Source organism: Streptosporangium roseum DSM 43021 (assembly GCF_000024865.1).
GTDB lineage: Bacteria > Actinomycetota > Actinomycetes > Streptosporangiales > Streptosporangiaceae > Streptosporangium > Streptosporangium roseum.
This window is the reverse complement of record NC_013595.1, coordinates 6,171,686-6,400,082: the sequence shown is the minus strand read 5'-3', so window position 1 is coordinate 6,400,082 and position 228,397 is coordinate 6,171,686. Positions and strand designations below refer to the sequence as shown.

193 protein-coding genes and 6 pseudogenes (1 of these 199 only partly in view) are annotated in these 228,397 nt (G+C 71.6%); 100 read left to right on the top strand and 99 right to left on the bottom strand.

Annotated elements, in window-relative coordinates:
* Positions 1-194: 194 nt before the first annotated feature.
* Positions 195-644: pseudogene (locus SROS_RS28120) on the top strand (IS5 family transposase); the annotation flags it as partial.
* A gap of 82 nt (positions 645-726) precedes the next feature.
* On the opposite strand, the pseudogene SROS_RS28115 reads toward SROS_RS28120, so the two are convergent.
* The 4 genes and pseudogenes from SROS_RS28115 to SROS_RS28100 all read right to left on the bottom strand — a co-directional run.
* Positions 727-963 (bottom strand): annotated as a pseudogene (locus tag SROS_RS28115) (ATP-binding protein); the annotation flags it as partial.
* Positions 964-1,416: 453 nt separating this feature from the next.
* Positions 1,417-1,980: a dihydrofolate reductase family protein gene (locus tag SROS_RS28110; protein ID WP_012892312.1), complete on the bottom strand. Its 564-nt coding sequence runs from the start codon at positions 1,978-1,980 to the stop codon at positions 1,417-1,419.
* On the bottom strand, positions 1,977-2,471 hold the full coding sequence (locus tag SROS_RS28105) for an SRPBCC family protein (RefSeq protein WP_012892311.1): 495 nt from the start codon (positions 2,469-2,471) through the stop codon (positions 1,977-1,979). The genes SROS_RS28110 and SROS_RS28105 overlap by 4 nt, the downstream gene beginning before the upstream one ends.
* Complete coding sequence (locus SROS_RS28100; RefSeq protein WP_012892310.1) at positions 2,471-2,857, bottom strand: ArsR/SmtB family transcription factor; 387 nt, start codon at positions 2,855-2,857, stop codon at positions 2,471-2,473. Before SROS_RS28100 ends, SROS_RS28105 begins: the two co-directional genes overlap by 1 nt.
* Before the next feature lie 366 nt (positions 2,858-3,223).
* On the opposite strand from SROS_RS28100, the gene SROS_RS28095 reads away from it, so the two are divergent.
* On the top strand, positions 3,224-3,442 hold the full coding sequence (locus SROS_RS28095) for a hypothetical protein (protein ID WP_012892309.1): 219 nt from the start codon (positions 3,224-3,226) through the stop codon (positions 3,440-3,442).
* A 2-nt stretch (positions 3,443-3,444) separates the two neighbouring features.
* Here the strand turns inward: SROS_RS28095 and SROS_RS54555 are convergent, their stop codons facing one another.
* On the bottom strand, positions 3,445-3,669 hold the full coding sequence (locus SROS_RS54555) for a DUF4259 domain-containing protein (protein WP_425358639.1): 225 nt from the start codon (positions 3,667-3,669) through the stop codon (positions 3,445-3,447).
* Positions 3,670-4,003: 334 nt separating this feature from the next.
* Positions 4,004-5,677 (bottom strand): protein kinase domain-containing protein, encoded by a 1,674-nt coding sequence (locus tag SROS_RS48790; RefSeq protein ID WP_012892308.1) that lies wholly within the window; start codon positions 5,675-5,677, stop codon positions 4,004-4,006.
* 363 nt (positions 5,678-6,040) lie between these two features.
* On the opposite strand from SROS_RS48790, the gene SROS_RS51225 reads away from it, so the two are divergent.
* From SROS_RS51225 to SROS_RS28080, 3 genes are all read left to right on the top strand, one after another.
* A complete protein-coding gene (locus SROS_RS51225) occupies positions 6,041-6,208 on the top strand; it encodes a hypothetical protein (protein WP_169369394.1) in 168 nt (55 codons plus the stop codon).
* Between the two features lie 171 nt (positions 6,209-6,379).
* Positions 6,380-6,799, top strand: coding sequence for a YciI family protein (locus tag SROS_RS28085; protein WP_012892307.1), 420 nt, complete (start codon positions 6,380-6,382; stop codon positions 6,797-6,799).
* Positions 6,796-8,103, top strand: a complete 1,308-nt coding sequence (locus tag SROS_RS28080) for an RNA polymerase sigma factor (protein ID WP_012892306.1) — start codon at positions 6,796-6,798, stop codon at positions 8,101-8,103. The genes SROS_RS28085 and SROS_RS28080 overlap by 4 nt, the downstream gene beginning before the upstream one ends.
* 50 nt (positions 8,104-8,153) lie before the next feature.
* On the opposite strand, the gene SROS_RS28075 is transcribed toward SROS_RS28080, so the two are convergent.
* The 6 genes from SROS_RS28075 to SROS_RS28050 are packed head-to-tail and all read right to left on the bottom strand — an operon-like array spanning position 8,154 to position 14,808.
* Positions 8,154-9,122 (bottom strand): N-acetylglucosamine kinase, encoded by a 969-nt coding sequence (locus SROS_RS28075; RefSeq protein WP_012892305.1) that lies wholly within the window; start codon positions 9,120-9,122, stop codon positions 8,154-8,156.
* A complete protein-coding gene (locus SROS_RS28070; RefSeq protein ID WP_012892304.1) occupies positions 9,119-10,378 on the bottom strand; it encodes a 6-phospho-beta-glucosidase in 1,260 nt (419 codons plus the stop codon). Before SROS_RS28070 ends, SROS_RS28075 begins: the two co-directional genes overlap by 4 nt.
* On the bottom strand, positions 10,375-11,271 hold the full coding sequence (locus SROS_RS28065) for a carbohydrate ABC transporter permease (RefSeq protein ID WP_012892303.1): 897 nt from the start codon (positions 11,269-11,271) through the stop codon (positions 10,375-10,377). Before SROS_RS28065 ends, SROS_RS28070 begins: the two co-directional genes overlap by 4 nt.
* On the bottom strand, positions 11,268-12,215 hold the full coding sequence (locus tag SROS_RS28060) for a carbohydrate ABC transporter permease (RefSeq protein WP_012892302.1): 948 nt from the start codon (positions 12,213-12,215) through the stop codon (positions 11,268-11,270). The genes SROS_RS28065 and SROS_RS28060 overlap by 4 nt, the downstream gene beginning before the upstream one ends.
* A 6-nt stretch (positions 12,216-12,221) precedes the next feature.
* A complete protein-coding gene (locus SROS_RS28055) occupies positions 12,222-13,565 on the bottom strand; it encodes an ABC transporter substrate-binding protein (protein ID WP_012892301.1) in 1,344 nt (447 codons plus the stop codon).
* A gap of 46 nt (positions 13,566-13,611) precedes the next feature.
* Entirely contained in the window at positions 13,612-14,808 is a 1,197-nt protein-coding gene (locus SROS_RS28050) for an ROK family transcriptional regulator (protein WP_012892300.1), read from the bottom strand.
* Between the two features lie 224 nt (positions 14,809-15,032).
* Between SROS_RS28050 and SROS_RS28045 the strand changes: the two genes are divergently transcribed.
* The 4 genes from SROS_RS28045 (at position 15,033) to SROS_RS28030 (ending at position 20,914) form a co-directional block, all read left to right on the top strand.
* Positions 15,033-17,333, top strand: coding sequence for a HelD family protein (locus SROS_RS28045; protein ID WP_012892299.1), 2,301 nt, complete (start codon positions 15,033-15,035; stop codon positions 17,331-17,333).
* A 576-nt stretch (positions 17,334-17,909) separates the two neighbouring features.
* On the top strand, positions 17,910-19,553 hold the full coding sequence (gene lnt, locus SROS_RS28040; RefSeq protein ID WP_012892298.1) for an apolipoprotein N-acyltransferase: 1,644 nt from the start codon (positions 17,910-17,912) through the stop codon (positions 19,551-19,553).
* Positions 19,553-20,296 carry a polyprenol monophosphomannose synthase gene (locus SROS_RS28035; protein WP_012892297.1) on the top strand — a complete coding sequence of 248 codons (744 nt, stop codon included), beginning with the start codon at positions 19,553-19,555 and terminating at the stop codon, positions 20,294-20,296. Before lnt ends, SROS_RS28035 begins: the two co-directional genes overlap by 1 nt.
* Before the next feature lie 69 nt (positions 20,297-20,365).
* Positions 20,366-20,914 (top strand): FxsA family protein, encoded by a 549-nt coding sequence (locus SROS_RS28030; RefSeq protein ID WP_245564300.1) that lies wholly within the window; start codon positions 20,366-20,368, stop codon positions 20,912-20,914.
* On the opposite strand, the gene SROS_RS28025 is transcribed toward SROS_RS28030, so the two are convergent.
* Positions 20,901-21,344: an SRPBCC family protein gene (locus SROS_RS28025; protein WP_043653115.1), complete on the bottom strand. Its 444-nt coding sequence runs from the start codon at positions 21,342-21,344 to the stop codon at positions 20,901-20,903. The genes SROS_RS28030 and SROS_RS28025 overlap by 14 nt on opposite strands.
* Positions 21,345-21,659: 315 nt before the next feature.
* On the opposite strand from SROS_RS28025, the gene SROS_RS28020 reads away from it, so the two are divergent.
* The 4 genes and pseudogenes from SROS_RS28020 to SROS_RS28005 all read left to right on the top strand — a co-directional run.
* Complete coding sequence (locus SROS_RS28020; RefSeq protein WP_012892294.1) at positions 21,660-22,256, top strand: PadR family transcriptional regulator; 597 nt, start codon at positions 21,660-21,662, stop codon at positions 22,254-22,256.
* Positions 22,253-23,479, top strand: coding sequence for an FAD-dependent oxidoreductase (locus SROS_RS28015; protein WP_012892293.1), 1,227 nt, complete (start codon positions 22,253-22,255; stop codon positions 23,477-23,479). The genes SROS_RS28020 and SROS_RS28015 overlap by 4 nt, the downstream gene beginning before the upstream one ends.
* A 227-nt stretch (positions 23,480-23,706) precedes the next feature.
* Entirely contained in the window at positions 23,707-25,305 is a 1,599-nt protein-coding gene (locus tag SROS_RS28010) for a multicopper oxidase family protein (RefSeq protein WP_012892292.1), read from the top strand.
* A 155-nt stretch (positions 25,306-25,460) separates the two neighbouring features.
* A pseudogene (locus SROS_RS28005) lies at positions 25,461-25,811 on the top strand (transposase family protein); the annotation flags it as partial.
* A gap of 26 nt (positions 25,812-25,837) precedes the next feature.
* Here the strand turns inward: SROS_RS28005 and SROS_RS28000 are convergent.
* Both SROS_RS28000 and SROS_RS27995 read right to left on the bottom strand, forming a co-directional pair.
* Positions 25,838-26,677 carry an NAD(P)H-binding protein gene (locus tag SROS_RS28000; RefSeq protein ID WP_012892291.1) on the bottom strand — a complete coding sequence of 280 codons (840 nt, stop codon included), beginning with the start codon at positions 26,675-26,677 and terminating at the stop codon, positions 25,838-25,840.
* Positions 26,678-26,744: 67 nt separating this feature from the next.
* Positions 26,745-28,196 carry an MFS transporter gene (locus tag SROS_RS27995; RefSeq protein WP_012892290.1) on the bottom strand — a complete coding sequence of 484 codons (1,452 nt, stop codon included), beginning with the start codon at positions 28,194-28,196 and terminating at the stop codon, positions 26,745-26,747.
* 468 nt (positions 28,197-28,664) lie between these two features.
* Here SROS_RS27995 and SROS_RS27990 point away from each other — a divergent pair, with 468 nt between their 5' ends.
* A complete protein-coding gene (locus SROS_RS27990) occupies positions 28,665-29,159 on the top strand; it encodes a GNAT family N-acetyltransferase (RefSeq protein WP_012892289.1) in 495 nt (164 codons plus the stop codon).
* A 145-nt stretch (positions 29,160-29,304) separates the two neighbouring features.
* Here the strand turns inward: SROS_RS27990 and SROS_RS27985 are convergent, their stop codons facing one another.
* From SROS_RS27985 to SROS_RS27975, 3 genes are all read right to left on the bottom strand, one after another.
* Positions 29,305-29,865 carry a snapalysin family zinc-dependent metalloprotease gene (locus SROS_RS27985; RefSeq protein WP_012892288.1) on the bottom strand — a complete coding sequence of 187 codons (561 nt, stop codon included), beginning with the start codon at positions 29,863-29,865 and terminating at the stop codon, positions 29,305-29,307.
* A 62-nt stretch (positions 29,866-29,927) separates the two neighbouring features.
* Entirely contained in the window at positions 29,928-31,052 is a 1,125-nt protein-coding gene (locus SROS_RS27980; protein ID WP_012892287.1) for a S1 family peptidase, read from the bottom strand.
* A 329-nt stretch (positions 31,053-31,381) separates the two neighbouring features.
* The gene (locus tag SROS_RS27975; protein ID WP_012892286.1) at positions 31,382-32,353 is read right to left on the bottom strand and encodes a sporulation protein; all 972 of its coding nucleotides are present in this window, start codon (positions 32,351-32,353) and stop codon (positions 31,382-31,384) included.
* Positions 32,354-32,732: 379 nt separating this feature from the next.
* Here SROS_RS27975 and SROS_RS27970 point away from each other — a divergent pair, with 379 nt between their 5' ends.
* Entirely contained in the window at positions 32,733-32,912 is a 180-nt protein-coding gene (locus SROS_RS27970) for a hypothetical protein (protein WP_012892285.1), read from the top strand.
* Positions 32,913-33,050: 138 nt separating this feature from the next.
* Here the strand turns inward: SROS_RS27970 and SROS_RS27965 are convergent, their stop codons facing one another.
* The 4 genes from SROS_RS27965 to SROS_RS27950 all read right to left on the bottom strand — a co-directional run bounded on the left by SROS_RS27965 (position 33,051) and on the right by SROS_RS27950 (position 38,595).
* On the bottom strand, positions 33,051-34,019 hold the full coding sequence (locus SROS_RS27965) for an LLM class F420-dependent oxidoreductase (RefSeq protein WP_012892284.1): 969 nt from the start codon (positions 34,017-34,019) through the stop codon (positions 33,051-33,053).
* Between the two features lie 256 nt (positions 34,020-34,275).
* Positions 34,276-35,067 (bottom strand): SDR family NAD(P)-dependent oxidoreductase, encoded by a 792-nt coding sequence (locus SROS_RS27960; RefSeq protein ID WP_012892283.1) that lies wholly within the window; start codon positions 35,065-35,067, stop codon positions 34,276-34,278.
* 51 nt (positions 35,068-35,118) lie between these two features.
* Positions 35,119-37,926, bottom strand: coding sequence for an ATP-binding protein (locus tag SROS_RS27955; protein ID WP_245564299.1), 2,808 nt, complete (start codon positions 37,924-37,926; stop codon positions 35,119-35,121).
* A 429-nt stretch (positions 37,927-38,355) separates the two neighbouring features.
* Positions 38,356-38,595 (bottom strand): hypothetical protein, encoded by a 240-nt coding sequence (locus SROS_RS27950; RefSeq protein WP_012892281.1) that lies wholly within the window; start codon positions 38,593-38,595, stop codon positions 38,356-38,358.
* A gap of 326 nt (positions 38,596-38,921) precedes the next feature.
* Here SROS_RS27950 and SROS_RS27945 point away from each other — a divergent pair, with 326 nt between their 5' ends.
* Entirely contained in the window at positions 38,922-39,431 is a 510-nt protein-coding gene (locus SROS_RS27945) for a DoxX family protein (protein ID WP_012892280.1), read from the top strand.
* 825 nt (positions 39,432-40,256) lie between these two features.
* Here the strand turns inward: SROS_RS27945 and SROS_RS27940 are convergent.
* The 3 genes from SROS_RS27940 to murJ all read right to left on the bottom strand — a co-directional run bounded on the left by SROS_RS27940 (position 40,257) and on the right by murJ (position 46,125).
* Entirely contained in the window at positions 40,257-42,440 is a 2,184-nt protein-coding gene (locus SROS_RS27940) for a M4 family metallopeptidase (RefSeq protein WP_012892279.1), read from the bottom strand.
* A gap of 384 nt (positions 42,441-42,824) precedes the next feature.
* A complete protein-coding gene (locus SROS_RS27935) occupies positions 42,825-44,309 on the bottom strand; it encodes an FAD-dependent monooxygenase (protein WP_012892278.1) in 1,485 nt (494 codons plus the stop codon).
* 208 nt (positions 44,310-44,517) lie between these two features.
* On the bottom strand, positions 44,518-46,125 hold the full coding sequence (gene murJ / locus SROS_RS27930; RefSeq protein WP_012892277.1) for a murein biosynthesis integral membrane protein MurJ: 1,608 nt from the start codon (positions 46,123-46,125) through the stop codon (positions 44,518-44,520).
* Positions 46,126-46,506: 381 nt separating this feature from the next.
* On the opposite strand from murJ, the gene SROS_RS27925 reads away from it, so the two are divergent.
* Complete coding sequence (locus SROS_RS27925; RefSeq protein WP_012892276.1) at positions 46,507-49,923, top strand: phosphodiester glycosidase family protein; 3,417 nt, start codon at positions 46,507-46,509, stop codon at positions 49,921-49,923.
* A gap of 196 nt (positions 49,924-50,119) precedes the next feature.
* Positions 50,120-50,821, top strand: a complete 702-nt coding sequence (locus tag SROS_RS27920; protein ID WP_012892275.1) for a ThuA domain-containing protein — start codon at positions 50,120-50,122, stop codon at positions 50,819-50,821.
* On the opposite strand, the gene SROS_RS27915 is transcribed toward SROS_RS27920, so the two are convergent.
* Positions 50,800-54,657 carry a S8 family peptidase gene (locus tag SROS_RS27915; protein ID WP_012892274.1) on the bottom strand — a complete coding sequence of 1,286 codons (3,858 nt, stop codon included), beginning with the start codon at positions 54,655-54,657 and terminating at the stop codon, positions 50,800-50,802. The genes SROS_RS27920 and SROS_RS27915 overlap by 22 nt on opposite strands.
* A 145-nt stretch (positions 54,658-54,802) precedes the next feature.
* Here SROS_RS27915 and SROS_RS27910 point away from each other — a divergent pair, with 145 nt between their 5' ends.
* Entirely contained in the window at positions 54,803-55,885 is a 1,083-nt protein-coding gene (locus SROS_RS27910; RefSeq protein ID WP_245564298.1) for a helix-turn-helix domain-containing protein, read from the top strand.
* A 94-nt stretch (positions 55,886-55,979) separates the two neighbouring features.
* Here SROS_RS27910 and SROS_RS27905 read toward each other — a convergent pair whose 3' ends face one another.
* Both SROS_RS27905 and SROS_RS27900 read right to left on the bottom strand, forming a co-directional pair.
* Positions 55,980-56,603, bottom strand: a complete 624-nt coding sequence (locus tag SROS_RS27905) for a TetR/AcrR family transcriptional regulator (RefSeq protein ID WP_012892272.1) — start codon at positions 56,601-56,603, stop codon at positions 55,980-55,982.
* A 9-nt stretch (positions 56,604-56,612) separates the two neighbouring features.
* Entirely contained in the window at positions 56,613-57,533 is a 921-nt protein-coding gene (locus tag SROS_RS27900; RefSeq protein WP_012892271.1) for an alpha/beta fold hydrolase, read from the bottom strand.
* Positions 57,534-57,892: 359 nt separating this feature from the next.
* Between SROS_RS27900 and SROS_RS27895 the strand changes: the two genes are divergently transcribed.
* The 3 genes from SROS_RS27895 to SROS_RS27885 are packed head-to-tail and all read left to right on the top strand — an operon-like array spanning position 57,893 to position 60,365.
* Positions 57,893-59,113 carry a Tm-1-like ATP-binding domain-containing protein gene (locus SROS_RS27895; protein WP_012892270.1) on the top strand — a complete coding sequence of 407 codons (1,221 nt, stop codon included), beginning with the start codon at positions 57,893-57,895 and terminating at the stop codon, positions 59,111-59,113.
* The gene (locus SROS_RS27890) at positions 59,110-59,931 is read left to right on the top strand and encodes a phosphoenolpyruvate hydrolase family protein (protein WP_012892269.1); all 822 of its coding nucleotides are present in this window, start codon (positions 59,110-59,112) and stop codon (positions 59,929-59,931) included. The genes SROS_RS27895 and SROS_RS27890 overlap by 4 nt, the downstream gene beginning before the upstream one ends.
* A gap of 26 nt (positions 59,932-59,957) precedes the next feature.
* Positions 59,958-60,365 carry a cupin domain-containing protein gene (locus SROS_RS27885; RefSeq protein ID WP_012892268.1) on the top strand — a complete coding sequence of 136 codons (408 nt, stop codon included), beginning with the start codon at positions 59,958-59,960 and terminating at the stop codon, positions 60,363-60,365.
* A gap of 98 nt (positions 60,366-60,463) precedes the next feature.
* Here the strand turns inward: SROS_RS27885 and SROS_RS53995 are convergent, their stop codons facing one another.
* Complete coding sequence (locus tag SROS_RS53995; RefSeq protein WP_012892267.1) at positions 60,464-61,897, bottom strand: N-acetylmuramoyl-L-alanine amidase; 1,434 nt, start codon at positions 61,895-61,897, stop codon at positions 60,464-60,466.
* A gap of 77 nt (positions 61,898-61,974) precedes the next feature.
* Positions 61,975-62,895 (bottom strand): M23 family metallopeptidase, encoded by a 921-nt coding sequence (locus tag SROS_RS27875; RefSeq protein WP_012892266.1) that lies wholly within the window; start codon positions 62,893-62,895, stop codon positions 61,975-61,977.
* Between the two features lie 207 nt (positions 62,896-63,102).
* Between SROS_RS27875 and SROS_RS27870 the strand changes: the two genes are divergently transcribed.
* Positions 63,103-66,168 carry an AfsR/SARP family transcriptional regulator gene (locus SROS_RS27870; protein ID WP_012892265.1) on the top strand — a complete coding sequence of 1,022 codons (3,066 nt, stop codon included), beginning with the start codon at positions 63,103-63,105 and terminating at the stop codon, positions 66,166-66,168.
* 110 nt (positions 66,169-66,278) lie between these two features.
* Here the strand turns inward: SROS_RS27870 and SROS_RS27865 are convergent, their stop codons facing one another.
* Positions 66,279-69,590: an AfsR/SARP family transcriptional regulator gene (locus SROS_RS27865; RefSeq protein WP_012892264.1), complete on the bottom strand. Its 3,312-nt coding sequence runs from the start codon at positions 69,588-69,590 to the stop codon at positions 66,279-66,281.
* 183 nt (positions 69,591-69,773) lie between these two features.
* On the opposite strand from SROS_RS27865, the gene SROS_RS27860 reads away from it, so the two are divergent.
* The gene (locus SROS_RS27860) at positions 69,774-71,315 is read left to right on the top strand and encodes an MFS transporter (RefSeq protein ID WP_012892263.1); all 1,542 of its coding nucleotides are present in this window, start codon (positions 69,774-69,776) and stop codon (positions 71,313-71,315) included.
* Here SROS_RS27860 and SROS_RS27855 read toward each other — a convergent pair.
* Entirely contained in the window at positions 71,308-73,962 is a 2,655-nt protein-coding gene (locus tag SROS_RS27855; protein ID WP_012892262.1) for a LuxR C-terminal-related transcriptional regulator, read from the bottom strand. The genes SROS_RS27860 and SROS_RS27855 overlap by 8 nt on opposite strands.
* Positions 73,963-74,036: 74 nt before the next feature.
* Between SROS_RS27855 and SROS_RS27850 the strand changes: the two genes are divergently transcribed.
* Both SROS_RS27850 and SROS_RS27845 read left to right on the top strand, forming a co-directional pair.
* Positions 74,037-75,101, top strand: a complete 1,065-nt coding sequence (locus SROS_RS27850; protein WP_043653109.1) for an alkene reductase — start codon at positions 74,037-74,039, stop codon at positions 75,099-75,101.
* The gene (locus tag SROS_RS27845) at positions 75,098-76,291 is read left to right on the top strand and encodes an MFS transporter (RefSeq protein ID WP_012892260.1); all 1,194 of its coding nucleotides are present in this window, start codon (positions 75,098-75,100) and stop codon (positions 76,289-76,291) included. The genes SROS_RS27850 and SROS_RS27845 overlap by 4 nt, the downstream gene beginning before the upstream one ends.
* A 110-nt stretch (positions 76,292-76,401) precedes the next feature.
* Here the strand turns inward: SROS_RS27845 and SROS_RS27840 are convergent, their stop codons facing one another.
* Genes SROS_RS27840 through SROS_RS27815 form a run of 6 tightly spaced genes read right to left on the bottom strand, consistent with a single transcriptional unit; the run spans position 76,402 to position 82,569 of the window.
* A complete protein-coding gene (locus SROS_RS27840; RefSeq protein ID WP_245564297.1) occupies positions 76,402-77,397 on the bottom strand; it encodes a M24 family metallopeptidase in 996 nt (331 codons plus the stop codon).
* Positions 77,373-78,287, bottom strand: a complete 915-nt coding sequence (locus SROS_RS27835; protein WP_012892258.1) for an ABC transporter ATP-binding protein — start codon at positions 78,285-78,287, stop codon at positions 77,373-77,375. The genes SROS_RS27840 and SROS_RS27835 overlap by 25 nt, the downstream gene beginning before the upstream one ends.
* A complete protein-coding gene (locus tag SROS_RS27830) occupies positions 78,284-79,057 on the bottom strand; it encodes an ABC transporter ATP-binding protein (RefSeq protein ID WP_012892257.1) in 774 nt (257 codons plus the stop codon). Before SROS_RS27830 ends, SROS_RS27835 begins: the two co-directional genes overlap by 4 nt.
* Positions 79,054-79,893, bottom strand: coding sequence for an ABC transporter permease (locus SROS_RS27825; protein ID WP_012892256.1), 840 nt, complete (start codon positions 79,891-79,893; stop codon positions 79,054-79,056). Before SROS_RS27825 ends, SROS_RS27830 begins: the two co-directional genes overlap by 4 nt.
* On the bottom strand, positions 79,890-80,984 hold the full coding sequence (locus SROS_RS27820) for an ABC transporter permease (RefSeq protein WP_012892255.1): 1,095 nt from the start codon (positions 80,982-80,984) through the stop codon (positions 79,890-79,892). Before SROS_RS27820 ends, SROS_RS27825 begins: the two co-directional genes overlap by 4 nt.
* Positions 80,965-82,569 (bottom strand): ABC transporter substrate-binding protein, encoded by a 1,605-nt coding sequence (locus tag SROS_RS27815; protein WP_012892254.1) that lies wholly within the window; start codon positions 82,567-82,569, stop codon positions 80,965-80,967. Before SROS_RS27815 ends, SROS_RS27820 begins: the two co-directional genes overlap by 20 nt.
* Positions 82,570-82,688: 119 nt before the next feature.
* On the opposite strand from SROS_RS27815, the gene SROS_RS27810 reads away from it, so the two are divergent.
* Positions 82,689-83,411, top strand: coding sequence for an Lrp/AsnC family transcriptional regulator (locus SROS_RS27810; protein ID WP_012892253.1), 723 nt, complete (start codon positions 82,689-82,691; stop codon positions 83,409-83,411).
* 185 nt (positions 83,412-83,596) lie between these two features.
* On the opposite strand, the gene SROS_RS27805 is transcribed toward SROS_RS27810, so the two are convergent.
* From SROS_RS27805 to SROS_RS27790, 5 genes are all read right to left on the bottom strand, one after another.
* A complete protein-coding gene (locus tag SROS_RS27805; protein ID WP_012892252.1) occupies positions 83,597-83,959 on the bottom strand; it encodes an avidin-fold protein in 363 nt (120 codons plus the stop codon).
* A 192-nt stretch (positions 83,960-84,151) separates the two neighbouring features.
* Complete coding sequence (locus SROS_RS51220) at positions 84,152-84,319, bottom strand: hypothetical protein (protein WP_169369393.1); 168 nt, start codon at positions 84,317-84,319, stop codon at positions 84,152-84,154.
* Positions 84,320-84,673: 354 nt separating this feature from the next.
* Complete coding sequence (locus tag SROS_RS27800; RefSeq protein ID WP_012892251.1) at positions 84,674-85,495, bottom strand: SAM-dependent methyltransferase; 822 nt, start codon at positions 85,493-85,495, stop codon at positions 84,674-84,676.
* 417 nt (positions 85,496-85,912) lie between these two features.
* Positions 85,913-86,632, bottom strand: coding sequence for a TetR/AcrR family transcriptional regulator (locus tag SROS_RS27795; RefSeq protein WP_012892250.1), 720 nt, complete (start codon positions 86,630-86,632; stop codon positions 85,913-85,915).
* A gap of 43 nt (positions 86,633-86,675) precedes the next feature.
* Positions 86,676-87,893 carry an FAD-dependent monooxygenase gene (locus SROS_RS27790; RefSeq protein WP_012892249.1) on the bottom strand — a complete coding sequence of 406 codons (1,218 nt, stop codon included), beginning with the start codon at positions 87,891-87,893 and terminating at the stop codon, positions 86,676-86,678.
* Between the two features lie 361 nt (positions 87,894-88,254).
* Here SROS_RS27790 and SROS_RS27780 point away from each other — a divergent pair, with 361 nt between their 5' ends.
* The 3 genes from SROS_RS27780 (at position 88,255) to SROS_RS27770 (ending at position 91,792) form a co-directional block, all read left to right on the top strand.
* Positions 88,255-88,875: a hypothetical protein gene (locus SROS_RS27780; RefSeq protein ID WP_043656877.1), complete on the top strand. Its 621-nt coding sequence runs from the start codon at positions 88,255-88,257 to the stop codon at positions 88,873-88,875.
* Positions 88,876-89,042: 167 nt separating this feature from the next.
* Positions 89,043-90,800 carry an IS1182 family transposase gene (locus SROS_RS27775; RefSeq protein ID WP_012890197.1) on the top strand — a complete coding sequence of 586 codons (1,758 nt, stop codon included), beginning with the start codon at positions 89,043-89,045 and terminating at the stop codon, positions 90,798-90,800.
* Positions 90,801-91,054: 254 nt separating this feature from the next.
* Entirely contained in the window at positions 91,055-91,792 is a 738-nt protein-coding gene (locus tag SROS_RS27770) for a VOC family protein (RefSeq protein ID WP_043653103.1), read from the top strand.
* Positions 91,793-91,966: 174 nt separating this feature from the next.
* On the opposite strand, the gene SROS_RS27765 is transcribed toward SROS_RS27770, so the two are convergent.
* From SROS_RS27765 to SROS_RS27755, 3 genes are all read right to left on the bottom strand, one after another.
* On the bottom strand, positions 91,967-92,218 hold the full coding sequence (locus tag SROS_RS27765; RefSeq protein ID WP_169369392.1) for a hypothetical protein: 252 nt from the start codon (positions 92,216-92,218) through the stop codon (positions 91,967-91,969).
* 130 nt (positions 92,219-92,348) lie between these two features.
* Positions 92,349-92,777: a protein-tyrosine phosphatase family protein gene (locus SROS_RS27760; protein WP_012892246.1), complete on the bottom strand. Its 429-nt coding sequence runs from the start codon at positions 92,775-92,777 to the stop codon at positions 92,349-92,351.
* A gap of 232 nt (positions 92,778-93,009) precedes the next feature.
* Complete coding sequence (locus SROS_RS27755; protein ID WP_012892245.1) at positions 93,010-93,639, bottom strand: TetR/AcrR family transcriptional regulator; 630 nt, start codon at positions 93,637-93,639, stop codon at positions 93,010-93,012.
* Positions 93,640-93,722: 83 nt separating this feature from the next.
* Here SROS_RS27755 and SROS_RS27750 point away from each other — a divergent pair, with 83 nt between their 5' ends.
* Positions 93,723-94,106: a VOC family protein gene (locus SROS_RS27750; protein WP_012892244.1), complete on the top strand. Its 384-nt coding sequence runs from the start codon at positions 93,723-93,725 to the stop codon at positions 94,104-94,106.
* A gap of 48 nt (positions 94,107-94,154) precedes the next feature.
* Positions 94,155-94,718: a hypothetical protein gene (locus tag SROS_RS27745; RefSeq protein ID WP_012892243.1), complete on the top strand. Its 564-nt coding sequence runs from the start codon at positions 94,155-94,157 to the stop codon at positions 94,716-94,718.
* Positions 94,719-94,822: 104 nt separating this feature from the next.
* Here the strand turns inward: SROS_RS27745 and SROS_RS27740 are convergent, their stop codons facing one another.
* The 3 genes from SROS_RS27740 to SROS_RS27730 all read right to left on the bottom strand — a co-directional run bounded on the left by SROS_RS27740 (position 94,823) and on the right by SROS_RS27730 (position 96,518).
* Positions 94,823-95,128 (bottom strand): hypothetical protein, encoded by a 306-nt coding sequence (locus tag SROS_RS27740; protein ID WP_012892242.1) that lies wholly within the window; start codon positions 95,126-95,128, stop codon positions 94,823-94,825.
* A 407-nt stretch (positions 95,129-95,535) separates the two neighbouring features.
* Positions 95,536-95,925, bottom strand: coding sequence for a PASTA domain-containing protein (locus SROS_RS46900; protein ID WP_012892241.1), 390 nt, complete (start codon positions 95,923-95,925; stop codon positions 95,536-95,538).
* 164 nt (positions 95,926-96,089) lie between these two features.
* The gene (locus SROS_RS27730) at positions 96,090-96,518 is read right to left on the bottom strand and encodes a MarR family winged helix-turn-helix transcriptional regulator (protein ID WP_012892240.1); all 429 of its coding nucleotides are present in this window, start codon (positions 96,516-96,518) and stop codon (positions 96,090-96,092) included.
* Positions 96,519-96,762: 244 nt separating this feature from the next.
* Between SROS_RS27730 and SROS_RS27725 the strand changes: the two genes are divergently transcribed.
* Positions 96,763-97,794, top strand: a complete 1,032-nt coding sequence (locus SROS_RS27725; protein WP_012892239.1) for an NADP-dependent oxidoreductase — start codon at positions 96,763-96,765, stop codon at positions 97,792-97,794.
* A 152-nt stretch (positions 97,795-97,946) separates the two neighbouring features.
* Here SROS_RS27725 and SROS_RS27720 read toward each other — a convergent pair whose 3' ends face one another.
* Positions 97,947-98,726 carry a TetR family transcriptional regulator gene (locus SROS_RS27720; protein WP_012892238.1) on the bottom strand — a complete coding sequence of 260 codons (780 nt, stop codon included), beginning with the start codon at positions 98,724-98,726 and terminating at the stop codon, positions 97,947-97,949.
* A 90-nt stretch (positions 98,727-98,816) separates the two neighbouring features.
* Here SROS_RS27720 and SROS_RS27715 point away from each other — a divergent pair, with 90 nt between their 5' ends.
* From SROS_RS27715 to SROS_RS27705, 3 genes are all read left to right on the top strand, one after another.
* Entirely contained in the window at positions 98,817-100,100 is a 1,284-nt protein-coding gene (locus tag SROS_RS27715) for an acyl-CoA dehydrogenase family protein (protein WP_012892237.1), read from the top strand.
* A gap of 65 nt (positions 100,101-100,165) precedes the next feature.
* Complete coding sequence (locus SROS_RS27710) at positions 100,166-102,475, top strand: xanthine dehydrogenase family protein molybdopterin-binding subunit (RefSeq protein ID WP_012892236.1); 2,310 nt, start codon at positions 100,166-100,168, stop codon at positions 102,473-102,475.
* A 457-nt stretch (positions 102,476-102,932) separates the two neighbouring features.
* Complete coding sequence (locus SROS_RS27705; protein WP_012892235.1) at positions 102,933-103,274, top strand: histone-like nucleoid-structuring protein Lsr2; 342 nt, start codon at positions 102,933-102,935, stop codon at positions 103,272-103,274.
* Positions 103,275-103,798: 524 nt separating this feature from the next.
* Here SROS_RS27705 and SROS_RS27700 read toward each other — a convergent pair.
* The 4 genes from SROS_RS27700 to SROS_RS27685 form a co-directional block, all read right to left on the bottom strand.
* The gene (locus SROS_RS27700; protein ID WP_012892234.1) at positions 103,799-104,962 is read right to left on the bottom strand and encodes an acyl-CoA dehydrogenase family protein; all 1,164 of its coding nucleotides are present in this window, start codon (positions 104,960-104,962) and stop codon (positions 103,799-103,801) included.
* Positions 104,959-106,146, bottom strand: coding sequence for a CaiB/BaiF CoA transferase family protein (locus SROS_RS27695; protein ID WP_012892233.1), 1,188 nt, complete (start codon positions 106,144-106,146; stop codon positions 104,959-104,961). Before SROS_RS27695 ends, SROS_RS27700 begins: the two co-directional genes overlap by 4 nt.
* 184 nt (positions 106,147-106,330) lie before the next feature.
* Positions 106,331-107,797, bottom strand: a complete 1,467-nt coding sequence (locus SROS_RS27690; RefSeq protein ID WP_012892232.1) for an FGGY family carbohydrate kinase — start codon at positions 107,795-107,797, stop codon at positions 106,331-106,333.
* Positions 107,798-107,906: 109 nt separating this feature from the next.
* Positions 107,907-109,658, bottom strand: a complete 1,752-nt coding sequence (locus SROS_RS27685; protein WP_012892231.1) for a glycerol-3-phosphate dehydrogenase/oxidase — start codon at positions 109,656-109,658, stop codon at positions 107,907-107,909.
* 122 nt (positions 109,659-109,780) lie between these two features.
* Here SROS_RS27685 and SROS_RS27680 point away from each other — a divergent pair.
* Positions 109,781-111,018: pseudogene (locus SROS_RS27680) on the top strand (RNA-guided endonuclease InsQ/TnpB family protein); the annotation flags it as partial.
* A 32-nt stretch (positions 111,019-111,050) separates the two neighbouring features.
* On the opposite strand, the gene SROS_RS27675 reads toward SROS_RS27680, so the two are convergent.
* From SROS_RS27675 to SROS_RS52385, 11 genes are all read right to left on the bottom strand, one after another.
* Positions 111,051-112,082: a DUF2804 domain-containing protein gene (locus SROS_RS27675; RefSeq protein ID WP_012892229.1), complete on the bottom strand. Its 1,032-nt coding sequence runs from the start codon at positions 112,080-112,082 to the stop codon at positions 111,051-111,053.
* Positions 112,079-113,512: an NAD-dependent succinate-semialdehyde dehydrogenase gene (locus SROS_RS27670; protein ID WP_012892228.1), complete on the bottom strand. Its 1,434-nt coding sequence runs from the start codon at positions 113,510-113,512 to the stop codon at positions 112,079-112,081. The genes SROS_RS27675 and SROS_RS27670 overlap by 4 nt, the downstream gene beginning before the upstream one ends.
* Positions 113,509-114,189 carry a GntR family transcriptional regulator gene (locus SROS_RS46260; RefSeq protein WP_012892227.1) on the bottom strand — a complete coding sequence of 227 codons (681 nt, stop codon included), beginning with the start codon at positions 114,187-114,189 and terminating at the stop codon, positions 113,509-113,511. Before SROS_RS46260 ends, SROS_RS27670 begins: the two co-directional genes overlap by 4 nt.
* 16 nt (positions 114,190-114,205) lie before the next feature.
* Positions 114,206-115,366 carry a mandelate racemase/muconate lactonizing enzyme family protein gene (locus SROS_RS27660; RefSeq protein ID WP_012892226.1) on the bottom strand — a complete coding sequence of 387 codons (1,161 nt, stop codon included), beginning with the start codon at positions 115,364-115,366 and terminating at the stop codon, positions 114,206-114,208.
* Positions 115,363-116,232, bottom strand: a complete 870-nt coding sequence (locus SROS_RS27655; RefSeq protein WP_012892225.1) for a carbohydrate ABC transporter permease — start codon at positions 116,230-116,232, stop codon at positions 115,363-115,365. Before SROS_RS27655 ends, SROS_RS27660 begins: the two co-directional genes overlap by 4 nt.
* Positions 116,226-117,182 (bottom strand): carbohydrate ABC transporter permease, encoded by a 957-nt coding sequence (locus tag SROS_RS27650; RefSeq protein WP_012892224.1) that lies wholly within the window; start codon positions 117,180-117,182, stop codon positions 116,226-116,228. Before SROS_RS27650 ends, SROS_RS27655 begins: the two co-directional genes overlap by 7 nt.
* Positions 117,179-118,537 (bottom strand): ABC transporter substrate-binding protein, encoded by a 1,359-nt coding sequence (locus SROS_RS27645; protein WP_012892223.1) that lies wholly within the window; start codon positions 118,535-118,537, stop codon positions 117,179-117,181. The genes SROS_RS27650 and SROS_RS27645 overlap by 4 nt, the downstream gene beginning before the upstream one ends.
* A 69-nt stretch (positions 118,538-118,606) precedes the next feature.
* Positions 118,607-119,737 (bottom strand): zinc-binding dehydrogenase, encoded by a 1,131-nt coding sequence (locus SROS_RS27640; RefSeq protein WP_012892222.1) that lies wholly within the window; start codon positions 119,735-119,737, stop codon positions 118,607-118,609.
* Between the two features lie 301 nt (positions 119,738-120,038).
* Positions 120,039-120,515 (bottom strand): low molecular weight protein-tyrosine-phosphatase, encoded by a 477-nt coding sequence (locus SROS_RS27635; protein ID WP_012892221.1) that lies wholly within the window; start codon positions 120,513-120,515, stop codon positions 120,039-120,041.
* 73 nt (positions 120,516-120,588) lie between these two features.
* On the bottom strand, positions 120,589-121,692 hold the full coding sequence (locus SROS_RS27630) for a YihY/virulence factor BrkB family protein (RefSeq protein WP_218919708.1): 1,104 nt from the start codon (positions 121,690-121,692) through the stop codon (positions 120,589-120,591).
* Positions 121,693-121,855: 163 nt separating this feature from the next.
* Positions 121,856-123,097, bottom strand: coding sequence for a styrene monooxygenase/indole monooxygenase family protein (locus SROS_RS52385; RefSeq protein ID WP_012892219.1), 1,242 nt, complete (start codon positions 123,095-123,097; stop codon positions 121,856-121,858).
* 412 nt (positions 123,098-123,509) lie between these two features.
* Between SROS_RS52385 and SROS_RS50010 the strand changes: the two genes are divergently transcribed.
* From SROS_RS50010 to SROS_RS27600, 5 genes are all read left to right on the top strand, one after another.
* Positions 123,510-123,794 carry a hypothetical protein gene (locus SROS_RS50010; RefSeq protein ID WP_081453236.1) on the top strand — a complete coding sequence of 95 codons (285 nt, stop codon included), beginning with the start codon at positions 123,510-123,512 and terminating at the stop codon, positions 123,792-123,794.
* Between the two features lie 174 nt (positions 123,795-123,968).
* Positions 123,969-124,406 (top strand): hypothetical protein, encoded by a 438-nt coding sequence (locus tag SROS_RS27615; RefSeq protein ID WP_012892217.1) that lies wholly within the window; start codon positions 123,969-123,971, stop codon positions 124,404-124,406.
* Positions 124,403-125,398, top strand: a complete 996-nt coding sequence (locus tag SROS_RS27610; protein ID WP_012892216.1) for a phosphotransferase family protein — start codon at positions 124,403-124,405, stop codon at positions 125,396-125,398. The genes SROS_RS27615 and SROS_RS27610 overlap by 4 nt, the downstream gene beginning before the upstream one ends.
* Positions 125,399-125,732: 334 nt before the next feature.
* Positions 125,733-127,007 (top strand): arginine deiminase, encoded by a 1,275-nt coding sequence (locus SROS_RS27605; RefSeq protein WP_245564294.1) that lies wholly within the window; start codon positions 125,733-125,735, stop codon positions 127,005-127,007.
* Positions 127,008-127,121: 114 nt separating this feature from the next.
* Positions 127,122-127,787: a MarC family protein gene (locus SROS_RS27600; RefSeq protein WP_012892214.1), complete on the top strand. Its 666-nt coding sequence runs from the start codon at positions 127,122-127,124 to the stop codon at positions 127,785-127,787.
* Between the two features lie 129 nt (positions 127,788-127,916).
* Here the strand turns inward: SROS_RS27600 and SROS_RS27595 are convergent, their stop codons facing one another.
* On the bottom strand, positions 127,917-129,110 hold the full coding sequence (locus SROS_RS27595; protein ID WP_148269223.1) for a hypothetical protein: 1,194 nt from the start codon (positions 129,108-129,110) through the stop codon (positions 127,917-127,919).
* A 458-nt stretch (positions 129,111-129,568) separates the two neighbouring features.
* Between SROS_RS27595 and SROS_RS27590 the strand changes: the two genes are divergently transcribed.
* Positions 129,569-130,444, top strand: a complete 876-nt coding sequence (locus SROS_RS27590; RefSeq protein WP_012892212.1) for a hypothetical protein — start codon at positions 129,569-129,571, stop codon at positions 130,442-130,444.
* Complete coding sequence (locus SROS_RS27585) at positions 130,438-133,152, top strand: outer membrane protein assembly factor BamB family protein (protein ID WP_043653087.1); 2,715 nt, start codon at positions 130,438-130,440, stop codon at positions 133,150-133,152. The genes SROS_RS27590 and SROS_RS27585 overlap by 7 nt, the downstream gene beginning before the upstream one ends.
* Positions 133,153-133,266: 114 nt before the next feature.
* Here SROS_RS27585 and SROS_RS27580 read toward each other — a convergent pair whose 3' ends face one another.
* Together SROS_RS27580 and SROS_RS50005 are read right to left on the bottom strand one after the other, a co-directional pair.
* Entirely contained in the window at positions 133,267-134,130 is an 864-nt protein-coding gene (locus SROS_RS27580; RefSeq protein ID WP_012892210.1) for an aminoglycoside phosphotransferase family protein, read from the bottom strand.
* Positions 134,131-134,270: 140 nt separating this feature from the next.
* Entirely contained in the window at positions 134,271-134,564 is a 294-nt protein-coding gene (locus SROS_RS50005) for a hypothetical protein (RefSeq protein ID WP_081453234.1), read from the bottom strand.
* Positions 134,565-134,727: 163 nt separating this feature from the next.
* Here SROS_RS50005 and SROS_RS27575 point away from each other — a divergent pair, with 163 nt between their 5' ends.
* Positions 134,728-135,273, top strand: a complete 546-nt coding sequence (locus tag SROS_RS27575; protein ID WP_012892209.1) for a ferritin-like domain-containing protein — start codon at positions 134,728-134,730, stop codon at positions 135,271-135,273.
* Between the two features lie 62 nt (positions 135,274-135,335).
* Here SROS_RS27575 and SROS_RS27570 read toward each other — a convergent pair whose 3' ends face one another.
* Complete coding sequence (locus SROS_RS27570) at positions 135,336-136,661, bottom strand: carotenoid oxygenase family protein (RefSeq protein ID WP_012892208.1); 1,326 nt, start codon at positions 136,659-136,661, stop codon at positions 135,336-135,338.
* A 332-nt stretch (positions 136,662-136,993) separates the two neighbouring features.
* Here SROS_RS27570 and SROS_RS27565 point away from each other — a divergent pair, with 332 nt between their 5' ends.
* Together SROS_RS27565 and SROS_RS27560 are read left to right on the top strand one after the other, a co-directional pair.
* A complete protein-coding gene (locus SROS_RS27565) occupies positions 136,994-138,289 on the top strand; it encodes a helix-turn-helix domain-containing protein (protein WP_012892206.1) in 1,296 nt (431 codons plus the stop codon).
* A 453-nt stretch (positions 138,290-138,742) separates the two neighbouring features.
* Entirely contained in the window at positions 138,743-140,071 is a 1,329-nt protein-coding gene (locus SROS_RS27560) for a helix-turn-helix domain-containing protein (RefSeq protein ID WP_043653083.1), read from the top strand.
* Positions 140,072-140,192: 121 nt separating this feature from the next.
* Here SROS_RS27560 and SROS_RS27555 read toward each other — a convergent pair whose 3' ends face one another.
* Positions 140,193-141,254, bottom strand: coding sequence for a cellulose binding domain-containing protein (locus SROS_RS27555; protein ID WP_012892204.1), 1,062 nt, complete (start codon positions 141,252-141,254; stop codon positions 140,193-140,195).
* A gap of 363 nt (positions 141,255-141,617) precedes the next feature.
* On the opposite strand from SROS_RS27555, the gene SROS_RS27550 reads away from it, so the two are divergent.
* From SROS_RS27550 to bla, 12 genes are all read left to right on the top strand, one after another.
* Positions 141,618-144,236 (top strand): heat shock protein Hsp90 family protein, encoded by a 2,619-nt coding sequence (locus SROS_RS27550; protein WP_012892203.1) that lies wholly within the window; start codon positions 141,618-141,620, stop codon positions 144,234-144,236.
* Entirely contained in the window at positions 144,226-145,404 is a 1,179-nt protein-coding gene (locus SROS_RS27545; protein ID WP_012892202.1) for a hypothetical protein, read from the top strand. Before SROS_RS27550 ends, SROS_RS27545 begins: the two co-directional genes overlap by 11 nt.
* A 165-nt stretch (positions 145,405-145,569) precedes the next feature.
* Entirely contained in the window at positions 145,570-147,498 is a 1,929-nt protein-coding gene (locus SROS_RS52380; RefSeq protein WP_012892201.1) for a S9 family peptidase, read from the top strand.
* Complete coding sequence (locus SROS_RS52375) at positions 147,447-148,772, top strand: beta-lactamase family protein (RefSeq protein WP_245564292.1); 1,326 nt, start codon at positions 147,447-147,449, stop codon at positions 148,770-148,772. Before SROS_RS52380 ends, SROS_RS52375 begins: the two co-directional genes overlap by 52 nt.
* Positions 148,773-148,781: 9 nt before the next feature.
* Positions 148,782-150,122 (top strand): serine hydrolase domain-containing protein, encoded by a 1,341-nt coding sequence (locus SROS_RS27535; protein WP_012892199.1) that lies wholly within the window; start codon positions 148,782-148,784, stop codon positions 150,120-150,122.
* On the top strand, positions 150,115-150,993 hold the full coding sequence (locus tag SROS_RS27530; RefSeq protein ID WP_012892198.1) for a serine hydrolase: 879 nt from the start codon (positions 150,115-150,117) through the stop codon (positions 150,991-150,993). Before SROS_RS27535 ends, SROS_RS27530 begins: the two co-directional genes overlap by 8 nt.
* Positions 150,994-151,022: 29 nt before the next feature.
* Positions 151,023-152,606: a PucR family transcriptional regulator gene (locus SROS_RS27525; RefSeq protein WP_043656847.1), complete on the top strand. Its 1,584-nt coding sequence runs from the start codon at positions 151,023-151,025 to the stop codon at positions 152,604-152,606.
* A 95-nt stretch (positions 152,607-152,701) separates the two neighbouring features.
* Positions 152,702-154,291 (top strand): ABC transporter substrate-binding protein, encoded by a 1,590-nt coding sequence (locus tag SROS_RS27520; RefSeq protein WP_012892196.1) that lies wholly within the window; start codon positions 152,702-152,704, stop codon positions 154,289-154,291.
* Positions 154,292-155,299 carry an ABC transporter permease gene (locus tag SROS_RS27515; protein WP_012892195.1) on the top strand — a complete coding sequence of 336 codons (1,008 nt, stop codon included), beginning with the start codon at positions 154,292-154,294 and terminating at the stop codon, positions 155,297-155,299. It begins immediately after the preceding gene.
* Entirely contained in the window at positions 155,299-157,125 is a 1,827-nt protein-coding gene (locus SROS_RS27510; protein WP_012892194.1) for a dipeptide/oligopeptide/nickel ABC transporter permease/ATP-binding protein, read from the top strand. Before SROS_RS27515 ends, SROS_RS27510 begins: the two co-directional genes overlap by 1 nt.
* On the top strand, positions 157,122-157,814 hold the full coding sequence (locus SROS_RS27505; RefSeq protein ID WP_012892193.1) for an ABC transporter ATP-binding protein: 693 nt from the start codon (positions 157,122-157,124) through the stop codon (positions 157,812-157,814). Before SROS_RS27510 ends, SROS_RS27505 begins: the two co-directional genes overlap by 4 nt.
* A 247-nt stretch (positions 157,815-158,061) precedes the next feature.
* A complete protein-coding gene (gene bla / locus SROS_RS27500; RefSeq protein WP_012892191.1) occupies positions 158,062-159,045 on the top strand; it encodes a class A beta-lactamase in 984 nt (327 codons plus the stop codon).
* Between the two features lie 111 nt (positions 159,046-159,156).
* On the opposite strand, the gene menC is transcribed toward bla, so the two are convergent.
* The 4 genes from menC to SROS_RS27480 form a co-directional block, all read right to left on the bottom strand.
* Positions 159,157-160,257, bottom strand: a complete 1,101-nt coding sequence (gene menC, locus SROS_RS27495; protein WP_012892190.1) for an o-succinylbenzoate synthase — start codon at positions 160,255-160,257, stop codon at positions 159,157-159,159.
* A gap of 187 nt (positions 160,258-160,444) precedes the next feature.
* Positions 160,445-161,266, bottom strand: a complete 822-nt coding sequence (locus SROS_RS27490; protein WP_012892189.1) for a hypothetical protein — start codon at positions 161,264-161,266, stop codon at positions 160,445-160,447.
* Positions 161,263-162,480: a M20/M25/M40 family metallo-hydrolase gene (locus tag SROS_RS27485; protein WP_012892188.1), complete on the bottom strand. Its 1,218-nt coding sequence runs from the start codon at positions 162,478-162,480 to the stop codon at positions 161,263-161,265. Before SROS_RS27485 ends, SROS_RS27490 begins: the two co-directional genes overlap by 4 nt.
* On the bottom strand, positions 162,477-163,514 hold the full coding sequence (locus SROS_RS27480; protein WP_012892187.1) for a dipeptidase: 1,038 nt from the start codon (positions 163,512-163,514) through the stop codon (positions 162,477-162,479). Before SROS_RS27480 ends, SROS_RS27485 begins: the two co-directional genes overlap by 4 nt.
* Positions 163,515-163,821: 307 nt before the next feature.
* Between SROS_RS27480 and SROS_RS27475 the strand changes: the two genes are divergently transcribed.
* The 6 genes from SROS_RS27475 to SROS_RS27450 are packed head-to-tail and all read left to right on the top strand — an operon-like array spanning position 163,822 to position 170,532.
* Positions 163,822-165,645: an ABC transporter substrate-binding protein gene (locus tag SROS_RS27475; protein ID WP_012892186.1), complete on the top strand. Its 1,824-nt coding sequence runs from the start codon at positions 163,822-163,824 to the stop codon at positions 165,643-165,645.
* A gap of 3 nt (positions 165,646-165,648) precedes the next feature.
* Positions 165,649-166,656, top strand: coding sequence for an ABC transporter permease (locus SROS_RS27470; protein WP_043653081.1), 1,008 nt, complete (start codon positions 165,649-165,651; stop codon positions 166,654-166,656).
* On the top strand, positions 166,653-167,555 hold the full coding sequence (locus tag SROS_RS27465; RefSeq protein WP_012892184.1) for an ABC transporter permease: 903 nt from the start codon (positions 166,653-166,655) through the stop codon (positions 167,553-167,555). Before SROS_RS27470 ends, SROS_RS27465 begins: the two co-directional genes overlap by 4 nt.
* A 3-nt stretch (positions 167,556-167,558) precedes the next feature.
* Positions 167,559-168,650 carry an ABC transporter ATP-binding protein gene (locus tag SROS_RS27460; RefSeq protein ID WP_012892183.1) on the top strand — a complete coding sequence of 364 codons (1,092 nt, stop codon included), beginning with the start codon at positions 167,559-167,561 and terminating at the stop codon, positions 168,648-168,650.
* The gene (locus SROS_RS27455) at positions 168,647-169,657 is read left to right on the top strand and encodes an ABC transporter ATP-binding protein (RefSeq protein WP_012892182.1); all 1,011 of its coding nucleotides are present in this window, start codon (positions 168,647-168,649) and stop codon (positions 169,655-169,657) included. Before SROS_RS27460 ends, SROS_RS27455 begins: the two co-directional genes overlap by 4 nt.
* A 5-nt stretch (positions 169,658-169,662) precedes the next feature.
* A complete protein-coding gene (locus SROS_RS27450; protein ID WP_012892181.1) occupies positions 169,663-170,532 on the top strand; it encodes a GNAT family N-acetyltransferase in 870 nt (289 codons plus the stop codon).
* Between the two features lie 10 nt (positions 170,533-170,542).
* Here SROS_RS27450 and SROS_RS27445 read toward each other — a convergent pair whose 3' ends face one another.
* The gene (locus SROS_RS27445) at positions 170,543-171,688 is read right to left on the bottom strand and encodes an exo-beta-N-acetylmuramidase NamZ family protein (protein ID WP_012892180.1); all 1,146 of its coding nucleotides are present in this window, start codon (positions 171,686-171,688) and stop codon (positions 170,543-170,545) included.
* 67 nt (positions 171,689-171,755) lie between these two features.
* Between SROS_RS27445 and murQ the strand changes: the two genes are divergently transcribed.
* Positions 171,756-172,673 (top strand): N-acetylmuramic acid 6-phosphate etherase, encoded by a 918-nt coding sequence (murQ, locus tag SROS_RS27440; protein WP_012892179.1) that lies wholly within the window; start codon positions 171,756-171,758, stop codon positions 172,671-172,673.
* Complete coding sequence (locus tag SROS_RS27435; protein ID WP_012892178.1) at positions 172,666-173,913, top strand: serine hydrolase domain-containing protein; 1,248 nt, start codon at positions 172,666-172,668, stop codon at positions 173,911-173,913. Before murQ ends, SROS_RS27435 begins: the two co-directional genes overlap by 8 nt.
* A gap of 136 nt (positions 173,914-174,049) precedes the next feature.
* Here the strand turns inward: SROS_RS27435 and SROS_RS27430 are convergent, their stop codons facing one another.
* The 4 genes from SROS_RS27430 to SROS_RS27415 form a co-directional block, all read right to left on the bottom strand.
* A complete protein-coding gene (locus SROS_RS27430; protein ID WP_012892177.1) occupies positions 174,050-174,844 on the bottom strand; it encodes a hypothetical protein in 795 nt (264 codons plus the stop codon).
* Positions 174,844-175,353 carry a SigE family RNA polymerase sigma factor gene (locus SROS_RS27425; RefSeq protein ID WP_012892176.1) on the bottom strand — a complete coding sequence of 170 codons (510 nt, stop codon included), beginning with the start codon at positions 175,351-175,353 and terminating at the stop codon, positions 174,844-174,846. The genes SROS_RS27430 and SROS_RS27425 overlap by 1 nt, the downstream gene beginning before the upstream one ends.
* Positions 175,354-175,838: 485 nt before the next feature.
* A complete protein-coding gene (locus tag SROS_RS27420) occupies positions 175,839-176,819 on the bottom strand; it encodes an aldo/keto reductase (RefSeq protein WP_012892175.1) in 981 nt (326 codons plus the stop codon).
* On the bottom strand, positions 176,807-177,733 hold the full coding sequence (locus tag SROS_RS27415) for an EamA family transporter (protein WP_012892174.1): 927 nt from the start codon (positions 177,731-177,733) through the stop codon (positions 176,807-176,809). Before SROS_RS27415 ends, SROS_RS27420 begins: the two co-directional genes overlap by 13 nt.
* Positions 177,734-177,767: 34 nt before the next feature.
* On the opposite strand from SROS_RS27415, the gene SROS_RS27410 reads away from it, so the two are divergent.
* Positions 177,768-178,250, top strand: coding sequence for an Lrp/AsnC family transcriptional regulator (locus tag SROS_RS27410; RefSeq protein WP_012892173.1), 483 nt, complete (start codon positions 177,768-177,770; stop codon positions 178,248-178,250).
* A 444-nt stretch (positions 178,251-178,694) separates the two neighbouring features.
* Here SROS_RS27410 and SROS_RS27405 read toward each other — a convergent pair whose 3' ends face one another.
* Complete coding sequence (locus SROS_RS27405; protein WP_012892172.1) at positions 178,695-179,597, bottom strand: DUF8094 domain-containing protein; 903 nt, start codon at positions 179,595-179,597, stop codon at positions 178,695-178,697.
* Between the two features lie 378 nt (positions 179,598-179,975).
* Between SROS_RS27405 and SROS_RS27400 the strand changes: the two genes are divergently transcribed.
* Entirely contained in the window at positions 179,976-180,179 is a 204-nt protein-coding gene (locus SROS_RS27400) for a hypothetical protein (protein WP_012892171.1), read from the top strand.
* A gap of 31 nt (positions 180,180-180,210) precedes the next feature.
* On the top strand, positions 180,211-181,602 hold the full coding sequence (locus SROS_RS27395) for a nitronate monooxygenase (protein WP_043653068.1): 1,392 nt from the start codon (positions 180,211-180,213) through the stop codon (positions 181,600-181,602).
* Positions 181,603-181,645: 43 nt separating this feature from the next.
* On the opposite strand, the gene SROS_RS27390 is transcribed toward SROS_RS27395, so the two are convergent.
* Positions 181,646-182,545, bottom strand: coding sequence for a MurR/RpiR family transcriptional regulator (locus SROS_RS27390; protein WP_012892169.1), 900 nt, complete (start codon positions 182,543-182,545; stop codon positions 181,646-181,648).
* Positions 182,546-182,573: 28 nt separating this feature from the next.
* Positions 182,574-184,136: a glycoside hydrolase family 3 protein gene (locus SROS_RS27385; RefSeq protein WP_012892168.1), complete on the bottom strand. Its 1,563-nt coding sequence runs from the start codon at positions 184,134-184,136 to the stop codon at positions 182,574-182,576.
* Positions 184,137-184,381: 245 nt separating this feature from the next.
* On the opposite strand from SROS_RS27385, the gene SROS_RS27380 reads away from it, so the two are divergent.
* A complete protein-coding gene (locus SROS_RS27380) occupies positions 184,382-185,944 on the top strand; it encodes a glycoside hydrolase family 10-like protein (RefSeq protein ID WP_012892167.1) in 1,563 nt (520 codons plus the stop codon).
* 417 nt (positions 185,945-186,361) lie between these two features.
* A pseudogene (locus SROS_RS46255) lies at positions 186,362-187,084 on the top strand (TIGR04222 domain-containing membrane protein); the annotation flags it as partial.
* A gap of 637 nt (positions 187,085-187,721) precedes the next feature.
* Here SROS_RS46255 and SROS_RS27370 read toward each other — a convergent pair.
* The gene (locus SROS_RS27370; RefSeq protein WP_012892165.1) at positions 187,722-188,114 is read right to left on the bottom strand and encodes a hypothetical protein; all 393 of its coding nucleotides are present in this window, start codon (positions 188,112-188,114) and stop codon (positions 187,722-187,724) included.
* A gap of 275 nt (positions 188,115-188,389) precedes the next feature.
* Between SROS_RS27370 and SROS_RS27365 the strand changes: the two genes are divergently transcribed.
* Positions 188,390-188,602, top strand: a complete 213-nt coding sequence (locus tag SROS_RS27365) for a hypothetical protein (RefSeq protein ID WP_148269221.1) — start codon at positions 188,390-188,392, stop codon at positions 188,600-188,602.
* 520 nt (positions 188,603-189,122) lie between these two features.
* Positions 189,123-189,872 (top strand): hypothetical protein, encoded by a 750-nt coding sequence (locus SROS_RS27360; RefSeq protein ID WP_012892163.1) that lies wholly within the window; start codon positions 189,123-189,125, stop codon positions 189,870-189,872.
* Here the strand turns inward: SROS_RS27360 and SROS_RS48770 are convergent.
* A protein-coding gene (locus SROS_RS48770; RefSeq protein ID WP_086012372.1) for an IS5 family transposase occupies positions 189,803-190,620 on the bottom strand; the annotation gives its coding sequence in 2 pieces (ribosomal slippage) (positions 189,803-190,278 and positions 190,278-190,620; 819 coding nt in all). The two genes, SROS_RS27360 and SROS_RS48770, sit on opposite strands and share 70 nt — an antisense overlap.
* Positions 190,621-191,160: 540 nt before the next feature.
* The gene (locus SROS_RS27350) at positions 191,161-191,394 is read right to left on the bottom strand and encodes a hypothetical protein (protein WP_043653060.1); all 234 of its coding nucleotides are present in this window, start codon (positions 191,392-191,394) and stop codon (positions 191,161-191,163) included.
* A gap of 351 nt (positions 191,395-191,745) precedes the next feature.
* Between SROS_RS27350 and SROS_RS27345 the strand changes: the two genes are divergently transcribed.
* The 6 genes from SROS_RS27345 (at position 191,746) to SROS_RS27320 (ending at position 197,764) form a co-directional block, all read left to right on the top strand.
* Positions 191,746-192,309 (top strand): hypothetical protein, encoded by a 564-nt coding sequence (locus tag SROS_RS27345; protein WP_012892161.1) that lies wholly within the window; start codon positions 191,746-191,748, stop codon positions 192,307-192,309.
* 221 nt (positions 192,310-192,530) lie between these two features.
* Positions 192,531-193,115: a hypothetical protein gene (locus SROS_RS27340; protein ID WP_012892160.1), complete on the top strand. Its 585-nt coding sequence runs from the start codon at positions 192,531-192,533 to the stop codon at positions 193,113-193,115.
* A gap of 469 nt (positions 193,116-193,584) precedes the next feature.
* On the top strand, positions 193,585-194,799 hold the full coding sequence (locus SROS_RS27335; RefSeq protein WP_043653056.1) for a WD40 repeat domain-containing protein: 1,215 nt from the start codon (positions 193,585-193,587) through the stop codon (positions 194,797-194,799).
* A 298-nt stretch (positions 194,800-195,097) separates the two neighbouring features.
* Positions 195,098-196,219 carry a tyrosine-type recombinase/integrase gene (locus SROS_RS27330; protein ID WP_012892157.1) on the top strand — a complete coding sequence of 374 codons (1,122 nt, stop codon included), beginning with the start codon at positions 195,098-195,100 and terminating at the stop codon, positions 196,217-196,219.
* Positions 196,219-196,566, top strand: a complete 348-nt coding sequence (locus tag SROS_RS46250; protein WP_012892156.1) for a hypothetical protein — start codon at positions 196,219-196,221, stop codon at positions 196,564-196,566. The genes SROS_RS27330 and SROS_RS46250 overlap by 1 nt, the downstream gene beginning before the upstream one ends.
* A gap of 253 nt (positions 196,567-196,819) precedes the next feature.
* Positions 196,820-197,764 carry a bile acid:sodium symporter gene (locus SROS_RS27320; RefSeq protein WP_012892155.1) on the top strand — a complete coding sequence of 315 codons (945 nt, stop codon included), beginning with the start codon at positions 196,820-196,822 and terminating at the stop codon, positions 197,762-197,764.
* A 77-nt stretch (positions 197,765-197,841) separates the two neighbouring features.
* On the opposite strand, the gene SROS_RS27315 is transcribed toward SROS_RS27320, so the two are convergent.
* Positions 197,842-198,324 carry a Pycsar system effector family protein gene (locus tag SROS_RS27315; RefSeq protein WP_043653053.1) on the bottom strand — a complete coding sequence of 161 codons (483 nt, stop codon included), beginning with the start codon at positions 198,322-198,324 and terminating at the stop codon, positions 197,842-197,844.
* A gap of 852 nt (positions 198,325-199,176) precedes the next feature.
* Between SROS_RS27315 and SROS_RS50000 the strand changes: the two genes are divergently transcribed.
* Positions 199,177-199,386, top strand: coding sequence for a hypothetical protein (locus SROS_RS50000; RefSeq protein ID WP_148269220.1), 210 nt, complete (start codon positions 199,177-199,179; stop codon positions 199,384-199,386).
* Between the two features lie 191 nt (positions 199,387-199,577).
* Here SROS_RS50000 and SROS_RS27310 read toward each other — a convergent pair whose 3' ends face one another.
* Complete coding sequence (locus SROS_RS27310; RefSeq protein ID WP_012892153.1) at positions 199,578-200,303, bottom strand: alpha/beta fold hydrolase; 726 nt, start codon at positions 200,301-200,303, stop codon at positions 199,578-199,580.
* A 162-nt stretch (positions 200,304-200,465) separates the two neighbouring features.
* On the opposite strand from SROS_RS27310, the gene SROS_RS27305 reads away from it, so the two are divergent.
* Together SROS_RS27305 and SROS_RS53990 are read left to right on the top strand one after the other, a co-directional pair.
* On the top strand, positions 200,466-201,287 hold the full coding sequence (locus SROS_RS27305) for a helix-turn-helix domain-containing protein (protein ID WP_012892152.1): 822 nt from the start codon (positions 200,466-200,468) through the stop codon (positions 201,285-201,287).
* A gap of 586 nt (positions 201,288-201,873) precedes the next feature.
* Positions 201,874-202,395, top strand: coding sequence for a calcium-binding protein (locus SROS_RS53990; protein ID WP_281047963.1), 522 nt, complete (start codon positions 201,874-201,876; stop codon positions 202,393-202,395).
* Positions 202,396-203,426: 1,031 nt separating this feature from the next.
* On the opposite strand, the gene SROS_RS27295 is transcribed toward SROS_RS53990, so the two are convergent.
* From SROS_RS27295 to SROS_RS27280, 4 genes and pseudogenes are all read right to left on the bottom strand, one after another.
* Positions 203,427-203,843: a hypothetical protein gene (locus SROS_RS27295; protein ID WP_012892149.1), complete on the bottom strand. Its 417-nt coding sequence runs from the start codon at positions 203,841-203,843 to the stop codon at positions 203,427-203,429.
* A 601-nt stretch (positions 203,844-204,444) separates the two neighbouring features.
* Positions 204,445-205,746: pseudogene (locus tag SROS_RS27290) on the bottom strand (M50 family metallopeptidase).
* A 668-nt stretch (positions 205,747-206,414) separates the two neighbouring features.
* Complete coding sequence (locus SROS_RS27285; protein WP_012892148.1) at positions 206,415-206,903, bottom strand: SRPBCC family protein; 489 nt, start codon at positions 206,901-206,903, stop codon at positions 206,415-206,417.
* Entirely contained in the window at positions 206,900-207,328 is a 429-nt protein-coding gene (locus tag SROS_RS27280) for a nuclear transport factor 2 family protein (protein WP_012892147.1), read from the bottom strand. The genes SROS_RS27285 and SROS_RS27280 overlap by 4 nt, the downstream gene beginning before the upstream one ends.
* A 73-nt stretch (positions 207,329-207,401) precedes the next feature.
* Here SROS_RS27280 and SROS_RS27275 point away from each other — a divergent pair, with 73 nt between their 5' ends.
* Positions 207,402-207,914, top strand: coding sequence for a MarR family winged helix-turn-helix transcriptional regulator (locus SROS_RS27275; protein ID WP_012892146.1), 513 nt, complete (start codon positions 207,402-207,404; stop codon positions 207,912-207,914).
* A 214-nt stretch (positions 207,915-208,128) separates the two neighbouring features.
* On the opposite strand, the gene SROS_RS27270 is transcribed toward SROS_RS27275, so the two are convergent.
* A complete protein-coding gene (locus SROS_RS27270) occupies positions 208,129-209,055 on the bottom strand; it encodes an N-acetylglucosamine kinase (RefSeq protein WP_012892145.1) in 927 nt (308 codons plus the stop codon).
* A gap of 68 nt (positions 209,056-209,123) precedes the next feature.
* Between SROS_RS27270 and SROS_RS27265 the strand changes: the two genes are divergently transcribed.
* Positions 209,124-210,290 carry an anhydro-N-acetylmuramic acid kinase gene (locus tag SROS_RS27265; RefSeq protein WP_012892144.1) on the top strand — a complete coding sequence of 389 codons (1,167 nt, stop codon included), beginning with the start codon at positions 209,124-209,126 and terminating at the stop codon, positions 210,288-210,290.
* Between the two features lie 94 nt (positions 210,291-210,384).
* Here SROS_RS27265 and SROS_RS52370 read toward each other — a convergent pair whose 3' ends face one another.
* On the bottom strand, positions 210,385-210,660 hold the full coding sequence (locus SROS_RS52370; RefSeq protein ID WP_012892143.1) for a hypothetical protein: 276 nt from the start codon (positions 210,658-210,660) through the stop codon (positions 210,385-210,387).
* A 92-nt stretch (positions 210,661-210,752) separates the two neighbouring features.
* Here SROS_RS52370 and SROS_RS27255 point away from each other — a divergent pair, with 92 nt between their 5' ends.
* The 3 genes from SROS_RS27255 (at position 210,753) to SROS_RS51210 (ending at position 212,082) form a co-directional block, all read left to right on the top strand.
* Positions 210,753-211,121 carry a dihydrofolate reductase family protein gene (locus tag SROS_RS27255; protein WP_012892142.1) on the top strand — a complete coding sequence of 123 codons (369 nt, stop codon included), beginning with the start codon at positions 210,753-210,755 and terminating at the stop codon, positions 211,119-211,121.
* A 49-nt stretch (positions 211,122-211,170) separates the two neighbouring features.
* A complete protein-coding gene (locus SROS_RS27250) occupies positions 211,171-211,848 on the top strand; it encodes a DUF998 domain-containing protein (protein ID WP_012892141.1) in 678 nt (225 codons plus the stop codon).
* 90 nt (positions 211,849-211,938) lie between these two features.
* The gene (locus SROS_RS51210; RefSeq protein ID WP_012892140.1) at positions 211,939-212,082 is read left to right on the top strand and encodes a hypothetical protein; all 144 of its coding nucleotides are present in this window, start codon (positions 211,939-211,941) and stop codon (positions 212,080-212,082) included.
* Positions 212,083-212,137: 55 nt separating this feature from the next.
* Here SROS_RS51210 and SROS_RS27245 read toward each other — a convergent pair whose 3' ends face one another.
* Entirely contained in the window at positions 212,138-212,818 is a 681-nt protein-coding gene (locus SROS_RS27245) for a response regulator transcription factor (protein ID WP_174435262.1), read from the bottom strand.
* Positions 212,815-213,999 (bottom strand): HAMP domain-containing sensor histidine kinase, encoded by a 1,185-nt coding sequence (locus SROS_RS27240; protein WP_012892138.1) that lies wholly within the window; start codon positions 213,997-213,999, stop codon positions 212,815-212,817. Before SROS_RS27240 ends, SROS_RS27245 begins: the two co-directional genes overlap by 4 nt.
* Before the next feature lie 115 nt (positions 214,000-214,114).
* On the opposite strand from SROS_RS27240, the gene SROS_RS27235 reads away from it, so the two are divergent.
* Genes SROS_RS27235 through SROS_RS27225 form a run of 3 tightly spaced genes read left to right on the top strand, consistent with a single transcriptional unit; the run spans position 214,115 to position 217,346 of the window.
* Positions 214,115-215,032, top strand: a complete 918-nt coding sequence (locus SROS_RS27235) for an ABC transporter ATP-binding protein (RefSeq protein WP_012892137.1) — start codon at positions 214,115-214,117, stop codon at positions 215,030-215,032.
* On the top strand, positions 215,029-216,585 hold the full coding sequence (locus SROS_RS27230) for a DUF1349 domain-containing protein (RefSeq protein WP_012892136.1): 1,557 nt from the start codon (positions 215,029-215,031) through the stop codon (positions 216,583-216,585). Before SROS_RS27235 ends, SROS_RS27230 begins: the two co-directional genes overlap by 4 nt.
* The gene (locus SROS_RS27225) at positions 216,582-217,346 is read left to right on the top strand and encodes an ABC transporter permease (RefSeq protein ID WP_012892135.1); all 765 of its coding nucleotides are present in this window, start codon (positions 216,582-216,584) and stop codon (positions 217,344-217,346) included. The genes SROS_RS27230 and SROS_RS27225 overlap by 4 nt, the downstream gene beginning before the upstream one ends.
* A 161-nt stretch (positions 217,347-217,507) precedes the next feature.
* Here the strand turns inward: SROS_RS27225 and SROS_RS27220 are convergent, their stop codons facing one another.
* On the bottom strand, positions 217,508-217,960 hold the full coding sequence (locus SROS_RS27220) for a winged helix-turn-helix transcriptional regulator (protein ID WP_012892134.1): 453 nt from the start codon (positions 217,958-217,960) through the stop codon (positions 217,508-217,510).
* Positions 217,961-218,045: 85 nt separating this feature from the next.
* Between SROS_RS27220 and SROS_RS27215 the strand changes: the two genes are divergently transcribed.
* The 6 genes from SROS_RS27215 to SROS_RS27190 all read left to right on the top strand — a co-directional run bounded on the left by SROS_RS27215 (position 218,046) and on the right by SROS_RS27190 (position 223,528).
* Positions 218,046-219,260, top strand: coding sequence for an MFS transporter (locus SROS_RS27215; protein ID WP_012892133.1), 1,215 nt, complete (start codon positions 218,046-218,048; stop codon positions 219,258-219,260).
* 197 nt (positions 219,261-219,457) lie between these two features.
* A complete protein-coding gene (locus SROS_RS46240) occupies positions 219,458-219,994 on the top strand; it encodes an NADPH-dependent FMN reductase (protein ID WP_012892132.1) in 537 nt (178 codons plus the stop codon).
* A 226-nt stretch (positions 219,995-220,220) separates the two neighbouring features.
* Positions 220,221-221,114, top strand: a complete 894-nt coding sequence (locus SROS_RS27205) for an LLM class F420-dependent oxidoreductase (protein WP_012892131.1) — start codon at positions 220,221-220,223, stop codon at positions 221,112-221,114.
* Between the two features lie 384 nt (positions 221,115-221,498).
* Positions 221,499-221,969 (top strand): cupin domain-containing protein, encoded by a 471-nt coding sequence (locus SROS_RS27200; RefSeq protein ID WP_012892130.1) that lies wholly within the window; start codon positions 221,499-221,501, stop codon positions 221,967-221,969.
* Positions 221,970-222,086: 117 nt separating this feature from the next.
* Positions 222,087-222,593 carry a hypothetical protein gene (locus SROS_RS27195; RefSeq protein WP_012892129.1) on the top strand — a complete coding sequence of 169 codons (507 nt, stop codon included), beginning with the start codon at positions 222,087-222,089 and terminating at the stop codon, positions 222,591-222,593.
* Positions 222,594-222,655: 62 nt separating this feature from the next.
* Positions 222,656-223,528 (top strand): diacylglycerol/lipid kinase family protein, encoded by an 873-nt coding sequence (locus tag SROS_RS27190; RefSeq protein ID WP_012892128.1) that lies wholly within the window; start codon positions 222,656-222,658, stop codon positions 223,526-223,528.
* Positions 223,529-223,645: 117 nt separating this feature from the next.
* Here SROS_RS27190 and pgm read toward each other — a convergent pair whose 3' ends face one another.
* Positions 223,646-225,283: a phosphoglucomutase (alpha-D-glucose-1,6-bisphosphate-dependent) gene (gene pgm, locus SROS_RS27185; protein WP_012892127.1), complete on the bottom strand. Its 1,638-nt coding sequence runs from the start codon at positions 225,281-225,283 to the stop codon at positions 223,646-223,648.
* A gap of 239 nt (positions 225,284-225,522) precedes the next feature.
* Here pgm and SROS_RS27180 point away from each other — a divergent pair, with 239 nt between their 5' ends.
* Entirely contained in the window at positions 225,523-225,921 is a 399-nt protein-coding gene (locus SROS_RS27180; protein WP_012892126.1) for a cupredoxin domain-containing protein, read from the top strand.
* Positions 225,922-226,057: 136 nt separating this feature from the next.
* Here SROS_RS27180 and SROS_RS27175 read toward each other — a convergent pair whose 3' ends face one another.
* Together SROS_RS27175 and SROS_RS27170 are read right to left on the bottom strand one after the other, a co-directional pair.
* Complete coding sequence (locus SROS_RS27175) at positions 226,058-227,074, bottom strand: LacI family DNA-binding transcriptional regulator (RefSeq protein WP_012892125.1); 1,017 nt, start codon at positions 227,072-227,074, stop codon at positions 226,058-226,060.
* A 322-nt stretch (positions 227,075-227,396) separates the two neighbouring features.
* On the bottom strand, positions 227,397-227,579 hold the full coding sequence (locus SROS_RS27170; protein ID WP_043653047.1) for a hypothetical protein: 183 nt from the start codon (positions 227,577-227,579) through the stop codon (positions 227,397-227,399).
* Positions 227,580-227,596: 17 nt separating this feature from the next.
* Here SROS_RS27170 and SROS_RS27165 point away from each other — a divergent pair, with 17 nt between their 5' ends.
* Together SROS_RS27165 and SROS_RS27160 are read left to right on the top strand one after the other, a co-directional pair.
* Entirely contained in the window at positions 227,597-228,232 is a 636-nt protein-coding gene (locus SROS_RS27165; RefSeq protein WP_012892124.1) for a hypothetical protein, read from the top strand.
* A 138-nt stretch (positions 228,233-228,370) separates the two neighbouring features.
* On the top strand, positions 228,371-228,397 hold the beginning of the coding sequence (locus SROS_RS27160) for an NAD(P)/FAD-dependent oxidoreductase (protein ID WP_012892123.1). Its footprint extends 1,197 nt past the window's final position; only the first 27 of its 1,224 coding nucleotides appear in the window; its start codon is at positions 228,371-228,373; its stop codon lies beyond the right edge, outside the window.

Genomic DNA, 228,397 nt, shown 5'->3' with positions numbered 1-228,397 from the left:
AGGATCGCCTGTTCGGGGGGCGGAGAGATTTGGCGCGAAATCCGGTTGAGACCAGGATCGCCGCAGGTCAGAAGGAATGCACGCCCTCATTCAGGAACGCAGCACCAGGACCTGTCCTGTGAATCTTCGGCCAGAGCATTTGGCCTGGTCGGCCATGCTGAAGGCATGGTGCATCGGGGGGACTCACCGATCGGCAGTGGGAGATGATCAAGTCGGTCTTGCCGGAAGGCGGCGGGCAGGGCGGTCAGTGGCGTGACCATCGGCAAGTGATCAACGGGATCTTGTGGCAGGCCCGGACCGGTGCGCCCTGGCGGGATGTCCCCGACCGGTACAGGCCGTGGAAGACCCTGCATGAGCGGCTGCGCAGGCGGACCGCCGACGGCACCTGGGAGGCAATCTTCCAGCACGTCAAGGGCAACGTTCAGCTCGCCGAGGACGACGACGCGGCCGAGCTGTGGGAGGTGTCGGTCGACTCCACCGTCACCCGGGCGCACCAGCATGCCGCCGGCGCCCGGAAAAAAAGGGGATCTGCCGCCATCGGCGCCTCGGGTGCGACGGTGGCGGCCGTCGACGGGGAGGCGCTGGGCCGCTCCCGGGGTGGCCTGACCAGCAAGCTGCACGTGGCGCTGGACGACCGTTTGTAGGTGAGACCCGACACCACCTGGGCATGATCCGTGCCGGTGATGTTGGTCTGCGGAGACACCACTTTTCGCGCCCGATGGGCGGTCAGGTGTTCCGCTGCTTGGTGGCTTGAGCCAGCCGGTATGAGTCGGTGCCGGTTTCGAGGATGGTGCCACCGAAGGTGAGCCGGTCAACGATGGCGGCACAGAGCCTGGGGTCGGTGAAGGTCTTGGTCCAGCCGCCGAAAGACTCGTTGGACGCGATGGCGACGGAGGCCTTCTCCTCGCGTTCGGTGAGGACCTGGAACAACAGTTCCGCGCCGCGACGGTCGAGCTGCATGTGTTGGGTCGGGGACAGGACGCCGTGCACCTTCTCAAATGTCGGTTTTCCCATCCCCGCCCGCCGAGCCGGACGTGCCCGTTGGCCGAGCATCCGGCTCTCCACGTGACCCGATGGATCAGGCGCGATATTCGCCGACCTGGCCGACGAAGGCCACATCGCCGTGATTCGTCCGGCGGAAGCGTGCTCCGTCGGGGTCGACTTCATCGATGTTGTAAGGCGTGCTGAGCAGCGACCGTGCGGTAGCCAACTCGGTGCTTGCGCTGGAGCGCTCGGTTCGACAGTCCAGCACGGGCGTCGCGCCGGATCGCCGAATGGAGCTCGACGCGGGAGCCTGCGGGTGACGACCCGGTTCACCGACACCGCTGGGTGCTCGAGATACGCCCCGGCCGATCGGCCGTAAGCGCTCCGCGCGTCATGGAGGCTCGCGCCCGGCGAATCAGACAGGGCCGCAAGTCACTGTCCCAGAGGGCGGTACCGGAGGAGTACAACACCGTTTCCGAATCGGCGTTCATCGATGAGCTCGAGGTCGGCGCGCGCGTCGGTCGGTAAGGCCGGCTTTCCTCCACCAAGGACAGTGGGCCAGACGAACAGCTGGCACTCGTCAACCAGCCCGGCCTTGAATGCCTGGGACGCGAGGTTCGCACCCCCTACGGTGATATCGCTGCCGGCCGCGGCCTTCAGTTCGCGCACTGCGGTGGGGTCGAAGTGGCGTTCGACTCGGGTGTTGGCGGTCGACGCGGCGGTCAGCGTCGTGGAGTAGACGACCTTGTTCGCTGTCTGCCAGGCCGTCGCGAAGTCGGCCATGAGCTCGGACTGTGCCGCTAGCGTGGCGTCGGTCTCCCACACGGCCATGGTTTCGTATAGGCGCCGCCCGTAAAGGAACGTGCCCGCGGATTGCAGGAGGTCTGTGTGGGACCGGAACACCTCGGCGTCCGCCGGGCCGAAGTCGAAGGCGCCACGCTCGTCCTCGATGTAGCCGTCCAGAGTCACATTGGTCACGTAGATCAGCTTGGTCATGCCACGACACCTTCACGATCGGCCGCGATCTGGGCACTTGTCAGCGCGGCGTCCAGCTTGGTAAACGCCTCGAGCCAACCCAGCTCGCTGGGGCCCGCCAGGTGCGGTGGGAGCCACTGGCGGATCTCGAGTCGCGTGCGTCCCTCGCCCTCGTCGTGGAACTCGAATCGGAATCTTGTTGTGAACGGCTCGATGCCCTCCTGCAGTTGGCCGGCTACGTGCATGACGCCCTCAAGCAGTTCGCCGTCTGTGACGTCTGTGAGGTTGACGTAGATGTGAATGCGAAGGTCTGGCTCGTTGGCAGAGACCTCCGTCCACCGCTGATAGCCGCCGGGACGCACGTCGAAATCGATCTCCTCGCGCGGCAGCGAGTTGCCCATCGGGCCCCACCACTCCGCCAGGTGGTCCGGATCGGTGAAGGCTCGGTAGACGAGCTCACGTGGCGCGTCGAACACGCGCGAGATAGCGAGTTGCCGTGTTTCGGTTTCCATTAGAGCTCCTGGTTGTCGGGGACCTTGGGGTCGTCGGCCATCCGGTCCGTTGCGCGTTCGGCGGCCTGCACCGCGGCAAGGTGGGCATCGAGGCGGGTGAGGGAGGAGTCCCAGAAGCGCCGGTAGCGATCGATCCAGTCGGCCGCGTCGCGCAGTGGGGCGGCCTGGAGGCGGCTCCCGCGCCACTTGCCCGACCGTGTCCGCGAGATGAGCGCGGCGCGCTCGAGCACCTTCAGGTGTCGCGACACCGCCGGCATCGAGATGGGGAGGGAGGCGGTTAGCTCGGTGACGGTGGCGTCGTGTTCGGCCAGCTCGACGAGGATTGCCCGTCGAGTCGGGTCTGCGAGCGCTGAGAACACCGCGCTGAGCTGGTCAGTGCCGGCCATCCGAAGTCTCCCTTTATTTAACCAACCTGTTAAATGAAACGCGGCTCACGCTCTGCTGTCAAGGGAGGCGTTCGCCGGGCCGATCAGTCGAGAAGAGGCGGGAGCCGAGGAGTACGGCACCCTGCGAGGGCGGCGCCCGCGGGCCCCGGCGGCGGATGATCGCCCGGGTGTCACCAGGCCGGATGGGTTCATCTCCAGCACGCAGCGAGCGTCCTTGACTACTCAGGGTGGTGTCGGCATTCACCGACGTCGACAGACCGTCGAACGCCATTGGTGTCAGTTCTCACCTACAAGCGGTGCCGGACGATACCTCCGTAGCCACAACCCCCAGGCCGCCGCCCGGCATCTGCGATCGGTCACCGAACCATGAAGGTGGTCAAGCTCGATGCCATGGACGCCATCGAACTCAGCGAGATGCTCGAGTTCGTCAAGGACTGGCTCACCACCGACGACCAAGCCAAGGCCAGATTCGCGCAGTTCGTCGGGTGCCCCGGTTATGACGCCGCCGACCTCTGCGCAGACGCTGACCGCTTTGTCTTTCTGCTCGGCGGCAACGACGGCGAGTACCTCTTCGGTCAGGACTGACGTCACCGACTCTGAAGCACCGCTCGAAGCTTCTCGATCTCCGAAAGCCACTCAGCCGAGCTGTCGCTCTCGTCCCACAGATCCTTCAGCTCCGAACCGTCGGCGAGAACCCGCTCGAGGGCTCGCAAGGCCAACGCTCGCAAGTCATCCGGCAAATCGGGGATCGGCTGCTCGGGCCCATAAATCGGGTCGGCGGGAGAGCCGCCAGGGCATTGCGCCGCAACGATCGCGGCAAGGGTGTTCGATCTGCCTCCCGCCAGACCAAAGCAAGAGACGTTGCGGCCATCCGCTCACCTCGCGTACACGTCCGGCACGTGACAGCCCCTGCCCAGTAGTGATTGCGGCAGTTCGAGGCTGGTAAAAGCAACGATCGAAGCCGCTGCGGATCGGGCAAGGAGGCGCGTCCTGAAGGACGAGCAGGCAGAGGAGCGAAGCCCGGCGGGTGCGGAGCCGACTGTCGTCACCCCCGCGAGCCCTGGCCCGACACCGGCGCCTCGATGACGGACCCGGCGAAGCACCCGACGGCCGGAACCCGACGGCCGGCGTGGAGGTGCTCGGCGGTTAGTTGTCGAGTCTGGCCGCCTGCATGGTGCCCAGCCGCCGCACGAACAGGGCAGTGACGATCGTTGTCGGCACGACCAGCGCGTGCACGGCCAGGCTGGGCCAGGTTCTCAGCCTGAACTCGTACGTCAGGATTTCGCCACTCTCCCGGAGTATGGAGCTTGTCCTGAGAAGTGTGGTCCATTCGATCCAGAACAGGGGCCAGGTCAGGAGCGTGGCCAGCCACAGAGCCCACCACGCGTGCAGGAGCCAGGCCGGCGCGGTCGTGCCGTCGCGTCCGGGCGGGCTGGAGGCGTGCCAGATGTCGTCGGCGATCTGTTTGGGCAGCAGCAGGTTGCCGATCGGGATGAGCCAGCCGTACACGGCCATGGAGGGCTGGTATCGCAGCCTGCCGGGCGCGAGCTGTTCGGCTGCGACGCGTGCTTGGTGGAACCAGAGCAGACACGAGGCCGCCAGCCCCAGGCCGGAGACGATCTGGGCCGCCCATAGGACGGCGCCGAGCCCCTCGTGGAAATCGCGCATGTCGTCGAAGGTCGACTCGTCGTAGTACCGTCCGGCATCGTCGAGGACGGTGATCTGGTGGGCCACCGTGGACACCGACACCAGGGCGAACAGGGCGAGCAGCACGTACACGGCGATCTCGTAGCCGGTGGAGGGGGGCTTCGGTTCGCTGCCGCGGCGCCGGCGGCGTTCGTTGACCAGCAACGGCTGGGGTGAACGCTGCTGACCAGTGTGCTCTGGCGGCGGCGGCATCTGCTGGGGACTGCTGGTTGCAGCGGCCGGGTCGTGCAGGGCGGTCAGTGCCGTGGTCCGGCGTTCGGTGATGACCTGGGTGAGCGCCTCCGGCAGCCACCGTTCCTGGCCGGGTGTCGCGAGAGCGGTGAGGCGGGTCAGCACGTACTGCAGGCCGGGCCGGGCGGCGGGGTCCTTGGCCAGGCAGGCGACCACGAGATCGGCCAGCGGGGCGGGCAGCGCGCGCAGGTCGGGTTCGGCGTGCACGACGCGGTAGACGACCGCGTGGGCGGGTCCTGTTCCGAACGGACCGCGGCCGGTGGCGGCGAAGGCGAGGACACAGCCGAGCGAGAACACGTCCGAGGCCGGCCCGACCTCCTGCGCCATGGCCTGTTCAGGGGACATGAACGCCGCGGTGCCCAGCACGGTGGCGGTCTGGGTGTGGCTGGTGGCGTCCAGGGCGCGGGCGATGCCGAAGTCGATCAGGCGGGGACCGTCCTCGGCGAGGATGACGTTGGCGGGTTTGAGGTCGCGGTGCACCATCCCGCAACCGTGCACGGCGGCGAGTCCTTCGGCCAGCCCCGCGCCGAGCACCGCGGCCGACTCCAGCGGGAGCGGCCCGTGCTCGTCGACGGCCTGGTGCAGGGAGGGGCCGGGGATGTAGGCGGTGGCCAGCCACGGCCGGGCGGCGTCGGTGTCGGCGTCCACGACCTGCGCGGTGTAGAAGCCGCCGACCTTACGGGCCGCGTCCACCTCGGCGGCGAAACGACGCCGGAAGTCGGCGTTGTCGGCCAGTTCTGGCCGGACCACCTTGACCGCCACCAGGCGCCCGCCCGGGGAACGGCCCAGGAACACCTGCCCCATTCCTCCCCCGCCGAGCCTCGCGTGCAGCCGGTAGGAGCCGATGAGGGTCGGATCGCCGTCGCTCAGGTGGTCGGCCATGGCACCTCTTTCGCGTCGAGATCTGCACCGGTCGGGGACGATGATCCCAAATGGGCGCGTGTCCCGAAGGAAGATCTTGTCGCTTGATGTAGGTCTGTATACCAGCTGACGTGGTCTCACCGGAATCATGCGTCTCGCAGCGACCGCGTCGGGATGGCGAGTGCGCATGCTCACCCGGGCGTCCGAGCGGCCGGGAGAACCTCGGGCAGAGGCACGACTCATGTCCGTGCCGGCGCACCCCATGCGGTTTCCCGCTGTTGCAGTGCGTGCTCCCATCAGCGCCCACCCGGCCGCAAGGCGGCGAGTCGACGATCGGGTGATCCTGGCGGCAATCGTGTACATGGCCACTTCTCACCCTCATGCATGACCGGCGCCGGCCGGCCCACACGAGCACGTGACCTCTGCCTGGCCCTGGACCTGCCCCTGGAGCGGAAGAACATCGAGAACACCCGCGCCAAGCTCAAACGCCTGGTCAGCCTCGGCATTCTCGTGGAGACCGAGCCGGGATCGCTCGCTCAGCCGCGTCCGTAGCCCGGCAACGAACCCGTGACCAGCTCTCCTCCTGCAGCGCAAGCGATCAAAGAGACATCAACTCGCGAACCGCCCTCGCAGATGTTCGCCTGCCGTGTCGATCCGCGGCCGCCCCGTTCGACCTAGAGGTGAGAGGGTCGAGAGGCGACCCCGATGTCAAGGAGATCGAAGATGGCGAAATACATGCTGATCCTGCGAGGCACGGACGAATCCGTCGCGAAGATGATGGAGGCGCCCTTCGAGCAGATGCTCGAGACGATGGGCCGCTTCAACGACGAGTTGATCCGGGCCGGCGTGCTCGTCGCCGCCGAGGGCCTGGAGGACCCGGCCCAGGGCGTGGTGGTCGACTTCGACGGCGAGACGCCGGTGGTCACCGACGGTCCGTACGGCGAGACGAAGGAGCTGTTCGGCGGCTTCTACGTGCTCGACGTGGCTTCGAAGGAGGAGGCGGTCGAGTGGGCCAAGCGACTCCCCGCGGTCGCCGGCACGAAGTGCGAGATCCGCCGGGTGCCGGGCATCGACGAGTTCCCGCAGGACAATGAGTGGATCATCAGGGAGCGGGTGTGGCGCGAGCGGACCGGCCAGCTTTGACGCCCGCGGCCACCGGCGGCCCGCCGAGCACCGAGTCGGCGCGGCGGGCCGTCGAGGCCGTCTGGCGGATCGAGTCCGCACGGATCGTCGGGGCGCTGGCCCGCTACACCGGGGACTTCGAGCTCGCCGAGGATGTCGCGCAGGAGGCGGTGGCGGAGGCACTCGTCACCTGGTCGCGCGACGGTGCGCCGGCGAACCCGGTGGGCTGGCTGCTGGCGACCGCGCGGCGGCGCGCCGTCGACTCCTTCCGCCGCCGGTCGGCGCTCGACGAGCGGTACGCCATGCTCGCCGGCCGGCTCGCCGAGGGGGAGACGAGCTCGGGCACGACGGCCCCGCGGGACCGGCCGGACGACCTGCCGTGGGATCCCGACCGGATCGACGACGACATCCTCGCGCTGATGTTCGTGGCCTGCCATCCGGTGCTCTCGCCCGAGGCCCGCGTGGCCTTGACGCTGCGCGCGGTGGGCGGCCTGTCGAGCGAGGAGATCGCCCGGGCGTTCCTCGTGCCGGTGCCGACCCTCCAGGCGCGGATCACACGCGGGAAGAAGACGATCGCCGCGGCGGAAGTGCCGTTCGAGCTGCCGCCGTCCGAGGAACGGCGCGAGCGGCTCGGCGGTGTCCTGAGTGTGCTGTACGTGATCTTCACGGAGGGCTCGACGGCAACGACCGGTGACCGCCTGCTCCGTCCCGATCTCGCCTACGAGGCGATCCGGCTGGCCCGGATGCTGGTCACGTTGCTGCCCGACGAGCCGGAGGTGCACGGGCTGCTCGCCCTGTTCGAGCTCACGGCCGCGCGCTTTCCCGCACGCACCGGGCCCGACGGCGAAGCGGTGCTCCTGGAGGATCAGGACCGGCGCCTGTGGGACCGGTCGGCGATCCGTCGCGGCCTGGCCGCGATCGGCCGGGCCTCGGCTGTCGGACGCGGCCTCGGACCCTACGGACTGCAGGCGGCGATCGCCGCCTGCCACGCGTCGGCGTCCTCGGTGCCGGAGACCGACTGGGAGCGCGTCGTGCTCCTGTACGAGGTGCTCGGCCGCGTGGCCCCGTCACCCGTCGTCGAGCTCAACCGGGCCGTCGCCGTCGCGATGGCGGACGGACCACGGCAGGCGCTGTCCATCGTGGACGAGCTGGTCGCCTCCAACGGCCTGGCGGGGTCGCACCTGCTCCCGAGCGTGCGCGGCGAGCTGCTGGCCCGGCTCGGCCGGACCGCCGAGGCGCGTGCCGAGCTGGAGCTCGCCGCCCGGCTGTGCCGCAACGTCCGCGAGCGGTCGGTGCTGCTGCGCAAGGCGGCCGCGCTGGTGTGACGGCGGCACGGGTACGGCTCCCGCCGCGGCGGGAGCTGTACCCGTCACGCTCACGCCATGGCGTGGTAGTGGGCGCGGAGGCGGGTCTTGGCCTCCTCGGCGGCGCCGAGGGCGTCCAGGCCGAGCAGGGCCGCGCCCACGATGGGCGGCACGTCGGCGACGATCAGCTTGGCCTGGGGAGCCTGCTCGGCGAAGCGCCGCTCGATCAGGTCGCTCAGCAGCGGGTCGCGGGCGGTCAGCACGCCGCCGCCCAGGACCACCTCCATCGGGGTGCCCAGCAGGTCCAGGCGGCGCAGCGCGACCACCGCGAGGACGGTGACCTCGTCGGCCATCCGGACCACGATCGAGCGGGCCACCTCGTCGCCGGTGGCGGCGACGGCCATCAGCACCGGCACCAGCTCGTGCAGCCTGAACGGGGGCAGGTCGCCGAAGTGGATGGCCAGCGCCGCCTCCTCGACGGTGCGGGTGCCGAAGTGCTCGCGGACCGCGCGGTCCAGCGCGGTGGCCGGGCCCCGGCCGTCCTCGGCCCGGACGGCGTGCCAGAGCGTCTCCTCACCCAGCCCCATCCCGCCGCCCCAGTCGCCGGTGAGCCGGCCCAGGGCCGGATACCTGGCCACCTCCCCGGTGGGGGAGACCCCCACGGCGTTGATGCCCGCACCGCACACCACGGCCACGCCCGCGGGCCCGGAGGCCCCGGCGCGCAGGAGCGCGAAGGTGTCGTTGCCGACCACCACGTCCCGGCCGTACTCGCGGGCGAGGATCTCGTCGCGGATGGCCTCCTCCTCGACCGGCAGGTCGGCGCCGGCGACGTAGGCGGCCACGTGGTCGGCGAACGGCGGCACGAGGTCCGGGCCGAGCAGCCGTACGGCGTCGCCGATCACGTCGATCGCGGCGCCCACCCCCGCGCTCTGCGGCTCGAAGGCCGCGCCGCGGCCGGTGGCCAGGACGGAGCCGTCCTCGCCGACCAGCGCGACGTCGGTCTTGCTGTTGCCGCCGTCCACGGCCAGGACGGTTCTCACGTGGTCGCCCAGGGCAGGTGCTGACGGTTGGCGTCGATGAGACGCCGGGCCAGGTCGTCCGAGAGCGAGGCCTGGCCGATCAGCGGGTGGGCCAGCAGCGCGTCCGAGACGCGCTGCTCGCCGCCGTGCAGGGCCGCCTCCAGCGCCAGCGTCTCATAGGCCGTGACGTGGGCGACGAGCCCGGCGAAGAGCGGCTCGACGGGGTCCACCGGCAGCGCCGCCGCGCCCGTGGCGGTGATCCTGGCCGGGACCTCGATGACCGCGTCGTCGGCCAGGAACGGCAGCGTGCCGTCGTTGCGCAGGTTGACCACCTGGGTGTCGCCGCGGTCGCCGAGCAGCGAGGCGATCAGCGCCACCGCGGCCTCGGAGTAGAACGCCCCGCCGCGCTTCTCCAGCAGTTCGGGCTTGGTGTCCACCGACGGGTCGGCGTACATCTCCAGCAGCGTCGCCTCCATCGCCGCGACCTCCGCCGCGCGCGACGGCTTGCTCCTCTGCTCCTCCACCACGAGGTCGTGCTCGTAGAAGTAGCGCAGGTAGTAGGAGGGCACCACGCCGAGGCGGCGGATCAGGCCGGCCGTCAGGCCGATGTCCTGGGCGATCTCCTCGCCGTGGCTCTCCAGCAGCCGCGGGAGAACGTCCACCCCGTCCAGGTGGACGGCCCGCTCCCAGGTCAGGTGGTTCAGGCCCACGTGCCCCAGGGAGATCCGCTCCGGCGCGACCCCCAGCTTCGCGGCGAAGCGGCGCTGGAAGCCGATGGCCACGTTGCACAGGCCGATGGCCCGGTGGCCGGCCTCCAGCAGCGCCCTGGTGACGATGCCCACCGGGTTGGTGAAGTCGACGATCCAGGCGTCGGGCGCGTGCCTGCGGACCTTCTCGGCGATGTCCAGCACCACCGGGACCGTGCGCAGCGCCTTGGCCAGGCCGCCCGCGCCGGTGGTCTCCTGGCCGACGCAGCCGCACTCCAGCGGCAGCGTCTCGTCCACGTTGCGCGCGGCCTGGCCGCCGATGCGCAGCTGGAGCAGGACGGCCTGTGCCCCGGCCACGCCCTCCTCGATCGAGGTGGTCGCGACCACCCTGGCCGGGTGACCGGCGCGCGCCAGCATCCGCCGGGCCATCCCGGCGACCAGCTCCAGCCGGTGGACGTCCGGGTCGACCAGCGCGATCTCGGTGAGGGGGAGTTCGTCCCGGAGCCGCGCGAATCCGTCGATCAGCTCCGGCGTATATGTCGAGCCGCCCCCGACAACGGCGAGTTTCACCCTTTTACTCCTGTCAGCGTTACGCCCTCGATGAATACCTTCTGGGCGAAGAAGAACACGATGATCACCGGGGCCATGACGAGCAGGGTCGCCGCCATGGTGAGGTTCCACTGCACGCTGTGCAGTGCCCGGAAGGACGCCAGCCCGAGGGAGAGCGTCCAGTTTTCCTCGTTGATCTGGGCGTAAAGCAGCGGCCCATAGTAGTCGTTCCAGCAGTAGAAGAACTGGAACAGGGCCACCGCCGCGATCGCCGGCCGTGCCATCGGCAGGATCACCCTGACCAGGGTCCGGAAGTCCGAGCAGCCGTCCACGCGGGCGGCCTCGGTGTACTCCTTGGGGATCGTGATCAGGAACTGCCGGAGCAGGAAGATCGAGAAGGCGTCGCCGAGCAGCATCGGCAGGATCAGCGGCCACAGCGTGCCGGTGAGCTCGAAGCGCGCCCAGATGAGATAGACGGGGACGGCGATGACCTGCGGGGGCAGCATCATCATCGTGATGACCGCCAGGAAGGCCAGTTTCCGGCCCCGGAAGCGGAACCGGGCCATCGCGTAGGCCACCGGGACCGACGACAGCAGCATGAACAGGGTGCCGAGCCCGGCGTACAGGAACGTGTTGCCCAGCCAGCCCAGCAGGTGCGACCTGGCGAACACCTCGGCGAAGTTGCCCCAGTTCCAGGTGTCCGGCCACAGCTCGCCGGTGAGCGCCTGGGCGTCGGTCATCAGCGCGGTCAGCGCCACGAACACCAGCGGGCCGATGAACATCAGCGACAGCGCCACGGCGAGGGCGTGGGTGGCGATCCAGTACAGCGTCCTGCGGACGCGGCTGCCGCGCGTGCCCGTACGGCGGGCGGGGGAGGCGGTGGCGGGCGGCCTGGTGGCCAGGATGGTCGTCACCGGTTGCCTCCTTCGTCGTCGGTGAACGCGCGGAACCGGCGGAGCAGGACGAGGGTGAAGATCATGGAGGCCGCGAACAGCAGCAGCGCCAGCACGCAGGCGTAGCCCATGCTGAAGTCGCGGAAGCCCGCGTGGAACAGCCACTGGGGCAGCGTCAGCGTGGACATCTCGGGGTAGCCCGGCACGAAGCTGCTGCCGGGGGAGTCGGTGACCCCGGCGGCGACCCGGGAGGCGATCATCGCCTGGGTGAAGTACTGCAGGGCGTAGATGACGCCGGTGACCGTGGAGAACATCAGCACCGGGGAGATCATCGGCAGTGTGATGCTCCGGAACTGCCGCCACCCGCCCGCCCCGTCGATGGCCGCGGCCTCGTACAGGTGCTTGGGCACGTCCAGCAGCGCCGCGAGGAAGATCATCATCGTGTTGCCGATGCCCCACATGGCCAGCAGGGTCAGGCCGGGCTTGGCCCAGTCCTTGTCGCCGAACCAGTCGGGGGCGGCGATCCCGAAGAACTCGATGATCTGGTTGAGCGGTCCGGAGGGGTTCATCAGGAAGACGAAGGAGACGGTCCCGGCCACCAGCGGCACCAGCGACGGCAGGTAGAACACCGTGCGGAAGAAGCCCGCGCCCGCCTTCAGGCGGGTGAGGAGCTGGGCCACGGCCAGGCCGAAGAGCACCTGCGCGGGGACCATGAACACCACCAGCCACAGCGTGTTCCTGATGGAGACCCAGGCCCGGTCGTCATGGAAGAAGTAGCGGTAGTTGTCCAGGCCGACGAACTCCAGCGTGAACAGGTCGTAGCGGTGGAAGGAGAAGTAGGCCGTCGCCACGAGGGGGTAGACGAAGAAGACCGCGAACCCGACCAGCCAGGGTGACATCCAGAGGAGGGCCTTGCGGCCCTCGCGGCGCGCCCGCGGGGGCGCCGCCGCGTGGGTGACGCTCATCGAGGATCAGCCCCCGGAGAGCTTCAGCTTGTCGTTGACACGCTTGTCGACCCCGGCGAGCCCGGCGTCGAGGTCCTTGACCGAGCCCTTCTCCCACTGGTGCATGAACTCCTGGATCGCCTCCTGGTTGAAGGTGCTGTTGACGCTGGAGGGCATCGTGCTGGTCCTGGGGTGGGCGAAGATGTCGATGAAGGTCTGGAAGTTCGCGTCCTTCTTCAGGTCCGGCGACTCCAGCGAGGCCTTGGTGGTCGGCACGTTGCGCAGGGCGTTGGAGAGGGTGACCAGGGCGGTGGTGTCGGTGGTCAGATACTTCACCAGCTCCCAGGCGGCCTGCGGGTTCTTGGCGCCCTTGGGCACGCCGATCACCGTGCCCGCGGTGAAGCCGCTGCCGTACAGGTCGGGCTTGTCGTCGGCGACCGGGAGCGGTGCGGTGCCGTAGTCCAGGTCCTTGGCCTCATTGGCGATCATGGCGTTGCGCCATTCGCCGTCGAGCACCATGGCGACCTTGCCCTTGTAGAACGGGTGGTCGGCCGACCACTCCTGGCCCAGGCTCTTGCGGAACTTGTCGAGCTTGTCGTGGCCGTACCAGTCGACGAGCTCCTTCTGCCACTGCAGGAGCTGCTTCCAGGCCGGGTCGGAGCCGATCGCCGAGGTGCCGTCCGGGTTGTACCACTTGGCGCCGACCATGGGGGCGAGGTGCGAGGCGGTGTTCTCGTAGTACTCGAAGCTCGGGATGAAACCGGCGACCTTGATGGTCCCGTCGGCGTCGCGGACCGTGAGCTTCTTGGTGAGCTCGGTCAGCTCCGACAGCGTCTTGGGCGGCTGCTCGCCCTTCATCAGGGCCTTGTTGTAGTAGAGCCCGTAGGCGTCGGCGAGCAGCGGCATCACGCAGCGTCTGCCGTCGAACTCGGTGTAGGAGCGCGAGGCCTCCGGCAGCACCGACAGGTCGATGCCGTCCTGCTTGATCACCGGGGTGAGGTCCTGGAACGTTCCGCTCTTGCACCACTGGGCGACGTTGTCGGTGGTGAAGGAGGACGCGACGTCCGGGGCCTTCCCTCCGCGCACCGCCTGGGTGATCTGGTCGTCCTGGACTCCCTTGACCAGCTTGACGGTGATCTGCGGGAACTTCTGGCGGAACCCGGCGATGGCGTCCTCGAACGCCTTCACCTCGGCGGGCGCCGAGAATCCGTGCCACAGCTCGATGGCGGCGGCCGGGAGGGAGGCGGAGGCGGAGCCCGAGGGCTTGGGCTGCGCCCCGAGCGCGGGTGCGCTCTGGTTGCCCGCGGTGCAGGCGGTCAGTGCCCCGGCCGTGAGGGCGGCGGTGGCGAGAATGAGAAAGCGTCGGTGCACGACGGCTGCCTCCTTGCGTGTGGGGGGATCACGAGAGGACGGGGGGTCAGGAGGGGACGGTGGAGCTGAAGACCTCGTCGCGGGTGGCGGCGAGGGCGAGGTCGAGCGCCCCGGCGAGGACGGGGTTGCCCTCGACGGTCGACAGCAGCAGGGGAGGCCGGGGGATGGTCAGCGCGTGGAGCTCGTGTTCGACGAGCTCGCGCAGGGTCTCGCCGCCGGCCAGGAGGGTGCCGCCGGTCAGGACGATGATCTCCGGGTCGACGACCGAGGTGATCGAGGCCAGGCCGATCGCCAGGCGTGCGGCGATGTCGCGCAGCCCGGCGCGGGCGTCGTCGGCGCGCTTCCCGGTGGCCTGCGAGGTCTGCACGGCGTTCCGCACGGCCTGGGCGGAGGCGGTGCCGCGCACGCCGTAGGACCTGAGGATCTTGAGTACGGCGGGGCCGCCGGTGAGGGCCTGGTAGCCGTGGTTGGCGTAACGCCCCGCCTCGCGGGCGGTCGGCGCGCCGGGGGCGGGCATGTAGCCGACCTCGCCGGCGCCCCCGGTGGCGCCGCGGTGCAGCCGCCCGCCCAGGACCAGCGCCGAGCCGAGGCCCTCGTCGGCCCAGAGCAGCACGAAGTCCTGGCGGCCGTGGCCCACGCCGTGCGCCTGCTCGGCCTGGGCGACGAGGTTGACGTTGTTCTCGACGGCGACCTGGAGGCCGAGCCCCCTGCTGAGGGTGGGCACCAGGTCGGGGATGTGCCAGCCGGGCATGTCCTTGCTGGTGGCGTAGCCCAGCTTGCCGGTGCCCGGGTCGATCGCGCCCTGCACGCCGATGACCGCGCGCCGCAGGTCGGCGGGGGCGCCGGCGCCCTCCAGCGCGGCCCGGACCCGCTCCACCACGTCACCGGCGGAGCGGCCCGGGGTGGGCAGCCGGTGCTCGCCGATCACGGCGCCGGTGATGTCGGCGACCCTGACGTCGATGTGCGCGGGGGTGACGTCCAGGGCGGCGACGTGCGCGGCGGCCGGGTTGAGCCGGTAGACCTCGGCGGTCCGGCCGGGCAGTCCCTCGCGGATGCCGTTCAGGACGACCAGACCCGCCTCCTGGAGCCGGGCGAGCAACTGAGATGCTGTGGGCTTGGACAGGCCGGTCAGGGCACCGATCTCCGGGCGGGTCAGCGGTCCGCGCTCCAGCAGTGCCTGCAGGGCGGCGCGGTCGTTGATCGCACGCAGCAGGCTTGGGGTGCCCGGCGTCGGCTGAGTCACAGGTCCTCCGTGTCCGCACACGTCATACAGTCGCCCGTAAAACGGAGTTAGGAAAGTTTCCTAACTCGGAGTGAATCTAAGGAACCCGTGCGAATTCCGTCAAGCGTGAAGGGCGTGCCGCAATCAACCTGTGATGGCGAGGGGAGGGGTGAACATCTCGACGGACCTGCTAAGGTGATGGTTTGTCATAACAACCAGCCAATGGCCCGGAGTATCCCATTACTATCAACGATAATGGAGCGACGGCGACCCGTCAACTCGAGCTCGCCAAGGAGCAGGAGTACGTCTCCGGCCTCTACGAACGGCTCGACCTGTTGCGCGAGCGCACCAAGCGGCAGCTGGACGGGGTGCTGGCGCAGGGCGGGAGCGGTGGAACGCACCAGAACCGCTCCGAGCGCGACACCTTCGCCGGGATGTACGCCGAGCGGCTGGGCCGCCTGTGGGCGGTCGAGAACGGCCTGTGCTTCGGGCGGCTCGACAACGCCGACCACACCTCCCTGTACATCGGCCGCATCGGCCTCGCCGACGACGAGCAGCGGCGGCTGCTGATCGACTGGCGGGCCCCCGTCGCCCAGCCGTTCTACGGCGCCACCCCCGCCGCCTCGATGGGCGTCACCCGCCGCCGCCACCTGCAGACCAAGGGGCGCAAGGTGATCGGGGTCGACGACGACCTGCTCGACCTCGACAACCTCACCGACGACGACGTGGCCACCCTCAACGGCGAGGCGGCGCTGCTGGCCTCCATCGCCGCCAGGCGCACCGGGCGGATGCGCGACATCGTGGCCACCATCCAGTCCGAGCAGGACCGCATCATCCGCTCAGACCTCAACGGCGTGCTCGTCGTGCAGGGCGGCCCCGGCACCGGCAAGACCGTGGTGGCCCTGCACCGGGCCGCCTACCTGCTCTACACCCACCGGGAGAAGCTGGCCCGCCGGGGCGTGCTCATCCTCGGGCCCAACCTGACCTTCCTGCGCTACATCGAGCAGGTGCTGCCCTCCCTGGGCGAGACCGACGTGCTGCTGTCCACGGTCGCCGAACTGTATCCAGGGGTCGTCCCCACGGTCAGGGAGCGGCCCGAGGTCGCCGCGGTCAAGGGTGACGGGCGGATGGCCGAGGTCGTGGCGCGGGCCGTACGGGAACGGCAGCGGGTGCCGCGCCGGCCGCTCGAGATCCGCCTCGACCGCTACAGTCTCAAACTCGACGGCCGCGTCCTGGACGCCGCCCGCACCCGGGCGACCCGCTCCAGGAAGCCGCACAACGAGGCCCGCGGGATCTTCGTCCGCCACCTGCTCAACGCGCTCGCCCGGCAGGCCGCCAAGCAGCTCGGCAAGGCCATGATCGACGACGACGAGCTGGCCGACATCCGCGAGGACCTCCGCACGGAGCGTCCCGTCAAGGCCGCGCTGAACAGGCTGTGGCCCTACACCACCCCGCAGCAGCTCCTCATCGGGCTGTTCACCTCGCGCGAGCGGCTGGACTACGCCGCGGGCGACCTCAGCGCGGCCGAGCGCGAACTGCTGCTGCGCGAGCCTCCCCGCCAGGGGGAGAACTGGTGGGCCGAGTCGGACGTGCCGCTGCTGGACGAGGCCGCCGAGCTGCTCGGCGACATCGACCCGGCGGTGCTGCGGGCCGGGGCGTGGATCGCCGAGGAGGAGCAGGCCGCCAGGCGTGCCGCCGCCCTGGACGAGCGCCAGCACCAGCTCACCTACGCCAAGGAGGTGCTGGAGCTGACCGGGCTGTCCGACATCATGGACGCCGAGAAGTTCGCCGCCCGGCACCTGGGCGACGACGTGTACCTGACCACCGCCGAGCGCGCCGCCGCCGACCGCACCTGGGCCTTCGGCCACGTCATCGTGGACGAGGCGCAGGAGCTGTCCGCGATGGACTGGCGGATGGTGATGCGGCGGGTCCCGACCCGGTCGATGACGATCGTCGGCGACCTGGCGCAGACCGGATCCGCGGCGGGCGCGCACTCCTGGGGCCGGGCGCTCGACCCCTACGTGGCCGGGCGCTGGCGCGAGGAGCACCTCAGCGTCAACTACCGCACCCCGGCCGAGCTGATGGCCGTGGCCGCCGACGTGCTCACGCTGGTCGGCCCCGGCCTCGTCGCGCCCACCTCGGTCCGGGAGACGGGGTCGGCCCCCTGGGCCGCCTCCCCCGTGGAGGCCCTCGCCGACGTCGTCAAGGCCGAGCTCGTCGAGGGCGGCCGGCTGGTCGTGATCGTGCCCGAGTCCGGCATGGGCGAGTTCGGGGAGATCGTGACCCGGGCCGTCGACGGCGCGGTCGCGGGGCCGGGAGCCGCGGCCCTGGACGCCCCGGTGGCGGTCCTGACGGTCACCCAGGCCAAGGGGCTGGAGTTCGACGCGGTCATCGTGGTGGAGCCCGAGGCGATCCTGCGGGAATCGCCTCGCGGGGCGAGCGACCTTTACGTCGCGATGACCCGTGCGACACAGCGTCTTGGCGTCGTGCACAGCGGTCCGCTCCCCGAAGCGCTTGCTCGACTTGAGCGACATCCGATCACATGAGAGCATTGACGGCTCTCGTCGATCATGTCCCAGCTGCGAAAACTTGATGTTTCCGCTGTTAGTGACACGGTTGACATCTGCGCTGGGGTCGGTAGTTTGCTGCCCAGTCCAGCACGGGACTGGCCGGTTGGCCGCCTTTCGACATCGTCGGTTCCTGCGCCCGTGACGGGGGTCACCCCGTCCGTACAGCCAGGCGCAGGGCCGTCGTTCCGTCGAGGCGGGGCACCCTGACCGGGCGGGGGGTTGGACCCAGGAGGGGTCCGGGCACCCAGTAGACAACGGCAATCCGCGCTCGCCGCCGACGGGACGGAACCGGTCCGAAGGGTCGTCCGGGCCCTCTTCCCGCTCCCGTGCCGAGCATCGCAAGCGTCGGGGTGATCTCCAGGACAACCGTCCGCTCTGGGGGTCACCCCGTTGCCGCGTCCACGGCCCCCGCTTTTTGGGGTGCGCCCGGGTGAGCGGTACCGTTCGGGCTAGAAAGTCGGGCGAGAGAGCCGGGTCCCAGCGACCGGCCGGCGGACCGGGCTGGAAAGACCGGGCGTCACCGTCCGCACGACACCGCAAGGAGCCTCGCCCGTGGCGCAGGAGAAGACGGCCGCCCCGGCGCCGCGAGCGGCCGCCACGGACGGCCCCGCCGCCGGCCCGCCGCGCGAGCGGGCGGGCGCGGGCGCCACGCGCCGGGTGCTCGCCGGCCGGATCGCGGGCGCGGTCGCGGGCGGACTGCTGCTGTTCCTCTCCTTCCCCCCGCTGGGGCTGTGGTTCCTGGCGCCTCTCGGCCTGGCGCTCACCGTCCTGTCGGTGTACGGCTCGCGCCCCCGCCGCGCCCTGTGGCTCGGCCTGCTCACCGGCCTGGCCTTCCTGCTGCCCGCCCTGCACTGGGTCAGCCCGATCGGGGTGGACGCCTGGCTGGGCCTGGTGGCGCTGGAGAGCCTCTTTTACGCCGCCTGGGCCGCCGGCACCGCCCTGGCCGTCCGGCTGCCTCTGTGGCCGTTGTGGAGCGCCGCGCTCTGGGTGGCGATGGAGTGGGCCCGGGGGCAGTTCCCGTTCGGCGGATTCCCCTGGGCGCGGGTGGCCTTCAGCCAGGGGGAGTCGGTCTTCACCCCCTACGCCGCTCTCGGCGGCGCGCCGCTGGTGACCTTCGCGGTGGCCCTGTGCGGCGGCCTGATCGCGCTGCTGGCCCTCCGCCTCGCGGCCGCCCCCCGCTGGGACCGGGCGATCGCCCTGCCGCTCGCCGGGGCGCTGGCCGTACCGGCCGCGGCGTTCGCCGTCCCCCGCTTCGGCGACGAGGGCAGGACCGTGACCATCGGCGTCATCCAGGGCAACGTCCCGGGGCGGGGCATGAACCCCCTGGGGAACGAACCCGCGGTGGTTCTCAGGAACCACACCCGCATGCTCCACGAGATGGCGCAGGCCGTACGGGAGGGGCGGACCCCCCGGCCGGACCTGGTCGTGCTGCCGGAGAACTCCACCGACATCGACCCCTACCGCAGCGACTTCGCCCGCGGCGAGATCGACGCGGCGGTGAAGGACATCGGGGTGCCCGTCCTGGTCGGCGCCGTGGTCGGCATCGGGGAGAACAACCGCGCGACGCGCAGCCTGGTGTGGGACCCGGTCACCGGGCCCGGCGCCTACTACGACAAGCAGCAGCTCGTCCCGTTCGGCGAATACACCCCGCTCAAGGAGCTGGTGCTGGCCCTCTTCGAGCGGGCGGGCCTGGTGGGCAAGCAGTCGGTGTCCGGCACCCGCGACGGAGACCTGAAGGTGGGCCCGGTGACGGTCGGCGCGATCAACTGCTACGAGGTGGCCTTCGACGGCATCGTCGGCGACACCGCCCGGACCGGCGCCAGCCCGCTGGTGGTGCAGACCAACAACGCCACCTACGCGCTGACCAACCTGCCGGCCCAGCAGCTCGCCATGTCCCAGCTCCGCGCCGTCGAGCACAATCGGGCGGTGGTAACTTCCGCGATCACGGGTATATCCGCCTACGTGACCCCCGACGGCACGATCGCCTGGCGCACCGGAGAGCTCGTCCCCGCGGCGAACGTTCTGCGCGTTCCGGTCAGGACGGCCGAAACGGTCGCCACGCGCGTGGGCGCACTGCCCGAATGGGCCCTGATACTTGTGAGTGTGGGCGCGTTGGCCGTCGCCTGGCGGCGCGGGCCCCGTAACCTGGTGCACTCCGCGAACCAGGAAGGTGACCGGCAGGTGGGAGACGAATGATGGAGCGGATGCTTGGCCGAGTGCTCGTCATCGTCCCGACGTACAACGAGCGGGAGAACCTGCCGGCCATCGCCGAGCGGGTGCGTGCCGCGGTGCCCGAGGCGCACCTGCTGATCGCCGACGACAACAGCCCCGACGGCACCGGCGCGGTCGCCGACGAGCTGGCGGCCGGGGACGACCACGTCCACGTGCTGCACCGGCCGGGCAAGCAGGGCCTGGGCGCCGCCTACATCGCCGGCTTCCGCTGGGGGCTGGAGGAGGGCTTCGACGTCCTGGTGGAGATGGACGCCGACGGCTCCCACCAGCCCGAGGAGCTGCCCAAGCTGCTGGAGGCGCTGGCCGACGGGGCCGACCTGGTGATCGGCTCCCGGTGGGTGCCCGGCGGCAAGGTGGTCAACTGGCCCGGCTCGCGGGAGTTCCTCTCCCGCGGCGCCAACGTCTACACCCGGATGATGCTCGGCGTCCCGGTCCGCGACGCCACCGCCGGGTTCCGCGTCTACCGCGCCGGCACCCTGGAGAAGATCGGCCTGGACGACGTGGAGTCGCAGGGCTACTGCTTCCAGGTGGACCTGACCCTGCGCACGGTCCGGAACGGCCTGCGCGTCGCCGAGGTGCCGATCACGTTCGTGGACCGCACCGTCGGGGCCAGCAAGATGAACCGGGCCATCGTGGGGGAGGCGCTGTGGCGGGTCACCCTGTGGGGCTTCTCCGGCCTTCCCCAGCGCCTGCGCCGTCCGCGCTGAGCGGAAGCGGAACGCGGCGGCGATCCGGGGCGTTGTCACTGTCGTACGGCTGTCGCGTGAGTTGAGGAAATGATGCGCCTTCTGCTGGTCCTCGCCTTCCTGGCGGTTCCCGTCCTGGAGATCCTGGTGTTCGTCCAGGTCAATCAGGCCATCGGCGTATGGCCCGCGATCGCCCTGCTGGCCGCCGGCAGCCTCCTCGGTTCCTGGATCGTCCGCAGGGAGGGCCGCAAGGCCTGGCGGAAGCTTCAGGAGGCGGCACAGAGCGGCCGGATGCCCGAGCCGGGCGCCCCCGGCGGTGCCATGACCGTCGCGGGCGGGGTGCTGCTGATGATCCCGGGCTTCATCACCGACGTCGTCGGCCTGCTGTTCCTCCTGCCGTTCACCCGGCCGCTGATGCGTGGGCTCGGTGCCCGGTTCCTCGCCCGCCGGATCCGCACCCTCGCGGAGAAGACGGCCGGTCCCGGCCTCGGCTCGCCGTTCGGGGGCGCGGGCTCCCCCTTCCAGGCCATGCGCGACCAGCCCTCCGGCTCCGGGCCGGTCATCCACGGCGAGGTCATCCGGGACGAGCCGGGCCGGCCGGCCGCCCGCGACTCCAGCCGCGACCTCACCGACCGCTGAGCTCGGCCAGGCGGCGGAGCGAGAGCCGGAACAGTGCCGCGTTCGCCGGCCTGACCAGCGGCCAGCCGAGCCGTCCGATCGGGCCGAACGGCAGGTCGAGCTCCTCCTCCCAGACGATCGTGCTGCCGCCGCCCTCACGGGGCAGCACGCGGAAGACCCCGGTGCCGCGCACCAGCCGCCCGGTGTGCCGGACCGCCACGGTCGTGGGCGGATCCCACTCGGTGATCTCCATGGTGTCCAGGAACCCGACCGGCCCCACCCCGGTGAAGGCCGCCAGCCGGCTCCCGGGGCTCCGGCCGTCCCCGGCGGCGACGTGCGCGCGGGTCAGGACCATCCACTCGCCGTGACGCGGCCAGTCGGTCAGCACGGAGAACACCTGTTGCGGTCCGGCGGCGGCCTCGACCGAGACGCTGATGCGCGAGTGAGTCACCTTCCGATCCTTCCGCGCGGCCGGTAGCCCCGAAACCACCTCCCCGCCGCCTCCCCGCTTCCCCGCCGCCGGCCCGGCGCCCTCCCGGTGGCCGTACGGCGCGGCCGATGACGAGCCGGTGGGCATGGACCTCCCGCGAGCCGTGGTTCCGCCCGCCACTTCCGCCCGCCTGTGGCGACGGCGTTTCGCCGGTCCCCCGGGGGCGTGGTGCAAGATCATGATCACGCCGCCGTGGCGGCCGACGTGCTGACTATATAGTTGACACTGACTAGAAATTGTTTAATAGTTGGAACTGACTAAAGAGATGGGGGCGTCGTGGAGAAGCGACGCAAGGTGACCAACCCACTGGCGCTGGCGGTGCTCGCCGAACTGCTGGTGGAGTCGATGCATCCGTATGAGATGGGGCGGCGGCTCAAGGACAACGGCAAGGACCGCAGCTTCAAATACAACCGGGGCTCGCTCTACATGGTGGTGGAGCAACTGAGGAAGGCCGGCTTCATCATCGAGCAGGAGACCGTGCGTGACACCCAGCGGCCGGAGCGCACGGTCTACGCGCTCACCGACGAGGGCCGGCATGAGTTCTACGACTGGATGCGCGAGCTGGTCGCGCAGCCGCGGCATGAGTACCCGCAGTTCGGGGTCGCCCTGTCGTTGCTGAGCGTGCTCTCTCCGGCCGATTCGGTCGAGTTGCTCACCCAGAGATCGGCGGCGTTGAGCGAGGAGGCCGACGAGATCCGCACCGTCGTGCAGTCAGCCCTCGACGACGGGGTCCGCTGGGTGTTCCTGGTCGAGGACGAATACCGGCTCACGGTGCTGGAGGCGGAGCGCCGCTTCGTCACGGGCCTCATCGAGTCGCTCAAGCAGCCGGACTACATCCGGGCATGGCAGGAGATATTCGGGAGCCAGACATGACAGCAGTCAAGACAGCACTGGTCATCGGCGGTGGAATCGCCGGGCCGGTCACGGCACTGGCGTTACGGAAGGCGGGCATCGAGGCGACCGTCTACGAGGCGTACGCGATCACCGCCGACGGCGTCGGCGGCCAGCTCACGATCGCTCCGAACGGCCTCGCCGCGCTGGACGTCGTCGGCGCGGGCGACGCTGTGCGGGCCATCGGCCTGCCGATGAACCGCACCATCATGACCGACGGCAAGGGCAAGCGGATGGGGGAGTTCCCCGGCCTGACCGGCCTGCCCCCCAGCCGGGCCCTGTGGCGCCCGGACCTCTACCGCGTCCTGCACGACCACGCCCTGGCCCAGGGCGTCCCCATCGAGTACGGCAAGCGGCTGGTCGGGGTGGAGGAGTCGCCGACCGGCATCACCGCGCGCTTCGCCGACGGCACCACCGCCACCGGGGACGTGCTCGTCGGCGCCGACGGCATCCGCTCCACGGTCCGCGACCTGATCGACCCGGCCGCGCCCGCCCCCGACCACGTCCCCCTGTTGAACTTCGGCGCCGCGGCGGATATCGCGGTGCCCTCGGTATCCGACGCGGCCTACTTCTCCTTCGGGAAGAAGGCGTTCCTCGGTTACTGGTCGCAGCCCGACGGCACCACCGCGTGGTTCGGCAACGTCCCGCACAAGGAGCCGATGTCGATCGCCCAGGCCCGTCAGACGCCGGCGGCCGAGTGGCTCAAGCGGCTGCGGGAGATCTTCGCCGACGACGTGCCCGGCCGGGAGCTGCTCCAGCGCACCAGTGTCGACCAGCTGGTCGTGCTGGGGTCGCTGGAGATCATGCCGAAGGTGCCGCACTGGTATCGCGACCGGATGGTGCTGGTGGGCGACTCGGTGCACGCGCCCTCCTCCAGTTCGGGGCAGGGGGCGTCGCTGGCGATGGAGAGCGCGATCCAGCTGGCGCGCTGCCTGCGGGACCTGCCCGATGTGGCGAGCGCGTTCGCCGCCTATGAGGGGCTGCGCCGGGAGCGGGTGGAGAAGGTGGCCTGGCGGGCGTCCAAGACCAACAACAGCAAGGCGCTGGGGCCGGTGGCGATCGCGATGATGGGGTTGATGATGCCGCTGGCGATGAAGACCTTCCTCAATCCGGAGAAGACGCTGGGGGCCGAGCAGCGTTACCGGATCGACTGGCAGGCGCCGGTCACGGCGGGTCTCTCGCGCCCGGCGGGCAGCCGCGGATAGGCCCGCGCCGCCCCCCTCACAGAGGGGGGCGGCGCGGGTTCCGCCGGGTCGCGGGCGCCGCCGTGCGGGGTCCGGGCCGGTGGAGAGGGGGCCGGTCCCGCGCGCACCCGCGCGCCGGGGCCGGACCGGCGGATCACGCCCCCAGGGGGACCGCCGATCTGCGACGACATCACTGAGGGCGGCTGGTGGCAGCCGTCCCGCCAACGGGCCCGATGAGGACGAGAACATTGACCGAACCGTCTGAGGATCCGGGGGAGCCGGCGGGATCGCCTCCTGCCGCGCCGCCCGCCGGGACCACGCCGCGACGGGGACTCACCCGGCGGCGCCTGCTCAAGGCCGGGCTGATCGGGGTGCCGGTGGTGGCCGCGATCAGCGCGGGTGGGGCGGCATGGCTGTGGACCACCGCCGACGTCAACACCGCCGGCAGGGTCCGGTTCGTCAACCGCCTGGCCATCCCGCCACTGGCCACCGGCCGCCGCGACGGGTCCGGGCGCCGGGTGTTCGAGCTGCGCGCCGGCGCCGGAAACCGGCGGCTGCGGCCCGGCCGGCCGACTCCGACGTGGGGGTTCGACGACGGCCACCTCGGGCCGACGCTGCGCGCCGCCCGGGGGGAGACGGTCGTGGTCAACGTGCGCAACGAGCTGGCCGAGGCGACCACCGTGCACTGGCACGGCATGCACCTGCCCGCCGTGATGGACGGCGGACCGCACCAGCCGATCCGCCCCGGCGCGACCTGGTCTCCGACCTGGAGGCTCGACCAGCCCGCCGCCACGCTCTGGTACCACCCCCACCCGCACGGCCGGACCGGGCAGCACGTCTACCGCGGCATGGCCGGACTGTTCATCGTCGACGACCCCGCGGCCGGATCGCCGGACCTGCCCGGCCGGTACGGGGTCGACGACATCCCGGTCATCGTGCAGGACAAGAACTTCGGCGACGACAACCGGTTCGACGAGAGCACCCCGCTGATCGGCGGTGTCGGGATCCTCGGCGACACCCTCCTGGTCAACGGCACGCTCGCGCCGTACCACGACGTCACCGCCGAGCGGACGCGGCTGCGGCTGCTCAACGCCTCCAACGCGCGCACCTACGGGTTCGGCCTCTCCGACGGGCGGCCGTTCGCGCTCATCGGCACCGACGGCGGCCTGCTGCCCGCGCCGCACGTCACCGACCGGGTCCGGCTCTCCCCCGGAGAGCGCGCCGAGATCGTGGTGACCATGCGGCCGGACGAGCGGGTGGTGCTGCGGAGCTACCCGCCCGACCTCGGCGCCGACTTCTGGACCTCCCGCGTCACCGGCGGCGACGACACGATGGACGTTCTCGAACTGCGCGCCGCCGGCAGCCTGTCGCCGTCCCCCGCCCTGCCCGGCACCCTCGCGGAAACGCCCGCGCTCGGCGCGGCGGGCGACCGGGTCGACCGCGGGTTCGAGCTGTCCGGTTTCGAGATCAACGGCAGGACGATGGACATGAGCCGGATCGACTTCGGGGTCGGCAGGGACACCACCGAGATCTGGGAGATCACCAACTTCGACGTCCTTCCCCACAACTTCCACGTGCACGGCACCCAGTTCCAGGTCCTGTCGGTGAACGGCGCCGCCCCGCCTCCCGAGCTGGGCGGCTGGAAGGACACGATCTACACCCCGCGGGAGACGCCGATACGCATCGCCGTCCGCTTCGGCGGCCACGCGGATCCGGACACCCCCTACATGTTCCACTGCCATCTCCTCTTCCACGAGGACCTGGGCATGATGGGCCAGTTCGTCGTCACCGAGCCCGGCGTGCTCCCCGGCAGGCCCGTCATGCCCCACGACGCCGGCCACGGCTGACGACGTCCGTCCCACCCCGGCCACGGTCCCGTTCGCGTCGATCACCGTGGCGCCGGCGGTCAGCACCTGTCCGGCATCGGCGCTGATGTCGCGGATCGGGCACCGAGCTGCTCGGTGACGTCCTTGAGCGCAGGGGGGAACGTGCCCGGATCGGTAAGCGGCTGCGCGCAGCGCTTCCGCTGATCAAGCGGGTGATCCGGATGTTGGCCACCGATACCGACTTCTGGCTGGACACGGTGTGGGTCACCGACTCCACGCCGGTGCCCTGCGGGATGTCACGCCCGACCGTGCGGCGCTCAGAGGTGGCGGGCTGGGTCGGCTACGGCTACCGCGCCTCCCACTCCCGGTTCTTCTGGGGGCTGCGCCTGTATCTGGTCTGCACCCCGACGGGTATGCCGATCATGTGGGCGCCGGCCAACCCGAAGATCGGTGAACGCGAGGTGCCGGCCGCGGTGCTGGAGGTCGACGCCGACCTCATCGCCGCACGCCAGGGCGTCCTGCTCATCCACTGACCTACTTCGGAACTCCTCGTCTAGCTCCTGAAGTCGCCGGCGTGGTCCTCGGCCCACAGCGCGAAGCCGCGGGCCGGGTGACCGGTCAGCTCTTCGACCGTCCGGGTGGTCTCGGCGAGTGAGCCGTCGTTGGACCGCCACCAGTCGAGAAGCGCGTCCGCGAAGTCCGCGGGGATGTAGTCCGCCATCTCCGCTTTCCACCTCTCGCGGCTTACCTCGTTGACCGTGACGGATCGGCCCGTCGCACGGGCGATGTGGCCGATTTGCTCCCGGAAGGTGACGGACTCCGGCCCGGTAAGGGTGTACCTTCCGCCGCTCAGCCGGGGATCGGTGAGTACGGCGAGCGCCGCCTCGGCGATGTCCGCCTCATGGATGGGGTCGGTGTGGGAGTCGGGATAGGGAAGGTTCACCGCGCCGGTGGATCTGATGGCCCAGGACCACTGCAGCGCGTTGCTCGCGAAGGAGCCCGGCCGCAGGAACGTCGACTCGATCGGCGAGGCCGCCAGGGCCCGCTCGACCTCCAGGTGCGACCGGGCGATGAGGTCGTCGTCGGCGGCCGGGTTGAGCACCGCGCTGGTCGACAGCAGCACGATGTGCCCGACCCCCGCAGCGGCGGCCTGCTCGACGAACGGGACGATGTGCGACGGCTCGGCGTAGAGGAAGACCGAGGTGACGTCCTTGAGCGCAGTGGGGAACGTGCCCGGATCGGTGAGGTCGCACGTCACCGCCGGTACGCCCGCGGGGAGGTCGAGTCCGCCGGGGGCTCTGGACGCGGCCCGTACGTCGAGGCCCCGGCTCCGCAGGAGGGCGAGGAGGCTCCTGCCGACGCCGCCACGGCTTCCGGTTACGAGAATGGTCATGTCGGATCTCTCTTTCGATGGCCGGTCGCGGCGCGACGGCCGGCTGCCGGGATGGGACAAAGCACTACTAGTGGTCCTGGGACGGGGCCTGGCGCGGCAGGAACCGGACGAGACCGCAGCAGGCGAGGATGATCGCGGCGACGGCGGCGAGGCTGTGGACCACGGCCCGGGTCTCGCCGCCGGTGGCGAGGGTCCTGAAGTAGAGGGTGGTGACCACGGCCGCGCCGATGGCGTTGGCCAGCTGCTGGACCGCGCTGAGCGAGCCGCCGGCGCTGCCCGCCTCTTCCGGGGCGATGTCGCCGATGGTGACGTCGTAGACGGTCCCGAAGCAGGTCCCCATGCCCAGTCCGATGATCAGGGCCGGTGGCAGGAGGGCCCAGGCGCTCGCCGAGGTCCCGGCCGTCAGGACGAGGACGAGCAGCCAGCCGGTGCCCGCCAGGGTGACGACCAGGCCGATCAGCACGAGGTCGCGTCCGAGTCCGCCGATGAGCCGGTGGCAGGCGACGGAGGCGATGACGATGCCCGCCGCGATCGGGGCCAGCCCGAGCGCCGCCTTCATGGGGGTGTAACCGAGGCCGTTCTGCATGAAGAGGGACAGGACGTAGAGCAGACCGGCCACGGCGGCGAAGAAGGCGACGCCGAGGACGAGGCCCGAGGTGAATCCCCGGTTCCTCAGCAGCGACGGTTCGATCAGCGGACTCGCGGCTGTCAGCTGGCGCCGGCAGAACAGGCCGGAGAAGATGGCGCCGCCGATGACGGACAGGATCGGGACGGGTGTCCAGCCGTGGGCGGACCCGTCGATCAGGCCGAAGAGCAGCCCGAGCATGGCCGCGGCCAGCAGGCCGGAGCCGATGCCGTCGACGGAGGTGCTCCTGTTGCCGGCGTCCTTCGGCAGCAGCCTCGCCGCGGCGAGGATCGCGATGCCGCCGAGCACGAGGTTGATCAGGAACATGGAGCGCCAGCCGAGTCCGAGCAGGTCGGCGTCGATGAGGGCTCCGGCCAGGATGGGGCCGCCGACGGCGGAGATTCCCATGGCCGGGGCGAAGGCGCTGAAGGCCCTGCCGATCTGGTCGCGCGGGAAGACGGAACCGAGGATGCCGAAGCCCTGGGGGATCAGCAGGGCGCCGAAGGCTCCCTGGGCGAGCCGGGCGATGATGATCGATCCGGGGTCGAAGGCCAGGCCGCAGGCGGTCGAGGCGAGGGTGAAGCCGGTGATCCCGATGAGGAAGAGGCGCCGGCGACCGTATCTGTCGCCGAGCCGCCCGCCGACCACGAGGAGGACGCCGAGGGCGAGGGCGTAGCCGGCTCCCAGCCACTGGATGAGGGCCTCGCCCCCGTGGAGGTCCGCGGCGATGGTGGGGGCGGCGATGTTGGTGATCGTCGCGTCGAGAAGGTCCAGGACGTCGGCGCTGAGGATGACGGCGAGGATGGCCCACCGTTTTCGGGGGGAGACCGCCTCCGGTTCTGCCGGGGAGGCCGGCTCCGCGGCCGTGGCGGTGGAGTGGGCAGGCGTGGACAAGGGCGTCGCTCTTTTCGGGAGTGAGTCCGGGCGGGAGCTCAGGCGAGAGGGGGCGGGCCGCGGAGAACGCGGTCGCAACACATATATTGTGTGACGCAGATATTGCGTCACGCAGATAAATGTGGGGCACGGGGGTCTCGGTGTCAAGCCGGACCCCGAGGACGCCCGAGCTGGAGGCCGGTTGACGGGAAAATCCAATTTTCCTACCTTTTAAATTGGTATTTTGGGTGAGGGTATCCGGCCCCGAGGGTGCGGTGGCGTGCCGTACGACGTGGGGATCATCGGTCACGGGTTCAGGCCCGCCCCCGCTTGCGGAGACCACGCGGCGGGGCTGCTCGCCGGCGACGGCGTCGATCCCCGGCCGGGCGGCCTTCGCGCCCTCCGGGTTCGAGGCGGGGGCGGAGCCGGCCGCGAGGTTCGGTGCTGCCAGGATTCTCGGATAGCCGCAACCGGAGACAGGGGGTTCGCATGACCGCATCGGCGGAGAGGGCCGGCGTGATCGTCGTCAGGTCCGTCGGCTGGGACGACACCGCGGCCGTCGCGCTGCGCGAGGCGATGGGGGAGGAGATGGGCGCCCGCTACGCCGACCGGCTCGCCTCGAAGCCGGACTACCTGCCGCGCGGCATGAACGTCGAGCCGGAGTCCGTCGCCTACACCGGGGTCGCCTACGCCGGAGCGGTGCCGGTCGGGCACGTCGCCCTGCGCCGGCTCGGCGCGGACCTGGAGCTCAAGCGGATGTTCGTGGCCCCCTCCCACCGGGGCACGGGCGTGGCGCGCGCGTTGCTGGCCGCGGTCGAGGACGCCGCCCGCGCGCTCGGCGGATCACGGATCATCCTGCAGACCGGAGACCGCCAGCCGGACGCCGTGAGGGTCTACGAGCGGGAGGGGTACGCTCCCATCCCGCGCTTCCCTCCCTACGAGCGGCTCGAAGGCTCCCACTGCTTCGAGAAGTTCCTGGCCTGAGCCGCCGCGGCACGCCGAGCCCCTCCCGCAGGGCCCGCGTGCGGACCTTCCGGAAGGGGCTCGATGCCGCCGGCCTCCCGCGAGGGGAGAGGGGGGTGGGGCCCGTCCGGCCCGGCCGCGCCGGATCGGACGGGCTCGCCGGCGCTTACGGCAGGGCGGCCTCGGGGCTGTCGACGTAGATCTCGCCGAAGTCGAGGGTCGGGGCGAAGCCGGCGAAGTACCGCTCGACTTCGGCCTTCTCGGCCGCGTTCGGGTAGGGGTTGGTGCAGGTCGTGCCCGCGCTGGCGCCGGACATCAGGTCCGTGCACCGGCCGGTGCGACGGTCGGGCAGTCCCAGGATGTGGCCGATCTCGTGGGCGGAGATGCGCAGCGGGTTGTGCCCCTGGGCGGTCGCCTGCCTGCCGATCCACACGGTCCCGCGGCCCAGGCTGGTGGGCTGGGCGCGGGGCCAGCCGTTGTCGGCCAGCACCACGAAGTCCGCCGGGCTGCCGGCCACCAGGCGCACGTTGGTCACGCTGGAGTTCCAGATCTGTGCCGCCTGGTCCACGACGGAGCGGAACTCGGCTGCCCGGCTGGCGTCGTACCGGAGCACGCGAACCGCGGCCGCTCCCTGCTTGCCGGTCCCGTCAGCCTGGGCGGGAGACGCCGTCGCCAGGAAGGCGAGCCCCAGGATGAAGGCGATGCTGAAACGGATGATCCTTGACATCTCTGTCAGGCCTCCTCGGCCGTTGGGGGGTGCTCGTCAAGACGAGGTGCTGAGGAGGGCGATCAGCCGACGGTCAGGGTCAGCCCGTAGACGGACAGGGGCTCGTTGACCGGCTGGTGGTAGGTCGTGCCGCCCGAGGTGCAGTTGCCGGAGCCGCCCGAGGTCGTGCCCTGGGCCTGGCTGCCGGAGATGAACGACCCGCCGGAGTCGCCCGGCTGGGCGCACGCGCTGGTGCGGGTCAGGCCGCTGACCGTGCCCTGCGGGTAGGTCACGCTGGCGTTGTGCTGCTGGATGGTGCCGCAGCGCCAGCCGGTGGTGGAGCCGGAGCGGCAGATGGAGGAGCCGACCACGGCCTGCGTGGACCCGCGGACGATGACGTTGGCGCCGCCGGACCCCTTCACCCACGGCCTGGGGGTGTTGCCGGGGGCGGCCACCCACGCGTAGTCGTTACCGGGGAAGGAGGAGCCCTGGAAGGTGCCGGTCGGGTTGGTGGTCGTGGCGCCCCTCCTGCCGCAGTGGCCCGCGGTGACGAAGCCCGGCGTGCTCCCCTTGGTCACGGAGAAGCCGATGCTGCAGCGGCTGGAGCCGATGTAGAAGGGGTTGCCGCCGATGATGTCGATGAAGGGCTGGGGCCGTTCGGCGGTCACCGCCACCCGGACCGCGTCCTTGTCGACGCCGGCGGCGGCGATGAGGGCTTCGCCTCCGGCCTGCTGGGCGGCCTGGACGACGACGCTGTTGGTGGGCAGGTCGACGTACCACAGGGACGCGCCGGCCTTGGCCCGGGCCGGAGCCTGGTCGAGCCGGTCCTTGACCGCGTTGAGCTGCTCCAGGGTCCGGCTGACGATCACGGGCTGGGCGCCCTGGGCCCTGATGGCGTCGGCCGTGGTGGCGTCGCTGGTGCCGACGAGGAGCTGGGAGGCGTCGCCGTTGAGCCAGGCGCCGGCGTACTTGCCGCCGAGCGTGCCGCTCAGGGTGGACTCCGTGGCCATGGCGCGTTCCTCGTTGGCCAGCCGCGCCACGGCCTGCTCGGCGGTGAGGCCGAGGTCGCGCTGGAGGGCGTCGACGATCACGGGCGACGGCGGCTTGGGGGAGAGGGGGGCGGGTGCTGCGGTGGCGGGTGTCACGCTGGCGGCCAGGTACAGGGCCACTGTGGCGGCTCCGGCCAGGAGGGGGCCTCGACTGAACATGCGCACTCCTTGTGAGGGGTGCTGTCAAAATATTTGGCCGCGCCCTGCTGGGGGATGTAGCAAAAAGCACCTATCGCGGTGTTATGGGCTTTTGGCCGACCGGGTCTGCCTGGCCGTCACCAGGGGCGGCATCCCGGCGGAGTCCGCGACGGAGGCGGTGGGTCCGGCTCAGGACCTCTCCCGTGAGGGCTCTCCCGCGAAGGTCCGGGCGGGCTCCTCCCCGCGTCGGGGTCCCCGCGCCTCGGTGACCGCCTTGTCGCGGCGTGCTCGCCCCGCTGACCATCGGCCCGGGGCGGGCCGCTCCCGCCGGGGAGCGGCCCGCCCGGACATCACTCCTCTTCCTCGTCGCCCTCGAAGAAGTCGCCGATCTCGTCGATCGCCTCGGCGGCCACGAACCCGCCGACCATCCCCGCGGCTCCGGCCGCCACGACCGCGCCCATGCCGGGCCCGCCGCGGTGACCGTGGTGCTCGTGGTGACCGTGGTGGCCGTCGTCGTGCCCGCCGTAGGAGGCGCCGTAGGAGGCGCCGTGGTGCTGTCCGGCCAGACCGTCCAGCCAGCCGGTGATCTCGGCGGCCCAGTCCATCTGGAGGGCCTGCTCGTGGGTCACCTGGAAACGCCCGAAGGAGTCGTGTCCGGAACCGTGCCCGCCGCGCTTGTCGGCCTCCAGGATGACGTCCAGCCTGCCGGCGTCGGCCACGAAGGTCAGCTCGACCTCGTTGATCCGGCCCGAGTACTGGGCGGGCGGGTAGAACTCGATCTCCTGGTAGAACGGCAGCCGCTGCTGCACGCCGTACAGGTGGCCGGTTTCCAGGTCGGCGCTCTTGAAGTGGAAGCCGAGCCGGGAGAAGGCCACCAGCACGGCCTCCTGTGAGGGCAGGGCCGCGACGGAGAAGGGGTCGAGGTCGCCCTTGTCGACCGCCTTGGCGATCGCCAGCTCGGTGCGCACACCCATGGCCATGCCGTTCAGCGGCTGCCCCTGCACCTCGGTGAGCGGCGTCTCCCAGGGCACCGGCACCTGGAACGGGACGGTGCGCTCCTCGCCGACACCCAGCTTGAACGGGCCGGAGACCTCGGTGCGGAAGAACTCCCCGAGACCGGTGTGCTCGCCCTCGCTGTGCTCGGTCTCGATCCTGGTGACCAGCCCCAGGGTGATGTGCTCGATCTCCGCCTCGAAGTCGCCCCCCTTGATCCGGACCTCTCCGGTGAGGGACCCGCCGGGCGAGACGCGCGACACGGCCAGGACGGTGTCCACCGAGGGACCTCCGACGCCGAAGGCTCCCAGCAGCCGTTTGAAGACCACGGATACCTCTCTTCTCCTGTTGTGATGACGTAACTGTTGTGATGACGTAACCGAAACGGCGAACGAGTGATCGTCGCCGGTGGTTCCCGAGATCACGCAGTTGAGAGCTTTTCCGGGGCCGCTCGCCCCGCATTCGGGACATAAATGTCGATCTCTGACAGTGATCAACCGGGACAGCGTCAAATCATTGGTTCTGGGCAGCCGGAACTCGCGGAGATAGATTGCTGCATCGCACGGGCGGCCGATCGGCCGGTCACTGTCCGCCGTCGCCTCGACTCCGGTCTCCCGGAGTTGGAGCGTTCCGTCCCGTGTGCCGCCGGCCTGCCGTCCGCACACGCCGGTACGTCACCGCTCGCATGCCACAGGAGGACACGCGCTCATGACTCACGACCCCGCCGCCGACGATGGATCCGGGCGGGGAGAGGAAGGTCCGGCGTCGCTGCCGCGCCGCAGCGACGCGCTCCGGTGCCCGCACACCGAGACCGGCCGCCGCTGTGTTCTCCCGGCCTGCCACGAGCTGGAGCACGTCTATCCGCACCAGCAGGCCGCCGTCCTGTGATCAAGGGCGGCCGTAGCCCGGGACCACGGAGGACCGCCGCCCTGTGTTCGGGGGCGGCCGTGGCCTGGAGACCCGCGCGAGGCGGCGGCCGCCGGCGGCGTCACCCCGCCGGCGAGGCCGTGACCGGGCGGGAACCGCCTACGGGAGGCGCCGCAGCGCGGGCAGGAGCTCCTTCTCCGACCAGTCGAAGAACTCCCGCTGGTGCTCGTGACCGATCTGGACCAGGGCGACATGGGTGAATCCGGCCTCGGTGTACTTGCGCACCGCTTCCACGACCGCCTCCACGTCGGGACCGCACGGCACCTTCTCCGCGACGTCCTCCGGGCGTACCGTCTCGGCGCAGGCGGCGAAGTTGACCGGGGCGGGCAGCTCGGCCATGACCTTCCAGCCCGCCGCGGACCAGCGCCACAGCCGGTGTGCCCGCTCCAGGGCCGCCTTGGGGTCGGGGTCGTAGCAGACGGGAAGCTGGCCGTAGACGGGCTTGCCCTCGCCGCCGGAGGCGGCGAAACGCCTGACCAGCTCGCCGTCCGGGTCGGTCGCCACCAGGCCGTCGCCGTACTCGGCGGCGATGTCCCCCGAGCTGCCGCCGGAGGCGGCGATCGCCAGGGGCACCGGCCGCTCCGGCAGGTCGAACAGCTTGGCCGAGTCGACATCGAAGAACTCGCCCCGGTAGGTCGTGTAGCCGCCCTCGAACAGCTCCTTGATGATCTCGATCGCCTCGCGGAACATCTCGTGCCGGGTGTTGACCGGCGGCCAGCCGTGGCCGATCACGTGCTCGTTGAGGTTCTCCCCGGAGCCCAGCCCCAGCGTGAACCGGCCCTCCGTCAGAGCCCCCATCGTGGCGGCCTTCTGGGCCACGACCGCGGGGTGGTAGCGCATGATCGGGCAGGTCACGTAGGTCATCAGCGGCAGTCGCTCGGTGGCGTGCGCGGCCGCGCCGAGCACCGACCAGGCATACGGCGAATGCCCCATCTCCTCAAGCCACGGGAAGTAGTGGTCGGAGATGACCGCGTAGTCGAAGCCGATCCGCTCCGCGGTGGCGACGTCGTCCACCAGCTGTCGCGCCGGTGTCTGCTCACACATCATCGTGTAACCGATCTCAGCCATGCCTTCCCCCTACCCAGCCCCCTCCGCGTCTCGACGAGGACCGGGGAAACTTGGCCTTCTCTGTCGCATCCATGTACACGGCCTGGGAGAACGGGCCGGAACGCGATCATCCGGATCATTTCCCGGCGGCGCACCCAGGCTTGCGGCGGCCGGACCGCCTGCCGGCGGGGCGGCGGCCTGCGCGTGCCGGGAGGGTGTACGGCCCGGCTCCCGCCACGCCGTACCGCGGGAAGGCCGGACCGGCCCGCCTCCGCGGCTAAGGGATGATCATGGGTATCAGGCCGCCGTCGACCCGCAGGGTGGCGCCGGTGGTGGCCGAGGACGCGTCCGAACCGACGTAGTGGACCAGGCCGGCGACCTCCTCGGGCCGGATCAGCCGCCTCAGGAGCGAGGTGGGACGCTCCTCGGCGATGAAGCGCGCCTCGGCCTCCGCGAAGGGCAGGTCCGCCCCGACCCGGTCGGCGATGAACGTCTCGACGCCGGGGGTGAGCGTGGGACCGGGCAGCACGGTGTTGACGGTGACACCGCTGCCCGCGACCGTCTGCGCCAGGCCGCGCGACACGGAGATCTGCGCGGTCTTGGTCATCCCGTAGTGCACCATCTCGGTGGGGATCATCAGTGAGGACTCGCTGCTGATGAAGATCACCCGGCCCCAGCCGCGCCGCACCATGCCCGGGATGTAGTGACGGGCGAGGCGCACCCCGCTGAGGACGTTGACCTCGAAATAGTGGTGCCACTCCTCATCGGTGATCTCCATGAAGGGGGTGGCGCCGAAGATGCCGAGGTTGTTCACCAGCACGTCCACCTCCGGCACGGCGTCGAAAACGGTCCGCGCGCCTTCGGCGGTGCCCAGGTCGGCGGCCACCGGCAGCAGCCCGTCGTGACCGGTGGCGGAGCGGATCCGCCCGGCCGCCGCCTCGGTCCGCTCCTGGTCGCGGCCGTTGACCACGACCGTCGCGCCGTCGCGGGCGAACGCGGTGGCGATCGCCTCGCCGATACCGGAAGTCGAACCGCTGACCAGCACGGTCCGTTTGGTCGTCTCGTTCATGACCCGGTGTCTTCCCTGGTCAGCCGGGCCGACACGTCGCAGGGCGGCGGCTCATCCCGGGGCGGCGCCCCCGGCGTCCCCGAACTCCGGACCGGCCCCGACCAGCCGGGCCAGCTCGGTGCGGGTGGTGATGCCGAGCTTCGGATAGACCTTGTAGAGGTGATACTCGACGGTGCGCGGGCTGAGGAACAGCCGGGCCGCCACGTCCCGGTTGGAGGCGCCCTCGGCGACGAGCCGGGCGATCCGCAGCTCCTGCGGGGTCAGGACGTTCAGGGCCGCCGGGCCGGGCCGGGCCGCGCTCTCTCCGGCGGCGCGCAGCTCGCTGTGCGCCCGCTCCGCCCACGGCTCGGCGCCGAGCCGCTGGAACGCCTCCAGGGCGGACCGCAGGGGCTGTCGCGCCTCGCCGGTCCGGTGGGTACGGCGGAGCCGCTCGCCGTACAGCAGCGCCGTCCGGGCCTGCTCGAAAGGGGCGGGCCCGCCCTCGGCGTGCAGGCGCAGCGCCTCCTCGTACAGCGGGACGGCTCGCTCGCCGTCCTCGAGCAGCGCGCGGCACCGGGCCAGCAGGGCCCGCGACGCCGGGGTCCCGGCGTTCACCGACCACTGTTCGAGGGAGGCCACCGTGGCGCGGGCCGCGTCGTGGTCACCGCACGCGACCGCCGCCTCGACCCGGTCCGGGGTCGACCTCCAGACGACCGTGGGGTGCCCGGCCCCGGGCCCCGCGGTGGTGAGCGCGGAGAAACGCGCGTGGGCCGCGGCGAACCGCCCCATCCCCAGGTCGAGCAGTCCCAGCGCGTAGGACGCCGTGCCCGCGCGCAGGCCGATCCGGTGGGGGATGGCGATGGCCAGCGCTTCCTGGGCGTACTCGCGGCAGGCGTCCTCCTGGCCGCGCACGGCCGCGACCGCCGCGAGGTTCGCCAGATGCGCGGCGGCGGAGTTGGTGTAGCCCGCCTCGCGGGCGAGCGTCAGGCCCTCTTCGGCGATCGCGGCGCTGATGCCGAGCCGGCCGTTGATCCGCTCGGCCGTCGAGACGAACTCCAGCACCACCGGGAGCTGGCCGACCAGCCCGGAGACCCTGGCGGCCCGGCCGGCCCGGACGCCGAACCCCGCCGCCACGTCCACCTCGCCCAGGTAGCTCGCCGCCGCGGAGGCCCACAGCAGCTCGGACGCGCCGGACAGCTCGTCCGCCCGGAGCAGTGCCCGCCGCAGCGTCTGCCCGCCCCGGCGGGCGTCCCCGGCGAGCATCGCGCCGATCCCGATCAGCATCGCCCGCAGGAAGGAGTCGTCCCCGCGGGGAAGCGCCTCCGCCCGCCGGCCGATGTCGACGATGGCCGCGACGTCCCCGACGTAGGAGGCGGCCTCGGAGGCGTCGGCCAGCATCTCCAGAGCCCTGCCCGGATCCGCGCCGCACACCCGGTCGGCGCCTTCGAGGAAGACCCGCTGGGCTTCGGCCGCGTCTCCGCCGTTCAGCTCGAAACGTCCCCGTAGCTGGGTGAGCTCGGCGACCAGGAGAGGCTCCCTGGCCAGTTCGCGCGCCCCGGCCAGGCAGGTCTCCGCCTGGCCGGGACGCCCGCCGAGCCACGCCGCGGTGGCCGCGTCGGTGAGCCGCCGCGCCCGGACGGCGCGATCCGGGGTGAGGTCCGCCGACCGGGCCAGCGCGACGGCAGCGTCGGCGTACCCGCCCCGCGCCCGCGCCCGCTCGGCCGACGCGGCGAGCTCGGCGGCGACGCCCTCGTCCTGGCCCACCGAGGCGGCGGCCCGGTGCCAGGCCCGCCTGTCGGCGTCCTCCGCCCCGTCCAGCAGCTCGGCGAGCGCGGTGTGGACCAGGCGCCGCTGCACGGAGCTCGACCGCGCGTACACCGCGGACCGGACCAGGGGGTGCCGGAACCGGATCGAGGCACCCTCCACGCCGACGAGCCCGGCGGCCTCGACCGGATGCAGCTCCGCCGGGTCCACCCCCAGCCGGCCGGCCGCGCGCAGGATCAACCCCAGGTCGCCGAGGCCCTCCACCGCCGCGATGAGCGCTATCAGCCGGCCTGCCTCGGGAAGCCGCTCCACCTGGTCGCCGAAGATCTGCCCGATGCCCGCTCCCACGGGCAGGGGGTCCGGCAGCGGGGTCCGGCCCGCGAGCTGATCCGGCGTGAGCAGCCCGGCCACCTCGCGCAGAGCCAGGGGATTACCCCCGGTCAGCGCCACGAGCCGGTCGCCGACCTCCTGGGCCGGCGGCACCGCCGACCGGGAGGCGAGCAGCTCCGCCGCGCTCCGCGAGTCGAGGCCCGTCAGGCGGAGGTCCGGGACACCGCGCAGGTGCGCCCCGGCGTCACCGCGTACGGCGATCAGCATCCCCACCCCCTCGGTCCGCAGGCGACGGGCCGCGAACAGCAGGGCGTCCGCGGAGGCCTGATCGATCCACTGGAAGTCGTCGATCAGGCAGAGCAGCCCGTCCGGCACCGCCGCCTCGGCGAGCAGGGACAGCACACCCGCCGAAACGAGGAAACGGTCGTCGGTGCCGGAGGAGGCCAGGCCGAGCGCTCCGCGGACGGCGTCGCGCTGCGGGCCGGGCAGGAGGTCCAGCAGCCCGGCCTCCGAGCGCAGCAGCTGGTGGAGCGCGCCGAAGGCCAGCCCGGTCTCCGGCTCGGTGCCCGTCGCCCGCAGCACCCGCATCGGAGCGCTGCCGGCGGCGGCGAGATCCAGCAGTGCCGACTTGCCGACACCCGGCTCGCCGCGCAGGACGAGGGCCTGGCCGGCACCTGCCCGCGCGGCGGCCACGAGCTCGCCGATCGCGGCACGCTCGGTCACCCGCCCGTGCAACATGAGGCGGTCATCCCGCTGCCGGGCCTTCTCCGGAGTCTTCTCGCGCACCTCGATGAGCTCAGGGATTCCCGTGCCCGAGGAGCACCGTGACCCCTTCGCCGCCGGACCCGACGAGCTCGCCCCCTCTCGTTTCCGGGCCAGACTTTACCTTCCCCGTCCCCATGGCCCGTGTCGGATGCGACGTCAGGAGCCATAAGGGGAGTCGATGAAATCAGCGGTTCACCTGAAGTGATGACTTCATTACTGGTAGACACTTCGGTGGTGGGTGCGGCCGCCTGAGGGGGAGCCGGGTTCACGCAGGAGGGCGGGGAGTCTCCGGTCATCGGCGCGCGCTGGTCGAAGGCTTCCCGTCCCCCGCGCCCGCTCCCCGGATCCGAGCGGGTGAACCGGCTGTTCTCCCCCAGGGCAAGGTCCCGGGAGATCCGGTGGTCCCCGCCTGGTGAAGGCCGCCTCAGGTCGTCAAGGGCTGTGCCTCCTTCAGGCGATCTTCGGTGCCGCCCGCATGCCGAAACAGACGTAAGGCGTGCCGTCCGGAAGCGTCCCGAACACCAGTGGCAGCCACGGCGCGCTGACGGGGCCGAGGCCCGGCATCGCGAGCACCGTGTCGGACACCGCCACCAGGTCGGCCTCGATCGGCGGTGAGTAATCGGCCATCGCGCCGGTCAGCTGCCACCGCAGACGCGGCACTCCGTCCCGCTCGCCGATCGTGATGCGCACGCCTTCGCGTTCTGATCTTCGTGTTTGGCGTGTTCGGTGCAGGCCGGCTGGAGTCCACGAGCTGACCGTTGCGGTAGGCGGACGAGCCCCAGCGCCTCGGCGACTCCGCAGTGGCGATCCTCATCCATCACTTGAACGAGCTTTCCGGTCGCCCTGAGAGACTCCGCCCGTTCCTGTCGCTCCGGCCTGCCCGACAGCCCTGACCGCCGCCGGGCGGAGGCGGCTGAAGACGGTTTTCGGCGTACCCGGTGTTGCCCGCTCCCCGGAGAGTGGATAGTGTGACTATCCAGTAACTAGATAGTGCAACTATCCATGGGTGGAAGATCATGTTTGACATCGTCATCGTTCTCGCGGGCGCCCTGCTGGGCTTCCGCCTGCTGGGCGCGCTCGGCGTCGGCCGGTTCGCCACCTGGCAGGTCAGTGCGGCACACGCGATGGCGGTCATGCTCGTCATGACGGCCAGTGCGCATTTTGTCCCCGCGAGTGTCGAGATCATGCCCAGTCACGCCGACCTGGTGGGGATGGTGCCGCCCTTCGTGCCGTACCCCGACGTCATGGTCTACGCGACCGGAGTGCTGGAATTGCTCGGCGCCGCGGGGCTCGTCCTGGCCGCGACTCGGCGGGCCGCCGCGATCTGCCTCGCGCTGCTCTTCGTGCTGCTGCTTCCGGCCAACATCTACGCCGCGGTCGCCGATGTGCCGTTCAACGGCGACGAGGCGACGCCGTTGTGGGTGAGGATTCCGGAGCAGCTGCTGTACATCGCCGTCGTGCTCTGGGTGGCCAGGCGGGTCCCCGACGGGTCCACTCGTGTCATGCGCCGGGAATTCGCCGGCTGAGTCCGGAGCGGCCGGACGGCGCTGCGAGAGGCGCGACGGCGATGCCCGGAGATCCGCGGGGCGGGACGACGCGACCGGCCCCGGCCCGCTCTCCCCGCCGCCACGGCCCCCGCGCGGATGCTTGAATCCCAAAGACCGGGGCGACCCTCCGGTCACCTGTCGGCCGGTATGTTCCGGGGCGTTCCCCCGGGCCGCGGGTCCGGCGTGTGGAAGCCCGGCGAGAAGGTCCGGGCGCATGCTGTCGGATCCGGCGGTCATCGGGCCGCGCGAGTCTCGCCGGCATCCGGAGTCCCGCTCCGGACCGGCACCGCCGAGCGCCGGGAACGTCCGTCGGCGGGTATTGCAGAGCCATATGAGCGTTTTGTGAGGAGTACCCAAGAAGGCGTTCCTGGCCGGTGGTGATCCAACGGCGAGAGCGCCTGCGTCGGCCCCTCTATTTAAATGCGATAAATAACGTCTTTATTACGCTTTGGCGGCAGTTCTCGTTAGATATGGATTAATGTCGGTGGGGAAACGTGAATTGGCCGGCAGGCCTTCCGGATAACGCGGAGCCGTAGGTGAAAGGCTCCGTCGTGCTCGCCGCGGCCCTGGCGGACAGGCGGTCGCGGGACCACAGGCTCCTGCCCCCGTGACATCGACGCCATCGCCGTACAGCTCGGACGGCTTGAGGTCGCGGGCGTCCCGGTGCTGTGGCGGCCGTCGCGCGAGACCCCCGGCGGGACCGCAAGCCGGTGGGACGGCGTCCCGGCCGGGCGGCGCCGGGTGTGGGGCAGGCCCCGGCTCCAGGTGCGGAGCCGGGGCCTGTGGAGCAGCGGTTATCTCGTGTTACGGGGCGTTGTAGCCCAGGGTGTAGGTGCCGCTGCCGCTGTAGGCGTAGACGCGGTAGCGGTAGAAGCCGGCGGTGCCGTTGTAGCTGAAGGACTCATCCGGGTTGGCCGAGGTGCCGCTGGCCACGGTCGACCAGGTGCCCAAGCTGTTCCGCTTCTGCAGGTACAGGTCGAAGTCGGTGCCGTTCGGGCCGTCCAGGCAGGCCGCGTGCGTTCCCGACGTGGTGGTCTGGAAGCCGGCCGTGCCCGGCTGGTAGACACTGGATCCCGAGGAGAGGGTGCCGGTGTAGGTGTGCTGCCTGCCGGCGCACGGACCGGTGCCGCCGACGTTCAGGGTGAACGTGGCCGTCCTGTCGACGCTGGTCCCGTCACCTGTGACGATCACGTTGTACGTGCCGGTCGCGGTGCCCGCCGGGACCGTGATCGCCAGGGTGGAGGAGGCGCCGGAGGTCACCGACGGCGGGGTGAAGGAGGCGGTCGCGCCCGAGGGCAGGCCGGACGCCGAGAACGTCACGCTCTGCGCGGTGCCCGAGGTCGTCTGCGTGCCGACCGTCGTGGTCGCCTGCTGGCCGGGCTGCACACTCGCCGACGTCGGGTTGAGCGTCAGGGAGAAGTCGGGGCCCGTCGAGCACGCGGTGGGCTCGTTCGAAGCGGCGGGGACGCTGACCGCGGTCCAGGCCGCCTTGGTCGCGTTGAACTCGGTGCAGGAGCCGGGGAACAGCTGGATCGCCGCCTCCAGCGAGGCCTTGCGGACGAGCGAGTGGGTCCAGGTCGTGGTCTTGCGCAGCAGCGCGCCCATGAAGATCTGGCCGGCCTTCTGGATGCCGAGGCCGGTGAGGGTGGAGCCGTTGCAGGTCGGGCTGACCGGCTGGCCGTCGGTCGGGTTCGTGCCCTGGGCGAGCAGGTAGAACCAGTGGTTCTGGACGCCCGCCCCCGCGTGCACCTCCAGGTTCGGCACCGAGGCGGAGTAGCAGTCGGGGTGGCCGGAGATCTGCGACGGCTTGTGCATGTAGCGGATCGGCCCGCTGCCGACCAGGTTGACCTCCTCGCCCACGCTGAAGTCCGGCGGGTCGTACTGGGCCGGCTCGTTGGCGTAGTACTCGGTCAGCGCGCCGAAGATGTCACCGGTGGACTCGTTGAGCCCGCCCTTCTCGTTGCTGCCGGTCGAGCCGCCGGGCGTGGTCTGGAAGATGGCGTGGCCGTACTCGTGGGCCACCACGTCCATCGGGGTCGCCTGGCGCTGGCTGTCCTGGGAGCGGCCGAAGTTGGTGTAGCTGCCGTTCCAGTAGGCGTTGACGTCGGACAGGCCGACCCTGGCGGGGAAGCCGCCGCCGGTGCCGTTGAACCCGTTGCGGCCGAGCCAGGTGCTCAGCATGTCCCATTCCTTGCCCGCGGCGTGGAGGGCGTCCACGCAGGCGGTCTCCAGGTCGGTGCCCGAGCCGTTGCCCCAGGTGTCGTCGGGGCCGGTGTAGGCGCTGCCGTTCTGGCCGCCGCAGCGGACGCCGGTGCGGGTCGGGTCGGTCATGGAGTACGGCGAGCCGGACGTGGTGCCGATGGTGACCGGGCCGTTGTAGTAGCCCGTCCCCTGACCGGCCATGACCTCGTCCGACTTCTCGGCGACCTCGCCGGTCAGCGCGTCGACGAAGACGTGCATCTTGCTCTCGCGGCCCTTGTTCGTGCCGCTGACGACCACCTCGTAGGCGAGCCGCCCGGAGCCCTGGGCCATCACCGACAGCTTGGGCGTGGAGACCTCGGCGGCGTCGGTGATCTCGGCCTTGGCGATCTCCGCGGCCTTCTGTGCCTCCACCTTCGGGGTGGTCCCGACGTTCAGAGCCTCGGTCTGGGCGACCGACGTGCTCAGCACGCCACCGGTGGAGTTGGTGACGACGACGAAGTCGCCGCCGTAGACGGGCAGGCCGGCGTAGGTACGGGTGTAGGAGACGTAGTTGAGTCCCCCCTTGCCCGACATGGCGCTGCGGCGCAGGAACTGGTCCCTGGCCGAGGCCTGCAGGACGGCGGGCTCGGCTTCGACCAGGCGGTCGGCCGCCTGGGCGGGGGAGTCGGGAGGGGCGATCGACGGGGCTAGGACGGTCAGTCCGGCGGCTCCCGCCGATGCGGTGGACAGTGCCACGACCATGCTTGTCGCCGTGGCCACTAGCGCAAACGCGACAGAGCGTTTCACGCAGTACTCCTTCTGCTGAGCGACGGCCACGAGTTCTTTTGGGAGGTAGCCGTGGTCCGTCGAATTGCCTGGATGCGAACCTCGTCAGCGTGTTCACACATGCCGCGCGCTGGCGATGGTGAACGGCCGGGCGGAGAGGCTCACGGGTAATAGTGGGACTGAGAGGCATTTGACGCCTTCCAGGCGGAGTCGTCAATATTTAGGTCAATAATGTGAAATTCACAGTTTGGCGGTCAATTGTAGGATTTATGAAAATGCCTGTTCAGTACGGCGGCGGCCACTCCGGACGGGGGCCGCTCCAGCGGACGGAGGGTCCGCCGGCGGACCCGGGGCGTTCCACCGCGGCCCCGCCCCGCCGGGCCGCCGGGCCCCGCCCGGCGGCCGTCACGCGGGGGGCGACCCCGCCCAGCGGGTCAGGGCGGTGACCAGCGAGGCGGTCTCACCCGCGGAGCCGGCCCAGCAGACGTAGCCGTCCGGGCGCACCAGTACGGCCTCCGCGCCGAGCTCACCGGTGTTCGAGGCGACCAGGTGGCCGACCCGGGCGGACCAGGGGCGGGCGACCTCGGCGAAGGCGGTCCCGTCCGCGGCCGACAGCAGCAGGGCACGGCCGTCGCGCAGCAGCCGTCCCACCCGCTCCGGCCTGCCGGTCGTCCGCAGGTCGAGGTCGGGCACGCGCCGCCCCAGCAGCGGGTGCGGGTCGCCCGGCAGGTCGTAGCGGATGTCGAGGCCGGAGATCATGCCCGCGACGTGCCGGTTGCCCTCCGGCAGCCGCAGGAGCTCGGCGACGATGCCGCGCAGGGCGAGGTTCTCCTCGTCGGGGACGAGGAGGACGGCCTGGGCGCGGGTGTTGGCCAGGACCCGCGCCGCCACCGGGTGCCGCTCGGCGTGGTAGGTGTCGAGCAGCCCCTCCGGCGCCCAGCCGTTGATCTCCGCGGCGAGCTTCCACCCCAGGTTGAAGGCGTCCTGCAGGCCGAGGTTGAGCCCCTGGCCGCCCATGGGCGAGTGGATGTGGGCGGCGTCCCCGGCGAGCAGGACCCGCCCGTGCCGGTAGCTCTCGACCTGGCGGGAGGCGTCGGTGAACCGGGAGGCCCATCGGATCCCGGTGAGCTTCACCCCCGGCCCGGCGGCGTTGAGCAGTGCCCGGCCGACCTCGTCCTCGCCGATCGGGGTGTCGCGGGGGAGGTCCTGCTGCTCGGGGCCGTAGAACAGGAAGCGGTGCACCCCCTCGCCGATCGGGGCCAGGTAGCCCCGGCCGGCCTTGCTCGGCGTCATGACCGGCAGGTGCCACGTCGCGGGCACGGCGCCGTCCGGGTCGGCGAGGGTGATGTCGGCGACCACCGAGGACAGGCGTCCGTCCAGGCCGGGAAAGTCGATCTCCAGCAGGCCGCGGACGGTGCTGCGCCCCCCGTCGCAGCCGGCCAGGTAGCGGCCGCGCAGCCGTACCGGGCCCGCCGGGCCCCGAAGCGTCGCCGTGACACCGCCGGGATCCTGTGCCAGCGCCGTCAGCTCGTGGCCCCGCAGCACCTGGACCCCCAGCGCGCCGAGCCGCTCCTCCAGCACCGCCTCGACGCGTGTCTGCGGGATACCGATCATGTAGGGGTGGCGGGTGTCCCAGACGTCGAGGTCCAGCCGCAGCCCGGCGAAGTGCCCGCCGGGCACCCGCTGGATCGCCCGGTCCATGAGCGGCTCCAGGAGCCCGCGCAGGTCCAGCACCTCCGCCGAGCGCGGCTGCAGGCCGAGTGCCTTGGACTGGCCGCCGCGCTCCGGCAGCCTCTCCACCACGACCGCGCGCACCCCGGCCAGGGCGAGTTCGCCGGCGAGCATGAGTCCGGTCGGCCCGGCGCCGGCGACGATCACATCGACGTTCAACGTGGCTGCTCCGTTCGACAGGGCCGGCGGATGATCGTCGGCCGCTGCCGCGACGGTAGAACGGGGGGTGCCGCTTTCGGCAACGATAGTTACTTACCTGCGGCGGCCACCGGATCCCGGCCACGGGGACCGGGCCACAGGATCCCGGCCATCGGATCCCGGCACGTCCGCCGGGTGTCCCGGAAGGGACGCCCCGCCGGCCCGGCGTTCAACCGGCGGCCGTGCCCGGCCGCAGCGCCCTCACCAGAGTGCGCAGCTCGGGGACGCGCAGCAGGTGGGCGACGAGGGCGTAGAGGCCGGCGCCGACCGCCGAGACGGCGAGCACGGTCACCAGGGATCCGGACCACCCGGCACCGGCCACGCCTCCGTGGCGCAGGGCGTAGGCGACGAGCGCCCCGGCGCCGCCGGCGGCGAGGGACGCGGCGAGCATCCGGGAGTGGCTCCTGAGCAGCCTGTGCCCGTCGATCCGGCCCAGCCGGTGGCGCAGAACGGCCGCCGCCGCGGCGAACCCGACCGCGTGGGCGGCCGCGTAGCAGGCGGCCAGGCCGACGAGGAGGTCCCGGGCGGGCAGCGCGGAGGAGAGCGCGACCGACGAGGCGATCGCGACCACGGCGACGCCGACGTGAATGAGAGCGGGGGTCCGGGTGTCCTGGAGGGCGTAGAAGACGCGCAGCATGATCTGGTAGCCGGCGAAGGGGACCAGCGCGAAACCGAAGGCCGCCAGGACCGAACCGGTGAGGCGGGCCGCGTCGGCCGAGGCGTTGCCGTGAGCGAACAGCAGCGTGGTGATCTGCGGCCCGAGCACGACGAGCGCGGCGGCGACGGGCATGAGCACGACCGCGGTGAGCCGCAGACCGTGGGAGAGGTCGGCGGTGATCCTGGCGAGGTCCCGCCCGCCGGCGGCCGCGCTCATCCTCGGCAGCACCCCCGTGATGACGGACACCGCGATGACGGCGTAGGGGAGCTGGAAGAGCGTGTAGGCGTTCTGGTAGACGGCCACCGGACCCGGGCCGGCACCGGACGCCAGCCGGGTCCCGACGGTGAAGACGGCCTGGGCCGCGATCACGTAGAGCAGGGTCCAGCCGGCCATGCGGGCGGTCCGGCGGAGCCCGGCGCCTCGCGGGTCCAGCCGTAGCCGCAGGGGGAACCCGTTCCGCCGGAGCGCCGCCGCCAGCACGAGCGTCTGGACGGCGACTCCGGCCGTGGTGCCGAGCGACAGCAGCAGTGACTGTCCCGGGGTCAGCGCGGCGAGCTCTCCTCCGCCTCCGAGCAGGACGTAGCCGAGCGCGGTGGCGATGACCACGACGTTGTTGGCGACCGGCGCCCACATCGGCGTGGCCAGGTCGCCCCGCGCGTTGAGAACGGCCGCCATGCCGGTGCCGAGGCCGTAGAGCAGGATCTGCGGCAGGAAGTACCTGGTGAGAAGGATCGCCAGGTCCCGCTGTTCCGGGCTGAACCCCGGCGCGTAGAGGTCCACGATCCAGGGGGCCGCCGCCACCGTGAGGACGACGGTGGCGCCGAGGACGTAGACGATCGCCGACAGCAGCCGCTGGGCGTGGAGGTCGCTGTCGACGCCGGGTTCCGCGGCCGCCCGGATCAGCAGGGGGATCATGACGCCGGCCAGCGTGCCGCCGAGCACCAGCTCATAGATCGTGTTCGGGGTCGTGTTCGCCACCGTGTAGGCGTCGAGCAGCCGGGTTCCGAGGCCCAGCGCGACCACGAGCGCCAGCGTCCGGAGGAAACCGGTCACCCGGGAGGTGAGGGTGGCCAGCGCCATCCTCCGGCCTGTTCGGATGAGACGAGGCTGCTCGGTCATTCCGATCCGTCCCCTTCGCCCGGCATGTCAGGGTGGGCAGCGTAGCGCGGCGGCGCACCGGCGATCGGGTGTTCCCGGCCGGAGCGCCGCCGTCCCGGTCGGAGTGTCGCCGTCCCCGCCGGAGCGCCGCCGTCCCGGCCGGAGGTCCCGGTGACGTCTCGGTGAACGGCCGCCGGCCGCCCGGACTGTCCCGATCCCGGCGTCCGACCAGGTAGGCGTCTCCGGGGGGCGGTGCGCGACCGGCTCTCCCGGTGTCCCGGGCGGCTCCGCGCCGGTGGGCCGAGAGCCTGAAATTTTCTTTTAGGACACCTGGAAGTCTTGAAACTTGTAACCATTGCGCGATTGAGTTCGCTCGTGTCCCCAAGTCACCACCCCCGCATAATGGCCGCGGCCCTGCTCGCCCCGTTGCTCGCGTTCAGCGCGGCAGGGCCCGCCCAGGCCGATCCGTCGCCGTCACCCTCCCCGGCGCGACCGGAGCAGACCCTCGTAGAGGACGCGCCGCGGGCGTCGTCCTACCAGGCCCCCTCCACGCTGCTCGTCGCCCCCGGCGCACGGCAGCTGGACACGGCCAAGAAGACCCGGCCCGTCGCGCCGGGGATCACCCTCTCCTCCTTCGACCGCTACGACACCGCGGGCTGGCTCCGTGCCGACGCGATCGCCGCGGACCTCACGGCCGGCGCGAGCGTCGACTACGTGTACTCGGGCGAGGTGTCGAAGACCGAGCCGCTGTCCGGACCGGCGAAGCGGTCCCGGGCCGTCGCCGCCGTCAACGGCGACTTCTTCGACATCAACAGCTCCGGCGCGGCGCAGGGCATCGGCATCCACAACGGAGACCTCGTCCAGGCCCCGGTCGCGGGACACAACAACGCCGTCGCGGTCACCGCCGACGGGGTCGGACGCGTGCTGCAGATGCACTTCGACGGCACCGCGACGCCCGCCGGCGGCAGCCCGATCACGCTGACCCAGTTCAACCAGCTCATCCAGGGTAACGGCGTCGGCCTGTTCACCCCGCTGTGGGGCTCCTACGGCCGCGGGCGCGCGGTCGAGGGCGCGGCCGCGGTCACCGAGGTCGTGCTGGAGGGCGGCGTCGTCACCGAGGTGCGCACCTCCGCGGGCAGCGGCCCGATCCCGGCGGGCACCGCGATCCTGCTCGGCAGGGACGCCGGAGCGAGCGCGCTCGCCGCGCTGAAGCCGGGCGACCGCGTCGAGGTGAGATACCAGCCCAAGCCCTCCGAGGGCGGCGCCGTCAAGGCGGCCGTCGGCGGCAGCCAGATCCTCGTCAAGGACGGCGTCGCGCAGACCTCCGCCGACAACACCGCCCACCCGCGCACCGCCGTCGGCTTCTCCGCCGACGGCCGGAAGATGTACCTGCTGACGGTCGACGGCAGGCAGACCGACAGCAGGGGCGTCACGCTCACCGAGCTCGGCGCGATGATGGCCGAGCTCGGCGCGCACGACGCGCTGAACCTCGACGGCGGCGGCTCCTCGACGATGCTCGCCCGGGAGCCCGGCTCCGCCGACGTGCAGGTGGAGAACAGCCCCTCCGACGGCGGCGAGCGGCACGTCCCCAACGGCCTCGCGCTCTATGCGCCCGCGGGCAGCGGGAAGCTCAAGGGCTTCTGGGTGGAGACGGCCGCCGACCCGGCGCGGGCCCCCGGCGCCGGTCCGGTCGGCGGCGGCCGCCCCGACCGCGTCTTCCCCGGTCTCACCCGCAAGCTCACGGCCGCCGGCTACGACGAGACGTACGGCCCGGCGGCGGGCACCCCGTCCTGGCGGGCCTCCCAGGCGGTACACGGGCTCGTCGGCCGCGACGGCACCTTCCGCGCCCTCGTGCCCGGCCAGACGACCGTCACCGCCTCCCGCGGCGGCGCGAAGGGCGAGATCGCTCTCACCGTCCTGCAGCCCCTCGTGCGCCTCGGCGCGACGACCGACCGGGTCGGCCTGGCGGGCGCGGACGCCTCGGGCACCTTCGGAGTGGTCGGCTACGACCGCAACGGCAACTCCGCCCCCGTCGAACCCTCCGACGTGCGGCTCGACTACGACAGGGACCTGCTCGACGTCGCCACCTCCGAGCACGGCTTCTTCACGGTGAAGGCGAAGAAGGCGACCGGTTCGGGCCTGGTGACCGTACGGGCCGGCGGTTCGAGCGCGGCGGTCCCGGTGACCGTCGGGTACGAGGACGTCCCGGTCGCCGGCTTCGAGGACGCGGCGTCGTGGACGTTCGCGGCCGCGCGGGCGACGGGCTCGCTGTCGGCGGCGCCGGGCCAGAGCGGCGGCGGGCTCAAGCTCGCCTACGACTTCACCCAGTCGACGGCGACGCGGGCCGCCTACGCGAGCCCGCCCCAGCAGATCACCGTGCCGGGCCAGCCGCAGGCGTTCGGCCTCTGGATCCACTCCGGCGGCAAGGGGGAGTGGCCGAGCCTGGAGTTCTACGACGCCCAGGGGCAGTCGCAGATCCTCCGCGGCCCGTATCTCACCTGGACCGGCTGGAAGTTCGTCGAGTTCGCGGTGCCGCCCGGGGTGAACTACCCGCTGAAGCTCCGGCGCTTCTACGTCGCCGAGACCAAGACCGACCAGAAGTACACCGGTGAGATCACGATCGACGGGCTCGTCGCGAAGGTGCCGCCGTCGGTGGACGCTCCGGCCGCCCCGAAGACGGCCGACCCGGTCATCCGCCCCGGGGCCGAGGTCGCGGCGATGCCGTGGCGGTTCGCGGTCATGTCGGACGCGCAGTTCGTGGCACGCGACCCCGACAGCGACATCGTCGCCAACGCCCGCCGCACCCTGCGGGAGATCCGGGCCGCCAGGCCCGACTTCCTGCTCATCAACGGTGACCTCGTGGACGAGGCCTCGCCGGAGGACTTCGCGCTCGCCAAGCGGATCCTGGACGAGGAGCTCCACGGAGAGCTGCCCGTCCACTACGTGCCCGGCAACCACGAGGTCATGGGCGGGAAGATCGACAACTTCAGGTCGGTCTTCGGCGACACCTACGGCGGCTTCGACCACAAGGGGACCCGTTTCGTGACCCTCGACACCTCGCGGCTGAACCTGCGCGGCGGAGGGTTCGAGCAGGTGGCCATGTTGCGCGAGCGTCTCGACGCGGCGGAGAAGGACCCGTCGGTCGGCTCGGTCGCCGTGCTGTTCCACGTGCCGCCGCGCGACCCGACGCCCGGCAAGGGCAGCCAGCTCGGCGACCGCAAGGAGGCCGCGCTGGTCGAGGGCTGGCTCGCGGACTTCCAGCGCACCACCGGCAAGGGGGTCGCCTACATCGGCGCCCACGTCGGGACCTTCCACGCCTCGCGGGTCGACGCCGTGCCGTACTTCATCAACGGCAACTCAGGCAAGAACCCGGCCACGGCGGCCGACGACGGCGGCTTCACCGGCTGGTCCCTGTGGGGGGTCGACCCGGTGACCGAGCGGGAGGCGGCACACGTCCGGCGCAACTGGTTCGTCGACGCGCCGGCCTGGATCGGCGCGCAGGTCCGCCCGCACGTCGACGGGCTGACCCTCACGGCACCCGCGTCGGTGGAGGTCGGCAAGCCCGGCCGGGTCTCGGCGACCCTGGCGCAGGGCAGCCGCACGGTGCCCGTCGCCTACCCCGCCTCGGCGGACTGGTCGGGCTCGCCGAACCTTCACGTCGGCACCCGCGCCGGCGCGAAGGCGCGCCACGTCGCGGTGCTCGATCCCGCCACGGGGACGCTCACGGCGCTGCGCGCGGGACAGGTCGTCGTCGCGGTCACCGTGAACGGCGTCACCCGGCAGGCGACGGTCGCGCTGTCGGCGCGGGCCGCGGCCTGACCACGCCCGCGCCGGTCCGGCGGGCCGGCGCGACCGACGACGGGCCCCGTGCGGCATGGCCTCGACCGTGCCGCACGGGGCCCACGCCCGGTTGACGCGGACCCGGCTGTGGCGCTGGGATGTCAGCGGCCGGATCGACCAGGACGGCCCCCGTGGCGGAGCCACGCCGGGTCCGGGACCAGCCGGGGAGCAGGGCATGACCAGACACGCGCTCGTCGTCCGGGGAGGCTGGGAGGGGCACGTCCCCGCCGAGGCGACCGGCCTGTTCATCCCCGGGCTCGCCGACGCGGGATTCGACGTCACCGTCGCCGACGACCTCGACGTCTACACCGACGCGGACCTGCTGGCCGCGACCGACCTCGTCGTGCAGTGCTGGACGGACGGCGCGCTCACCGGCCGGCAGTCCGCCGGGCTGCTGTCCGCCGTCGAGGCGGGCACCGGATTCGCCGGCTGGCACGGGGGAGTGGTGGCCGCCTTCGACGACCGCGCCTACCACCGGATGGTCGGCGGCCTCTTCCTGTGCCACCCGGGGGACTCCGTCGAATACGACGTCGTCATCGACCCGGCCCGCGCCGGCCACCCGATCGTCGCCGGGCTGGAGGGCTTCACCGTCCACACCGAGCAGTACTGGATGCTCACCGACTCCCTCAACGACGTCCTCGCCACCACCACCTTCGCCCCGACCGGCGGAGGCCCGCACGCCCTGCCCGTCCCCATGCCGGTCGTGTGGACCCGCCGGTGGGGCGCGGGCAGGGTCTTCTTCTCCGCGATCGGCCACAACCTCGCCGACCTGACGCATCCCACCGTGTACGCACTGACCCTGCGCGGCCTGCTCTGGGCAGGCCGCGCAGGGTCAGGGGGCGCCGGCGGAGGCGGTCAGCGGCCCGGCAGGGCGTAGGCGCGGATCACCTCCTGGGTGATGCCGCCACCCTGCGCGTCCGACGCGCGCAGCCGCAGCGAGACGGCCCCGGCGCCCGGCGCGGGCCGCTCCAGCAGCGCCTTGTAGGAGCCGCCGCCCGTCGGGGTCAGGCGCCGTACGGCCCGCCAGGTCGCGCCGTCGTCGTAGGAGACCTCAAGCGAGACGTCCTTGATCGCGCTCGTGGGAGCGCCCGGCTGGTGGCGCAGCGTCAGGCCGAGCGACGCCGGGGCGCCGCGGTTCTTCAGATCGACGGGGACGTCGTAGCCGGCGAGCAGCAGGGGGATCACCCCGGTCGCCCCGTCGGCGGTGTGCTCGGAGGCGAACGTCCAGGCCGTCTTCGTCCGGGTGGACAGCTTCGCCCACGTCGCGCGATTCTCGATCTCGTACTCGATCCGGTAGTCCGACTTCTCCGGGGGCAGGGTGGCCCGTGCCGAGGGCAGGCCGGTCATCTGGCCGATCAGCGTCGTGCCCCGGTAGAGGCGGAAGTCGGTGCGCAGGCCCTGCTCGAAGTCACTGGTGTAGGCCGGGCCGAAGTTGCCGCCCGCGTCGACGAAACCCTGCATGGAGATGCGCAGCGTGTCCCCCTGCCTGCGCAGCGGGCTGTGGGGGTTGACGCCCGGCACCAGCGGCTGCCTGAACCAGGTGCGGTGGGATCTCTCCCCTTCCCGGTAGGGCCGGAGGTCGGGGGCGGAGAGCTCCACTCGCGGCGTCGGCGCGTGCTCCCACATGTGGTTGTAGGGGAGTTCGGGGGCGCCCGCCGCGCTGTTCCAGCGGACCTCGGGGTCGGGGGTGACGTAGGTGACCTGGGTCCGCGGGGTCCGGTGCACCGGCCGGTTCGTGGTGAGGGAGGTGGCGTCCCACGGCTCGAAGGCCCACCGCGCCTCGTTGACCGTCACGTCGTCGGCGAGCTGGCTGTAGAAGTCGGTCTCCTCCCTGGCCAGTGACTTGGCGCGGACGACGTAGTGCAGCTTCTCCGGGACCCGGCCCTTCTCGCGCAGGAACAGCTCGTACTGGTAGGGGCTGGCGACGACGCCCTCGGCCAGGACGGGGACGGGCAGGTGCCGCAGCCGGGACAGCAGCTTCCGGCCCTCCTCCTGCGACAGCCGTACCGTCGGGACGGAGAGCTTCACCCCCGACCCTCCGGGGGCGGTGTCGACGCCCGGACGGTCGTTGTAGATCGCCACCATCCTGGCTCCGGCCGCCGCGGCGTCGTTGGACTGCGTCGCGACCGGGATCCCGTCGGTGCGCCGGATGAGCGCCAGCTTCCCGCGCAGGTCCCTGCCCTTGAGGTCCTCGGGCCTGCCCTGGCCGGCGTCGGCGAGCTGGAGGAGCGCCGGCCCGTCCAGGCGGGGGAACTCGGGGGACAGGTCGCTGAACCACGTCGGGTCGTAGTACTCCGGGTTCAGCGTGATCCCGAGCGCCCGCATCGTGATGGCCGGCGCGTCCAGCCGCCACCGGGTGGCGACGGAGAACATGCCCTTGGTGACGCGCCTGGTCGGCTGGATGAAGAGCCGCTCCTCCAGCTGCGCGCCCGGCCTGATGAGGGTGCCGCCGCGCAGGGCGCCCTCACCTTCCGCCGGTGCCCGGTACCACAGGAGGTGTTCGGCGGCCCCGGTGTTCCGCTTGGTCCTGTGGTCGGGCGTCTCGACGCGCACCTCGACGGCCTTGCGGGCGTCGAGCACGACCTCGGTGTCCTCGGTTATGGTCATCTCGGGGTCGCCGACGAGGCTCTCGTTCAGCACCTGCCCGCTCTCGGTGCTGTCCTGCCATGACGGCGCCGTGAAGATGTGGCCCAGCACGGAGTAGCTCCCCGGCCGCACGCGCAGGCAGGTGCCGGAGCCGTAGCGCTCGTCGGTGCAGGGGGCGGCGGCGTCACCGGGCAGCAGGCGTCCGGCGAGGGTGCCGTCGTCCAGGTTGAGCACGGTGAAGCCGCCGCGCGCCGGCCGGCCGTCCCGGGCGATGCCGCTGACCCGGAGCTCGACGCGGGCCTCCCGCACGTCCGCGGTGAGCAGCGTGCGCACGTTCCGGCCCTGGGCGGTGGTGGCGACCAGCTCCTCCCGGAGACGCTTCTCGGGGACCTTCGCGGCGTCGAGGGAGACCTGCGCCTCGGCACTGCCCCCGGCCGGCACCGTGAGCGTCGCCGGGGAGACGGTGAAGGCGCCGGTGCTCCTCAGGTTCAGCGGGACCGGCGCGCCGGAGACGTTGCGGTAGGAGACCTTCCGGGTCACGGGGGCGGCCCCCGTGGCGGGGCTCTCGACCGTTCCGAAGTTCACCGACCCCAGGGAGGCCACGACCGGGTCGGCGAGCGCGGCGGCGACGTCGACGCGCCCGCTGCCCTGCTCGTCGACGGAGTTGCCCTCCTGATGCCTGGCCGACCCCATCAGCAGGGCCTTGAGCTCGCCGGCCCGGATGCCGGGCCGGGCCTGGCGCAGCAGCGCGGCGGCCCCCGCCACGTGCGGGGTGGCCATGGACGTGCCGGACAGCCGGGTGTGGGAGGCGTCGACCGGCTCGCCCAGGGAGGTCCCCTCCGCCCGCGCCGCGACGATGCCCACGCCCGGCGCGGTGACGTCGGGCTTGACGGCGCCGTCGGGGCCGACGGGACCGCGGCTGGAGAACTCCGCCAGCCTGTCCTCGGCGTCGACGGCTCCGACGGTCAGGGCGGCCGGGGCGTCGCCGGGGCTTCCGACGCAGCCGTCACAGCCCAGGTTGCCCGCCGCGATCACGAAGAGCGTGCCGTGCCGCTCGGTGAGACTGTCCACGGCCTCGGTGAGCGGGCCGCCGGGCTCCGGGCTGCCGAGACTCATGTTCACGATGTCGGCGTGCTTGTCGGTGGCGGCCCACTCCATGCCGTCGATGATCCACGACACGGCCCCTTCGCCGTCGCCGTTGAGCACCCTGCCGTTGAGCAGCTTGGCGCCCGGCGCGACGCCCTTGAGCCGTCCGCCCGAGGCGGCCCCGCTGCCGGCGATGGTGGAGGCCACGTGCGTGCCGTGTCCCTGGGTGTCGCGGACGCTGTCCTCGCCGGTGAAGTCGCGCTCGTCGGCGATCTTTCCGGCCAGGTCGGGGTGGCGGGAGTCGAACCCGGTGTCGAGCACGGCCACGGTCGTGCCGGCTCCGTCGTATCCGGCGGCCCAGGCGGCGGGCGCGGAGATCTGCGGGACGCTGCGGTCGAGTACGGCCTCCACCCGGCGGTCGAGCCAGATCTTCTCGACGCCGGCGAGCGGCCCGGACAGGCGCCTGTCCCCGGAGCCGCCCCCGGTGCGGGCGAGCTCGGCCAGTGCCGCGCCGAGCTGCGCCGCCTGCTTCTTGTCCATGGTGGCGCCGCTCCCGCCGATGCTCTCCAGCCGGCGCGTGGGCTCCGTCGCGGGGATCGCGGGGGCCGCCGCCAGGGAGGCGGGCTCGGTGTAGGTCAGGATGAGCGGGAGGGTGCCGCTGGCCGGGTCGGCGTAGCCCTGCTCCGCGAGCGCCGTCACATCGAACAGCTGCGGGTCGAGGCGGCGCGGGACGAGGCTCGCCACGTCGTCCGGGACCACGCTCAGCCTGCCCCCGGTCTCCAGCGTCTGGAAGGCGGGGGTGGAGCCGTCCGCGCGCGGGGCGGCGGTGATCGTCGCGGTCCTGCGGCCGTCTCCCAGCTCGGTGACGTGCACGCGGTCGCCGGTGACCAGCGTGACGTCATAGGTGTCCGGCGCGGTCGTGAGCTGGGAAACGGGCGCGGATCCCGCTGGAGCGCGGATGGGACCCGCCGAGGCGGGGACACCCGGTACGACGGCGCACGCCGCGGTCAACGCGACGGCCGTCGCCACCCAACGTCGCATGAACGGACCTCCGGAATTCATATAAGTGGATGGTCCGAATTCCTAGAGGTCATGCTGTGCCGATGTCCATGACTTTCGGCTGGCTGGATCGTGACTTGTCGTAAATCCGCCCCGGCGCCATGCGGCAGTGGTCTACGTTCGGCATGTGCTCGACTCACAAGACGGAGAACCCCGCCGGGATCCGGCGGACTGGGGCACCCCCCGCGCCCGCCTGGGGACGGCGGACGTGGTGGATCGGCGGCTTCTCGAGGGGCTCGGGATCACCGCCACCGAGGAGACGGCCTACCGGGCGCTGCTGCGCAACGGCCCCTCCTCCCTCGCGGTGCTCGCAGCCGAGGCCGCCGTCTCCGCCGCAGCTCTCCGCCGGACGGTTCCCCGGCTTGAGGACCTCGGCCTGGTCACCCGCCTCGTCGGCCGGCCCCTGCGGCTGATCGCCACGCCGCCGCAGGTCGCGGTGGACGCCCTGGTGGCGCGGCGCCAGGAGGAGATCGCCCACAGCAGGATGGCCGCCGCCCTGCTGGCCGTCGAGACCGCCGAGCGCACCGGGCCGCAGCCGGAGGAGCTTCTGGAGGTCATCACCGGGCAGGCCGCCGTGGCCCGGCGATTCCTCCAGATCGAGCGGGGCGCGGCCAAGGAGATGCTCGTGCTCGTGCATCCGCCGTACGCCATAGACGTCTCCCACGACCTGGAGGAAGAGCAGCGGGCGACGCGGCGGCGGGCGGCCACCCGGGCGATCTACGGCCCCCGGGCGTTCGAGCATCCCGGCCTGTTCGAGCACACCCGCCGTGCGATCGCCGACGGCGAGCAGGCACGCCTGGGCCACGTTCCGGTGAAGCTGGCCATCGCCGACGGCGCCACCGCGATCCTGCCGCTGGTCTCCGACCAGGACAGGGCCATCGAAAGCGCGCTCGTCGTCCACCCCTCCGCCCTCCTCGACGCCCTCGTCGGGCTGTTCGAGGTGCTGTGGCGGGCCGCCACCCCGCTGCGTCCACCTCATGCCGCCGGGTCGCCGTCCCCGCGGGAGCCGGACACGTGGCCCGGCGAGCACGACGCCGACGTCCTCGCGCTGCTGGCGGCGGGGATGCAGGACGACGCGATCGCACGGCAGCTCGGCGTCAGCCTGCGCACGGTTCAGCGGCGGGTGCGGCGGCTCTGCGAACACCTGGGCGCCCGGACCAGGTTCCAGGCGGGCCTGTCCGCCGCACGGCACAACCTGCTGGACGACTGACCCGATACGGGGCCACCGGAATACGGCGGAAACGGGCCGCGAGGATGGACAGTCGCCGGCCGGGATGGAGGTGAGGAGCCTGGATCGGTGCGGCTCAGTCCGGGGGCGGCCGGAGGGTGGCCGTCGGTCCGAAGAGGCGGTCGAGGTGGTAGTCGATGATCGCGATGGCGGCCTCGTGGCTGCGCTGGCGGCCCAGGACGCCGGCGGTCAGGCCGTTGGCGAGAGCCAGAAGTGTGGCGACCTCGGTGCGCGGGTCGCGATCGGAGGCGAGGTCCCCGGCCCGCTGCGCGGTGGTGAGCCGGGTGGTGAGGAAGTCTTCCAGCGCGTCGGGCCGGGTGAGCGCGGCCGCGGCGAGCGCCGGGTCGGTGAGGGCGGCGGTGTAGTAGGCGGTCCAGGCCAGCGAGTCCAGCCGGCTCTGTTCGTCGGAGGGCAGGATCGCGCCGAGGACGGCTTCGAAGACACTTCGCGTGGACAGCCTGCCCGTGGCGGCGGCCCGCTGCCTGACTCGGCGGTCCAGGCGGGCGGCCAGCTCGGCGAGGCCGGAGTCGAGCAGGGCCTGCTTGTCGGTGAAGTAGTACTGGACGACGCGCAGCGAGACCCCGGCCTCGGCGGCGATCTCACGCATCGACACCGCCTGCAAGCCACGGGTGCCGGCGATGCGCAGCAGCGCCTCGGTCAACTGGCGTCGCCGCTCATCATGGTCCACCTGTTTGGGCATGCCGGTCTCCTAGCCGCGGTCCGTGCTGTGTTCCGGCGTCGCGATCCCGGCCCGGGCTTGGCCGGGGAAGGTGAGAATCCGCTCTGTGACCAGGTCCGGAGCTTCGACGGGCAGCGAGTGTCCGGTGCCGGGCACGATCTCCACCCGCCACGACGGCGCGATCTCGGCCAGCCGCGCGGCCACCGCCCGCGCGTCGTGCACCGCGCTGCGGGCGCCCAGCAGCACCTGTACGGGCACGGACAGCTCACGCACCTGCTCGTCGGTGTAGGTGGGCGGGATGGGCAGCCGCCGGCGGAAAGACCGGCCGGCCAGCATCAGCTTCATCAGCACGTCCTCGCGCAGCGCGCCGTTGCCCACTGCGCCGGCGACACGGTGTCGCAGCGCACGAGGGAGCAGGGCGGCCATGCCGCCGACGATGACCCACCGGTAGAACCGTCCGGTCAACGGCGCGAAGCCGACCGGATCCACCAGCGTCAGCGCCGCGACCCGGCCGCCCCCGCCAAGCTGCTGTTCCACCGCGGTCCAGCCGCCGTAAGAGGAACCCACCACATGTGCGCGCTCGGCGCCGACCGCGGCCAGGACGTCGGTGAGCCAGCCGCCGACCTCGGCACCGGTCGCCAGCGGCTCCGTCTGAACCGAGCGGCCGGGCTCGCCGAGCGGGTCGACGGCGAAGACCGGACGCATGCGCGCCAGCGGCTCGATGTAGCGGTACCAGGCCAGCGCGTTCCCACCGGCACCGGCCAGGAGGACCACCGGATCCCCCTCGGCGGGCCCGGCCCGGTGGATCCGCACACTGCCGGCGTGGGTCTCGACGTCGACGGCGTCCACCGGCACGGGCCACAGCTCGCCGAGCACTCGGCCGTAGGCGGCGAAGTACTTGTCACGGGCAGAGTCACTGGTGAAGGCCGACGGCCGGTCGAGTGCGCGCATGGTGACCTCATCTCCCATGAATGGATACAGTTGTATCCTAACAGCTGCGGCCCCACCCCGCGGCGATCGCGAAATCCCCCGACTCGCGATGGTCGCGGACCGCGACCCTGATCTATCGCAGAGCTACTTGGCGGCTGGGGGCGCGTTCGGGAGAAACCCTCCGGCGCGGTGATCCCGCCATCGGCGGAGGCGGGCCCGCGCCCGATGGTGCGACACCCCGCTGACTGGGCATGTCAACGCCGGGCCCGGTACGGGCCCCCCGCCGGCCACGATCATCTACCGCGTCCGGTACGCCCGGGTTCCCGATGGTGGTCGGCGCGGCGGGGAGGGTCATCGAACAGAGGGGGGCAGGGCACGATATGCCGACGATCTGCCTGGTAGGGACGCTGGATACGAAGGGCCGGGAGTACGCCTGGCTCCGTGACCGCCTGCGCGACCTCGGATGCGAGGTCGTCCTGGTCGACGCGGGGGTGGGCCGGGCACAGGTGGACGCCGACGTCGGCAACGACCGCGTGGCCCGGGCCGCCGGGGCCGAGGTCGAGGCGCTCCGCGCGGCGGGCGACCGGGGCGCGGCCGTCGCCGCGATGGGCGAGGGCGCGGCCGCGGTCCTCGCGGAGCTGCACGGCGCGGGCCGGCTCGACGCCGTGCTCGCCGTCGGCGGCAGCGGCGGATCCTCGATCGCGGCGCGGGCCGTACGGGATCTGCCGATCGGCCTGCCCAAGCTCATCGTCTCCACCATGGCCTCCGGTGACGTCTCCCCCTACGTGGGGGCCAAGGACGTGACGCTGATGTACAGCGTCGTCGACATCGCGGGCGTCAACCGGCTCTCCCGGCGCATCCTCGGCAACGCGGCCGCCGCCGTGGCGGGCATGGCGAGCGTCGCCCTCCCGGCCGGCGCCGAGGACCGCCCGCTCGTCGCCGCGTCGATGTTCGGCGTGACCACGCCCGCGGTGGACGCGGCCAGGGAACGCCTGGAGGAGCTCGGCTACGAGGTGCTGGTCTTCCACGCGACCGGATCCGGCGGCCGGGCGCTGGAGGGGCTCGCCGGCAGCGGGCTGCTCTCGGGAGTCCTCGACCTCACCACCACCGAGCTGGCCGACGACCTGGCCGGCGGCGTGCTGTCGGCCGGTCCGGAGCGGCTGACCGCGGCCGGCGCGGCCGGCGTGCCCCAGGTGGTCGCCCCGGGCGCACTGGACATGGTCAACTTCGGCCCCCGGGACACCGTGCCCGAACGGTTCGAGGGACGCACGTTCCACGTGCACAACCCGGCTGTGACGCTGATGCGGACCACGGCAGGGGAGATGGGCGAGCTGGGCCGCCGGGTGGCCGCCAAGCTGCGCGGGGCGACCGGTCCGGCCGCGCTGTTCGTCCCGCGCGGCGGGGTGTCCGCCCTCGACGCCCCCGGCGCGGCCTTCCACGACCCGAAGGCCGACGAGGCCTGTTTCGAGGCCCTGTCGGACGGCCTGCGCGGTACGGCCGTCGAGGTCGAGGAGCTCGACCTGCACGTCAACGATCCCGGATTCGGCCGCGCCATGGCCGACCGGCTGCACCGGATGATCTCTTCGGGAGGGGCGAAGTGAACCGCCAGGACATCCTTGCCAGGCTCGGGCGGACCGTCGCCGAGGGCCGCCCGGTCGTCGGCGCCGGCGCCGGAACCGGCCTGTCCGCGAAGTGCGCCGAGGCCGGCGGCGTCGACATGATCATCATCTACAACTCCGGCCGCTACCGGATGGCAGGCCGCGGCTCGCTGGCGGGACTGCTGCCGTACGGCGACGCCAACCAGATCGTCGTCGAGATGGCGGCCGAGGTGCTCCCCGTCGTCGAGGACACCCCGGTCCTGGCCGGGGTCTGCGGCACCGACCCGTTCCGGCTGATGCCCAGGTTCCTCGACCAGCTCGCCGCCATGGGCTTCGCGGGTGTGCAGAACTTCCCGACCGTGGGGCTGTACGACGGGGTCTTCCGCCAGAACCTGGAGGAGACCGGCATGGGCTACGACCTCGAGGTCGAGATGGTCCGGCTGGCCCGCGAGCGCGACCTGCTGACCGCGCCGTACGTCTTCGACGAGGAGCAGGCGCGAGCGATGGCCGAGGCGGGCGCCGACGTCCTGGTCCCGCACGTCGGGCTGACCACCAAGGGCAGCATCGGCGCGGGGACCGCGCTGACCCTGGACGAGGCCGTGGAGCGGGTCCAGGCGATGCGCGACGCGGCGGTCGCCGTCCGGCCCGACGTCTTCGTGCTCTGCCACGGCGGCCCGATCGCCGAGCCCGGGGACGCGGGTTACGTGCTGTCGCGTACCGAGGGGGTCGTGGGCTTCTTCGGGGCGTCGTCGGTCGAGCGGCTGCCGACCGAGCGCGCCATCACCGAGCAGGTCCGGGCTTTCAAGTCGCTGGAGTTCTGACAACCCCGAGGATGTGAGGAGACATCATGCATGTGAGTCCCGACGCGGTTCCCACGATGGCTTTCGACTGGGGGTCGATCAAGTGGTTCGTCACCCCCTCCAGCGTGGAGGGGGCGGGCAGCTCGCTGGGCGAGGTGATCGTGAACCCGGGCCGCGGGCACGCCCGGCACAACCATCCGAACGCCGAGGAGATCATCTACGTGATCTCCGGTGAGGCGCTGCAGATGGTCGGAGACGGCGAGCCGTTCCCGATCAGGGAGGGCGACACCGTGCACATCCCGGCCGGGGCCTACCACTCGACCTTCAACGCGACCTGGCGCCCGCTGCGGCTCATCGTCACCTACACCCCCGGTGGCGAGGAGAAGGCCCTGGAGGCCGCGCCGGACCTCCGCGTGCACGGCCCCGGCACCGTGGCGGAGTGGCGCCAGGCCTGAGGAGCGCCGCCGGGCGGACGCGGACCGGGCGGGTACGGCCCGCCCGGTCCGCACCCGCCCGGTCCGCGCCACGGCTCGCGCGGCGCGATGGGGTCCGGTCAGCTGCCGCAGTGCCCGAAGGGGCTGTCGTAGCTGAACGAGCCGGCCTTGCCGCCCCACTTGACACACTTGCCGGCCGCGGGGGCGCGTACCGGGCCCGCGTAGTAGGCGAAGTTGCCGCTGTCGGTGACGCGGGTCCCGCCCTGCACCTCCAGGTAGGCGGTGGTGGGGGTCGCCGTGCCGACGGACGAGCGCTTGATGGTGGTCACGCAGTTGTAGCCGTTGGAGTTGTTGTACAGCAGGTAGACGGTGCCGGCCGTGCCCAGCGCCGCGGAGTCGACGGTCTCGTAGCCGGCGCCGCAGATCGACTGCGGGGTGTGCGGGTTGCCGCCACCGCCGCCGTTGACGTACTGCATGTACCTGGTCCAGTCCCAGTTCGGGCCGGGGTCGGTGTGGTCGTTGCCCGGGACCTCGACGTGGCCGACGATGTGGGCGCGGTCCTTGGGGATGCCGTAGCGGTCGGCGATGTTGCGGGTCAGCGCGGCCGAGGAGCGGTACATCGCGTCGGTGAACCAGGAGGCGTCGTTGACGTAGCCCTCGTGCTCGATGCCGACGGAGCGGCTGTTCCAGTCGCGGGCGTGCCAGGCCCGGTCCTTTTCGCGGACCATCTGGGTGACGTCGCCGTCGGAGGAGCGCACGACGTAGTGCGCCGAGACCTGGGCGGCGGGGTTTTGGAACCAGGAGATGGTGCCGGCGTAGGAGCCCTGGGTGACGTGGATGACGATGCGGTCGATGGCGTTGCTGGTGGGCCGGTTGGAGACGGTGTAGTTGCTGGAGCTGGCGGCGACCCATTTGGCGCCGGGGTAGTCCACGGCGGCGGCCAGGTGGGGGGTGTTCAGGTCGCGGGCCTGGGCGTAGGGGCCGCGGTCGGGCTGTACGGGCTGCGGGGGGACGGTCACGGTGCCGCTGGGTGCGGCGGTGTTGACGCCTTTGGCGAGCAGGTCGTAGACGGTGTCGGCGTACAGGCGGGCGACGTCGGGGGAGGAGGCGTTGCCGTACTTGGCTATGGCGGTGTACCACTTGCCGGGGTCTTTGCGGGTGGTGGCGTCCAGTCCGAGTTTGTCGGCGTGGGCGCGCAGGATCGCGGCGCCGCCGGTGATGTTGGCGGTGGTGTCGGTCTTGAGGGTGTCGATCGGGGTGGCGGTCAGTTGGGCGGCCTGTTCCAGGGTGTGGGTGGTGGGGTTGCTGACCAGGTGCATCACTCCGTAGCCGCCGCTGGCGCTGGGGGCGCCGTGGTGGTCGTCGAGGTGGGTCTCGGCGTAGGCGAGGGCGACGAGCAGGTCGCGGGGGACCTCGTAGGTCGTGGCCGCGTCGGCGAAGGCGTCGGTCAGGGGGGCGGCCGGAGCGGCGCTCGCGGGCGGCCCGATCAGGAGTGACAGGGGGATGAGCGAGCCGGCCAGCAGTGCGGCCGGACGGCGGAGGCGGGCCTTCACGGGTTCTCCTCGAAGGGTGGGGGGGTCCGTCGAAGGGCCGCCTCCGGCCGGGGAGGCGGAGGCGGCCCTACTCTCTGTCAGCTGCCGCAGTGTTCGAAGGGGCTGTCGTAGGTGGATGAACCGGCCTTGCCGCCCCACTTGACGCACTTGCCGGGAGCGCTCGCGCGCACCGGGCCCGCGTAGTACTCGAAGTTGCCGCTGTCGGTGATCCGGCTGCTGCCCTGTACTTCCAGGTAGGCGGTGGTGGCGGTCGCCGTGCCGACGGACGAGCGCTTGATGGTGGCCACGCAGTTGTAGCCGTTGGAGTTGTTGTAGAGCAGGTAGACGGTGCCGGCCGAGCCGAGCGCCGCGGAGTCGACCACTCCGTAGCCGCTGCCGCAGACCGACTCCGCGGTGTGCGGGTTGCCGCCGCCGCAGTTGTTGGAGGTCACGGTCTTGGCGGGGTAACCGAAGGTGGTCCCGTTGAATACGGCCTTCTGGATGTTGGACGGGTAGCTGCTGCCCAGGCGCACCTCGTAGTGCAGGTGGGCCGAGATGTTGTTGCCCGGCTTGCTGGTCTTGCCGACCGTGCCGATCGGCTGTCCCTGGGAGACCTGGGCCCCCGCGCTCACCGATCGCGAGTTCAGATGGGCGTAGTAGGTGGACCAGCCTCCGCCGTGATCGATCTTGACCAGGTTCCCGAAGCCGTTGGTCGATCCCTGGTGGGCCGAGATGGCCACCGTGCCCGCCGCCGCGGCGACGACGGTGTCTCCCAGGTCGGCGTCCGCGGAGCTGCCCCGGTTGAAGTCGATCTCCCATGACTGGTGCGCGCTGCTGGCACTGGAGTTGCCCGCCCAGCTCTGCCCGCAGGGGAAGGGCAGCTGGAAGCCCGGCGCCAGGCTCGCCGCGGCGGCACCGGAGGCCAGGTCGGCGGCTCCGGCGCTCGGCGCCATGGCGGCTCCGCCCGCGAGGCTGAGCAGCAGGGCGAACCCCGCCGTGAGCACCCCTCTGAGTCTCATACGGATCCTTTCCGCAGGTCCGGTGGGCGACGCCTTGACCGGTACCGTGCACTGTCTGTTGGATCTCTCCGAAAGGCTCTTCCTGGGGCTAAGGGTCTGGATTATCAGTACAAAAATCATCCAAAATCGGCATAAAGGCCTACCCGGCTCATAGCACACAACCCGATGAATGGTTGCAGCGCCTCCATAAGAGGAGTAAGTGCGGTCATGGTGGTTGATCAGCCCACATTCAGCGTGCTCGGTGCCCTGGACGTCCGTGCCTCGGGACGGCCCCTCCGCATCGCCGGCACGAAACCACGAATCCTGCTGGCATCGCTGCTGCTCCACGCGAACCACGTGGTCGGCGCGGACCTCCTCGTCGAGGTGCTGTGGCCCCGGCACCGGCCGCGCTCCGCCCACGCCAACCTCCGCACCTACGTCAGCTCGCTGCGCGGCGTGCTCGACGCGGCCGGCGCCCGGATCCAGGCCCGCCCGCCCGGCTACGTGATCGAGCTGGCACCCGGACAGCTCGACGCGCTGCTCTTCGCCGACCTGATCGCGCGGGCGCGCGCGGCGGGCCGTACGGAGGAGGCCTTCGACGGGCTCAGCCGGGCGCTCGGGCTGTGGCGCGGCACCCCCCTCGCCGACCTGCCGGGCAGCCCGCTCTGGGACGGGCGGCTGCAGTCGCTGGCGGAGCTGCGGCTCGGCGCGGCCGAGGAGCTGATCGCCCTGAGAATGGCCCGGGGCCGGTACGCCGACGCGATCGGAGAGCTGCGCGGGCTGCTGAAGGAGCATCCCTTCCGCGAGGACCTCTGGCAGCGGCTCATACTCGCCCTGCACTGGAGCGGCCGGCAGGCCGAGGCCCTGCACGCCTACGCCACGGTCAGGCGGCAGCTGGTCACCGAGCTCGGCATCGAACCCGGCACGGATCTGCGCCGGGCGCACGCCGCCGTCCTGGCGGGGGAGCTCCCGCCCGCCGCGACCCCGCCCGATCTCCCCCCGCCCGCCGCCGAGACCGTCTCCGGCCCGCCGTCCCGCGCCGAGACCGTCGCCGGCCCGCCGCCCCCCGCCGAGACCGTCCCGCACCACCTGCCGGCCGTCCCCGCCCCCGGCTCCACTCCTCACCAGCTCCCGTCGGACATCCCGGACTTCACCGGCAGGTCTGAGGACGTCGCCGTCCTCACGCGGGCGCTGTCACCGGTGGAACGGCCGCCGGACGGACCGCCGTCGATCGTGGTGGTGGTGGGCCCGCCGGGCGTGGGCAAGTCGGCGCTGGCCGTGCACTGCGCGCACGCTGTACGGACCGGGTATCCGGGCGGGCAGCTCTACCTGGACCTCGGCGGGACCGAGTACGCGCCGGCCGACCCGGGCGAGCTGCTGGCCGAGGCGCTGCGGGCGCTGGGGGTAGGCGAGGCCGGCCTGCCGTGCACCGTGCGCGAACGCTCCGCGCTGTACCGGTCCCTGCTGGCCGAACGCCCGATGCTCGTCCTCCTCGACGACGCCGCCGGCGCCGCCCAGGTACGGCCGCTGCTGCCCGGCAACGGCTGCGCGGTGCTCGTGACCAGCAGGCGGCGGATCACCGAACTGCCCGGCGCCCTCCAGCTCGAACTGGACGTCCTGTCACCGGAGGAGGCCGAGGAGCTCCTGGGCAGGATCGTCGGCTCCGAGCGGCTGGGACGGGAGAGGGAGGCGGCCTCGGCGATCCTGCGCGCCTGCGGCTACCTGCCGCTCGCCGTCAGGGTCGCCGGAGCGCGGCTCGCGGGACGGCCCAGGTGGTCGCTGGGGGTGCTGCGGCAGCGGCTGGAGGACGAGGCGGGCAGGCTCGGCGAGCTGCGGGCCGGCGATCTGGAGGTGCGGGGCAGCTTCGACCGGAGCTACCGGCTGCTGCCCGACGACGCGGCCCTGGCCTTCCGGGCACTCGGTCTCCTGGGACCGCAGTCCCTGCCCGGCTGGGTGGTCGACGCCGTGCTGGACCGGCACCGGGCCGACGACGTGACGGACGTCCTGGTCGATGTGAACCTGCTCCAGCTGGTCGGGACCGACCCGATCGGCCAGCCGCGCTACCGGCTGCACGACCTGGTCCGCTGCAACGCCAGGGAGAAGGCCGGCGGCGCCCCGGAGCGGCACGCCCTCATCAGGGTGCTCGGAGCGTGGATGGCCACCACCGAGAGTGCCACGGCACGGTTGCCGACCACGCTCTTCAGCCTGACATCGGCCAGGGCGACCCGCTGGAACCTGGCGGAGGACACCCTCGGACGGCTGACCGCCGACCCGCTGTCGTGGTTCGACGTCGAGCACGAGGCGCTCGTGGGCGCGGTGCGTCTGGCCGTCGACGCCGGGCTGGCCGAGCCGGCGTGGGGGCTCGCCGCGGCCCTCGTCCCCTACTTCGACCTGCGCTGCCACTTCGAGGAGTGGCAGTCCACCCACCGGATCGCCCTGGACGCCGCCCGCCTGGCGCAGGACCGCTACGGTGAGGCGGCCATGCTCCGGGGTCTGGCCCAGGTATGCCTCTACCAGGACCGCTACGCCGAGGCGACGGAGATGTTCCGGCGATCCCTCACGATCTTCCACGAGCTGGGCGACGTGCGGGGCGAGGCGACCTCGATCTGCGGGCTGGGGGCGGTCAACCAGTTCTGCGGCGAGCACCTCAGGGCACTGGCCTACTTCCGGCGGGCCCTGGCCATGTTCCTCGCCATGGGCGACCAGAGCGGTGAGGCCTACGCGCGGCAGGCCATCGGGCGCGTCTGCCTGGCCTCCGGCGATCCCGGCCAGGCCTCGAAGTGGCTGGGCGAGGCGCTGCGGCTGGCCAGGGAGCTCGGCGACTCCCACCGCGAGGGCTGCGTGTCCATGCAGTTCGGGCGGCTGCACGATCTGGCGGCGGAGCCCGAGCGGGCGATGCGGTTCCAGGGACACGCGCTGGACATCTTCGAAGGCCTCGGCGACCTCCACTGCGGGGCTTACGCCATGCAGAGTCTGGGCGGCCTCCAGGTGGTCCGCGGCGACCAGTCGCACGCCTCCGACCAGCTGGAGCGGTCACTGCTGATCTTCCAGCGGCTCGGCGACCGGAGCGGGGAGGCGGCCACGGTCCAGAAGCTCGGCGAGCTGCACCGGTCGGCGGGCCGTACCCGCCTGGCGCAGGACTACCTCCACCACGCCCTCGCGCTCCGGCGCGAGCTGCGGGGAGGCGCCGACCTCGCCGGCGTCGCCGAACCGTCCGCCCCCTCCGGCGACGGGTGGTGGAGCCGGGACGCCGTGCCACCACCGCTCGTCCTCGACGGCAACGCCGTGGAGTGATCGCCACCCGGCACCGGTTCCGAGGGACTGCGCGACGACGTCCGCCCGATCCGCCGCGCGTAACCGTCCGAGGAAGGCGTTTTCGCGGATCTTCGACATCACCGGGCCTGTCAGGGCGTCGCGGACCTGACCGGTGTCCGTCGCGTGTGCCCGGCCAGGGACGGGTGAGCCAGGTATTCGTCGGGCCGCAGCGCGCCGCCAAGCTCGAACTCGGCGTCGAAACCCGCGTCACCGAGGGCCTCCCCGGCCTTGGCGGTGATGCGATCGACGTCGAACCTTTCACCGGCCGGCAGCGGCATCCACACCGACTGCCGGGCCGCCGCGGCGGCCCCCAGCAGCCGGGCGGCGTGATCGGGGTGACCGGCCAGCGTCTGCGCCCCGGCCAGGCCCTCCAGGGCCAGCGCGACCGCTCGGGGATCGCCGGTGGTCCGGGCGGTGGCGAGGCCGTCCAGCTGCAGGTCGAGGGCGGCGCGCGCGTCGCCCCGGTGCTCGGCGATGAATCCGAGCTCGGCCAGGATCAGCGCGGGAACGCAGGGCTCGTGACTCATCCGGCGGTGCAGGTCGAGCACGCTGCGCAGGTGCGCCTCGGCGGTGTCGAGATCTCCGTCCCTGCGCGCCCCCAGCCCGAGCCCGATCTCGGCGAACTGCTCCCCGAACGTGTCCGACTGCTCGACGGCGAGCCGTCTCGCCCGCTCGTGGAACTCCCTGGCCGCCGGGTAGTCCTTCGACAGCAGGGCCATCCGGCCCAGCCCGGAGAGGGTGAAGGAGACCTCGGGCCACAGCCCGAGGTCATCGGCCATCCGCAGCCCGTCCCGGTACAGCCGCCCGGCCTGCCCGTAGTCGCCGGCGATCTCGGCCAGCGTCGCCAGCGGGGTCACGGTCTGGAGCTGCCCCCACTGGTCGCCCAGATCCCGGAACAGCTCCAGGCTCCGTTCGCCGTCCCGCCGCAGCGCCTGGAAGTCTCCGCGCAGCTTCGCGTGGAAAGTGCGGTTGTTCAGGGCCGCGGCCATACCCCAGCGATCCCCGAGTGACCGGAAGGTCGCCAACGCCCGGCCGGTCAGGTCCTCACTCGTCGACAGATCGCCGATGCCGTACGTGTGCGATCCGAGGAACCACTCCATCCGGGCCCGCCCGCCCGGGTCGTCGATCCGCTCGGCCGCCCGCAGCGCGGCGCGGTACTCCGCCGCCGGATCCGCGCTACCGCCGAGCAGCAGCCTGAGGCCGCCCAGCCAGGCCGTGGCCCTGGCCACCGTGGCGGCGGGGGCCGTGTCACCGGCCGACAGCGCCGTGGCCAGGAACCGCTCGGCCTCGCCGATCCGGCCGCGCAGGTACCAGTACCACGTCAGCGCGTTCGCCAGGCGCAGCGCGCGGTCCGCGTCACCGAGCCGCGCCGCCCCCTCGAGCGCGGTACGCAGGTTGGCGGTCTCGGCGTCTAGGCGCCGCAGCCACAGCCGCTGGTCGTGGCCCCGCAGGCGCGGCTCGGCGCGTTCGGCCAGGTCGGTGTAGTAGTCGCGGTGCCTGAGCCGGAACTCTTCGAGCTCGCCGGCCTCACGGAGGCGTTCGACGCAGTAGGCCGTGACCGACTCCAGCAGCCGATACCGGGGGCCGTCCGCGCCGGCGGACATGACGACCAGCGAGCAGTCCACCAACCGGGCGAGCAGGTCGAGGACCTCCGTGCGATCCACGTCGTCACCGGCGCAGACCTCCTCGGCCGCGGCGAGCGTGCAGCCGCCGGGGTGCACGGCCAGCCGCCGGAGCACCGCACGCTCCTGCTCGCCGAGCAGGCCCCAGCTCCAGTCGATCACCGCCCGTAGCGTCCGCTGCCGCGCCGGGGCGCCGCGGGCCCCCGCGGCCAGCAGATGGAAGCGATCGTCGAGGCGTGCCGCCACCTCGTGCACGCCCAGCGCCCGGACCCGGGTGGCGGCCATCTCCAGCGCGAGGGGGATGCCGTCCAGCCGCCGGCAGATCGAGACGACCGCCTCGACGTTGGTCTCGTCGAGGACGAAGCCCGGTGCCGCCGCGCTCGACCTCGCCACGAACAACTCCACCGCGCTGAACCGGCGCGCGGCGGCGGGGCCGAGGTCCGTCGCGGGCGCGGGAAGCCGCAGCGGGCGCACCGCCTGGAGATGTTCGCCGGTGATGCCCAGCGGTTCCTGGCTGGTCGCCAGGATCCGCAGCCGGGGGGCGGCTCTGAGCAACCGCTCCGCCAGCTCGGCGACCGGCTCGATCACATGCTCGCAGTTGTCGAACACCAGCAGGGTCGGCTGGTCCCCCAGCGCGTGGACGATGCGCTCCGTCGGCGAGAGGGGCTCGGGGGCCGACGTCATGACATCCCGCACCCCGAGCACCTCGCCGACCACGTCGTGCACCTCGGTCGCCGGAGCCGTCTCCCGCCGTCCCCGGGGGTGGGCCGGTGAACGTGAGGACGGGGCGAGCGCGGCGAACTCGACCAGCCGCACTCCTCCCGGGAACGACTGGCCGACCTGCTCGGCGATCGCCAGCGCGAGCCGGGTCTTGCCGACCCCGCCCGCGCCGGTGAGCGTCACCAGCCTGCCCGCCTTCAGCAGCGAGCGGAGCTCGCCGACCGCCTCGGCCCTGCCGATCAGGTCGGTGAGCGCGCTCGGCACGTTCGTCAGCGGGCGGGCCACGGTCGTGGCCGGGGAGGGCACCGCCGTCAGCGCCGGGTCCTGGACCAGGATCGCCTGGTGCAGGGCCGCGAGCTCGGGACCGGGGGCCAGGCCCAGACTCTCGGCCAGCCGCTCCCGCAGGTCGCCATAGCTGTTCAGCGCGTCGCTCTGCCGGCCCGCGAGATACAGCGCGCGTACGTGGGCGGCGCGCAGCCGTTCCCGGAGCGGATGCAGGGCGACCAGGTCGCCGAGCTCGTCGGCCAGCAGCGCGTGCTCTCCCAGTTTCAGCCGCGCCTCGGCCTGCTCCTCCAACGCGGTCAGCCGTTGCTCCTCCAACCGTGCCGTCGCCGTCCGGGTGAACCCCTCGTCGGCGAAGTCGGCGAACGCCGGGCCGCGCCACACCGCCAGTGCGTCCGCCAGCAGGGCGGCACGCACCCGGGAGTCGCCGCTCGCCCGTGCCCGCGTCGCCAGTTCGTGGAAGCGGCCCTCGTCCACCGCGTCGGGCTCGACCAGCAGCTGGTATCCGGGCGGGCGGGACATCACCAGGTCCCGCCCGCCCGGCTCGGCGTCCTCAAGCACGCGCCGCAGCTGCCAGATCTTGTTCTGCAACGTGCCGAGCGGATTGTTCGGCAGCGCGGTGCCCCACAGGTCGTCGATCAGCCTGTCCGCGGACACCGGCCGCCCGCGGTGCACCAGGAGGTCGGCGAGCAGGGCGCGGACCTTGAGCTCCGGGACCCTGACCACCCGCCCGTCAGCCGTCCACACCTCCAGCGGGCCCAGCACCCCGAAACGCATGCAGTCACGGTAGCCGACCGCCGCCGGTGCCCGTCCCGCAGGTCGGGATCGGGACGGCACGGGGCGGTGAGCGGACCGGGAGAGGACCGGGAGAGGACCGGGAGAAGACCGAGAGCGCCGGCGTGCACGGTGGTCGTGCTGAGCGGATCACGAGCGGATCCGCGAACCACGGAAGGATTTCCCATGTCGTCACATACCGTCGGGGCCGTCGGCCGCAAGGCCGGGCCCCGGGAGTGGACCGGCCTCGCCGTACTGGCTCTGCCCACGCTGCTGCTCTCCCTTGACCAGAGCGTGCTGTTCCTGGCGTTGCCGCCGCTGGCCGAGGCGTTGCGGCCCACCGGCACGCAGACGCTGTGGATCATGGATATTTACGGGTTCCTGATGGCCGGCTTCCTGGTCACCATGGGCGCGCTCGGCGACCGGATCGGCCGCCGGAGACTGCTGATGATCGGTGCCGTCGCCGTCGGCGTCACCTCCCTGCTGGCCGCCTACTCGAACAGCGCCCAGATGCTGATCGTGAGCCGCGCGCTGCTCGGCGTCGCCGCGGCGACGCTCATGCCCTCGACCCTGGCCCTGATCGGCAACATGTTCCAGGACCCGCGGCAGCGCGGCAGGGCCATCGCGCTGTGGGCGAGCTGCTTCATGGCGGGCACCGCGCTCGGCCCGGTGATCGGTGGGATGCTGCTCGAGTTCTTCTGGTGGGGCTCGGTGTTCCTCCTGGGCGTGCCGGTCATGCTGGTCCTGCTGATCACGGCGCCGATCCTGCTGCCGGAGTACCGCGACCCCGAAGGCGGCAAGCTCGACCTGCTGAGCGTGGCGCTCTCGCTGGCCGCGATCCTCCCGCTCGTCTACGGACTCAAGGAGATCGCCAGGTACGGCTGGCAGCCGCTGCCGATCCTGACGGCCGTGGCCGGCCTGGCCGTCGGAGCCGTGTTCGTGGCGCGGCAGCGTACGCTCGCCCATCCGGTACTGGACGTCCGCCTCTTCCGCAACGCCGCCTTCACCGCCTCGCTGCTGATCACGACTCTCCTCATGGTCGCCGTGGCCGGGAGCTACCTGTTCATCACCGGCTTCCTCCAGATGGTCGAGGGCCTGTCCCCGGTGCAGGCGGGACTGTGGATGGTGCCGTCGGCGATCGCCTCCATCGTCTCCGCGCAGATGGCTCCGGCCCTGGCGAGGCGGTTCTCGATGGGGGTCGTCATCGGGGCGGGGCTGGCCGTCGCCGCGGCGGGCTACGCGCTGATCGCCTTTGTGGGTCCGGTCGGCGGGCTGCCGCTGCTGGTGACCGGGTTCGTGATCGGCTTCTTCGGCACCGGCCCCATCGGGGCACTGGGCACCCACCTGGTCGTGAGCTCCGCCCCGCCGCAGAAGGCGGGGTCGGCCGCCTCGCTGCAGGAGACCAGCAGCCATCTCGGCGTGGCGGTGGGCATCGCCGCGCTGGGCAGCCTCGGCGCCGTCGTCTACCGCGATGCGATCACCGTGCCGCCCGGCGTCCCGGCGGATGCCGCCGAGACCGCCCGCAACAGCCTCGAAGGCGCACTGGCGGTGGCCGGAAGGCTTCCCGCCGGGATCGGCGACCAGCTGCTGGCCGCGGCCAGGGACGCCTACACCGGCGGGCTGAACACGGTCGCCGTCGTGTGCGCGGTGTTCGCGGTCGCCACCGCGCTCATCGCGGTCACCGCGCTCCGGCGCGTGGGGTCCGGCCAGGGGGACGAGGTCAGGTGAGGTTCAGGCGGCTCAGCTCGCGGCGGGAGGTGATGCCCAGCTTGGGATAGGCCTTGTACAGGTGGTATTCGACCGTACGGGTGCTCAGGAAGAGCTGGGCGGCGATCTCGCGGCTGCTGCGGCCCGCGGCGGCCAGCCGTACCACGTGGAGCTCTCGCGGGGTGAGCGGGGCGGCGGGGGCGGGGTGAGCGGCTCTGGGGGACTCGCCGCTCGCGTGAAGTTCGGACCGGGCACGGGTGATCCAGGGAGCGGCGTCCAGGCGGGCGAAGGTCTCCAGGGCCGCGTGCAGGGGAGCACCGGCGTCGCCGGGACGGCGGGCGCGGCGGAGCCATTCGCCGTAGAGAAGCTGGGTGCGCGCGCGTTCGAAGGGGCGGCCACCCCGCTCGTGGAGGGTGAGAGCCGCCCGGAACGAGGCCTCGTCGTCGCTCGTCAGGGCCTGGCAGCGTAGGGCGACGGCCTGGACCCAGGGCTGCGCGGAGGCCTGCGCCCAGGCTCGAAGGCGGCGGAGCGGTTCCTCGGCGCGGTGCGGTTGCGCCAGCCGCACCGCCGCCTCGATCTGGTCGGGGGCGGAGGACAGCAGCACCGCGGCGTTGCGGACCGGACCGGCCCAGGCTGCTTCCAAGCGGTCCAGAGCCGACTCGTGGTCGCCCATGGACAGCTCCAGCAGGCTCAGGACGACGTCGCCGGTCGCCCGGTAGGCGTCGGGGGTTTCACCGACCAGGCGGCGGCAGCGGGACTCGTCACCCTCGATGGCGGCGATCCGGGCGGGGACGCCGTTGAGCCAGGCGATGCGCTGCTGCAGGCCGGTGCCGCAGGCGATCCCGGTGGCCTCCGCCACCGCGGCCTCGGCGTCGCGGTGCAGGCCGGCCCATACCTGGGTCTGGGCCAGGATCTGCAGCACCTGGGGCAGGGCGCCGATGAGGCCCTGTTCACGGCAGCGGGCCACCTCGGCGGCGGCCAGCGCCATGGTGGTGGCGTCGTCACCGATGATCATCCCGGTGAACAGGGCGCGCTCGGTGTCGGGGGCCCTGTTCAGAAAGTCCGCCAGCAGCGGGAGGCCGCGGGCGTAGTCGGCCCGCATGAGGTGAGCCAGGCCCTCGGCCATCCGGTCGGAGTCACCGAGGGCGGCCAGCTTCCGGGCGGCGGCCGACAGGGCGGCCTCGTCGCCGGTGAGCCAGGCGTAGGTCGCGCCGGTACGCAGCATGGCGGTGCCCTGGCGCGGAGCCACTCGATCGGCGCGGTCCAGGAGCAGGTGGACGGCCTTCTCCTCCTGGCCCAGCTCGAACATCGCGGCCGCGCGCACCGAGGTGAGCTCCGCCACGGCGTCGTGATGCCCCTCTCCGGAGGGAGGGCCCTGCCGGGCGGCGCTTCCCGCGAAGTGCCCGGCGAGGACCTCGGCCCTTCCCGCCAGCTCGGCAGCCTGGCCGGCGTGGCCGCCCGCCAGGGCCGCGGCCGCCGCTCGGGCGAGCCAGCCTGCCTGGTCCCCCCCGGTGACGGCGAGCCGGGCCGCCTGCTCGTACAGGTGGGCGGCGGCGGTGTAGGCGGTGCGGGCACCGGCCCGCTCGGCCGCGGCCGCGAGTTCGGACGCGACACCCGCGTCGGGCTCCATCGTCGCGGCGGGCAGGTGGTGCGCGCGGCAGTCGGGGTCCTCGGCCACTTCGACGAGTGCCCGGTGCACGGCGACGCGCCGGGCCGACGCGGTTCCCTGGTAGGCGGCGGTGGCGATCAGCGGATGCCGGAAGGTGACGGCCGATTCGGTCACCTGGATCAGCCCGGCCCGTTCCGCCTCTTCGAGGTCGTCGAGGCCGGTGCCCATCAGGTGCGCCGCCCGCAGCAACAGCGCCAGATCGCCCCTTCCCTCGGCGGCGGCCATCAGCATCATCAGCCGGGTCCGCTCGGGCAACCGCTCGATCTGCGCCCGGAACGACGCCAGCACCCGGTCGGCGACCTGCGGGAACAGCGGCCCAGCCGACTGGCCGCGCTGCCCCGCGGCGAACTCGATCAGCGCCAGGGGATTGCCCGAGGACTCGGAGATGATCTTCTCCCGGCGGACCGGCGCCACCCCGTGCTCGGCAAGCAGGCGGGCCGAGTCCCGGCCGTCCAGCCGGGAAGGCCGCAGCTCGCCCAGTCCGGGAGCGGCGAAGCCGTCCTCCCGCGTGGCGAACACCATCGCCACCCCCTCGGCCGCGAGCCGCCGGGCGGCGAACAGCAAGGGCTCCGCGCTGGCCTGGTCGAGCCACTGGGCATCGTCGACCAGGCAGAGCACCGGGACGTCCTCGGCCAGGTCGGCCAGGAGCGTGAGCAGGGCGAGCCCGGTGAGGAAGCGGTCCCGCCCCCCGGCCGACTCGGCCCCGAGCACGGCTTTCAGTGCGGCGGCCTGCGGCCCCGGCAGCGCGTCAAGCCGATCATGCAGCGGCCACAGCAGTTGTGTCAGGCCGCCGAACGCCAGGTCGGCCTCCGGCTCGACGCCGGTCACCCGCACCACCCGCAGCCCGTGCCCGGCCGCCGTCCCGGCCGCCCAGTCCAACAGCGCGGTCTTGCCGATGCCCGCCTCGCCGCGCACCACGAGGACACCGCTGTGCCCCTCCAGCGCCGCGGCGATCAAGCCCTCGAGCTCGACCTGCTCAGTGGACCGCCCGTACAGCACGTACCCTCCAAGTACCTGAAACCAGTAGATTCTACTGATTCGCGATGCAGCTCCCCGCTCATACTTTCATCAATATGGACGAGCTATTCGAGCAGGTCATCGTAGGCAAGCTGACACTCCCCAACCGCCTGGTGATGGCGCCGATGACACGCAGCCGTGCGATCGGCGGGCTGGTGACCGATCTGACGGCCGAGTATTACGGGCAACGGGCCGCCGCCGGTCTGATCATCACGGAGGGCATCCAGCCCTCGGTGATCGGCCAGGGCTACATCGACACCCCGGGCCTGCACTCGCCGGAGCAGGTCGGGGCGTGGCGCCGGGTCACCGATGCCGTCCACGGCGGGGGCGGCCGGATCTTCGCGCAGCTGATGCACGCCGGCAGGATCGGCCATCCGTGTCTCTACCCGGACGGGGCGCTGCCCGTGGCCCCTTCGGCGGTCGCGTCCGGCGGGCAGATCTTCACCAGGGAGGGCATGCTCGACCACCCCACCCCGCGGGAGATGACGCTCGCGGACATCGCCGCGACGGTCGAGGACTTCGTCGCGGCCGCGAGGAACGCGATGGAGGCCGGGTTCGACGGGGTGGAGCTGCACGCCGCCAACGGCTATCTGCTCCATCAGTTCCTGTGCGGCAGCGCCAACGTCCGCTCCGACTCCTACGGCGGCTCGGTGGAGAACCGGATCCGCTTCGCGGCCGAGGTCGTCGGGGCGGTCACCGACGCGATCGGGCCGGAGCGGGTCGGCGTCCGCATCTCCCCCGCCAACCCCAACAACGGCATCCGGGAACATGACCCGGCCGAGGTGTATCCGGCCCTGATGCGCGCGCTGGCGCCGTTCGAGCCGGCCTACGTGCACATCATGGAGTTCGACCGGGAGATCACCGAACTGGTCCGGGCCGCGTGGCCGGGCACGCTGATCCTCAACCCGGGCGACACCGCCGAGGAGAGGATCGGCGCGGCGGCCGCGGTGCTCCGTGAGGGCCTGTGCGACGCGGTCAGCCTCGGCGCGCTGTGGCTGGCGAACCCCGACCTGCCCGAGCGCGTCAAGGCCGGGGGCCCCTACAACGAGCCCGACCCCGCCTCCTTCTACGGCGGCGACCACCGCGGTTACACCGACTACCCGACGCTGGGAGCCAGATGAGCGCTCCGCCCACGGCTCCGCCGCGGCACGCCGGGGTCTCCGCGGTCTGGCTGGCGGTGCTGGCCGGGCCGATGTCGTTCGGGATCGCGGGACCGGCGCTCATCCTGGGCGAGGTGGCCGGCGGCCTGGGGGTCTCGACGGGGGAGGCGACCTGGCTGGTGACGGTGTTCGGGTGGGGCATCGCGGTGGGGACGCCGCTGATGTCAGGGCTGGTCGGCCACCGCGGCATGCGTGGCACGGCGGCGGTTTGCGCCCTGCTCGCCCTGATCGGGGCGGGCCTCGCTCTCGTCGCCCCCAGCCTGCCCGTCCTCCTCCTCGCCGCCGCCGCGCAGGCGCTGGGCGCCGCGGGGCTGACGGCGATCGCCATGCAGCTGGCTGACTCCCCTCGCCGGATGGGCGTGGCCACGGCCTCGCTCGCCGTGGTCGGCTCCGTCTCCCCGCTGGCCGGGTCGCTGGTCAGCGATCTGCTGTCCTGGCGGGTCGTGCTCGCCCTGCCGGTCGTGGCCGTGCTGGCGGTGCCCGCCGTGCTGCGGCAGGAGGTCCGGTCCGCGCCGTCGGCCGGACGGTTCGACGTGATCGGCGTGGTGGTGCTGACCGGGCTGGTCACCGCGCTGGTGGCCGTGCCGCACCAGCCCGTGGCCGCCGGACTGTGCGCGGTCGCCGCGGCGACGGCGCTCGGGATGCATCTGCGGATCCGGCCGGCGGGTTTCGTGCCGGCCGCCCTGGTCCGCGCGCCCCGGTTCCTGGGGGCCGCGGGACTGGCCTTCGCCCTGGCCGTGGGCAACTTCGGGCTGGTCTATGCGCTGCCGGTCCGGCTGTCGGAGCTGACGACCTGGTCGTCCGCGCAGATCGGCGTGGCCATGGTGTGGCCGCTGCTGTTCGGCGGCGCGCTGTCGTGGTTCGTGGTGGCGGCGTCCGCCCGGATACGGCCCCACCTGATGATCATGGCACTGGCCGCCACCGGTGTCGCGGCGGCCCTGGCCGCGGTCTCCGTCTCGTGGGTTCCCGGTCTTCTGGTCGCCCAGGCCGCCGCCTCGATCGCGGCGTCCTCGGGCCAGGGCGTGCTGGCGGTCCGTGCCACCTCGGCGGTCCCCGAAGAGCACAGACCGGCCGCGATCGGCCTGTTCACCCTGTGCTACCTGCTGGGGACCGCGTTCGGACCCGCCGTCGTGGCGCTGCCGGCCGGCTGATCGAGTACGGCCTCCGCCGCACTCCCCCCGATGGCCGCCCTCCCCCCGATGGCCGTACTCCCCGGGAGGCCGTGCTCCCCCCGCCGGGGAGTACGGGCCGGCCCGCCCGCTCAGTGGTCGAGGACGTGGAGGGCCTGCGAGCTCCCGCTGAGCCGTTGCGCCCCGGCGGGGGCGCACACCACGACGTCGGCCACCCGCGCGCCGAACAGCTCGGGCAGGTAGATCGCCGGTTCGACGCACACCGTCATGCCGGGGGCGAGCACGGTCGTGTCGCCGGAGGCGAGCCACGGACGCTCGTCCTGGCCGAGGCCGACGCCCCGTCCCGGCCGCTCGGCGGCGTAGCGGCCGTAGCCGCTGCCCTCGATCACCTCCTGGGCGGCCCTGCCGACCTCCGCCGCCGTCACGCCGGGCCGCAGCGAGTCGAGGGCGGCGCGCTGGGCGGACAGGACGACCGAGTACATCGCCTCGAAGTCCTCGGGCGGCTCGGCCACCGCGAAGACGCGGGCGACCTCCGAGCAGTGGTTCCCCCATCTCCCGCAGACCGAGACCAGAAGCGCGTCGCCCGGATTGATCACGCGGTCGCACGGCACGTGCCGGGGGACGGCGCTGTGCTCTCCGGCCGCGACGAGCACCGACAGCACCTCCTCGCAGCCCGTCTCGACCATCATCGCCCACAGCCGCCGGGCCATCGCGCGCTCGGTGGTGCCGAACCACGCCAGCTCGCGCGCCATGAGCAGGACCGCGTCCGCCGCCGACGCCGCGCGTTCCGTCGCCGCGACCTCCGCCGGCCCCCTGAGCAGCCGGAGCGGGGCGAGCACGACCGAGGCCAGCACCAGTTCGGCCTTAACCCGCAGGGAGAACAGCTCCCAGGCCCGCATCTCGGGGTCCACCCCGACGCGACGGGCGGAGGAGGGGATGAGCGCCGCCGCCTCCAGCGGGCCGGCCGCAGTCTCCAGCGGGCCCCGGAGGGGCAGGACGAGATATCCGTCGCCCTGCCCTCCCAGGTAGCGGAAGTCGGGGGAGGGGCGCAGCACCAGGGCGTCGATCCCCTCCTCCGCCATCCTGAGGCGCACCTCGTCGATCATGCAGGTTCGTGCAGCCAGCACGCGACCGGGCCGAACGCGGGTTCGCGCTCCCGGCACACGTCCATCGCCACCGGGCAGCGCGGGTGGAACCGGCAGCCGGGCGGCGGATCGGCCGGATCGGGCACGTCTCCTGACAGCTCTGCCGGGAGCACGCCGGCGCCGTCGGGCGCGGGGATCGCGCCCAGCAGCGCCCGGGTGTACGGATGGCGGGGATCGGCCCACACCTCGGCGGTCCGGCCCACCTCCACGATCTTCCCCAGGTACATCACCGCGATCCGGTCGGCGATCAGCCGTACCACCGACAGGTCGTGGCTGATGAACAGCAGGCCGGCGCCCGACTCGACCGCGAGGTCCCGCATCAGCCTGGCCACCTGAGCCTGGGCCGAGGCGTCGAGCGCGGAGATGGGCTCGTCGCCGATCAGCATGGTCGGCCGGGCGGCGAGCGCCCTGGCGATCGCGATCCGCTGCCGCTGGCCGCCGGAGAACTCGTGCGGGTGGCGGCCGGCGAAGTCGCGGGGCAGCCCGACCCGCTCCAGCAGGTCGGCGGGGGAGGTCACGGTGTCGCCCGCCGTGCGCAGCCCGTCGGCGATCTGCGCGCCGACCCTGCGCCGGGGGTTCAGCGAGGCGTAGGGATCCTGGAAGACCATCTGGATCCCGGCCAGTGCGCGGTTCCTGCGGCGCAGGCCGAGCGGGGTCACCGGGTGCCCGTCGAAGGTGATCTTCCCGGAGGCGGCCGGGTTGAGCCCGCACACCGCGCGGGCCAGCGTCGACTTGCCGCATCCGGACTCGCCGACGAGCCCGACGACCTCGCCCGCCGCGACGGTCAGGCTGGCTCCGGCCACGGCGCGCACCAGGGGGCGGCCGGGGGTGCGGTGCTCGACGACGAGGTCGTCCACGGTCAGCAGTGTCATGAGGTCTCCCCGGGCAGTGACTCCAGCAGGGCGCGGGTGTAGGGGTGGGTCGGGTCACGCAGCACCTGGCCGCGCGGGCCCGTCTCCACGACCAGGCCCTCCTTCATCACGCTCACCTCGTCGGCGACCGCCGACATCACGCCGAGGTCATGGGTGACGAGCAGTACGGCCAGGCCCAGGTCGTCGCAGAGGCCGCGCAGCAGCCTCAGCACCCCGGCCTGGACGGTCACGTCGAGAGCCGTCGTGGGCTCGTCGGCGATGAGCACCTTCGGCGAGCAGGCCAGGGCGATCGCGATCGCGATGCGCTGGCGCATGCCCCCGGAGAACTGGTGCGGGTAGCGGTCGATCGCACCCTCGGGGCCGGGGATGCGCACCTGGCCCAGCAGTTCGAGGGCCCTGGCGCGCGCCTGTTTCCTGTCGAGGCCCAGGTGGTGGCGCATGTGCTCGGTGAGCTGGCGGCCGACCGAGAGCATCGGGTGCAGGCTGGTCGCCGGGTCCTGGAAGACCATGGCGATCTCGCCGCCGCGCACCGTGTTGAGCTCCTTGGCCGGCATGGCCAGCAGGTCGCGCTCTCCCAGGGCGATCCGGCCGCTGGTGCGGGCTCCGTGCGGCAGCAGCCCGAGCACGGCCAGGCCCGTCATCGTCTTGCCCGAGCCGCTCTCGCCGGCCAGGCCGTGCACGCGGCCGGCCCGGAGGTCGAGGTCGACGCCGCGCAGGATCTCCTTGCCGCCGATGGAGACCTTCAGGTCGGAGATGGCGAGGAGGCTCACAGCGCACGCTCCTTGATGGCGCGGGCCGTCCGCGGGTCGAGGGCGTCACGCAGCGTGTCGCCCAGGAAGTTGAACGCCAGCACGACGGTCAGGATGGCCAGGCCGGGGAAGGTCGCCACCCACCAGCTGTCGAAGACCTCCACGCCGGAGGCGACCATCGCGCCCCATTCGGGGGAGGGCGGCTTCGCGCCGAGCCCGAGGAACGACAGGCCGGACAGCAGCAGCAGCGCGGTGCCGATGTCGAGGGTGGCGAGCACCAGGATGGGGCCGGTGACGTTCGGCAGCACGTCCACCCGGAGCGAGCGCCAGGCGGAGAATCCGAGCAGCCGTCCGCTCACCACGAACTCGCGCTCGCGCACGCCCAGCACCAGCCCGCGGGTCACGCGGGCGTAGGCGGGCCAGGCGACGACGAGTACGGCGAGCACGGCGTTGGTGAGGCTCGCGCCGAGCGCGGCGGCGACGACCATGGCCAGGATGATGGTGGGGAAGGCGAAGACGAGGTCGGCGAACCGCATGATCGTCTCATCAACCCACTTGCCGAAATATCCGGCACAGGCACCCAGCAGGCCGCCGATCAGCACCGAGAGCACGACCAGCAGCAGGGTCAGCGGGATCGACAGGCGCGCGCCGTACATCACCCTGCTCAGGATGTCCCGGCCGAGCTGGTCGGTGCCGAACCAGTGGCCGGGGCCGGGCGAGGCCAGCCGCGGCAGGTCCTGGGCGAGCGGGTCGTGCGGCGCCAGCAGCGGGGCGGCCAGCGCGATCACGATCCAGGCGAGCGCGATCACCCCGCCGACGATCGCCAGCGGCTGCCGCCAGGCTTGGGGGAGTTTCACTGGAGTCTCACTCTGGGGTCGATGACGCCGTACAGCACGTCGACGATCAGGTTGATGACGAGGTAGACCCCGCCCACCACCAGGCCGACGCCCATCACGGCGGGCAGGTCGAGGGTGGTCGCGCTCTTGTAGGCGTACTGTCCCACGCCCGGCCAGGCGAAGATCGCCTCGACGAGCACGGTGCCGGACAGCAGGCTGCCGAAGGCCAGGCCCGCGACCGTGATGATCGGCACCAGTGCCGAGCGGAGCACGTAGCGGAACAGGATCACCCGGCCGGGCAGGCCCTTGGCCCGTGCGGCGCGCACGTAGTCCTGGCCCAGCACCTCCAGCACCGCCGACCGGGTGAACCGGGTGAGCAGGCCGATCGTGTAGAGGGCCAGCACCAGCGCGGGGGTGATGAGGTGGCCGACCGCGGAGGCGAACACGTCCCACTGTCCCGCCAGGGCGGAGTCGATCGTGTACAGCCCGGTGACCTGCGGGGGCGGGCTCATGGTCGGGTCGATGCGGCCGCTGCCCGGGGTGACCTGCAACCGGTAGAAGAAGACGTAGAACGCCATCAGCGCCAGCCAGAACGTCGGCACGGAGATGCCGACCAGGCTGAGGACCCGGAGCAGGTGGTCGGAGAGCCGGTCCCGGCGGAGCGCCGCGACCACGCCGAACGCCACCCCCGCCACGAGGGAGATCAGGATCGCGGCGCCGGCCAGTTCGAGCGTGGCGGGCACGGACTCGGCCAGGTCGTCCATGACCGGGCGGTGGCTCTGCTGGCTCGTCCCGAGGTCGCCCTGGACCACTCCCTGAAGGTGCATCAGGTACTGCTGGGGGAGCGGCTTGTCCAGGCCGTGCTCGGCCCGCCACTGCGCGACGATCGCCGGGTCGCCGAGGGCCCGCTGGCCGAGGTTGGCCGAGACGGGGTCGCCGGGGACCAGGTTGGTGAGGACGAAGGTGACCAGGGTGATGCCCACGGCCAGCAGCAGCGCCGTGAGCACCCTGCGGGCCAGGAAGCGGATCAGCGGGCTCCGGCTGCCGGAACGGCCCGGCTTGCGCCGGGCCGTATCCCCCTTCAGGTCCTCGCTACTTGAGGTCGGCGACATCGACGGTCCACACCGGGTGGAACTCCAGGCCGGTGACGGACTTGGCCGTCACGATGTTCTGGCTGGGCTGGATGAGCGGGATGAACGTGCCGGCGGCGTTGAGCTTGGTCTGGACGTCGACGTAGGCCTGCTTCCTGGCCTCGTCGCCGATCGTGGTGGCCGCCTTCGCGCCGGCCGCCTCCAGCTCCTTGTCGGCGCCGGCCTTCCACCCGGCCCGCAGGCCCACGAGCTTGCCCGGCAGGAACGCCAGGTAGTCACTGGGGTCCGGGTAGTCGGGGCCCCAGTACCACAGGCCCAGCTCCTCCTTGCCGTTGCGGTAGTTGTCCAGGGCCGTGGTGATCGGCGCGGGAGCGAGCTCCACGGTGATGCCGACCTCCTTGAGGTTGGCCTGGATCCGCTCGGCGAGGGGCTGGAAGGAGAGGCCGTTGACGGTCAGCTCGCTGGGGTACTCCAGCTTGACCGTCGGGTTGGCCACGCCGCTCTCCTTGAGGGCCGCCTTGGCGCCCTCGACGTCGCGCTTGGCCGCCTGGTCCGGCGGGAGCGAGCCCAGGAGCATCGAGGGGATGATTCCGGGAGCCTGGACCGAGCCCTCGCCGGCCAGCTCCAGCAGGCCCGCGTAGTCGACGCCCTTCCGCACGGCCTCGGCGAACTTGGGGTTGGAGGTGACCTTGCTGACCGAGGGGTTCTGGTTGGCCAGCAGGAAGATCACGTTGGCCGCGGGCGTCTTCTTGATCTGCAGGTCGCCGGTGATCCCGGTGACCTGGTCACCGGAGAGGTTCAGCGCGACCTGGCTGTCGCCACGCGAGATGTTGAGCTTCTGCGTCGCGGCCTCGACGTTGCGGAGCACGACCTTGTCGTAGACCGGCTTGGTCGCGCCCCAGTACTTGGCGTTGGCCTTGAGCACGACCTGGCTGCTGACGTTGAACGACTCGATCGTGTACGGACCCGAGCCCGCCGAGGCGGAGTTGAGGTACTGCTCGGCCTTGTCGCCGGTGTCGGCGGTGGCGCCGTGCTCCTTGGCGAGCTTGGAGTTGAGGATGCCCAGCGCGGGGTTGGGCAGGATGTACGGCAGCGCCGGGTTGGCGTTCTTCGACGTCAGAGTGATCGTCTCCGCGCCGGACTTGGCCACCTCCACGCCGTCGAGCAGGAACGACGGCGTGCCCTTCATGTCGCGCACGCGGTTCAGCGAGAAGACGACGTCGTCTGCGGTGACGGGGGAGCCGTCGGCGAACGTGGCGTCCTGGCGGAGCTTGAGGGTGAGCACCTTGCCGTCGGCCGACAGCTCGAACGACTCGGCGAGGGCCGGCACCGGCTTGGTGACGTCGGAGCCCTCGAACGTGAGCAGGGTCTCGTAGGCGGCCTTACCGATGATCAGGCCGGTCGGCTCGTAGGTACGCCCCGGGTCGGCCGTCTTGAGGTCGAAGGAGGTGTCGATCACGAGCGTCTTGGCGGCGGCGGTGGTGCCACCGTTCTGGGACGTCGTGGACGAACCGCCGCTGGAGCAGGCGGCAAGGGCGAGGGCGCCGGTGAGCAGCACCGGCAGCAGAGCTGCCTTCGCGCCGGGGCGCCGTGAACGGATCGCCATTCTGTGTCCTCCGAAAATGGGCCATGTAGACGTTTGGTCGCCGATCGTCCAGGATTGTCCGGCAGAAAGTCCAGTTCATGAGGCTAAGCTGAGACGAAACTGACGTAAGGGGTATGGGGATGACCGAAATGTCAAGGAACTCGGGCCAGGAGGGCGGCCAACCTGGACGGATCGGCATCGGCCTGGAGCTTGACGCGACCCACCTGAAGATCCTTGAGGTGCTGCGCGAGAACGGCAGGATCTCGGTGGCGGCCCTCGCCGAACGGGTCGGCATCTCGCGGGCGAACGCCTACACGCGGTTCGAGGCGCTGCGCGCCGACGGCGCGATCAAGCGGTTCACGGCGGAGATCGATCATGTCCGCGCAGGTCTCGGCATCACCGCGTTGATCTTCGTGACCGTCCGGCAGCAGATGTGGCGCCAGTTCCGCGCCCAGCTCGCGCAGATGCCCGAGGTGGAGTACTGCGCGATCACCACCGGCCAGCACGACGCGATGATCCAGGTCCGGGTGACCGACGTCGCGGCCGTGCACGCGATGGTGACCGACCGGCTGGCCAACATCCCGGCGGTCAAGGCCACCGAGACCGTCTTCATCCTGGACGAAGTGCTCAGGCGCCCCTACGTCCTGCCGAGCGACCGCGGCCCCGCCCGGTCCTCCCGCCGCCCGCCCGCCGACCCCGCCGCCGGGTCTGCCAAGTCCACCGGCCCTGCCAGATCCGCGGGCCCCTCGGGGGCCGCCGGACCTGCGGGGTCCGCCGGGTCCACCGGGGCAGAGGTCCCGCTGGGCATGATGCGTTTCGTGGGCGCGGCCGAGGGCCGCGCCCAGCTCCAGCAGGACGTCTGAACCGCCCGCCACGGCGGGCGGACTTCCCGGGGCGTTCCGGTACGGAGCTGCCTTTTCCCGGGGACGTCCGGTAGGGCTGAGGGCCTTTCTAGAAGCCGTACCGGTATGGCGGAGGCTCTTCCCGGGAGCCGTACCGGTATGGCGGAGGCTCTTCCCGGGGCCGTCCGACTCGACGGGTGGGTCCCTCAGATTCCTGTGACCTCGGCGCACACGCTCACGTGCGGCGTGTCGTCCCCGGCGAACTGGAACTCCTCGACCAGGCGCAACCGGCCGTCGGGGAGGGTCTCGATGCGGCTGCCCCCCTGCCCGCCGGCGCGCTCTCCGTTCTTGAGCAGGTGGACGTAGGTGATCTCCAGGCGGTCGCCGTCCCGGGTGCCGACGAAACGCCCGTGGACCACCGTGTCGCCGGTGTAGTCGCCCCAGATGATCCCGTCGGACTCCCGGTAGGTGAACTCGGTGGGCCCGTCCGGATCCACCGCGCTGGCCGTCGAGCTGACCATGACGAACCTGCGGTCGTTGAGGTTGAGAAGGAGGTCGTTGTCGTTCACGTCTCCGCATCGTGCCGCTCCGCCGGGCGTACGCAATCGAGGTTGGACGTTTTGCCCATCCCTGAGGTGAGGGCGGGATGATCCGTCCAGCAGGGTGCCCGTTCGGAGGCGACAGGTGAGATCGGCTGAGTGCGGGCAAGACAGGCGACCTGTCACCGGCCACGGACGCGGCCGGGGAATGGCGTAACCCGGTCATATGGGATCCATCCGGATGTGCAGGCAACCCGCTTGCCCTACTGCTGGCAACCGCATTGACCATGCTGAATGAAACGGAATGATCTGCTTGGCCGGATGGCGCGCCCGGCCAAGCAGTACGGCTTCGAGTTCCCGAAAACGCTTGATGTGCATGGTGGTGGTCATGACAAGTGCTATGTCCGGGGAGACGCGGTCATCGTGCCGCGCCACGCTGAAGTCAACGAGTTGACGGCCAGGGGCATTCTCACGGATGACGAGGGTCGCGTCCGCTTCTCGGGGCGAGGGAGTGATCCGCCGGGAGGCAGGGGAAGGTCAGGCGGCTTCCCGGGCGGATGGGCGGGGCGAAGGCGGCGGCCTGGTCGTTTCCCGGCGGGAGGTGGAGCTTCGATCGACATGGGACGGGATCGTCAGGGGCTTGCGGCCGATTCCCACTGGGGCGGGACCGTCAGGGCTTGCGGCCGATTCCCACTGGGGCGGGACCGTCAGGGCTTGCGGCCGATTCCCACTGGGGCGGGACCGTCAGGGCTTGCGGCCGATTCCCACGTACGCCATGCGGGCCGTTTCCTCGTCGACGGGCAGCACCGTGTCGGGGTCGGCGAACGGCCAGACGTTCTCCGCTTTCCGCCCGTTGGCCAGGCCGGGAGGGATGAGCTCGAAGTCGCCGAAGAACCGGGCGATCTCCTCTCCCGTCCTGGGGCAGAAGGCCGCGTCGCTCTGCCGGTAGAGCTCGCTGATCCGGGCCGTGCGCTCGGGGGCGGCGTCGCTGCCGACGTGTGAGATCGCCAGGTAACTGCCGGGTGCCATCGCCTCGCGATAGACGGCGACGAACCTCTGCGGGTCGTCTTCGTCGGGGACGAGACGCAGGAGGAACATCATGAGGACCGCGACGGGCTCGTCGAAGTCGATGAGCTCCCGGACCTCCGGATCACCGAGAATCTCCTGCGGCCTTCTCGCGTCTCCCCGCACCATGGCCACCCTGTCGCCCTCGGCCAGCAGGGCGCGGCCGTGCGCGCACACCACCGGATCGCTGTCCACATAGACCACGCGGGCGTCCGGCGCGAGCCGGAGGGCGACCTCGTGCACGTTCTGCTGCGCGGGCAGCCCGGAGCCGAGGTCGAGGAACTGCCTGATGCCCTGGCCGGCGAGGTATTCCACCACCCGGCCGATCAGCTTGCGGTTCTCCCTGGTGCCGTCCCGGGTCTCGGGCAGCACGCTCAGCACCAGCTCGGCGAGATCTCGATCGGCCTGGAAGTTGTCCTTGCCGTCAAGGAAGTAGTCGTACATCCGAGCCGCGTTGGGGATGCGCGGGTCCACTCCCAGAGGCGCCTGCTCTGCCGCCATCGGTATTCTCGCCGTCTACGCCGTTTCCATGGGTGAAGGCCCAATGATCGTGGGATTTCCACTGGAGTGCCACCATTTTGGGCTTTTCGATATCGGAGAGACCCCGCCTCGCCGCCCGGACGGTCCCGGCGATCGGAGGGGGTCCTCTGCGGACCCCTCCGAAGAACGGGTGAGCCTCGACCGCGCTGCGCGCCCCACTCGCCCACCGCGCGTCGGTCAGCCTCTCCCCTGGCCGCAGGGCCACACCCATCCGGCGGCCGGCTCGTGCGGGGACCGGCCGGGCAGTGTCATGTGGCGGTCGATGGCCTCAAAGGCTCCTGCTGGGCCTGGTCTGTCCGGTCGGGTCGGCACGGACAGGCGCAGGGCAGTAGTGGAAACGGATGCCTGTCCCGTACGGCCGCGCTGACGTGAATCCGCTCACTGCTGGAGGGTCTGACTGCGCTCGATGAGGCCGAGCAATGCCTCCTGGATCTGGCGCAGGACGACGAGGGTCTCCTCGGCGGCTGCGGCGATGGCCGGCTCGCCGGGGGCGACGGGGGGTTCGAGTAGCCGGGCCACGGTGTCGGCGAGGACCTGCTCGGGGTCGTCGACGCCGAGGGGGGCGGTGGCCGGGTCGGACAGGGCGGCGCTGAACCCGGTGAGCACGGCGTGGAGGGCGTAGGCCTGGTCGGGCAGGGGACGGTCGTGGCGTATCAGGCCATGGCGGTGATGGATCGGCAGGCCCGTCTCGCACAGGGCGCTGGGTGTGACGCGGGCGAACAGTTCGCGGTCGCCGGTCTGCTGGGTGAGCAGCCGCAGCAGGTCGGCGTCGCCGCTTTGCACGCGGCGTGCCAGCGGCAGGCGCAGCCCGGCGCGGATCAGCAGCGGGGCCAGGCGGTGCGGCAGCACGGCGGCGGGGTCGGCGGTGATGCGGGTGATGATCTCATCCAGGAAGGTCAGGAGTTCGCGAGCGAACAACCCGAGGATGAGGTCCTCCTTGGCGGGCCAGTACAGGTAGACGGTGCCCTTGCCGACCCCCGCGGCCTGGGCGATCTCGCTGACGGTGACCTTGCGTACACCGTGGTCGAGCACCAGCGCCCGTGCGCTGTCCAGGATCCGGGCGGCTTTGCGCGAGTGGCGCTCGATCAGCTGGCTCACCTGAGTCGGCCTCTTCTCTCATGCTCTTCGTGCTGGAGTCGGATCACACGGCGGCGGCGACGTCGAAGGTTTTGTTCCTCATACCGCGGCCGTTCATTATCTTGCCCATGACCTGCCCGATGACCGGCGCGTTCATGAGGCGCAGCATCGCGGTGCGCATGATCTGTTCCGTGCGGTCGTGCGGGGTGAACAGCCGGCGCATGGTCAGTGCGGTGTTCTGCTCGGTGTGGATGAACGGCCGCATACGGGCCTCCCACGCCTGCAGCGCGCCGGGCAGGTCGTCGGGGTGTCGCTGCAGCAGGGTTCCCAGCAGTTCGCCTCCGGCGATGCCGCTGGAGGCGCCCATGCCCGTATACAGGGTCAGGCACCAGGCGGCATCGCCGACCAGCACGACCCGGCCGCGGTGCCAGCGCGGCATCCTGACCTGGTGCACCGAGTCGAACAGATGATCCGGGGCCTGCTCGAACGCCGTGAACAAGCTTTCCAGCAGGGGGCCGGAGGGCTGCGGGCCGAAGGCGGCGCGGATGGACTCGATCGCCGGACGGGTGAACTCGGCGTCGATGTCGTCGGTGCGGTAGGAGAACAGCAGGCCCGGAGCGTGGTCGGCGAAGGGGAAGATCCATGCCGAGCGTCCCTGCTCGGCCAGAACCAGGCCCTGCTCCTGGCTGAAGCCCCCGATCGGCTTGTCCAGGACGGTGGCGCCGATCATGTAATTCAGCGGATGAAGATAGTCCTCGGGGCCGAAGGCCAGCCCGCGTACGGTCGAGCGCATCCCGTCGGCGCCCACCACCAGGTCGAAGCGCTCGGTGACGGTGGTGTCGGAGGCGGTGTCGTGCAGCGTGACCTCGGCCGCGGAGTCGTCCTGGGTGATACGGGTGGGCACGGTGGAGTAGCGGATCTCCACATCGTCCGGCAGCGCGGAGAACAGTGCCTGCTCGATGTCGCCGCGCAGGAGCAACCGGGGTCCACCGGGCAGGCTGGCCGGGTTCATGCCAGGGCTGCGGCGCCCTGCCCGGTTCAGTTCGTGGACGGTGAGCCGCGGATGACTGCGGTCGCCGATCGCCTCCAGCACGCCCAACCGTCCCGCGGAGGCGACACCGGTGCCGAACAGCATGATGAAGTACCCACTTGAGCGGCGCCCGGCGGCCCGCTCCACCAGCACCGGCTCCCAGCCGACCTGCCGCAGCCGTACGGCGGTGGCGATGCCCGCGATCCCTAGGCCGACCACCAGCGCACGGCGACGATGGGCTGTGTCTTTCATGACGACTCCCCTTCTTGTCGTGTGAGCACCACCCTATCTGACCAACTGACCAATTTAGTTGAATTGGTCAGTGTGTGATGGAGGTCCGGGAGGACCTCCGGAACCGTCCGGCCGCCGCTGCTCCTGGCTGGAACACCATGGCCTCGCCAAGCCTCGACTCCCGGCCTGTCGCCGGTCGGGAGGTGGTGCCGGAACCGCGCCCCCACCTCACCTGGGACGGCGAAGGTCGCGTCAACCACATCAAAATGATCAAAAGGCAGATGTCAGGCCGTGCCGGCCTGACCCTGCTCCGCAAGCGAGTGCTGCTCACCGCAGCCGGCCGTTGACCAAGAAGCGGATCGGCAGCCCGATACTTGTGGACATGGTCATCGTCGAAGTCGTTCTGGAGACCGACGAGGCGGTCGGTTTCACTGCCTGGCCGATCGCCGAGCCGTCCAGCGATCGGTTCCTCGCGCTCTCTGGCCAGATGCCCCCGGCTGAAGTCGGGACTGCGATGGCCGTCATCCTCGGCTACAACCGACTCTCGGTCGAACCCGTCACCGACCTGACCAGCGCTCAATTGGAACAGCACCTCGCCGAAGCCGAAGCCTTGATCGCCCCAGGCGGACTGCGCTTCCGTGACACCACCACGAACGCCCAGGTCGCGCCCGGTTGCTGCTTCGGCCTGGAGAACTGGCGCTACTGGCTGGACGTGATGCGCGGTCAGGAGCTCTGGCTCGGACACAGCCCAGCGCCACGTCTTGAACGCGATGGCCAGTTCATCCGGCTCTCGCCAGACGATCGGGATGATTCTCCATCCCTGACCATCGAGATCAATGTCAACGAGATCCCCAGCCTGCTCACCTCAGCGCAACAGCAGCTCAGCGGATTCCTCAACCTCGCCCAGCAGTGGACCTCCCACACCACTCCCCAGCTGACCGTCCCGCTCATTGCAGCTCTGGACGAGCACCTGAAGATCAACGAGGCACTCAACACCCCATAGCACGGCAAGTTACAGGCGAGACCAATCGCGGTAGCCCCGCATCCGTCACGAAATGGATGCTGTTGGTGATCTTCCTTGTGTCTGGTGTTCCCGTTGGCTTCGTGGTTCTCTAAAGGTGACCTCTCCGCACCGCTCTGTAGTCACTGTATGGAGGTGGACGGGTGTCGATGGGCGGGGATACCGGCCGGGTGATCCCGGCGGAGACGGTCCGTGCGGCCTGGGCGGCCAATCCTTCTGGAACTCCGGCGATGTGGATCCGGGACCGGCTCGCGGGAGTGTTCGGCGAGAAGGACTTCGTCGGCTGGTTTCCCGCTGATGGGCGGCGTGGATTGTCGCCGGTGGTGTTGGCGCTGGTCAGCGTGTTGCAGTTCGCGGAGAACCTGACCGATCGGCAGGCGGCGCTGGCGGTGCGATGCCGGATCGACTGGAAGTACTGCCTCGGGCTGGAGCTGACGGATCCGGGGTTCGACCACTCTGTGCTCTCGGAGTTCCGAGATCGGATGGCCCAAGACGATCGGGCGGACCGACTGCTGGCGGTGATGGTGCAACGGCTGGTCGAGGCGGGGCTGGTCAAGCAGCGGGGCCGGGTCCGGACCGATTCCACGCATGTGCTGGCCGCGGTCCGCAAGCTCAACCGCGTCGAGTTGGTCGGGGAGACGCTGCGGGTCGCGCTGGAGGAACTCGCCGCCGCCGATGAACCCTGGCTGGCCGCCCTGATCACCCCGGAGTGGGCCAGCCGCTATGGCCGGCCGGTCCGCTATGACCGGCTGCCGCGCGGCAAGGATGATCTGGCCGCGCACGTGCTGCAGATCGGCCAGGACGGGATGACGGTCCTGGAGGCGGTGCATGCGGCCGGGGCGTCGCGTCGGCTGCGGGATCTGCCGGGGGTGCAGGTACTGCGTCAGGTATGGGTGCAGCAGTACTGGACAGACTCCTACGGTGATCTGGCCTGGCGAGCCGCCAAGTCCAGCCGGGACCGGCAGAGCCGCCACGGCCGGCCGCGTCGGTCATCCGGCGAGGAAAGCGGCCAACAGCCGGACCCGGCACGGGTGCCATGGTCCGGGATCGAGATCGTCAGTCCGCACGATCCCGAAGCCCGGTACTGCCGCAAGGAAGGAAAAACGACCACGAAAGCTGAGTGGGTCGGCTACCGGGATCATCAGAGCGAGACCTGCGACGACAATGTTCCCAACGTGATCGTTCACGTCCTCACCCGCCCGGCGCCGGTCCAGGACATCGATGCCGTGGACGACATCCACGCGGGCCTGGCCGCCAGCGGCTTGACCCCGGCCGAGCATCTCCTCGACAGCGGATACGTCACCCCGGACGTCATCCACCACACCGCCCAGCAGTGGGGCGTCGCTCTGATCGGGCCAGTTCGAGCCGACCCGCGAGGCCGCCACGGGTTCACCAAGGAAGACTTCCACGTCAACTGGGACGATCACACCGTCACCTGCCCGCGCGGGGTGACCAGCCCGCCCTTCAAACCCACCCTCGGCGATGGCAAGCCTCGCCTGTCGGTGCTGTTCCCCCGCGCGGCCTGCCGGGCCTGCCCAGACCGCCAGGCCTGCACCGGTGACGCCAACGGCAAGGGTCGCCACCTCACCCTGCTGCCCGAGCCGCTGCAGCAGATCCAGACCCGCAATCGCGCCGACCAGCACACCGAACCTTGGAAGGCCCGCTACGCCCTGCGCGCCGGCTGCGAGGCCACCGTCTCCGAAACCACCCGCGCCCACGGCCTACGCAATTGCCGCTACAAAGGCCTCGCCAAAACCCACGTCCAGCACGTCCTGACCGCGGCCGGCACCAACGTCATCCGCCTCGCCGACTGCTACACCCCCGGCATCATCCCCGACCGACCGCCACGTCCGATCAGCCCGTTCCAACAACTCTGCCGACGGCTGGCCGCCCAGACCCCAGAATGACATCGAAGATCACCAACAGCATCCGAAATGTGGGCCAGATCCTCGAAATGGACCCACTTACGCGCGAGCGCCGGCCCCACTCCGGTGAAGCGCATTCATGTTCGCGTGAGACTTGGCCCCAGCCACTCGGGTCTTGGGCGTTCCCGGCCCTTCCTCGTCGCGGCCGACCCGCCGTCGTCGAGCCGCAGGTCAACGTTGGAGCGCGGAACGATTGCGAGCGATGCCTCATTCCACGCGGGCATAGGGTTGGCGGCATGACGACGCGACTTGTTCAGATTGCGATGAATGCTCGGGATGACTCCGCAGTGGGTCGGTTCTGGGCGGAGGTGCTCGGCTGGGGTGTTTCCAGCGAGGGGCCCGGCGTGACCAACGTCGAACCGGAGGGCTTCGTCTATCCGGACCCCGTCGCTGTCTGCATCGACGTCCTTGCCGTTCCGGAACCCAAAACGGTGAAGAACCGCGTGCACCTCGATCTCGCGACCACTTCTGCGGCCCATCAGGCGGACCTGATCGCGCGCCTTGAGGATCTCGGGGCGACGCCCGCCGACGTGGGCCAGGGCAATGTCCCGTGGACGGTCCTCGCCGACCCGGAGGGCAACGAGTTCTGCGTGCTGGAGCCTCGATCGAACTACCGGGACACCGGCCCGATCGCCGCGGTGGTGGTCGACTGCACGGATCCGCGGGCCATGGCCGGGTTCTGGGGCGAGGCGATGGACTGGACCCTGCACGAGGTAACCGACGATCATGCGGTGCTGCGCTCCGCCAAGGGGGTGGGGCCGTATCTGGAGTTCCTCCGCACACCCGGCGTGAAGACCGTGAAGAACCGTATCCATCTCGACCTCCGGCCGTACCTCGATGACGATCTAGCTGCGGAGGTAGCCCGGCTGCGGGCCATCGGCGCCACCGATGTCGACCTCGGCCAGGGCGACGTGCCGTGGACGGTCCTCGCCGACCCGGAGGGCAACGAGTTCTGCGTCCTCACCCCGCGCTGACACGGAACCTCTTGACCTCCTGTGCCGCCACGGCTGGTTCTCCGTGCGGGACCGGCGGAGGGAGGGGCGCCGTCCAGTAAGTACCACACCGCCCGCTTCCGGCGAGTGCCTCGCCCGCCAAGGCCCTCCACGTCCCTGCCCGGGCCGCGAGCCGTCCCGAACTCGATAGGGCCGTTACCCCGGCCCGGGAGCTCCCGGACGGCGGGCGTCGCGGTCACGTTCGTGGTGCACGAGCACAAGCGGCTGGGCCGCGGCGTCGAGCCGGCGACGCCGGGCGAGCAACTGCGCGTTGCCGGCATCGGCCTGGAGTTTCTCGCCGGTGAGCTGCAGGGCTCCCGCGGCAGCCGTCCGGTCGGCCGTGATCCGGATCTCTACGGACAGCGCAACGCGGCCGAACGCCGCATCAACCGGATCAAGGAGGGGCAAGGAGTGGCGCGGCCTGGCCTTCCGCTCCGGCAAGTCCCCCGAAAGCTACCTCGCCGGCCTCTGTCCACGCGGAGCCGTCATGTGGATCCAGAGCCCCAACCCCTCTGAAGATCCGAACTCCATACAGGCCCTAACGGAAGCGAGAGACGAAGCGGTGCTGCCAGGGAGTCTCGACGGCGCGCGGAGCGTAGTGCGCGCGGACGTAGGCGACCGCCTCGCGGTTGGGCACCCCGTCGAGCACGGCGAGGCAGGCCAGGGCCGTACCGGTGCGCCCCTGTCCGCCTGCACAGGCGATCTCGACGCGTTCGGTCTCGGCACGCGCCCACGCCTCGCGCAGCGCGTCGCCGGTCGCCGCGGGGTCGGACGGCAGCCAGAAGTCGGGCCAGCGGAGCCAGCGGTTCTCCCAGGCGACGGGCGGCGGCTGGTGGCCCAGCAGGTAGAGCGCGAAGGCGGGCTCCGGGCCCTGTGGGAGGGGCCGGCTCAGGCCCCGGCCGCGGACGAGCCGGCCCGAGGGCAGTCGCAGCACGCCCGCCGTCGTGGGCCCCCAGGTAGTGATCATGGTGTGATCGTAACCGCCCCGCCCGGTTGGCGGGCAGGTGATTCTCCGCGGCCGGACGCCCCGGCGGACGCCTTTCCCGGCGCGGGCACGCGCGTCGGTTCTCCGCCGTCGGTCACCCCGGCGGACGCCTTACCGCCGCGGGCGCGTGCGTCGGGTTTCCACTGCCGGACCGGCCCGGTGGACGCCTTTTCCGCCGCGTGCGTGTGCGCGCCGGGCTACGGCGCTGCGGGCTTCACGGGGGGTCCGGAAGCAGGCCGTGGGCGAGATGATCGACAGCCCACGTCTCCCAGCGGGCCGTGCTCCACGCGCATTCACGGGTCAGCACCAGGAAGAGATCCGGTGACAGCAGCGCGACGGTGACGTCGGCGGCCCGGCGCCGGGTCAGGCCCGGCTTCAGGGCGCGCAGGCCGGCGAGGATGGTGACGAACGTGCCATGTGCGGTGCGCCGTTGCTCGTTGTTCCGCGCCCACTGGGCGGCCATGTCGGGATCGCCGGCCGCCGCGTCGCGCACCACCGAGAGGATCGGGGCGACCCGGTCGAGGATGACGCCGGACTCGTGGACCCACCGCCGGATGACCACCGCCGGGTCCCGCGCCGTCCTCAGCGCCGTGAACCAGGGCCGGTCGAGAAGCGGGACGGGCTCGTCGTCGCCCACCGATGCGACGTCGACGACGTGCTTGAGGAGCTGGCTCTTGCTCCCGTAGTGGAAGTAGACGGTCGGAGCCGACACTCCGGCGGCGTCGGCGACTTCCTGGAAGGTCGTCCCGGTGTAGCCGCGGGTGGCGAACAGTCCGTGCGCGGCCTCGGCGATGCGGCGCCTGGTCTGCGCGGATCTCCGGCTGAGACCATTGACCTCTGACACCAAACTAAAGTAACAGTTTAAAGTGTGACTTTAATCTCTTCGGCTCCGTGCAGGTGGCCGGCACCGGCCGGGAGAGGTGATCGATGACGGTATTGGGCGGATTCCACCACGTCAAGCTGCCCGTCTCCGACGTGCGCAGAAGCATCGAGTGGTACCGGCGCGTGCTCGGTTTCGACGTGGCGATCGAGTTCGTCGAGGCGGGTGTGCTGCGCGGCGTGGCGCTGCGCGATCAGGCGGGCACCCTCATGCTGGCGCTGCGCGAGGAGCCTCGGCTGGCCGGGCAGATGCGCGGGTTCGACCCCGTCGCGCTCGGCGTGCCGACATACGACGCGCTACTGGAGTGGTCGGACCATCTGGACGCCATCGGCACGCCTCATTCCGGGATCACCGAAGGCAGCGTCGGATGGCTGATCGGCGGCGTAGCCGATCCCGACGGCATCGAGATCCGCCTGTACACCCTGCAGTAGCGCACCTGAGCTCCACCTGCCCGCCCTCGACCCCCCGGGAGCATCGGTATGACCGCCATCCACCGTCCATCGTCGCCCCGCCGCCCCTCCGCGCGAGGGGCCCTCCGGCCGGCCCGCGCCCTCGCCGTACTCGCCCTCGTCGCCGGCTCCGTCGCGGTCGTCCCGGCCGCCGCCCAGGCGGTCACCGGGGCGCCGGCCTCCGCGACCGCCCAGAGGCCGGCGGCCTCCTGGAAGCTGTGGGGGCCCCACAGCGCTCCGGGAAAGAAGGCCACGGCCCAGGGCCGGCTCAGGGCGATCGGCATCGACCCCGACCTCGTCCAGCCGGTCGGCACCGTCCAGGTGAGAGGCAAGGTGACCGACCGCACCCTCGACGGCTCCGGCTGCGCGTGGGCGGTCTTCCGGATCACCTACCGGACCGGCGACGGGAACCTTCCCTTCACCCACAAGCACTTCCGCAACTGCACGGCCTCGGCCCCCAAGTCCTTCAGGTTCTCCCACCGGGACGTCTACCAGGTCGAGCTGAAGGTGTGCAGCCACCGCAAGGCCACGGAGCCGACCCTGAACTGCCTGTACGGCGGCACCTGGAAGGTCCTCTACCTGGCCTATCCCTGACCCCCGGCAGGGCCGTACCCGGGCAGGGGGAGCAACCGCGCTCTTCTTTGCCGCGAAGAGCGCGCCATGCCCGTGGCGGGCGCGTCCGGCGGGCTTCGAACCTGTCAGTTGTTGATGCCGGCGCCGCCACCGCTGCTGCCGGGACCGTGGTCGTCGTCGAGGCCGCCGATGACGTCGCCGCCGCCCTTGCCGCCGCCACCACCACCGCTCCCGCCTCCGCTGCGCCGGGCACGGCACTTGGCCGGGTGCTTGTGCTCCGAGCAGGGCTTCTGAACGGAAGTGAGATGGGATGTGGAGGTGCTTCTGGCCGTGCTTTCGGCACCGGCGGACTGGGCCGGCATCGTCACCGGAGCGATGAGGGCGGAGGCGACCATCGTTCCGGCCGCGAGAGCGTTCCTGATTTCGATCATGACATATCACTCCACGTCGAATCGGTTGCGCCCTGGGCGATGCCCGGGCTGACAGGACGCCGTGCCGGCATCGCGGACGGCGCCGGCACGGCGTAGAACCGGAACTCCACGCGAGGTGGAGTCGGAACTCCACGTTAGGCGGAGGGAACTTCAACGGTCATCCAGAGAAGTCCAAAGCCTTCGGCCGATCGGATTACTCTCCGGTAGCGGACGGGCACCGAAAGGGGGTTGCCGGTCACAGCCGGTCACCTCGCGCCGTCGGAGGCCCATGCCCCCATAGGGGGACCTCGGGGGCCGGATGGCAATGGCCCGGTAGGTCATCCCGGTGCCGGCGGCCTCCGCGCGGTTAAGGATCTCGCCAACCTGCCGGTAGCCCGCGGTCCTCGGCGCGGGGTTCCGGGCCCCTCCTACTCGCCGTACTTCTTGGCGTACAGGATGACCGGCGTGTCGGTCGGCACGGTCCGGCCGGCCGCCGGCTCCTGCTTGGTGATCACCCAGTTGCGGTCATAGATCTGGAGCCGGTCCTGGCCTGTGGAGTCCTGGTCGTCCAGGTGGTAGAAGCCCACGGCCTGCATCGTGTCCTGCCCCTGCTGCAGGTTCATGCCGACCACGTCGGGGAGCGTCTTCCTCTCCGGGGCCGTCCTGCCGGTCTTGGCGGGCCCGTCCCCGGCATCCCCGGCGAGGGGGGCGGGTTGGGGTGTGGTGACGGTCACGGCGGGGGCGGCGGCACCCGCGCCGCCGCATCCGGTGAGTACGGCGCCGAGCATGAGGGTGGGGAGGAGGCGGCTGAACTGCATCAAGAGGCTCCCGGCGGTGAGGGAAGGGATGGGTCTGCGACGCGCCCTGGTCGCTTTCGGTTCATCTTCCGTCACTCTTTGTCGATTGCCGGTGTCCCGCGCCGGTGGGGCCGGAGGAAACCTGCCGGAAGGCGGCCCGGCCGTCGTCCCCCGGGGTTAGGGGGTCAGCGGGTGAGGAGGTCTCCCAGGCGGTCCAGCAGGGGGAGCAGGGCCGTGCGTTCCTGGGGGGTGAGGGCCTCCAGTGCCGCGTGGACGGTGTGCATCGCCGAGCGGAGGCGGAGCGCCAGCTCCCTTCCCTCGGCGGTGGCGGTCACCACCTTGCTGCGGCGGTCCTCGGGTGAGGGGTCCCTCCGGACCAGGCCGCGGGCCTCCATGCGGGCGATGAGCCCGGTGGCGTTGGAGGCGTCGCACACGAGGTGGTCGGCGAGAGCGCTCATCGACAGAGGCTCGCGCAGTGCGATGAGCGCGCGAGCCTGAGCGCCGCTCAGGCCGTGGCTCGTGGCGACGGCGGTCAGGGCGTCGTAGTAGCTGCGGACCACGCGTGCCAGCGGCTCCAGCAGGTCACCGGCGTCCGGCGGGACGGTGTCGGGCATGGCGTCACACTACCCAATTACTTGACATCATCAAGGATCGGGGGTTACATGGGGTGAGTTGCTTGAGTATCTCAAGTAATTCCCCGGTCCCGCCCGCCGTGGCGCCATCGCTGGCCGGCTCCCGGTGGGCGCCGTTCGGCCCCGCTCCCTCCCGGCGCGTCCGCGGCGGGACTCCGCCCGGCACCACCGAGACCCGGGAACCATCGTCGTCGTCGCGTTCCGCGACGGAAGGAGGCATCGGCCCATGACCACCCCGCCCGTCACCAGCCGCGAATGGCACCTGGTCAGGCGACCCGAGGGCGTTCCCACGCCCGAGGACTTCGCCCTGCGCGAGGTCGAGGTCGCCGGACCCGGATCCGGCCAGATCCTCGTGCGCAACCTTCACATGTCGGTCGACCCGTACATGCGCGGCCGGATGAACGACGTGAAGTCCTACCTCCCGCCGTTCCGGATCGACCGTCCCATGGACGGCGGCGCGGTCGGCGTGGTCGTCGCCGTCGGCGACGCGCCTGAGCCCGGCGGCCTCGCGGTCGGCGACCACGTCCTTCATGGGCTCGGCTGGCGCGAGTACGCGCTGGTGGAGACCGGCCGCGCGGTGAGGATCGACCCGCGGCCGGTGCCGCTGAGTGCCTATCTCGGCGTGCTCGGCATGCCGGGCCTGACCGCGTACGCCGGCCTGCTGCGGGTCGCCGAGTTCAAGGCGGGGGAGACCGTCTTCGTCTCCGGCGCAGCCGGCGCGGTCGGCGGCCAGGTCGGCCAGATCGCCAGGCTCAAGGGCGCCGCGCGGGTCGTCGGCAGTGCCGGTTCGGACGAGAAGGTCAAGCTCCTCCTGGAGGAGTACGGCTTCGACGCCGCGTTCAACTACAGGAACGGCCCGGTCGCCGGGCAGCTGGCCCAGGCCGCGCCCGGCGGCATCGACGTCTACTTCGACAACGTCGGCGGCGACCACCTGGAGGCTGCGATCTCCTCCTTCAACCCTCACGGCCGCGCCGCCCTCTGCGGGATGATCGCGCAGTACAACGCGACCGAGCCCCCGCCGGCGCCCCGCAACCTCGCGCTGGCCATCGGCAAGCGGCTCACCCTGCGCGGCATGCTCGTCGGCGACCACTACGACCTGCAGGGGCAGTTCGCCGAGGAGGTCGGAGGCTGGATCGCCGAGGGCAGGTTGCGCTACCGCGAGACCGTCGTCGAGGGCGTGGAGAACGGCGTCGAGGCCTTCCTCGGGATACTGCGGGGTGACAACACCGGCAAGATGGTCGTCACCCTGGCCGCCTGACGCGCGGCCCCCGCGTCACGGCCCGCGTCGCGCGGGCCGTGATGGCCGGCCGGCGGCCCCCGATCGCCGGACGGCGTCCTCCCGGAGGAACGAGATCGCCGGGCGGTGCTCTCCTGGAGCCGGACGGTGCCCTCCTGGAGGGAGTCCGGCTCTCAGGCGCCGGTCGCGGCGTCGCGTTCGGCGGCGAGCCGGAGGGTCTCCTCCGACAGCGGCGCGAGCAGGAGCGCGGCGACGAGGTCGGTGAGGTGGCCGACGAACAGCCGGTCGTCGGCGTGCGGCCCCGACCGGGCCCGCCGGCCGAGCTCGACCATGGTGAACCGGATGGCCACCAGGCGCCGGTGCAGCCGGACCGCGTCCTGCTGGAGCGCAGGTGCGGCCAGCCGCCGCCAGCGATGGATGCTCCCGGCGGGGGCGTCCTGCTCGGCCGTGGCCAGTGACGCCGCGGGGTGGCTGATGAGCTCGGCCATGATGCGCAGGTAGGCCGGGCCGCCGCCGGGGTCGGCCAGCTTGGCGGCCGGCGGGTGGACGAGTGCGGAGGCCAGTGAGAGCGCCTGGGTATGGCTGCGCGCACCGGGCCGCGGCGCTTGGGGATGGTCGGGTGCACCGGGCTGCGGTGCCTGGGGATGGTCGGGTGCACCGGGCTGCGGTGCCTGGGGATGGTCGGGTGCGCCGGGCTGCGGTGCTCGGGGAAGGCCGAGCTCGTAGGCGTCGAGCATGGCGTGCCGCCGCTCGTCGACGTCCCTGCCGTGCTTGTCGAGCACGGCGCGCAGCAGCCCGGCCCGGTCGCCGAAGTGATACTGCAGCGCGGTCGCGTTGCGCGCCCCGGAGGCCCGGACGATCTCGTTCAGGCTGACGGCCTCGATGCCCCGGGTGGAGAACAGCTCCTCGGCCGCGGCGATCAACCGCTCGCGGGTCCCCGCCAGACGTGTCATCACGCCTCCCCGCCGTTGACTGTTAATGCGGTCACATTATAAGTTCGCGCCAAACCGAACATTATTCGGACAGGGCATCAGGGAGGCGCCGTGTGGGACTTCTCCACAGAGCCGGAGTTCCAGAAGAAGCTCGACTGGATGGACGTCTTCATCCGTGAGGAGGTCGAACCGCTCGACCTCGTCTTCGGCGGCCACGCCTACCGGGACATGGACGACAGGCTGCGCGGGATCGTCGAGCCGCTCAAGCGGCAGGTCAGGGACCAGGGCCTGTGGGCCTGCCATCTGGGCCCGGAGCTGGGCGGTCAGGGATACGGGCAGCTCAAGCTGGCGCTGATGAACGAGCTCATCGGCCGGTCCGGCTGGGCGCCGGTCATCTTCGGCTGCCAGGCCCCCGACACCGGCAACGCGGAGATCATCGCGATGTACGGCACCGCCGAGCAGAAGGAGCGCTACCTCCAGCCGCTGCTGAACGGCGAGTGCTTCTCCGCCTACTCGATGACGGAGCCGCACGCGGGCGCCGACCCGCGCCTGTTCCGCTGCCGCGCGGTACGGGACGCCTCCGGCGACTGGGTCATCAGCGGCGAGAAGTACTTCACCTCCAACGCCTCCTCGGCGACCTTCCTGATCGTGATGGCGGTGACCGACCCCGAGGCCCACCCCTACAAGCGGATGTCGATGTTCCTCGTGCCGTCGGACACGCCCGGCGTCGAGATCCTGCGGAACATCGGCACGATAGGCGAGCGGCCCGGCCACGGCGCGCACGCCCACATCCGCTACGACGACGTCCGCGTCCCGCCGGAGGCGCTGCTCGGCGAGGAGGGCGGCGCCTTCGCCGTCTCCCAGGCCCGTCTGGGCGGCGGGCGCATCCACCACTCGATGCGCACGGTGGCGGCGGTGAAGAAGGCCTTCGACATGATGTGCGAGCGGGTGCTCTCCAGGCAGACGCACGACGGGTTGCTGGCCGACAAGCAGATGGTGCAGGCCGCGATCGCCGACTCCTACATCCAGATCCAGCAGTTCCGGCTGATGATCCTGCACACCGCGTGGCTGATCGACCAGTCCTCGACCAGGGAGGCCCGCACGCAGATCGCGGCCTGCAAGGTCGCCGCGGCCCGGGTCTTCCACGATGTCGTCTACCGCGCGATGCACATCCACGGCGCGCTCGGCGTCTCCAACGAGACGCCGCTCGCCAGGCTCTGGCAGAGCGCGCCGCTGATGGGCATCATGGACGGCCCCACCGAGGTGCACCTGGCCTCCATCTCCCGGCGGGTGCTGCGCGGCTACTCCCCGGCCGAGGGGCCGTGGCCGACCGAGTTCCTGCCCGACAGGATCGCCGCCGCGCGGGCCAAGTACGGGCTCTCCGAGAGAGGGTGACAGGGCCGGTCGCCGTACGGCACGGCGGTCTTGGCGAAGGCGGTGAGGGCACTCACAATCAGGCCATGAGCGATGGTCATCCGTACGTCGGCGCCCGGGCTCCCCGCCGCGAGGACTCCCGCCTGCTGACCGGGCGGGGGAGGTTCGTCGGCGATGTCCGCCTGCCCGGCATGGTCCACGCGGTGGTCGTCCGCAGTCCCATAGCGCACGGGCGGGTGACGCGACGCGCCGTCGAGGCCGCCCGCGCGGCCGACGGGGTGCTGGACGTCGTCACCGCCGAGGACGCGGCCACGGTCCGGCTGCCGTGCGTGTCCCTGGCGCCGGGACAGCGTGAGAGCTCCTACCCGGTGCTGGACGAGGTGATCCGCTACGCCGGTCAGCCGCTCGCCGTCGTCGTCGCGCGGACCGCGGAGGCCGCCCACGACGCGGCAGGGCTGATCGGCTTCACCTTCGAGGAACTGCCCGCCGTGATCGGGGTGGAGACGGCGATCGGGAGCGACGCCCCGCTGCTGTATCCCGGCTGGGGCACCAACCTGGTCACCGACTTCGCGGTCGGCGACACCGACTGCGAGGAGGCGATCGCGGGCGCGGCCCATGTCGTGGACATGACGTTCCGGCTCGGTAGGGCCGCACCCAGCCCGGTCGAGCCGCGCGGGATCGTGGCGGCCTACGCCGAGGAGGCGCTGACGATCTGGGCCGCCACCCAGGCCCCCCACCACGTGCGCGACCACGCGGCCGAGGCCCTCGGGCTCTCCCACCACCGGGTGCGCGTCATCGGACGCGACATCGGGGGAGGGTTCGGCGCGAAGGAGCACCTCTATCCCGACGAGGCGCTGGTCTGCCTGGCCGCGATCCGTCTCGGCCGCCCCGTGACGTGGACCGAGTCGCGCAGCGACCACCTCGTGGCCACGCTGCCCGCCCGGGACGCGGTGCACCGGGGCCGGCTGGCGCTGGACGCCGACGGCCGTTTCGTCGCCCTGCACTGCGACATCCTGGGTGACCTGGGCGCCCACCCGTCGAACGTCGGCATCGCCCCGATGGCCGTGTCGGCCATCATGCTGCCCGGGCCGTACCGTTTCGACAGGGCGGGGGCCCGCCTGCGGGCCGCCGTCACGACGACCACGCCGACCGGCTCCTACCGGGGGTTCGGCCAGCCCGAGGTGACCTGGACCAGGGAGCGGCTGATCGACGAGGCGGCGCGGCGCCTGGGGCTCGACCCCGTCGAGGTACGGCTGCGCAACATGATCGGCCCCGAGGAACTGCCCTACGCCACCCGCACCTGGCAGTCCTACGACTCGGGAGACTATCCGGGCACCCTGCGGACGCTGCGCGATCTCGCGCGGGCCAGGCCGTCGCACGACGGGCGCAGGCGGGGGGTGGGGTTCTCCTGTCACGTGGAGGCCACCGGCATGGGGCCGTCCATGGGGATGAAGGCGGCGGGTCAGGCCGCCGGCGGGTTCGAGACCGCGATCGTGCGGATGGATCTCGACGCCTCGGTCGTCGTGCACGCCGGGGTGGCGGGGATGGGGCAGGGCATCGAGACCACGCTGGCCCAGCTCGCCGCCGACGCGGTCGGCGTGCCGCTGGAGCGGGTCCACGTGGTGCTCGGCGACACCTCCGCCACGCCGTACTCCTCGGTCGGCTCCATCGCGAGCCGCTCCCTCGTGGTCGGCGGCGGAGCCCTGAACCGGGCGGCGGACCTGCTGCGCGACAGGATCGTGGCCATCGCCGCCCACCAGCTCGAGGTGGCTCCGGACGACCTGGAGATCATGGACGGCGCCGTACGGGTGAAAGGCGACCCCGTCGCCCACCGGACCCTGAGGGAGATCGCCACCTCGGCGTGGCGCGGCTGGGACCTGCCCGAAGGGATGGCGCCGGGCCTGGAGGAGCGGGTCACCCACGATCCCAGCGCCTACACCTACGCCTACGGCGCGCACGCGGCGGCCGTGGCCGTGGACGAGGAGACCGGGGCCGTCGAGGTCGAGGGCTACTGGGTGGTCGGCGACTCCGGCGTGCTGGTCAACCCGGCGATCGTCGAGGGCCAGCTGAGGGGCGGGGTGGCCCAGGGGATCGGCATGGCGCTGACGGAGGAGGTCGTCTACTCCCCGGACGGGCAGCCCTCGGCGGACTACCTCCTGCCGACGGTGCGGGAGATCCCGGAGATCGCGGTCGTCCTGATGGAGACCCCGTCCCCCATCACGCCCGGCGGTATGAAGGGCGCGGGCGAGGCGGGCACGATCGGCCCGCCCGCGGCCGTCGGCAACGCGGTGGCGGCGGCCCTGCCCGAGATCGCCGGCCGGATCACCGCCACCCCGCTGACCCCGCAGACCGTGTGGTCCCTGCTCGGCGCGGGCGGTCGATCCGGAGACGTTTGACGGACGGGCCGATTCCGGGAATGCGGTTCAGGCGGATCTGACCGGCAGGCCCCCGGAAGAAGATCCCCCGGGTCTCATCGGCGGGCCGCCGAAAGAGGGTTTAGAGGTGGCCGATCGGCGTACCGCCGAAAGAACTCGGCCCCCATAGCGGGGCCGGCACACTAACCGGACTGCGCGGGCCTCGGTCTTTCCTTACTTCTCTGTTGCCATCCGCTTCACTTCCAGGGCATGAGGAGACGGGCGGGCATCTGATCCGGATGAGACCTTGAGGCGGCTTCTTGGGACTCTTGGCTCTATGCCACATAGTCTTTTGGCTGATATTGGTTTCCCTGTCCGCCCGCATGGAATTGCAATGAAAGAGAAGATGTCCTGGAGCGACTAAGCACCTTCGCCCCGCAGCGTCTAGTGGAGCCGCTAAGGTACCGCCAGCATCTAAACGTCGTTTTGGAGGATGATCATGGCCAAGCAGATCGTGGAGACTTTCATCGACGACCTTGACGGTGGGGTGGCAACGGGAACCGTCGCCTTCGCCATCGAAGGTTCGTCCTATGAGATCGACCTGTCGGAGGAGAACGCGGACAAGCTGCGTGCGGTGCTCGCGCCGTTCATCACCAAGGCCCGTCCGGTGCGCCAGGAGCGCCCGGGACGTGGCCGCCGGCTCAGCGCCGCCGGTGGGCGTGCCCTGGACCGTGAGAAGAGCGCGGCGATCCGCACATGGGCGAAGGAGCACGGCCTCAACGTCAGCGAGCGCGGCCGGATCGCCTCGAAGGTCGTTGAGCAGTACGAAGCGGCACATTAGCCGGCAGAGAGGCTCTCCCGCCTGAACGGGGGCGGGGAGCCTCTTTCCGTCCGCCGTTGCGGCGACCGGCGGTCCTTGGGGCTGGTTTCTGCCGGTTGCATTCGTGTCTGTGATTATCCTGCGCTTAATCCTGTTCATGGTCCGGGACGGTCGGCGTGCTTGTGGAAACCGGCGGGTGCGTAACCGGAGCGGGCTTAACTCGCCCGGCGGGCACGTACCGGCCGGCCGAGTTAAGCCCGCTCCGCCGCCAAACCGGCGGAACAACTCCAGAACCGCCGTCCGGCGACGGCGGCGAGGTGGAAGATCCCCCGTGAAATCGTGGTGGCGCCCCCCGGCGGAACCGTGGCGGCGCCCGCTTGCAGAACCGGTGCACAAGCCCGCGGATTAATGGTCCATGGAAACAGAGAAAACCCTCTCTCTGCGGAGAGACCCGGAGAGAGAGGGTTTTCTCCGCGCCGCCCGCCGAGATCGGGGCGGCCCGGGTCACCCCGGTGGCCGGCCGGAGCCGCCCCGTCCGGCCGGGGTCAGCGGAAGGCAGAGTGGCCGGTGACCGCCCGGCCGAGGGTGAGGGCGTGGATCTCCGCGGTGCCCTCGTAGGTGGCGACGCTCTCCATGTTGACCATGTGGCGCATCACGGGGTACTCAAGCGTGATCCCGCTGGCCCCGTGGACGCTGCGCGCGGTGGCGGCCACCCGCTGGGCCGCGCGGACGTTGGCGAGCTTGCCGAAACTGACGTGCGAGGGGTGGGCCCGTCCCTCGTCTTTGAGGCGGCCGATCCGCAGGGCGGTCAGGCTGGCCTGGTTGACGTCCACCAGCATGTCGGCGATCTTCCCCTGGGTCAGCTGGAAGGCGGCGATCGGCCGGCCGAACTGGGTGCGGGTCTGCGCGTAGTCCAGCGCCGCCTCGAAGCAGTCCCTGGCCGCTCCCGCCGCGCCCCACACGATGCCGAACCGGGCCTCGGACAGGCATGTCAGCGGGGCCTTGATGCCCTCGGCGAGAGGCAGCGCCGCCTCGTGCGGGAGCCGTACGCCGTCGAGGACGAGTTCGGAGGTGATCGAGGCCCGCAGCGAGAGCTTCCCGTGGACCACGCCGGCGGACAGGCCCGGGGTGCCCCGGGGGACGAGGAACCCGCGGATGCCCTCCTCGGTCTGGGCCCATACGACGGCGACGTCGGCGACCGCCCCGTTGGTGATCCACATCTTGGTGCCGTCGAGGACCCAGTCCGTCCCGTCCCTGCGGGCCCGGGTGCGCATCGAGCCGGGGTCGCTGCCCGAGTCGGGCTCGGTCAGGCCGAAGCAGCCGAGGGCCTCGCCGGCCGCCATGCGCGGCAGCCACTCCAGCTTCTGCTCCTCGGACCCGAACCGGTGGATCGCGGTCATCGCCAGCGAGCCCTGGACGGACACCAGGCTGCGCAGCCCGCTGTCCACGGCCTCCAGCTCGCGGCAGGCCAGCCCGTAGCTCACCGCGTTCGTGCCCGCGCAGCCGTACCCCTCCAGGTGCATGCCGAACACGCCCAGCGCGCCCAGCCCCTTGGCCACCGCGTGCGGGTCGGGGATGGTGCCGGCCTCGAACCAGCCGGCGACGTGCGGCAGGAGTTCGGCGCGGCAGTAGTCGCGTACGGCGTCGCGGATCGCTCGCTCCTCGTCGTCCAGGTCGCGGTCGACTTCCAGGAAATCATGCGGGTTCAATGGGGCCTCGCTTGGTGAACGGCTTGATGGATGACACCCTCCCGCTGCAGGAGGGCGATGCGGTCGTCGGTGACGCCGAGCTCGGCCAGCAGCTCGTGGGTGTGCTGGCCGAGCAGCGGCGGGGCAACGATGTCGCGGTCGGCGGGGACGCTCTCCAGGGTGAATCCGGTGCGGACGAGCTCCAGCGGGCCCGCGGTCGGATGCCGGACCTGGAGGGTCGCGCCGTCGGCCGTCCGGATCGCGTCCAGGACGCCCCGGATCTTGCCGGCGGGGACTCCGGCGGTGCCGAGCAGCGCGATCCACTCGTCCACCGGACGGGTCGGGAAGACGGCGGCGAGTTCGGCGATCAGCGCGTCGCGCTCGCGCACGCGCCCGGCGTTGGTGCGGAAGCGGGCGTCGGTGCCCAGGTCCTCCCGCCCGATCGCCGCGCACAGGGCGCGGAACAGCCGGTCGTTGCCCACGGCGACCACGAACCGGCCGTCGGCCGCCTCGAACGTCTGGTAGGGCACCACCGTCGGGTGCGCGTTGCCGTAGGCGAGCGCCTCCTCGCCCGAGACCAGCGCGCTCTGCGCCACGTTGACCAGCCCGGACAGCGCCGAGCCTATGAGCGACACCTCGACCCGCTCGCCCTGCCCCCGGGTCGCCCGCCGGTGCAGCGCGCCCAGGATCGCGACGGCCGCGTTGAGCCCGGCGAGCACATCGGTGATCGCGACGCCGACCTTGCTCGGGGTCTCGCCGGTGATGTGCATGTAGCCGCTCTCGGCCTGGATCGTCGCGTCGAAACCCGGCCGGTCGCCGCCCGGGAACCCGATGATCGAGCAGTACACGACGCCCGGGTTGGCCTGCCGTACCGACTCGTGCCCGACGCCCAGGCGCTCGGCGACCCCGGGGCGGAAGTTCTCGATGACCACGTCCGCGTCCGCGCACAGCCGCTGGGCGATCTCGCGGCCGGAGGGATGCTTCACGTCGAGCGCGACGCTCCGCTTGCCGCGGTTGACGGCGAGGTAGTAGGCGGCCTCGCCGCCCGCGTACGGCGGGCCCCAGGCCCGGGTGTCGTCGCCGTGCTCCGGATGCTCCACCTTGACCACGTCCGCGCCGAGCTCGGCGAGGATCATGGTGGCGTACGGCCCGGCCAGCACCCGGGAGAAGTCGGCGACCCGGATCCCGGCGAGAGGGCCCGTCACCGCCCCTCCCGCCGGCCCGGAGCGGCCGGCGCCCGCCCGTCCGGACGGAGGACCGGGCCGCCGTGCCGGGGCCGCCGGACGGGGGAGGGGGCCGGGCCGCCGTGCCCGGAACACCAGGCCGGGCCGCCGTGCCCGGAACACCAGGCCGGGCCGTCGTGCCCGGAACGCCGGGCGGGGGGCGGGTTCACGACCCGAACCGCCGGGTCGCGTCCACCGCTTCGAGCCAGCGCCGGTAGCCGTCCTCCGGGATCTCGCGAGGCGAGAAGACCCGGCCGCCGCCCCTCACCTCGGCGACCTCCGCCAGATCGCTCCAGACGCCGCCCGCCAGGCCGGCCAGGAAGGCGGCGCCGAGGGCGGTGGCCTCGGTCGTCTCCGGCCGCACCACCGGCCGGCCCAGGAGGTCGGCCTGGATCTGGCAGAGCAGGTCGTTGGCCGCGGCCCCGCCGTCCACCGCCAGGTGGGATACGGGGATGCCCGCCGTACCGCTGACGGCCTCGACGACGTCGCGGATCTGGTAGGCGATGCCGTCGAGGACGGCCCGGGCGAGATGGGCGCCGGTGGTGCCCCGGGTGATGCCCAGCAGGGCGCCTCTCGCCCGCGGGTCCCAGTGCGGGGTGCCGATGCCGGTCAGGGCCGGAACGAAGATCAACCCTTCGCTGTCGGGCACGGACGCGGCCAGCCGCTCGCTGTCGGCGGAGTCGCCGATCACGCCCAGCCCGTCGCGCAGCCACTGCACCGCGGCTCCGGTGACGAACACCGATCCCTCGACGGCGTACTGGACCGGGGCGCCGCCGAGCTGCCAGGCGACGGTGGACAGCAGTCCCGCGCCGGCCGGGGCGATCCGGTCGCCGGTGTTGACCAGCAGGAAGCTGCCCGTGCCGTAGGTGCACTTCATCGCGCCGGGCGTGAACGCGGCGTGGCCGAACAGCGCGGCCTGCTGGTCTCCCGCCACCCCGCAGATCGGCAGGTCCAGCCCGAGGAAATGACCGGGCGCGGTACGGCCGAGGAGCGCGCTCGACGGGACGATCTCCGGCAGCGCGGCCTCCGGCACGTCGAAGAGCTCGGCCAGCTCCGCGGACCAGCCGGCCGTGGCCAGGTCGAACAGGAGGGTCCGCGAGGCGTTGGACGGGTCGGTGACGTGCAGCCGCCCGCCGGTGAGCCGGGCCAGCAGGTAGGAGTCGACCGTGCCGATCGCGACGCGGCCCTCCCGCACCCCGGCCCAGACCTCCGGGAGGTTCCCGCGCAGCCAGGCCAGCTTGGTGGCGGAGAAGTAGGGGTCCAGCGGGAGTCCGGTGAGCTCGCGGATCCGCGGCTCGTGCTCCCGGAGCCGGTCGCACTCCCCGGCGGAGCGGCGGTCCTGCCAGACGATCGCCCGGGTCGCCGGCCGCAGGGTCGCGCGGTCCCACAGGACGACGGTCTCGCGCTGGTTGGTCAGCCCGACGCAGGAGATGGGGACGGCCGCCGCGGCGAGCGCGTCCGAGCAGGCCTGCAGCGTGGCGGTCCAGATCTCGTCCGGGTCGTGCTCGACGAGGCCGGGCGCGGGGAAGTGCTGCGGGAACTCGCGGTGGCCGCGGGCGAGGACGCGCCCGTCCTGCGCGATCACGAGTGAGGTGACGCCGGTGGTCCCGGCGTCGATGGCCAGAACGGTCATACGGCGCCTCCCCGGAGGCCGGTCGGTTCGGTGGTGCGGTGGCGGGCCATGCGGCGTCTCCTCTGAGGGCGGACCGGGCCGGTGGCGTCGTGAGCGGTGCGGTGGTGGATCATGCGGCGCCACTCCAGCGGTTGGTGAGGTCGGCGAGCAGCGGGACGAGCTCGGCGTCGTCCGAGGTGGCCAGCGCCGAGCGCGTCACGTCGGCCGCGCGCGCGTAGCTTTCGGCCTGCTCGGCGGCCCAGTTCCCGGTACGGCCCAGCGCGCCCGCCAGCAGCCCGGCCACGTGCGGCGCGGCGCCCGCGCCCCCGTCGGCCGTCTCCAGGCCGGCCCGGCTGCGGCGCCGCAGCACGTCGTCGACGGTCATCGCGGCCTCGTGCCGCGCGGCGTACAGGACCTCGGCCGCCAGCAGCGACGGCGCGCCCGGCACGGGCTCCAGCAGCGCGGGGTCCCGGCGTCCCATGGCGAGCAGCGCGGGGTAGTCCGAGCCGTAGCGCCGCGCCAGCCGTTCCACGGCCTGCACCGGGAGCCCGGCGGCCAGGGCGGCGGAGTCGCGGCGGGCCCAGGCCTGGGCGAAGCCGCTGGAGCCCACGAGCCCGAGGTGCTCGGTGGCGGAGGCGCGGGGCGCGGGCAGCCCGGCGACGGCGGCGTCGACCGCGTCGCGGGCCATCACCCGGTAGGTGGTGAGCTTGCCGCCGGCCACGACGACGCAGCCGGGCGCGACCTCCCTGACCACGTGCTCGCGGCTGATCGCCTGGGTCTTCTGCCGGTCGGGCTGGTCCACCAGCGGGCGCAGGCCGGCGTAGACGCCGAGCACGTCCTCGGGGACCAGCGGCTCGCGCAGCCAGTGGTTGGCCTGCTCCAGCAGGTATCGGACGTCGGCGCCGGTGGGCAGCACCGGGCCGGGACCGATCTCCCACGGGGTGTCGGTGGTGCCGAGCAGGACGACGTCGCCGGTGGGGATGACGAACAGCACCGAGCCGGGCGTCCGCGCGATCAGGGCGCTGTCCATCGGCAGCCGCTCGCGGGGGAGCACCAGGTGCACGCCCTTGGAGGCCCGCACGCGCACCTGACCGGTGCCGAGCATCTTCTGGGTCAGTCCCGACCAGGGGCCGGTCGCCAGCACCACCCGGCGGGCGCGGACGGTGAACTGCTCTCCGGAGAGGGTGTCGGTGCAGGTGGCCACGGTGTGCCCGGGGCGGGTGGCCAGGCCGGTGACCTGGACCCGGCTGAGCACGGTGGCGCCCTCACGCGCCGCCGTACGGGCCAGGGCGAGCACCAGCCGGGCGTCGTCGACATGGCCGTCGTCGTAGGACAGCGCGCCGACCGCGGCGTCCGGGCGGAGCTGGGGCGCCTGCCTGAGCAGGGCCCGCCGGGTGAGGTGGCGGTGGCGGCGGAAGCCGTGCCGGTCGCCGATCCCGGCGAGGGCGTCGTAGAGGGTCAGCCCCGCCCCCACGTAGCCGCGCTCCCACACCCGGTGGGTCAGCGGGTACAGGAAGGACATCCGGCGCACCAGGTGCGGTGCCAGGTCCTGGAGCAGGCCGCGCTCGTGCAACGCCTCGCGGACCAGCCCGAACTCCAGCTGTTCCAGGTAGCGCACGCCTCCGTGCAGCAGGCGGCTGGAGTTGCTGGAGGTGCCCGAGGCGAGGTCGCCGCCCTCCAGCAGGGCGGTGGTCAGGCCCCGGGAGGCCGCGTCGAGCGCCGCTCCCGCGCCGGTGGCGCCGCCGCCGACCACCAGGACGTCCAGGAGGTCGCGGGTCAGCTCGGTCAGGTCGCAGTCGCGGCGCAGCGGGTCGAGCGCGGCGCCGGCCCCGAAGGGGAGCCCGGCCGCGAACGGTTCGAGCCCGTCGTGTGCGGATGTCATCGAATCTCCTTGAGCGTGGAGACCCTGGGCTTCAGCCCTGGGGAGGAAACGCGGAACAGGGCCGCACGGGATTTTCTCGAACACGCGTACGGCCCCGGCCGTGCTGCGTCATGATGTGCGCCATGGCGCAGCGTGTGAAGCGGGCCTTCACCTACCGCTTCTATCCGACCCCCGAGCAGGCCGAGCAGCTTGCCCGGACCTTCGGCTGCGCCCGCCTGGTCTACAACAAGGCGTTGGAGGAACGCAGCCGCGCCTATGCCATGGAAGGCCGGAGGGTCTCCTACGGGGAGTCGTCGGCGATGCTGACCGCCTGGAAACGCACCCAGGAGCTGGCGTTTCTGGGTGAGGTGTCGTCGGTGCCGTTGCAGCAGGCCCTGCGCCACCTGCAATCGGCGTTCACCAACTTCTTCGCCAAACGGGCCGCCTATCCGCGGTTCAAGTCCCGTAAGAAGTGCCGGCTGTCGGCTGAGTACACCCGTTCGGCGTTCACCTGGCGCGACGGGGAGCTGACCCTGGCGAAGACCGGCGTCCCGCTGGACATCGTGTGGTCGCGGCCGCTGCCCGAGGGGGCCGAGCCGTCCACGGTGACCGTGAGCAGGGATGCGGCCGGCCGGTGGTTCGTGTCGATTCTGTGTGAGGACGCGGTCCGCCCGTTGGAGCCTGCCGACGGCGTGGTAGGCCTCGATGCCGGGGTCACCTCCCTGCTCACCTTGTCGCGGCCGATCCCCGGCCTCACCGACGCCGCCGGGAAGGTCGCCAACCCCCGTCACGAACGCGCCGACCGCGCCCGGCTGGCCCGCGCGCAACGCGCCCTGGCCCGCAAGGAGCGGGGCTCGAACAACCGGGCCAAGGCGAAGGTGCGGGTCGCGCGGGTGCACGCCCGGATCACCGACCGGCGCCGCGATCACCTGCATAAGCTCACCACCTCGATCGTCCGCGAGAACCAAGTGGTCGCGATCGAGGACCTCACCGTGGGAAACCTGGTGAAGAACCACCGTCTGGCCCGCGCCATCTCGGATGCTTCCTGGCGGCAGGTGCGGGCCATGCTGGAGTACAAAGCGCGGTGGTACGGCCGGGAGCTGGTGGTCGTCGACCGGTGGTTTCCCTCCTCCAAGCTCTGCTCGGCCTGCGGGGTGGTTGCCTCGTCCATGCCGTTGGAGGTGCGGGAGTGGGTATGCGCGGCTTGTGGCGCGACTCATGATCGGGATGTGAACGCCGCCAGGAACATCCTCGCCGCTGGGCTGGCGGAGAGGTGAAACGCCTGTGGAGCCGGTGTAAGACCTCAAGGGAGATTCCTCCTGGCGGGCGACTGGCGGTGAAGCAGGAAATCCGACCTGTGAGGGTGGGAGTCCCCCGGCTTCAGCCGTGGGGAGGAAGTCAACTCTCGCTCCCTCACCAGCGCCGCTGCACTTCTTCGGCCCAGCCGTACAGGTCGTCGATCTCGACGGCGGTCCCGTCGTCGGCGACGACGGTGCCGCGGTAGTGGCCGAAGGCCTGGTCCTCGCGGCTGTGCAGGTAGAGCCGGGTGATGTCGGCCGACCGGACGTGCTCGGGGACGAACTCCAGGTCCACCCGCTCACCCGTGATCTTCCAGGGCGCCATCCAGTCGGAGGTGTCGTAGCGCCAGACCAGCTCTTCGCTGATCTTGTGCAGCCGGCCGTCGAGGAACAGGCCGTTCTCGACGCTGCCGGTGCCGTCGGTCCACTTGCCGCCGATCTGGACGCCGACCTCGCGCCCGCGGGACCGCCCGGCCGCCGCGCCCCAGTTCCACAGGACGTTGCCCGGCCAGCGGCCGCGCCCGTGGTCCAGGGTGGCCAGGGTGTCGTCGGCGGAGAGCCTGATGCGGCGGCCGTTGACGACCAGCGTGCCCTCGGCGGGCCGTCCGAGGTCCTTGACGGTGTACTGGAAGCGGCGGGAGGACCAGGGCACCACCACCGCCAGGCTGTCCCTGCCCTCGATCCGGTGGACCATCAGGTCGGCGTCGAACTCGGGCGACTTCAGCCGGAGCCGGGTGCCCTCGGCGGTCTCGTCGACGGCGATCCTGAGCGGCCCCTTGCCGATCCGGACGCTGCCCTCGCCGCTGCGCTCGGAGAAGGAGGTGCCCCGGCTCGGCACGATGAGGCTCCGGCTGGAGACGTCCTTCCTCGTGGTCCGGTCCAGGTACCACGCCCCCTCGCTGGCCAGGTAGTCGAGGCTGGAGGCGCTGAAGGCGAAGACGTGCTCGGGGCTGGTCAGGCACCAGTACTCCCAGCGCATCGTCCGTCCCCAGCCGCGGATGTTGGCCCGGTGCAGGGGGGTACGGCTCCAGCCGACGGCGGCCGGGTTGAGGCGCCCGTCGGGACGGCAGAGGTCCACGCGGCTGGTGATCTCCCGCTCGGTGACCCGGCGGGAGACGTCCTTCGCCGGGGCGGCGTCGCCGGTCATCGGCCCAGCCCCACGCTGACGTACTTGTACTCCACGAAATCCTCCACTCCGTGATGGCCGCCCTCGCGGCCGTATCCACTGCCCTTGACCCCGCCGAACGGCCCCTGCGGCGGGGCGAGCGGGGCTCCGTTGACCGAGACGATGCCGAACTGCAGGTCCTCGCAGACGCGCACGACCCGGGCCAGGTCGCGGGTCCACAGGTAGGCGGCCAGGCCGTACGGCGTGGCGTTGGCCCTGGCCACGACCTCCTCGGTGGACTCGCCGTCGCCGAAGGTCAGGACCGGGGCGACCGGGCCGAAGGTCTCCTCCCGGCACAGGAGCATCTCGTCGGTGACGCCGGTCAGGACCGTGGGCGGGTGGAGCCTTCCGGGCCCCTCCCGGCGGGTCGTCGCCAGCCGGGCGCCGTGCGCGAGCGCGTCCTCGATGTGCCGCCGGACCTTGGCGAGCGCCCGGTCGTCGATCAGCGGGCCCATCGTGACGCCGGGGTCCGCGCCGTTGCCCACGGTGATCGCCTCGGCCAGCTTGACCAGCTCGTCGGTGAACTCCGCGGCGACGGACTCGTGCACGTAGATCCGGTTGGGGGACGTGCAGGCCTGGCCGGCGTTCATGAACTTGCTCCGGGCCACGCCCGCGGCGGCGGCGGCCACGTCGGCGTCGGGGAAGACGAGCACCGGGGCGTGGCCGCCCAGCTCGACGCTGAGCCGTTTGACGTCGTCGGCGCTCTGCCGGATCAGGTTCTTGCCGACCGCCGTCGAACCGGTGAACGAGATCTTCCTGACCCGCGGATCGGCCATGATCGCCTCGGCGAACTCCTGCGGCCGGGCCGTGGTGACCAGGTTGAACACGCCCGGCGGGAAGCCCGCCTCGGTCAGGCACTCGGCGACCGCGACGGCCGACAGCGGGGTGAGCTCGGAGGGTTTGAGCACCACCGTGCACCCCGCGGCGAGGGCCGGGCCCAGCTTGCGGGTGATCATCGAGACCGGGAAGTTCCAGGGGGTGATCGCCGCGACGACGCCCACCGGTTCCGGAAGCAGCCAGATGCGGGTGTCGGTGCTGGTGGAGGGGATGGTCTCGCCGTACACGCGGCGCGTCTCCTCGGCGGCCCACAGGAGGTGGTCGGCTCCCGCGACCACCTCGCCGGTGGCCTCGGCCAGGGGCTTGCCCTGCTCGGCGGTCATGACCGCGCCGATCGCCCCGGCCCGTCCGGCCAGCAGCTCGGCGGCCCGGCGCATGATCGCGGCGCGCTCGTGGGCGGGCATGGCGCGCCAGGCGGGGAGCGCGGCGGCCGCCGCGTCGACGGCCTCGACCGTCAGCCTCCCGTCGCAGTCGGCCACTTCGGCGATCGTCTCGCCGGTCGCCGGGTCGGTCACCGGGAAACGCGCCGCCGCGTCCCGCCAGCGCCCTCCGACGAGGGCCTGTCCTGTCTTCATGTCTCACCGTCCATCGCTTCGATCAATGCGTTCATCGCGGCCGTCTCGTGGGCGTGCTGCAGCTCGCTCGCGCGGGCGATGTCCCCTTCGACGAGCGCGTCCCTTATCGCCACGTGCTCGGCGTGGGATTTGGGAAGCCGCCAGGGGACCAGCCGGAAGCCGCGCTGGGCCGTCTCGGTCTTCGACCACAGGCCCACCAGCATCCGGTGCACCAGCCGGGACTGCTCGGTGTCGCAGATCAGCGAGTGGAACCGGCGGTTCAGCCGGGCGAACGAGGCGACGTCGCTGGTGTCGATGGCCACGGCCGAGGCCGCGAGGACCTCGTCTATCGCCAGCAGCCGCTGACCGCTGAGCGGGGCCGGGTGGAGCTGGAGGGCCAGGGAGGCCAGCGCGGCGCGGATGCCGTACAGCTCCCGCACGTTCTCCACGGTGAAGTCGGCGACCACCGCGCCGATGTGCGGGCGCTCGACGAGCCACTCCTCGGAGACGAGCTGCTTGATGGCCTCACGTACCGGGGTGTCGCTGATGCCGACGGCCTGGGCCACCACCCTGGTGAGGATCTTCGTGCCGGGCGGGGTCTGGCCCGACATGATCATTTGCTTGATGTGCTCGGCCGCGAGCTCTGCCTTGGTGCGGAACGGCTGCGGCCGCTCCGGTGGGGGGAACATCTCTGTCATCGGTCTCAGACACCCCTCAGACCCGTTGGACGGTCAGCGGCTCGATCGCCGCGTGGTCCAGCTCTACACCCAGACCGGGGAGCTCCGGAACGGCTACCAGCCCGGTGGAATCGGGCAGGAGCGGCTCGGTGAGCATGACGTGGAAAACCTCCGGAATGATCACTGGAGGATCGTAGGGGTATTCCAGCCAGTCGCAGTTGGGCAGCGCGGCGCACAGCTGCAGGTTGCCCGCCACGCCGAGCCCGGTGGCCCAGGCGTGCGGGATGACCCGGCGGTGCCTGGCGGCGGCCATCGCGCCGAAGTCGCGCAGGGCGGCGATGTCCTCGCTCTCGTTGGCGTCCGGCTGGTAGATGGTGAAGCAGTCGTCCTCCAGCATCCGGACGAGCTGGCCGATGCCCCGGTTGTGCTCGCCTCCGGCGATGGGGATCGGCGAGGCCGCGGTGAGCTCGCGCAGCGCGCGGTAGTCGTGGCGGGGGAGCGGCTCCTCCAGCCAGGCGACGCCCAGGTCGGCCAGCTCCCGCGCGGTGGTCAGCGCCCTGTCGAAGTCCCACAGCATGCGGCTGCCGTCGGGCCGGTAGCGCCAGCGCGCCGCCGCCTGGTTGGCGTCCACCATGATGGCGACCTCCGGGCCGACGGCCTCGCGGACCGCCGCGACCTGGGCGACGTCCTCGGCGATCGTGTCGGCGTGGACGCGCAGCTTCACCCCGGCGAAGCCCTCCGACACCACGCGCAGCGCGTCCTCGGCCCGCTGCTCGGGAGCGCGGACCTCGCCGAAGCTGGCGTAGGCGCGGACCTTGCCGGCGTGCCCGCCCCAGAGCTTGTACAGCGGGCGGCCGCAGGCCTTGCCCACCGCGTCCCAGACGGCCACGCCCACCACCCACGGGCGCGGGAAGACGTACTCGGCCACGTAGCGCAGGTGGTTGGCGATGTGTCCGGTGGCGAACAGGTCCATCCCGACCAGCCGGGGCCGGATCCATCCCCTGATGGTCTCCAGCAGCAGCGGCCCGGTGTCGTGCCCCATGTCGCCGCCCGCGACGCCGATCACGCCCTCGTCGGTCTCGACCTCGACAATCACGGCGGACATGCTCCGGTGGGCGCCCTCGGGAGCCCACGACGGGACGAACGGGCGCGGGTAGGGCAGCTCGATGAGGCGTGCCCGGACATCTCGGATTCTCATCCCTTGGTCGCTCCGTCCGCGAGGCCCTTGATCAGGTACTTCTGCACGGCCAGGGCGAAGATCACCACGGGAAGCACGGTGAGCGTGCCCACGGCGGCCAGGGGACCCCAGAGCCCGCCGTGCTCGGTGTCGGCCGCGATCCCCGCGATGGCCACCGGGATGGTGACGGCCTTGTCGTTGGTGAGGATCAGGGCGAACAGCAGCTCCTCCCAGGCCAGGATGATGCAGAAGATCAGAGTGGAGACCATTCCGGTGAGGCTGCACGGCACGATGATCCGGAAGAACGCCCCGAACCGGGAGCAGCCGTCGATCATCGCGGCCTCCTCCAGCTCCTTGGGCAGGCTCTTGAAGAACGCGCGCATCAGCCAGACGACGTACGGGACCAGGAAGGTCACGTAGGCGAGGATCACGGTGATGTACTGGTCGGTCAGCCCCATCTTGCGGGCCACCAGGAACATCGGCACGACCAGCGCGATCGGCGGCACCGCGCGCGAGGCCAGGATGAGGCCGCCCACGACGCCCGCGCCGCGCATCCTCATGCGGGACAGCGCGTACCCGGCCATCGACCCGGCGACCATCGAGATGATCGACGCGCCCGACGCCACGATGATCGTGTTGATCATGCGAGGCAGGATGCGGGCCTGGTTGAAGTAGCTGACGTAGTTGTCGAAGGTGACCTGGCTGATCCACTTCGGCGGGACGGTGAAGATGTCCTTGGGCAGCTTGAACGAGATGCTGACCATGTAGATCACGGGGTACAGGAAGGCCAGCGTGACCAGGATCGCGGCGGCGATCGTCGCGATCCGTCCCAGGCTGCTCCGGCCGGCCCCGCGGCCCTTCGGCGCCGGGGCGCTGGTGCTCACCATCGGTTCTCCAGACGACGGCTGATGCGGAACAGAAAGTAGGTGATGATCATCGTGATGATCAGCACCATCGTGGCCATCGAGGAGGCCGAGCCGAACTCCAGGCTGCGGAACCCCTTCTCGTAGATGTAGAGGTTCACCACGTTGGTGGCGTTGCCCGGACCGCCCTTGGTGGCGGCGAGCGCGATGTCGAACATCTTCACCGCGCCGAGCCAGCGGACCACGAAGGCCGCGGCCATCACCGGCACCAGCAGCGGCAGCGTGACGTGCCACATCGTCTGCCACCGGGTGGCGCCGTCGGACTTCGCCGCCTCGTACACGTCACCGGGCAGGGCCATGATCCCGGCCGCGGCGATGAGGACCACGAACGGCGTCCACCGCCAGGTGTCGATCAGGATGACGCTGACCATGGCGAGAGTCGGGTCGCCGATCCATTCCACCGGCCCGACGCCGACCAGGCCGAGCGTGTAGTTGACCACACCCCAGAGCGGGTCGAGCAGCATCCGCCAGATACCGCCGGCCACGACCGGGGCGACCACCATCGGGATGAGGAACAGCGCGCGCAGCACGCCACGGCCCCGCCACGCCACGTTGAGCAGGAAGGCGATGGCGAACCCGAGGACCATCTGCAGCGGCAGCGCGATCACCAGGTAGATCCCGGTGACCTTCAGCGACTCCAGGAAGCCCGGGTCCCTCAGGACCGCCTCGTAGTTCTTCCAGCCCACCCAGCCGGTGGGCTGGAAGAGCGCCAGGTCGAAGTCGGAGAAGCTCACCCACAGCGTGTAGATGATCGGATAGAGCAGCATGCCCGCCAGCAGGACGAGCGCCGGGGTCATGAACAACCACGCGGTGCCGGGCTCGCCGAGACGGAACCGCCGTCCGGGGGTGTTCCCGGAACCCCGGACGGGGGCCTTGGCGGCCCCCGTCCGGCGTGCGGGAGTGGAGACACTCACTGCTGGTAGCCCTTGGACTTCAGCAGCTCGGTGACGTCCTTCGCCGCCTGGTCGATCGCCTGCTCCGAGGTCGCCTGGCCGGACATCGCCCGGCTCGTCTGCAGAGCGAGGATCTGCTGGACCGCGTCGGACTCGGGGAGCCGCGGGCGCCACATCTTGTTCTTGTCCACCACGGTGTAGCCGTCCTTGAGCGCCTTGTAGACGGGGGCGGCCCACTCGGCCGGCGGGGTGCCGTCCAGCGAGGAGTTACGCGCCGGGAACGTCCCGAACGCGCTCCCGGTGAACTTCTCGCCCTCCTTGGAGGTGACCCACTGCAGCCACGTCCACGCGGCGGCCGGGTGCTGGGACTTCTTGGCGATGCCCGCCGACCAGACACCGCGGTGCGCACCCGGACCGGCCGAACCCGCCGGAAGGGTGGTGACGCCGACCTCCTCGGGCGTCAGCGTGGTGGACGCCTTGTCCACCGCCGAGCCCTTGTAGACGCTGCCCCACATGAACATGGTGGCGGTCCTGCCCTGGCGGAAGGCCTCGAGCGGCTCGTTGAACTGGTAGGTGCTCGCTCCCGGCGGGGCGTACTTCAGCAGGTCGACGTGGGTCTGAAGGGCCTTCACGCCGGTCTCGTTGTCGAAGGCGACCTTGAGGTTGTCATCCAGCAGCGCCACGCCGTTGGAGTTCAGGACGGTCTGCCAGATCGTCGGGGTGAGCGGGTCCTTGGTGAAGTAGGTGCCGATCGCCCAGGCGTCGGTCTTCCCGTCGCCGTCGGTGTCCTGGACCAGCTTCTCGGCGTCCTTGAAGTACTGCTCCCACGTCGTCTCCGTGGTGGGTTCCTGGACCCCGGCCTTCTTGTACAGCGTCTTGTTGTAGAGCATCAGCAGCAGGTTGGAGCGGACCGGGACGGCGTACTGCTTGCCGTCCCACTGGCCCGCGGCGAGCGGGGAGGGGTTGAAGTCGGCCCAGTCGTAGCCCGGGTCGGTCCACTTGGTCACGTCGGCCTTGAGGTCCATCAGGCCGCCGGTCTTGGCGAGCTGCGGGACCCACGGGTCGTCGCCGAGCACCACGTCGTACGTCGCGGTGGGCCCGGTCAGCTCCAGCATGGTCTTGGGAAGCTGGTCGTTGTACGGCACGCCGTCCACCGAGACCTTGATGTTCGGGTACTTCTTGTTGAACTCGGGGACCAGCTGGTCCTGCCACTGCTTGGCGAAGGCGTCGTTGGCGATGACCCTGATCGACACGGGGTTCTCCGCCGTGCCGAGTCCGCCGCCGTCGGCGGAGACCTCGGGTGCCGTCGAGCCGCAAGCTGTGATCGTCAGGCCGAGCGCGGTGGCTGCCGCGGCCAGCCGGAGGGAACGGCGCATGGCCGGTCCTCCTCTCAAAGGGGGCTGTACAGGAAGGGAAGAGGGGGTCAGGGAAAGGGAGGGGCGGGTTCAGGCGGTGGGGTCGATCGCGAGTTTGACGATCTCCCGGCCGTCGAGGGGCGAGCCGCCACCGAGGGCGGCGAGGGCCTCGCCCACCCGCTCCAGCGGCACCCGGTGGCTGACCACACGGTCGTACGGCCAGCCGCCGCGTTCCAGGATGAGCAGCGCCTGGTGGTAGCGGCGCAGCATGTCGGGGCCGGCGCCGTAGACGCCGGCGATGGTGATGTCACGCTTCAGCAGGTCGCTGAAGGGGTTGAAGGGCACCGTCCCCCGGTCGGTGAAGTTGCCCAGTTCGGCGAGCACGCCGCCGTCGGCCACCAGGCCGATGGCCTCCATGAAGGCCTCCGGCGAGCCGCTGGCGCCTATCACGCAGTCCGCCCCGGGCGAGCCGAGGGCGTCGAACACCGCGCTGCGGCGCTCGGCCACGCCGGTCAGGTCGTGGATGCTCACCGTCGCGTCCGCCCCGAGCGCGGCCGCCAGCTCCAGCCGGGCGGCGGGGGCCCCCACCGCGACGACCCGGTGCGCCCCCGCCGCGCGGGCCGCGACCACGGCCATCAGCCCGATCGCGCCCACGCCCTGGACGACCACGGTGGAGCCGACGCCGACCGAGCCCCGCTCGATCCCGTGCAGCGCCACCGACATCGGCTCCTGCAGGACCGCGACCTCGGGGGGCAGGTCCGTCCGGTAGAACACCGTGCCGGCGTTGGCGGCGTGGAGGTATTCGGCGAACCCGCCGGTGAGGTGCGGCGGGGTCGTCACCGGAGACTTGAATCCGTAGGAGGGCCGCCGGTCGGGGCAGTTGGCGGGGCGGCGCCGTACCTGGCACTGGTAGCAGCGACCACAGCTCAGCGCGGGGAAGACGCCGACGCGGTCGCCCACGGCCACGGGGCGGCCGCCGTGGTCGGCGGTCACCCCCTCGCCGAGGGCGGCCAGGGTGCCGACGATCTCGTGTCCCAGCAGGGCGGGGAAGGTGACGCTGGCCAGGCGCCCCCGGGAGATGTGCGCGTCGGTGCCGCAGACGCCGCACAGCTCCAGCTTGAGAACGAACTCGCCCGGACCGGGCTCCGGCACGGCGTAGGACCGGATCTCCACCGCGCCCGCGGCGTCCACGACGATCGCTGCTCGCGCCGCTGTGCTCATCCGGTTCCCTCCATATTCTGGATTCTGGATTCTATAGAATATGGAGGGAACCATAAGAGACCCTCACGGAGGGGTCAAGAGCATGGTTGGCTCTGTTACCGGGATGTTTCACACTTCACCCGGGCGCCCACCCCGGCGCGGCGGCCATGGGGGCGCCCGGTGGGGCGGCCCGGATGGCGCTGGGCGGGCAGCGGGGCGCCCGGCGGGGCGGGCCGGACGGCGTTCGGCGGGGCGATGTTCGGCGTGCCGGGCCGGGCGGCGTTCGGCGGGGCGGTCCGCGCCGTCGCCCTGGGGATCGTCCTCAGCGGCGCAGAGTCCGCGACAGGTGCTCGGCGAGTCCCTCGGACGCGGCCCTGACCATCTCCAGCACGTCGGCGAAGCCCTCGCGGTCGCCGTAGTAGGGGTCGGGCACCTCGGCGCCGGGCGGCGCGGCCGGATCGAACGAGCGGAACAGCCGCACGTCGGAGCCGGCCGGGGCCAGGCGGCGCAGAGCCCGCAGGTTGTCCGTGTCCATCGCCAGCACCAGGTCCACCTGCCCGAACCAGCCGGCCAGGAACTGCCTGGCCCGGTGCGAGGAGCCGTCGTAGCCGTTGTCGGCCAGCATCGCCGAGGCCCGCTCGTCCATCGGGTGGCCCTGATGCCAGCCGCCCGTGCCCGCGCTGTCGACCGAGACGACATCGCCCAGCCCGTGGTCGGCCAGCGTCTTCCTCAGCACGACCTCGGCCATCGGGGAGCGGCAGATGTTCCCCATGCACACGACGCATACGCGGTAGCTCATCCAAACAGGATGCCGCCTGCCGGGCCGTGCGCGGACCCGGCGGTTTCCCGCCGTCCGGCGCGATCGCCCCCGGTCAGCCGGCGCGCTCACCGGCGTGGCCGCGGGCCGCCGCCGCGGCGCCGCCCCGCCGGCTCCCCGCCTCCGATGCCCGGTCCCGGCCCTCCCGGCGCCTGCGCCAGAGCCGCGCCAGTTCCCGCACGGCCGCGCCGACCGCCGCGCCGACGGCGCCCACCAGGGGCTCCCGCTCCTCCTCGGCGGTGGGCCCGGGATCCGGTTCGACCGGCCCCGCGCTCCCGCCGCGGCACGCCTCCAGCTGCGCGGCGAAGGCCAGCCCGAGGAAGAGTGCCATCGAGCTGAGGAAGGACCACAGCAGCAGTGCCATGACGGCGGTGAGCGGGCCGTAGGTGGCGCCGAAGGTGCCGCTGCGCTCGGTGTACAGGGCCAGCAGCAGGGTGAAGACCGTCCACAGGACGAGTGAGACCAGGGCGCCGAACGCCAGCCAGGTGTGACCCGGCTGCCTGCGCCGGGGGGCGGCGCGGAACAGCACCGAGGCCGACAGCAGGGCCAGCAGGAATCCGACCGGCCAGCGGACCAGCGTGAACGCGTCCATCATGCCGTCGTTCCAGCCGTAGACCTTGGCGAGTGCCCGCCCGATCGCCCCGCCGCCGACCATCACCACGAAGCCCACGGTCATGAAGGCGCCGGCGGTGACGGCCATCAGCAGGGCCTTGCCGTACTTGCGATGGAACGGCCGGTCGCGTTCCACGCCGTATATGCGGTTGGCCCCGCGCTCCACCTGGGCCATGGCGCTGGTCAGCGAGAACAGCGCGGTGGCCAGGCCGAGCCACAGGGCGAGGGTCCCTCCGGTGTGGCCCGCCTGCCGGTGGCTGTCGGCGAGCACGTCCTTGACCGCCTCGACCCCGGCCCCGGGAGCGATCCTGCTCAGGGTCAGCTCCAGCACCTGGCCGAGCTGCTCCTGGTTGAGCACCGAGCTCAGCCCGACCAGCGCGATGGCGCCGGGGATGATGGACAGGCAGATCTGGAAGGCCAGTGCCCGTGAGTTGGTCATTCCGTCGCCGTATCTGAATCTGGCGAAGGAGTCACGGATGAGGTGCCAGCGGCCGTACCTGCGCAGGGTCGTCCACGCGTGGTCGGCCGAGAGCTCCTCGCCGCTCATGCTCCGTGTCTGCGGCACTTTCGTCGCGGTTCCCATGTCGGGAGAGCGGCTACCCAGGAAGCGACTTTATGAACCAATTGCCCGATAATGACCTTTCTGTGGTCGTCCGGAGCCCGCTCTCGCGGTCCGGCGCGCCCGGGACGATCCGATCGGCAGGGCGGGGTCATGACGCCGCGGGCAGGGAGACCTCCGAGGCGGCCAGCAGGGCGTCGACCTGGGCCGGGTCGGAGAACACGGCCCAGGCGGCGACGGGGTCGCTGAACAGGTTGACGAAGCGGTCCGCCAGGCCCCTGTCCACGGCGGCGCCGGCGAAAAGCCGGAAGACGTGCTCGGTGGGCGGCTGGAGGAAGGAGTTGCTCCACTCGGTGACCGGTCCGGCGACCCGCCACATCTCGGCGGCCACGGAACGGCCGAACTCCTCCCCGTACGGCCCGCCCCCGGCGATGGCCTCGGCGGTCACCCAGGCACAGTGCGAGCCGAGGTTGGCGCCCTGGCCGGTGATCGGATCGTTGGTGATCCAGGCGTCGCCTATGGCGAGGGCGACCCGCCCGGTGGAGAGCTTCGCGACCGGTGTGCGGACCACCGGTGTGACCGCGCCCTGGAGCAGGTCGTCGGGACCGAGCGGGGCGAACGAGCCGGAGTCGATCCGCTCGGCGATCCGCGGCGCGTGCTCCGCCAGCACCTTCTCCAGCGTCCGGGTGAAGGCGCGCGGGTCGTCCGGGTAGGAGAGCCGGGTGAAAGGCTCCAGCGGGCCGCCCGGGATCGCCTCGACCAGCATCCCGGCGGCCAGGCCGTCCCGCGTCCACATCGGCATCTGGAAGATCTCCCCGCAGCCCGGCGAGACGTTGTAGCTGAAGCCCGCCGGAGCGATGCCGGTGTAGAGCCCCGCCAGCAGCGACCGCTGCGGGCGGTCGTAGGGAGAGCGGCGGTCGTCGCGGGGGAACAGCTCGGCCACCGAACGCCGCCCGGCCGCCACCACGATCAGCTCGTGGTCCGCCGACCACGTCTCGACCTCCGCCGCGCCGGGGGAGCCCTCCGTCACCACCAGCCGCCCTCCGCGGGAGGTGAAGTCGTCGAGGAAGGCGGGGATCAGGAGACGGAAGTCGAGCGCGTGGAAGGGGTGCTCCAGCGAGCCCTGGAACTCCAGCGGCGGCTCGCCCTTGATCGAGATCTTCGCGGTGTCCGACAGGCTGACGGCCGGCGTGAAGTGCTCGCTGCCCAGTGCCTGCTCGCGGGCGCGGGTGGACTTCATCCGGGCGACGGTGTTGGGCAGCCGGCTCCGCCTCATCTCGTCGGCGGAGCTGTCGGCGTAGAGGGTCACGTCCACGCCGAGCTGCTGCAGCCGCAGAGCCAGCGTGAGACCGGAAATCCCGGCGCCGACGACGCCGATTCCCTTGGAGGTCATGTGTTTCTCCCTTCTCCTCCTATTGCGCCTCATTGCTCTTGGCAGGCGATTGGCGGGCGATTGGGGAGGATTTGACCTGCGATTGACCCGGCGCCGGCCGCGACGCGGTCCGGCGTGAGCCGTCCCGGGCGATGGCGTCCTGTCCATGGTCAACGCCGTGTCCCCCCTCGCTGACCCGGCTGCGACCAAGCTCAGGGATGTGTCAGCTGATCGGCACGAGACCGCAAGCCGGGCGCGCCGCTCACGGGGGTGTGATGCCCCGCGGGCGTAGACAGGATTCCTGTCATCACCGACATAGGAGGTTCCAATGCATGCGCGTTGGATGAGAAAAACGAGTCAGAATCGCCGTCAGGAACTGACGGACCGGCGACAGCGGCGCGGACGGGCGTCCCGCGTCCGGCGCCTTGCGGCCGTGGCGGCCACCGCGATGGTGGCGGCGGCGGCGATGGCGGTGACGTCCGAGGCCGTCACCGCCGCGCAGGCTCAGGAGCTCGCCCACGTGGCCGGCTCGGGCAACGCGTCGGTGATCGACACCGCGACCCCCACAGTCGGCCCCCACGGGGCGGCCGTCGTACGTGTCGAGGTCACACCCACGTCCACACCCACGTCCACGGCTACACCCACGGCTAAACCCACGGTTACGCCCACGCCACGCCGCTCGAAGACGCAGAACAATAACAACAACAACAACGCCTGAGCGTCACGGTCCGATGCGATCTCGTAAGAGGTGAGCCTCCGGCTCCGAGTGCTTTCCCGCGGCCGTCCAGCCCCCAGGGGCAGGGCGTGCCTCCGGGGAGCTCGCGCATTGAGTCAGGCTGCCTTGACGTCAAGAAGGCTTGACGTCAAGGCAGCCTGACGAAACACTGGGGTCATGTCCACTCCAGACGAGCTCGAACGCCAGTTCACGCTGTTGACCGCGGTCGCGCGCTATGACGCGCTGCGTGCCCGTGACGCCCTGGCGTCACCGGCCGATGAGGACGACTCCCCGCTCGCACCTCCTGACCCCGGCGCGGAGCCCCTGACGCGGGGCGAGGCGCTGGAGCTTCTCGCGCTGGGCGAGGTGATCGCGCGGAAGGCGGGCTACGGACGCCAGCTCTCCGTGCGCTCCGCCCGCCGGGCAGGTGCTCCGTGGTCGCAGATCGGCGCCGCCCTGGGAACCAGCAAGCAGGCGGCTTGGGAAGCGCACAACCGATGGATCGACGAACAGGCCAGGGAGCACCGGCGCGAGGGCCACTGGGGCTGGGACGAGGACGACGTGGCGGCCGCCCGCATGCTCGCCGGCGACCCCGACGGTGAGGAAGCGGAATGAGATTCCAGCCGATCGAGCGCAGCGCGCAGGCGTTCCAGCGGCCGGTGACCGGGGAGGAGATCCAGTCGATCTGTCACCGCGTCTTCGGCGCCGAAACCCGTGCCGTCTCCGCCGTCGAACTGGGCCTCGGGATGTACAACACCACCTACCGCGTCACCGTGACCGGGCAGGAACGACCGGTGATCCTGCGGATCGCCCCGGAGCCGGAGCGGCAGTTCCGGTCCGAGCGGCAGCTGATGCGCAACGAGTACGCGAGCGTGCCGTGGCTCACGGCGATCGCGCCGCTGATGCCGCGGGTGATCGCGGCGGACTGGTCGCACGAGGTGATCGGCCGGGACTGGATGGTTCAGAGCCTGCTCGACGGCGTGCCCGCCCCGGAGCGCCTCGGCGCCTATCCGCGTTCGGCCCGGCCCGGCTTCTTCCGGCAGATGGGCGCGATCGCCAAGACGGTGCACGCGGTGCGCGGCCCGCACTTCGGTCCCGTCGCCGGGCCGCCGCACACCACCTGGAGCCAGGCGGTGATCGCGTCTCTGCAGGACATCACCGCCGACCTGGACGGCCTCGGGCTGGACGCCGCAGACCTGCGCAAGGTCACGGCCGTCGCCGCCGAACATCACACGGTCCTCGACGAGATCACGGAGCCGCGCATGCTCTCCGGCGACCTGTGGACCGTCAACGTGATGCTCGACGGCACGGCCCCGGAGCCCGTGATCATCGGCGTGCTGGACATGGACCGGACCCTGTGGGGCGATCCCTCGGCGGACTGGACGATCCGGATGGCGCTGGCCAGGCCCGGCACCGAACGGGACGCGTTCTGGGACGGCGACGGCTACGGCGCGCCGGATCGCTCTGCCTCCGCGGTGTGGCGCTCGCGGATCTACGAGGCCCGCCATATCGGGGCCATCCGCCTGGAGCGCCACCGCCTGGGCAACGCCGAGGGCCTCCGCGGCACCTACGACGACCTGGCGTCGGTGCTGGCCGAGCTGACCTGACCGCGGCCCCGGGAACGGCGTCCAGGCTCAGCCGGTGCGGCCCCGTCCCCTCGACGCCCGACACGATCTCGGCGGACAGCACGTCGGGCCCGGCCACCCGCGGTGGCCGCTCAGCAGAGGGCGACGCGCCCGCCCGCGGTGCCCCGGCCGGGCGCCCGGTAAGTGCGCCTCCACCCAAGAGCACGCTTGAGCTGGGCTGACCCGGGGCACAACGGACACAACACGTCGGCACGCGAAAGCCATGTGTACATGCCGCAGGCGATCCGCCGGACGCCCGGCCCATTTCTCGGCGGAGCATCGGCAGATGCTCCCTCGACAACGTTCGGGGGACGTTGTGAGCACGAAATACGGAGTCCACTCCGAGGTGGGCACGCTGCGGCAGGTGATCGTGCACAGGCCCGATCTCAGCCTGAAGCGGCTCACACCGAGCAACAAGGACGAGCTGCTCTACGACGACGTGCTCTGGGTCAGCCGCGCCCAGAGCGAGCACGACGCGTTCGTGGCCATGATGCGCGGCCGCGGCATCGAGGTCTTCCACCACCAGCAACTGCTCGCCGAGGCGCTGGAGGCCGCGCCCGAGGCCAAGCGGCACGCCGTGGAACGCATGGTCAGCCACCTGACGGTGGGACCCGTCCTCGTCGACGAGGTCCGTGCCGAGCTCGCCTCCTGGAGCGGGGAGAAGCTGGCCGAACACCTGATCGGCGGGCTGACCAAGGAGGAGTTCGTCACCGCCACCCAAGCCGGCCGCGAAGGCTTCGACGCGCGCTCCCTGGTCACCGCGATGGCCAAGACGGGATCGTTCATCCTGCCGCCGCTGCCGAACTCGCTCTACCAGCGCGACCCCTCGGCCTGGCTGTACGGCGGGGTCTCGCTGAACCCGCTCTACTATCACGCCCGCCGTCTGGAGACGATCAACCAGAGCATCGTCTACCACTTCCACCCGATGTTCGCCGGCGACGGCTTCGCCTACTGGTACCCGCCGATGGGCGACGACGGCAGCTTCGACGAGGAGGACTTCGGCCGCGCCTCGCTGGAGGGCGGCGACATGATGCCCATCGGCAACGGCGTCGTGGCCATCGGCGTCAGCGAGCGCACCAGCCCGATCATGATCGAGCACCTCGCCAGGGAGCTGTTCGCCGCCGGGGCCGCCACCAGGGTGCTCGCGGTCAACATCCCGCCGCACCGCTCCTACATGCACCTCGACACCGTGTTCACGCTGCTGGACGTCGACAAGGCCACCGGCTACCCGCCGGTCGTGGAGAACGCGGCGGTCTACTCGCTGCGGCCGGGCGACAAGGAGGGCGTCGTCGAGGTGCACCGGGAGCCGAACCTGGCCGCCGCGTTCGAGGACGCGCTCGGCATCGGCAAGCTCGACATCGTCCCCACCGGGGGAGACGACTACCAGCGGGCCAGGGAGCAGTGGGACAGCGGCAGCAACTTCGTCGCCCTGGAGCCGGGCGTCGTGGTGGGGTACCACAAGAACGAGTTCACCAACAGGAAGCTGCGCGAGCACGGCGTGGACGTGGTCGAGATCGAGGGCTTCGAGCTGGGCAAGGGCCGGGGCGGCGGGCACTGCATGACCTGCCCCATCCTGCGCGACCCGGTCTAGATCCCGAAGCGACGCACGGGGCCGGGGGCCGGCCCCGTGCCATCCCCCCGTGACCGGCGGCAGCCGATCCGATACAGGATCGGCGGCCCTCAGTTTCACGGCGGGAGGACCGCGATGAGTCACCCAGCACTGATTCTCTTCCTGGCTCTGTTCGGGCTCTACAGCCCCGTCGCCGCGCTGGCGTCCTATCTGCCGATCGTCCGGCCCTACAGTCACGGACAGGTCAACCGGCTGGCGCTGGGCCTCGCGTTCAACGTCGCCGTTTTCGTCCTGGCCGCGCTGTGGGTCGGCGAGCCGCTGCTCAAACTGCTCGGCATCAGCACCGCGGCGCTGACCGCCACCGGAGGCATCGCCCTCGCGTACGCGTCCATCCCGCTGATGCGCGGCAAAGCCGGCGCCGTCGAGGAACTGGAGAAGCTCCAGGAGCAGGACAAAAAGGGTGCCGCGCTGCCAACCGAGCCGGCTCCGGACCCCAAGTCGATCCTCTACACCCCGCTCACCTTCCCGTTGACCGTCGGCGGCACCACCTTCGCCTTCGGCGTCGCCGCCTCCGCCTCGGCGGCCGGCACCCAAGACAAGATCGCCCTGTCGATCGCCGCCCTGTGCTTCGCCGCGGTCACCGGGCTGACGCTCTACCTGTCCGGCCACGTCCAGCGACGCATCTCGCTCAAAGGAGCCATGCTCCTCGACCGCGTCGCGGGCATCCTGCTCACCGCGATCGCCGTCATCCTGCTCGCCAACGGCTTCACCGACCTCGTCACCGACCGCCTCAACCAGTGAGGCGGGCACAGCCGGAGGCGAGATGATCCCCTCGTCCCCGTGTCGTGGCGGGTGAGCTCTGCCGCGGGTGATATCGGGCCACGGCCGGGGCCGCCGCCTGCCCGTCACCGGCAGGCGGCGGGAAACCACCTAACCGGCGCGCCAGAGCGCCCCGTGGGACTGTTCCCCCGAGGCGACCGAGCCCAGCGCATAGATTTCATGGCCGGCGGCCACCAGGTCGGTGACGTGCGGCTCCGCACCTTCGTCGGCAGGCAGGCGCTCCCTGGTCCAGCGCCCGCCGCTGAGGTGCCACAGCGTCGACTCCGCCGTCACCGCCCACAGCCCGCCGTCCCCGTCCGGCACCGCGTCCGTGAACGCGCCCTCGAAGTTCTCCCGGTGGAAGGGACCCCACGTGCAGCGCCACGTGCCCCGCGCGTGGTGCAGCGCCACCACCCGTCCGGCCTCGGTGTCCTCGCCCTCCTCCAGGTAATGGGTGCCGAACGCCGCCGCCCCGAGCACCCACGTCTCGTCCGCGCCGACGACCGCGACGGCCTGCGGATAGAAGGCGCCGCCCTGGGTGTCGTGGATGGCCTCCCTCGCGTCGATCCGCAGCGCGAACTCCACCACCTGCGACACGCCGTCGCGCAACCGTACGGCCTTGGGCCCTTCGGCGGGCACGGCCCAGACCTCCTCGTCCGAGCCGGACAGCCGGTATCCGACGGAGGCCCCCTCGCCCCCCTGGTCGGCGGGCAGGTCCACCCGCTTCCAGCTCGTGCCGTCCCAGTGGACGGCGGCGGCGCCGAAGCTCACCCAGCCGCCGTGCGCGTCGGCAGGGCCATCCTCCCTCACATTGCCTGGCACGGTCAGCGTCGACCCCCGCCACCCGGCGCTCCCGAGCACGCCCCCCTTCCAGGTCTCCGCCCCCGGCTGGACCGCCCAGATCTCGCCGCCGGGACCCGTCACCAGGGCCTTGACGACCTTCACCCCGGGCGGCATGGCCACCGCCTCCCATCGGCCGTCCTTCCACCGGACCGGTGTCGTGAGGTCCTCTCCCGTGTCGCGCAGCGCCCACAACGCCCCGTCCGAGGCCGTCGCACCGCCACGGAGGGCGCCCGCCTCACCGGTCACCGAGAGCAGCTTCCAGCTCGGCCGGACGGAGGCCGCCTGGAACCCGTCAGCGGCGCGGGCCGGCTCGGAGCAGCCCTTCTGTGAGACGACCACCGCCTCCGCGCTCCCGACGGCGGGCGGGACCACGGGCGCGGCCGCCTTGGTGGGCGTGCCCTCCGGATCGCCCGCCCCTGACGCGCACCCGCCTGAGAGCAGCGCGAGAGACACCGCCGCCATCGCACCCATCCGCCGCATGAAGCCCCCATCCCGCGGTTCCGGCCGGCGTTCGGCCCGGCCGCCGGCCGGCACCCGGATCCCCGTGCCGTTCGGGCCCGGCCGTCCACGCGCAGAGGTGATGGCCGGAGCGCGTCCGCTGTCGCCAGGAGTCCTACGTAGGGATACCACGCCCGGACCGTACCCGCCTCCGCATGGCCGTCCCGTGTGATGGCCGCTATCGGACATCCCGACAATGCCGCCGTCACACCGGGCCGGCCCGCACCCCCGACCGGGACCAACGGACGCGGCACCGGCCGGGGCGAAGAACCGAAACGACTCCTCCTGGCCGATCTCGGGGAAACCCGCGGGCGGTCGGGCGACTTCTTGCCGCAATCACGTCACCGGCCGGGCACGCGACGTTATGATCGGCATATTCGTGCTCACCCTGTTCGCTTTTACTGGCTGGGGGACATCGCGCCATGGGAAATAGTCGAGGGGGCAAGACCGGAAATAAAGACCGGGGCGGCGAGAATGCGCCGGCGGCAGTAGAGAAGCCCGAAGGCGGCGGGTGGAAAGCGGCGCGTACATGGGTGGCCGGAATTGTCGGCGCGGTGCTCGTCGCGGCCATCGGGGTGGTGTTCACCGCCTGGTTCGGCTCCCGTGGCACGGATGTGATCGACCGGGTCAGCGGCGCTCCGCCCGTCACGATCGGCCACGTGGCCGTGGACGCCGACGAGCGGGACATCGCTTTGAGAGAGCCGGTGACGGATCCGGAAGAGCGGAGAATTCTCCTCGGCGCCCGTGCGACGGAGGACGAACAGCAGGCATTGCTGACCCGCCATCAGGCTGCCGTAATCGACTGGATGAATATCACGGTCGTCCTCGTGGGAAACCGCAGCAGCATGCGCATCGTCGACCTGAGGCCACGGATTATCGCGCGTAAATCCGTGTCGGACGGCGCGTATCTGAAAGCCCCCAGCGGCAGCGGGGAGGTCGGCACCGTGGAGCTCCGCGCGGACCTCGACAAGGCGACGCCCCGTTTCGTCACCGCCAAGGATCCCGGCGTCCGATACTTCTCCACGAAGCAGATCGACCTGAAGAGGGACGAGCGCGTCACGCTGAGCATGACGATCAGCGGCACGGAGGCGTACTACGAGTTCGACCTCCTCGCCACTGTGCTGGCGGAGGAGCGGGCCGAGCAGCTCGTGATCAACGGGCCGGGCGGGGGGCCGTTCCGGCTGACCGGCGGGGGCGACACCTATCGCTCCTTCTCCACCCCGTCATCGCTGGGCGGATGGGCGCCGATGCCGGCGGCCGAGGCGTGCGAGCTGTTCCCGAAGACCAGGAAATGCTGATCGTGCGCGATCTGCGCATCCTCGCGATCCTCCTGGCGCTGGCGGTCTGCCCGGTCGTGGCGGGGGACGCGCCGCGCCTGCCGTGGGCACCGGCCGCCTGGCGGACCGCCTGGTCCATGCCCGACCAGGAGGGGGACCCGTTCCCGCTCGGCAACCCGCGCCACGGGGTGGCGGAGGGAGGCCTGGCCGTGGCGACGCCGCAGGGCGCGGTGGCGGTCCACGACCCTCGGACCGGCAGGCGACGGTACGCCATCCCCGCCGATGCCGCCCCCACCGCCGGCGTATGGGTCGCGGCCGGGACGATCGTCGTGGCGAGACAGGTGCCCGGCGCGGCCGACCACCGGCTGACCGGCTACGAGCTGACCGACGGGGCCCTGCTGTGGCGCACAACGGTCACCGTCGAGCCCGTCGAGCTCGTGGGGGGCGTCCCCCGCTACACCGGCCCCAGGATCATGGTGACCGAGCGCGGCGTCACCTTCCTCGACCGGTCGCCCGGCCCCTACACGTTCACCTCGCTCGATCTCCGCACCGGCAGGGTCACGGCGCGGACGGTCCGCCCGCGCGACTGCCTGCTGCACAGCGCCGCCTCCGCCCGGTCGGTCGCGCTGGTCAGCGACTGCGCGGGCAGGATCGAACTCGCCTCCGTCGACCCGCACACCCTGCGCCCCGACTGGACGCGCTCACTGCCGCCGTCCGGGCAGGCCGCCTCGCTCTCGCTGACGGCGGGCGCCGACGGGTATCTGGACATCGTGGGCGGAAACGTGGAGTCGTTCTTCGCACCGGACGGCCGGCTGCTGTCGACCGTGCGCGAGGCCCTTGCACGTCCTCCGGCCACCGGGGCCATGGCACCGGAGCGATGGAGCCGCCCCTTCCGGGTCGGCTCCTACCCGGAGTCCACAGGTGAAGGGGATCTCCTGATCAGCGACCGGCGGGCGACGCTCACCTTCCTGATCTCCCTGAACACCGTCACCGGCCGCATCCGCGCGCTGCCCGTCGCCCTGCCCCCCACCTGGTCCACCCTGCTGGGCACGACCGAAGACATGGCCTTCGTCCACGACGAGGCCGGCTGGATCGTCGCGTACAGGCTGGTTCACGGGCCGTCCGGCGACCCCGCCCCGCCAGGCGGCGTCCCCCTGTCCGATTGGCCGGACGCCTGTGCCCTCCTGGGCGTCCTCGGCGGCGGTTACCGCCCCGGCCCCGTACGGCGGACCGTGGCGGGAGTGCCGACGCCGAAGCCGGCGGGCTGCGACTGGATACCGGCGACGGACGAGGAGGCGGTCGTGTCCGTCTCGGTCGCCTGGGTGTTCTCCACTCCGGCCGCCGCACGGGAGGCGTTCGCCGCCATAGTCCGCCGCGTCAAGCAGACCGGCAGGTACGACCCCACCACCGAAACTCCCTACGCCCTGTCGCAGACGCTGCCCCGCCTGCCCAGCGGGATGCTGAGCGAGTCCATCGTCACCGCGGGCCCGGCCCTGGTCCACCTGCGCTCCTCCTCGCGGCGGGCCGTCCGGCTGCTCACCCCGCGGCTTCAGAGAAACCTGCTGGCCCGCTACGAGCCGGGAGCCGTCGTGCCGGATGACGGCCCGCTCGCCGCCCGCCCGGCCGGATGGAGCTTCCCCGCCGACAATTCCATCGGCGCCGACCTGGTGGTGGCGGGCGGCCTCGTGCACGCGGGCAGCGGCGACGGCAAGGTGTACGCGCTGGACGCCGTCTCCGGCGCCCTGCGCTGGAGTCACCAGACCGGCGGCCTCGTCACCTCCGGCCCGATTCGAGCCGGCGGCACCGTGTACGCCAGCACCTTCAGCCGGATCGTCGCGCTGGACGCGGTCTCCGGCCGGACGCGATGGAGCCGCAGGACCACAGAGGCGAGCAGGTTCGTGATCGACGGGCGCACGGTGTACGCCTGGACCGGCGCGCAGGTCATCGCCCTGGACGCCGCCTCCGGCCGGACGCGATGGCGGGGCAGGGAGAGCGGCTTCGTCCACCGCGTCATCCCGCACGCGGCGGGCGACCTCGTCTATGCCACCGGCCCCGGCGGTGTGGTGGCGCTGGACGCCGGCTCGGGCGAACGCCGCTGGCGCTTCCGCGCCGACGGGCGCACCGACGTCGCCGGCGTGGCCACGACCGCCGACACCGTCCACGTCGCCTCCGGGGACGGCCGGCTCCACGCGCTGGACCGGGTCACCGGCAGGCCGAGGTGGCGCTCCCAGGTCGGCGCCCCGATCTTCGCCGGCCCCCTGGCGGCCGGCAGGGCCGTCTACGTGGGCGGCGGGGGAGTGCTGCACAAGCTCGACGCGGCCACGGGCGCGCGCCGGTGGACCTTCGAGGCCGGCCGCGGCGCCCACACCACCACGAACGCCCTCATGGTCGCCCGCGGCGTCGCGTACCTGACACGCGTGGGGGACCGGCTCCACGCGCTGGACGCCGCCACGGGCAAGACCCGGTGGATCTTCCCTCTCGGCGGTGGGGCGGGCTTCAGGGCCCCCGGCCCGTTCACCCCCGTCCTGGCCGGCGACGCCCTGTACGTCGCGGCCGGCGACGGCGAACTGCACGCCCTCGACGCCTCCACCGGCACCCGCCGGTGGGGCTTCCAGACCGGCGGCGACATCAGAACCGCCCCCGTGGTGGCGGGCGGGCGGGTGTACGTCGGCAGCGTGAACGGCAACGTGTACGCGATCCGCGCGTCGGACGGCAGGGTGGGCGGCTGAAGCCGTCGTGAGCGACCGGCCGTGAGGCCGGCATCACCACGTCCCCCTGGTCTGCCCCCACATGCCGCCGCGCGTTTCCCGGACACTCCCGGCCCGTCCCTGCCTGACCAAGCCCTACCGGGTGAGAAGCACCTGGTCGAGGACGTGATCGCCGATGGCCGCCATGCTGGGGTTGTCGGCCGAGTGGGCGGCCAGAGCAGTGCCCATGGCGAGGGCCCAACCCCGTGCGCGCTCCCAGGTCACCTCGTCGGCGTCCACGCGTGATCGGAAGACCTCGCGCGCGTTCTCGTCGAACACCAGCCACGCGGCGGCCAGGTCGGTGGCGGGATCGCCACTGGTGAGATCACCGAAGTCCAGGACAGCAGCCAGCCCTTCCCCGTCGAGCAGGAGATTTCCCGGGTGCGGGTCGCCGTGGAGCCAGAGCGCGGGGCCCTGCCAGGGCGGGAGGGCGGCCAGTTTCTCCCAGAGGGGGAGGAGCTCGGCTGATCGGGGAATGGACTGCAGGCGTTGCCGTACCGCTCCGTCGCGGGCGGCGAGCGGGACGCCGCGGACGGGGTTACGCGGCGCGTCAGGCGGTGCGGGCCGGTGGAGGCCCGTCATGAAGTCGGCCAGCGGGACGGCGATGCCGGATCGGCCGGACGGCGGCACGTCGGCGACCGTGCGGCCTTCGAACCAGGGCGCGATCGTCCACGGCCACGGGTAGCCCTCGCCGGGCACGCCGGCCCTGACGGGCAGGGGCAGCGCGACCTCGACGTACTCGGCCAGGACCGGCAGCCAGCGTTGCTCGTTGACGATGAGGTCGACGGCGACCCGGCGGCGCGGCAGCCGTACGGACAGGTCCGTCCCCAGGCGGTAGATGACGTTGTCCCAGCCGTTGGCGACGGGGGTGAGCGGGCCCACCAGATCCGGGTGCTGCGTGCGGATCAGGCGATCAACGAGGTCGGCGTCGATGTCGGCTTCCGCCACCGGGGTGTTCATGCCGCAACGATAGTGCGGGACGACCTTGACAGACGTAGGCGCTGAAGCCGGTCATGCCCGGTCGCCCCCGGAGGGAGTCCTTCAGCTCCGGGCCGGTCATGATGTCGCGGGGCTTTCCTGTCGGCGGGATGGCGTTCGTCTCAGCGGTACGGCGGGACAGCCCCCTCGGAAGGTGAGGTCGACGCGCCGACCTCACCTTCCGGAGGGCTGTCCCGCCGATCTGGTGAGGGCGGCCGCGACGAGGGAAAGCCGGGTGTCGCCGTGACCTTCCTGGTCCAGGGGGACCGAACTCCCCCGATCAGGCTGATCGTCGACCCCGACGCCTCCAGGTGCCGGCCGTTGATGGCATCGGCATGCCAGTCGCGGCCGGGCAGCCAGGCGGCCAGGAGTTCGAGCTTCGTGGGTCGCAGCGTGGCTTGGTGGATCAGGGCCATGCGCCCATCGTAGTTCCATGATCAAGGCGTCGCCCGGCCACGCTCTGTTCCCGGAAGTGCCGAGCCGGGGGTTTCGACCAGCCGATCACCGCGTCGCGTCAAAGATCTTCTGTTGACGTCCCGCGGGACTTGATGGATCGGGGATCCGGGGTAGGGGGTGTGCATGGCTGAATTTCTGACCGACATCAAGGAAATCCGTGCCCGGGCACGTCAGGAGATCGACAAGGGGCCGATCACCTCCGCATACGGCGCCGATCTCCCCCGGGTGATCCAGGTGTGCAACGAGGCGCTGGCCACCGAGCTGGTCTGCGTGCTCCGCTACAAGCGCCACTACTACACCGCCAGCGGCATCTACGCCGAGCCGGTGGCGGCGGAGTTCCTGGAGCACGCCGCCGAGGAGCAGGAGCACGCCGACCGGCTCGCCCGGCGCATCGTGCAGCTCGGCGGCGCGCCCGACTTCAACCCGGACACGTTGACCACCCGTTCGCACGCGGAGTACGACGCCAGCCTCGACCTGGTGGAGATGATCAAGGAGGATCTGGTCGCCGAGCGGATCGCGATCGCCTCCTACACCGAGATCGTCCAGTGGCTCGGCGACGGTGACGTGACCACCAGGCGCGTCTTCGAAGACCTCCTCGCCCAGGAGGAGGAGCACGCCGACGACCTCAAGGGCCTGCTGGACAAGCTTCCCGACGCGCTCAAGCGCTGATCCCCCCGGCGGGGCGGGCGCCGCGGCCGGTGCGAACGGTCGCGGCGCCCGCGGTCCCGCCGTCAGCCGTCCTGGATCCAGGAGCCGTGGAAACCGGCCGGGACGCGCCGCGGCAGCCGTACCGAGGCCACCCGGGACAGGTCGACGGCGTCGAGGACCAGCAGTTCGGAGCCGACACCGGGCCCGCCGGTGACGATGGAGATCAGCCAGCCCTCGTCCTCTCCCCGCGCGTCCTCGGCGGGGACGAAGACCGCCTCGCCTGCCATCCGGTCCGGTCCTGTCTTGTGGAGGATGCTCGCCCCGCTCCGCACGTCGTATTTGACGATCGCCCCGGAGGAGACCGCGTAGAGGTAGCGGTTGCGGTCGCCGGTCCGGCCGTCGTGCAGCGTGGGGAACTCCACGTCGAGGTCGTCGAGCTGCTCCTCGTGGGAGGCGGCGCCGGGAGTGAGGACATACCGGTGCAGGTGGGCCGTCCCGCTCACGGCCGCCCTGGCCGCCGGGTGGGCACTGCCGCCGATGTCGTCCCACACGGCGGCGAACTCGGCGGGGGTGTAGCGGACGGTGTCGAGCACGACGCGGCCGGAGCCGTCCTCGTGGGCGTTGGCCGTGTGGAAGACGTAGCACGGGTTGATGTCGGACCAGGTCACGCCGGCGTCGCCGGTGCGCGGCATGACCCCGAGCCGGGCGCCGTAGCGGTCGTCCCACCGGTACGGCATGCCGCCGCCCTCGGCGAGCGCCAGGTCGAACACGACGGGCAGGTCCATCCACACGACGTGACCGGCGGTGATGGCGAAGTCGTGCATCATCGTCGGCCCCGGCACCGGGACCTCGCGGCTCTCCACGAGCTCTCCGTCCGCCGAGAGCCGGTGGTAGGTGAGATAGGGCGGCAGGAAGCCGTAGCCGAAGAAGAGCAGCTCGCCGGTGAGCGGGTCGCGCTTGGGGTGGGCGGTCATGGCGGTGGTCAGCAGGCCGCCGAAGTCACACGGGCCGACCGTCTCCAGCCCGGCGGTGAGTTCGTACGGCAGGCCGTTCTCGACCAGCGCGAAGATCTTGTCCCCGTGCGGGACGACGTGGGTGTTGGCGGGCACCGCGGTGAGGTCGACGGAGAGGTCGTCCCGGACGAAGGGCGCGTCCTCGGTGAACTCGCGGGTCCGCACCCAGCGGTTGCGATACCACTCGGCGCGGCCGTCGCGCAGCCGTACGCCGTGCACCATCCCGGGCCCGGTGAACCAGTGGCCGGGGTCGCGGCCGGGCAGCGGGTTGGGGCCGTTGCGGAAGTAGCGGCCGGTGAGCGCGGGGGGAAGGGCCCCGCTGACCGGCAGGTCGAAGGCGTCGATCTCGTCGGGCACCGGCGCGAGGAAGCCTCGCAGGTAGAGCGGGGTGGTCATGGATCGCCTCCTCCCTCTCCTCGACGATGACACGCCGGAACCGGGCGGCTCCACCGCGCGCACATCAAGGGCCGGGCAAGACGCGCCCTGCCACCGCGGCCCCCGGCCGGCGGTCCCGCTCACTGCGGCCCCGGCCGGCGGTCCCGCCCCCCGGGGGGTGACACGCCGATTACGGACGCTGATCAGTAAATTATGCGGTAAAGGTCATAGCATTTCCTAAAGTGGCGAATGATGCCGTAGCGGGGTGCGAAGGATGTCCAGGGCTCGTCGAGCGCGCAGACGTCCGGGCGCAGCTCGCCACCCATCGAATGGTCCGTGTGCGAGGGATAATCGTGTCTGCTGCTACAGCTCCAGTCGGACAGCGCATCAAAACTGCCCGCCGCCGGCGAGGCATCTCCCAGGCGGAGCTCGCTCATCCGGAACTGTCGGACAGCTACGTCTCTCTCATCGAGAGCGGCAAGCGGACCGCGCCGCCCGCGGTGCTGGAACTGCTGGCCGAGAAGCTCGAATGCTCCCTGTCCTACCTGGTCAGCGGCGTGACGGCCGAGCAGCGGGAGGAGCTCGAACTCGGACTGGTGCATGCCCGGCAGGCGCTGGACGGCGACAGGGCCGCCGAAGCGCGCACCCGCTACGCCGCCCTGCTCGCCGGGGAGGCCATCGCGAGCCTTCCCCACCTGCGCCAGGAGGCCGAGCTCGGCCTGGCCGGCGCGCTGCAGGCCTGCGGCGAGCTCGATGAGGCGATCACGCTGCTGGCCGGCGTGCGGCACCGTGACGCGGCCCAGATGCCCGCCGAGCTGTACGCGAGCGTCACCTGCGCGCTGTCCAGGTGCCACCGTCGGCAGGGAGACCTGGCGGCGGCCGTGCGGGCGGCCGAGCAGATCCTGGCCGGCGCGGCACGGCCCGCCTGGAGCGAGGAGCACGTCCGGCTGGGCGCCGAACTGCTCATCGCCTACACCGAACGCGGCGACCTGCTGCGGGGGTGCCAGTTCCGCGGTGAACTGCTGGCGGCCGCCGACCGTCTCGGCACCCCCGCGGCACTCGTCGCGGCGCACCGGGCGGCCGCGGTCCTGGCGATGGAGAGCGGGCACGACGAGGAGGCGCTGGCACATGTCGAGCGGGCCCTCGCCGCCCAGTCCGAGCTCGGCGACCCGTCCGGCCTGAACCGGCTGCGCGTGGCGTGCGCCGGGATCGCGCTCAGCGCGCGGCCCGCGGACGCCGGCCGGTGGCGCCGGCTGCTGATGGCGGCGCGGGCCGAACCGGTCAACGGCCCGGCCGGCGCGGCGGAGGAGGTCGACTGCGCGGTGAACCTGATCCGCGCCGAGCTGCTGCTGGGCTCCCCGGAGGCGGCGGAGGGGCACCTGGCGGCGGTGCGCGACCAGATCGAGCACCTGCCGCGCGACCGGCAGGCCGAGATCCGCCTTCTGGCGGGCCAGACGATGGCCGGGCTGGGGCGGCGGCGCGAAGCGGTGCGCGAACTGGCCGCCGTCGCCGCGTGGCTGCGGGAGGCGCCCCCCACGCGGCGGACCACGCGGTTCTGGCTCGCCGTCGCCCGGATACTGCAGGAGGTCGAGGAGCCGGGCGACAGCGTCGCGGCCTACCAGCGGGCACTGGCCTGCATGGGCCTGTAGGTCCGCGGACCTGCCCGGTCGGTCCCGGCGGCCGCGGAGCCGCCGGCGGGCCAGGTCGCCATGTCCCTCAGCGGCCGGCGCCTACTCGTAACAGCACAGGCCGCCGCCCTCAAGGGCCGGAGGCGGCGAGGCGTTCACCGGCGGGGCCGCGGCCGGCTGAGGGCTCTCCAGGGCTGGACCGGCCGTGCCTGTGCCCGCCGATCCGAGGGCAACGGACAATGCGGCCGCCGTGGCGGCGATTCCGGCCAGTACACGCCTTTTCACAGATACCTCCATGACACTTTATGGATCATCATCAGGATTGTCTCCTGTGTCGCAGGTATGACACAACGTCCGAATATGGATATCGGATTGGCTTTGGTGAAGCGAGGGGGGGCGACGTTAAGATGCGCTGTTGAGATGATCCACATCAAGGGTGGATTCGCATCCTGTGCGGCATCCAGGGAGTCCGACGTGAGCAGCACGAACGTAGGCGGGCGTCTGCAGGCACTGCGCAAGCAGCGCGGAATGACGATAGCGCAGGTCGCGGAGCCGGGACTGCGCGAAGAAGACGTGGAGGCGATCGAGGACGGCATGCGGGATGCGAGCGCCCCGGAGATAAGGATCCTGGCCGACCGGCTGGGCTGCTCTCCCGCAGAGCTGGGACACGGCATCACCGACCGGTACGTGGCGGCCCTGCACGCCCGGGTGGCCCGGTCGGAGACGGCTCTGCGCCAGGGCCGGGTCGAGGCGGCCGGGCAGGAGCTGGCACGGCTGATCGCCGACCCGGCACTCCGCCACCTGCCCGACCTGCGCCGGCGCGCCGGCTACGGCTACGCCCTGGCGCTGGAGGCCGCCGGCAACCGGCCGGCCGCGATCGAACAGCTGACGGTCGCGCTGCACGAGGCGTGCTCCGACCACGCCGAGACGACGGCCGCGCTGGCGGGGGTGGAGGCGCAGCTCCGCGAGCAGCGCATCTCGATCGCCCTGGCCCTGTGCCGCTGTCACCGGGAGGTGGGCAACCTGCCGGCCGCCGTACGGGTCGGTGAGGAGGCGCTGGAGCGGGAGGTGCCCTCGGGGTGGACCGACCGGCTGGTGGAGCTGGCCTCGACCCTGCTGGGCGCCTACGTCGAGCGCGGCGATCGGGAGCGGATGGCGCAGTTCGCCGCCGACCTGCTGGACGAGGCCGACCGGATCGGATCGCCCCGCGCGATCGCGGCGGCCTCGTGGAACAGCGCGGTGGTGGCGCGCATCCTCGACGATCCGCTGGAGGCGGACCTGCTGAGCAACCGCGCCCTGCGGCTCCAGGCCGAGCTGGACGACGGGCTGGCGCTGGGCCGGCTGCGGATGTGCATGGCCCAGTACGCCCTGCGGCACGGGCCGCAGGACATCGAGCGGATCGGGCAGATGCTCACCGACGCCCACGCCGAGCTGGTGGCGGCCTCGGCGCACCCGGGCGACATCGTCTCGTGCCGGCTCGCGATGGCACGCCTCGACCTGCTGCGCGAGGAGCCGCAGGTGGCCCTGGAGCGCACGTTGTCGGCGGTGGAGCAGGCGGCGGGCATGGTGGGGCCGGTGGCGGTGGAGGCGCACGAGCTGCTGGCGGAGGTCTACCGGGCCCTGGGACAGCTGGAGAAGGCGGCGCTCGCCCAGACCGCGGCGGCGCAGGCGCTGGAGAGGATGACGGCGCTACGGCCGGCTTCGGCGGCATGGATGGTCGTCGCCGATCTCCATGGTGACGCGGGCCGGCCCGATCAGGGACGCGCGGCACTGGAGCAGGCGCTGATGTGCGCGGCGCTGTAGGAGCGGGACAGGCGCGGTCGTGCGCGCGGGGAGCCCGGCGCCGGGTCCGCCCCGCGCGCCGGGCCCGTCACGCCTTCTCCGCGCCCGCCCGGCGCGGGCGCCGCGGGGACGGGCGGTACGGCTAGCCTGTCGTGCAGGACACCGCGGGCGCGGGGGAGCCGTTCCCGGAGGCGACGAACCCGAAGGTCGTCGTCGCGCCGGGAGCCAGGGAGCCGTTCCACGCGGCGTTCCCGGCGGTCACGGCGGATCCCGCCTGCGTGACCGTCGCGTTCCACGACTGGCTGATCCGCCGGTCGGCGAAGTCCCAGCCCGCGGTCCATCCGGAGCGCGGGACGGTCCCGGTGTTCTTGACGGTCACCTCGCCCTGGAAGCCGCCCGGCCACTGGTTGACGGTCCGGTAGGCGGCCGCGCAGTCGCCGGCCGGGGGAGTGACCGTGGGGGTGGGGGTCGGTGAGACGGTCGGGGTCGGGGAGGTGGTCGGCCCCGCGCCGAGCAGGGCCGTCAGGGCGGGGAACCAGCGGCCCGCCATCTTCTGGTCGCCCGCCGCGTTGGGGTGCACGCCGTCGTAGGTGTCGGCCGCAGTGCTGAAGCCCGTCCACTGGTCGACCACGACGACGGGGGAGCGCGCGGTGGACTTGGCCGCCGCCCAGCCGGGGATCGCGGCGTTGAGCGCCGACACCCGCTGCCCGCACTCGCCGCAGCTGCCGGGGTTCATCGGGATGATCTGGGCGACCAGGAGTTTCATGTCGGGGTTGTCGGCCCGCATCTGGTCCACCAGCTTGCCGTAGGCGGCCAGGATGGTCGCGGTGGGACGGTTGCTCCAGACGTCGTTGGTGCCGAAGTGCATCATCACGATGTCGGGCCGGGTCGCCGAGAGCCATCCCGGGAGCTGGTTCTGGTCGGCCACGCTGGTGACCAGCGCTCCGCCGTGGCCCTCGTTGTCCCCGTCGTGGGCGATCCCGCAGCCCTGCGGGGGCAGCGTCCCGACGAAGTCGACGTCGGTGTGGCCGGCCTCGCGCAGCCGCTCCCACAGCATGGCCCGCCAGCACCCGGGCGAGCCGGTGATCGAGTCGCCGAGTGCCATGATCCTGACGGCCGCCGCCTGCGCCGGCACCGCCGTACTCACCAGAATGAATCCGAGGGTCACGGCCACAGCCGCCAGAACCGAACCGCTTTTGCGCATCGTCCACTCCTGCCGTAGTCCGGGCCGATGTTAGGTGGGCTTTTCCCGGAACGGGAAGCGGCCGGATCGAGGCAGGCCCGCTGACCTGCGAGGACGGTGACGGCCGGCGTGTAACTTTCAGCCGTCCGCCGGGCCGGGCCGGATGGGAGGCGCCGGGGCGCGGCCGCCGCCCAATTTATGGGCTATTTCCTTTTTGTGGTGATTTATGGCGTAAATACGGTCGCCGGTTTCTCGTGCGGAACTTCTATGCGTTTTCCGTAATGGCTAGACTTGATCCCGGGGAAACGCTGGTGGACGTGCTTTCATGGCAAATATCGGCAGCCATAACCGGGCGGATGGTGTCGTCGAGGCAAGGGAGTGGCGATGGTAGGCCGACCACGCGAGACCTTCAAGATGGAGACGAATTTCGAGGGGCTCATCCAGCTGCTCGCCCGGCATCTCTATGCGGACCCCGACGTGTTCGTGCGCGAACTCATCCAGAACGCCCATGATTCGATCATTCTGCGCCAGTCCGAGAGCGAGGACGTCAGCGGCAGGATCGAGATCGAGGTTCATCCGAAGGACGGGATGCTGATATTCCGTGACAACGGAATCGGCATGGACGAAGACGACATCAAGAAGTTCCTTTCCGTGATCGGCTCCACCGGAACGGGCTCGCTGGGCAGGAAGCTGCAGGCCGAGGGGAGGGAGGCGGCGTTCGAGCTGATCGGCCAGTTCGGGATCGGCATGCTCTCCGCCTTCGTCGTCGCGACGAAGGTGGTGGTGCGCACCCGCAAGTCCGCCGCCGCCGGAGCGCTGGCCTGGCACAACTCCGGCAGCACGACCTGCGAGCTCTATGACGACGACAAGCCGGGCGTGGGAACGGAGGTGATCCTGCACGTCGGACCGGAGCACGGCTACCTGGTCGACTCCCGGCGGATCACCGAGACCGTGATCCGTTACTGCGACTTCATCCGTTTCCCGATCAACGTCGACGGCAAGGGCCCCGTCAACGCGATGGACGCGCCCTGGCACCGGGACGTCTGGCACTCCCCGAGCGAGAAGCTGGAGGCCTACCGCCAGTATCTCGGCCGCAGATACCACAACGAGACCCCGCTCACCGTCATCCCCATCGACATCGAGGGGGAGTGCCGGGCACGCGGGGCCCTCTACATCTCCGACCGGAACCTGCCCGACCTCGACACGACGGGTGTCGTCGACATCTTCGTACGGCGCATGTTCGTCCGCGCCGACGACGTCGACCTCCTGCCGCCGTGGGCGAAGTTCGTCCGGGGGCTCGTGGACAGCCCCGACCTGCTGCCGACGGCGGCGCGCGACAACGTGCAGCGGACGCACTCCACTTTCGCGTTCCTGAGGGAGCAGCTCGGCAGGCTCATCGTCGAGCATCTGGCCGACCTCGCCCGCAACGAGCGCAACACCTTCGTCCACATCAACCTCTGGCACCACTACCACCTCAAGGGCATGGCGCTCGTCCACGACGACTTCTTCGCCCAGGTCGCCGACCTTCTCCTCTTCGAGACCAACCGCAACCTGATGTCGCTGGAGGAGTACCTCACGAAGAACGCCCCCCGGCCGGAGACGGGGAACAAGGCGCCGATCTACTACTTCGCCTTCGCGGGGGCCGCCGCCCAGTTCTACCGGCTGGCGGACGCGACCGGGTGGTGCGTGATCAACGCGGGCGCCGAGTTCGACGAGGCGCTGCTGGAGAAGTACTCGATGTACAACGCCGGGCGGGTCTGGTTGCAGCGGCTGGACGCGACGGACGACCCGGCGATCTTCCAGCGGCTGTCCCGCGAGGAGGAGGAGTCCTTCCGCCAGCTTGAGGCCAACGCCGAATGGGCGCTGCGCCGGGCGGGGGTGACGAACATCGACGTGCGGATGAGGAGGTTCGCCCCACCGGAGCTCCCCGCCGTCATCATCCTCACCCCGGAGAGCGAGGCCGAGCTCAAGCTCCGTGACATCGTGATCCAGCCCTGGTTCCGGTCACAGCTGGAGGACGTGGCCAACGAGGCGCTGGAGCGCAGCCGCACCCGGCCCGTCTACCTGCAGCTCAATGCCACCAACCCGCTGGTCAGGGAGCTGGCGCTGTTGAACAGGGAGCCGGTCGCCCAGGAGTTGACGTACGCGATGTACACCAGTGCCGTCCTCTACTCGCGCAACCTGCTCACCCACGACAACGCCGAGGCGATCCACCGCCAGTTCCTGCGTCTGTGCGGCAGGGTGATGGGCCAGCACAACGACCTGGCCGGCCTGCGGGACACGGTGGAACGCGAGCGCCGCGAGGCGCTGGCGCTGCGGGAGAGCCACGCCGCGCTCGTGGCCAGGCGGCCCCCGCACGTGCTGCTCTTCATGATCACCCCGTTCTCGGAGGAGTACGCGGTCCTGGAGCAGGCGGTGCGGAGGGTCTTCGAGCGCGAGCCGTACTTCTTCGAGGTGATGCTGGCGCGCGACCACACCTACAAGCCGGGCCTGCTGGACAACGTCCGCGAGCACATGGGCCGGGCGCACGGCTTCATCGCGGAGATCAGCGACCTCAACCCCAACGTCATGCTGGAGCTCGGCGCCACGATGTTCACCGGGGACGACCGGCCGATCTTCTCGCTCCGGCATCAGAACGCCAGGCAGGAGGTGCCCTCCGACCTCAAGGAGAAGCTCTACATCCCCTACGGTTCCCCCTCCGACGGCGTGGAGGAGCTGGCGGCGGCGATCCGCCGGGCGGTGGAGCGGGACGGGCAGTCCAGCCACGAGGGGATCGGCCGGCTGGTCGCCGCGAGGAGCAGGCGGCACCTGTCGGCGACCCTGCTGCGGAGCCTCGACGTCAGGCTCACCGACGCGGAGGTCTCCGCCCTGCGCAGGATCTGCACGACGGTGGAGGATCTCCTGACCCAGGACCAGGCGGCCCTGGCCGAGCGGACCGGCCTGCGCCCCTACAAGGTCAACGCGATCTGCGAGATGATCCGGGAGCTGGCGGATGGCGCCTGAACCGCTCAGCGGCGTCACCCGGACCGCCCTGCGCATCCGTCTCGAATGGAACAGCAGCCTGGGCGACCGGGCCTACCATCTCGGCCACCACGTGCGGGCGGCCGAGCTGTACGGCCGGTGCGCGGACCTGGCGGAGATGCTGGGAGACGTCCGGGCCCAGGCGTTCGCGCTGGTGGGGCAGGCCGGCAGCCTCCTGCTGGTCGGCCGGACCACCGAGGCCATGGTCGCGGTCGCGCGGGCGCTGCCCGGCGGGCCCGCGGAAGGACCGCCGGAGGTGGTCCTCGACGCGCTGGGCATCTGGTACGACGCGGCACGCGCCATCCCGGCCGAACTCCCGGTCATCGAGGGCACCCACCGGATGGCGGAGGAGTTCATCCGGGGCAACGGGCTCCAGGATCGCCGGTATGTCCTGCTGCTCCAGCGGGCGAACCTGCACTACGACCGGGGCTACGTGGACGAGGCGCTCGCGCTGGCGAGGGAGGCCTGGACGCTCCGCCGGCTGAGCGGGCGGGACGCCGCGTACGGCACGGCGCACCACCTCTACCAGCTGGTGTTCTACTCCGGCAGAGCCGGCGACCCGGCCTCGGCCAGGAAGGCGCTGGCCGACCTCGAACGGCTGCGCGACGCCGACGCCGACGGTCCGCTGCAGCGGCAGGAGGCCCTGCTGGAGGCGCGGACGGAGGTCGCGTGGGGCGAAGGACGGCATGACGAGGCGGTCGGCTTCCAGACGGAGCTTCTCCGGCTCACCCCGGGCAGGTCCGGCGCGCCGGACCGGGCGGGGGGCACCTCCGTCAACCTCGTGTGGGCGCAGGTGGTCGCCTGCCGGCTCTGGGACGCGCGGGCCGGCCTGATCGCGCTGTCGCACCTGAGACACGCCTCCCCCTGGGAGGCGCTCGCCTACCGGGAGCTGCTCGGCGAGTATCACCTGTCCGCCGCACGGTGGATCCTGGGCCTGCCGCCGATGGGATTCGACTATCAGGTTCCCGGGCCGCCGGTCCCGCCCGACCCCGCCTGGCCACGGTCGGCCGCGGAGGAGGCGCGCCGCGCCCGTGCCCTCTATCTCCTGGCCGACCGGATCGGGTCGCGGCTCGACGCCAAACTTCGGGGGCGCCACAGCCGTGACCGGCTGGCCAGGCGGTTCAAGCTGCTGGACGAGCTGCCGCTGTAGGCCGGGGCCGGGCGTGTCCCGGCGTGTTTCCTCCGCCTCGGGAGGGCAGGGCCGCTCCCTGCCCCGCGCGCCGTCGCGAGGCGATTGGAGAACGGCACAACGGATCGGGCCCGGTTCGTCATGGAGACCGAAGAAGCGGTGGCGAACGCGGCCTAACGTTCGGACATGCCCCGCCTCTCCCTCAGCGATCTCTACCGCATCGCGGTGCCGGAAGATCCCCGGCTGCGCCCCGGCGGAAGCGACGTCGCCTACGTGGTCGCGACCACCGACCGGGAATCCGACGAGAACCGTTCCGAGATCTGGCTCGCGGCCCCCGGCGCCGAGCCGCGGCGTCTGACAGGCGGGCCGCGCGACTCCGCCCCGCGCTGGTCGCCCGACGGGCACTCGCTGGCCTTCCTCCGTCCCGTTGACGGCAGAGCTCAGATCCATCTGCTGCCGATGGACGGCGGCGAGCCTCGCGTCCTCACCGCCGCGCCGCTGGGCGCCGGTGCGGCGGTCTGGTCTCCCGACGGCACCGGGATCGCCTACGGCGCGCCGCACGGCGATCCCGACCCGCACGCCCCGGTCGTGGCCGACCGCCTGGAGTACAAGGCGGACGGCGTGGGCCTGCTGCGCGGCCTGACCACGCACCTGTCCGTGGTGGACGTGGCGACGGGACAGACCAGGCAGATCACCTCGGGAGACTTCCACGCCGGCGAGCCGTCCTGGTCGCCGGACGGGCGGAAGCTGGCCTTCGCCGCGAGCATGGAGCCCGACCGCGATCTGGCCGTCACGGGCGCGGTCTACTCGGTCGACGTCTCGGGCGGCGAGCCCGAGCTGCTCACCGGCGCCGGCGTGATCTGCACGGATGCCTGGTGGCTGGGCGGGCGGCTGCTGGTGGCGGGATTCGCCGGCGACCCCGTCGGGCACATCCGCCTGTTCAGCCTCGGGTCGGACGGGCTCGTGGAGGTCGAGACCGGGCTCGACCGCAACGTCATGGTCGGCGCGTCCGGCTATCCCGGTGCGGCGCCCCAGCTCGCGGGGGACGACCTGATCTTCTGCGCCCGTGACCGAGGACTCACCCACCTGTACCGCGCCCCCGGCGAGAAGATCGTCGGCGGGGACCAGGTGGTCGCCGGCGTCAGCGCCGCCGGGGGCAGGATCGCCTACGTCGCCGCCACGCCGTACAGCGCGGGAGAGGTCTACCTCGCGGAGTTCCCCGAGGGCCGGGCCGACGTCCCGCCGGGCGACGGCTCGGCCGTCTCCGGGGCGACGCCGCCGGTCGTGACCAGGCTCACCGCCCACGCGCTCCCCGACGTCGAGCTGTTCACCCCGCGGAGCCGTACCTTCACCGCCCCCGACGGGACGGCGGTCGAGGGGTTCGTGCTGCGGGACGAGAGGCTCACCGAGCCCGGACCGCTCCTGCTGGACGTGCACGGCGGCCCGCACAACGCGTGGGCGCCGGTCTTCGACGGCGTGCACCTCTACCACCAGGTGCTCGCGGCCCGGGGCTGGACCGTGCTCACCGTCAACCCGCGCGGCAGCGACGGCTACGGTGAGGCGTTCTACACCGCCGCCCTCGGCGCCTGGGGGATCGCCGACGCCGGCGACCTCCTGAGCCCGATCGACGAGCTGGTCGCCGACGGCATCGCTGATCCCGACCGGCTGGCGGTGACCGGATACAGCTACGGCGGCTACATGTCCTGCTGGCTGCCGACCCAGACCGGCCGGTTCAAGGCGGCCGTCCCCGGCGGGTGCGTCAGCGACCTGGTCAGTGTGGCCGGCACCTCCGACGCGGGATACTTCATGAAGATGTACGAGTGCGGCGGCGACATCGCGGGCCAGTCCCCGATGACCCATGTCGCCCGGGTGACCACACCCACTCTCATCCTGCACGGCGAGAACGACGACCGGTGCCCGGTCGGTCAGGCCGAGCAGTGGTTCGCGGCCCTGCGGGAGCGGGGCGTGCCGGTCCGGCTGGTCCGCTATCCCGGCGGCTCCCACCTGTTCATCCTCAACGGCCGCCCGTCCCATCGGGTGGACTACAACGAAAGGATCGTCGCGTGGCTGGAGCAATGGATCCCCGTCGCTGGCACGACCGTCTCGCAGGGCTGATCGCCGAGTACGAGGTTCCCGGCGCGAACCTGGCCTTCCTGCACGAGGGGGAGGTCCACGAGTTCGCCGCGGGCGTGCTCAACGTGGACACCGGGGTGGAGGTGACCACCGACTCGCTCTTCCAGATCGGCTCGGTCAGCAAGGTGTGGACCGCCACCCAGATCATGCTTCTCGTCGAGCGGGGCGAGCTGACGCTCGACACCCCGGTCGTCCAGGTCCTGCCGGAGTTCCGGGTCGCCGACCCGGAGGTGACCAAGACCGTCACGATCAGGCACCTGCTCTCGCACACCTCCGGCATCGACGGCGACTTCTTCCTCGACACCGGCCGCGGTGACGACTGCATCGAGAAGTACGTCGAGGCCTGCGCGGACCTCGCGCAGAACCATCCCATCGGCGCCACCCAGTCGTACTGCAACGCGGGATTCACCATCGCCGGGCGCGTCATCGAGCGCCTCACCGGCAAGGTGTGGGACGCCGCGCTGCGCGAGCAGATCATCGAGCCGCTCGGCCTGACCCACACCCACACCCTGCCGGAGGACGTCCTGCGCTTCCGCGGAGCCATGGGCCACATGGACGGGGCGCCCGCCCCCGTCTGGGGCCTGATGCGCTCCTGCGGCCCGGCCGGACTGATCTGCGCCCGTCCTGCCGACGTCGTCGCCTTCGCCCGCGCGCATCTGGGCACCGGGCTGCTCGCCGACCCGCGGGTGATGTGGGAGCCGCAGGTGGACATCCCCAACCCGCACACCCTCGGCAAGCAGTGGGGCCTGGGCTGGATCCTGGACGAGTGGCAGGGGCGCCGGATCATCTCCCACGGCGGCAACACCATCGGCCAGGCGGCCATGCTCTGGGCGGTCCCCGACACCGGGACGGTGGTGTGCGTGCTGGCCAACGGCGGCCACACCGCCGCGTTCCAGCACGCCCTGGCCACCGAGCTCTTCGACGAGCTGCTCGGCCTGGCCGTGCCGCCGGTGCTGGGACCGCCGGACGAGCCGTTCGAGACCGACGTCGAGCGGTACGCCGGGGTGTACGAGCGGGCGGGCAGCCGGATGACGCTGACGGTCCGCGACGGCCGGCTCTCGCTGTACGGCGAGGCCACCGGCGCCCTCGCCGGGGTGCAGCCGCCCATGGAGTTCGACCTCGTCCCGGTGGACGACGTCACCTTCGTCGGCCGCCCGGAAGGGGAGCCGCAGTGGCTGTCGGCCGTTTTCTACGAGCTCGCCGACGGCTCGCCGTACGTCCACCTCGGTGTGCGCGCCACGCCCAAGATCGCTTGAGGAGCCGGCATGCTTGAGAACCTGCAGGAGCGTTTCGACGAGGCGGCCCGGCGGCACGGCGTGCCCGGCGCCGCGCTCGCCCTCTGGGCGGGCGGGCGGCTCGTCGAGGTCGCCACCGGCGTGGTGAACAGGAACATCGGCGTGGAGACCACGACCGACAGCGTCTTCCAGGTCGGCTCCACCACCAAGGTCTGGACCGCCGCCCTCGTGATGCAGCTCGTCGACGAGGGGCTGGTCGAGCTGGACCGCCCGGTCGGCGACTACCTGCCGGAGTTCGCCGTCGCCGACGGCGCGGAGAAGGCCATCACGGTCAGGCACCTGCTCACCCACACCGGCGGCTTCGACGGCGACCTGTTCGAGGACACCGGGCGCGGCGACGACTGCCTGGACAAGTATGTGGACTTCCTGCACGACGCGGGCCACGTGCACGCCCCCGGAGCCCTGTTCTCCTACTGCAACGCCGGGTACTGCGTGCTCGGCGCCCTGGTCGCGCGGGTGCGTGGCACCACGTGGGAGCAGGTGATGCGCGAGCGCCTGCTGGACCCGCTCGGTGCCACGCACTCGGCGCTCCTGCCCGAGGAGGCCATCCTGTTCCGGGCGGCGGCCGGCCACGTCGGCCCCGAGGGCACCGTCCACCACAGGTGGGACATGCCGCGCTCCAACGCCCCCGCGGGCTCGACCATGTGCCTGGCCCCGCGCGAGCTGGTCCGCTTCGGCCGGATGTTCATCGCCGGAGGTCTCGCGGAGGACGGCACCCGGCTGCTGTCGGAGGAGTCGGTCGCGGCCATGCGGACCGGGCAGGTCGAGGTGCCGGGGATCTCCGGGCTGCTGGCCGACCGCTGGGGCCTGGGCTTCGAGCTGTTCGACTGGGGCGGCGAGGTCTACGGTCACGACGGCGGCACGATCGGGCAGAGCACGTTCTGGCGGGTCGTGCCGGGAGCGGACTTCGCGATCGCGATGAGCGCCAACGGCGGAGGCTTCCTCGGCCTGCTCGTCGACGTGGTGCTGCCGCTGATACGCGAGGTCACCGGGCTCGCGGTCCCGGAGTTCCCGGTCCCGGCCGCGACGCCGGGGGTCGTGGACCCCACGCCGTACACCGGCAGGTACGAGGGGCCGATGATCGCCTACGAGGTGGCCGAGGCGGACGGCGGCCTGGACATCACCATGATCCCCGGCGAGTTCATGGTCAGGGCGGGCACCCCGCGCACCACCACCCGCTTCGTCCACCACTCCGGCCACTCCTTCATCGCGGCGGAGCTCCAGGACAGCAGGCACGAGACGATCACCTTCGTGGTCGAGGACGGCCGTGCCGCCTACATCCACAACGGACGGGCGCTGCCCCGTGTGTGAGGCGTTACGCGAGGCGTTCGACGACGCGGACGTGGAGGGCTTCATCCACGTCCGCGACGTCGACGGCGACGCCGAGACCGGTCTGGGCGCCGACGAGCCGGTCGTGCTCGCCTCGGTGTTCAAGGTCCCGATCGTCCTGGAGTACGCCAGGCAGGCCGCGGCCGGGACCCTGGAGCGCACCGAGCGGCTGACCGTCACCGCCGCCGACAAGGACGGCGGCATCGGCACCTCCGGCTGCGCCGACGACGTCTCGCTCACCCTGCGCGACCTGGCCCACTTCATGATGACCATGAGCGACAACGCGGCCACCGACGTGCTGCTGCGCCGGGTCGGGCTCGGCAACCTGCACGCCACGCTGCGCGGGCTCGGCCTGGAGCGCACCCGCCTGATCGGCGGCTGCGCCGAGCTGCTCGGAAGCGCCGTGACCGAGCTGGGCCTCTCCGGCGGGCACGGCATCTTCGACGAGGAGGAGCTCGCCGGGGTGAGCGAGGAGCGGATCCGGGCGCTGTCGATCCTCGACCCGGAACGGACCACCTCGGGCACGCCCCGCGAGACCACGACCCTGCTGACCAGGATCTGGCGGGACGAGGCCGGCCCGCCGGAGGCCTGCGCGGAGGTACGGAGGATCATGGGCAACCAGATCTGGCCGCACCGGCTCTCCTCGGGCTTCGGCGACGAGGTGAAGGTCTCCGGCAAGACCGGCACGCTCTGGGGCGTCCGAAACGAGGCGGGTGTTGTGGAATATCCGGACGGGAGGCGCTACGCTGTCGCGGTCTTCCTGCGGACCGGCTCACTGGGGCTCCGGCTGCCCAGGGCCGACAGGGTGATCGGCCATGCGGCCCGCGTGGCCATTGATCACCTAAGAGAATAATGTCGCTCTATGTCCGTTATCGTGAGCGGATGACCAATCGGCCCCGGGCCAGCCTGCAGCGGATCCTGGAGGACCTGGGCAGCACCGTGCTGGATGTGGCGGCCTCCCCGGGGGAGCTCGACGCCGAGGTCACCGGCGTGCACATCTACGACCCCCTCGACGAGCTGCTGCTCCCGGAGGGGGGCATCCTGCTCGCCGTCGGGGTCGACCGCGCCGAGCAGATCTGCGCCCTGCTCGACGCGGCGGGCCCGGCGGCGGGCGTCGTCGTCAAGCAGCCGGTGGACGTCGACGAGCTCGTCCGGGCCAAGGTCCTGGAGACCGGGGTGGCGGTGCTGGGTCTCACCCGCGCCGCCTCCTGGGCACAGGTGGCCGCGCTGCTGCGCTCCCTGCTGGCGGAGGGTGACCTCGCCGAACCGGGGGAGGCGCCGCCGGACGACCTGTTCGCGCTGGCCAACGCCGTGTGCGCGCTCCTGGACGCGCCGGTCACCATCGAGGACCGGTCGTCGCGGGTGCTGGCCTACTCCGGGCGCCAGGACGAGGCGGACCCCGGCAGGGTGGAGACCGTGCTCGGCCGCCAGGTGCCGGAACGGTACCGGCGGATGCTGGAGGAGCGCGGATTCTTCCGCCAGCTCTACCAGAGCCGCGAGCCGATCTACATGGAGCTGGACGACGACAGCATCAACCGGGCGGCGGTGGCCGTCCGGTCCGGGGACGAGATCCTCGGCTCCATCTGGGCCGCCGTGCGGGAACCGCTGAGCGACCAGCGGCAGCGCGCCCTCGCCGACGCCGCCAAGATCGTCGCGCTGCAGCTGCTCCGGCAGCGGGCCGGGGCGGACACCAGGCGCCGGCTCCGCGCCGACCTGCTCTCCACCGTGCTGGCGGGCGGCAGGGACGCGGCCGAGGCGGCCGGCCGGCTCGGCGTCGCCAGCGGGCGGCTGTGCGTGCTCGCCGCCCAGCTCAGCGGCGGATCGCACGCCGACGCCGCACACCGGGAGAGCGACAGGCAGCGATTCTGCGACGCGCTCGCCCTGCACGTCGGGGCCATCCACCCCAGGGCCGCCGCCGCGCTGGTCGGCTCGGTGGCCTACGCCGTACTGCCGCTGCACGCCGGCGGCGACGAGGAGGCGCGGGCCGTGCGGGTCGCCGAGAGCTTCCTCGTCCGTGTCGGCCCCCGGCACGCGGCCAACATCGGCGTGGGGCGCCTGGCGGGCAACCTGGCCGAGGTGGCCAGATCCCGGGCCGACGCCGACCGGGCGCTGCGGGTGCTGCGCGCCCGCGAGGCGTCCGGCGCGGTCGCCGGCTACACCGGCGTGCACTTCGAGGCACTGCTGCTGCAGCTGTCGGACCTGGTCGAGGCCGAGGAGCAGGTCCCCACCGGCCCCTACGAACGGCTGGTGAGCCACGACGCGGAGCACGGCAGCGAGCTGGTCGCCACCCTGCGGGCCTACCTGGACGCGTTCGGCGACGTCAACGCCGCCTCGGCCCGGGTGCACGTGCACGCCAACACCTTCCGCTACCGGTTGAAGCGGCTCGCCGAGATCAGCGGCCTGGATCTGGCCGATCCCGAGGCGCGCCTGACCGTGATGCTCCAGATGCGGCTCTTCGGGCGGTAGCACGATGGATCTCGGGCTTTTCGTGGCGGAGGACGAAGAAGGAACGCCGGGAAAAGGCAAATGTGGGGCATCACCCCCACCTTCCTGGAGTCCTGATGAGAAACACAGGAGTGGCGGCCGTGCTCGGCGCCCTCAGCCTGTTGTCCGTGGCCGCGTGCGGCGGTACGGCGGACTCCCCGTCAGGCGGATCCGCCGACGGTGGCACCTTCACCTTCGCGATCAGCAGTGACCCCGGGGTGCTCGACCCGGCCATGGGCGTGCTCTCGGTCACCAACACCGTGCTGTCGCTGGCCTACGACACGCTGGCCCGCGTCGGCCCCGACGGCAAGATCATCCCTGGACTGGCCGAGAAGTGGGACGTCAAACCCGACTCGGTGACCTTCACCCTCCGCAAGGACGTCACCTGCTCCGACGGCTCCAAGCTCACCCCCACCGACGTGGCCGCCAATGTCAACCACATCGCCGACCCGGCCGCCAAGTCGCCGATCTACGGCGTGCTGGTGCCCACCGGGATGAAGGCCGAGGCGGACGACGCGGCGGGGACGGTGACGCTCTCCACCCCCAAGCCCTTCAGCTTCATCCTGCAGAGCACCCCGCTGATCTTCATCGTCTGCGGCAAGGGGGTCGAGGACCGCTCGGTGCTGGCCCGCGGCACCTCCGGTTCCGGGCCCTACACGCTCACCGAGGCGGTGCCCAGCGACCACTACACCTTCCAGATCCGCAAGGACTACACCTGGGGGCCGGGCGGCGCCACCACGAAGGAGCCGGGCATGCCCGCCAAGATCGTGCTGAAGGTCGTGCCGAACGAGCAGACCGCCGCCAACCTGCTGATCTCCGGTGACCTCAACGGCGCGATCGTCTATGGTCCCGACCGCGCCCGCCTGGAGGCCAGCCCGGGGATGGGCAAGACCGTCCAGGCCTCGGGCAACGGGCAGTTCTTCTACCATCAGGGAGACGACCGGCCCGCCAAGGACCCGGCGGTGCGCAAGGCGCTCACCCAGGCGATCAACCTCAAGGAGCTCGCCGGGATCGCATCCACCGGCACCGGTCGCCCGGCCACCGGACTGGTGCTGGAGCCGCGGCCGTGCCAGGGCGACACCGTCACCGGCCACGTCCCGGCGTTCGACGCGGCCGCCGCTGCCGCCGCGCTGGACGCCGCCGGCTGGAAGGCCGGCGCCGACGGCATCCGCGCCAAGGACGGCCGGAAGCTGGAGCTGCGCCTGCTCTACGCCACCACCAGGGGACCGGGCGTGCAGGCCGCGGCCGAATACCTCGCCGCCGCGTGGAAGAAGGCGGGTGCCGACGTCAAGCTGAACGGCGTCATCGACACCAAGCTGTCGGAGTCGCTCAACGCCACCCAGGACTGGGACGTCGCCTGGCTGCCGATCGGCGTCACGCTTCCCACGCAGCTCGTCGGCTTCCTGTCCGGTCCGGCGGCGCCGAAGGGCGCCAACTTCTCCCACCTGGCCAACGCCCGCTACGAGAAGCTGGTGGCCGAGGCCCAGCTCAAGCCCGCCGAGGAGGGCTGCGCGCTCTGGCTGGAGTCGGAGTCCGCGCTGTTCGAGAACGCCGACCTGGTGCCGGTCGTGGAGACCACCGTGCTGACCGCCGCCAAGAACGCGAAGTTCGACACGATGGCGGGCCTGTTCATCCCGACCTCCATCCGGATGACCGAGGCGGGCTGAGTGGCCGGGACCTCTCGCCCACCGGCCGGCGGGCGCCTGCTCACCGGCCGGGGGCTCCCGGGCCGGGCGCGCGGCGCGTTCGTGCTGCGGCACCTCGTCCGCTTCGTGATCTCGCTGGCCGTGCTGCTCGTCGCGTCGTTCGCGATGATCCACCTGATCCCGGGCGACCCGGTGCGCGCCTCGCTCGGCCCCGCCGCGCCGGTCGAGCTGATCGCCGCCAGGCGGGCCGCGCTCGGGCTGGACCAGCCGCTCCTGTCCCAGCTGGTGTCCTACGTCCGCAACGTGCTGGGCGGAGAGTTCGGCACGTCGTTCCTCAGCGGGGAACCGGTCGGCGAGGTCATCGCCGCCCGGCTCCCCAACACGCTCGTCCTCGCCCTGCTCGCGACCGTCGTGGCCCTGCTCGTCGCGGTGCCGCTCGGCATGTGGGCGGGGGTCCGCACCGAGAACGGCCGCAACCGGGGCACCGAGGCGACCTTCACCTCCACGACAGGCGCGGCCGTCGCCGTACCCGAGTTCCTCTACTCGATCGCCCTGGTGACGGTGTTCGCGATCGGCCTCGGCTGGTTCCCGCCCGCCGGCAGGGGCGGGCCCGAATCGTACGTGCTGCCGATCCTCGCCCTGGCCATCGCGCCGACAGCGATGATCGCCCGCATCTCCCGGGTGGAGACGCTGCGCGAGCTGAGCACCGACTACGTGAGGCTGGCGCGTGCCAAGCGGCTGCCCGCCGCCCGGCTGTACGTGCGGCACGTCCTGCCCAACACGCTCACCGCGACCCTCACCGTGGGCGGCCTGCTGCTCACCAGCCTGATCGCCGGGAGCGTGCTGGTCGAGTTCGTCTTCGCGTGGCCGGGTCTCGGCCTGCGGATCGTGGAGTCGATCACCCAGAAGGACTATCCGGTCGCCCAGGGCGTGATCCTCGTCTACGGCGCGATCGTGCTCGCGGTGAACCTCCTCGTCGACCTGCTGCTCGGCGTGCTCGACCCCACGTCCGCCCTGAAGGAGAGCTGATGCGGCACCTGCTGCGGACCCCCGCCGGGCTCGCCGGGACCACGCTGGTCGCGCTCATGGTGATCCTGGCGATCGTCGGGCCGCCGATCTGGGGCGCCGAGGCCGAGCGCATCGACCCCGCGGTCATCCTCCAGGGAGCCTCGGCCGCGCACCCGCTCGGCACCGACAACCTGGGCCGTGACATCCTCGCCCGGGTGCTGGTCGCCGGCCGGCTCTCGCTCCTCCTGGCCCTGCTGGCCACGCTCATCGGCGCGATCGGGGGGATCGTGCTCGGTGCGCTCCCCTCGGTGCTGCCCCGCCGGCCCGCGCGCCTGGTCACCGGTACGGTGAACGCGCTGGTGGCCTTCCCGGGCCTGCTGCTGGCCATGTTCACCGCGGTGATCGCGGGACTCGGCGCGCGAGGGGCCGTGCTGGGCATCGGCGCCGCCATCGCGCCCGGCTTCGCCCGGCTCACCCAGACGCTCGCCGCCTCGGTCGCCGGGGCCGACTACGTGTCGGCCGCCCGCATGCTCGGGGTGCCCCGGCGGCGGATCATGGCACGCCACGTCCTGCCCAACATCGCCGAGCCGCTGATCCTCAACCTCACCCAGGCGCTGGGCGGCGCGCTGCTCGGGCTCGCCGGGATGTCCTTCCTCGGCCTGGGCGTGCAGCCGCCGTCGTTCGACTGGGGACGGCTGCTGTTCGACGGCTTCGGCCGCATCTACTCCACCCCGGCCGTCGCCCTCGGCCCCGCCGTCGCGGTGGCGCTCGCGGGCATCGGGTTCAACCTCCTGGGGGACGTCCTGGCACGTGCCGCGTCGCGCACCGCCGTACCGGCGGGGAAGGCCGCCCCGCAGGCCGCCTCCGCGCCCGGAGAGCTCGGCGAGCCCGACCCGGAGGCGGTTCTGGAGGTGCGGGACCTCACCGTCACCTTCCCCGGCGGCGTGACGCCGGTACGCGGGCTGTCGCTGACCGTCGCGCCCGGCGAGATCGTCGGCCTGGTGGGGGAGTCGGGCAGCGGCAAGAGCCTGACCGCGTCGGCGATCGGCGGGCTGGTCCCCTACCCGGGCGAGGTGAGCGCGGCGCGGCTGCGGCTGTGCGGCACCGACCTCGGCGAGCTGCCGGAACAGGAACGCCGCAAGCTGCTCGGCACGTCGCTGGCGATGGTCTTCCAGGACCCGATGGCCTCGCTCAACCCGGCGCTCAGGGTCGGCGGCCAGCTCGCAGAGGTGGCGACCGTGCACCAGGGCGCGAGCCGCGCCGAGGCCAGGACCAGGGCCGTGGACCGGCTCGGGCACGTGCACATCCCGGAGCCGGACAGAAGGGCCCGGCAGCACCCGCACGAGCTGTCCGGCGGCATGCGGCAGCGCGCGGTGATCGCGATGGGCCTGATGGGCACGCCGCGGCTGATCATCGCCGACGAGCCGACCACCGCCCTCGACGTGACCGTGCAGCGGCAGATCCTGCGCCTGCTGCGCGAGGTGACCGGCGAGACCGGCGCGGCGACCCTGTTCATCTCCCATGACATCGCCGTGGTCGGCGAGCTGTGCCACCGGGTCGTGGTGATGTACGCGGGCCGGGTGGTCGAGGAGCTGCCGGTGGAGAAGCTGGCCTCCGGCGCCGCGCACCCCTACACCCGCGCGCTGGTCGCCTCGCTGCCCGACATGGACACCGACAGGTCCCTGCCGCTGGCCAGCATCCCCGGCCATCAGCCCTCACCCGCCGAACTCGGCCCGGGGTGCGCCTTCGCGGCCCGCTGCGAGCTGGCGACCGACCGCTGCGCCGAGCGCCCGCCCCTGATCCCGTACGGCAAGGCGCACCAGGTCGCCTGCTGGGAGGCTTCATGATCATCAAGAACCTGACGGTGCGGTTCGGCGCGTTCACCGCCGTCGACGACGTCACGCTGGAGATCCCGGCCGGGGCGATCGTCGGCCTGGTGGGGGAGTCGGGGTCGGGCAAGTCCACGCTGGCCAGGGCGGTGACCGGGCTGGTGCCGTACACCGGCGAGATCACCGGCGGCGATCCGCGGCGGATCCAGATGGTCTTCCAGGATCCCTACGCCTCCCTTGACCCGCGGATGACCGTGGGCGCGTCGGTGGCCGAGGGACTCCGCGTGCCCCGCGCCGCCCGCCAGGCGGAGGTGGAGCGGCTGCTGTCGCTGGTGTCGCTGCCCGCCGCGCTGGCGGGGCGCTACCCGCGCGAGCTGTCCGGCGGTCAGCGGCAGCGGGTGGCGGTCGCCCGGGCGCTGGGCGCGCGCCCCGAACTGCTGGTCGCCGACGAGATCACCTCTGCCCTGGACGTCTCCGTCCAGGGCTCGGTGCTCAACCTGGTCCGCTCGCTGCGCGAGGAGCTCGGGCTGTCGATGCTGTTCATCTCGCACAACCTCGCCGTGGTCCGGTACGTCTCCGACGTCGTCGCGGTGATGCACCGGGGCAGGCTGGTCGAGATGGGGACGACCGAAGAGGTGGTGGGCTCGCCCCGGAACGACTACACCCGCTCCCTGCTGGAGGCGGTGCCCCGCCTCAGGCACGCCTGAGAGACGGCCGGCCTCCCGCTTCCCGCCCGTTTCGAACAGGCGGCGAACGGGAGGCCGGCCGTGCCGTACGGAGTCGCCGAGCTGTCCGCCACGGCCGGTGGGGCGGCGTGAAAGTCGAGGTAGATGCCGCTCCGGCGCGCATCCGTGTCGAGCCGCGCCAGGTCGCGCACGGTTTCCGCCTTTGACGGCGTCAAAGGACGGCGCGAGACTTCTCATCGCATCCGATCCGCGGCCGGAAGGCATTCCCATGCCCACTCAGCTCATTCGACGTGCCCCGCTGTCGGCGCTGGCCTCGCTCGTGCTCATCCCTCTGACGGGTGCCGTCGCGACCGGTCACGCGTCCGCCGCTCCGGCCGCGACGCCACTGACGGCGACGCCGACGCCGGCGGCGGCACCGGCGACAGCGATGCAGGCGGCGCCGGACGGAGCCCGGGCCAGGAAGGAGCTGCGCACGCTGGAGGCGTCCTTCAAGGGCCGCATCGGCGCGTACGCCGTCGACACCGCCACCGGGAAGACGATCACGTACCGGTCGGGCGAGCGTTTCCCGCTGCTGTCCACCTTCAAGGCGATCGCGGCGGCGGCCGTGCTGCACAAGGCCCGCACCTCCGACCCCGGCCTGCTGAACAAGGTCGTGCACTGGACGACCGCCGAGCTGCAGGAGCATTCCCCGGTCACCGGGAAGCACGTGAAGGACGGGATGACCGTCGCCCGGCTGTGCGAGGCGGCCATCACCCGAAGTGACAACACCGCGGCCAACATGCTGCTGAAGCAGATCGGCGGCCCTGCCGGGCTGACCGCGTACTTCCATACGCTGAAGGATCCGGTCTCCCGCCTGGACCGGTGGGAGACCGAGCTCAACAACTGGAGCCCCAAGGAGAAGCGGGACACCACGACGCCCGCGTCGATGGGCCGTGACCTGCGTGCGGTCACGACAGGTGACGCCCTCGACGCCAGGGACCGGGAGCGGCTGAACGCCTGGCTGACAGCGAACAAGACCGGGGACGCCCGCATCCGCGCGGGCCTGCCCAAGACCTGGACGGTCGGTGACAAGACCGGTACGAACTCGAAGTACGGGGCCGGGAACGACATCGCGGTCGTCTGGCCCGGAAAGTCGGCCGCCCCCATCATCATGTCGATCTACACCAACCGCGGGGCCGCAGACGCCGCCGTCGACGACAAAGTCATCGCGGACACCGCCGCCATCCTCGCCCGCGCCCTCGGCAAGCTCTGATGCCGCACGGGAGGGGATCGAAGATCGTACGTCTCCTCCGATGGGGAGGCGATCCGGGCGCCGGGCGCCGCCGCGGCCCTCAACGGGTGGTGTGATCGCCCTGGTCGGCCGTCAGAGGGTGATCCATTCGGTGGAGGTGGTGACCTCGTCCAGGATGCCGGGGACGGGGTCGACGCCGATGCCGGGGCCGGTGGGGACGTCGAGGTGGCCGTCGCGCAGTTCGAACGGTGTGGTGATGTCGGTGGCGTAGTAGCGGCGGGAGGCGGAGGTGTCGCCGGGCAGGGTGAAGCCGGGCAGGGCGGCCAGGGCGAGGTTGGCGGCGCGGCCGATGCCGGTCTCCAGCATGCCTCCGCACCACAGGGCGACGCCGTGGGCGCGGGCCAGGTCGTGGATGCGGCGGGCCTCGAGGTAGCCGCCGATCCGGCCGGGTTTGACGTTGATGATCGAGCAGGCGCCCAGGGTGATGGCGGCGGCGGCGTGCTCGGCCGACTCGATGGACTCGTCCAGGCAGATCGGGGTCTTCAACAGCGTCGCGAGCCGGGCGTGCTGGACCATGTCGTCGTTGGCGAGGGGCTGTTCGATGAGCAGCAGGCCGAAGTCGTCGAGCTTGGCCAGGTGGGGGGCGTCGGCGAGGGTGTAGGCGGCGTTGGCGTCGACCTGCAGCAGGAGGTCGTCGCCGAAGCGTTCGCGCACCGCGCGGACGGGGGCCAGGTCCCAGCCGGGTTCGATCTTCAGTTTGATCCGGACGTAGCCCTCGTCGAGGTAGCCGCCGACGGCGTCGAGCAGCTGGGGGACGGAGTCCATGATGCCCACCGACACCCCGCACGGCACCCGGTCGGCGGAGGCGCCCAGGAAGGAGGCCAGGGGCTGGCCGCCGGCGCGGAGCTGGGCGTCCAGGACGGCGGTCTCCAGGGCGGCCTTGGCCATCCGGTGGCCCTTGAACGGTTCCAGTGCCCGGTGCACGCGGTGGGCGTCGGGGTGGGCGGGCAGGGCGGGGATGAGGAAGCGGCGCAGCACCTCGGCGGCGCCGTCGACGTATTCGGAGGAGTAGAGCGGCTGTGACATGGCCACGCACTCGGCCCAGCCCTCGGAGTCGGGGGTGACGACCCGCACGAGCAACACGTCGCGTTCGCTCTCGGTGCCGAACGAGGTGCGGAAGGGGGCGACCAGCGGCATCGCGATCCGCCGCAGTTCGATTCCAGTGATCTTCATTATGGTGTGCGGCCTCCGCCGCGTCTCCCTCCGATAGCGCCGCCGGTCAGGCGGCCCGTTACAGGATGTCGCGCGGCTCGCGCCGCGTCCTTCCGAGCGCTCCGCCGGCCGGGCGGCCCGCTCGGGGTGGTCTCATGGCCCGTGCCGGGCCTTTCGCCGATCGAGCCGATCGAGCCGATCGAGCCGATCAAGCGGTCCGCTCCACGACGTAGCAGGATCTGCCCTGGAACCCGGTGACCTGGGCGCCTTCCTCCATCAACCCGCCCAGCACGTCGCGTACGGCGTGGCGCCAGGCCTTGGCCGCGCCGGGGTCGGCGCGGCGCAGCGTCTCGATGTCGGCGGGGACCGCGACCAGTACCGTGCGGGCGTCGGTCCGCCCGGCGACCGGGCGGCCGTCGCGTTCGGCCAGGGCGGTTACCGCGTCCGGCGGGATCTGCGGCCGGTGCGGTTCGCCCCGGACGGCGGCCAGCACCCGCGGCTCCGTCAGCCGCCAGACGGCGAGCGTCCGGTCGGACTCGTCGCCGGTGTTGATGGCGTCCGCCATGACGCCGTAGAAGGAGGGCAGGTACTCCTCGGGGCGGGCGCCGAGTTTGACCAGGTTGAAGTGGGCGTTGCGCCGTACCAGCGGGTCGTAGGTCCAGGTGATGCGCTCCAGGCCCCGTTCCAGTGCCCAGGCGCGCTGGTGGAGTTTGAGCGCGAAGCCGATGCCGCGCCCGATGGAGGCGCCGGTGACGTGGGAGTGCAGCACCTGTCCGGCCGGGGCGGCCAGGAAACCGACCGACGCGCCGACCAGGCGGCCGCCCTCGTAGGCGCCGGCCACGTAGTTGCCCGCGTGCGACAGCGCCCGCATGAGCTCGACGGTGATGGGCGCGCTGCCCGGGTCGGGGCGCCAGATGTCGTCGAACAGCCGGAAGACCTCCTCCAGCTCCTCGATGGAGTGCAGTTCGCGCAGCTCCACGCCGCTCACCCGGACGCCGCCCGGACCGGGCCGGTCAGCGGCGCCGATCATCCGAGCACCGCCCGGATCAGGCCGGTCAGCAGTGCCGTACGGCCGGGCATCTCGGCCACGACCACGTGCTCGTGTGCGGCATGGGCGCCGCCGCCCACCGCGCCCAGCCCGTCGAGGGTGGGGCAGCCGGCTCCGGCGGTGTAGTTGCCGTCGGAGGCTCCGCCCACTCCGACGCCGGAGAGGGGGGCGAGCCCGAGGCCGGCGGCGATCCGCTGGGCCAGGGCGAACAGCCCGGCCGACGAGGTCTCCTCCAGGGGAGGGCGGTTCGGCCCTCCCAGGACCTCCAGCCGGGTCCCGGCGAGCCGGGGGGACAGGGCCCTCATCAGCTCGTCCACCCGCTCCTGCGCGGCGAGGGTGGGCACCCGCACGTCCACCTCCACGCGGGCCAGCGCGGGCACGGTGTTGGTCGTGGTGCCCCCGGACAGCACGGTCGGGGTGACGGTGACCGGTCCGAGGCCGCCCGGTCCGCCGGGCGCCGCCGCGGCGGACGGCGTCCCCGGTGCCGCGGGGCCCGGGGGAAGGGGCAGTCCGCGCGCGGCCGCGGGTGAGGTCTCCGCCGCCGGCACGCCTGGACGGCCACCGTTCACCCGGTCGGCGATCCCGGCGAGGGCGAGGATCTGGTGGGCCAGCTCGATCCCGGCGTTGGCGCCCCTCTCGGGCTCCAGGCCTGCGTGCGCGGCCCTGCCGTGCACCACGAGCTCGTAGATCGACGTGCCCTTGCGCGCGGTCTTGAGCGCGCCGCCGTCGGCGCCGGCCTCCAGCACGAACGCGGCCGCGCAGCCGCGCGCCGACTCCTCGATCAGCGCGCGCGAGGACGGTGAGCCGACCTCCTCGTCCCCGGTGACCAGCAGGCACACCCCTTCCGGCGACGGCAGCGCGGCCAGCGCGTGGAAGGCCTGCACCAGCCCGGCCTTCATGTCGAACACCCCGGGCCCGCGGGCGATCCCGTCCACCAGCGACCAGGGATGTTCGGCGAGCGTCCCGATCGGCCAGACGGTGTCGTGGTGGCCGACCAGCAGGACCCGGGGCGTGCCGAAGGTCCACCGCAGGTGGGTGACCCCGTCGATCACGATCGTCTCGGGGCGCGCGCCGAGCCTGCGCAGCCCCTGGTCGGCGACCACCCGGGCGCTGCGGGCCACCGCCTCGTGGTCGGCGGAGAACGACTCGCACGAGACGAGCTCCTCCAGGTCCCCGAGCATGACGTCCAGGTTCATCGTGGTCGTCCCAGCTCGGCGCGGAACAGCCGCAGGACGTTGCCACCGAGGATCTTGACGATGTCGTCCTCCGGGACGCCCCGCCCGGCCAGCGCCTCGGTTACCAGCGGCAGGCCGCGCGGCCCGTCGAGTCCCGGCAGGACGGCCAGGGGGTCGATATCGCCGTACCCGAGGTCCTCGCAGCACGGCGGGGTGAGGTCGTTCATGACCTCGCGGACGAAGTCGGGTCCGAGGCCGACGTGGTCGATCCCGCCCACCTGTGCGACGTGCTCGATGTGGTCCACCAATCGTTCCACGGTGAACTCCGAGGGGTTCTCCGACAGGAAGCTCGGCACGAAGTTGACGCAGACGACGCCGCCGGTGGCGGCGACGGCGCGGATCTGGTCGTCGGTGAGGTTGCGGTGGTGGTCGCGCAGGGCCCGCGCCGAGGAGTGGGTCGCCATCACCGGCCGGGTGGACAGCTCCAGCACGTGCCCCACCCCGGAGGCGCTCAGGTGCGAGATGTCGAAGATCATGCCGAGGCGTTCCATCTCCCGGACCGCCTCCACCCCGGCCGCGGTGAGCCTGCTGGCGGTGGCGTCCTCGCCGCTGCCGTCGGCCAGGGCGGTGCGGCCCCAGTGCGCGATCGAGGCGATCCGCACGCCCAGCCGGTACAGGGTGGGCAGCAGTTCGACGCTGGCGTCCAGGCCGGGGGCGCTCTCCAGTGCCAGGACCAGGGCGATCCTGCCCTCGCCGAGCGCCTGGTCGATCTGGGTGCCGTCCAGGCAGAGCCGTACCGTGTCGGCGTTGCCCTCGGCCAGGGTGTGGGCGCACTCGATCATGCGCAGGGTCTGCCGGAGGGCTCCCTCGGGCCGGTACTGGTCGTCGATGAAGACCGGCAGCACCTGCACGTTCACCCCGCCCTCGTGGAGCTGGGGCAGCCAGCGCTCGCGGAAGAACGACGCCCAGCGTTGGGGCGGACGCGCGGTGACCGCCATCAGCAGGTCGTTGTGGGTGTCCGCGACGACGGCGCGGTGGTGGAGCTCAACGGACACGTGCCAGCCCTCCGATGCGTGATTACCGCGACGGTATGACAGGTCGGGGGTGTGGGAATTCGTCCGGTTTTCCTAAGAGCGGTGAGGTTGTTCGTCCATTCGACCAAGATCGCTTCTTCCGCCCGCGCCGCCGGGGCGATCGGGGCGGATCGGTATGGAGGCGGCGCGGATGGCCGGCGGATGAACGATGAAGGAAAGTTACAGGATCCTCACAACGTATGGAGATTATTGACGCGGCTCCTCGGCCGACCGTAGGGTCCGGACAACCCCGGGTTCCCGGCCTCGAAAGATCCCCACGGAGCGGTTCATGAAGCGACTAGCAGCTGTAGCGGCGTTGCTCGGCCTCGCCGCCGTCACGGCGTGCAGCGGCAGTACCGGAGACAAGCCCGCCGCCAGCGGCGGCAGCGGCGGCAGCGGCGGCGGTCTCTACACCACGATCGACGGACTCAAGCCCGGCCTCGACGTCAACGGGCCGATCAACCCGTGGAACCCCAAGGGCAACGCGTTCGTCGGGCTCAACGCCATGCGGATCGCCTGGTCGAAGAACCACATGACCGACCCGAACCAGTTCTACCCGGGCATCGCGGAGAGCTGGGAGATCGCGCCGGACAACTCCTCGATCACGCTGCACCTGCACCCGGACAACAAGTGGTCCGACGGCAAGCCGGTCACCGCCGAGGACGTGAAGTTCTCCATCGCCCTGGCCTACACGCAGGGCAGCACCGCCTTCGCGATCGACCCGGGCGCGGCGGGCGCAGCCTCCGAGGTCGAGGTGGTCGACGACAAGACCGTCAAGATCACCCAGGACATGGACAACCCCAGCGTCACGTTCGTGCGCGGCGTCATGGACAGCTACATCGTGCCCCAGCACGTCTGGAGCAGCGTGCTGACCGCCGATTTCTGGGACAAGCTGAAGGCCGCCCGCGGCGAGGGTGCCGAGGCCGAGAAGGCCCGCGAGGAGATCACCGCGCTGTCGGAGAAGGTCCTCGCCTTCGCCCCGCCCAAGGACGTCTCCGCCGGCCCGTTCACGCTGGAGCGGATGAACCCGAGCGAGGCGCTGCTGGTCAAGAACAAGAACTTCTACAACGCCGCGAACGTCGGGCCCGACCAGGTCAAGCTGCTCAACTACACCGGCAACGAGCAGATCTGGAACTACCTCATCGCCGGCAAGCTCGACAACGCGCCGTTCACCGCCGTGCCCGCCGACGTGATGAAGCGCATCAGCAGCACCCCGGGCAACGGGGTGATCAAGGGCTACTCGCCGGTGTCGCTGGGCATGGCCTTCAACCAGGCCAAGAAGCCCTACGACAACGTGCACGTGCGGCGCGGCCTGGCCTACCTGATCAACCGGGACGAGATCACCAAGATCGCCTCGCCGGAGGGCGGCACCCCGGCGCTCACCACCACCGGTATCCACCAGAAGCCCGCCGCGGAGTGGCTCGGCGCCGACCTCGCCACGCTGGAGCCGTACAAGCTCGACGCGGCCAAGGCCGAGGAGGAGTTCAAGAAGGCGGGCCTGAAGAAGGACGGCGGCAAGTGGACGCTGCCCGACGGCACGCCGTGGAAGTTCACCGTCAACGTCCCGGCGCCGTTCTCCGACTGGATCTCCGGCGCCAAGGCGATCACCAGCCAGCTCACCGAGGCGGGGATCGACGCCGAGGTCGTGACCACCGCCGACTACCCGCTGTACCTCAAGGAGATCGCCGAGGGCAAGTATGACGTCGGGTTCTGGCTGATCGCGCTCGGCCCCGCGCCGTACAACATCTACCAGCGCCTCTACGGTGCCTCCAACGGGTGGTCCATCCTCGGCGGCAAGATCAAGCACGCCGAGCCCGGCAAGAACGGCAACTGGATGGGCGGCCCGGAGACCATCGAGGTCGACGGGGCCAAGGTCAACCCCGGTGAGCTCACCGCCAAGCTGAACTCCGCCTCCGGCGACGAGCAGAAGAAGATCATCGGCCAGCTCGCCAAGGCGGCCAACCAGGACCTGCCGGTGGTCCAGCTCTGGGACTACGTCAACACCCAGTTCGTCAACACCAACCGCTTCTCCGGCTTCCCCGAGAACGACAGCGACCTGCTCCGCCAGCCCTCCGGCGTGTGGATCCAGCTCGGCATGGTCAAGAAGCAGTAACGCATGACGATGTTCGCACGAAGGCTCGCGGGCCATCTGGCCCGCGGGCTCGTCATGATTCTGGTCGTCACCACGGTCAGCTTCTTCGTCATCAGAAGCGTCCCCGGCGACCCCATGGCCGCCCGGTACGAGAAGCTGGTCGAGCAGGGCATGTCCCCCGGCGCGGCGCAGCGGGCCGTCGAGGTCCTCTACGGCTTCGCGCCGACCGGCGGCCTGTGGCAGCAGTACGTCGACTACATGTCCGGCCTGCTCCGCCTGGACCTGGGCCAGTCGCTGCTGGTGCCGGGCGTGAGCGTGTCGACCGTGCTGTTCTCGGCCGCCAAATGGACCGTTCTCCCCGTGCTGGCGGGCACGCTGCTGAGCTTCCTGATCGGCGTCGTCATGGGGGTCTACGCCGCCATCAGGCGCTCGGGCAGGCTCGGCGACATCCTCGCCATCTCAGGGTCGCTGCTGCACGGCGTCCCCCAGTACGTGCTCGCCCTGCTGCTGGGCGCCGTCTTCACGACGCTGCTGCCGATCCTGCCCACGAGCGGCACGGCGGACATCATGTTCGAGCCGGGCTTCAACGCCGGATACATCGGCTCGCTCATCGAGTACGCCACGCTGCCGGTCCTCACCTACGCGCTCGCCTCCTACGGAGGCTGGATCCTGGCGATGAAGTCGAGCGTGGTCACCGTCCTCGGCGACGACTTCATCCTCGCTGCCGAGCTGCGCGGCATCAAGCGCGGCATCGTCTTCCGCTACGTGGCGCGCAACGCGATCCTGCCGCTGTTCACCATCCTTGCCCTCTCGCTGGGCATGCTGTTCGGCGGCGCGATCTTCATCGAGCGGATCTTCAACTACCCCGGCCTGGGGCTGATGCTCATCGACGGCATCAACAACCGTGACTACGCCCTGATGGGCGGGGCGTTCCTGCTGATCACCGCGGCGATCATCGTCGCCAACATCGTGGCGGACCTGTTCTACACCGTGATCGACCCGCGGGTGCGGAGCGGAGAGGGGGCCGCATGACGGCACCGGTCATCGCGGCGGGCGGCGGTCGCGCGGCCCTGCGGCGAAACTTCTGGCGCGGCGTCTGGCGCGTGCTGAAGCGCAAGCCCAGCCGCATGGTCGGCATGGTCATCGTGCTGGGGTTCGCGTTCATGGGCGCCTTCGGGCCGATGTTCTATCCCGACCCGCTGCCCCGCGACACCGCCGCCCTGTACGCGCCGCCGAGCTGGGCACACCCCTTCGGCACCGACTTCGAGGGCACCGACGTGCTCTCGCTGCTGGTCACCGGATCGCGGTACGTCCTGCTGACCGCCCTGGTCACCGCGGTCATCACGGTGGTGCTCGGCGCCGCGATCGGGCTCTTCGCCGGGTTCCGTCGCGGGCGCTGGGACACCGTGCTCATGCGGATCACCGACATGAAGCTGACCATCCCCGGACTGCCGCTGCTGCTGGTGCTGTCGACCATCTGGAAGTTCACCAGCGCCTTCGAGATGGGCCTGGTGCTCGGGCTGCTCGGCTGGGGCGGCGTCGCCCGGGCCGTGCGCTCGCAGACCCTGTCCCTGCGCGAGCGCGGCTTCATCGAGGCGGCGCGGGGGCTCGGCCTGTCCACGACGCACATCATCGGCAGGGAACTGCTGCCCAGCATGGCCCCCTTCATCGCGATGAACATGCTCATCGCCGTCACCGGCGCCGTCTACGCGCAGGTGGGCCTGTTCTTCCTGGGAGTGCTGCCGTTCGAGGCCAACAACTGGGGCGTGATGCTCAACCTCGCCGTGTTCGGGGGCGGCGCGATGTCCTCGCCCGCCGCGCTGCCGTACCTGATGGCGCCGCTGCTGGCGATCCTGCTGCTCACCCTGGGCATCGTGCTCGTCGTCGACGCCATGGACGAGATCTTCAACCCCCGGTTGCGTGAGGAGTAACGGGTGTCTGTGACCCCTGAGAAGAAGGCGCCGGGAGTACGCGTCAGCGGCCTGTCGGTCGTCTACCGGACACAGGCCGGGGAGCTTCCCGCGATCTCCGGGATCGACCTGGACCTCGTGCCCGGGACGATCACCGGCGTGGTCGGCGAGTCCGGCTCCGGAAAGTCCACCCTGGCACTGTCGCTGCTCAACGCCGTCCAGCCGCCTGGCAGGATCAGCGCGGGCAGCGTGGAGATCGACGGTCTCGGCGACGTCGTGAAGCTGAGGGGGGAGGAGCTGCGCAAGGCACGAGGACGGCACATCGGATACGTCTTCCAGGCCGCGCAGAACTCCCTCAACCCCCTCAAGACCGTCGGCAAGCAACTGCTCGACCTGGGCCGCTCGCACGACGTGGCGGATCTGCGCGGGCTGGTCAGGGAGGCCAAGGACCTGCTCGGCCGGATGGGCATGGACGGCGCGCGCGTCCTCGACTCCCACCAGCACGAGCTGTCCGGCGGGATGCGCCAGCGGGTCGGCATCATGCTCGCGCTGGTGCTCAACGCCCACCTCGTCGTGCTGGACGAGCCCACGACCGCGCTCGACATGATCACTCAGGCGACGATCCTGCGGATCGTCCGCGAGGTCCACGAGGAACGCGGGCTCACCACGCTGGTCATCACCCACGACCTCGGCGTGGTGGCCGAGGTCGCCGACCGGCTGGCCGTCATGTACGGCGGGCAGGTGGTGGAGCAGGGCCCGACCATGGAGGTGCTGAGCGCGCCCCGCCACCCCTACACCCAGGGCCTGCTGCAGGCCATCCCGCGCCTGGTGGGCGACATCGACGAGGCCAGGGCCCTGCCGGGCCGGCCGCCGACGCTGGGCACGATCCCGGTGCGGGGGTGCGTGTTCAGAGACCGGTGCGTCCTGCGCATGGACGTCTGCGAGACGGAGAAGCCGCCGGTCGTCTCCTTCGGCACGTCGATCGCGCTCTGCCACGCGGTCGAGGCCGCGGGCCGGGACGGGCGGGCGGGCAGCCCGCGAGCCGGAGAGATCCAGGAAGTCGTGGGAGCGCAGGGCGCCACCGGGGTACATGAAGTGCGGGGGGAGCAGTCGTGATCACGGGGAAGAACATCACCAAGACCTTCAGGCAGCGGGGCGGCGTGCTCGCCGGCCGGGAGGTGCGGGCGCTGCGCGGCGTCGACTTCGCCATCGAGAAGGGCGGGGCGGCCTCGTTCATCGGTGAGTCCGGCTGCGGCAAGACGACGCTGGGACGGATCATCGCCGGTCTGGAGACCCACGACTCCGGTGAGATCACCATCGACGGCACCCCCATGTCGCCGCTCAAGCCCCGCCACAGGGAGCCGTACTTCCGCCGGATCCAGCTCATCCACCAGGACCCGTACTCCGCGCTCAACCCGACCCGCACGATCCACCAGACGCTGAACGCGCCCCTGGTCCTGCGGGCCCGGCAGACCGGCCGTCCGCGGTCATGGGTGGACGAGAGGGCCGAGGAGCTGCTGGCCCTGGTCGGGCTCGACCCGGCCTACGTGCTGCCGCGCTACCCCCACCAGCTCTCCGGCGGGATGCGCCAGCGCGTCGTGATCGCCCGCGCGCTCACCGTGGACCCCGACATGCTCGTCGCCGACGAGGCCGTCTCCATGATCGACGTGTCGCTCCGGCTGGGCATCCTGGCGCTGCTGAAGGACCTGCGCGAGCGGCTCGGGGTGAGCGTGCTGTTCATCACCCACGACGTGGCGACCGCGCGCTACATCGGCGACGACGGCGAGCTCTACGTCATCTACCGCGGGCAGGTCGTCGAGCGGGGCCACGTGGAGACGATCATCTCCGCCCCCGTCCACCCCTACACGCAGTCGCTGCTGTCGGCCATCCCGGTGCTGCACGGCCTGGAGCAGCCGGGGGAGCAGCGGGTGGTGCCCACCGAGGCGCTGGACGAGAGCCACCACGACGCGGGCTGCCTGTTCGCACGGCGCTGCCCGTTCCGCACCGAGCGCTGCGAGTCCGAGCTCCCGGTGCTCGGCCACGGTGAGGGCACCCCTCAGGAGCACGCCTGCCTCCACCCCGAGCGCCGCAGCGTCGTCGCCACGCCCATCGGGCGGGGGTGACGGGCATGGGGGGAATCCGTGAGGCCGTCGCCGCCGACGCCGCCGCGATCGGCGAGGTCGCCGGGGCCGCGCTCGTCCTGGACGCCGCGGAGGCGCCGCGCCTGGTGGCCCGGCTCTCCGACCCGCCCCCGGACCGCCGCTGGACGGCACTGGTGACGGGCGACCTCGACGCCGTGCTGTTCGCCTCGATGTCGACGCGTGACGGGTCCGTCGGGCACATCGACCTGCTGGCCGTGGATCCCGCAGCCCAGGGCCGGGGTCGCGGGCGCGCCCTGGTGGCCGCGGCCGAGGAGTGGCTGCGGGCCCAAGGGGCGGCCGAGGCCCGCTTCGCCGGCAACCCGCCCTGCTACGCCTGGCCGGGCATCGACGTGCGCTCCACCGCGGCGGCCTGCCTGGCCGAGAGCCGGGGCTACGAGCGCTACAACGTCGCCTGGAACATGACCGCCGACCTCTCCGTCGACCTGTCCACGGAGGCCGACCTCCTGCGGCTGGCGGACAGGGGCGTCACCGTGCGGGCGGCCGGTCCCGGCGACCGCGCCGCCGTGCTCGACTTCGTCAGGGAGCAGTGGAACGAGAACTGGGCGTGGGAGGCGGAGCAGGCGAGCGGCTGCCACTACGCCTCCCGGGACGGGCGGATCCTCGGGTTCGCCGCCTGGGGGGCCAGGCCCGCCTGGTTCGGCCCGATGGGCACCGCCCCGGCCGCGCGGGGTCTCGGCGTCGGCCGGGTGCTGCTCCGCCGCTGCCTGGCCGAGCAGCGGGACGCGGGCCAGGCGAGCGCGCAGATCTCCTGGGTGGGGCCGCTCGGCTTCTACTCCCGGGCGGTCGGCGCGCACGCCGAGCGGGTCTTCTGGCTCTACCGCCGCGACCTGCGGTGACGCTCTGATGTCACCGGTAGAGCAGCGTCCCGCCGTCCAGCCAGGCCTCCGGGTGGCGGGGAGGCGGGCACAGGTCCGCCGGGTCCTCGCCGGCGTCCAGGCGGTGGCGGAGCGAATCCGAGCCCCAGAGCAGATCCATGAAGTACGGCTCGCCGTTCTCGCCGCCGTGCCAGGCGAGGTCCTCCGGATGGAGCGTGCGGGCCAGGTGCAGCATCGACAGGGCGGTCAGCACGGGCCGGAATGCCCGCCGGTCGTGCACGTGGAGCTGGACCCCCCGCACGGCCACGCCGGCGTGCTTGTGGAAGGTCGGGGTGAACCAGGTGTCGCGGAAGCGCACGCCCGGCAGGCCCAGGCCGTTCAGCCCGGCGGCGAACCGGCCGTCGAGGTAGGGGGCGCCGATCAGCTCGAACGGCCTGGTGGTGCCGCGCCCCTCCGACAGGTTCGTGCCCTCGAACAGGCCGGTGCCCGGATAGACCAGCGCGGTCTCCCCGGTGGGCATGTTCACCGAGGGCATCACCCAGGGCAGGCCGGTGGCCTCGAAGGGCATGTCGCGCCGCCAGCCCTCCGCGGTGATCACCCGCAGGTCGGCGCCGATCGTACGGTTGACGGAGAGGGCGAGCTCGCCGGCGGTGAGGCCGTGCCGTACCGGGACGGCCGCCCGGCCCACGAAGCTGGCGTACGCCGGGTCGAGCAGCGGCCCCTCCGCGACGGTCCCGCCGAGGGGGTTGGGCCGGTCGAGTACGGCGAAGCGCAGCCCCAGCCGCGCGGCCGACGCGATGAGGTCGTACATCGTCCAGACGTAGGTGTAGAAGCGCGTGCCGATGTCGGAGATGTCGAAGACGAGGGTGTCGACCCCGGAGGACGCCACGAGGTCGTCCAGCGCGTGGCCGTCCCTGTCGTAGGTGTCGAAGACCGGCAGCCCGGTCGACGGGTCCAGGCTTTCCCGCTCGCCGGAGCCCGCCTGCGCGGTGCCGCGCATCCCGTGCTCGGGACTGAACAGTGCCGTCAGCGGCACTCCCGCCGCGCGCAGCGCCGTGGCGCCGGGCGTCAGGTCGGGCAGGACGCCGGTCGGGTTGGTGATCAGGCCGACTCGGTCGCCCTTGAGGAGTCCGGGGTCGGCGACCAGTCGCTCGATTCCGGTGCGTACGTGAGACATGGCTCCATTGTCCGAAGAAAATTTGCATAATAGAAGTACGGGATGAAAATTAGCGACATGGGGCGACATGATTGATCCACTCGCAAGCCTGTCCACCGAGCAGAGCGATCCGCGTTACAGCGACATCGACCGGCTCTCCACCGAGCAGGTGGCCCGGCTGATGAACGCGGCCGACGTCACGGTGCCCGCGGCGGTGGCCGTGGAGATCCCGGCCATCTCGGCCGCGGTCGACGCGATCGTCACCCGCATGCGGGCCGGCGGGCGCCTGTTCTACGTGGGCGCGGGAACGTCGGGCCGGCTGGCCGTACTGGACGCCTCCGAGTGCCCGCCGACCTTCGGCACCGACCCGGAGCTGGTGCAGGGCATCATCGCGGGCGGCGAGCCCGCGCTGACCCGTTCGGTCGAGGGCGCGGAGGACGACGACGAGGCCGGGGCCGCGGCGATCGCCGACCGGCAGGTGGGCGCGCTCGACTCGGTGGTAGGCGTCTCCGCCAGCGGCCGGGCGCCGTTCGTGCTCGGCGCGCTCGCGGAGGCCGGCCGGCGCGGCGCCCTGACCGCGGGACTGTCGTGCAACGCCGGCGCCCCGCTCTCCGACGCGGCGCTGCACCCGATCGAGGTGATCGTCGGCCCGGAGGTGGTGACCGGCTCGACCAGGCTCAAGGCCGGGACCGCGCAGAAGCTGGTCCTCAACATGATCTCCACGATCGCGATGGTGAGGCTGGGCCGGACCTACGGCAACACCATGATCGAGGTGTCGGCGATGAACTCCAAGCTCGCCGACCGGGCCACGCGGATGGTCGGCGACATCACCGGTGCCGACCTCTCCGTCGCCCGTCCCGCGCTGGAGGCGGCCGGATGGCACGTGAAGGTCGCGGTGCTGATGATCGAGCGCGGTCTCGGCCCGGACGACGCCCGGGACCTGCTGCGGGTCCACGGCGACCGCCTGGAGTCGGCGCTCGCCGCGGAGAAGGTCCAGGGTGCCTGACAGCCCCGGTGAGGCCTTCGGGCGCGCCGGGCCGGGCCCGGAGGACGGGCGCGCCGGCCGCGTCGGCGGCTCCGGCGGGCCGGGCGTGGTGGACGGGCCCGGCGGCCGGATCGGCGGAGCCGGGGAGACGGGCGGGCCGGCCGAGGGGCCGGGCGGGCGCGGCGCGTCCGGCGGCTCGGCCACACTGGCCGCGATCCTGGCGGCGGCGGTGCCTGCGGTGTGCTCGGCGGCGGTCGCCGTGATCGCCGTGGACGGGACCACGGTCGCCGCCGCGGCTCGGGGAGAGCTCGTGCGGTACGCGGGCGCCTCCGGGGCGCTCCTGGCCGACCGCCCGGCGGTCCGCCGCGACTCGATCTTCGACCTCGCCTCGCTCACCAAGCTCTACACGACGGCCGTCATCCTGTCACTGGCCGAGGAAGGCCGCCTCGGCCTGGACGAGCCGGTCACGACCTGGCTGCCCGGCGGGCCGGCGGGGGCGACGCCGCGGCACCTGCTCACCCATACGGCGGGCCTGCCGCCCGGCCACCGGGCACACGAGGAGATCCCCGGTGACGGGCCCGAGGTCCTCGCCGCCCGCCTGGAGCGCATCGTCTCGACACCGCCGCTGCGTCCGCCAGGCGCGTCCCACCTGTACTCCGACGTCGGCATGATCATGGCGGGCCGGGTGGCGGAGATCGCCGGGGGAGCGCCCCTGGACGAGCTTCTCCGCGCCCGGGTCACCGGCCTGCTCGGCCTGGCCGACACCGGTTACCGGCCCCCGCCGTCGCTGCGCCCCCGGATCGCCGCCACCGAGGAGAAGCCCGAGCGGGCCGGATCCGGATGCGTGCGGGGCGAGGTCCACGACGAGACCGCCCACGGCCTGGGCGGGGTCGCCGGGCACGCCGGGATCTTCTCCACGGCCGACGACGTGGTGCGCTTCGCCGAGGCGCTCCGCACCGGCGGAGCCCCGATCCTGCGCCCGGACACGGTCGCCGAGATGACCCGCGACCAGGGCGCCGGGGGCGCGGACTTCGGCCAGGGCCTGGGAGTGCGGATCGGCGACCCCGCCGTCGTCGGCCCGCTGGCCTCCGCCTACGGTCACTCCGGCTTCACCGGCACCGCGCTGGTCGTCGATCCCGGGCTGGCCCTGACCGCCGTCCTGCTGACCAACAACGTCCACCCGCTCCGCGGCCGCGCGGGCATCCGCGACCTGCGCCACGCCGTCGCCGCGGAGGCTCTGAGGCTGGCGCGGGCCGCGTGACGGGGGTCGAAGTGCAGCGGAACGGAAACGTACGCCAAGTCCGTTCTCACAGGTCAACCATGACGGCTTGGAACTCCTGCAGCTCCGGCCAGGGGCAGAGTACGCGGCCTGGTCGCAGGACACCGGGGTTTGAGCGTCAGCCGTGTCGGATCCGCTGAAGGGTCTTCCCGTTCGCGTCAGTGAAGACAAGCGCTGCCGTTGTGACGTCGGAAGGGAATTTCACAGCCCAGACCCCGAACCCCGCTCCGACGCTCCGCGCGACGCTTCCGGTGATTTTGCGCCCATCCATGGTGACCGCCATGATCCCGTGAACCTCGGTCCTGGCGATGCCGAAGAAGATCTTTCCGAGGGCGTTCACGCGCTCCTGTTCATCAATGAGCCTGCGCAGTTGCTCCGCGGTGGCATCGGGATGGAGGGCTCGCACCTGCTTCGCGTCCAGAATGCCCGAGGTAGAGCCCTGCGTGCGAGCGAACTCCTTGGCATTGAGCGGAGGAAACCCGGCGCAGGTAGCGCCGTTCGAAATCCACGCGTTGCACAGGACGACACCTTCCGGGCCTGCGGTCGACCGTCGGCCCAGCCACATCCAGATCGGTATCTCCGGCATGGAGGCGATCTTCCCGACGGGTGGGTACTTCTCCTTCAACTTCTTGAACCCCGCACCGGACGGCTCCGTTTCGGCCACGGCAGACGCCCCGGTGGGCACGGCACCGGTGGGCACGGCTACGGCAACCCCATCGCGCTGTCCCGGCTGCGGGAGAGCGAGCCAGGTCACTGTGGCGGCCAGGCACACCGACAGCGCCGAGATCGCAGCGGCGCCTACCCGGCGGCGACGGCGTATCGCGCGTCCGGCGGCGATGGCCTGGTCCACCCGCACCGACATGGGCGGCTGCTCCTGGTGTGCCAGCCCGTCGAACAGGTTCCTGGTGTCCATCAGCACTCCTCCTTATGCGCTACACGAGTGTCCTGCGCGCCGAGTACCGAGCGCAGGGTGGCCAAGCCGCGGGCGGTCTGGCTTTTGACGGTTCCGGTGGAGCAGCCGAGTGTGCGGGCGGTCTGCTCGACACTCAGGTCGCAGTGAAAACGCAGCACGAGGGTTACACGCTGGCGCGGCGGAACTGCGGCCAGTGCGCGGCGCAGGTCCATGGCCGTGTCGCGGTCGCTGCCCTCGAAGGAGGAATGGGGCAGCGTGGAGGTCAGCCGTACCCGGGAGAACCAGCCTCCTCGCTGCTCGGCGAGAAAGACCCGGATCAGGATCACCCGGACGTAGGCGTCGAGGTCGTCGGCCAGGCGCGCGTGGCGCCACTTGACGTACAGCCTTGTGATCGCCGTCTGCACCAGATCGTCGGCACGGTGCCAGTCCTGGCACAGCGGGTAGGCGATCTGCCGCAACCATGGCAGCCGCCCACTTACATAGGCGGTGTACTCCTCATCGAGGCTCATCGGTCTCCAAGAAAGATAGCTTCACAGAGAAGAGATGCGTCGAGCCCGTTCAGGGGTTGCATCGAGGGTCGATCGGTGAACGGGATGACAGGGGGAGTCGTCATGGCTCCTGGAACCGGACTGGCCTTGTGTCGTGGGTTGCGTCCACGGGAGTGGTGTACGAGTTTGGCCTGGTGACAGGCATGGCGCCGTGAAATGAGGACGGCCGTCGAGTGATCCGATGGCCTCCCGGAGCTCGGTCGCGCCCCGTGTCGCCTGGTGCCAGCGGGCGACCGGCTCGGCGTGCCGGCGCCACGGGGTGACTGGCGCCGCGCCCTGCCTCCACTCCTCGAAGTCGCTGCCGTCACTCCAGGCGTCGTCTCCGTCGACGGCGGCCGCAGTGGCGGGGAAACATCACAAATTAAGGATCAGTGGGCAACATGTGAGCTGGGCGCGAGTGCGGATGCTCACATGGCCTGCCCTCGAACGGCGGCGCAGCGACCCCTTCACGAGTGCCCGATGATCTGGTGTGGCCGGTAGGGGGCCTCCAGGCGGGCCGTCTCCTCTCCGCTCAGGGACACATCCACTGCCGCGATCGCGTCGTCCAGATGACCCACCTTGGTCGCCCCGACTACCGGCGCGCTCACGCCAGACCTCCCGAGCAGCCATGCGAGCGCGAGCTGCGCCGGAGGCAGGCCTCGTTCGTCAGCGACCGCACGCACCATGTCGACGACGTCGAAGTCCGCGTCCTCGTACATGCTGTCGGCCAGCTCGTCGCTGTCGGATCGGACAGTACGCCGCCGGCCGTCGCGCCGGCGGCTCCCGGTGAGCAGTCCGCGTGCCAGTGGGCTCCACGGGATGACGCCCACCCCCTGGTCCAGGCAGAGCGGGATCATCTCCCGTTCCTCCTCCCGGTACACGAGGTTGTAGTGGTTCTGCACCGACACGAACCTGGTCCAGCCGGCCGTCTGAGCAGTGTGCTGCGCTTTGGCGAACTGCCAGGCGTACATGCTGGAGGCCCCGATGTAACGTGCCTTGCCGGCCCGCACCACGTCGTGCAGGGCCTCCATGGTCTCCTCTATCGGTGTCTCGTGGTCCCAGCGGTGGATCTGGTAAAGATCGACGTAGTCCGTTCCGAGCCTGGTCAGCGAGGCGTCGATGGCGGCCAGCACGTGCTTGCGGGACAGCCCTCGGTCGTTCGGGCCCGGCCCCATCGGGAAGTAGACCTTCGTGGCGAGAACGTAGTCGTCGCGGCGCGCGAAGAGCTTGCTGAGCAGCCGCCCGGTGATCTCCTCGCTCGCGCCGTCGGAGTACATGTCGGCGGTGTCGAAGAACATCACACCGGCCTCGGCCGCGCGCCGCACGATCGGCTCGGCCGCGTCCTCGCGCAGCAGCCACTCCCAGGAACGGGGATCGCCGTAACTCATCATGCCCAGGCAGATCCGGGAGACCTTCAGCCCCGACGAGCCCAGCTTCACATATCGCATTCCGTCTTGCCTTCCTGTGGGAGTGTTACTTTCTCTTCGGTTGGAGGAGTCCGAAGCTCGCGATGGAGAGCGACCGAGAGCACCACGAGCCCGACTCCGGCGAGCTCGGCGAGTGAGGGGAACTGCCGGAGCACCACGATGCCGATCACCGTTGCCGTGGCGGGGAGTAGCGCCACCAGCAGCGCGTACGTGGAACGGGCCATGCGTGCCATGGCGAGTTGATCGCACACGTACGGGATCACAGACGAACAGATCCCCACCCCGATCCCTGCGGCGAGCGTGACCGGGTCGATCACTGCGGGAGCGGCCTGCCAAATGCCCGTCGGCGTGACGAACACACAGGCGACGAGCATGGCGGCGGCCAGCCCGTCGATGCCGCTGACGTCGCGCAGACGCCGAGCCGTACGGTGGGCCAGCACGATGTAGGCGGCGAACAGCACCGCGTTGGCGAAGGCGAACACCAACCCCAGCGGGTCCCCGGCCGGCCTGATGCCGGTCAGCACGTAGACACCGCCGACGGCCGCTACGAGTGCCACGAGGTTACGTGCCGTACGGGCGCCGAGCGCGGCCAGCACGATGACCGGCAGAAACTCGATCGCGGCGACGGTTCCCAGGGGCACGCGGGCGATCGCCAGGTAGAAACAGACGTTCATGGCCGCGAGCACCACGCCCCAGGCGATGATCGTACGACGCCCCTCGGCGTCGAGCCGGGCGAAGGTCCGCCAGGGGCGGCGCCAGAGCGCGAAAACGAGTGCGGCGCTCCAGATCCTCAGTGCCGCGACCCCGAGTGGGGCGAGCCTGGCGAACAGGAGCACGGCGAAAGCCGGGCCGAGGTAGTGGAAGACGGCGCTCCCGATGAAGTAGGTCCACGGAGGCGCCGCGGAGAGGACGGCGCGAGGGCCGGTGGGCGGCATGACCCCATCGTCGGCCAGGCCGTAATTTAGGAGAATGGCGAATCGAAAGATCAGACCCGAGCGGGCACACGAACCCAAGGGAATGGACGCCCTCGACCTTCGTATTCTCGCCGAGCTGCAGGTCGACGCCAGAGTGAGCTTCGCCGAGCTGGGCCGCCGGGTCGGTCTGTCGGCCCCCGCGGTGGCCGACCGGGTGCAGCGGCTGGAGGAGACGGGAGTGATCACCGGCTATCGCGCCGAGGTCGACCCGCGGGCCCTGGGCTTTCCGGTCACAGTGATGGTTCGGATCCGTCCGGCGATCCGGGAACTGCAACGCATCTCCAAGATCGCCCAGGAGGTTCCCCAGATCGTCGAGTGCTACAGAATGACCGGCGACGACTGCTTCTACTTCACGATGCACCTGCGGGCGGTCGACGAGCTCGAACCGATCCTCGACCTGTTCACCCCGTACGGTCACACGACCACGTCTCTCATCCACACCGCGCCCGTGCCGCGCCGCCCCCTGCCTCTGGAGTGAGACTCCGGCCCGCCTTCCGATTCGCCTTGCGGACTTCGGCGCGGTCTCCCGGGTGGGGCCGAGGGCGGGAACCGGCTCCAGGGGTGCGACCGGGCCACGCTCGCCGGACGCCTGGGGATCCGCCCCTCGAACCCCCGGGGCCCGCCCTCCCGGGACGGCGGGCCCCACGCGGCGCCGGAGGCCCCGGGGTTCAGGTGACGGGCAGTGCGCTGGCGAGCAGGACGACCCCGGCAGCACCCGGCCGCGCTGGTCGGTCTCCAGCATGCGGCGTGCCAGGGGCAGCACCACCAGTGACACCGTGAGCTGCCCGCCGACCCACAGCGCCGCCGACAGCACGTGCAGGAAGCGCACCAGGTTCGGCACCGGTCCGGGGGCCGGGCCACGGCGGCTCTCCTCCGACGCTTGGTTCGCAGGCGGCGGTGCCGGTCCCTGCCCGGCACGGGTCTAGGCGTACCAGTCCCCGGCGAGCTCCTGGATCGCCTTGCCGCCCCGGGGGACGAATCCGCCGATGGTGAGGACCTGGAAGATCGCCTTCGGCGGGTTGAGCAGGCTGAAGACGTAGAACGACCCGCCGTCCCGGGTGCGGAAGCCGTAGGAGGCGGTGAACGAGCTGAAAGACGCGTACAGGCCCTTGGAGACCCTGGGATGGGCGAGGCGGCTGTAGTTGTCCTTGGCCAGCCGGTAGCCGCGCGTTCCTCCCCGCTTGTCCGTGGAGTTGTTCCAGAAGGCCATGTACTCCAGGGCGATGGCCGTGCCGTCCACGCGCGGCGCGGCGGCGACGTATCCCTCGGCGTCCAGCTGCGGCGCGGGTATCCGCTGCCCGTAGTGGAGCGGGGACTTGGCGGCCAGCTTGAAGGACTCGCCCTCCGGCCGCCAGAAGGCCAGGACGTGTGGCCGGTCCTGTCCCCGGTAGGTCGCCTGGAGGATGAACCACTCGCCGCCGGGCGGCTGCCGGCGGGGCACGTAGTACGTCTGCCTGCCGGTCAGCCGGATCGGCTTGCGGATCTTGCCCTTGTCGCCGTCCTCCACATGGCCCTGGTCGAGGACGACCTCGTGCCGGGTGCCGTCCCAGAACAGCTCGTCCCTCTTGGACGCGTCGTCCCACCAGTCGCGGTCCTTGACCGTCCTGTTGTGCTCGGCCACCCAGGACGCGGCGGCCTTCTTGGCGTCTGGGACGGTGAGCCGGACGCTCTCGGCCGAGGGGGAGGGGGCCGGCGTGGGTGCCGTGCCGGACGGAGAGGGGGAGGCCGTCCCGGGCGGGGCGGGCGGCTGGGCGAAGGGGCTGGACACGAGGCCGCAGCCGGTGAGGCCTGCTGCCAGGACGGCGATGAGCGGTGCCTTTCGCACGGTGTCTAACCCCTTCGGTTATTGCGACGTGCTTTATTACGACAAACGACAACGCAACAGACCGTACCGGACAGCCTGGCGGGCGTGATCACGAGCACGGCATGGTCGCCGGCGACCCGATGGGAGGCGGGCGCCCGGCCAGGTCACCGCCCTGCCGGATCCGGGGGGCGACGGGAGCGCCGGGCGCGGGATGGGCGTGGCGCCGCCGGCCCCGGCTCAGATGTGGGGCTCGCCTCCGGCGGAGCCGGAATGTGACCGTAGGGCCTGCCGATTCGGGACTTTGGCCACTGGGTGAGGGCGTCTCCGGGGCGCTTGGATCGCAGATGCATCCAGACACCGGCGGAGCCTTGACGCTCCGCCGTCCAGAAGGGCGTTGCCTTGGTGGTTTCCCATGAGTTCACCGGCGTCTTCCGCGCGGAGCATCGCGAGACCCGCGACCCGTCGCCCTCGTCGATCGGCGCCTTCCGGACGGCCGGCGCCACGAGGGGGAACGCCGGCGCCCGCGCCGCCCGCGAGGCCGTCCGGGCGAAGGAGCTCGCCCTGCTCGCCTGGGCCGGTACGGTCCGAGCCCGACGTGTCTGAGGCCCGGCCGCCCCTTCTCATCCAGGGCGGGATGGGGGTCGGCGTGTCCGGGTGGCGGCTGGCGCGGGCCGTCGCCCGGACCGGACAGCTCGGCGTGGTGTCCGGGACGGCACTGGACGTCGTGCTGGCCAGGCGGCTGCAAGGCGGAGATCCGGGCGGGCACCTGCGCAGGGCGCTGGCACGCTTTCCGGCCCCCGAGGTCGCCGAACGGGTCCTGTCCCGGTATTTCGTCCCCGGCGGCGCCGGGGACGGCCTGCCGTACCGGCCGGTGCCCCGGCTCGGCCTGCGCTCGCACCGGGTCCGGGACGAGCTCACGGTGGTCGCGAACTTCGCCGAGGTGTTCCTCGCGAAGGAGGGGCACGAGGGCCCGATCGGGATCAACTATCTGGAGAAGATCCAGATGGCCACGCCCGCCGCCGTCTACGGAGCGATGCTCGCCGGTGCCGACTACGTGCTGATGGGGGCGGGCATCCCCTCGGAGATCCCGCGGCTGCTCGACGCGCTCGCCGCGCACCGGCCGGCGCGGATATCGGTCGCGGTGGCGGAGGCCGACGCGGAGGACCGCCACACCGTCGGCATCGACCCGGTGGCGCTGCTCGGCCGCACGCCCGGACCGCTGGAGCGGCCCCGGCTGCTGGCCATCGTCTCCTCGCACGTCCTGGCCGCCTACCTCGCCCGCTCCCCGCAGACCCGTCCGGACGGGTTCGTGCTGGAGTCGCCGGTGGCCGGCGGGCACAGTGCGCCGCCCCGGGGCAGGATGCGGCTCGACGCCGTCGGCGAGCCGGTCTACGGCCCGCGCGACGAGGTCGACACCGGCAAGATCGCCGCGCTCGGGCTGCCGTTCTGGCTGGCGGGCGGCTACGCGACCCCGGACGGGCTGGTACGGGCCGTGCGGGCCGGGGCCGCCGGGATCCAGCTGGGGACGGCCTTCGCGCTGTGCCGGGAGTCGGGCCTGGACGACACGCTCAGGCGGCGCCTGCTCGGGCGCGCGTCAAGCGGGGGCCTGGAGGTCCGCAACGACCCGCGCGCCTCGCCGGCGGGCTTCCCCTTCAAGATCGCTGAGCTGCCGGGAACCCTGTCCGGCCCGGACGTCTACGGCGACCGCCCCCGCCTGTGCGACCTGGGCCACCTGCGCACGCCGTACCGCAAGGAGGACGGCGCGGTCGGCTACCGCTGCCCCGCCGAGCCGGTCGACACGCACGTCCGCAAGGGCCGGCCCGTCGAGGACACCGTGGAGCGCCGCTGCCTGTGCAACGGGCTGCTGTCCGCCATCGGCCTCGGGCAGCGCCGCCCGGACGGCTACCGGGAGCCCCCGCTGCTCACCCTCGGCCAGGATCTCGGGTTCCTCGACGAGCTGCCGGAGGACTACTCGGCCGCCGACGTCGTCGACCACATCCTCTCCGGGGTGAGGAGCGCGGGCTGAGGGGACCCGGCCGGGTCCCCTCAGGCTCACGGGCGGAGGCCGTTCAGGAGGGCTTGTTGCGGCGGCGGGTGTCGGCCATGAACTCGTCGAGCGCGCCCCTGGTGGCCCGCAGCGCCGCGTCCGAGGTCTCGAACGTCCGCTGGGCGATGCCGACGAAGATGCAGTCCACGATCAGGAGCTGGCTGATCCGGCTGGCCAGCGCTCCGGGGCGGAAGGCCGTCTCCCGGCCCGCCGAGACCAGGACGTGCTCGGCCAGCTCGGCCAGGGAGGAACGCGGGTTGTTGGTGATCGCCACCGTGGTCGCGCCCGCCTTGCGGGCGACCCGCATGGGCGCGATCACGTCGGGGGTCTCGCCGGTGCAGCTCACCCCCACCGTGACGTCGCCCTCCCCGAGCAGCGCCGCGCTGGTCAGGGCGAGATGGGCGTCGGTGAAGGCATGGCTGGAGCGGCCGATCCGCATCAGCTTCTGCGCCATGTCGGCCGCCACGAGACCGGAGGCGCCGACCCCGTAGACGTCCACCCGGCGGGCGGCGGTCATGGCCTCGACCACCGCGCCCAGCCGGTCGGGGTTGAGCTGGGCGGCGGTGTCGGCCAGCGCCTCGGACTCGGCCCTGGTCACCTTCGCGATCACGTCGGTGAGCGGGTCGTCGGGCCCCAGATCGCCGGGGACGAGCCGTTCGGGCTCCTCCCTGGCCACCGCGGCGGCCAGGGCGAAGCGCAGCTGGGAGTAGCCGGCGAAGCCGAGGGCTCTGGCGGTGCGCACGATCGTGGCCTCGCTCGTCCCGGAGACCGCGCTGAACTCGGTGATGGTGCTGCGAGCCACCATCCCGGGGTCGTCGAGGATGAGCCGGGCGATGGCCTGGGCTGCGGGGGTGAGTGAGGGCAGAACCGCCCTCACGGTGGCCACCAGGTTCACGGGTGTGGGGCCGTCTTGGTCGTTCATGCGGGCACCTCTTCTGTCGGGATCAAGCCTATTGGCCGCCGGTCAGCCACAGGGCGGCGGCGCGGGCCGAAACCCGGGAAATACCGTGTGTGGCGATGTGCACCGCCCCGGTGGGTTCGCCGGGCAGCCCGGTCTCGATCACGATCGCGTCGGGGCGCAGCCCGACGGCGCGGGCCAGCAGGTCCCGGACCCACGCGTGGCGGGGGGCGTCGTGCGCCACCAGGACAAGCGGGCGCCGGTGGTCGGAGAGGTCGGGGAGGTCGGCGGTCTCGGCGGCGACGGTGTGCCCGGTGGTGCCCGGCAGCAGCTCGGTCATGGCGCCGACGAGGCCGGTGGGGGTGGAGGGGTCGATCGCCAGGTTCAGGCGCGGGGCGATGTCGACGACCAGCGGGGGGCGGGAGAGGACGGGCGGAGGCGCGGTCCGATCGCCCGCGACGGTCACGCGCATGGCCGCGCGGGCGGCCTGCAGGCCGAGCTCCTCGCCTCCCCCTCGCGGATCCCGTCCTCCCCGCCCCTCCGGGGCCTCCGGGGCCTCCGCGTCCGGCGCCTCCCGCGTCCGCTCCGTGTCCCGTGCCCGCGCGGCGGCGTTCTCGGCGTACCAGCCGGCCAGGGCCAGCACGCGTCCCGCCGCCTCGGCCAGCCGCTCCTCGGGCAGCCTGCCGTCGTGTACGGCCCGCACGATCGCGTCCCGCAGCGCGTAGACGCTCTCCCCGCCGGGCGAGGACACGCCGACGCAGATCGCGTCCACCCCCGCGGCCAGCGCGCGGACCGCTATCTCGCCCGGGGGGTGCAGGGCGGCGACGGCTCCCATCTCGATCGCGTCGGTGACCAGCATGCCGCCGAAGCCCATCTCCTCGCGGAGCAGGCCGGTCAGGATCCGCCTGCTCAGCGTGGCGGGGTTGCCGGGATCAAGTGCGGGCACCAGCAGGTGGCCGCACATCACGGCCTGGACCCCGGCCTTGACGGCCGCGCGGAACGGAGGCAGGTCGCGCTCCTGGAGGAGCTCGAGGTCGGCGTGGACGGTCGGCAGCGCGTGGTGGGAGTCGGTGACGGTGTCGCCGTGACCGGGGAAGTGCTTGGCGCAGGCGGCCACCCCGGCGCCCTGCAACCCCGTGATCCAGGCGGTGGTCTGCCGGGACACCAGCTCGGGGTCGGGGCCGAAGGAACGGATGCCGATCACCGGGTTGGCCGGGTTGGCGTTGACGTCCACCACGGGGGCGTAGTCGAGGGTGATGTCGGCCGAGGCGAGGAGGCGGCCGATCTCGCGGGCGACCCGCTCGGTGCGCTCGGCGTCGTCGGCCACGCCGAGCGCCCGGTTGCCCGGCCAGGAGCTGCCGGTCCTGGCCTCCAGCCGGGTGACCGCTCCGCCTTCCTCGTCCACCGCGACCACCACGGCCGGGTTCTCCCGGCGCAGGCCGGCGACGAGCTCGGCCGTCTGCGCCGGGCCGGCGAGATTCCGGGCGAACAGCACGGCGCCGCCGAGCCCTTCGGAGAGCGCCCGGCGCAGCCAGTCGGGCGGTGCGGTGCCGTCGAAGCCGGGCTGGAGCACGGTCATGGCCAGCCGGGCCAGGGTGGGGCTGTGGTGGGGCATGGGGCACCTTCTCGCCGGGGACGTCTCGGGGCAGGTTACACATCAATGACACTTTCTTTCATCATCATTGCTTTGAAAGTAACTTTCTGCCATTCTCGCCGTCGAGACCCCCGTGACCCTCCTGACCGGCTCCGTGTCCGTTCGACGGCATCTGGCCCGCGGCCTTGTGGCCCCCGCGGCCCCGCGGCCGGAGCGGCCGGAGCGGCCGGGAGCGGCCGGGACGCAACACCCCCCTTGGAGTCCGCATGAGCTCACCCACCCGACGCACCGTCCTGCGCGGCCTCGCCCTCGCCGCCGCGGCGACCGCCGTACCCCTGCCCGCCTTCGCCTCCGCCTCCACCTCGGCCTCGGCCTTCGCCGAGTACGTCCCGCCGTTGCGCCAGATGCGCGGCATGTGGATCGCCTCCGTCGTCAACATCAACTGGCCGTCCAAGCCCGGGCTGACCGCCGACCAGCAGAAGGCCGAGTATCTCGCCTGGCTGGACCTGGCGCAGGTCCGCAAGCTGAACGCGGTGTTCGTGCAGATCCGGCCGACCGCCGACGCCTTCTGGCCCTCGCCGTTCGAGCCCTGGTCGCAGTATCTGACCGGCACCCAGGGCCAGGATCCCGGCTACGACCCGCTGGCGTTCGTGGTCGAGGAGACGCACAAGCGCGGCCTGGCCTTCCACGCCTGGTTCAACCCCTACCGCGTGTCGATGCAGCCCGACCCGTCCAAGCTCCACCCGGACCACCCGGGCACCAAGCACCCCGACTGGATCGTCCCCTACGGCGGCAAGCTCTACTACAACCCGGGCATGCCCGAGGTCCGCGCGTTCGTGCAGGACGCCATGATGGACGCGGTGACCAAGTACGACATCGACGGCCTGCACTTCGACGACTACTTCTACCCGGTCAACACCACCGCCTTCGACGACAGTGCGGCCTTCGCCAAGTACGGCCAGGGCTTCCCCGACCTCGCGGCCTGGCGGCGCAACAACGTCGACCTGCTGGTGCAGGAGATGCAGCAGCGGGTACGGCAGGCCAAGCCGGAGATCGCCTGGGGCATCAGCCCCTCCGGCATCTGGCGCAACAAGACCACCGACCCCCTGGGTTCGGATACGGGCGGCAGCCAGTCCTACGACAACCTGCACGCCGACACCCGGGGCTGGGTCAAGAAGGGCTGGCTGGACTACATCGCGCCGCAGCTCTACTGGTACATCGGCCAGTCGAACGCCGACTACGCCAAGCTGGTCCCCTGGTGGTCCGACGTGGCGGCGGGCACCCCCACGCAGCTCTGGATCGGCCAGGCGGCCTACAAGGCGGGGGCGGCCGGGCAGCCCGCCCAGTGGTTCCAGCCGGACGAGCTCACCAGGCACCTGACCCTCAACCGGGACCACCCGCAGGTCGGCGGTGACATCTGGTACAACTCCGGCGACGTGCGCGACGACCGGCTCGGCTCGGTCACCACCGTCGTGACCGACCACTACACGCGCCCCGCCCTCGGCCCGCTGCTGCCCAGGCTCGCCGGCGGCGCGGCTCCGCGCCGCCCGGTGCTCGTCTGGGCGCGCCGGGTGGACGGGGGTGCCGAGCTGCGCATCCTCGCCACGGGCCGGGACACCCCGTTCCAGTACGCCATCTTCCGGCTCGATCGGCACGCCCGGCCCGAGGACTTCGCCGACGCCCGCAACCTGGTCGCGGTCGTCCCCGCCGACCGTCACGTGCGCTGGGTGGACCCGGCGGGCACCAGGGGTGCCTACTACTACGTGACGGCCGTCGACCGGGCCAACCGGCAGAGCCCGCCGAGCCAGGGACGCCGCGTGCAGTGGTGACCCGCGCGCGCCGCCCGCGGGCGGCGTGAGCGCGCAGTCGTGAGATGCGGAAGATCCGGAGCGCGTGACCCGGCCGGACGCGGACGCGCCGCCGTACGCGACAGGTCCGGGTCTCCGGGAGCGGCCGGTCCCCGGGACCGGCCGCCACCGCGTGCGGCGGCCGCGCCCTCGGCGGCTCACGGCGACGGCTCCGGCGTCCGATCCTCCATGCCGGCGCCTCGGAGATCGCCGCATGCGACCGCCGTACCGGCCGCCCGGTTCAGTTCGCGGACGGCTCCTGGAGGCCCTCCACCCGGGTCCGTGCCACCAGCCGCGAAGTAGCTGTGTGTAATCGCGTGTCAGTGTCGGTAAACCCTGGCGGTCTCAAGGGGTCAACGCATCACCACACAATGACCTTGATCATTAGTGGAGGTGCGTGTGCGGGACTACGGGTTATCACCCGATCGCCAAGACGAGGTCTGGCAGCGATGGCGCAGCGGAGAGTCGCTGAGCTCCATCGCCCGAGGCGTCGATACTCCGCTGCAGCATGTACGCCGCTTCTTCGCCCAGACCGGCGGTGTCCGGCCGGTTCCCGCACGACGCTCGCTCCGGCACCTGGCCGTCGCCGAGCGGGAGGAGGTCTCCCGTGGCCTGGCCGGCGGGCCACCTCGGGTGGTCAACGCCGCGCTGGCGGAACTCGTGGTCCGGGGGACGGTTCGCACCTCCGCCGATTGCTGGGTGCGGGCCGCTCCGGACGCGGGTGCCGCAGCGGGACCGATCGAGGAGACCCTGGTCGAGGCGCTCAAGGCGGCGCCTGACGGCCTGATGGCCTTCGAACTGCACCGGCTCGCCCAGGACGACGTTGATCGGCTCGCCGCCCGTCGGCCTCGCCGTCCGCTGACCGTCCTGGCCGCTGTCGCGACGGCTGGCTTGTCGGCCACGCTCGTCCTGCTGGGCACGAGTGTCGTACGTCCCACTCCGGTGACCTTCGCCACGGCCGCAGTGCTCGCGCTGTCCGCCGGCAGCTGCCTGCTCGCCCGCCGCGCCGCGAGGCCGGGATCTCCCCTGCTACGGAAGGCACGGCTCGCACAGCCGCCCGGCGACCGGACCTCGCCCAGACCGGCGGACACCGTCGGGCTGGGCGAGGCGCTCTACGGCCTCAGCGAGCTGCCCAACCGCAGAGCGAGGGAAGCGCTCGGTCATCGGCCGCCCCCTCCTATCCGTCCCAGCAGGAAACGGCGAGCACGCCGGGGGTTCTTGCTGAATGAGCCGGAACCCATCATTGTGAGAGGTGAGGGGACCGGGGGCTACAGCTCCTGCGGAGGTGACGGAGGCGGGGGCGGCTGTTGAGCCCGTCGGGGCGGATGGCAGGATTCCATCGGTGCCGACACACTCGGCCGGGTCACCGTAAACGCCGGTCGAAGCCCTTCGACCGGCGTGACCGGCCTGAAGAAAGAACCCGCCTCCACAAAACGGCCCAGGACTCCTGAAGCTACGGCCGGTACGACGAGGGGTGTTCGAAAGAACCGTGACACCGGCCGTAGCCCCTTTCCGGCCTAGTTGGTCTGCCCCTTAACGTGACTGGCCGTTCGGTTGCTGCTCAAGCCCCGGACAACAGCCGAGGTTAGAGATCCGGGCAACGAGAAGGACCGTCTCCGTTGGCCTGTGGATAATCGCACTGGCCCACACCACCCGCAGACCGCCGCCGCAAGCACGGAACACGACGCCCCTGCACAGCGCTGCCCGGCACCCTCACCCGAGAATCTTCAACCAGGATGACCCGCTTAACACCAGCCTCCTAGCACTCGCCGCCCCAGTACATGTTCCTGATCTCGCCGCCCACCGCCCCGTCGCGCAGGTCGAGCATGGAGCCGCCGTCGGGCCGGTAGTGCAGGCACTTCGAGTGCCACGTCGAAGAGCCCCAAAAGCGGTACTGGAAGCGCACGTGGTCGGCGCCCGGCTCGGGGTTTCCGTTGTTGACGATCACCCAGAACGTCTTCCCGTCCGGAACCAGCCCAGGGGTCTGATACTTCAAGTAGCTCGGGACCGGGTTGCCGCCGTAGAGGCAGACGTTGCCCGAGTTGCATCCGTTCCAGGCGCTGCCCGCAGCCGCCGGGGACGCGGCGACCAGGGACAAGGCAGCCGCTGAGGCGAGTGCCACCGCTCCGGCCCGGAGAAGCATTTTGATCATGTTGGTTGTTCCTTTCATGAGTGGCTCATCCACGCAGCGAAGCCTGAAGATTCCGCAGGTCAATGGGATGACGGCTCTCAGCATGGGCATCCGGGAGATTGTCTGGAACCCCGTTTCGCTACCGCAGACAAACCGACGACACGAAGCGCGCCGCCCTCTGTACTGGTGGTCGGAGCCAGTTCATCCCGCCGGGCCCAGGGTTGTCACCCACTTCCGGCCTGAGCAGGAACACGCAGGTCAACGGCCACCATCGATCAGCTTTTGACACTGTGATCTTGGCGACCGAGTATGCGATCATGATCAAGGGGACCTTGCGGATCGTCTTCACCGGTGAGGATCTGACCCGCGTGCGCATCGCCGGCCGGGCGGACATGATGTGGGAAATGGCGCTGAGCCTGCACATACTGCAGCGGCCGGGTGGCGCGAGCGCGTTGTCCGGTTGGCGGCGGCAGGCCAACAAGTACGCGGGAATGGTTATGACGCTTTGAACTGGCCACAGGAGCAGGCCGCCGAAGCCGGTCAACGCCGTTGCCGAAAGAATCCGGGCCAGGCTCAATACGATCACGTGTACCTGGTGGCGCAAGCCTTACCGACACCCCAGTTCCTGACGATCGTGGAGCAGGCGCCGGACGGACTGCGGGTCACGGGCGTCTGCCCGGCTGCTGAACACCGACGTGGATGACACGCACACCGAGCCTGCGCGCCGAGCTCAAACACACGCCCGCCGGAGGCGTCCTGATTGAAGCCGAACCCTGGCCTGTTCACGCTGCCCCGGCCCCGTCACGACACAGACAAGCCGCTGCGTCCAGAAGCCGCTGCCGACGTCGGACCGGACGGCGGAGGCCCAGTGGCCTGCGACCACGTATCCAAGCGGCCCGAGACGGTCCGTTGTGCCCGTGGCCGCTTGTGGCCACGGGCACGCTTTTGCCGGTAGTGGGGCACGGCCGGATATTCAAGGCCGCTGACGATCTTCACGGCGGATCTTCCTATGGAATGGGATGCGATCGCATGCCCGATGAAAGCACCAGCCAGGACCAAGCCAGAGCCGAGGCCGACGCCCTCGCCGCTTGGCAGGCCATTCCGTACTCCGTCTCCCACGAGGAGGCGCAGCGGATCTCCCGGGAGTATCTGGACAAGGCCCGCAAGGAATTCGAGGAGCAGATCAGCCAGCTTCCCCAAGCCGACCAAGACGCGGTTCGCCAGATCGAGATGCAGCTGAACGCCGACGATGGGCGGGTGTACGTCAACACGAGATGGTGGGGCTTTGAGATCGTCCTCGATGCCGTAGCCGCCCGAGCCGCCGAGAGGATCTCGGCGAGGGTAGGGAGGGTCGCCAAGGCCTTCCTTCCCATGCCGATCGGCCGGTTGGTCGAGCTCTCCTTCAGGATCCGCGCTCTTATCATCCGGAACGTCGGCAGGGACCACGGTTGTCGGCTGGTGTCGCCCTGGTTCGCCCCGGGGATGCTCCTCCCCATCTCTCTGGCCCCCAGGCAGGACACCTCGCTGTGGTGGACGGTCATGAACGCCTCCCACAGCTGGAGCGAGAACGAGAGGTTCCCCGGCCACCTGTCCAGGTCCAATCCGGCGCTGGCGGAGTTCCGCGGCCGGCTGTACGCCGTGCACCGCGGTGACCGGGACGAAAGCCTCTGGTGGACCGTCTACGACCCCGGGGATAATAAGACCGTGTCCTACATGGTGAGTTTGAGATGTCGCTTATGGCAGGTCATGGCTGCAGCGAGGGTGAGAAAGGCCAGATAGGCGTAGGGGTGACGCTCGTAACGGGGTGACAGGCGCCGGTAGCCGAACAGCCAGGAGATAGTCCGTTCGATCACCCAGCGATGGCGGCCCAGTCGCTGGCTGGACTCGACGCCCTTGCGGGCGATACGCACCCCGATGCGCTTGCCGCGCAGCCATCGCAGCAGCCCAGGATGGTCATAGGCCTTGTCGGCGTGGAGCTTGCCGATCTTGCGATACCGGCCCTGCACAGGGCTGTGTCTCAATTGGAGGGCGAGCACCGTCGGCTTCAACCAGCGGCTGTCGTGGACGTTGGCCGCGGACAGGCCGACGACCAGAGGCAGTCCGGCCGCGTCCGACAGGAGGTGCAGCTTGGAACCGGGCCTACCCCGGTCCACGGGCGAAGGACCTGTGTGTTCGCCCCCTTTTTGGCGCGCACATGCGCCGAGTCGAGCACCACGCGCGACACATCCAGCAGGCCATCGCCGGCCAACCGGTCCAGGACGGCCTGGTGCGACCGCTCCCACACCCCGGCACACGACCAGATCAAAAACCGGCGATGCACAGTGGACTTCGAGGCTCCGAAACACGGCGGCAGCGCCCGCCAGGAGCATCCGCTGACCAGCACGTAGACGATCGCGGCGAACACCGCCTCATCAGCGACACCGACGATCCCGCCGCCCTGCGGGCGCACCCGGGACGCCGGCAGCAACGGCCGCGCGATCTCCCACAACCCCGCCGGGACGATCCAGTCCCATTGCCCGCCGTCCATGGTGAGTTCAACGACTCACCCACCATGTAGGACACGCTGTAAGGCATCGTCACTTCGCGACGGTACGTCCATATCCGAACACGCTCCGTTGGTACAGAGTGGAGTCGTCCTTCTCGCCCCGGACCGCCCCGTCCGGGGCGCTTTCATGCCCCCTCGCCCGGTCGGCGCGGACCTTCCACAGTCGCCCCTCAGGTCGGAACTGGGGGCTCGGCAGTAATCGCCGAAAATCCAACGAACCTATCTTTGACCTGCTCTGATGTGAGGACGCTGCAGGTCTGGCGTGCTGGTCAGTGGATGCGGCGCGCCGGGCCGAGGACGCCGCCGACCTCGTCCGGACGCCTCACGTCGATGCTGGTCGGCGAGATCCGTTGGATTCTCGGCGATTACTACCGGGACCCCCAATGGGCCGGCGATCCGGCTGCCGGGGCTTGCCGGTCAGCGTAGAGGGCGTTTCCAGCGGCACAGGCCTTGTCCAAGAATCGTTCGTTGTCATCCTGCAGTGGTAGAGCCGCTCACCATGACGGGGCGTGGCAGGCGGCTCTAGTCGCGATGACGGATAGAGCGCACTGGGTGCGCCGGGTTGCTCCTCGGCGCGGCGCCCACACGGGCGGCCCGGCTGCCGCTGAGGTGTTCCACCACGATGAAGGTCACCGTGGTGGAACACGCCACCGACACCGAACACGTGTCGGCCTGGGAGGGCAGCGCCGTTATCGCCGTGGCCATCACCAGGCTGAACACGCCTGTCAGCGTGATACCGAGACGGCTTTTCGACACTGCCGCATCCCCCCGGTCCCCGGCCCCTGTCAGGGGCTGATCAGGTGATCACATCCTGCTCGACGATCGGCCTGCGGAAACGGCCCAACGGCGATCTGCGGACTTTTGGTGACCTTATGAAGAGTGTCCGGGGAACGGCCGGGCGGACCATTGCGCTCTCACAGCGCCGGACGGTGCGGGCGTTCACCTCGCCGGGACAGGACGCCTCGGCGCCTTTGCGGTGAATTTACGCCTCCGGGAAACACAAGAGCGGAGCCGGGACCAGGGGGAATGGCTAGGCTGCCACCGGCTTTCCCGCCGCCCATGGCCTCGTCCCTGCTCGCGCACCACGTTTGTGAGGAGCCTCACATCATGAGCCCGCACCGCGCCGCCCGGCTGCGGCGTCCTGTGCCCGCAGCGGCGACGGCGCTCGCCCTGGTGCTCGGGCTCGGTGCTCCCGCAGCCCCGGTCACCGCCTCGACGGGAGCGCCGGCGGTCATCGCCTGGCGCGCCGCCTCGCTGGAGATCACCGTGCCCAACACGGTGAACATCGGCAGCGGTGTGGCGGGCAGCACGCTCAGCGACACGCTGGGCACGGTGACCGTGGTCGACGCCCGGCCCGGGGTGCCTCCCTGGACGGCGACCGTCTCCTCCACCGACTTCACCACCAGCGGATCACCGGTGCAGACCATCACCAAGGCCAACGTCGCCTACTGGTCCGGCCCGGCCATCGTCTCCACCGGCGGCGGCACCCGGACCGCCGGACAGCCCACCGAGGCCCAGAAAGTCGTCCTGACCGTGCCGAGGACCGCCTTCAGCGCCCGTAAGGGAGCGCTCACCACCACCACGAGCTGGGTGCCGACGCTCGTGGTGACCCTCCCTTCCACCGCGGCCGCCGGTTTCTACACCGGCACCATCACCCACTCCGTCGCGTAGCGGCTGTCGGGACGAGGACGCGCGGCGGGTCCGCCAGGCCGCGGTGCGCCCGGCCCGACCGCTCCCCGCAGACCGACCGGACAATTGCCAGCAGTCGCCATGAGATCACCAAAAGACGCCAGATGCCCGTGCCGGACAGTTGCCGGCATCCGATCGCCGACCACGATGGGATCACGCAGGACCGGCCCAGGCGGGGCGGGCGTCCGATGAAGGAGACAGCAGTGTCGAAGAGCCGTCCGGGCATCTGTCTGACGGGCGCCGCCGCCCTGGTGGCGGCCATGGTGGTGGTGGCCCTGCCCGCGCAGGCCGGCACCTGCCCCGCCTCGACCACCTGTCCCACCACGGTGACCTTCACGGTGACCGCCCCGGGCGGGCTGACGATCACCGTCCCCGACGGCCCGGTCAACCTCGGCAGCGGCGCGCCGGGCACCCAGATCGGCGGCCAACTCGGCCCGGTCACGGTCTCCGACCAGCGCGCCGCGCTCACCGCGACGTGGACGGCGACGGTGATCGCGGCGACGGGGGGCTTCACCACCGGCGGCGGCACCGCCGCCGAGACCATCCCCACCAGCGCCGCCCTCTACTGGTCCGGTCCCGCGACCGCCACCACCGGCACCGGCACCTTCGTCCCCGGCCAGGCCAACGCGGCGGCCGCGCAGACGCTGGGCGTGTCACGGACCGCCTCCAGCAAGACGACCGGCTCCGGCAACAACTCCGCCACGTGGAATCCGACCGTCCTGATCAACGTTCCCGACCAGGCGGTGGCCGGCGTCTACACCGGCACGGTGAACCACTCCGTTGCCTGACCCCCTGCCGCGCCGACCGGGCGCGGCAGCGGTGGGGCCGGCCAGGAGAGGGGATTCCCAGCCGAGATGCGCGCGGCCCGCGACTGCCTGGTCACCGCGATCGGCAACGTCGACATCCTGCTCGACATGCTCACCGGCATGACGGCCCTGCTCGGCGAGGACTGATCCGGCTGCGGTGATCCACCTGCGGGAATGCACATTCTCGTGGGTGATCCGCCCCTCGGCGAGCCCGCACCGGGACCTCGCTCGGGACCTCGCCCGTGGCCTCGACCGGGTGCGCCACATCGACGCTGGTCAGCGATATCCGTTGGATTTTCGGCGATTACTACCGGGACCCTCTACCGGATGGTGCAGGGCTTCATCGAACCGCTGCTGGACAGCATCTGGTTCCGTGCGTTCTGGGAGAATATGCCCGGACAGGTCCGCGCACAGGAGGAGGACTCACCCGGTGATCGAACAGTGGCAGGCTATGGCTGGCGATGGTCGCGAGTTCGAGGCGTGGGACGTGATCACCCGCCACGTCGAAGACCTGCCAGAGGACGAAGTCCGGGCACTGATCGAGAACCTGGTCGGCTGGCCAGGCCGGCGCCCAATGCCGCACCGCTGGTGGGAGCGGCGCTCCCGGGGCGAGTGGGCGCCGTACTTTCTCCTGGCCGACCACCGCGTCCTGTACGGGGACTTCGACACGCGCGCCATGGATGAGAACAAGCCGTACGATCCCGACGCGCACGAGGCGTTCTACGGCACCTCGGCCGTGGACGACGAGGGTTTCTTCAGCGAATTCAACGCGATCGGGACCAGCCCGGACCTGCGCTGGACGGTGCTCGTCTCTGCGGCCGAGGGCAACACCTCCAGCGGCGGGCTGGAGGTGTTCGACGCCGAGACGGGAACGTGGGAGACCGGCGACGTCCAGGCGGACGACCACTACATCGGCCAGGGCGAGGACGTGGCAGTCAGCCCGGACGGCTCGCTCGTTGCGGCCGCGGGCAGGTTCGATCAGCAGGTGATCGCCTGGCGCGTCCCGGGACCGGAACGGCTGTGGGCCGCGGGCTCGTGGCGAACGGGCACCGAGAAGGCGGGGTACTCCCACATCGGCTTCAGCGGGGACGGGAAGCTGATCGTGGCCGTGAGCTCCGCCTCTCCATACGACGAAACCGCGGAACGGCATGTCGTGGTGGCCGACGCCGAAACCGGCGACGTCACATTCACGACGGCCGCAGTCGTCACGGGACGTGCTGTGCTGGACCACTCCGGCACCCGGCTCGCCCTCATCGGCCCGGACGGTGACGTGCTGGTTTACCGGCTGCCCGACGGGGAGCTCGTGGCCCGGCACCGTACGGCCCTGCCCGGCACCGACGCGCTCGCGCTCTCACCGGAGGGTGACACGGTCGCCGTCGGAGGCGACGGCGGCATGGAACTCCTCGGACGATCCACCGGGCGCGTGCTGGCCGAGGGAACATGCCAGGCCATGACCTGGTCGCCGGACGGGCCGCGCGCCCTGTTCACCTCGGAAGAGGCCGCCACGGTGATCGATGGCCAGGGGCGCGTGCTGTGGACACGCCGTATGGAGGATCCGAGCCTCCTCCTGGCCGCCTTCACGCCTGGCGGCCACACGCTGCTCACGGTCGAGACGTACCCCGCCGAGATCACCGCCTGGTTCCTGGACCGCGAAGTTCGAGGGTGAACTCACCGGGTGACGGCCCGGCGCTCGGGCCGGTGCCATGAAGTGCAAAGTAGCTCTGTGTAATCGCTGGGCAGGGGTTCCGGTAGTAATCGCTGCAAAAGCAACGGAAATGCTGGTCAGAGCCTCGGCGGACGGTCTTCCAGGGCCAACCTTGGAAGGGCTTCTGACCTGCATGTCCGTTGGAAATTTCGCCGAAACTACCGGGAACCGGGCCTGGGTCGGTCGGGGACGGTCCGGGCGGCGGTTTCGATCTCACACAATGCGGATTATGTGAGATCGGCGTGAGATCATTACCGGCGTGACCGAGCTCTTCCTCCCCACCGCCGTCCTCCGCCCCGTCGACACCGTCCCGGCACCCGCCGGCCCCTCTGGGACGGCCGTCGCCATCCCCGCGCCGATGGTGGCCACGGTGGGCGACATCGCCGGCCTACGGCCACGGCGCCGCAAAGGCGACGGCGGCGAGGTGCCGGGCACGGACGTCGACGCCGTGGATGCGCTCCCGCACGCGGAATGGTCGGCGGTGGCCGCCTGGCTGAAGGCGGGCAAGGCCGTCACCACCCGGCGGGCCCGCCTGGCCGACGTCGCCGCGTTCGTCCGCTGGCTCCAGACTGAGGCCCCGGGCGTGGAACTGCTGGCCGTGACCGAGGATCATCTGACGCACTACCGCGACACCATCGCCACCGGCACCGCGCGCGCCGGCCTGGCCCGGCCGGGCACGCCGCTGGCGGCCTCCACCGTCGCCCGCCGCCTGTCGAGCCTGTCCAGCCTGTACGGCTACGCGCTGCGCCGCCGCATCGTCGCGGTCAACCCCGCCGACCCAGTCGAGCGGCCCGAGGTCTCCACCGTCGGCACCACCCCGGCCCGCACCGTGGAGGAGGCCACCGCCCTGGTCGACGGCGCCGAGACCATCGCCGCCGCCTACCCGGCCGACGCCGCGGCCGTGGCGCTGCTGAGCGTGTGCGCGGTGCGCGTCGGCGAGTTGGTCGCCCTCACCGTGGGCAGCGTGGCCGCCGACGCCGGGCACACGGTGATCCTGTTTCGCCGCAGGGGCGGCAAGGTCGACCGGCTGCCGGTGCCGCCCCGGGTGCGCGCCCTGCTGGAACCGCTGCTGGCCGACCGCTCCCCGGGCGAGCCGCTGTTCGTCCGAAAGGACGGCCGGCCGTTCGACCGCTGGCGGATGACCACCGCGCTGCGCCGGGCCGCGACCGCCGCCGGCGTCGACCCCACCAAGCTCACCCCGCACACCGCGCGGGCCACCGCCGCCACCGCCGCACTGGACGCCGGGGTGCCGCTGGCCGATGTCCAGGAGCTCCTTGGCCATGCCTCGCCGGTCACCACCCAGCGCTATGATCGCGGCCGCCGCAAACTTGACTCCCACGCCGCCTACCGGATGGCGCTCATCCTCGGCGGGGGTGCCTGATGGCCGAGTCCGGCTCGGCACCGAGCCTGCACCAGGCGCTGGCCACGATCGCCGCCGCGGCGCGGGCCGCCTACTCGGGCGGCTCCAACCTACGGGTGCGCTCCTCGGGCATCGTGCACGAAGTCGCGATGACCAAGTGGTTCGCCGACGAGCGGATGCCCGGCCCGGCCTGCATGGTCGGCGTCAGCGGCTGGGACCCCGGCGCCGCCCACCCCGACCGGGGCACGGTCACCTGCCGCCGCTGCCTCAAACTCACCCACACCGAACCCGCCGGCGAGCAACTGGAGCTGTTCGCACCCGACCCGGACGGCTTCCTCCTCCCGAACGTGTCCTCAGCCGCCAACTAGCGACGCGGTCCTGTTCTCGGAAGTGCCGAGCTGGGGTTTCGCCTCTCAGTCGTGCGTGTTCTCGGAAGTCGTGGCCGTCTCCGCTTCCGAGAACACGATCTTCTCGGAAGTCCGATGACCTGCGCGGACCGGCACACTTTGGAGCCGGGGCCGCGTTCGGGAGGAGAACGCCCTTACCGGCAGGCCGTCTTGGTCGCCGTGCCCGCGCGGGTCAGCCGCGTCGGCGGGCCTTCCAGGCCGCGGTACGACAGACATGGGTGTCATAGACGGCGCGCCGTCGTCCGGCGCCGGGCACGAACCGGATCCCGCACACCGGGCAGCGCCGCCCGAGCCGATCCTGCAGACCAGCAGCGGCGACGAGACCAACCACGACGACCTTCTTCCAGAAGACGCGACTGCGGTGGGCAGCCGCACGGCAGGCCCGGACCGCAATAGCGCGCGTTGGCCAGCCCTGCGCGCCGTCCTGGCCAACCTCCCGCTGCTGCTGTTGGCGCTGCTGGCCAACCTAGTCCTCATCCCCCTGCTCGGCTGGGGCCTCGCTACGCTGTTCGCCCTGCCTGCCGCGGGTTTCGTCGCCCTGGTCATGGTCGCTTCCTCACCCGGCGGGCCGTTCGGGGCCAAGCTGAGCATGGTACAGAAGGGAGACGTGGTCGCGGGCACCGCGATGCAGGTGCTGCTGGCCGCCGTGGCCAGCCTCACCTTCGGCCCCACCAGTACCGCCATCCTCACCATGGCCAAGGTCGGCCAGGGCATCTCCCTGGATGTCGCCGCGCTGGTGCGGACCGTGGCCATCCTGCAGCTCGTGCCGTTCGCCGTCGGCCTGGTGATGCGCCACCACGCACCGTCCACGGCACTGTCGTGGCATCCGGCCGCCGGCGTGGTATCGAACGTGACGTTCATGATGGTGCTGGCGGGCATGCTGCTTGGCTCACGCACCCTGCTCGCGGGGTTTCTCCTGTCCGTCGTCGCATTCGCCGTCGGCACCCTGCTGGCCACCGGACCGCCCACGCGCCGTACCACCATGGGAGGTATCGCGGCGGTGCGCAACGTGGGACCTCCGCTGGCCGCCGTCGGGATCGCCTTCGGCGACGAGCAGGCCGTCCTGGGAGCACTCGCCGCGGTGCTGGTCAGCGGCCTGGCGGCGGCCCTGCCGATCGCCGCGGTGCTCGGCCACCGGCGGCAAGGCGACACCGCCTGAGAGGCGCGGCGCCGCCGAGGTGTCAGACGGCAGCGCACAAGACGGGCCGTTCAAGGGATCGCCGGGCACCTGTGGTGTCAGAGCAGGCGCTCCAGAAAAACCATGATCGACATGGTCGTGATGCCGGCGATGATCAGGTCGACCGCCCGTCGCAGATTACGGTGTTTACTCCGCGCAACCCGGGAGATCTGCAAAGCGTCGGTGGCCAGGAACAGCTCATAGTCCCTCGTCTCGGCGTTCATCCGCTCGATCAGCGCTTCGGGCGTGGGCTCATCGGCGTAGGACAGGATGCGCATTCCGCCGCGTTGGGGAGGCAGCGGGCGGATGGTGACCAGGATCAACAGGACCGCCGCGGACAGCAGGATCAGCGCCAGGATGACGCCGAAGCGCCCGACTCCCGGAAAGCGGGCCGGGCCGGTGAGGATGAGGGTGACCATCACGCCGTAGGCGACGCCCGCCCACGACAGCAGAAGGCCGGCTCTCTTCTCGCTGGCGCTGATCAGCTCGGCGCGGGCTGCGGCGGTGGCGGCATCAAGCCGGTCCCGCAGGAACGGGGACATGGCGGCGTGGGGCGTGCTGCTGCCGTTTCCGGAGCGGCCATCGGGTGCGGCTGGGTCGTGGTTCATGGTGGGCGGGTCCTTTCCGCCAGGACCGGGGCCGACGGCATCGGCCGGCGATCAGTGGATATGCGAGGCAACCGATGCCTCAGACGTGGGCGGCGTGAGTTCTACTAGCTTCGACTGTAGGAGGGTGACCAGGTCAGGATCGAAAAGGGCCGTTCATGCTGGTTTTCGTGGACGACGACTCCGAACGGGCGTTCTCCTCCCGAACGCGGCCCCGGCTCCAAAGTGTGCCGGTCCGCGCAGGTCATCGGACTTCCGAGAAGATCGTGTTCTCGGAAGCGGAGACGGCCACAACTTCCGAGAACACGCACGACTGAGAGGCGAAACCCCAGCTCGGCACTTCCGAGAACAGGACCGCGTCGCTAGTTGGCGGCTGAGGACACGTTCGGGAGGAGGAAGCCTGGTCGAGCCGCCCGAAGGGAGGGACCGGTGCTGAGCCGATCCGGCGCGCGACCCGGGCGCCGAGGGGTTTCGGGAGTTTCGGGAGGGGTCCTACGCGCGGGCGCGCGAGGCGATCGGGGCCTGCATGATCATGCATGGGGACTGCACATCCGCCTCGAAAATCCCCAAAAACCGGACAAACCTCCGCCGGCCTGTTGACGCCCTGGACCTTCGCCGACACTTGCCCAGGTCAGAGCGTCGTTTGCCGGTTTCTACGCCGGACAGAATCAATGCACTGTCCGGTCAGCCCGCCAACCCCAAGGCTCATGATCGTTCTCAGCGCTAGCGGCTGTCCGCAGGTTCCTCAACCCCGATGACCACCGTGCACCCACCAGTGCGCCCGTCACCGTGCCTCTCGCCGCCTCCGGCAGCGCGGCGGGCGAATGCACGACGGCCGGTGGCGGGCCGCCGCTGCGCAGCAAGGTCACCGCCGCCCTGGCCGTGCTGGCCTGTGCGGCCTGCTGCGCCCTGCCGCTACTGATCGGCGCCGGGGTTGCTCAGCGGCGCCCGGCGCCGCGCTGGCCGAACAGATGCTGCTGGCCGTGGCCGGGCTGCTGATCGCTGCCGCCGCGGGCATGTGGTGCCTTCTCCCGAACCATCACGCTCGGCCGGTCGGACCGAGATCAGATCCACCGGAGATCGGACACTCCCGGGCCTCGCCGGACCGGCAGCGTAGCCGTCACTTCGGTGGCCCGCTACCGAGCCGCGGGGGCTGCCGGGAGCAGCCCCCGCGCGCTCAGGTGGGCGGGTCAGCGGAGCTTGAGCAGCAGTTCGGTGAGCTCGGCCGGCATGGTGATCATGCAGTCGTGGCCCGTCTCCAGTTCCCACACCTGTGCCAGGCTGCCGTTGGGCTGTATCGCTGGGACGGGCCGCCGCTTGATGCCCTCCGGTACGCCGGCGACGCAGTGAATGTGCGTCCGCGGAATCGTGCGCACGACCGGGTTGTCCAGCCGGACCGGTTGCCGGAAGCAGAGCACCGGCTGATCCGACAACATCGCCCGCAGCCACGCCATGTCCGCCGGGTCGGTGACGCCGAACAGGCCCAGGGGCGGCGGCAACTCGGGCATCGGAGGGATCCGCCAGCCGATCTCGGACTCCGCGGCGCGGTCGATGAGGGCCTGGGTCACGGGATGCACATCCACCGCGCTCTCGCCGTCCTCCGGGACCATCGCGTCGAGATAGACCAGATGGGCGATCCGATCCGGGATTCGGTTGGCGGCGGACGAGATGACCAGCCCGGCGTAGCTGTGGCCCACCAGGATCACGTCGGTGAGGTCCTCCTCGGTGATCAGCCTGACGATGTCGTCGACGTGCGTGTCCAGCCCTACCTCGGGGCCGAGCAGATGCGCCTTGTCGCCGAAGCCGGTCAGCGACGGCGCGACCACCCGATGCCCGGCCGATGCCAGCAACGGAACCACCCGCTCCCAGCATTGCCCGCTGTGCCAGGCCCCGTGTACCAGCAAATATGTTGACATGGTGTAGCTCCTTGCTCGCGGAAGGGAACCACCGGCCGATTTCGCCGGTGTTCGTCCCGGAAGTGAGGTTTCCGCTCACCCGCTGACGGAGCCAGAGCCCCCGCGCTCCTGGGGGTGACAGGACCAGGCACGCACGAAGGTGCGCGAATTACAGTTGGGGACATGAGCGACGAATTCAACCTTCTGGGCGATTACGTACGCGCCCGCCGGGAGCTCGTCACTCCTGAACAGGCCGGCATCCCCTCCGTGGGCGTACGGCGCGTGTCGGGCCTGCGCCGGGAGGAGGTCGCGATGCTCGCCGGCATCAGCGCCGACTACTACCTGCGCCTGGAGCAGGGCCGTGACCGCAACCCCTCCGCGCAGGTCCTCGAGTCCCTCGCCCGCGTGCTGCAGCTCGACGACAACGCAACGGCCTACCTGCTACGCCTCGGGGCGGGAAAACCCCGGCGGCGACGGCGGCGGCCCCGGAAGGAGACCGTCCCTCCGGGCGTCGCCAAGCTCATCGTCACGCTTCCGCTCCCCGCGTACATGGAGGGTCGCTACCTCGACGTCCTCGCCGCCAACTCGCTGGCGACCGCTCTGTCGCCGCGACTCGTGGCGGGGGGCAACCGCCTGCGGGACGTGTTCCTCGACCCCGCCGAGCAGGCCCTCTACCCGGACTGGGAGGATGCCGCGCAGGGCATGGTCGCCGGCTTCCGCGAGTCCGTCGGCACCGACACGGACGACCCCCGATTCATCGAACTCGTCGGAGAGCTCTCCCTCGCCAGCCCTCGCTTCAGCAGGCTCTGGGCCCGCCACGACGTGAACACGTGCGAAGGCACACCCAAGCACATCGACCACCCCCAGGTCGGTGGCCTGTGGCTGAACCGGGAGAGACTGGGCGTCAGCGGCGCGACAGGCCAGACGCTCGTCGTCCTCCACCCGGACCCCGGCACCGACAGTGCCGACAAGCTGGCGCTCCTCGCGTCCGTCATGCGGACATGACCCCGCCCATGCTCAGCCACTCGGCCGGGTGGTCCGGCCCGAGGAGATCGCCGAGGTGCTCTGCTTCCTCGCCTGGCCGCGCTCCAGGTTTCATCACGGGCGCCGTGGTCGCAGCGCACGGCAGGTTCACCGCGATCTAGGCGGCAGACCTGCCCGGTGCTGTGCCGGACACTGCCGGACCTGGACAAAAGCCGGTGGCCTGAAGCGGGTCCGGCGCAGAGGACTTCGGACGTCCGGTGCAGGCGACGTCGGAAACTGACAGGCGGAGGGCTGTGCTCGTCCCCGGCAGGGTGTTCAAGAAACGTGTCGGGAACCCGGGGCGTCCAAGAAGCCGCACGAGACCCTTTTCACCGCAGCTCAAGGGTCTGGCGACGGCGCCGAACCCGCTGCCGGCGTGGTCTCCGCGGTGTAGAGGACAGCAAGGCCGCTGGTCAACGAATTAGTACGCCTGGCCAGTGCGTCTTTGTGCGACGAGTCGCGGATGAGCCTCCCTCACAGTGTTCCCGAGGTCCGGACTGACACATCATCGAGGGGAACCAGAATGTTCAGCACCAACACGGGTCGTCGCATGCGCAAAAGCGCGGGTATGGCCCTGGGATTCATCACCGTCCTGTTCGCCGGCGCCGTGGCGCTGGCCGGGCCGGCGTCGGCGGCCACCGTCACCGCGCAGCTCGACAGCGGCAGGATCCTCGTCAACGGCAGCTCGGTGGACGACGGGATCGAGATCACGCTCAACCTGGCGGGCACCGTGGTGACCATCAGCAATACGCTCGGCTCGGTCGCGGCCGGTTCTGGCTGCACGCAGTCGGGGGGCGAGGCGAAGTGCCCGGCCGGCGGGATCGATCGCGTCGACGTGTTCGCGGGGGACGGCATCGACTCGATCCGCAACAACACGAACCTGCCGGGCACGCTCTCCGGCGACAACGGCATCGACACCGTCAACGGCGGCTCCGGCGCCGACATCCTGTTCGGCGGTTTCGGGGACGACACGCTCAACGGCAACGGGGGCAATGACCGTCTGATCGGCAGTATCGGCCACGACAGGCTCAACGGCGGCGCCGACACCGACCGCTGCGACGGCGAAGTCGAGACCAACTGCGAGCTGTAGGCGCCCACACGACCGCCCCGGCCGGACGGACCGGCGGGGGCGGTTTGCCGTTCGTCGCGGTCTCGCCTGCCCGGCCGGCCAAGGAAGAACCGGAGCCCCTTACTGCGAAACCTCGGGCCCAGGTGGGCGAAGGGCTACTTCATGGCCGGCGAGGGCAAGCCCGCCGATCCGATCGAGAAGGCCGACGCGCTGTGGGCGCAGGCGTACCGGGCTGAGAAGCTCGCGCAGGGGTCGCGGTGGTAATCGCCGCAGAAGCAACGGAAATGCTGGTGAAAGCCTCGGCGAACGGTCTTGCAGGGTCAACCTTGGAAGGGCTCCTGACCTGCATATCTGTTGGAAATTCGGCGGATACCACCGGGACCCCGTGAGGCCGCGCGCGCCCGCGCGCAGGACCCTCTCGAAACTCTCGAAACCCCCCGGCGGTCCTACGGGCCTCCGCTCCCGAACGTGTCCTCAGCCGTCAGGCACAGGAAAAACGAAGCCCCGTTCTACCTGTCGGAAAATACTGTCGTCAATCGAAACCCGAAATGGCCCGCCAAGCGGGGTGTTTCGTCCCTCTGTGTCCGTTTCTCGGGGCCAGATGAGCGCCCTGTCGGGAAACCGTCCTCGTCTGCTGACACTCCACCGGGAAACTGCGAGGTCGCAGGTGGTGAGCGTCGAAAACTCGTGCCGAGAACCAACGTCGGTGAACGGGTCGGTGAGCGGATTTCGACAGGCGTCGGCGCGCTGTCCTGACCTGGGGATACGCCTCTGCTTTGCGGCCTGTGACACCGACCCGAGCGGAGGGCCGTACAGATGGCCTCGGGCCTGTGGTGACGGAGCGTGGAGAGCTCCATCATCCCAGGCCAGAGGCCATCGTCATGTCACCGGACGGGGCGCGCACGCCAGCGGACAAGCAGCCAAACAATGATCAGCTAACTTCGAAAAGACCATGGCCGACTCCATGTCGACCGGACACCTCACCCGCCGACGCGCCGATCTCCCGGCGCACCACACCGGCGAACGTGGGCGTCGTGCGACTACCCGCTCACTCAGCCGCAGTGCACCCTGTTCAGATGCCGTACCCCGGTCGCGACCTGCCCCCGGACGTCGATGCACTTGCCTCGGGCCGAGACGTACACCGGACCCGCGTAGTGCGCGAACATCCCGTTGTCGGCGCCGGCCCAGGCCGTCGCTCCGCCGAGGCCGATCGCGGCCGCCTTGCGGCTCACCCGGCCGGCGTAGGAACCGTAGCCGTAGGTGAGGGCGCAGTTCTTGCCCGACCTGGAGTTGTAGTAGACCTCCAGGGTGCCCGTCCTGGCACCGCTGGCGGGGATGGCGTAGACGCCGACGCGGCTGTAGCCGCCGCCGCAGGGACCGGCCGCACTGGCCGGAGTGGCACCGGCCACCAGCCAGGTGGAGACCAGCGCCGCACTCGCCAGAGTTGCGATCTTGCTCCGAGTTCTCATGGGGTTCGTTCCTTCTGTCGATCACTGACGCCCCACGAGACCCGTGGGCCTCGTGGGGACGAAGGGTTCCATGATCTTATATGGGAGGATTTATGGCGTATTAGGTAAGCGCCGAAACGGCCTCGCCGGGTGCGGGCGGCCTGCTCGATCGTGCCTGGCTCGATGTCCGATGCCCATGAGATCACCCCTATGCGCGCGTGACGTCCTGGCGGAACTGGCGGGACTGGCGGGACCCACTTCCTTCCAGCCGCTCGAACGCGAGCCTCTCCAAGGGAGTTTGCGGGTTTCGCGAGGAACCCGCAGACCGTCGCCCCCGGGACCAGCAGGCCCCCATGCTGATCGCCCACGATACGAACGGCCTACCGGTCGAGGCCGCACGTGACCTACCGGCCGGAACGTTCAGCTGCCCGGCATGTGACGGGTCGATGTTGCGCAAGCGCGGACTCGGCGTCTGCCTGCCCCGGGGGTCGCTACATACCGGTGGGAGGCGGGACCCCGGGGCTCGATGTGGTGAAGGTGTGGAGGGTGGCTGGTGTTGGTCCGGGACGGTTGCACAGGGCCCGCAGCCGGTCCGGTGCTTCCACGGGTGTCACTCGGTCCGTCAGTTCGTCAGCGTGAGCGGGTTGACCAGGTCGGCGTAGACGAGCAGGCCCGCCATGATCATCATCAGCGCCGCCGCGTACGTCAGCGGCAGCATCTTGGCGATGTCGACGTACTTGGGCTGCGGCCGCCGCATGACCTTGGCGTAGGCCCGCTTGAGCCCCTCCCGGAGCCCGCCCGCGATGTGCCCGCCGTCGAGCGGCAGCAGCGGGATCAGGTTGAACATGCCGATCGCCAGGTTGAAGCCGGCCAGCAGGCTGACGAAGGTGGCGATCTTCTCCTCGTCGGACAGGTCGGAGGCCAGGATCTCGCCGCCCAAGCGGCCCGCGCCGACCATGCCCACCGGGCCCTCGGGGGCGCGCTTCTCGCCGGAGAAGGCCGCTTGCCAGACGCCGGCCATCTTCTCCGGCAGGTTGAGGATCGAGCCCGCCACCCTGGCCGTCAGCCCGCCCATGTAGCCGATCACCTGGCCGACGCTCTGCCGCTCCATCGCCTTGGTGGGTCGCACGCCGAGGAAACCGACGTTCTTGTCGATCTTCTCGGGGTCTTCGAGGTTGGGCCGGTCCTGGGCGATGAGCGTGACGTCGAACGTCATCGGCTTGCCGTCGCGCACGATGCCGAGCTTGACCGGGCCGGGGCCGTGGGAGCGGACCAGGCGGATGGCGTCGTCCCAGGAGCCGATCGTGGCGCCGTTGAAGGAGACCATGCGGTCGCCCGGCTTGAGGCCCGCCTGCGCGGCCGAGGTGAGCTGGTCGCCGGGCTCGCAGGCGGCGCGCTGCTCGGAGACGGGGATCACGCACCTGTCGGTGGCGGGCGAGACGGTCGGGGAATCGGCGGGCAGGCCGATGCCGACCAGCAGGATGGTGAAGAAGACGAACGCCGGCACGAAGTTCATCAACGGCCCGCCGGACATGATGATGACCTTCTGCCACCACTTCTAGCGGTAGAAGACGCGGTTCTCGTCGCCCGGACGCACCTCTTCCGGCGCGGCCTCGCGGGCGGACTCGATCAGCCCTTGGAAAGGTCCTGTCGCCGTACTCCTGACCTTGGCGGGATCCTCTCCGGGGCGCGGCGGCAGCATGCCGATCATGCGGATGTAGCCGCCGAACGGGATCCACTTGATGCCGTATTCGGTCTCGCCCTTGCGGCGGGACCAGGCCGTGGGGCCGAAGCCCACCATGTACTGGGTCACCTTGACGCCGAAGAGCTTGGCCGGCACCAGGTGGCCGAGCTCGTGCAGCGCGATGGAGACCATCAACCCGAGGAGGAAGAGGATGATTCCCACGACGTAGAGCCAGTTCATCTAGGTGCGCTCCCCGGCGGACGACAAGGACAGACGTGAAGGACGAGACGAAAGGTGCAACAGCCCCAATGTAGTCGGGGCTTGATCGACAACCGGCCGGCCAGTGGCGTTAGCGAGCCGACGCGGGCGGAGTTGCCGCCATCCACCGTTCCGTTGTCGATCAAGCCCCGAGGCCGCCGGTGCCCCCGGTGCTGGCCGAGTTTCTGGACTTTCTGGACACCCCTGCGCGCGGGCGCGCGAGACGGGCGGGCCCGCTGAAGGGCGGATTGCCCACGAGAATGTGCATTCCCATGGGTAGATCACCACAGCCGGATCAGTCCTTGTCGAGGAACACCGACAGGCCGTTGAGCATCTCCAGCAGGATGTCGACGTTGTCGATCGCGTCGACGAGGCGCTGGCGGGCCGCGCGTATCTCGGGGTGCCGTTAAGAAACGCGTCGTCAGCCCCAAACTGCGCCATCTCTTCACTTCAGGAAGGTGTTCCTGTGTAGAAGCATCGACCCGTAGGGCCCACCGCATCTCCTCGATATAAGCCGCCGGCATGCGTCTTCTCTCTGATCGGCGGCTGGCGACACGTTTCTTAACGGCACCCCTGAACGGGTCGGTGAGCGGATTTCGACAGGCATTGGCGCGCTGCCCTGACCTGGGGATACGTCCCTACCTTGCGGCCTATGACATCGACCTGAGCGGAGGGCCCTGGAGGGGGGTGCGGTCGCCGTCGGGCGTACCGCTGTCGAGGATCCGGGCGAGGCGGTCGAGGTCGTGTTCCTGCAGGCGCCGGTAGGAGGGGGTCAGCAGCCCGGTCAGCGGGCGCAGCGGGCCGCGCAGCCGGACGTGGAGGGTCGCGACGAGGGCGACCCGGCCTTCGGGCAGGGCCTGCAGGCGGCGCGCCCCGTGAACGGTCACCATGGCGCCGGCGCCCCGGTACTCGGCGTCGGTGGGGCCGGCGTGCTCGATGCGGGTGGGCGTGACGAAGTCCAGTCCCGCGAACCGCAGTTCCTCGACGATCCGCTGGCCGACCCGGGCCGGTCCCGGCGGCTCGACGGTCATCCGCCGGACCTGGGCGCGCCAGCGCGCGTCCTGTGACCAGTCGAGGAACAGCCGTGCCGCGTCGTCGAGGGAGGCCCGGACGACCCGCCTGCCGGTGATTGCGCTCATGGCCGGCCCTCCGCCGGCCGGCCACCCCAGAACTCGTCGACCTCGTACTGGTCGCGGCTGTGTAGCCAGGACTCGGCGATCAGGCCGTCCCGCAATGTCATGACGTGCGCCAGGTTGTTCTCCAGCGGGACGTCCGTGCCCGGGCGGGGGGCGGTGTAGGTGGCGAGGGCGACCGCCTGCTCGTCGTCGGCGAGAACGCGGTGGACGGCCAGCTTGAGCGTTCCCCCGGTGACGACCGAGGCGTTGACGACGAACGCGACGACCGCCTCGCGGCCCTCGTAGTCGCCGGTGTTGGAACTGCGGCCGGGGACGTGCAGCACCGAGTCCGGGGCGAGCGTGCGGCGGACCGCGTCCAGGTCGCCCCTGTCGAGCGCGGCGTAGAAGTCCCAGACGACCTGGGCGTTGCCGGTTACCGCAGTGGTCATGGGTGGACCTCCCGAGTATGTATTTCGACGTAGAAATACTTGCATGGATCTATTTTGATGTCAAAATAGTGTCATGACGGAAGAGGCCCAGGACCCGGTGCGGCGCATGGTCGAGCAGTGGATCGCCCGGCGTCCCGACATCGACCCCGCGCCCATGGCGCTGTTCGGCAGGCTCACCAGGGCCGAGAGGCGGGCCGGCGCCGCGATCGCCGAGGTACTGCGCCCGTACGGCCTCAACCGGGGGGAGTTCGACGTGCTCGCCACCCTCTACCGAGGTGGCGGGGACCTGTCACCCGGCGCGCTGGCGCTGGCGCTGCTGCTCTCCCCAGCGGCGGTCACCAACCGCATCGACCGGCTGGAGCGATCCGGCCACCTGCGGCGGGATCCCGACCCGGAGGACGGGCGGGGCGTCCGTATCCGGCTCACCGACAGTGGGCGCGACCTGCTGGAGCGGGCGCTGACCGACCATGTGGCCGGCCTGGCGAAACTGGCCGCTGGACTCACCGAGGCCGAGCGTGACCAACTGGAGGCGCTGTTGGCGAAGCTGTCGGCCGGCACGGGTGACCCGTACTCCGGCCTCCGCTAGCCCCGGTGTCCGGCCCGGTAGTGGCCGGGCGCCACCCTCTGGACGGGAGAAGGCGCACGACAGGGAGAACCCGGAGACATGGCCGGCGCTCCTGACGATGACGGACAGCGGGTCCCCGCGGATCCGGAGGTCGGCCAGAGGGAGTCAGGAGTCGTTCTCGACGGCACCCGGACGGGGCGGGCGCCGATCAGCGTGCGGGAGCGGTGTGTGCGGCTCAGCGCTCCTGGTCGATCAGCCGCCGGTGGGCGGCCAGCGGCGGGCGGGAGCTGACGCCGTGCAGGGCCAGGGCGGCGGCCCCGGCGGCGCTGTCGCGGGCGCTCACCACGCCGCGGTCCAGTCCGGCGCGGACCTTCGCCGCCAGCAAGGTGGGCTCGGTGAGCAGGGATCCCGCCAGCACCAGCGGCCCCGGCCCGGACCCCAGCGAGCGGACGGTACCGACGAGCCGCCGGGCGGCCTCGTCCAGGATCGCGATGGCCGCCGCGTCGCCCGCTCCCGCGACCGACTCCACCTCCGGCGCCAGCCGGGCCAGCCAGGCGGGCCCGTCCTCGGCCACCCCCTGGTGGACCATGCTCACGATCCGCTGGGCGGACGCGCCGCCGAGGATCCCGCCGCGCAGCGCGGTGGGCGCGGCCCGTCCGTCGAGCGAGGCCAGCGCGGCCTGTACGGCCCGCCGCCCGATCCACGTCCCCGACCCCTCGTCGCCGAGCATCCAGCCGTATCCGTCTGCCCGGCGGACGACCCGCCGGTCGCCGATCCGGGCGGCCACCGCGCCGGTGCCCGCGATCAGGACCGCCCCCGAGGGCTCCTCGGTCGCTCCGGCGAAGGCCGCGAGCATGTCGGGCACCACCGTGGGCCGCCCGGCCAGACCGACCGACCGCCACGCCTCGGTGGCGAGGGCCTCGGCCTGCTCGGGCGCCGATCCCGCGCCCGCCAGCCCGAACACGCCGCCTGTCACCCGCTCGGGGGCGAGGCTCCCCAGTGCCGCCTGGAGCGCCGCGCGCAGGCTGGCGCCGGGGTCGGCCGCCGAGAGGGTGTTCGCGCCCTTCCCGTATCCCCGCCCCGCCACCTCGCCGGACTCCGTCGCCACCACGCACCGGGTGCTCGTCCCGCCTCCGTCAACGCCGATGACCAGTGTCGTCACACGCACTCCATATGTAGATAATCTCCCAAGGACTATATTCTTCTGAAGAATTCCTGCAAGGAGAAGACGTGCGGGTGCTTGGACTGATATCAGGGACCTCCCATGACGGGATCGACAGCGCGGTCGTGGACTGGTCGATGGAGGACGGCGTGCTCACGGGGGTCGTCGAGCGCACCGGTGAGCGCCCCTACGATCACGAGCTCCGGGCACGGATCGTCGCCGCGCTGCCGCCCAACCCGATCGACATGGCCGAGGTGTGCCGCCTCGACACCCTGATCGGCCAGGCGTTCGCCGACGCGGCCGAGGCGGGTGGCCCGGCCGACCTCATCTGCTCGCACGGGCAGACGCTGTACCACTGGGTGGAGGGCGGCACGGTGCGCGGCACCCTGCAGCTCGGCCAGCCCGCCTGGATCGCCGAGCGGACCGGCGTGCCGGTGGTCTCCGACCTGCGCGCGCGGGACGTGAGCGCCGGCGGGCAGGGCGCGCCGCTGGTCTCCTTCTTCGACCTGCTGCTCCTGGCCGGCCTGCCGGGCCGCAGCGGCGCCCTCAACCTCGGCGGCATCGCCAACCTGACCGTGCGGGAGCTCGGGATCGCCTACGACACCGGCCCGGCGTCGGCGCTGATGGACGCGGCGGTGTCGGCCGCCACGGGCATGCCGTACGACGAGGACGGACGGCTCGCCGCGGCGGGGCGGGTCCACGAGGAGCTGCTCCGGGATCTGCTGGCCGAGCCGTACTACCGGGCCCTGCCGCCGAAGACCACCGGCAAGGAGCTCTTCCACCCGGGCTATCTCGCCAGGATCGCCTCGCCGTACGGGCCGGCCCTCCCTGACCTGCTGGCGACGCTGACCGCGCTGACCGCCGAGACCGTGGCCGCGGAGATCAGGCGGCACCGGCTCGACACCGTGATCGTCTCGGGTGGCGGGGTGCGGAACCCGGTGCTGGTCGGCATGCTGCGAGAGCGGGCCGGGCGGGCGCGGATCGCGCCGAGTGACGAGTTCGGCGTCCCCTCCGACGCGAAGGAGGCGATCGCCTTCTCGCTCTTCGGCTGGATGACGGCGCACGGGCTGCCTGCGACGGTCCCCGGCTGCACGGGCGCCACCGGGCCGAGGGTGCTCGGCGCGATCACGCCCGGCCGGGGGCCACTGACCCTGCCGGTGCCGCTCCGCGAGGCGCCGGACCGCATGCGCCTGGACGCCGCGTCGGCGCGCGGCGCGCGGGCGGCGGTCCGGTAGCGGGCAGGGCGGGCCCGTGGGGGCCTCGGTAGCAATCGTGGAAAATCCCATGAAGCTGCCTCCGATGGGGGTGGATCGAGAGCGTTCTGCCTGGTCAGGCCGGCTCGATTCGGTAAGCCGACGCCAGGTGGGCGCTGACTGCCTCCGGGCTGTCGAGCCCTGGGGTCGGACCGTGCCCCTGGCCGGGAGGGGTGATTTCCGACGGGATGTCGTGCCCGGCTCCGCACGGTGGTCGTGAGTGCTGATCCGTTTTCTTGGCCGTCCGGCTCGCGCTGCCGGTGGTGACCCGCAGCCGCTCCCCGGCGCGCCCGAAGCGCGGCTCCCCGGCGAGCGTCAGGAACACCCGGATCTCATGCCGTTCCGGCACCATGCTCCACCTTTGAGTCTGACTAAACGATCGTGGCGACATCTTGCGTTGATCCGTCCTGGTCCCGGGGTGGATCGTGGATCACACCTCACCTGGTGACCGGCAGGAGCCTCGCGGGTGAGGGAGACCGCGACCCCACTTGGCAAGGAGCTTCCGATCGCCTCCACCACCCTGGCCAAGGCGGACTGGCGGAACTCGCCCCGATCGACGGCGACGTCGTCGCCGCCCTGGCCAAGCTCAAGCAGCAGCCGGGCAAGTGCACCAACCTGCCGGGCAGCATCAGCCTGCCCCGGGCGCTGCCGGAGGCCGGGCTCATCGACCGCCTGCGGCTGCTGATGCAGCCCATCGTGCCGGGCACCGGCCGGCGGCTCTTCCCCGAAGGCGCCGGAGTAGTGCCCCTCAAGCTCACCCGGTCGGCCACCCTCACCACCGGCGTGACGGACCTGACCTGCCGGCCGGCCTGAGGCGGACCACCGCCCCGCCCGCGATCCACCGACCCAGAACGAGGACCCCATGACGCACACCATCAACCCCTCGACCGCCCCGATCACTACCGCCACCACAACCCGTCCGGCGGCCCGGCTCCTGCTGGGCTGCGGTATCGCCGCGGGCCCGCTGTTCCTGGCGGTGGGCGTGATCCAGGGCCTGACCCGCGAGGGCTTCGACTTCACCCGCAACGCCATCAGCCAGCTCAGCCTCGGCGACCTGGGCTGGATCCAGGTGACCAACTTCGTGATCACCGGAGCGCTGCTCATCGCCGGAGCGATCGGGACGCGGCGGGCGCTGCACGGTGGGCCGGGCGGCACCTGGGCTCCCCGGCTGGTCGCCGTGTTCGGCGCCTCGTTCCTGGTCAGCGCGGTGTTCGCCGCCGACCCCGGTGCCGGCTTCCCCATCGGCACCCCCGAAGGACCGACCGGCTCGATCAGCACGAACGGCGCCGTCCACATGTTCGGCGGCATGATCGGCTACCTGGCGCTGTGCGCGGCGTTCGTCGTGCTGGCCCGGCGCTTCTCCGCCCAGGGCCGGCGCGGCTGGGCGGTGGCCTCCCGCATCGTCCCGGTGGCCGTCCTGGCCGGTTTCGCCGGCTCCGCCGCAAGCGTCCTGGCCTTCTCCGCAGGAGCGGCGCTGGGCCTGGTGTGGCTCACCGCGACGACCGCCCGGCTCGCCACCACACCGCCGACCGGACGGTGACCGCCGAACTCCCGGCTGCTGAGCGGACGAACCTCCACCGGATGCCCGGCCGGCCTGACCCCCACCCATATCGCAAGACCGGAAACACCGATGCACAGCACTGAGACCAAGACGCCCCAGGTTCCCGGAGCACAGCCGCACCACGAGGTCCGCGGAAAGGCGGTCGAATTCCCCGGTGACCACCAGGGTCCGGCCGCCGACGCCGACGCCGACGCCGACGCCGAGAGCCCATGACACCTTCCCCCGAATCGCTCCTGCATGAAGCGTTGTGCTGGACCTTGTCCGTGCTCTACAGCGCGATTCCGTGGAAGCCGTCGGTGATGCGGTAGCCGATGCCGGGTGTGGTGGTGATGATCGGAGGGTTGCCGAGTTTGCGGCGCAGGCGGCCGATGGTGACGGTGACGGTGTTGGTGAACGGGTCGGCGTGTTCGTCCCAAACTTGTTCGAGCAGGTCCTCGGTGCTGAGGAAGGCGGGGGTGGCGCGCAGGAGGGCTTCGAGGAGGGCGAATTCCTTGACCGACAGGTCGAGTCGACGGCCGTCGCGGGTGGCTGTACGGCGCAGGGGGTCGAGCTCGATGCCCGCGGCGCGCAGGGTGCGGGCGCGGGCGAAGGGTTGGCGGCGGGTCAGGGAGCGGATGCGTACGACCAGTTCGGGGAAGTGGAAGGGCTTGGCGAGGTAGTCGTCGGCCCCCAGGGTCAGGCCGCTGACCCGGTCGCCGGGCGAGCCGGCCGCGGTCAGCATCAAGACCATGGCGCGGTCGTCGCGTTCGGTGATCATCTGGCAGAGGGTGTCGCCGTGGATCCCCGGCAGGTCGCGATCAAGGACGACCACGTCGTAGGCGTTGAGGTCGAGTTTGGCCGCAGCCTCCAGGCCGTCATGCGCCACGTCCACGGCCATGCCCTGGTCGCGTAGACCCTCGGCCAGGACGGCCGCCAGGGAGCGCGCGTCCTCGACCACCAGCACCCTCACGCCGGGACACCTGCCCGCACGGCCGCCAGGGGCAGGGAGATGGCGACCTGGAGGCCGCCCTCGGGCCGGGCACGCAGGTCCAGGCTGCCACCGTGGGCTGTGGCGACGGCGGCGACGATCGACAGTCCGAGCCCGGAGCCGTTGCCGGAGCCGGTCCGGTCCGCGCCGAGCCGCTGGAACGGCTGGGCCAGCCGCGCGAGCTGCTCCTGGTCGAGAACTCGCCCGCCCGTCTCCACGATGAGCCGCGCCGTCGCGCCGTCGGCCGTGGCGGCGACCCGGATCCAGCCGCCGTCGTGGTTGTGGGCGACCGCGTTGTCGATCACGTTGTCGACCATACGGGACAGGAGCGTCCGGCTTCCCCGCGTCCAGGCGCTGTCGTGGACGTCGCCGTGGTGGACGGTCAGGCTCCTGTCCGTGATGTCGGCGGCACGGGCGTCCAGGGCGGCGGACACCACGCGGCCGAGCGAGATCGTCGCGCGGTCGGACAGGGCGCCGTGCTGGGTGCGGGCGAGCATGAGGAAGCCTTCCAGGAGCCGGTCGACCTGGTCCAGTTCGGTGCGGATCCGGTCGGCGAGAGCGATCGTCTGAGCCGGTACGGGCTCCGGCTTGGCGATGGCCACGTCCAGCGATGCCCGCATGGTCGCCAGCGGGGTGCGCAGCTCGTGGGAGGCGTTGGCGACGAACCGGCGCTGCGCGGCGAAGGAGCCCTCCAACCGTTCCAGCAGCCCGTCGATGGTGTCGGCGAGGTCCTTCACCTCGTCGGCGGGCCCCGGCACGGCCAGCCGCTGGTGCAGGTTGTCGGCGGAGATCCGCCGCGTGGCCGCGGTGATCGTCCGCAATGGGCGCAGCACCCGGCCCGCGACGATGCGGCCCAGCACGACCGAGAGCACGGCCATGACGGCGAGCGCGACCGCCGAGCCGATGAGAAGCCGGCGCGATTGGGCCGTCTGCGTCTCCGACAGCTGGGCCTGGAGCCGGCCGATGAGGTCCTGGGCGGCCGCGAGGGTGGGCTGGCCCGGCGGGTCGCCGAGGGGCGCGGTCTCGCTGACCCGCGTCCCGCTCAGGCCGATGAGGTTGGTGATGACCAGCAGCCCGACGGCGGACACGAGGAACGCGCCTCCGTACATGACGGTGAAACGCCACCGTACGGTACGGGTCGGTAGCGCTGGGCGTCGCGGCATCCTCATTGGTCCTTTCCGGTTCCATGCAGGTCTCCAGGATGCCGTGCCGGACCTAACAGCGATATGACAGCCTCCGTTCGGCCCGTGTCAGGGCCTTTTCCGTACAACGGAACGCATGCAAGCAACCATCGAAGTGTCCGGGCTGCGCAAGCGGTTCGGCCGGACCCTGGCGCTGGACGGCATGTCCTTCACCGTCCAGCCGGGGCGGGTCACCGGGTTCGTCGGGCCCAACGGCGCGGGAAAGTCCACCACCATGCGGGTGATCCTCGGCTTGGACGCCGCCGAGGAGGGGCACGCGCTGGTCGGCGGCCGGCCGTACCCGAGTCTGCGCACCCCCCTGCGCCACATCGGCGCGCTCCTGGACGCCGCAGCGCTGCAGCCCGGCCGCAGCGCGCGCAACCATCTGCTGTGGCTGGCCCACTCCCAGGGATTGGGCGTCAGGCGAGTGGATGAGGTGCTCGAGCAGGTCGGGCTGGCCTCGGCCGCCCGGCGCAAGGCGGGCGGCTTCTCGCTGGGCATGCGCCAGCGGCTCGGGATCGCCGCGGCGCTGCTCGGCGATCCACCGGTGCTCATGCTGGACGAACCGGTCAACGGGCTCGACCCCGAAGGCATCGTGTGGATCCGCGGCTTCCTGCGCTCGCTGGCCGCCGAAGGACGCGCCGTGCTGGTCTCCAGCCACCTGATGAGCGAGCTGCAAGATGCCGCCGATCATCTCGTGGTGGTCGGCCGCGGCCGGGTCATCACCGACACCAGCGTGGCCGACCTGATCGCCGCCACCTCCAGCGGCCGCGTCACGCTGCGCACGACGGCACGCGGGCCCGCGATGTCGGCGCTGGCCCGCGCCGGTGCCATCGTGACCGTCACCGAACGCGACACGCTCATCGTCTCCGGGCTGCCGGGTGAGCATGTCGTCGCCCTGCTCAACGCCGGCGCGGTGCCGTTCTCCGAGGTGTCCGCCCACCGCGCGACGCTGGAGGAGGCGTACCTGGAGCTCACCAGGGACGCGGTCGAATTCCGGGGGGCGACGCGATGACCGCCACCGTGAACCGCTCCGGACCTGGCGGCCCGGCCCGGCTGCTGCGCGCGGAGTGGACCAAGTTCAGGACGGTACGCGCCTGGGTGATCGCCATGACCGCGGGAGCGCTGGTCATCGTGCTGCTCGGCCTGTCGTCCGCCTCGGGCAGTCATGCCTCGTGCGCCGGCGGTCCCACCGAGGCCGTCTGTCCCGCGGTTCCCGTGGGGCCGGGCGGCGAAGCCGTGGAAGACAAGTTCTACTTCGTGCACCGGACGCTGGCCGGCAACGGCAGCATCACCGCCCGGGCGACGTCCATGACCGGCCGGATCCGCAAGCCCGACGTCACCCCCGGCGTTCGGAACGTCGTCTCCGGACTCGTGCCGTGGGCGAAGGCCGGAGTCATGGTCAAACAGAGCACCAGGCAGGGGTCGGCCTACGCGGCGCTGATGGTCACCGGCGCGCACGGGGTGCGGATGCAGCACAATTTCACCCACGACGTGGCGGGTCGTCCGGGCGGCGTGTCGGAGGACTCCCCGCGCTGGCTGCGGCTGACCCGCTCCGGTGACACCCTCACCGGGTACGAGTCCACCGACGGCACGGACTGGGCCGGGGTCGGCACCGCCCGCCTGTCCGGGCTGCCGGCCACGGTCGAGATCGGGCTGTTCGCCGCCTCCCCCGGCGATCTGACGGTGACGCAGGGAGATCTCGGCGGGTCCGTTTCGGCGGCGCGCTTCACCGAGGCCACCGCCGTCTTCGACCAGGTCGGCCTGGAGGGCGAGACATCCGGCGGCGCCTGGCGCAACGACGACATAGGCGTCACGAAAGCGCCCGACGGATCGGCCCATCACCCGGGTCGCGCCGGCGAATCCGGCGGCACGTTCAGCGTCACCGGAGTCGGCGACATCGCGCCGTCCATCGAGGGGCAGACCATCGAGCGCACCCTCACAGGCGTGCTGACCGGGCTGATCGTGGTGATCGTGGTGGCGGTGATGTTCGTCACCGCCGAATACCGGCGCGGGCTCATCCGCACCACCCTGATCGCCATCCCGCGCCGCGGCCGGATGCTGGTGGCCAAGGCCCTCACGATCGGCACGGTCACCTTCGTCGCCGGACTCGCCGCCACCGCGATCACGCTGACGTTCGGTACCCGGATCCTGCGCGCCAACGGCAACCACATCCTTCCGGTGTCCTGGCTGACCGAGGTGCGCGTCGTCGTCGGCACGGCGGCACTGCTCGCCGTCGCCGCCGTGCTCGCCCTCGCCCTCGGCGCCCTGTTCCGGCGCAGCGTCGGGGGAGTCATCACCGCCATAGTGCTGATCGTGGTCCCGCACGTCCTCGCGACCACCTCCGTCCTGCCCGACACCGCGGCGCGATGGCTGCTGCGCCTCACCCCGGCCGCCGGTTTCGCGATCCAGCAGAGCATCCCCGAGTACGCCCACGTGCTCGGTCACTACGCGCCCATCGCCGGCTTCTACCCGCTGGCGCCGTGGGCCGGCCTCGCCGTGCCGGCCGGCTACGCCGCGCTCGCCCTCGGCCTGGCCGTCGTCCAGCTACGCCGGAGGGACGCGTGACACAGCACCTGTACGCAGAATGGACGAAACTCCGCACGCTGCCGGGAACCGGCCGGCTCCTGCTCGCCCTCGTCATGCTGACCGTCGCTGTGAGCGTCGCGGCAGCCGCTGTCGTGTCCTGCACCTTGTCGGTCTGCGGCTACGACCCCGCCAAGATCAGCCTCTTCGGCATCCAAGCAGGCCAGGCGGTCGTCGCCATCCTGGCCGTGGCGGCGATCAGCGGCGAGTTCAGCACCGGCATGATCCGCACCACCCTGGCGGCGATGCCGGGACGGATCGGCGTTCTGGCCGCCAAGGCCGTCATCCTCACCGGGCTGACGCTGGCCGCGGGGAGCGTCGCCGTGCTCGCATCCGCGCTGGCCGGGCAGCGGATTCTGCTCGACAACGGCTTCACCCCCGAGTCGCTGGCCCTCACCAGCGGGCCGATGCTGCGCGCCGCCTTCGGCTCGGTTCTCTACCTCGCGCTGATCGCCCTGTTCAGCCTGGGCATCGCCACCGCCGTACGGGACTCCGCGACCGCCATCGGTGTCGTCCTCGGTCTGCTTTACCTCTTCCCGGCAATCATCCTCATGGCCCCCGACGCGGACGTCGCCGAACTCCTGTGGCAGATCTCACCGATGAACGCCGGGCTCGCCGTCCAGGCAACCACCCACCTGTCCAGCCTGCCCCTCAGCCCCTGGGCCGGCCTGGGCGTACTGGCCGCATGGGCCACCGCGGCGCTCCTGTGCGGCGGGCTGCTGCTGCGGGCACGCGATGCATGAGAGGTCCCCATCGAGCATTTTGTCAGGGGCTCATAGGGGCTGGTGAGTGATGATTTCGCATGACACGGCCGGCTGTGGACCCGCACCGAGTCGTTCCCGGCAAGTTGATCGTCCAGAGGGGCATCGATCGCTGGGCCCGGTGGGACGGGTTCCGGCTGGGCTCAGGCGGTTTTCCGGACGTGCGACGCCTCGGCGGAGAGCGGCGTGCCGTCCTGGCCGAGCGGGTGGAGTTCGGGGAGCTCCCGCCCCTGGCCGTCGACGAGAACGGAGTGCGGCTCGCCCGGGGCGAAGGCGTGGCGCTCGCCCCATTGGCGGAGGGCGACGACGGCCGTGAAGAGGTCCTGCCCGGCTTCGGTGAGCCGGTACGTGTGCCGTCTGCCGTCGCTGGCGGCGCTCCTGTCAAGGATGCCGTGCTCGACGAGTTTGCGGAGCCGGTCGGTGAGGATGTTGCGGGCGATCCCCAGCCGCTGATGGAACTCGGTGAAGGTCGTCGCCCCGTCCATCGCGTCGCGGATGATCAGCAGGCTCCACCGGTCGCCTATCAGGTCGACGGTCCGTGCGACCGGGCAGGCCGGGTCGGTCCAAGCGCTTCCTGCAGCGAGTGTGACATCCACTGGCCCCTCCGTGATGAGTTGCAATCTGAAACCATTATGCCCTAACCTCAAATGAGTTGCATTTTGAAACTTATTGGAGGGTGGTATGTCGTCAGGATTGACCGGGAGGCAGCGGGCCTTGCTCGCGCTGGTGTGCGCGGTGGCGGTGTCGGCCATCTACGGCATCCAGCCGGTCCTCGAGGCCGCGGGCGAGGACCTCGGGCTGAGCAAAGGAACACTGGGGTGGCTGGTCGCCGCCGGCCAGATCGGCTATCTCGCGGGGCTGGTGCTGCTGGTCCCGCTCGGTGACCTGTTCGACCGCCGCGGACTCATCACGGTGCACCTGCTGCTCACAGCGGTGGGTGCGGGGGTGGCCGCCGTCGCACCCGGTGGTGGCATCGCGATCGCGGGCCTGGCCCTGGCCGGACTGTTCGCCGTGGTCGTCCAGACCACGGTGGCCTACGTCGCCGCCGTCTCACCGGCCGGCGAGCGCGGCCGCAACATCGGAGCGGTCACCTCGGGCGTGGTCATCGGGATCCTCGGAGTGCGGGTGGTCGCGGGCACACTGGGCGAGCTGGCCGACTGGCGCATGGTCTACCTCGTAATCGCCGGGCTCTGCGCGATGCTCGCGCTCGCCGCCCGGTTCACCCTCGATGCCGACATCCGCCGCCCCCGAGCCCGGTACGGGCAGTTGCTGTCATCGCTGGGGCGGCTGGTCGCCGGTGACCGGCTCTTCCTCGGTCGCGGACTGGTCGCGTTCTTCCTGTTCGCCTCCTTCGGCACGCTGTGGAGCGGACTGGCGCTCCCGCTCGGCGACGCGCCGTGGCACTTCGGCACTACCGAGATCGGACTGTTCGGACTCGCCGGTCTCATCGGTGCGCTGGGCGCGGCCCGGGCCGGCCGATGGGCCGACCGGGGCCTGGCGCCCTCGGTCACCGGCTGGTCGCTGGCCCTGCTCACAGCTTCGTGGCTGCTGATCGCTCAGGCGGGGTCATCGCTGTGGCTGTTGATCGTCGGCGTCATCGTCCTGGACTTCGCCGTGCAAGCCGTTCACGTCAGCAGCCAGCACCTGCTCACCACCGCCCGCCCCGACCGGAGCAGCAGCGTCATCGGCGCCTACATGGCCTTCTACTCCCTCGGCTCCGCGCTCGGCGCGATCACCACCACCTGGGCCTACAGCGCCGCGGGATGGTCGGCCGCCAGCCTGCTCGGCGCGGCCTACGCCGCACTCGCACTCCTCGTCGCCGTCTCGACCCGACGTCTCACCGTCCTGCCGCGGGCGCAGCAACCAGGTGCGTCCGTGTCGGCTGCGTCCCGCTGACACTCGGTGGCGCGAGCGCGTGGCGCCGGGCGAGGAGGGGCGGGGCCGCGGGTTCACGGACATCGGGCCGTGTTTGGTGAAGAAATCACCGGATCATGCGTGATATGTGATTGAGATCATGTTCGTTGGCCTTTTCCTGGGGCACGTCCCCCCTCGCGCGTAGCGTTCGCAAGCTCGCGACAGGGATGGGGTCGGGAATGAAGATCATAGGGATTGCCGGCAGCCTCCGCCCGGGGGCGTATATCCGGAAACTGCTTGAGGCGTCGGCCAGGGAGCTGCCGACGTCGGTGGACTTCGAGATCTGGGACGGGCTGGACCAGGTGCCGCCGTTCCAGGAGGGGCCGCTTCCGCAGCGGGTGGACGAGCTGTGTCACATCCTCTCCGGGGCGGACGGCCTGCTGGTCGCGGCGCCGGCCCACAGCATCCTGCCGCCCCAGCTCGGCCACGCGCTGGCCTGGGCGGCGTCCTCGCGCGGTGGCGCGGTCCTCGTCGGCAAGCCGGCCGTGGTGCTGACCGCCTGCCTGCACGCCCACGAGGCGACGTGGACGCAGACCGAGCTCCGCCGTGCCCTCGGCGCGGCCGGCGCGGTCGTGTACGGCGCCGACCTGGTCGTGTCGTCGGCTCTGAGCCAGTTCGACTCCGAGGGCAGGCTCGTCGATCCGGAGTTCCGCGTCAGGCTCTGCGGGGTGCTGGAAGGGCTCTGCAAGCCGTCCTTCACGAAGTCCACGGTGTAACAGGCCGCCGGGGGCCGTTCCGGCCATCGCGCCCCTTCCGGCGGCCGTCGTGGTGGCCGTGTCTCCATGCCCGCGCCCGGCCCCTCCACCACGCGGCCGTGCCCCCGTGCCCGGCCGCGCGGGCCGCGTCCGGCGCGCCGGGCAGCCTAATGTTCGACTGCTGTCGAACATTGCTGTATGTTCAATCCCAATCGAACACTTTGGCAGCGCTGGATCGGAGACGGCGATGGGCATCGGCCGGATCGGTGTGTGGCACCCCCTGCTCGGACGGGCCTCGGCCCCGTCCGTACGGCGGGCGGCGGTGGCGATCGAAGCACTCGGCTACGGCACGCTGTGGTTCGGTGAGGCGCCGGGGACCAGGGAGGCGTTCAGCGCCGCGGGCATCCTGCTCGCGGCGACCGAGCGCATCTCGGTCGCCACCGGCATCGCCAACATCTGGGCGCGGGACGCGACCGCCATGGCGGCCGGGGGGAAGGCGTACGGCGAGGCCTACCCGGGGCGGTTCGCCCTGGGCATCGGGGTCAGCCACGCCCCCCTCGTCTCCCGGCGCGGCCACGACTACGCGCGTCCCCTCGCCGCGATGCGCGCCTATCTCGACGCGATGGACATCGCCGCGGCCGACATGATGCTCGTCGACAACCCGCCCGCGCCCAGGCTGCTGGCGGCCCTGCGGCCCCGGATGCTGGAACTCGCCCGGGACAGGGCCGACGGCGCCCACCCCTACTTCGTGCCGCCGGAGCACACCGCGCTGGCCCGCGAGATCCTCGGCTCGGCCCCGATCCTCGCCCCCGAGCAGGCCGTGGTCCTGGAGCGCGATCCGGCCAGGGCCAGGGAGATCGCCCGCGCGCACATGGACCCCTATCTGAAGTTGCCGAACTACGTCAACAACCTGCTCCACCTCGGCTACGAGGACCGCGACTTCACCGGCGGCGGCAGTGACCGGCTGGTGGACGCGATCGTCGCGTGGGGCGACGCGGAGGCCGTCGCCCGGCGGATCGGCGCGCATCTCGACGCCGGGGCGGACCACGTAGCCATCCAGCCGCTCCCCACGGACCTGCGCGGGGGTGTCGATCAGCTCACCGAGCTGGCCCCGGCCCTCGGCGTGCGCTCGGGGGAGTAGGGCGTCACCTCCAGGTGAGGCCTGGCGCCGAGGGCCGGGGCGGCCGCGAGAAGACCCGCGTACGGCCCGGCGGTCAGGCCGATGGTGGGCGGCGCTCGCTTCGACGATGCCGCTTTCGACCACGATGCCCCGATTGCTCAGGGGCTGAATGATCGCAGCAGGGCGGCGGCCGCCTCGACCCCGTCCCCGGGGCTCCGGGCCGCCGTCCGCGACCCCCCGTCCCCGGGTTGCCGTCCGCCCCCGTCCCCGGGGCGCCGTCCGCGACCCTCCGTCCCCGGGGCTCCGGGGCCGCCGTCCGCGACCCCCGTCCCCGTGTCACGGTGGAATCTCCGGGATGTTCTCCGCGCATCCCTCCGTATTCTCCGACGACACCAGGAGTGCCCGATGGCGATCATCCTTCCCGAAGACCCCTTCCACCGGAGACTGCACCACATCACCCCGGGCGGGCTCACCTCGGAGACGGCCCAGACCGGAGGCATGCACCGGCGCGCGGCGATCAGCGGCGCCACCGTCGGATCCAGCCGGCTCTGGATGGGCCAGACCCACGTCGCCCCGGCCACGGTCTCGGCCAACCACCACCACGGGGAGTCCGAGACCGCCATCTACGTCGTCAGCGGCACTCCGTCGTTCGTCTTCGTCGACATCGACGCCGAAGAGCCCGTCGAGGTGCGCGTCGACACCAGGCCGGGCGACTACATCTTCGTGCCGCCCTACGTCCCGCACCGCGAGGAGAACCCCGACCCCGACCACGAGGCGATCGTGGTGATCGCCCGCAGCACGCAGGACGCGATCGTGGTCAACCTCGACGGGCTGGAATGGACCGGCCCGGTCCTGACCACGGGCCGGCCCGGCTGACACCGCCGCCCGGCCGTGACCACCGCGCCGTACGGGCGGCGCTCCGGCGCGGCTCCGGCGCAACCGCCGCGCCGTGCCGTACGAAGATGGGTAGGAGGGGGCAGCAGGGAGGTCGTCGTGGATGACTCGGGCGAGGAACGGGCGCTGAGAGCCCTGGGCGCCGCACTCGACGCGAGCGCCCCGGCCGTCCGCCACGGGCGCGGGGAGTTCCCCGAGGGCACCCCGTTCCTCTGGCTGGGCTTCCCCGGGGCGGGAGAGGCGGCCGTCTTCGCGCACGGCCGTCAGTGGATCTGCCTGAGCGAGCCGGAACCGGGCGGGGTGGCCACCCAGCTCGTCGCCGGCCGGCTCGACGAGGACCCCGCGCTCGTCGCCGAGCGGCTGATGTCCGTCATGGTGCCGGTCCGCGGGCGGACCGACGGCCTGTACCGCGTGCTGAAGGCCTGCGGGATCGGCCTCGCCGCGGGTCTGGGCATGGGCATGCTGGGTCTGGTGATCATGGCGATACTCGTCGGGGGCAACGGCTACCTCTCGGACACCTCGACCGCCGCGGTGTACGTCCTGGCCGCCCTGCTCGGCGCCGGAACCGGCCTCTGGCTGGGCGTCCGCTGGTGGAGGCTGGGCTGACCCGCGCGTGATCGCCGCTCCCGGGGGCAGGGAGCCACCAGGCGATCAGTTGGAGGGACGGCATGGCCGAGCTGCTGGCGATCTACAACGAGGAGGCGGGCGGCGTGGACGACGCCGCCAGGACGGCGGTCATGGAGGTGCTGCGCGGCGGCGCCGACGTGGTGGAGGTGCCCGCCGGGCAGAAGGACCTGGACGAGATGCTCGACGCCCATCCCGGCAGGGACGTGGTCGTGCTGGGCGGCGACGGGTCGCTGCACGTGACGGTCGCCGCCCTGCACCGGCGCGGCGAGCTGGACGCCCGTACCGTGGGCCTGGTCCCGCTGGGCACCGGCAACGACTTCGCCCGTGGCCTGGGCATTCCGCTGGACCCCGAGGTGGCGGCCCGCATCGTGCTCGCCGGGCGGCCCCATCCGCTCGACCTCCTGGTGGACGGCGAGGGCGGGATCGTCGTCAACGCGGTGCACCTGGGCGTCGGAGCTGAGGCCTCCGAGCAGGCCAAGCCGCTCAAACCCAAACTCGGGCGGTTCGCCTACGCGGTCGGCGGGCTGCTGGCGGGCGTGCGGAGCCCCGGCTGGCGGCTGCGGGTGACCGTGGACGGCCGGCCGCTGGCAGAGGGGCGCCCGGTGCTCATGGTCGGCATCGGCAACGGCGTCACCATCGGCGGCGGCACCCCGCTGACCCCCCGGGCCAGGCCCGACGACGGCATGGTGGACGTCGTCGCCGCGCTGACGACGGGGCCGGTGGAGCGGCTCGTCTACGCGCTGCGGCTGCGCAGGGGCACCCATCCGGAGCTGCGCGACGTCGTCACCGGCCGTGGTCGTGAGGTGGTGGTGGAGGGCGAGCCCGTGCCGGTGAACGCCGACGGCGAGCTGACCGGCCCGGTGACTCGGCGCCGCTGGACGGTCGCGCCCGGCGCCTGGCGGATGTTCACCTGACCGGACAGGCCGGCTCCGGGAGCCGGCCGTCCCGACCGGCGGCGTACGGTCGCCGGAGTTCCGTCCGCCCTGACCGGCGGTACGGTTCCCGGAGTTCCGCCCGGCCGGGCTCCTCGCCTACTTGAGCGACTCCGACACCAGGTCCCTGGCCGCCTCCTGCACCTCGGCGAGGTGTTCGGGTCCCTTGAAGGACTCGGCGTAGATCTTGTACACGTCCTCGGTGCCGGAGGGCCGGGCGGCGAACCAGGCGCTGTCCGTGCTGACCTTCACCCCGCCGAGGGGGGCGCCGTTGCCGGGCGCCGAGGTGAGCACCTCCCTGATCGGCTCGCCGGCGAGCGTGTCGGCGGTGACCTGCTCGGCCGAGAGCCTGCCGAGCACCGCCTTCTCCTCCCGGGTCGCGGGAGCGTCGATCCGGGCGTAGGCCGGGTCGCCGAACCTGGACACCAGGCCGGCGTAGTGCTCGCTCGGCGAGCGGCCGGTGGTCGCGATGATCTCGGAGGCCAGCAGCGCCAGGATGATCCCGTCCTTGTCGGTGGTCCACACCGACCCGTCGCGGCGCAGGAACGACGCCCCCGCGCTCTCCTCGCCGCCGAAACCGAGCGAACCGTCGAGCAGCCCCGGCACGAACCACTTGAACCCGACGGGCACCTCCATCAGCCGCCTGCCCAGATCGGCGGCCACCCGGTCGATCATGCCGCTGCTCACCAGGGTCTTGCCGACCCCGGCGTCCGCGGGCCAGTCCGGCCGGTGGGAGTAGAGGTAGGAGATCGCCGCGGCGAGATAGTGGTTGGGGTTGAGCAGACCGCCGTCGGGGGTGACGACGCCGTGCCGGTCGGCGTCGGCGTCATTGCCCGTGGAGACGTCGAAGGCGTCGCGGCCGGCGATGAGGGAGGCCATGGCGTACGGCGACGAGCAGTCCATCCGGATCTTGCCGTCCCAGTCCAGCGTCATGAACCGCCACGTCGGGTCGGTCAGCGGGTTGACCACCGTCAGGTCCAGCCGGTGCCGCTCGGCGATCTCCCCCCAGTAGGCCACGCTCGCCCCGCCCAGCGGGTCGGCGCCGATGCGCACCCCCGCCTCCCGGATCGCGTCGATGTCCAGCACCGACGGCAGGTCGTCCACGTAGGCGCCGAGGAAGTCGTGGCGGCCGGTCGTGTCGGCGGCCAGGGCCCTGGCGTAGGGGATCCGCCTGACCTCCTTGAGGCCGCCCGCGATCAGCGCGTTGGCCCGGTCCTGGATCCACGAGGTGGCGTCGGTGTCGGCCGGGCCGCCGTTCGGCGGGTTGTACTTGAAGCCGCCGTCGCCGGGCGGGTTGTGCGAGGGGGTCACCACCACACCGTCGGCCAGACCTGCCGCGCGCCCGCGGTTGCGGGCGAGGATCGCGTGGGAGACCGCGGGCGTCGGGGTGTAGCCGTCACGGCTGTCGATCAGTACCCTCACCCCGTTGGCCGCGAACACCTCCAGCGCCGACACCTGGGCGGGCTCCGAGAGCGCGTGGCTGTCGGCGCCCAGGAACAGCGGCCCGTCCACCCCCTGCGCCGCGCGGTATTCCACGATGGCCTGGCTGGTCGCGAGGATGTGGTCCTCGTTGAAGGCGACGTTCAGCGAGGAGCCGCGGTGCCCCGAGGTGCCGAACGCCACCCGCTGGCCGGCCTCCTGGGGGTCGGGGTGGAGGGCGTAGTAGGCGGTCACCAGGCGGGCCACGTCAACCAGATCGGACGGCTGGGCGATCTTCCCCGCGCGCTCGTGCGTCATTGCGATCTCCTTATGTCATCACGGCCAAACGGTACCTACCCGCAAACAGGCAGAACTTTAGCCATCGCCCCCTGACTTCGGCCCCCGGCCCGCGGTGGCCACCGGGGTCCCCGTAAAGCCGTCGTGGCGAACAGTCTGCACGCTGCTGAAGATCTCGCGGGTCTAGCGTCGTCCGCGTCCGGGAATACGGAGAAGGCGTCTGCCATGGCTGACATCGACACGATGAAGGGATGGCAATCATGTTCGCTGCGATCCGTTCCGGAGGCAGGCCCCGTCTGGCGACGGGGTTCGCCGCCGCCGCGCTGGCACTGGCGGCGTGCGGGGGCACGACCACGGCGGTGATGCCTCCCGCCTGGGCGAGCGACACGCCGGTCAAAGTGGTCGCGTCGGAGTTCTCGCTCGCGCTGTCGGAGAAGAACTTCAGGCCGGGGACCTACACGTTCGAGCTGGACAACGTGGGAGCCGCTCCGCACGGCCTGTCGATCAAGGGGCCCGGTGTCAGCTCGACCTCCGCCGTGGTCCCGGGCGGAAAGTCGGCGAAGCTCACCGTCACCCTGCGGAAGGGGATGTATGAGCTGTGGTGCCCGGTGGGCAACCACCGCGCGCGCGGGATGATGACGACGATCAGCGTGAAATAGCGCTCCCACGACCACCGCCCGGCGATCGGAGCCGCGGGCCGCGGGGCCACCGGCCGTGACCACCGCCCGGCGATCGGAGCCGCGGGCTGCGGGGTCACCGGCCGTGACGGCGTGCCGGGCGCGGGGAGGCCGCGCCCTACGCCGGCGGGGGGCCGGTGCTGCCGCGGGGGGTCAGGCGCGCGGCCCGGTCCTCGAAGGCGGACGCGGTCCCGCCGTCGATCAGGGCGAGGAGCCGCTGGGCGGCGTGCGCGCCGTAGGCGGCGATGTCGCGGCTGAGGGCGGTGAGCGGGGGACGGACGACCTGGAAGAGAGGGGAGTCGTCCCAGGCGACGATCGACAGGTCGCGCGGGACGTCGAGCCCCATCTCCTGGGCGACGGAGAGGCCGGCCACGGCGGTGATGTCGTTGTCGTAGACGATCGCGGTCGGCCGGGCGGGGGAGCTGAGCAGCCTCCGGGTCGCCCACGCGCCCTCCTCGCCGGTGTAGTCGGTGTGTACGGTGACGTGGCCGGTCAGGCCGAGGTCGTCGCAGGAGGCGGTGAAGGCCCGGTCGCGCATCGCGGTGTGCACGAGCTTGGGCAGCCCGGCGACGCGGGCGACGCGGCGGTGGCCCAGCGCGGCGAGGTATTCGATCGTCTCGCGGACGGCGGCGCCGTCGTCGGACCAGACCGAGGCCAGTGAGCCCGACTCCGAGGGGTGCCCGATCACCACGGCGGGCATGCCCAGGGTCTCCAGCCCGGTCACCCGGGGGTCGGCGAAGTGCAGGTCGAGCAGGAACGCGCCGTCGACGCGGCCCTCGCCCCACCAGCGCTGGTAGACGGCCGTCTCCTGGTCGTGGTCGGCGACGATCTGGAGCATCAGCGCGTAGGACCGGACGGACAGCTCGCCCTCGATGCCACTGATCAGCTCCATTAAGAACGGCTCCATGCCCAGGACGCGGGCGGGACGGCAGAGCGCGAGGCCGATGGTGTGCGCCCGCGCGCCGTTCAGGGCGCGGGCCGCGCTGTTGGGACGCCAGCCGATCTCGGCGGCGATGGCCATGATGGTGGCCCGCGTCGCCTCCGACACCCCGGCCTGCCCGTTCAACGCGTAGGAGACCGCCACCTTGGAGACGCCCGCGCGGCGGGCGATGTCGGCAATCGTCGGTCGCTTCATCCCGTTCCTCGACTGAACCGGTTAGTCATACTCCCTCATGCTGCGCACCCTACTACGTCCCGATACGGCTATCGCGCGCGTGGTCCCCCGGGCGGGTTTTCCGGACCCGACGCCGGTAAAACTGAGATTGACGTCGTTGACGCCCTTGGCGCGACCGTCGGCGGCCCGTGCCACTTACCCGGTTAAGCAGCCGTCCTTCGGACTGCAGGAGGATCCCGCGAGCGCCCGCCGCCCGCCGGCCGGGACCCGGCGGGGAGCGGCAGGCCCGCGGGTGACGGGCCGCCCTTCCCGCGCCGGGGGCCGCCGCACTCCGCGGACCCGGTCAGGGGGTCTGGCCGAGCGCCTTCCGCTCGCTCTCCGAGGCCTCCTCCAGACGGGCGCGGAGCCGCTCGCGGATCTCGTCCGGAGTGTAGGCCTGCCGCCGTCGTTCCGCCCGTGCGATCACCACTCCGGTCGCCGCCACGCCCGCGACACCTGCCAGGCCGAGTATCTTCCACCACCGCATGTGCCTAGGCTACAGAGATGCCCGGCAAGAGCATCAGCCTCGACGAGGCGGTCAACCTGACCCGTACCGGCGACGTGTGGCTGTTCCGCGGCCGCACCGTGCCCGATCGAGCCATCCAGACCGTGACGAACAGTCCCGTCAACCATGTCGGCATGTCCGTCGTCATCGACGACATGCCGCCGTTGATGTGGCACGCCGAACTCGGCAGGTCGCTGCCCGACCTGTGGTCCGGGACCCACCAGCGCGGGGTCCAGCTGCACGACCTGCGCGAGGCGGTCTGCGTGTGGGCCACCAGGTACGGCCAGCGCGGCTGGCTGCGCCAGCTCGAACCCCAGGTCACCCGCGAGATGGAGGACGCGGTCCTGCGCACCGTCGCCCGCCTGGACGGCACCCCGTTCCCCTCCACCGCCCGGCTCGCCGGTCGCTGGTTCCGCGGGCGGGTGCCGAAGCTCCTGAAGCGGGGCGCCGAGGAGAGCGCGCTGGAGAGCGCCTACTGCGCGGAGGTCGTCGCCGTCACCTACGAGGCGATGGGGCTGCTCCCCGGAGGTCGCCGGCCGAACTGGTACGACCCGGGCCGGTTCTGGAGCGGCGACGACCTGGAGCTGTCCGGCGGGTTCCAGCTCGGCGGGGAGATCACCGTGAAGCTGGAGTAGGCCGTACGGCAGACTTGGACGCGGACGCGCCCCCCGGCGGCTCGCCACCCGAGGTCACAGGTGGTGGATCCTGTCGCTCCGTGCCGCTGCGGGCATCTCGCAGCGGACACGCCGCTGTGAACACAAGGGGGATGTGTCATGTCGGACACCGTGGTCGTCGTCGGA

Excerpts from the sequence above, each read along its gene's own strand:
- SROS_RS27845 (WP_012892260.1), top strand. The coding sequence starts at position 75,098 with ATGAGCGCTCCGCCCACGGCTCCGCCGCGGCACGCCGGGGTCTCCGCG.
- SROS_RS27360 (WP_012892163.1), top strand. The coding sequence starts at position 189,123 with ATGCCCGATGAAAGCACCAGCCAGGACCAAGCCAGAGCCGAGGCCGAC.
- SROS_RS27750 (WP_012892244.1), top strand. The coding sequence starts at position 93,723 with ATGACGGTATTGGGCGGATTCCACCACGTCAAGCTGCCCGTCTCCGAC.
- SROS_RS27595 (WP_148269223.1), bottom strand. The coding sequence starts at position 129,110 with ATGGCGGCGGTGTCTCTCGCGCTGCTCTCAGGCGGGTGCGCGTCAGGG.
- SROS_RS27370 (WP_012892165.1), bottom strand. The coding sequence starts at position 188,114 with ATGATCAAAATGCTTCTCCGGGCCGGAGCGGTGGCACTCGCCTCAGCG.
- SROS_RS27685 (WP_012892231.1), bottom strand. The coding sequence starts at position 109,658 with ATGACATCCGCACACGACGGGCTCGAACCGTTCGCGGCCGGGCTCCCC.
- SROS_RS27920 (WP_012892275.1), top strand. The coding sequence starts at position 50,120 with ATGACCAGACACGCGCTCGTCGTCCGGGGAGGCTGGGAGGGGCACGTC.
- SROS_RS27760 (WP_012892246.1), bottom strand. The coding sequence starts at position 92,777 with ATGATCACTACCTGGGGGCCCACGACGGCGGGCGTGCTGCGACTGCCC.
- SROS_RS27410 (WP_012892173.1), top strand. The coding sequence starts at position 177,768 with ATGGCGAATCGAAAGATCAGACCCGAGCGGGCACACGAACCCAAGGGA.
- SROS_RS53990 (WP_281047963.1), top strand. The coding sequence starts at position 201,874 with ATGGCCCTGGGATTCATCACCGTCCTGTTCGCCGGCGCCGTGGCGCTG.
- SROS_RS27490 (WP_012892189.1), bottom strand. The coding sequence starts at position 161,266 with ATGATCGGCGCCGCTGACCGGCCCGGTCCGGGCGGCGTCCGGGTGAGC.
- SROS_RS50005 (WP_081453234.1), bottom strand. The coding sequence starts at position 134,564 with ATGGCCCTGATCCACCAAGCCACGCTGCGACCCACGAAGCTCGAACTC.
- SROS_RS46240 (WP_012892132.1), top strand. The coding sequence starts at position 219,458 with ATGAAGATCATAGGGATTGCCGGCAGCCTCCGCCCGGGGGCGTATATC.
- SROS_RS27465 (WP_012892184.1), top strand. The coding sequence starts at position 166,653 with ATGACGGCACCGGTCATCGCGGCGGGCGGCGGTCGCGCGGCCCTGCGG.
- SROS_RS52385 (WP_012892219.1), bottom strand. The coding sequence starts at position 123,097 with ATGACCTCCAAGGGAATCGGCGTCGTCGGCGCCGGGATTTCCGGTCTC.
- SROS_RS27690 (WP_012892232.1), bottom strand. The coding sequence starts at position 107,797 with ATGACCGTTCTGGCCATCGACGCCGGGACCACCGGCGTCACCTCACTC.
- SROS_RS27895 (WP_012892270.1), top strand. The coding sequence starts at position 57,893 with ATGCCGACGATCTGCCTGGTAGGGACGCTGGATACGAAGGGCCGGGAG.
- SROS_RS27475 (WP_012892186.1), top strand. The coding sequence starts at position 163,822 with ATGAAGCGACTAGCAGCTGTAGCGGCGTTGCTCGGCCTCGCCGCCGTC.
- SROS_RS27320 (WP_012892155.1), top strand. The coding sequence starts at position 196,820 with ATGGGTGTCATAGACGGCGCGCCGTCGTCCGGCGCCGGGCACGAACCG.
- SROS_RS28035 (WP_012892297.1), top strand. The coding sequence starts at position 19,553 with ATGGAGCGGATGCTTGGCCGAGTGCTCGTCATCGTCCCGACGTACAAC.
- SROS_RS27740 (WP_012892242.1), bottom strand. The coding sequence starts at position 95,128 with ATGATCGAAATCAGGAACGCTCTCGCGGCCGGAACGATGGTCGCCTCC.
- SROS_RS28095 (WP_012892309.1), top strand. The coding sequence starts at position 3,224 with ATGAAGGTGGTCAAGCTCGATGCCATGGACGCCATCGAACTCAGCGAG.
- SROS_RS51220 (WP_169369393.1), bottom strand. The coding sequence starts at position 84,319 with ATGACCACCACCATGCACATCAAGCGTTTTCGGGAACTCGAAGCCGTA.
- SROS_RS27505 (WP_012892193.1), top strand. The coding sequence starts at position 157,122 with ATGATCATCAAGAACCTGACGGTGCGGTTCGGCGCGTTCACCGCCGTC.
- SROS_RS27575 (WP_012892209.1), top strand. The coding sequence starts at position 134,728 with ATGGCTGAATTTCTGACCGACATCAAGGAAATCCGTGCCCGGGCACGT.
- SROS_RS27810 (WP_012892253.1), top strand. The coding sequence starts at position 82,689 with ATGACCGAAATGTCAAGGAACTCGGGCCAGGAGGGCGGCCAACCTGGA.
- SROS_RS46900 (WP_012892241.1), bottom strand. The coding sequence starts at position 95,925 with ATGCAGTTCAGCCGCCTCCTCCCCACCCTCATGCTCGGCGCCGTACTC.
- SROS_RS27585 (WP_043653087.1), top strand. The coding sequence starts at position 130,438 with ATGCTGATCGTGCGCGATCTGCGCATCCTCGCGATCCTCCTGGCGCTG.
- pgm (WP_012892127.1), bottom strand. The coding sequence starts at position 225,283 with ATGACGCACGAGCGCGCGGGGAAGATCGCCCAGCCGTCCGATCTGGTT.
- SROS_RS27790 (WP_012892249.1), bottom strand. The coding sequence starts at position 87,893 with ATGAAAGACACAGCCCATCGTCGCCGTGCGCTGGTGGTCGGCCTAGGG.
- SROS_RS27310 (WP_012892153.1), bottom strand. The coding sequence starts at position 200,303 with ATGTCAACATATTTGCTGGTACACGGGGCCTGGCACAGCGGGCAATGC.
- SROS_RS27815 (WP_012892254.1), bottom strand. The coding sequence starts at position 82,569 with ATGGCGATCCGTTCACGGCGCCCCGGCGCGAAGGCAGCTCTGCTGCCG.
- SROS_RS28110 (WP_012892312.1), bottom strand. The coding sequence starts at position 1,980 with ATGACCAAGCTGATCTACGTGACCAATGTGACTCTGGACGGCTACATC.
- SROS_RS27275 (WP_012892146.1), top strand. The coding sequence starts at position 207,402 with ATGACGGAAGAGGCCCAGGACCCGGTGCGGCGCATGGTCGAGCAGTGG.
- SROS_RS46250 (WP_012892156.1), top strand. The coding sequence starts at position 196,219 with ATGGCCGAGTCCGGCTCGGCACCGAGCCTGCACCAGGCGCTGGCCACG.
- SROS_RS27285 (WP_012892148.1), bottom strand. The coding sequence starts at position 206,903 with ATGAGCGCAATCACCGGCAGGCGGGTCGTCCGGGCCTCCCTCGACGAC.
- SROS_RS27545 (WP_012892202.1), top strand. The coding sequence starts at position 144,226 with ATGGCGCCTGAACCGCTCAGCGGCGTCACCCGGACCGCCCTGCGCATC.
- SROS_RS27730 (WP_012892240.1), bottom strand. The coding sequence starts at position 96,518 with ATGCCCGACACCGTCCCGCCGGACGCCGGTGACCTGCTGGAGCCGCTG.
- SROS_RS27965 (WP_012892284.1), bottom strand. The coding sequence starts at position 34,019 with ATGGCTGAGATCGGTTACACGATGATGTGTGAGCAGACACCGGCGCGA.
- SROS_RS27485 (WP_012892188.1), bottom strand. The coding sequence starts at position 162,480 with ATGAACCTGGACGTCATGCTCGGGGACCTGGAGGAGCTCGTCTCGTGC.
- SROS_RS27175 (WP_012892125.1), bottom strand. The coding sequence starts at position 227,074 with ATGAAGCGACCGACGATTGCCGACATCGCCCGCCGCGCGGGCGTCTCC.
- SROS_RS27675 (WP_012892229.1), bottom strand. The coding sequence starts at position 112,082 with ATGACCGGCGACGCCGCCCCGGCGAAGGACGTCTCCCGCCGGGTCACC.
- SROS_RS27800 (WP_012892251.1), bottom strand. The coding sequence starts at position 85,495 with ATGGCGGCAGAGCAGGCGCCTCTGGGAGTGGACCCGCGCATCCCCAAC.
- SROS_RS27520 (WP_012892196.1), top strand. The coding sequence starts at position 152,702 with ATGAGAAACACAGGAGTGGCGGCCGTGCTCGGCGCCCTCAGCCTGTTG.
- SROS_RS27200 (WP_012892130.1), top strand. The coding sequence starts at position 221,499 with ATGGCGATCATCCTTCCCGAAGACCCCTTCCACCGGAGACTGCACCAC.
- SROS_RS27295 (WP_012892149.1), bottom strand. The coding sequence starts at position 203,843 with ATGAGAACTCGGAGCAAGATCGCAACTCTGGCGAGTGCGGCGCTGGTC.
- SROS_RS27525 (WP_043656847.1), top strand. The coding sequence starts at position 151,023 with ATGACCAATCGGCCCCGGGCCAGCCTGCAGCGGATCCTGGAGGACCTG.
- SROS_RS27970 (WP_012892285.1), top strand. The coding sequence starts at position 32,733 with ATGACTCACGACCCCGCCGCCGACGATGGATCCGGGCGGGGAGAGGAA.
- SROS_RS27990 (WP_012892289.1), top strand. The coding sequence starts at position 28,665 with ATGACCGCATCGGCGGAGAGGGCCGGCGTGATCGTCGTCAGGTCCGTC.
- SROS_RS27550 (WP_012892203.1), top strand. The coding sequence starts at position 141,618 with ATGGTAGGCCGACCACGCGAGACCTTCAAGATGGAGACGAATTTCGAG.
- SROS_RS27645 (WP_012892223.1), bottom strand. The coding sequence starts at position 118,537 with ATGCGCCGTTCCCTCCGGCTGGCCGCGGCAGCCACCGCGCTCGGCCTG.
- SROS_RS27725 (WP_012892239.1), top strand. The coding sequence starts at position 96,763 with ATGACCACCCCGCCCGTCACCAGCCGCGAATGGCACCTGGTCAGGCGA.
- SROS_RS27745 (WP_012892243.1), top strand. The coding sequence starts at position 94,155 with ATGACCGCCATCCACCGTCCATCGTCGCCCCGCCGCCCCTCCGCGCGA.
- SROS_RS27445 (WP_012892180.1), bottom strand. The coding sequence starts at position 171,688 with ATGTCTCACGTACGCACCGGAATCGAGCGACTGGTCGCCGACCCCGGA.
- SROS_RS27610 (WP_012892216.1), top strand. The coding sequence starts at position 124,403 with ATGAGATTCCAGCCGATCGAGCGCAGCGCGCAGGCGTTCCAGCGGCCG.
- SROS_RS27180 (WP_012892126.1), top strand. The coding sequence starts at position 225,523 with ATGTTCGCTGCGATCCGTTCCGGAGGCAGGCCCCGTCTGGCGACGGGG.
- SROS_RS27770 (WP_043653103.1), top strand. The coding sequence starts at position 91,055 with ATGACGACGCGACTTGTTCAGATTGCGATGAATGCTCGGGATGACTCC.
- SROS_RS27865 (WP_012892264.1), bottom strand. The coding sequence starts at position 69,590 with ATGCGTTTCGGGGTGCTGGGCCCGCTGGAGGTGTGGACGGCTGACGGG.
- murQ (WP_012892179.1), top strand. The coding sequence starts at position 171,756 with ATGATTGATCCACTCGCAAGCCTGTCCACCGAGCAGAGCGATCCGCGT.
- SROS_RS27720 (WP_012892238.1), bottom strand. The coding sequence starts at position 98,726 with ATGACACGTCTGGCGGGGACCCGCGAGCGGTTGATCGCCGCGGCCGAG.
- SROS_RS27860 (WP_012892263.1), top strand. The coding sequence starts at position 69,774 with ATGTCGTCACATACCGTCGGGGCCGTCGGCCGCAAGGCCGGGCCCCGG.
- SROS_RS27235 (WP_012892137.1), top strand. The coding sequence starts at position 214,115 with ATGCAAGCAACCATCGAAGTGTCCGGGCTGCGCAAGCGGTTCGGCCGG.
- SROS_RS27230 (WP_012892136.1), top strand. The coding sequence starts at position 215,029 with ATGACCGCCACCGTGAACCGCTCCGGACCTGGCGGCCCGGCCCGGCTG.
- SROS_RS27555 (WP_012892204.1), bottom strand. The coding sequence starts at position 141,254 with ATGCGCAAAAGCGGTTCGGTTCTGGCGGCTGTGGCCGTGACCCTCGGA.
- SROS_RS27660 (WP_012892226.1), bottom strand. The coding sequence starts at position 115,366 with ATGAGAATCCGAGATGTCCGGGCACGCCTCATCGAGCTGCCCTACCCG.
- SROS_RS27420 (WP_012892175.1), bottom strand. The coding sequence starts at position 176,819 with ATGCGATATGTGAAGCTGGGCTCGTCGGGGCTGAAGGTCTCCCGGATC.
- SROS_RS27870 (WP_012892265.1), top strand. The coding sequence starts at position 63,103 with ATGGTGGTTGATCAGCCCACATTCAGCGTGCTCGGTGCCCTGGACGTC.
- SROS_RS27385 (WP_012892168.1), bottom strand. The coding sequence starts at position 184,136 with ATGCCCCACCACAGCCCCACCCTGGCCCGGCTGGCCATGACCGTGCTC.
- SROS_RS27390 (WP_012892169.1), bottom strand. The coding sequence starts at position 182,545 with ATGAACGACCAAGACGGCCCCACACCCGTGAACCTGGTGGCCACCGTG.
- SROS_RS27615 (WP_012892217.1), top strand. The coding sequence starts at position 123,969 with ATGTCCACTCCAGACGAGCTCGAACGCCAGTTCACGCTGTTGACCGCG.
- SROS_RS27985 (WP_012892288.1), bottom strand. The coding sequence starts at position 29,865 with ATGTCAAGGATCATCCGTTTCAGCATCGCCTTCATCCTGGGGCTCGCC.
- SROS_RS27630 (WP_218919708.1), bottom strand. The coding sequence starts at position 121,692 with ATGAGCGGCGAGGAGCTCTCGGCCGACCACGCGTGGACGACCCTGCGC.
- SROS_RS27345 (WP_012892161.1), top strand. The coding sequence starts at position 191,746 with ATGAGCCCGCACCGCGCCGCCCGGCTGCGGCGTCCTGTGCCCGCAGCG.
- SROS_RS27900 (WP_012892271.1), bottom strand. The coding sequence starts at position 57,533 with ATGCGCGCACTCGACCGGCCGTCGGCCTTCACCAGTGACTCTGCCCGT.
- SROS_RS27380 (WP_012892167.1), top strand. The coding sequence starts at position 184,382 with ATGAGCTCACCCACCCGACGCACCGTCCTGCGCGGCCTCGCCCTCGCC.
- SROS_RS27190 (WP_012892128.1), top strand. The coding sequence starts at position 222,656 with ATGGCCGAGCTGCTGGCGATCTACAACGAGGAGGCGGGCGGCGTGGAC.
- SROS_RS27315 (WP_043653053.1), bottom strand. The coding sequence starts at position 198,324 with ATGTCCCCGTTCCTGCGGGACCGGCTTGATGCCGCCACCGCCGCAGCC.
- SROS_RS27215 (WP_012892133.1), top strand. The coding sequence starts at position 218,046 with ATGTCGTCAGGATTGACCGGGAGGCAGCGGGCCTTGCTCGCGCTGGTG.
- SROS_RS27915 (WP_012892274.1), bottom strand. The coding sequence starts at position 54,657 with ATGCGACGTTGGGTGGCGACGGCCGTCGCGTTGACCGCGGCGTGCGCC.
- SROS_RS51210 (WP_012892140.1), top strand. The coding sequence starts at position 211,939 with ATGCACAGCACTGAGACCAAGACGCCCCAGGTTCCCGGAGCACAGCCG.
- SROS_RS28060 (WP_012892302.1), bottom strand. The coding sequence starts at position 12,215 with ATGAGCGTCACCCACGCGGCGGCGCCCCCGCGGGCGCGCCGCGAGGGC.
- SROS_RS27780 (WP_043656877.1), top strand. The coding sequence starts at position 88,255 with ATGGTCATCGTCGAAGTCGTTCTGGAGACCGACGAGGCGGTCGGTTTC.
- SROS_RS27670 (WP_012892228.1), bottom strand. The coding sequence starts at position 113,512 with ATGAAGACAGGACAGGCCCTCGTCGGAGGGCGCTGGCGGGACGCGGCG.
- SROS_RS27635 (WP_012892221.1), bottom strand. The coding sequence starts at position 120,515 with ATGAGCTACCGCGTATGCGTCGTGTGCATGGGGAACATCTGCCGCTCC.
- SROS_RS28000 (WP_012892291.1), bottom strand. The coding sequence starts at position 26,677 with ATGACCATTCTCGTAACCGGAAGCCGTGGCGGCGTCGGCAGGAGCCTC.
- SROS_RS27510 (WP_012892194.1), top strand. The coding sequence starts at position 155,299 with ATGCGGCACCTGCTGCGGACCCCCGCCGGGCTCGCCGGGACCACGCTG.
- SROS_RS28085 (WP_012892307.1), top strand. The coding sequence starts at position 6,380 with ATGGCGAAATACATGCTGATCCTGCGAGGCACGGACGAATCCGTCGCG.
- SROS_RS52370 (WP_012892143.1), bottom strand. The coding sequence starts at position 210,660 with ATGGTGCCGGAACGGCATGAGATCCGGGTGTTCCTGACGCTCGCCGGG.
- SROS_RS27570 (WP_012892208.1), bottom strand. The coding sequence starts at position 136,661 with ATGACCACCCCGCTCTACCTGCGAGGCTTCCTCGCGCCGGTGCCCGAC.
- murJ (WP_012892277.1), bottom strand. The coding sequence starts at position 46,125 with ATGACCGAGCAGCCTCGTCTCATCCGAACAGGCCGGAGGATGGCGCTG.
- SROS_RS27640 (WP_012892222.1), bottom strand. The coding sequence starts at position 119,737 with ATGAGCACAGCGGCGCGAGCAGCGATCGTCGTGGACGCCGCGGGCGCG.
- SROS_RS27835 (WP_012892258.1), bottom strand. The coding sequence starts at position 78,287 with ATGACACTGCTGACCGTGGACGACCTCGTCGTCGAGCACCGCACCCCC.
- SROS_RS28015 (WP_012892293.1), top strand. The coding sequence starts at position 22,253 with ATGACAGCAGTCAAGACAGCACTGGTCATCGGCGGTGGAATCGCCGGG.
- SROS_RS27850 (WP_043653109.1), top strand. The coding sequence starts at position 74,037 with ATGGACGAGCTATTCGAGCAGGTCATCGTAGGCAAGCTGACACTCCCC.
- SROS_RS27580 (WP_012892210.1), bottom strand. The coding sequence starts at position 134,130 with ATGAACACCCCGGTGGCGGAAGCCGACATCGACGCCGACCTCGTTGAT.
- SROS_RS27335 (WP_043653056.1), top strand. The coding sequence starts at position 193,585 with ATGGCTGGCGATGGTCGCGAGTTCGAGGCGTGGGACGTGATCACCCGC.
- SROS_RS27590 (WP_012892212.1), top strand. The coding sequence starts at position 129,569 with ATGGGAAATAGTCGAGGGGGCAAGACCGGAAATAAAGACCGGGGCGGC.
- SROS_RS27430 (WP_012892177.1), bottom strand. The coding sequence starts at position 174,844 with ATGGACACCAGGAACCTGTTCGACGGGCTGGCACACCAGGAGCAGCCG.
- SROS_RS28030 (WP_245564300.1), top strand. The coding sequence starts at position 20,366 with ATGATGCGCCTTCTGCTGGTCCTCGCCTTCCTGGCGGTTCCCGTCCTG.
- SROS_RS27980 (WP_012892287.1), bottom strand. The coding sequence starts at position 31,052 with ATGTTCAGTCGAGGCCCCCTCCTGGCCGGAGCCGCCACAGTGGCCCTG.
- SROS_RS27250 (WP_012892141.1), top strand. The coding sequence starts at position 211,171 with ATGACGCACACCATCAACCCCTCGACCGCCCCGATCACTACCGCCACC.
- SROS_RS27705 (WP_012892235.1), top strand. The coding sequence starts at position 102,933 with ATGGCCAAGCAGATCGTGGAGACTTTCATCGACGACCTTGACGGTGGG.
- SROS_RS27240 (WP_012892138.1), bottom strand. The coding sequence starts at position 213,999 with ATGCCGCGACGCCCAGCGCTACCGACCCGTACCGTACGGTGGCGTTTC.
- SROS_RS27600 (WP_012892214.1), top strand. The coding sequence starts at position 127,122 with ATGAGTCACCCAGCACTGATTCTCTTCCTGGCTCTGTTCGGGCTCTAC.
- SROS_RS27905 (WP_012892272.1), bottom strand. The coding sequence starts at position 56,603 with ATGCCCAAACAGGTGGACCATGATGAGCGGCGACGCCAGTTGACCGAG.
- SROS_RS28100 (WP_012892310.1), bottom strand. The coding sequence starts at position 2,857 with ATGGCCGGCACTGACCAGCTCAGCGCGGTGTTCTCAGCGCTCGCAGAC.
- SROS_RS27655 (WP_012892225.1), bottom strand. The coding sequence starts at position 116,232 with ATGGTGAGCACCAGCGCCCCGGCGCCGAAGGGCCGCGGGGCCGGCCGG.
- SROS_RS27415 (WP_012892174.1), bottom strand. The coding sequence starts at position 177,733 with ATGCCGCCCACCGGCCCTCGCGCCGTCCTCTCCGCGGCGCCTCCGTGG.
- SROS_RS27425 (WP_012892176.1), bottom strand. The coding sequence starts at position 175,353 with ATGAGCCTCGATGAGGAGTACACCGCCTATGTAAGTGGGCGGCTGCCA.
- menC (WP_012892190.1), bottom strand. The coding sequence starts at position 160,257 with ATGAAGATCACTGGAATCGAACTGCGGCGGATCGCGATGCCGCTGGTC.
- SROS_RS27395 (WP_043653068.1), top strand. The coding sequence starts at position 180,211 with ATGGGGGTCGGCGTGTCCGGGTGGCGGCTGGCGCGGGCCGTCGCCCGG.
- bla (WP_012892191.1), top strand. The coding sequence starts at position 158,062 with ATGCCCACTCAGCTCATTCGACGTGCCCCGCTGTCGGCGCTGGCCTCG.
- SROS_RS27170 (WP_043653047.1), bottom strand. The coding sequence starts at position 227,579 with ATGCGGTGGTGGAAGATACTCGGCCTGGCAGGTGTCGCGGGCGTGGCG.
- SROS_RS52380 (WP_012892201.1), top strand. The coding sequence starts at position 145,570 with ATGCCCCGCCTCTCCCTCAGCGATCTCTACCGCATCGCGGTGCCGGAA.
- SROS_RS27885 (WP_012892268.1), top strand. The coding sequence starts at position 59,958 with ATGCATGTGAGTCCCGACGCGGTTCCCACGATGGCTTTCGACTGGGGG.
- SROS_RS28105 (WP_012892311.1), bottom strand. The coding sequence starts at position 2,471 with ATGGAAACCGAAACACGGCAACTCGCTATCTCGCGCGTGTTCGACGCG.
- SROS_RS51225 (WP_169369394.1), top strand. The coding sequence starts at position 6,041 with ATGACCGGCGCCGGCCGGCCCACACGAGCACGTGACCTCTGCCTGGCC.
- SROS_RS27305 (WP_012892152.1), top strand. The coding sequence starts at position 200,466 with ATGAGCGACGAATTCAACCTTCTGGGCGATTACGTACGCGCCCGCCGG.
- SROS_RS27960 (WP_012892283.1), bottom strand. The coding sequence starts at position 35,067 with ATGAACGAGACGACCAAACGGACCGTGCTGGTCAGCGGTTCGACTTCC.
- SROS_RS27165 (WP_012892124.1), top strand. The coding sequence starts at position 227,597 with ATGCCCGGCAAGAGCATCAGCCTCGACGAGGCGGTCAACCTGACCCGT.
- SROS_RS48790 (WP_012892308.1), bottom strand. The coding sequence starts at position 5,677 with ATGGCCGACCACCTGAGCGACGGCGATCCGACCCTCATCGGCTCCTAC.
- SROS_RS27710 (WP_012892236.1), top strand. The coding sequence starts at position 100,166 with ATGAGCGATGGTCATCCGTACGTCGGCGCCCGGGCTCCCCGCCGCGAG.
- SROS_RS27450 (WP_012892181.1), top strand. The coding sequence starts at position 169,663 with ATGGGGGGAATCCGTGAGGCCGTCGCCGCCGACGCCGCCGCGATCGGC.
- SROS_RS27925 (WP_012892276.1), top strand. The coding sequence starts at position 46,507 with ATGGCCGCGGCCCTGCTCGCCCCGTTGCTCGCGTTCAGCGCGGCAGGG.
- SROS_RS27945 (WP_012892280.1), top strand. The coding sequence starts at position 38,922 with ATGTTTGACATCGTCATCGTTCTCGCGGGCGCCCTGCTGGGCTTCCGC.
- SROS_RS27820 (WP_012892255.1), bottom strand. The coding sequence starts at position 80,984 with ATGTCGCCGACCTCAAGTAGCGAGGACCTGAAGGGGGATACGGCCCGG.
- SROS_RS27775 (WP_012890197.1), top strand. The coding sequence starts at position 89,043 with ATGGGCGGGGATACCGGCCGGGTGATCCCGGCGGAGACGGTCCGTGCG.
- SROS_RS27875 (WP_012892266.1), bottom strand. The coding sequence starts at position 62,895 with ATGAGACTCAGAGGGGTGCTCACGGCGGGGTTCGCCCTGCTGCTCAGC.
- SROS_RS27470 (WP_043653081.1), top strand. The coding sequence starts at position 165,649 with ATGACGATGTTCGCACGAAGGCTCGCGGGCCATCTGGCCCGCGGGCTC.
- SROS_RS27205 (WP_012892131.1), top strand. The coding sequence starts at position 220,221 with ATGGGCATCGGCCGGATCGGTGTGTGGCACCCCCTGCTCGGACGGGCC.
- SROS_RS27280 (WP_012892147.1), bottom strand. The coding sequence starts at position 207,328 with ATGACCACTGCGGTAACCGGCAACGCCCAGGTCGTCTGGGACTTCTAC.
- SROS_RS27535 (WP_012892199.1), top strand. The coding sequence starts at position 148,782 with ATGCTTGAGAACCTGCAGGAGCGTTTCGACGAGGCGGCCCGGCGGCAC.
- SROS_RS46260 (WP_012892227.1), bottom strand. The coding sequence starts at position 114,189 with ATGACAGAGATGTTCCCCCCACCGGAGCGGCCGCAGCCGTTCCGCACC.